The sequence below is a fragment of the Thermocatellispora tengchongensis genome, assembly GCF_014202315.1.
GTDB lineage: Bacteria > Actinomycetota > Actinomycetes > Streptosporangiales > Streptosporangiaceae > Thermocatellispora > Thermocatellispora tengchongensis.
The window spans coordinates 113,692-344,377 of sequence record NZ_JACHGN010000003.1 but is presented as its reverse complement, the minus strand read 5'-3'; the positions used below and the strand labels follow the sequence as shown (position 1 = coordinate 344,377).

At 73.1% G+C, this 230,686-nt stretch carries 196 protein-coding genes, 2 tRNA genes and 2 pseudogenes (2 of these 200 running past the window's edge); 74 read left to right on the top strand and 126 right to left on the bottom strand.

Translation table 11 applies throughout. The annotated features are described in order from the left end of the window. Positions 1–407, bottom strand: the start of a protein-coding gene (locus tag HNP84_RS07925; RefSeq protein WP_185048722.1) for an RNA polymerase sigma factor. The gene continues 778 nt to the left of window position 1, outside the view; only the first 407 of its 1,185 coding nucleotides appear in the window; its start codon is at positions 405–407; its stop codon lies beyond the left edge, outside the window. Positions 408–410: 3 nt separating this feature from the next. Then, positions 411–749, bottom strand: a complete 339-nt coding sequence (locus HNP84_RS07920; protein ID WP_185048721.1) for a YciI family protein — start codon at positions 747–749, stop codon at positions 411–413. A gap of 134 nt (positions 750–883) precedes the next feature. Between HNP84_RS07920 and HNP84_RS07915 the strand changes: the two genes are divergently transcribed. Then, positions 884–2,038, top strand: a complete 1,155-nt coding sequence (locus tag HNP84_RS07915; RefSeq protein ID WP_185048720.1) for an epoxide hydrolase family protein — start codon at positions 884–886, stop codon at positions 2,036–2,038. 107 nt (positions 2,039–2,145) lie between these two features. Continuing rightward, positions 2,146–2,946: an SAM-dependent methyltransferase gene (locus HNP84_RS07910; RefSeq protein WP_185048719.1), complete on the top strand. Its 801-nt coding sequence runs from the start codon at positions 2,146–2,148 to the stop codon at positions 2,944–2,946. A 40-nt stretch (positions 2,947–2,986) separates the two neighbouring features. Here HNP84_RS07910 and HNP84_RS07905 read toward each other — a convergent pair whose 3' ends face one another. From HNP84_RS07905 to HNP84_RS07880, 6 genes are all read right to left on the bottom strand, one after another. Then, positions 2,987–5,416, bottom strand: a complete 2,430-nt coding sequence (locus tag HNP84_RS07905) for a glycoside hydrolase family 95 protein (protein ID WP_185048718.1) — start codon at positions 5,414–5,416, stop codon at positions 2,987–2,989. 65 nt (positions 5,417–5,481) lie between these two features. Beyond that, complete coding sequence (locus tag HNP84_RS07900) at positions 5,482–6,513, bottom strand: ABC transporter permease (RefSeq protein ID WP_185048717.1); 1,032 nt, start codon at positions 6,511–6,513, stop codon at positions 5,482–5,484. Beyond that, complete coding sequence (locus tag HNP84_RS07895) at positions 6,506–8,062, bottom strand: sugar ABC transporter ATP-binding protein (protein ID WP_185048716.1); 1,557 nt, start codon at positions 8,060–8,062, stop codon at positions 6,506–6,508. The genes HNP84_RS07900 and HNP84_RS07895 overlap by 8 nt, the downstream gene beginning before the upstream one ends. Before the next feature lie 39 nt (positions 8,063–8,101). Continuing rightward, positions 8,102–9,169 (bottom strand): sugar ABC transporter substrate-binding protein, encoded by a 1,068-nt coding sequence (locus HNP84_RS07890; protein ID WP_185048715.1) that lies wholly within the window; start codon positions 9,167–9,169, stop codon positions 8,102–8,104. Positions 9,170–9,194: 25 nt separating this feature from the next. Further along, positions 9,195–9,938 (bottom strand): SDR family NAD(P)-dependent oxidoreductase, encoded by a 744-nt coding sequence (locus HNP84_RS07885; RefSeq protein WP_185048714.1) that lies wholly within the window; start codon positions 9,936–9,938, stop codon positions 9,195–9,197. Next, positions 9,938–11,257: an L-fuconate dehydratase gene (locus HNP84_RS07880; protein ID WP_312924102.1), complete on the bottom strand. Its 1,320-nt coding sequence runs from the start codon at positions 11,255–11,257 to the stop codon at positions 9,938–9,940. The genes HNP84_RS07885 and HNP84_RS07880 overlap by 1 nt, the downstream gene beginning before the upstream one ends. Positions 11,258–11,554: 297 nt before the next feature. Here HNP84_RS07880 and HNP84_RS07875 point away from each other — a divergent pair, with 297 nt between their 5' ends. Genes HNP84_RS07875 through larE form a run of 6 tightly spaced genes read left to right on the top strand, consistent with a single transcriptional unit; the run spans position 11,555 to position 17,219 of the window. Continuing rightward, positions 11,555–12,253 (top strand): FadR/GntR family transcriptional regulator, encoded by a 699-nt coding sequence (locus tag HNP84_RS07875; RefSeq protein WP_185048713.1) that lies wholly within the window; start codon positions 11,555–11,557, stop codon positions 12,251–12,253. Beyond that, a complete protein-coding gene (locus HNP84_RS07870; protein ID WP_185048712.1) occupies positions 12,250–13,218 on the top strand; it encodes an aldo/keto reductase in 969 nt (322 codons plus the stop codon). Before HNP84_RS07875 ends, HNP84_RS07870 begins: the two co-directional genes overlap by 4 nt. Beyond that, a complete protein-coding gene (larA, locus tag HNP84_RS07865; protein ID WP_185048711.1) occupies positions 13,215–14,492 on the top strand; it encodes a nickel-dependent lactate racemase in 1,278 nt (425 codons plus the stop codon). Before HNP84_RS07870 ends, larA begins: the two co-directional genes overlap by 4 nt. Beyond that, positions 14,489–15,169, top strand: coding sequence for a nickel pincer cofactor biosynthesis protein LarB (gene larB, locus HNP84_RS07860; protein WP_185048710.1), 681 nt, complete (start codon positions 14,489–14,491; stop codon positions 15,167–15,169). Before larA ends, larB begins: the two co-directional genes overlap by 4 nt. Continuing rightward, positions 15,166–16,341: a nickel pincer cofactor biosynthesis protein LarC gene (larC, locus tag HNP84_RS07855; protein WP_185048709.1), complete on the top strand. Its 1,176-nt coding sequence runs from the start codon at positions 15,166–15,168 to the stop codon at positions 16,339–16,341. The genes larB and larC overlap by 4 nt, the downstream gene beginning before the upstream one ends. Beyond that, a complete protein-coding gene (gene larE, locus HNP84_RS07850; RefSeq protein ID WP_185048708.1) occupies positions 16,338–17,219 on the top strand; it encodes an ATP-dependent sacrificial sulfur transferase LarE in 882 nt (293 codons plus the stop codon). The genes larC and larE overlap by 4 nt, the downstream gene beginning before the upstream one ends. A gap of 653 nt (positions 17,220–17,872) precedes the next feature. On the opposite strand, the gene HNP84_RS07845 is transcribed toward larE, so the two are convergent. Continuing rightward, positions 17,873–17,951 (bottom strand) — tRNA-Pro (locus HNP84_RS07845). A 155-nt stretch (positions 17,952–18,106) separates the two neighbouring features. Here HNP84_RS07845 and HNP84_RS07840 point away from each other — a divergent pair. Beyond that, entirely contained in the window at positions 18,107–18,547 is a 441-nt protein-coding gene (locus HNP84_RS07840; protein ID WP_185048707.1) for a hypothetical protein, read from the top strand. 165 nt (positions 18,548–18,712) lie between these two features. Here HNP84_RS07840 and HNP84_RS07835 read toward each other — a convergent pair whose 3' ends face one another. After that, the gene (locus HNP84_RS07835; RefSeq protein ID WP_185048706.1) at positions 18,713–19,132 is read right to left on the bottom strand and encodes a DUF6458 family protein; all 420 of its coding nucleotides are present in this window, start codon (positions 19,130–19,132) and stop codon (positions 18,713–18,715) included. A gap of 152 nt (positions 19,133–19,284) precedes the next feature. Here HNP84_RS07835 and HNP84_RS07830 point away from each other — a divergent pair, with 152 nt between their 5' ends. From HNP84_RS07830 to HNP84_RS07820, 3 genes are read left to right on the top strand one after another with little or no spacing between them, the layout of a single operon-like run. After that, the gene (locus HNP84_RS07830; RefSeq protein WP_246517917.1) at positions 19,285–20,013 is read left to right on the top strand and encodes a hypothetical protein; all 729 of its coding nucleotides are present in this window, start codon (positions 19,285–19,287) and stop codon (positions 20,011–20,013) included. A gap of 6 nt (positions 20,014–20,019) precedes the next feature. Next, the gene (locus HNP84_RS07825) at positions 20,020–20,916 is read left to right on the top strand and encodes a hypothetical protein (protein WP_185048705.1); all 897 of its coding nucleotides are present in this window, start codon (positions 20,020–20,022) and stop codon (positions 20,914–20,916) included. Between the two features lie 6 nt (positions 20,917–20,922). Then, the gene (locus HNP84_RS07820; protein WP_185048704.1) at positions 20,923–21,120 is read left to right on the top strand and encodes a hypothetical protein; all 198 of its coding nucleotides are present in this window, start codon (positions 20,923–20,925) and stop codon (positions 21,118–21,120) included. 186 nt (positions 21,121–21,306) lie between these two features. Here the strand turns inward: HNP84_RS07820 and HNP84_RS07815 are convergent, their stop codons facing one another. The 5 genes from HNP84_RS07815 to HNP84_RS07795 form a co-directional block, all read right to left on the bottom strand. Next, positions 21,307–22,668 carry an NAD(P)/FAD-dependent oxidoreductase gene (locus tag HNP84_RS07815; protein ID WP_185048703.1) on the bottom strand — a complete coding sequence of 454 codons (1,362 nt, stop codon included), beginning with the start codon at positions 22,666–22,668 and terminating at the stop codon, positions 21,307–21,309. Between the two features lie 4 nt (positions 22,669–22,672). Next, positions 22,673–22,831 (bottom strand): hypothetical protein, encoded by a 159-nt coding sequence (locus HNP84_RS07810; protein ID WP_185048702.1) that lies wholly within the window; start codon positions 22,829–22,831, stop codon positions 22,673–22,675. Further along, positions 22,815–23,060: a WhiB family transcriptional regulator gene (locus tag HNP84_RS07805; protein ID WP_185048701.1), complete on the bottom strand. Its 246-nt coding sequence runs from the start codon at positions 23,058–23,060 to the stop codon at positions 22,815–22,817. The genes HNP84_RS07810 and HNP84_RS07805 overlap by 17 nt, the downstream gene beginning before the upstream one ends. A gap of 63 nt (positions 23,061–23,123) precedes the next feature. Beyond that, complete coding sequence (locus tag HNP84_RS07800; RefSeq protein ID WP_185048700.1) at positions 23,124–23,591, bottom strand: ATP-binding protein; 468 nt, start codon at positions 23,589–23,591, stop codon at positions 23,124–23,126. A 233-nt stretch (positions 23,592–23,824) separates the two neighbouring features. Beyond that, positions 23,825–24,610, bottom strand: a complete 786-nt coding sequence (locus HNP84_RS07795) for a SigB/SigF/SigG family RNA polymerase sigma factor (protein ID WP_185048699.1) — start codon at positions 24,608–24,610, stop codon at positions 23,825–23,827. A 235-nt stretch (positions 24,611–24,845) separates the two neighbouring features. Here HNP84_RS07795 and HNP84_RS07790 point away from each other — a divergent pair, with 235 nt between their 5' ends. After that, entirely contained in the window at positions 24,846–25,214 is a 369-nt protein-coding gene (locus HNP84_RS07790; RefSeq protein ID WP_185049014.1) for an STAS domain-containing protein, read from the top strand. A 30-nt stretch (positions 25,215–25,244) separates the two neighbouring features. Here the strand turns inward: HNP84_RS07790 and HNP84_RS07785 are convergent, their stop codons facing one another. After that, a complete protein-coding gene (locus tag HNP84_RS07785; protein ID WP_312924098.1) occupies positions 25,245–25,949 on the bottom strand; it encodes an ANTAR domain-containing protein in 705 nt (234 codons plus the stop codon). A gap of 162 nt (positions 25,950–26,111) precedes the next feature. Between HNP84_RS07785 and HNP84_RS07780 the strand changes: the two genes are divergently transcribed. Continuing rightward, entirely contained in the window at positions 26,112–27,980 is a 1,869-nt protein-coding gene (locus HNP84_RS07780; RefSeq protein WP_312924186.1) for a SpoIIE family protein phosphatase, read from the top strand. 147 nt (positions 27,981–28,127) lie between these two features. Then, positions 28,128–29,336 (top strand): glycosyltransferase, encoded by a 1,209-nt coding sequence (locus HNP84_RS07775; RefSeq protein WP_312924097.1) that lies wholly within the window; start codon positions 28,128–28,130, stop codon positions 29,334–29,336. Between the two features lie 50 nt (positions 29,337–29,386). Here HNP84_RS07775 and HNP84_RS07770 read toward each other — a convergent pair whose 3' ends face one another. Beyond that, entirely contained in the window at positions 29,387–30,469 is a 1,083-nt protein-coding gene (locus HNP84_RS07770) for a PucR family transcriptional regulator (RefSeq protein ID WP_312924096.1), read from the bottom strand. A 94-nt stretch (positions 30,470–30,563) separates the two neighbouring features. Here HNP84_RS07770 and HNP84_RS07765 point away from each other — a divergent pair, with 94 nt between their 5' ends. Then, positions 30,564–31,493, top strand: a complete 930-nt coding sequence (locus tag HNP84_RS07765) for a proline dehydrogenase family protein (protein ID WP_185048694.1) — start codon at positions 30,564–30,566, stop codon at positions 31,491–31,493. 14 nt (positions 31,494–31,507) lie between these two features. Beyond that, positions 31,508–33,133, top strand: coding sequence for an L-glutamate gamma-semialdehyde dehydrogenase (gene pruA / locus HNP84_RS07760; RefSeq protein WP_185048693.1), 1,626 nt, complete (start codon positions 31,508–31,510; stop codon positions 33,131–33,133). A gap of 132 nt (positions 33,134–33,265) precedes the next feature. On the opposite strand, the gene HNP84_RS07755 is transcribed toward pruA, so the two are convergent. From HNP84_RS07755 to HNP84_RS07710, 10 genes are all read right to left on the bottom strand, one after another. Continuing rightward, positions 33,266–34,048, bottom strand: a complete 783-nt coding sequence (locus tag HNP84_RS07755; RefSeq protein ID WP_312924093.1) for a gamma-glutamyl-gamma-aminobutyrate hydrolase family protein — start codon at positions 34,046–34,048, stop codon at positions 33,266–33,268. After that, the gene (locus HNP84_RS07750; protein WP_185048692.1) at positions 34,045–35,556 is read right to left on the bottom strand and encodes an aldehyde dehydrogenase; all 1,512 of its coding nucleotides are present in this window, start codon (positions 35,554–35,556) and stop codon (positions 34,045–34,047) included. Before HNP84_RS07750 ends, HNP84_RS07755 begins: the two co-directional genes overlap by 4 nt. Beyond that, positions 35,553–36,266, bottom strand: a complete 714-nt coding sequence (locus HNP84_RS07745; RefSeq protein WP_185048691.1) for a gamma-glutamyl-gamma-aminobutyrate hydrolase family protein — start codon at positions 36,264–36,266, stop codon at positions 35,553–35,555. Before HNP84_RS07745 ends, HNP84_RS07750 begins: the two co-directional genes overlap by 4 nt. Next, positions 36,263–36,973: a substrate-binding periplasmic protein gene (locus HNP84_RS07740; protein ID WP_185048690.1), complete on the bottom strand. Its 711-nt coding sequence runs from the start codon at positions 36,971–36,973 to the stop codon at positions 36,263–36,265. The genes HNP84_RS07745 and HNP84_RS07740 overlap by 4 nt, the downstream gene beginning before the upstream one ends. Then, positions 36,970–38,361, bottom strand: coding sequence for a glutamine synthetase family protein (locus HNP84_RS07735; RefSeq protein ID WP_312924092.1), 1,392 nt, complete (start codon positions 38,359–38,361; stop codon positions 36,970–36,972). Before HNP84_RS07735 ends, HNP84_RS07740 begins: the two co-directional genes overlap by 4 nt. After that, positions 38,358–39,599: an NAD(P)/FAD-dependent oxidoreductase gene (locus tag HNP84_RS07730; RefSeq protein WP_185048689.1), complete on the bottom strand. Its 1,242-nt coding sequence runs from the start codon at positions 39,597–39,599 to the stop codon at positions 38,358–38,360. The genes HNP84_RS07735 and HNP84_RS07730 overlap by 4 nt, the downstream gene beginning before the upstream one ends. A gap of 6 nt (positions 39,600–39,605) precedes the next feature. Beyond that, positions 39,606–39,794, bottom strand: a complete 189-nt coding sequence (locus HNP84_RS07725) for a ferredoxin (protein WP_185048688.1) — start codon at positions 39,792–39,794, stop codon at positions 39,606–39,608. 27 nt (positions 39,795–39,821) lie between these two features. Further along, positions 39,822–41,024, bottom strand: a complete 1,203-nt coding sequence (locus HNP84_RS55890) for a cytochrome P450 (protein ID WP_185048687.1) — start codon at positions 41,022–41,024, stop codon at positions 39,822–39,824. 122 nt (positions 41,025–41,146) lie between these two features. Further along, on the bottom strand, positions 41,147–41,902 hold the full coding sequence (locus HNP84_RS07715) for a PDC sensor domain-containing protein (RefSeq protein WP_185048686.1): 756 nt from the start codon (positions 41,900–41,902) through the stop codon (positions 41,147–41,149). Continuing rightward, positions 41,886–42,641 carry a FadR/GntR family transcriptional regulator gene (locus HNP84_RS07710; RefSeq protein ID WP_185048685.1) on the bottom strand — a complete coding sequence of 252 codons (756 nt, stop codon included), beginning with the start codon at positions 42,639–42,641 and terminating at the stop codon, positions 41,886–41,888. The genes HNP84_RS07715 and HNP84_RS07710 overlap by 17 nt, the downstream gene beginning before the upstream one ends. A gap of 262 nt (positions 42,642–42,903) precedes the next feature. Here HNP84_RS07710 and HNP84_RS07705 point away from each other — a divergent pair, with 262 nt between their 5' ends. Next, positions 42,904–44,418, top strand: coding sequence for an APC family permease (locus HNP84_RS07705; RefSeq protein WP_185048684.1), 1,515 nt, complete (start codon positions 42,904–42,906; stop codon positions 44,416–44,418). Positions 44,419–44,536: 118 nt separating this feature from the next. Here the strand turns inward: HNP84_RS07705 and HNP84_RS07700 are convergent, their stop codons facing one another. The 3 genes from HNP84_RS07700 to HNP84_RS07690 form a co-directional block, all read right to left on the bottom strand. Beyond that, complete coding sequence (locus HNP84_RS07700) at positions 44,537–47,263, bottom strand: hypothetical protein (protein WP_185048683.1); 2,727 nt, start codon at positions 47,261–47,263, stop codon at positions 44,537–44,539. Between the two features lie 7 nt (positions 47,264–47,270). Beyond that, positions 47,271–48,101, bottom strand: coding sequence for a DUF4132 domain-containing protein (locus HNP84_RS07695; RefSeq protein WP_312924091.1), 831 nt, complete (start codon positions 48,099–48,101; stop codon positions 47,271–47,273). Positions 48,102–48,339: 238 nt separating this feature from the next. Continuing rightward, positions 48,340–48,765 (bottom strand): PPOX class F420-dependent oxidoreductase, encoded by a 426-nt coding sequence (locus HNP84_RS07690; protein WP_185048681.1) that lies wholly within the window; start codon positions 48,763–48,765, stop codon positions 48,340–48,342. A 96-nt stretch (positions 48,766–48,861) separates the two neighbouring features. Here HNP84_RS07690 and HNP84_RS07685 point away from each other — a divergent pair, with 96 nt between their 5' ends. Then, positions 48,862–49,602, top strand: a complete 741-nt coding sequence (locus HNP84_RS07685; protein ID WP_185048680.1) for a lysophospholipid acyltransferase family protein — start codon at positions 48,862–48,864, stop codon at positions 49,600–49,602. Positions 49,603–49,673: 71 nt separating this feature from the next. On the opposite strand, the gene HNP84_RS07680 is transcribed toward HNP84_RS07685, so the two are convergent. The 3 genes from HNP84_RS07680 to HNP84_RS07670 form a co-directional block, all read right to left on the bottom strand. After that, complete coding sequence (locus HNP84_RS07680; protein ID WP_185048679.1) at positions 49,674–50,840, bottom strand: cytochrome P450; 1,167 nt, start codon at positions 50,838–50,840, stop codon at positions 49,674–49,676. A gap of 70 nt (positions 50,841–50,910) precedes the next feature. Then, entirely contained in the window at positions 50,911–52,575 is a 1,665-nt protein-coding gene (locus tag HNP84_RS07675; RefSeq protein ID WP_185048678.1) for a thiamine pyrophosphate-binding protein, read from the bottom strand. Continuing rightward, entirely contained in the window at positions 52,572–53,345 is a 774-nt protein-coding gene (locus HNP84_RS07670) for a cyclase family protein (protein ID WP_185048677.1), read from the bottom strand. Before HNP84_RS07670 ends, HNP84_RS07675 begins: the two co-directional genes overlap by 4 nt. Before the next feature lie 165 nt (positions 53,346–53,510). Between HNP84_RS07670 and dhaK the strand changes: the two genes are divergently transcribed. From dhaK to dhaM, 3 genes are all read left to right on the top strand, one after another. Continuing rightward, the gene (dhaK, locus tag HNP84_RS07665; protein ID WP_185048676.1) at positions 53,511–54,503 is read left to right on the top strand and encodes a dihydroxyacetone kinase subunit DhaK; all 993 of its coding nucleotides are present in this window, start codon (positions 53,511–53,513) and stop codon (positions 54,501–54,503) included. 42 nt (positions 54,504–54,545) lie between these two features. Then, on the top strand, positions 54,546–55,199 hold the full coding sequence (gene dhaL, locus HNP84_RS07660) for a dihydroxyacetone kinase subunit DhaL (RefSeq protein WP_312924089.1): 654 nt from the start codon (positions 54,546–54,548) through the stop codon (positions 55,197–55,199). 281 nt (positions 55,200–55,480) lie between these two features. Then, positions 55,481–55,855, top strand: a complete 375-nt coding sequence (gene dhaM / locus HNP84_RS07655; RefSeq protein WP_185048674.1) for a dihydroxyacetone kinase phosphoryl donor subunit DhaM — start codon at positions 55,481–55,483, stop codon at positions 55,853–55,855. A gap of 20 nt (positions 55,856–55,875) precedes the next feature. On the opposite strand, the gene HNP84_RS51005 is transcribed toward dhaM, so the two are convergent. Next, positions 55,876–56,673: a helix-turn-helix domain-containing protein gene (locus HNP84_RS51005; RefSeq protein ID WP_312924088.1), complete on the bottom strand. Its 798-nt coding sequence runs from the start codon at positions 56,671–56,673 to the stop codon at positions 55,876–55,878. A 489-nt stretch (positions 56,674–57,162) separates the two neighbouring features. Here HNP84_RS51005 and HNP84_RS07645 point away from each other — a divergent pair, with 489 nt between their 5' ends. Both HNP84_RS07645 and HNP84_RS07640 read left to right on the top strand, forming a co-directional pair. Continuing rightward, positions 57,163–57,852, top strand: a complete 690-nt coding sequence (locus HNP84_RS07645) for an AzlC family ABC transporter permease (RefSeq protein ID WP_221335974.1) — start codon at positions 57,163–57,165, stop codon at positions 57,850–57,852. Then, the gene (locus HNP84_RS07640; RefSeq protein WP_312924086.1) at positions 57,849–58,172 is read left to right on the top strand and encodes an AzlD domain-containing protein; all 324 of its coding nucleotides are present in this window, start codon (positions 57,849–57,851) and stop codon (positions 58,170–58,172) included. The genes HNP84_RS07645 and HNP84_RS07640 overlap by 4 nt, the downstream gene beginning before the upstream one ends. A gap of 58 nt (positions 58,173–58,230) precedes the next feature. Here HNP84_RS07640 and HNP84_RS07635 read toward each other — a convergent pair whose 3' ends face one another. Beyond that, positions 58,231–58,806 (bottom strand): GNAT family N-acetyltransferase, encoded by a 576-nt coding sequence (locus HNP84_RS07635; RefSeq protein WP_185048673.1) that lies wholly within the window; start codon positions 58,804–58,806, stop codon positions 58,231–58,233. Continuing rightward, positions 58,803–59,057 (bottom strand): Smr/MutS family protein, encoded by a 255-nt coding sequence (locus tag HNP84_RS07630; protein ID WP_185048672.1) that lies wholly within the window; start codon positions 59,055–59,057, stop codon positions 58,803–58,805. Before HNP84_RS07630 ends, HNP84_RS07635 begins: the two co-directional genes overlap by 4 nt. Positions 59,058–59,124: 67 nt before the next feature. On the opposite strand from HNP84_RS07630, the gene HNP84_RS07625 reads away from it, so the two are divergent. The 6 genes from HNP84_RS07625 (at position 59,125) to HNP84_RS07600 (ending at position 67,721) form a co-directional block, all read left to right on the top strand. Then, complete coding sequence (locus tag HNP84_RS07625) at positions 59,125–60,669, top strand: ABC transporter substrate-binding protein (RefSeq protein ID WP_185048671.1); 1,545 nt, start codon at positions 59,125–59,127, stop codon at positions 60,667–60,669. Then, positions 60,666–61,646 (top strand): ABC transporter permease, encoded by a 981-nt coding sequence (locus HNP84_RS07620; protein WP_221335973.1) that lies wholly within the window; start codon positions 60,666–60,668, stop codon positions 61,644–61,646. The genes HNP84_RS07625 and HNP84_RS07620 overlap by 4 nt, the downstream gene beginning before the upstream one ends. Beyond that, positions 61,646–62,470: an ABC transporter permease gene (locus HNP84_RS07615; protein WP_185048670.1), complete on the top strand. Its 825-nt coding sequence runs from the start codon at positions 61,646–61,648 to the stop codon at positions 62,468–62,470. Before HNP84_RS07620 ends, HNP84_RS07615 begins: the two co-directional genes overlap by 1 nt. Beyond that, positions 62,467–63,456: an ABC transporter ATP-binding protein gene (locus HNP84_RS07610; RefSeq protein WP_312924084.1), complete on the top strand. Its 990-nt coding sequence runs from the start codon at positions 62,467–62,469 to the stop codon at positions 63,454–63,456. The genes HNP84_RS07615 and HNP84_RS07610 overlap by 4 nt, the downstream gene beginning before the upstream one ends. Continuing rightward, positions 63,449–64,150 carry an ABC transporter ATP-binding protein gene (locus tag HNP84_RS07605; RefSeq protein WP_185048669.1) on the top strand — a complete coding sequence of 234 codons (702 nt, stop codon included), beginning with the start codon at positions 63,449–63,451 and terminating at the stop codon, positions 64,148–64,150. The genes HNP84_RS07610 and HNP84_RS07605 overlap by 8 nt, the downstream gene beginning before the upstream one ends. A gap of 205 nt (positions 64,151–64,355) precedes the next feature. Then, on the top strand, positions 64,356–67,721 hold the full coding sequence (locus HNP84_RS07600; RefSeq protein WP_312924083.1) for a S8 family serine peptidase: 3,366 nt from the start codon (positions 64,356–64,358) through the stop codon (positions 67,719–67,721). Between the two features lie 277 nt (positions 67,722–67,998). On the opposite strand, the gene HNP84_RS07595 is transcribed toward HNP84_RS07600, so the two are convergent. The 4 genes from HNP84_RS07595 to HNP84_RS07580 form a co-directional block, all read right to left on the bottom strand. Beyond that, positions 67,999–69,207 carry a hypothetical protein gene (locus HNP84_RS07595; protein WP_185048668.1) on the bottom strand — a complete coding sequence of 403 codons (1,209 nt, stop codon included), beginning with the start codon at positions 69,205–69,207 and terminating at the stop codon, positions 67,999–68,001. A gap of 213 nt (positions 69,208–69,420) precedes the next feature. Then, positions 69,421–69,663, bottom strand: a complete 243-nt coding sequence (locus HNP84_RS07590) for a hypothetical protein (RefSeq protein ID WP_185048667.1) — start codon at positions 69,661–69,663, stop codon at positions 69,421–69,423. Beyond that, positions 69,663–70,091: a CBS domain-containing protein gene (locus HNP84_RS07585; RefSeq protein WP_185048666.1), complete on the bottom strand. Its 429-nt coding sequence runs from the start codon at positions 70,089–70,091 to the stop codon at positions 69,663–69,665. The genes HNP84_RS07590 and HNP84_RS07585 overlap by 1 nt, the downstream gene beginning before the upstream one ends. Positions 70,092–70,211: 120 nt before the next feature. Then, on the bottom strand, positions 70,212–71,372 hold the full coding sequence (locus HNP84_RS07580; RefSeq protein ID WP_312924082.1) for a PucR family transcriptional regulator: 1,161 nt from the start codon (positions 71,370–71,372) through the stop codon (positions 70,212–70,214). 268 nt (positions 71,373–71,640) lie between these two features. On the opposite strand from HNP84_RS07580, the gene HNP84_RS07575 reads away from it, so the two are divergent. The 8 genes from HNP84_RS07575 (at position 71,641) to HNP84_RS07540 (ending at position 79,432) form a co-directional block, all read left to right on the top strand. Beyond that, entirely contained in the window at positions 71,641–72,459 is an 819-nt protein-coding gene (locus HNP84_RS07575; protein ID WP_185048664.1) for an ABC transporter ATP-binding protein, read from the top strand. Then, complete coding sequence (locus tag HNP84_RS07570; RefSeq protein ID WP_312924080.1) at positions 72,456–73,457, top strand: ABC transporter ATP-binding protein; 1,002 nt, start codon at positions 72,456–72,458, stop codon at positions 73,455–73,457. The genes HNP84_RS07575 and HNP84_RS07570 overlap by 4 nt, the downstream gene beginning before the upstream one ends. Beyond that, the gene (locus HNP84_RS07565; protein WP_185048663.1) at positions 73,454–74,344 is read left to right on the top strand and encodes a branched-chain amino acid ABC transporter permease; all 891 of its coding nucleotides are present in this window, start codon (positions 73,454–73,456) and stop codon (positions 74,342–74,344) included. Before HNP84_RS07570 ends, HNP84_RS07565 begins: the two co-directional genes overlap by 4 nt. Further along, the gene (locus tag HNP84_RS07560) at positions 74,337–75,422 is read left to right on the top strand and encodes a branched-chain amino acid ABC transporter permease (RefSeq protein WP_185048662.1); all 1,086 of its coding nucleotides are present in this window, start codon (positions 74,337–74,339) and stop codon (positions 75,420–75,422) included. Before HNP84_RS07565 ends, HNP84_RS07560 begins: the two co-directional genes overlap by 8 nt. A 1-nt stretch (position 75,423) precedes the next feature. Then, positions 75,424–76,692, top strand: a complete 1,269-nt coding sequence (locus tag HNP84_RS07555; RefSeq protein ID WP_185048661.1) for an ABC transporter substrate-binding protein — start codon at positions 75,424–75,426, stop codon at positions 76,690–76,692. A 21-nt stretch (positions 76,693–76,713) separates the two neighbouring features. Next, entirely contained in the window at positions 76,714–78,141 is a 1,428-nt protein-coding gene (locus HNP84_RS07550) for an aminopeptidase P family protein (protein ID WP_185048660.1), read from the top strand. Between the two features lie 91 nt (positions 78,142–78,232). Further along, the gene (locus HNP84_RS07545; RefSeq protein ID WP_185048659.1) at positions 78,233–78,901 is read left to right on the top strand and encodes a 4'-phosphopantetheinyl transferase family protein; all 669 of its coding nucleotides are present in this window, start codon (positions 78,233–78,235) and stop codon (positions 78,899–78,901) included. Between the two features lie 51 nt (positions 78,902–78,952). After that, positions 78,953–79,432 carry a MarR family winged helix-turn-helix transcriptional regulator gene (locus HNP84_RS07540; protein WP_185048658.1) on the top strand — a complete coding sequence of 160 codons (480 nt, stop codon included), beginning with the start codon at positions 78,953–78,955 and terminating at the stop codon, positions 79,430–79,432. On the opposite strand, the gene HNP84_RS07535 is transcribed toward HNP84_RS07540, so the two are convergent. The 15 genes from HNP84_RS07535 to pyrG form a co-directional block, all read right to left on the bottom strand. Then, positions 79,429–80,928 (bottom strand): MFS transporter, encoded by a 1,500-nt coding sequence (locus tag HNP84_RS07535; RefSeq protein ID WP_185048657.1) that lies wholly within the window; start codon positions 80,926–80,928, stop codon positions 79,429–79,431. The two genes, HNP84_RS07540 and HNP84_RS07535, sit on opposite strands and share 4 nt — an antisense overlap. Then, positions 80,925–81,620 carry an LppX_LprAFG lipoprotein gene (locus HNP84_RS07530; protein ID WP_185048656.1) on the bottom strand — a complete coding sequence of 232 codons (696 nt, stop codon included), beginning with the start codon at positions 81,618–81,620 and terminating at the stop codon, positions 80,925–80,927. The genes HNP84_RS07535 and HNP84_RS07530 overlap by 4 nt, the downstream gene beginning before the upstream one ends. Positions 81,621–81,765: 145 nt before the next feature. Further along, positions 81,766–83,157, bottom strand: coding sequence for a ribosome biogenesis GTPase Der (gene der / locus HNP84_RS07525; protein WP_376771849.1), 1,392 nt, complete (start codon positions 83,155–83,157; stop codon positions 81,766–81,768). A 29-nt stretch (positions 83,158–83,186) separates the two neighbouring features. Then, positions 83,187–83,867, bottom strand: a complete 681-nt coding sequence (gene cmk / locus HNP84_RS07520) for a (d)CMP kinase (protein ID WP_376771832.1) — start codon at positions 83,865–83,867, stop codon at positions 83,187–83,189. Between the two features lie 99 nt (positions 83,868–83,966). Next, complete coding sequence (locus HNP84_RS07515) at positions 83,967–85,364, bottom strand: carotenoid oxygenase family protein (RefSeq protein ID WP_185048654.1); 1,398 nt, start codon at positions 85,362–85,364, stop codon at positions 83,967–83,969. Then, the gene (locus HNP84_RS07510; protein ID WP_185048653.1) at positions 85,361–86,011 is read right to left on the bottom strand and encodes a TetR/AcrR family transcriptional regulator; all 651 of its coding nucleotides are present in this window, start codon (positions 86,009–86,011) and stop codon (positions 85,361–85,363) included. Before HNP84_RS07510 ends, HNP84_RS07515 begins: the two co-directional genes overlap by 4 nt. 128 nt (positions 86,012–86,139) lie before the next feature. Then, a complete protein-coding gene (locus HNP84_RS07505; RefSeq protein WP_312924077.1) occupies positions 86,140–87,222 on the bottom strand; it encodes a prephenate dehydrogenase in 1,083 nt (360 codons plus the stop codon). 55 nt (positions 87,223–87,277) lie between these two features. Next, on the bottom strand, positions 87,278–87,637 hold the full coding sequence (gene aroH, locus HNP84_RS07500) for a chorismate mutase (protein WP_185048651.1): 360 nt from the start codon (positions 87,635–87,637) through the stop codon (positions 87,278–87,280). 46 nt (positions 87,638–87,683) lie between these two features. Further along, the gene (locus HNP84_RS55885) at positions 87,684–89,477 is read right to left on the bottom strand and encodes a pseudouridine synthase (RefSeq protein ID WP_185048650.1); all 1,794 of its coding nucleotides are present in this window, start codon (positions 89,475–89,477) and stop codon (positions 87,684–87,686) included. Beyond that, entirely contained in the window at positions 89,474–90,091 is a 618-nt protein-coding gene (gene scpB, locus HNP84_RS07490) for an SMC-Scp complex subunit ScpB (RefSeq protein ID WP_246517915.1), read from the bottom strand. The genes HNP84_RS55885 and scpB overlap by 4 nt, the downstream gene beginning before the upstream one ends. After that, positions 90,084–90,914, bottom strand: a complete 831-nt coding sequence (locus tag HNP84_RS07485; protein WP_185049003.1) for a segregation and condensation protein A — start codon at positions 90,912–90,914, stop codon at positions 90,084–90,086. The genes scpB and HNP84_RS07485 overlap by 8 nt, the downstream gene beginning before the upstream one ends. Before the next feature lie 40 nt (positions 90,915–90,954). Next, positions 90,955–91,902: a ParA family protein gene (locus tag HNP84_RS07480; RefSeq protein ID WP_185048649.1), complete on the bottom strand. Its 948-nt coding sequence runs from the start codon at positions 91,900–91,902 to the stop codon at positions 90,955–90,957. Positions 91,903–92,079: 177 nt separating this feature from the next. Beyond that, positions 92,080–93,030: a tyrosine recombinase gene (locus HNP84_RS07475; RefSeq protein ID WP_185049001.1), complete on the bottom strand. Its 951-nt coding sequence runs from the start codon at positions 93,028–93,030 to the stop codon at positions 92,080–92,082. A 32-nt stretch (positions 93,031–93,062) separates the two neighbouring features. Then, positions 93,063–93,698 carry an NUDIX domain-containing protein gene (locus tag HNP84_RS07470; protein WP_185048648.1) on the bottom strand — a complete coding sequence of 212 codons (636 nt, stop codon included), beginning with the start codon at positions 93,696–93,698 and terminating at the stop codon, positions 93,063–93,065. A gap of 8 nt (positions 93,699–93,706) precedes the next feature. Further along, positions 93,707–95,377 (bottom strand): CTP synthase, encoded by a 1,671-nt coding sequence (gene pyrG / locus HNP84_RS07465; RefSeq protein ID WP_185049000.1) that lies wholly within the window; start codon positions 95,375–95,377, stop codon positions 93,707–93,709. A 157-nt stretch (positions 95,378–95,534) separates the two neighbouring features. On the opposite strand from pyrG, the gene HNP84_RS07460 reads away from it, so the two are divergent. The 5 genes from HNP84_RS07460 (at position 95,535) to HNP84_RS07440 (ending at position 99,938) form a co-directional block, all read left to right on the top strand. Next, a complete protein-coding gene (locus HNP84_RS07460; RefSeq protein WP_185048647.1) occupies positions 95,535–96,197 on the top strand; it encodes an acyltransferase in 663 nt (220 codons plus the stop codon). Between the two features lie 226 nt (positions 96,198–96,423). Continuing rightward, on the top strand, positions 96,424–97,557 hold the full coding sequence (locus HNP84_RS07455; RefSeq protein WP_185048646.1) for an NAD(P)H-dependent flavin oxidoreductase: 1,134 nt from the start codon (positions 96,424–96,426) through the stop codon (positions 97,555–97,557). A 250-nt stretch (positions 97,558–97,807) separates the two neighbouring features. After that, positions 97,808–98,404 (top strand): DUF4126 domain-containing protein, encoded by a 597-nt coding sequence (locus tag HNP84_RS07450; RefSeq protein ID WP_185048645.1) that lies wholly within the window; start codon positions 97,808–97,810, stop codon positions 98,402–98,404. A 258-nt stretch (positions 98,405–98,662) separates the two neighbouring features. After that, positions 98,663–99,352 carry a hypothetical protein gene (locus HNP84_RS07445; protein WP_246517914.1) on the top strand — a complete coding sequence of 230 codons (690 nt, stop codon included), beginning with the start codon at positions 98,663–98,665 and terminating at the stop codon, positions 99,350–99,352. Between the two features lie 4 nt (positions 99,353–99,356). Beyond that, positions 99,357–99,938: a Uma2 family endonuclease gene (locus HNP84_RS07440; RefSeq protein WP_185048644.1), complete on the top strand. Its 582-nt coding sequence runs from the start codon at positions 99,357–99,359 to the stop codon at positions 99,936–99,938. Positions 99,939–99,941: 3 nt separating this feature from the next. Here the strand turns inward: HNP84_RS07440 and HNP84_RS07435 are convergent, their stop codons facing one another. After that, complete coding sequence (locus HNP84_RS07435; RefSeq protein ID WP_221335972.1) at positions 99,942–100,433, bottom strand: hypothetical protein; 492 nt, start codon at positions 100,431–100,433, stop codon at positions 99,942–99,944. Between the two features lie 233 nt (positions 100,434–100,666). Between HNP84_RS07435 and HNP84_RS07430 the strand changes: the two genes are divergently transcribed. Further along, positions 100,667–101,335 carry a GNAT family N-acetyltransferase gene (locus HNP84_RS07430; RefSeq protein WP_312924072.1) on the top strand — a complete coding sequence of 223 codons (669 nt, stop codon included), beginning with the start codon at positions 100,667–100,669 and terminating at the stop codon, positions 101,333–101,335. 769 nt (positions 101,336–102,104) lie between these two features. On the opposite strand, the gene uvrB is transcribed toward HNP84_RS07430, so the two are convergent. After that, positions 102,105–104,210, bottom strand: a complete 2,106-nt coding sequence (uvrB, locus tag HNP84_RS07425) for an excinuclease ABC subunit UvrB (protein ID WP_312924071.1) — start codon at positions 104,208–104,210, stop codon at positions 102,105–102,107. A gap of 195 nt (positions 104,211–104,405) precedes the next feature. Between uvrB and HNP84_RS07420 the strand changes: the two genes are divergently transcribed. The 6 genes from HNP84_RS07420 to HNP84_RS07395 all read left to right on the top strand — a co-directional run bounded on the left by HNP84_RS07420 (position 104,406) and on the right by HNP84_RS07395 (position 110,930). Then, the gene (locus tag HNP84_RS07420) at positions 104,406–106,082 is read left to right on the top strand and encodes an SPFH domain-containing protein (protein WP_185048643.1); all 1,677 of its coding nucleotides are present in this window, start codon (positions 104,406–104,408) and stop codon (positions 106,080–106,082) included. Beyond that, positions 106,079–107,335, top strand: a complete 1,257-nt coding sequence (locus tag HNP84_RS07415; protein WP_185048642.1) for an SPFH domain-containing protein — start codon at positions 106,079–106,081, stop codon at positions 107,333–107,335. Before HNP84_RS07420 ends, HNP84_RS07415 begins: the two co-directional genes overlap by 4 nt. A gap of 45 nt (positions 107,336–107,380) precedes the next feature. Continuing rightward, positions 107,381–108,154, top strand: coding sequence for a sporulation protein (locus tag HNP84_RS07410; protein WP_185048641.1), 774 nt, complete (start codon positions 107,381–107,383; stop codon positions 108,152–108,154). Positions 108,155–108,366: 212 nt separating this feature from the next. Next, positions 108,367–109,392, top strand: coding sequence for a hypothetical protein (locus tag HNP84_RS07405; protein WP_185048640.1), 1,026 nt, complete (start codon positions 108,367–108,369; stop codon positions 109,390–109,392). Then, positions 109,392–110,069, top strand: a complete 678-nt coding sequence (locus tag HNP84_RS07400; protein ID WP_185048639.1) for a hypothetical protein — start codon at positions 109,392–109,394, stop codon at positions 110,067–110,069. The genes HNP84_RS07405 and HNP84_RS07400 overlap by 1 nt, the downstream gene beginning before the upstream one ends. Positions 110,070–110,123: 54 nt before the next feature. Then, on the top strand, positions 110,124–110,930 hold the full coding sequence (locus HNP84_RS07395) for an inositol monophosphatase family protein (protein WP_185048638.1): 807 nt from the start codon (positions 110,124–110,126) through the stop codon (positions 110,928–110,930). 7 nt (positions 110,931–110,937) lie between these two features. Here the strand turns inward: HNP84_RS07395 and HNP84_RS07390 are convergent, their stop codons facing one another. Beyond that, positions 110,938–112,122, bottom strand: a complete 1,185-nt coding sequence (locus HNP84_RS07390; RefSeq protein WP_312924070.1) for an SLC13 family permease — start codon at positions 112,120–112,122, stop codon at positions 110,938–110,940. Positions 112,123–112,236: 114 nt separating this feature from the next. Between HNP84_RS07390 and HNP84_RS07385 the strand changes: the two genes are divergently transcribed. After that, the gene (locus HNP84_RS07385) at positions 112,237–118,017 is read left to right on the top strand and encodes a WD40 domain-containing protein (protein ID WP_185048636.1); all 5,781 of its coding nucleotides are present in this window, start codon (positions 112,237–112,239) and stop codon (positions 118,015–118,017) included. Here HNP84_RS07385 and coaE read toward each other — a convergent pair whose 3' ends face one another. The 4 genes from coaE to HNP84_RS07365 form a co-directional block, all read right to left on the bottom strand. Next, positions 118,018–118,617: a dephospho-CoA kinase gene (gene coaE, locus HNP84_RS07380; protein ID WP_185048635.1), complete on the bottom strand. Its 600-nt coding sequence runs from the start codon at positions 118,615–118,617 to the stop codon at positions 118,018–118,020. After that, complete coding sequence (locus HNP84_RS07375; RefSeq protein WP_312924067.1) at positions 118,614–119,111, bottom strand: GNAT family N-acetyltransferase; 498 nt, start codon at positions 119,109–119,111, stop codon at positions 118,614–118,616. Before HNP84_RS07375 ends, coaE begins: the two co-directional genes overlap by 4 nt. 375 nt (positions 119,112–119,486) lie before the next feature. Further along, positions 119,487–120,965 carry a 30S ribosomal protein S1 gene (gene rpsA, locus HNP84_RS07370; RefSeq protein ID WP_185048634.1) on the bottom strand — a complete coding sequence of 493 codons (1,479 nt, stop codon included), beginning with the start codon at positions 120,963–120,965 and terminating at the stop codon, positions 119,487–119,489. A gap of 217 nt (positions 120,966–121,182) precedes the next feature. Continuing rightward, positions 121,183–122,280: a polysaccharide deacetylase family protein gene (locus HNP84_RS07365; RefSeq protein WP_312924064.1), complete on the bottom strand. Its 1,098-nt coding sequence runs from the start codon at positions 122,278–122,280 to the stop codon at positions 121,183–121,185. 346 nt (positions 122,281–122,626) lie between these two features. Here HNP84_RS07365 and HNP84_RS07360 point away from each other — a divergent pair, with 346 nt between their 5' ends. Then, entirely contained in the window at positions 122,627–123,220 is a 594-nt protein-coding gene (locus HNP84_RS07360; RefSeq protein ID WP_185048633.1) for a hypothetical protein, read from the top strand. 830 nt (positions 123,221–124,050) lie between these two features. On the opposite strand, the gene polA is transcribed toward HNP84_RS07360, so the two are convergent. Beyond that, positions 124,051–126,741 (bottom strand): DNA polymerase I, encoded by a 2,691-nt coding sequence (polA, locus tag HNP84_RS07355; protein WP_185048632.1) that lies wholly within the window; start codon positions 126,739–126,741, stop codon positions 124,051–124,053. 68 nt (positions 126,742–126,809) lie between these two features. Here polA and HNP84_RS07350 point away from each other — a divergent pair, with 68 nt between their 5' ends. From HNP84_RS07350 to HNP84_RS07325, 6 genes are all read left to right on the top strand, one after another. Further along, entirely contained in the window at positions 126,810–127,241 is a 432-nt protein-coding gene (locus HNP84_RS07350) for a PaaI family thioesterase (RefSeq protein WP_185048993.1), read from the top strand. An 872-nt stretch (positions 127,242–128,113) separates the two neighbouring features. Beyond that, positions 128,114–129,268 carry a branched-chain amino acid ABC transporter permease gene (locus tag HNP84_RS07345; RefSeq protein WP_312924060.1) on the top strand — a complete coding sequence of 385 codons (1,155 nt, stop codon included), beginning with the start codon at positions 128,114–128,116 and terminating at the stop codon, positions 129,266–129,268. A 13-nt stretch (positions 129,269–129,281) separates the two neighbouring features. Continuing rightward, positions 129,282–130,271 carry a branched-chain amino acid ABC transporter permease gene (locus tag HNP84_RS07340; RefSeq protein ID WP_185048630.1) on the top strand — a complete coding sequence of 330 codons (990 nt, stop codon included), beginning with the start codon at positions 129,282–129,284 and terminating at the stop codon, positions 130,269–130,271. After that, on the top strand, positions 130,261–131,313 hold the full coding sequence (locus HNP84_RS07335; RefSeq protein WP_185048629.1) for an ABC transporter ATP-binding protein: 1,053 nt from the start codon (positions 130,261–130,263) through the stop codon (positions 131,311–131,313). The genes HNP84_RS07340 and HNP84_RS07335 overlap by 11 nt, the downstream gene beginning before the upstream one ends. After that, positions 131,306–132,157, top strand: coding sequence for an ABC transporter ATP-binding protein (locus HNP84_RS07330; RefSeq protein WP_185048628.1), 852 nt, complete (start codon positions 131,306–131,308; stop codon positions 132,155–132,157). The genes HNP84_RS07335 and HNP84_RS07330 overlap by 8 nt, the downstream gene beginning before the upstream one ends. Before the next feature lie 105 nt (positions 132,158–132,262). Beyond that, positions 132,263–132,712 (top strand): hypothetical protein, encoded by a 450-nt coding sequence (locus tag HNP84_RS07325; protein ID WP_185048627.1) that lies wholly within the window; start codon positions 132,263–132,265, stop codon positions 132,710–132,712. 116 nt (positions 132,713–132,828) lie between these two features. On the opposite strand, the gene HNP84_RS07320 is transcribed toward HNP84_RS07325, so the two are convergent. Then, a complete protein-coding gene (locus HNP84_RS07320) occupies positions 132,829–134,115 on the bottom strand; it encodes an ABC transporter substrate-binding protein (RefSeq protein ID WP_185048626.1) in 1,287 nt (428 codons plus the stop codon). Between the two features lie 366 nt (positions 134,116–134,481). Here HNP84_RS07320 and HNP84_RS07315 point away from each other — a divergent pair, with 366 nt between their 5' ends. Further along, a complete protein-coding gene (locus HNP84_RS07315; RefSeq protein ID WP_185048625.1) occupies positions 134,482–135,342 on the top strand; it encodes a hypothetical protein in 861 nt (286 codons plus the stop codon). A gap of 1 nt (position 135,343) precedes the next feature. On the opposite strand, the gene HNP84_RS07310 is transcribed toward HNP84_RS07315, so the two are convergent. Beyond that, positions 135,344–135,985, bottom strand: a complete 642-nt coding sequence (locus tag HNP84_RS07310) for an ANTAR domain-containing response regulator (protein ID WP_312924058.1) — start codon at positions 135,983–135,985, stop codon at positions 135,344–135,346. 92 nt (positions 135,986–136,077) lie between these two features. Here HNP84_RS07310 and HNP84_RS07305 point away from each other — a divergent pair. Continuing rightward, positions 136,078–136,151, top strand: a tRNA-Leu gene (locus HNP84_RS07305). A 1,229-nt stretch (positions 136,152–137,380) separates the two neighbouring features. Here HNP84_RS07305 and pyk read toward each other — a convergent pair. The 5 genes from pyk to gltB all read right to left on the bottom strand — a co-directional run bounded on the left by pyk (position 137,381) and on the right by gltB (position 147,697). Then, positions 137,381–138,814, bottom strand: coding sequence for a pyruvate kinase (gene pyk, locus HNP84_RS07300; RefSeq protein WP_185048624.1), 1,434 nt, complete (start codon positions 138,812–138,814; stop codon positions 137,381–137,383). A 92-nt stretch (positions 138,815–138,906) separates the two neighbouring features. Next, positions 138,907–139,302, bottom strand: a complete 396-nt coding sequence (locus HNP84_RS07295; RefSeq protein WP_185048623.1) for a DUF2784 domain-containing protein — start codon at positions 139,300–139,302, stop codon at positions 138,907–138,909. Positions 139,303–139,374: 72 nt separating this feature from the next. Next, positions 139,375–141,072 carry a S8 family peptidase gene (locus HNP84_RS07290; protein WP_185048622.1) on the bottom strand — a complete coding sequence of 566 codons (1,698 nt, stop codon included), beginning with the start codon at positions 141,070–141,072 and terminating at the stop codon, positions 139,375–139,377. Between the two features lie 616 nt (positions 141,073–141,688). Continuing rightward, positions 141,689–143,173 carry a glutamate synthase subunit beta gene (locus HNP84_RS07285; RefSeq protein WP_185048621.1) on the bottom strand — a complete coding sequence of 495 codons (1,485 nt, stop codon included), beginning with the start codon at positions 143,171–143,173 and terminating at the stop codon, positions 141,689–141,691. Positions 143,174–143,188: 15 nt separating this feature from the next. Continuing rightward, positions 143,189–147,697 carry a glutamate synthase large subunit gene (gltB, locus tag HNP84_RS07280; protein ID WP_185048620.1) on the bottom strand — a complete coding sequence of 1,503 codons (4,509 nt, stop codon included), beginning with the start codon at positions 147,695–147,697 and terminating at the stop codon, positions 143,189–143,191. Positions 147,698–148,031: 334 nt separating this feature from the next. Here gltB and HNP84_RS07275 point away from each other — a divergent pair, with 334 nt between their 5' ends. Beyond that, positions 148,032–149,588, top strand: coding sequence for a bis-aminopropyl spermidine synthase family protein (locus tag HNP84_RS07275; protein ID WP_185048619.1), 1,557 nt, complete (start codon positions 148,032–148,034; stop codon positions 149,586–149,588). Between the two features lie 52 nt (positions 149,589–149,640). Here the strand turns inward: HNP84_RS07275 and HNP84_RS07270 are convergent, their stop codons facing one another. From HNP84_RS07270 to HNP84_RS07190, 17 genes are all read right to left on the bottom strand, one after another. Further along, a complete protein-coding gene (locus HNP84_RS07270; RefSeq protein ID WP_185048618.1) occupies positions 149,641–150,276 on the bottom strand; it encodes a hypothetical protein in 636 nt (211 codons plus the stop codon). A 57-nt stretch (positions 150,277–150,333) separates the two neighbouring features. Further along, on the bottom strand, positions 150,334–151,713 hold the full coding sequence (locus tag HNP84_RS07265) for a hypothetical protein (protein ID WP_185048617.1): 1,380 nt from the start codon (positions 151,711–151,713) through the stop codon (positions 150,334–150,336). Continuing rightward, entirely contained in the window at positions 151,710–152,432 is a 723-nt protein-coding gene (locus HNP84_RS07260; protein WP_185048616.1) for a VIT1/CCC1 transporter family protein, read from the bottom strand. Before HNP84_RS07260 ends, HNP84_RS07265 begins: the two co-directional genes overlap by 4 nt. Then, complete coding sequence (locus HNP84_RS07255; RefSeq protein WP_376771826.1) at positions 152,429–153,514, bottom strand: prolipoprotein diacylglyceryl transferase family protein; 1,086 nt, start codon at positions 153,512–153,514, stop codon at positions 152,429–152,431. The genes HNP84_RS07260 and HNP84_RS07255 overlap by 4 nt, the downstream gene beginning before the upstream one ends. Positions 153,515–153,624: 110 nt before the next feature. Further along, positions 153,625–154,377 carry a DsbA family protein gene (locus HNP84_RS07250; RefSeq protein WP_185048614.1) on the bottom strand — a complete coding sequence of 251 codons (753 nt, stop codon included), beginning with the start codon at positions 154,375–154,377 and terminating at the stop codon, positions 153,625–153,627. Continuing rightward, positions 154,377–154,931, bottom strand: coding sequence for a MauE/DoxX family redox-associated membrane protein (locus HNP84_RS07245; protein ID WP_312924055.1), 555 nt, complete (start codon positions 154,929–154,931; stop codon positions 154,377–154,379). Before HNP84_RS07245 ends, HNP84_RS07250 begins: the two co-directional genes overlap by 1 nt. Positions 154,932–155,077: 146 nt before the next feature. Then, the gene (locus HNP84_RS07240; RefSeq protein ID WP_185048612.1) at positions 155,078–155,287 is read right to left on the bottom strand and encodes a hypothetical protein; all 210 of its coding nucleotides are present in this window, start codon (positions 155,285–155,287) and stop codon (positions 155,078–155,080) included. 103 nt (positions 155,288–155,390) lie between these two features. After that, positions 155,391–156,185, bottom strand: a complete 795-nt coding sequence (trpA, locus tag HNP84_RS07235) for a tryptophan synthase subunit alpha (RefSeq protein WP_185048611.1) — start codon at positions 156,183–156,185, stop codon at positions 155,391–155,393. 60 nt (positions 156,186–156,245) lie between these two features. Further along, entirely contained in the window at positions 156,246–157,469 is a 1,224-nt protein-coding gene (gene trpB, locus HNP84_RS07230; protein WP_221336036.1) for a tryptophan synthase subunit beta, read from the bottom strand. Positions 157,470–157,498: 29 nt separating this feature from the next. After that, on the bottom strand, positions 157,499–158,338 hold the full coding sequence (gene trpC, locus HNP84_RS07225) for an indole-3-glycerol phosphate synthase TrpC (RefSeq protein ID WP_185048610.1): 840 nt from the start codon (positions 158,336–158,338) through the stop codon (positions 157,499–157,501). A gap of 238 nt (positions 158,339–158,576) precedes the next feature. After that, complete coding sequence (locus tag HNP84_RS07220; protein WP_185048609.1) at positions 158,577–159,017, bottom strand: DUF2752 domain-containing protein; 441 nt, start codon at positions 159,015–159,017, stop codon at positions 158,577–158,579. Continuing rightward, positions 159,017–159,427 carry a CD225/dispanin family protein gene (locus HNP84_RS07215; RefSeq protein WP_185048608.1) on the bottom strand — a complete coding sequence of 137 codons (411 nt, stop codon included), beginning with the start codon at positions 159,425–159,427 and terminating at the stop codon, positions 159,017–159,019. Before HNP84_RS07215 ends, HNP84_RS07220 begins: the two co-directional genes overlap by 1 nt. Before the next feature lie 126 nt (positions 159,428–159,553). Further along, the gene (locus tag HNP84_RS07210; RefSeq protein ID WP_185048607.1) at positions 159,554–160,168 is read right to left on the bottom strand and encodes a Trp biosynthesis-associated membrane protein; all 615 of its coding nucleotides are present in this window, start codon (positions 160,166–160,168) and stop codon (positions 159,554–159,556) included. Then, the gene (gene hisI, locus HNP84_RS07205; protein ID WP_185048606.1) at positions 160,168–160,527 is read right to left on the bottom strand and encodes a phosphoribosyl-AMP cyclohydrolase; all 360 of its coding nucleotides are present in this window, start codon (positions 160,525–160,527) and stop codon (positions 160,168–160,170) included. Before hisI ends, HNP84_RS07210 begins: the two co-directional genes overlap by 1 nt. Before the next feature lie 51 nt (positions 160,528–160,578). Beyond that, positions 160,579–161,949, bottom strand: a complete 1,371-nt coding sequence (locus tag HNP84_RS07200; RefSeq protein WP_185048605.1) for an FAD-binding oxidoreductase — start codon at positions 161,947–161,949, stop codon at positions 160,579–160,581. Between the two features lie 156 nt (positions 161,950–162,105). Continuing rightward, positions 162,106–163,884 (bottom strand): ABC transporter ATP-binding protein, encoded by a 1,779-nt coding sequence (locus tag HNP84_RS07195; protein ID WP_185048604.1) that lies wholly within the window; start codon positions 163,882–163,884, stop codon positions 162,106–162,108. Further along, a complete protein-coding gene (locus tag HNP84_RS07190) occupies positions 163,881–165,728 on the bottom strand; it encodes an ABC transporter ATP-binding protein (RefSeq protein WP_185048990.1) in 1,848 nt (615 codons plus the stop codon). Before HNP84_RS07190 ends, HNP84_RS07195 begins: the two co-directional genes overlap by 4 nt. 162 nt (positions 165,729–165,890) lie before the next feature. Between HNP84_RS07190 and HNP84_RS07185 the strand changes: the two genes are divergently transcribed. The 3 genes from HNP84_RS07185 to HNP84_RS07175 all read left to right on the top strand — a co-directional run bounded on the left by HNP84_RS07185 (position 165,891) and on the right by HNP84_RS07175 (position 168,648). Continuing rightward, a complete protein-coding gene (locus HNP84_RS07185) occupies positions 165,891–166,544 on the top strand; it encodes a TIGR03085 family metal-binding protein (protein ID WP_185048603.1) in 654 nt (217 codons plus the stop codon). A 327-nt stretch (positions 166,545–166,871) separates the two neighbouring features. After that, positions 166,872–167,033 (top strand): hypothetical protein, encoded by a 162-nt coding sequence (locus HNP84_RS07180; protein ID WP_185048602.1) that lies wholly within the window; start codon positions 166,872–166,874, stop codon positions 167,031–167,033. A 211-nt stretch (positions 167,034–167,244) separates the two neighbouring features. Next, a complete protein-coding gene (locus HNP84_RS07175; RefSeq protein WP_185048601.1) occupies positions 167,245–168,648 on the top strand; it encodes a glutamine synthetase family protein in 1,404 nt (467 codons plus the stop codon). Here the strand turns inward: HNP84_RS07175 and HNP84_RS07170 are convergent. The 10 genes from HNP84_RS07170 to hisD form a co-directional block, all read right to left on the bottom strand. Beyond that, positions 168,645–169,775, bottom strand: coding sequence for an LLM class flavin-dependent oxidoreductase (locus HNP84_RS07170; protein ID WP_185048989.1), 1,131 nt, complete (start codon positions 169,773–169,775; stop codon positions 168,645–168,647). The genes HNP84_RS07175 and HNP84_RS07170 overlap by 4 nt on opposite strands. Before the next feature lie 69 nt (positions 169,776–169,844). Continuing rightward, positions 169,845–170,615 carry an imidazole glycerol phosphate synthase subunit HisF gene (hisF, locus tag HNP84_RS07165; protein WP_185048600.1) on the bottom strand — a complete coding sequence of 257 codons (771 nt, stop codon included), beginning with the start codon at positions 170,613–170,615 and terminating at the stop codon, positions 169,845–169,847. Then, positions 170,612–171,052 carry a RidA family protein gene (locus HNP84_RS07160; RefSeq protein WP_312924049.1) on the bottom strand — a complete coding sequence of 147 codons (441 nt, stop codon included), beginning with the start codon at positions 171,050–171,052 and terminating at the stop codon, positions 170,612–170,614. Before HNP84_RS07160 ends, hisF begins: the two co-directional genes overlap by 4 nt. A gap of 27 nt (positions 171,053–171,079) precedes the next feature. After that, the gene (priA, locus tag HNP84_RS07155) at positions 171,080–171,805 is read right to left on the bottom strand and encodes a bifunctional 1-(5-phosphoribosyl)-5-((5-phosphoribosylamino)methylideneamino)imidazole-4-carboxamide isomerase/phosphoribosylanthranilate isomerase PriA (RefSeq protein WP_185048598.1); all 726 of its coding nucleotides are present in this window, start codon (positions 171,803–171,805) and stop codon (positions 171,080–171,082) included. A gap of 4 nt (positions 171,806–171,809) precedes the next feature. Beyond that, the gene (locus HNP84_RS07150) at positions 171,810–172,154 is read right to left on the bottom strand and encodes a hypothetical protein (RefSeq protein ID WP_185048597.1); all 345 of its coding nucleotides are present in this window, start codon (positions 172,152–172,154) and stop codon (positions 171,810–171,812) included. Next, on the bottom strand, positions 172,151–172,786 hold the full coding sequence (hisH, locus tag HNP84_RS07145) for an imidazole glycerol phosphate synthase subunit HisH (protein ID WP_185048596.1): 636 nt from the start codon (positions 172,784–172,786) through the stop codon (positions 172,151–172,153). Before hisH ends, HNP84_RS07150 begins: the two co-directional genes overlap by 4 nt. Continuing rightward, positions 172,777–172,932 carry a CG2302 family histidine operon protein gene (locus HNP84_RS52650; protein ID WP_185049052.1) on the bottom strand — a complete coding sequence of 52 codons (156 nt, stop codon included), beginning with the start codon at positions 172,930–172,932 and terminating at the stop codon, positions 172,777–172,779. The genes hisH and HNP84_RS52650 overlap by 10 nt, the downstream gene beginning before the upstream one ends. 63 nt (positions 172,933–172,995) lie before the next feature. After that, positions 172,996–173,589 (bottom strand): imidazoleglycerol-phosphate dehydratase HisB, encoded by a 594-nt coding sequence (gene hisB, locus HNP84_RS07135; RefSeq protein ID WP_185048595.1) that lies wholly within the window; start codon positions 173,587–173,589, stop codon positions 172,996–172,998. Then, positions 173,586–174,680: a histidinol-phosphate transaminase gene (locus tag HNP84_RS07130; RefSeq protein WP_185048594.1), complete on the bottom strand. Its 1,095-nt coding sequence runs from the start codon at positions 174,678–174,680 to the stop codon at positions 173,586–173,588. Before HNP84_RS07130 ends, hisB begins: the two co-directional genes overlap by 4 nt. Continuing rightward, positions 174,677–175,984, bottom strand: coding sequence for a histidinol dehydrogenase (gene hisD, locus HNP84_RS07125; protein WP_185048593.1), 1,308 nt, complete (start codon positions 175,982–175,984; stop codon positions 174,677–174,679). Before hisD ends, HNP84_RS07130 begins: the two co-directional genes overlap by 4 nt. Before the next feature lie 117 nt (positions 175,985–176,101). On the opposite strand from hisD, the gene ybaK reads away from it, so the two are divergent. Continuing rightward, on the top strand, positions 176,102–176,605 hold the full coding sequence (gene ybaK, locus HNP84_RS07120; protein WP_185048592.1) for a Cys-tRNA(Pro) deacylase: 504 nt from the start codon (positions 176,102–176,104) through the stop codon (positions 176,603–176,605). 86 nt (positions 176,606–176,691) lie between these two features. Continuing rightward, on the top strand, positions 176,692–178,140 hold the full coding sequence (locus tag HNP84_RS07115) for an amidase (RefSeq protein WP_185048591.1): 1,449 nt from the start codon (positions 176,692–176,694) through the stop codon (positions 178,138–178,140). On the opposite strand, the gene HNP84_RS07110 is transcribed toward HNP84_RS07115, so the two are convergent. Continuing rightward, on the bottom strand, positions 178,130–178,648 hold the full coding sequence (locus HNP84_RS07110) for a hypothetical protein (protein ID WP_185048590.1): 519 nt from the start codon (positions 178,646–178,648) through the stop codon (positions 178,130–178,132). The two genes, HNP84_RS07115 and HNP84_RS07110, sit on opposite strands and share 11 nt — an antisense overlap. 137 nt (positions 178,649–178,785) lie before the next feature. Here HNP84_RS07110 and murA point away from each other — a divergent pair, with 137 nt between their 5' ends. Together murA and HNP84_RS07100 are read left to right on the top strand one after the other, a co-directional pair. Further along, positions 178,786–180,114, top strand: coding sequence for a UDP-N-acetylglucosamine 1-carboxyvinyltransferase (gene murA, locus HNP84_RS07105; RefSeq protein ID WP_185048589.1), 1,329 nt, complete (start codon positions 178,786–178,788; stop codon positions 180,112–180,114). A 127-nt stretch (positions 180,115–180,241) separates the two neighbouring features. Next, positions 180,242–182,641: a transglycosylase domain-containing protein gene (locus tag HNP84_RS07100; protein ID WP_312924047.1), complete on the top strand. Its 2,400-nt coding sequence runs from the start codon at positions 180,242–180,244 to the stop codon at positions 182,639–182,641. Between the two features lie 22 nt (positions 182,642–182,663). Here the strand turns inward: HNP84_RS07100 and HNP84_RS07095 are convergent, their stop codons facing one another. Both HNP84_RS07095 and HNP84_RS52645 read right to left on the bottom strand, forming a co-directional pair. Further along, positions 182,664–183,647 (bottom strand): hypothetical protein, encoded by a 984-nt coding sequence (locus tag HNP84_RS07095; protein WP_185048588.1) that lies wholly within the window; start codon positions 183,645–183,647, stop codon positions 182,664–182,666. A gap of 190 nt (positions 183,648–183,837) precedes the next feature. Further along, on the bottom strand, positions 183,838–184,203 hold the full coding sequence (locus tag HNP84_RS52645) for a PadR family transcriptional regulator (RefSeq protein WP_312924045.1): 366 nt from the start codon (positions 184,201–184,203) through the stop codon (positions 183,838–183,840). A 947-nt stretch (positions 184,204–185,150) separates the two neighbouring features. On the opposite strand from HNP84_RS52645, the gene HNP84_RS07085 reads away from it, so the two are divergent. Continuing rightward, the gene (locus HNP84_RS07085) at positions 185,151–185,864 is read left to right on the top strand and encodes a DUF998 domain-containing protein (protein WP_185048587.1); all 714 of its coding nucleotides are present in this window, start codon (positions 185,151–185,153) and stop codon (positions 185,862–185,864) included. An 83-nt stretch (positions 185,865–185,947) separates the two neighbouring features. Here HNP84_RS07085 and HNP84_RS07080 read toward each other — a convergent pair whose 3' ends face one another. From HNP84_RS07080 to dnaE, 8 genes are all read right to left on the bottom strand, one after another. Beyond that, on the bottom strand, positions 185,948–187,792 hold the full coding sequence (locus tag HNP84_RS07080) for a hypothetical protein (protein ID WP_185048586.1): 1,845 nt from the start codon (positions 187,790–187,792) through the stop codon (positions 185,948–185,950). 50 nt (positions 187,793–187,842) lie between these two features. Continuing rightward, complete coding sequence (locus tag HNP84_RS07075; protein ID WP_185048585.1) at positions 187,843–189,969, bottom strand: alpha-galactosidase; 2,127 nt, start codon at positions 189,967–189,969, stop codon at positions 187,843–187,845. Continuing rightward, entirely contained in the window at positions 189,966–190,691 is a 726-nt protein-coding gene (locus tag HNP84_RS07070; RefSeq protein ID WP_185048584.1) for a FadR/GntR family transcriptional regulator, read from the bottom strand. The genes HNP84_RS07075 and HNP84_RS07070 overlap by 4 nt, the downstream gene beginning before the upstream one ends. Next, positions 190,688–191,620: a dihydrodipicolinate synthase family protein gene (locus HNP84_RS07065; RefSeq protein ID WP_185048583.1), complete on the bottom strand. Its 933-nt coding sequence runs from the start codon at positions 191,618–191,620 to the stop codon at positions 190,688–190,690. The genes HNP84_RS07070 and HNP84_RS07065 overlap by 4 nt, the downstream gene beginning before the upstream one ends. 24 nt (positions 191,621–191,644) lie before the next feature. Next, positions 191,645–192,472, bottom strand: a complete 828-nt coding sequence (locus HNP84_RS07060; protein ID WP_185048582.1) for a carbohydrate ABC transporter permease — start codon at positions 192,470–192,472, stop codon at positions 191,645–191,647. After that, complete coding sequence (locus tag HNP84_RS55880) at positions 192,469–193,428, bottom strand: carbohydrate ABC transporter permease (protein ID WP_185048581.1); 960 nt, start codon at positions 193,426–193,428, stop codon at positions 192,469–192,471. Before HNP84_RS55880 ends, HNP84_RS07060 begins: the two co-directional genes overlap by 4 nt. A 1-nt stretch (position 193,429) precedes the next feature. Further along, on the bottom strand, positions 193,430–194,677 hold the full coding sequence (locus tag HNP84_RS07050; protein WP_185048580.1) for an ABC transporter substrate-binding protein: 1,248 nt from the start codon (positions 194,675–194,677) through the stop codon (positions 193,430–193,432). Positions 194,678–195,323: 646 nt separating this feature from the next. Next, positions 195,324–198,845 carry a DNA polymerase III subunit alpha gene (gene dnaE / locus HNP84_RS07045; protein ID WP_185048579.1) on the bottom strand — a complete coding sequence of 1,174 codons (3,522 nt, stop codon included), beginning with the start codon at positions 198,843–198,845 and terminating at the stop codon, positions 195,324–195,326. A gap of 267 nt (positions 198,846–199,112) precedes the next feature. On the opposite strand from dnaE, the gene HNP84_RS07040 reads away from it, so the two are divergent. Further along, entirely contained in the window at positions 199,113–200,513 is a 1,401-nt protein-coding gene (locus HNP84_RS07040; protein ID WP_185048578.1) for an amino acid permease, read from the top strand. Here the strand turns inward: HNP84_RS07040 and HNP84_RS52635 are convergent. Both HNP84_RS52635 and HNP84_RS56675 read right to left on the bottom strand, forming a co-directional pair. Further along, positions 200,482–200,775: a chorismate mutase gene (locus HNP84_RS52635; protein WP_246517944.1), complete on the bottom strand. Its 294-nt coding sequence runs from the start codon at positions 200,773–200,775 to the stop codon at positions 200,482–200,484. The two genes, HNP84_RS07040 and HNP84_RS52635, sit on opposite strands and share 32 nt — an antisense overlap. A gap of 210 nt (positions 200,776–200,985) precedes the next feature. After that, positions 200,986–201,294: pseudogene (locus HNP84_RS56675) on the bottom strand (chorismate mutase); the annotation flags it as partial. 629 nt (positions 201,295–201,923) lie between these two features. Here HNP84_RS56675 and HNP84_RS07030 point away from each other — a divergent pair. Then, the gene (locus HNP84_RS07030) at positions 201,924–205,397 is read left to right on the top strand and encodes a serine/threonine-protein kinase (protein ID WP_185048577.1); all 3,474 of its coding nucleotides are present in this window, start codon (positions 201,924–201,926) and stop codon (positions 205,395–205,397) included. 82 nt (positions 205,398–205,479) lie between these two features. After that, positions 205,480–207,360: a serine/threonine-protein kinase gene (locus HNP84_RS07025; protein WP_185048576.1), complete on the top strand. Its 1,881-nt coding sequence runs from the start codon at positions 205,480–205,482 to the stop codon at positions 207,358–207,360. A gap of 215 nt (positions 207,361–207,575) precedes the next feature. Here the strand turns inward: HNP84_RS07025 and HNP84_RS07020 are convergent, their stop codons facing one another. From HNP84_RS07020 to HNP84_RS07010, 3 genes are read right to left on the bottom strand one after another with little or no spacing between them, the layout of a single operon-like run. Then, positions 207,576–208,505, bottom strand: a complete 930-nt coding sequence (locus HNP84_RS07020; RefSeq protein ID WP_185048575.1) for an RluA family pseudouridine synthase — start codon at positions 208,503–208,505, stop codon at positions 207,576–207,578. Then, positions 208,502–209,326: a signal peptidase II gene (gene lspA / locus HNP84_RS52630; protein WP_312924040.1), complete on the bottom strand. Its 825-nt coding sequence runs from the start codon at positions 209,324–209,326 to the stop codon at positions 208,502–208,504. The genes HNP84_RS07020 and lspA overlap by 4 nt, the downstream gene beginning before the upstream one ends. Further along, the gene (locus tag HNP84_RS07010) at positions 209,290–209,697 is read right to left on the bottom strand and encodes a TraR/DksA family transcriptional regulator (RefSeq protein WP_185048574.1); all 408 of its coding nucleotides are present in this window, start codon (positions 209,695–209,697) and stop codon (positions 209,290–209,292) included. Before HNP84_RS07010 ends, lspA begins: the two co-directional genes overlap by 37 nt. Positions 209,698–210,205: 508 nt before the next feature. On the opposite strand from HNP84_RS07010, the gene ileS reads away from it, so the two are divergent. After that, positions 210,206–213,397, top strand: coding sequence for an isoleucine--tRNA ligase (gene ileS, locus HNP84_RS07005; protein WP_185048573.1), 3,192 nt, complete (start codon positions 210,206–210,208; stop codon positions 213,395–213,397). A 590-nt stretch (positions 213,398–213,987) separates the two neighbouring features. On the opposite strand, the gene HNP84_RS50995 is transcribed toward ileS, so the two are convergent. The 6 genes from HNP84_RS50995 to ftsZ all read right to left on the bottom strand — a co-directional run bounded on the left by HNP84_RS50995 (position 213,988) and on the right by ftsZ (position 220,730). Continuing rightward, entirely contained in the window at positions 213,988–216,282 is a 2,295-nt protein-coding gene (locus tag HNP84_RS50995) for a hypothetical protein (RefSeq protein WP_221335969.1), read from the bottom strand. Between the two features lie 46 nt (positions 216,283–216,328). Beyond that, positions 216,329–217,210, bottom strand: coding sequence for a DivIVA domain-containing protein (locus HNP84_RS06995; RefSeq protein WP_185048572.1), 882 nt, complete (start codon positions 217,208–217,210; stop codon positions 216,329–216,331). A 49-nt stretch (positions 217,211–217,259) separates the two neighbouring features. Continuing rightward, positions 217,260–217,547, bottom strand: coding sequence for a YggT family protein (locus HNP84_RS06990; protein WP_185048985.1), 288 nt, complete (start codon positions 217,545–217,547; stop codon positions 217,260–217,262). Positions 217,548–217,644: 97 nt separating this feature from the next. After that, the gene (locus HNP84_RS06985) at positions 217,645–218,148 is read right to left on the bottom strand and encodes a cell division protein SepF (protein WP_185048571.1); all 504 of its coding nucleotides are present in this window, start codon (positions 218,146–218,148) and stop codon (positions 217,645–217,647) included. Between the two features lie 118 nt (positions 218,149–218,266). Next, positions 218,267–218,983 (bottom strand): YggS family pyridoxal phosphate-dependent enzyme, encoded by a 717-nt coding sequence (locus HNP84_RS06980; RefSeq protein ID WP_185048570.1) that lies wholly within the window; start codon positions 218,981–218,983, stop codon positions 218,267–218,269. Between the two features lie 181 nt (positions 218,984–219,164). Further along, positions 219,165–220,730, bottom strand: a complete 1,566-nt coding sequence (ftsZ, locus tag HNP84_RS06975; protein WP_185048569.1) for a cell division protein FtsZ — start codon at positions 220,728–220,730, stop codon at positions 219,165–219,167. Between the two features lie 1,371 nt (positions 220,731–222,101). Between ftsZ and HNP84_RS06970 the strand changes: the two genes are divergently transcribed. Continuing rightward, positions 222,102–222,455, top strand: coding sequence for a hypothetical protein (locus HNP84_RS06970; protein ID WP_185048568.1), 354 nt, complete (start codon positions 222,102–222,104; stop codon positions 222,453–222,455). A 7-nt stretch (positions 222,456–222,462) separates the two neighbouring features. Here HNP84_RS06970 and HNP84_RS06965 read toward each other — a convergent pair whose 3' ends face one another. The 7 genes and pseudogenes from HNP84_RS06965 to HNP84_RS52625 form a co-directional block, all read right to left on the bottom strand. Beyond that, on the bottom strand, positions 222,463–223,290 hold the full coding sequence (locus HNP84_RS06965) for a cell division protein FtsQ/DivIB (protein WP_312924034.1): 828 nt from the start codon (positions 223,288–223,290) through the stop codon (positions 222,463–222,465). Continuing rightward, on the bottom strand, positions 223,287–224,696 hold the full coding sequence (murC, locus tag HNP84_RS06960) for a UDP-N-acetylmuramate--L-alanine ligase (protein WP_185048567.1): 1,410 nt from the start codon (positions 224,694–224,696) through the stop codon (positions 223,287–223,289). The genes HNP84_RS06965 and murC overlap by 4 nt, the downstream gene beginning before the upstream one ends. A 47-nt stretch (positions 224,697–224,743) precedes the next feature. Continuing rightward, positions 224,744–225,841, bottom strand: a complete 1,098-nt coding sequence (gene murG / locus HNP84_RS06955) for an undecaprenyldiphospho-muramoylpentapeptide beta-N-acetylglucosaminyltransferase (protein ID WP_185048566.1) — start codon at positions 225,839–225,841, stop codon at positions 224,744–224,746. 15 nt (positions 225,842–225,856) lie between these two features. After that, complete coding sequence (gene ftsW / locus HNP84_RS06950) at positions 225,857–227,176, bottom strand: putative lipid II flippase FtsW (protein ID WP_185048565.1); 1,320 nt, start codon at positions 227,174–227,176, stop codon at positions 225,857–225,859. Next, entirely contained in the window at positions 227,173–228,621 is a 1,449-nt protein-coding gene (gene murD, locus HNP84_RS06945) for a UDP-N-acetylmuramoyl-L-alanine--D-glutamate ligase (protein ID WP_185048564.1), read from the bottom strand. Before murD ends, ftsW begins: the two co-directional genes overlap by 4 nt. Next, entirely contained in the window at positions 228,618–229,676 is a 1,059-nt protein-coding gene (mraY, locus tag HNP84_RS06940; RefSeq protein WP_185048563.1) for a phospho-N-acetylmuramoyl-pentapeptide-transferase, read from the bottom strand. Before mraY ends, murD begins: the two co-directional genes overlap by 4 nt. 761 nt (positions 229,677–230,437) lie before the next feature. Continuing rightward, a pseudogene (locus HNP84_RS52625) lies at positions 230,438–230,686 on the bottom strand (UDP-N-acetylmuramoyl-tripeptide--D-alanyl-D-alanine ligase); its annotated part runs 1,122 nt beyond the window's last position; the annotation flags it as partial.

The following is a 230,686-nucleotide window of genomic DNA, read 5'->3' as shown; positions in this document are numbered from 1 at the left end:
AACGCCCGCGCGATCTCCGCGGTGGACAGCCCGCCCAGGGCCCGCAGCGTGAGCGCGACCTGGGCCTCGGCCGCCAGCGCCGGGTGGCAGCACATGAAGAACAGCTCAAGCCGCTCGTCGGGGATCGTCGTGCCGTCCATGGTCACCTCCACGGGCTCCGGGCGGTCCAGCAGCCGGATCTTCTGGGCGTGCGCACGTTCGCGCCGGAGCCGGTCGATCGCCCGGTTGCGTCCGGTCACCACGAGCCAGGCCCCCGGGTCGTCCGGGGGCCCCTCGCGCGACCAGCGCTCGGCCGCGACGGCGAACGCCTCCTGGGCGGCCTCCTCGGCGACGTCCACGTCACCGGTGTAGCCGACCAGGGAGGCGAACACGCGCGCCCACTGCTCGCGGAAGACCTCCTCCAGCACGGGCTAGAACTCCACCAGCGGGCGCACCTCCACCGACCCGCCCATGCGCACGGCCGGGACGCGGGCCGCGACCTCCAGGGCGGCGTCGAGATCGGCCGCCTCGACGATGAAGAACCCGCCGAACACCTCCTTGGTGTCGGCGAACGGCCCGTCGGTCACCAGCAGCTCGCCGCCGGCGGAGCGCACGGTGGTGGCGGTTTCGGCCGGTTGGAGCTGCTCGCCCCCGATGACCCGCTCGTCCGCGCGCAGCGCGATGTACTCGGCGTTGACGGCCGCGATCTCCTCCTCGCCGAGGCCGGCGTAGGACTCGGGCAACAGGTTGATCAGCAGTGCGTACCTCATGTGCGGTCTCCTTCGTCCTGTCCGGCGTCGCGGCCCGTGCCGCCGCCGGTCACTCGGTCACAGGACGAGCGAAGCCCGCTCCGGGGGACAGGCGGCCGGTGTGATGTCGATCACATTCGCGTAGCGTGGCCGTCATGGACACCAAGAGCGCTGAGATCCGGCCGTTCACCCTCCGCTTCCCGCAGGACGACCTCGACGACCTGCGCGATCGGATCGGCCGCACCCGGTGGCCCGCCGAGCTTCCCGGGCGGGCGTGGAGCAAGGGCGTCCCCGTCTCCTATCTGAAGGATCTGGCCGCGTACTGGCGCGACGGGTTCGACTGGCGGGCGCAGGAGGCGGAGCTGAACCGCCACCCGCAGTTCACGACCACGATCGACGGGCAGAACGTGCACTTCCTGCACGTCCGCTCCCCCGAGCCGGACGCGCTGCCGCTGATCCTCACCCACGGCTGGCCGGGCTCGGTGTTCGAGTTCCTGGACGTGATCGGCCCGCTCACCGATCCCCGCGCGCACGGCGGCGACCCGGCCGACGCCTTCCACCTGGTGATCCCGTCGATCCCCGGCTACGGCCTGTCCGGGCCGACCTGCGACACCGGGTGGGACGTGCGCCGGATCGCCGCGGCGTGGGCCGAGCTGATGGACCGGCTGGGCCATCACCGGTACGGCGCGCAGGGCGGCGACTGGGGGTCCGTCATCTCCCGCGAGCTGGCCGTGCTCGCCCCGGACAAGGTGGCCGGGGTGCACCTGAACTTCCTGCTCACCTTCCCGTCCGGCGACCCCGGCGAGGTGGACGCCCTCACCGACGCCGAGAGGGCCCGCCTGGGCGAGCTGAAGCGCTTCCAGAGCGAGCTGAGCGGCTACATGCGGGTCCAGTCCACCCGCCCGCAGACGCTGTCGTACGCGCTGGCCGACTCCCCGGTGGGGCAGCTCGCGTGGATCGTGGAGAAGTTCAAGGAGTGGACCGACTCCCGCGAGCTGCCCGAGGACGCCGTGGACCGCGATCGGATGCTGGCCAACGTCACCCTCTACTGGCTGACCAACACCGGCGGCACCTCCGCCGACCTGTACTACGAGTTCGCCCGCGCGTGGACGGCGCCGGAGCGGTGCACGGTGCCGACCGGGGTCGCGGTCTTCCCCCGCGAGATCGCCGGGCCGGTCCGGGCCTTCGCCGAGCGGATGAACCGGATCACGCACTGGTCGGAGTTCGACCGGGGCGGCCACTTCGCGGCCATGGAGGAGCCGGACCTGCTGGTGGGCGACGTACGGGCGTTCTTCCGCACGCTGCGCTGACCGCGCCCGCACGCCCCGTCACCGATGATCGCCGGCGGGGCGTGCGGTGTATTCTGCGCGCGAACGGTCCACTGATCCAGCGCGGCAGGCACCTCCCGGAGCGTGTGGTGATCCACGAGCACTCGGCCCCCGACGGCGTCGATGTCACGGTGCCGAACCCGGCGCGCGTCTACGACTACGCGCTCGGCGGCAAGAACAACTACGCGGTCGATCGCGAGGCCGCGGAGAAGGTGTTCGCGGCGGCGCCCGAGATGCGGGCGATGGCCCGGCAGAACCGGTGGTTCCTGGGGCGGGCGGTGCGGTTCCTGGCCGAGTCGGGGGTGCGGCAGTTCCTGGACATCGGCTCGGGCCTGCCCACGCAGCAGAACGTGCACGAGGTGGCGCGGGAGACCCTGCCCGACGCCCGGGTGGTCTACGTGGACCACGACCCGGTGGTGGCGGCGCACGGCGAGGCGCTGCTGGCCGACGGGCGCAACGCGGCCTTCGTCCGGGGCGACCTGCGGGCGCCGGAGGAGATCCTGGCCCACCCGGAGGTCGAGCGCCTGATCGACTTCCGCGAGCCGGTGGCGCTGCTGCTGGTCGCGATCCTGCACTTCATCCCGGAGGAGGAGCGCCCGCTGGAGCTGGTCGAGCGGCTGGCCGCGCCGCTGGCCCCGGGCAGCCACATCGTGGTCAGCCACGTCACCAGCGAGTTCAGCCCGGTGGAGGTGGGCCGGCTGGTGGCGCTGTCGGCCCGCGCCGGCGCCCCGTGGGTGGCCAGGGACCGCGCGGGCGTGCTGGCGTTCTTCGACGGGTTCGAGCCGGTCGAACCGGGGCTGGTCACCGCGCCCGAGTGGCGGCCCACGGTGGCGCGCGAGGTGGACCGGGAGAAGATGTTCGTGTACGCGGGGGTGGGCCGCAAGCCGTGAGGGCGGCCGGGCCACGCCGGCCCGGCCGCCCGGCTAGGCGTCAGGCGCCCGGCCGCACCTCGTAGGCCCCCGAGGGCCGGGTGTCGAAGACGACCACGTTGGGCTCCGGCCGCTCCACCGGCACCGGGCGCCCGCCGGAGGTCACGGTGACCGGCGCGGGGGTGCGCAGCGTGACCTTGCGGCCCAGCCGGGAGCGGATCTCGCCGCGGTGCACGTCGCCGCCGCGCCATTCGAGGTCCACCTCGAAGCCGCCGCGGGCCAGCAGCCCGCTGAAGGCGCCGTCGGGCCACTGCGCGGGCAGCGCCGCGAGCAGGTGGATCTGGTCGCCGTGGCTCTGCAGCAGCATCTCGGTGATGCCGGAGGTGCCGCCGAAGTTGCCGTCGATCTGGAACGGCGGGTGCAGGTCGAACATGTTGGGCGCGGTGCGCGCCGGGATGAGCAGGTTGCTCAGCCGCTTGTACGCCTCCGCCGCGTCCAGCAGCCGCGCCCAGAAGTTGATCTTCCAGGCGAGGGACCAGCCCGCGCCAGCCTCGCCGCGGAGCTGCAGGGTGCGGCGGGCCGCCGCGGCCAGCTCGGGGGTGAGCCGGGGGTCGATCTGGTCGCTGGGGAACAGGCCCCAAAGGTGCGAGATGTGCCGGCTGCGCGACAGCGCGGCGTCGCCGCGGTAGTCCTCCAGCCACTCCTGGATCTGGCCGAGGTGGCCGATCTGGGTGGGCGCGAGCCGTTCCCTGGCCGCCCTGGCCTTCTCCCGCAGCTCCTCGTCGCGGTGCAGCACGGCCGATGCCTGCTCGAACGCGCTGAACAGGTCGCGCAGGATCTGCATGTCCATGGTCGGGCCCGCGCAGATGCTGACGTTCTCGTCGCCGTCCTCGTGGTGGCCGACCTCGGGCGAGTGCGAAGGGTTGGTGACCAGGTAGCCGGTCTTCGGGTCCACCTGGAGGGTGTCCAGGAAGAACCGCACCGAGCCCTCGATCAGCGGGAAGTGCTTGCGCAGCGCGTCCTCGTCGCCGGTGTAGAGGTAGTGCTCCCACAGGGTCAGGCACAGCCAGGCGCCGCCGGTGGGCCACACGCCGTAGAAGGCGAAGTCCACCGGGGCGGTGCCGCGCCAGCCGTCGGTGTTGTGGTGGGCCACCCAGCCGCTCGCGCCGTAGTGGGTCTTGGCGGTCCGCGCGCCCGACTCGGCCAGGTCCTCGATCAGGTCGAACAGCGGCTCGAAGGTCTCGATGAGGTTGGTCTTGGCCGCCGGCCAGTAGTTCATCTCGCAGTTGATGTTGATGGTGTACTTCGACTCCCACGCGGGGGTGAGCGAGTCGTTCCAGATGCCCTGGAGGTTGGCCGCGTGGCCGGGCAGCCGGGAGCTGGAGATGAGCAGGTAGCGGCCGTACTGGAAGTACAGCGCGGCGAGCTGCGGGTCGGCGTCGAGCTGACGGCGGGCGATGCGCTCGTCGGTGGGCAGCTTGGCGATGTCGGTGGTGCCCAGGTCGAGGGAGACCCGGCCGAACAGCTCCTTGTAGTCGCGCTCGTGCTCGCGCAGCAGCACCTGGTACGGGCGGGAGGTGGCGCGGGTGAGGTGCCGCATCGCCTCCTCGGCGGCGTCGCCGCTCACGTCCTTGTAGCTGCGGTAGCTGGTGGCCATGGAGATGAGCAGCGTGACCGCGTCCGCGCCCTCGACGATCAGCTTGCCCGCGTCGGTGCGCACCGCGCCGCCCTCGGCCTCGGCCCGCGCCAGCGCCCGGAACCTCACCTCGCCGGGGCGGCCCTGGGTCTCGCCGCTGATGCCGTCCAGCGCGATCGTGCGCGCGTCCACGACCGCGGACGAGGAGCTCTGCGGGCTGGTGAACGCCGCCTCGAACCCGATCGAGCCGGGCTTGTCGGCGGTCAGCCGCACCACGAGCACCTGGTCGGGCTTGCTGGCGAACACCTCGCGGGTGTACCGCACCCCGCCTATCAGGTACGTGACCGTGGTGACGGCCCGGGTCAGGTCCAGCTCGCGCCGGTACTCGGTGAACTCCCCCGCCCCGGGGAAGGTCAGCGCCAGGTCGCCGAGCACCTGGTAGGGCGCCTGCTCGGTGGGCTTGCCCATGAACTTCTGGTCGGCCAGGTTCTGCGCGGCCTTCCACTTCTCCTCCCAGACCAGCCGCCTGATCTCGGGCAGCGCCGCCAGCGCCTCGGGATTGTCGTAGTTGTGCGGGCCGCCCGCCCAGAGGCTGTCCTCGTTGAGCTGAAGGCGCTCGGTGGCCACGCCGCCGAACACCATCGCGCCCATCCGCCCGCAGCCGACCGGCAGAGCCTCCAGCCACTGCGCGGCCGGGCGGGGATACCACAGGGTCAGCGGGTTGGCGCCGGGCTCGCCGACGCGGGAGGAGGTCGCGGCAGAGGCGTGCGCGCGGTCGGCGCCGGCGACAAGCAGGGAGCCGGCCGCCGCGCCGAGGCCGGTCGCGAGCACGCTTCTGCGGGAATAGTCGGTCATGAAGTTCCCATCGCTCGGGCTTGCAGGGGTGCTGTGGGAGTGAGGGGGCGGGACGTCCCGCGCGGCTACTCCTGGGCCTTGCCGCCGGTCAGGCGGGACAGGACCAGGGCGACCAGGATGATCGCGCCGTTGAGTGCCTGGATCCACTGGGCGGGCACGCCGGCCAGGGTGAGCACGTTCTGGATCATGTAGAGGAGCAGGATGCCGGTGAACGCGCCGAACATCGTGCCCTTGCCGCCGTTCAGGCTGACCCCGCCGATGACGGCGGCGGCGAAGACGGTGAAGATGGCGCCGTCGCCCTGCGCGGCGGCCACCGAGGCCAGCCGCCCGGAGAGCATCAGGCCGCCGAGCGCGGCGATCACGCTGGCCGAGACCAGGGCGATCCACAGCACCCGGTCGGTGCGGATGCCCGCGGCCTTGGCGGCGTCCACGTTGCCGCCGATGGCGTACAGCGCGCGGCCGAAGCGGGTGTAGCCCAGCAGCACGATCCCGCCCGCGAACAGGATCAGGCTGATCCAGATGGAGACGGGCACGCCGAACCACAGGGCCGTGCCGAGGTAGAGCATCGACTCCGGGAGGTTGAAGAAGGTCTGGCCGCCGGAGATGCCGGTGAGCAGGCCGCGCAGCACGATCAGCATGCCCAGGGTGACGATGAACCCGTTGAGGCCGAAGCGCACGATGAACAGCGCGTTCAGCGCGCCGATCACCGCGCCGACGGCCAGCGTGATCGGCACCGACCACACGCCGTCGAGCAGGCCGAGCCCGGCGCCGGAGCCGACGGCGACGGTCAGCCAGGCGGCCACGCCGGGGGCCAGGCCGAAGGTGGACTCCAGCGACAGGTCCATCTTGCCGGTGACCAGGATGACCGTCTGCGCGAGCACGAGCAGCGAGATCTCCGACATGGTCTGCAGGATGTTGATCAGGTTGTCGCCCTGCAGGAAGATCGGATTGACGATCTGGCCGACGATCGCGATGACCACGATGGCCGGGATCAGGGCCAGGTCGCGCAGCCGGGCGAGCCTGATCCGGCCGCCGCGCCGGGCCTGCCCCGCGGGTGGTGCGGCGGCCGCGGCGAGGGCCGTCTTGGTCTCAGGCATTGAGGTTGACTCCTTCCATGGCGGCCACCACCTCGTGGTCGTGCCAGCCGGCGGGGATCTCCGCGACGATGCGGCCCTGGAACATCACCAGCAGCCGGTCGCACAGGCGCAGGTCGTCCAGCTCGTCGGAGGCGATCACCACGCCGGTGCCCTGCTCGGCGACCTCCTCGACCTTGCCGAGCAGGAACTCCTTGGACTTCACGTCCACCCCGGCGGTCGGGGTGATCAGCACCAGCAGCTTGGGGTCGTTGGCCAGCGCGCGGGCCATGACCACCTTCTGCTGGTTGCCGCCGGACAGGCCCATCACCGGCAGTTCGGGGCCCGGCGTCTTGATCGCCAGGTTGCCGATCATCTCCTCCGCCAGCTCGTCCCGGCGGCGGTTGCTGATGAACCCGGCGCTGCCGAGGCGGTCCTGGATGGTCATGGTCGCGTTGTCGGCGATCGACATCATCGGGACGAACCCCTGGTGGTGCCGGTCGCGCGGGACGAACCCGGCCCCGGCCGCCAGCGCGGCCGGGACGCTGCCCGGCTTGGGGCGGCGGCCGGCCACCTCGACGGTGCCGGCGTCGGCGGCGCGCAGCCCGACGACGGTCTCGGCGACCTCGGTCTTGCCGCTTCCGCCCGCCCCGGCCAGGCCCACGATCTCCCCGGACCTGACCTGGAAGGCGACGTCGCGGTAGGTGTCGCCGCTGGTCAGGCCGCGTACGTCGAGCACCACCGGGGCCTCGGCCGCGGGCGGCTTGCGGCCGGAGGGCTCCTGCAGCCCGGTGGCCTCGCCCGCCATCGCGGCCACCAGGTCGGCGCGGGGCAGCTCGGCCACCGGCCGGGTGAGGATGTGCCGGGCGTCGCGGAACACCGTCACCGTGTCGCAGATCTCGTAGATCTCCTGGAGGTGGTGGCTGATGAACAGGAACGTGACGCCCTGCTCCTGGAGGGACCGGATGCGGTCGAACAGCCGGTTGATGGCCGCGCCGTCGAGCTGCGCGGTCGGCTCGTCCAGGATGATGAACCTGGCGCCGAACGACAGCGCGCGGGCGATCTCCACGAACTGCCGCTGCTCCACGCTGAGGTCGGCGGCGGGGCTGCGCACGTCCACGTCCACCGACCAGGTCTCCAGCAGCTCGGCGGCCTTGCGGCGCAGCCGGCCCCAGTTGATCAGCCGGGCCCGGTTCAGGTCGTGCCGGTGCAGGTACAGGTTCTCCGCGACGGTCAGCTCGGGGATGATCGTGGATTTCTGGTAGACGCAGGCGACCCTGGCCCGCCAGGCGTCCCGGTCGGCCAGGCGCGGCGCCGGCTCGCCGCCGAAGCGCACCTCCCCGCGGTCGGGCGCCTGGAGCCCGGTGAGGATCGACACCAGGGTCGACTTGCCCGCGCCGTTGCGGCCGACCAGCGCGTGGGTCTCGCCCGGCATGATGGTGATCCCGGCGTCGTCGAGCGCGACCGTCTCGCCGTACCGTTTGGTGATGTGCGCCGCCTCGGCCACGGGCCGGCCGCTCCGGGCCGGTCCCGCGCCGGTGGCGGCGGCGGGCGCGTCCCCGTGGGCCGCCATACCGCCTCGCCTCCTAGTGAGTGGGTCCTGAGGTCGGGCTCAGTTGAGGTTGTTGCCCCACAGCGACTTGTCGTCGTACTTCACGCTGGGGACGCCGCCGAAGGTCGCGCCGTCGGCGGTGACCAGGGGCGCGGAGAGCTGGTCCTCCAGCAGGCCGGGGCGTACCTGGATGATGGTGCTGTCGTGGTCGGTGGCGCCGGGCTGGAACGTCTTGCCCTCGATGGCGGCCTTGGCGTACTCCAGGGCGTACTTGGCGTACTGGTCGGCCGGCTGCGACACGGTGGCGTCGATGTTGCCGGCCTCGATCTCCTTCAGCTCCTGTGGGATGCCGTCGTTGGAGATGACGAACACGTGCTTGGGGTCGCTCGGCGGCACCAGCAGGCCGCGCTGCTTGAGCACCTGGAGCGTGCCCGACAGCGCGAAGCTGGACTGCATGTAGATGCCCTTGATGTCGGGGTTGGCGGTCAGCCGCGTCTGCAGCTTCTGCGAGGCGAGGGCGCCGTCCCAGTTGGTGGCCTCGCCGAACACCGTGATGTCCGGGTAGTTGGCCTTCATGCACTCGTTGAACGCCTCGGTGCGGTCGCGGCCGTTGATCGAGGCCAGGTCGCCCTGGAGCATGACGACCTTGCCCTTCTTGCCGAGCTTCTCGCCCAGGAAGCGGCACGCCTTCTCGCCGTACGCCCGGTTGTCGGCGCGCACCACCATGTAGGCGTCGCCCTGCTCGGGGCGGGTGTCCACCATGACGACCGGGATCTTCTTGGCGTTGAGCTGGGCCAGGGTGGGCGCGACGGCCGCGGTGTCCTGCGGCGCGAGGATCATGCCCTTGACGCCCTGGCTGGTCAGCGTCTGCACGTTGGCGGTGAGCTTGGCGATGTCGTTCTGGGAGTTGGTGGTCTTCAGCTCGGCGCCGATCTCGGCGCCGAACTTGGGGACGTACTGGATGTAGGAGTTCCAGAAGTCGGTGTCGGAGCGGGGGTAGTCCACGCCCAGCACCGGCTTGGCGGCGGCGTCGCCGCCGCCCGTGGTGGCCGTGTCACCGCCGCTGCCGCAGGCGGCGAGAAGGCTCGCGGCCAGGGCGAGTACCGCTCCTGTTGCGAATTTCCTCATGGGGGTTCCCTTTCGGAGGGGGGTGTCACCTGCGCAGGCGCAGGCCGTGCATGCCGCCGTCCACGGCGAGGTCGGTGCCGGTGGTCGCGCCGGCGAGAGGGCTCGCCAGGTAGGCGATGGCCGCGGCGACCTCCTCGGCCGACACCAGGCGGCCCATGGGCTGCCTGGCCTCCAGGGCGGCCCGCTCGGCGGCGGGGTCGGCGGCGTCGTCGAGCAGCCGGCCCACCCACGGGGTGTCGGCGGTGCCCGGGTTGACGCAGTTGACGCGGACGCCGTCGCCGATCAGGTCGGCGGCCATGGCGCGGGTCAGGGCCAGTACGGCGCCCTTGGTGGAGGAGTACAGCGCCCGCTGGGGCAGCCCGGCGGTCGCGGCGATGGAGCAGGTGTTGACGATGGCCGCGGCCCGCGAGGCGCGCAGGTGCGGCAGCGCGGCCCGGGTGACCCGGACCAGGCCGAAGACGTTGACGTCGAACACCCGCCGCCACTCCTCGTCGGGGTTGTCCTCGACGCCGCCCTGGGCGCCGATCCCGGCGTTGTTGACCAGGATGTCCAGGCCGCCCAGGCGCTCGGCGGCCTCGGCGACCGCCGCTCGTACGGACGCGTCGTCGGTGACGTCGGCCTTCAGGCCGAGCAGCGGCTCGGGCACGGCCGGGTCCAGGTCGAGGCAGGCCACCCGCGCGCCGCGTTCGGCGAGCAGGGTGGCGGCGGCCAGGCCGATGCCGGAGGCGCCGCCGGTCACCAGGGCGCGCAGCCCGGAGAACTCGCTCATCACACGGCCTCCGCCACGGGGGTCGCCCATTCGGGGCCGTCGGGGTAGGCGAACGCGGCGCGCGAGGCGGGGTGGATCTCGGCGCCGGCGCCGGGCAGCTCGGGGGCCAGGTAGCGGCCGTTCCTGATCCGCACCGGGTCGGTGAAGTGCTCGTGCAGGTGGTCCACGTACTCGATCACCCGGTCCTCCATGGACCCGGAGACGGCCACGTAGTCGAACATCGCGAGGTGCTGCACCATCTCGCACAGCCCGACGCCGCCGGCGTGCGGGCAGACCGGCACCCCGAACTTGGCGGCGAGCAGCAGGATGGCGATGTTCTCGTTCACACCGGCGACGCGGGTGGCGTCGAGCTGGAGGATGTCCAGCCCGCCCGCCTGGAGGAACTGCTTGAACATCACCCGGTTGTGGGTGTGCTCGCCGGTGGCCACCTTGATCGGCGCGACCCGCTCGCGGATGGCGGCGTGGCCGAGCACGTCGTCGGGCGAGGTGGGCTCCTCGATCCAGTACGGCTCGAACTCGGCCAGCGGCTCCATCCAGGAGACGGCCTGGCCGACGCTCCACGCCTGGTTGGCGTCCACGGCGATGCGCACGTCGGGGCCGACGGCCTCGCGGGCCAGCCGCATGCGGCGCACGTCGTCGCCGAGGTCGGCGCCGACCTTCAGCTTGATCTGGGTGAAGCCGTCGGCGACGGCCTCCTTGGCCAGGCGCACCAGCTTGTCGTCGGTGTAGCCGAGCCAGCCCGGGGTGGTGGTGTAGGCGGGGTAGCCGTGCGCCTTCAGGTGGGCGATCCGCTCGGCGCGGCCCGGCTCGGCCCGCTTGAGCAGGGCGACGGCCTCCTCGCGGGTGAGCGCGTCCTCGATGTAGCGGAAGTCGACGACGTCGGCCAGCTCCTCGGGCGACAGCTCGGCCAGCAGCAGCCACAGCGGCTTGCCGGCGCGGCGGGCCCGCAGGTCCCACAGCGCGTTCAGCACGGCCCCGGCCGCCATGTGGATGACGCCCTTCTCCGGGCCGAGCCAGCGGATCTGGCTGTCGCCGATGAGCCGGCGGGAGACGCCCCCGAGGTCGCCCAGCACGTCATCCACCGGCAGGCCGGTCACCATGGGCGCCAGCGACCGGATCGCGGCGACCTCGATCTCGTTGCCGCGCCCCACGGTGAACGCCAGCCCGTGCCCCTCCTGGCCGCCGCTGGTGCGCACGATCACGTACGCGGCGGAGTAGTCGGGCTCGGGGTTCATGGCGTCGGACCCGTCGAGGTGACGCGAGGTCGGGAAGCGGATGTCGTGGGCTTCGACGTCGATGATCAGGTCGGTCACGTCCACCGGCCTCTTCCGGCGTGGTCGTTGCGCACGGCCTGGAACCCCCTTGGGATCGTCAGTTGGATGTTTCCGGTAAGTGAAGCAACCTTCACGACGTGAACATGGGATGTCTTTGTATGCCGGTTAGAGGTCCGCTGTCTAGACCTCCCACGAAAAAACCCGCAAACCACCCAAGAGACACCGCCTTACCGCATCTCGTCGGGCCTGTACGGGCGTAGACAGCCCATGTCTTCATGATCCGCCAGAACGAACGTCTGGCACCTCTCCCGAGAACATGGGATGTCTGTTATGTTGCGGATCGTGTCCCTGACCGACGAGGCGATCCTTCGCATCCGCAGGCTCATCCAGTCCGGTGAGCTGCCCCCCGGATCACGGCTCCCGCCGGAGCCGCAGCTCGCCGCCCAGCTCGGCGTGTCCAGAAACCCGCTGCGCGAGGCGGTCAAGGCCCTGGTCGTGGCCAGGGTGCTCGACGTGCGCCGCGGCGACGGCACGTACGTCACCAGCCTGGAGCCCCGGCTGCTGCTGGAAGGGCTGGGCCTGGCCGTGGAACTGCTCCAGGACGACACGCTCCTGGAGATCGTCGAGGTGCGGCGGCTGTTCGAGCCGGTCGCCACCGGCCTGGCCGCCACCCGCATCACCGACGAACAGCTCGCCGAGGTGGGCGAGCACCTTGAGGCGATGCGCGCGGCCAGCGACGACATAGAGAAGCTCAACCGGTTCGACGCCGCCTTCCACCGCGCGGTGGTCTCCGCGACCGGCAACGAGACGCTGTCCACGCTGCTCGACGGCATCTCCAGCCGGACCCTGCGGATGCGCGTGTGGCGCGGCACGGTGGAGGCCAACGCCTCACACAAGACCGTGGCCGAGCACGAGGCCATCTACGAGGCCCTGCTCGCCCGTGACGCCACCCTGGCCCAGGCCGCCGCCCTGATCCACGTCTCCACCACCGAGACCTGGCTGCGCTCGGTGCTGGGCCACGTGGACGGGGAGGAAGGATGAACGGGATCGAGCGGGTGCCGCTGGGGCGGACCGGCGTGACGGTCTCCCGGATCGGGCTGGGCACGGCCCCCCTTGGCGGCCTGTTCACCGCCGTCGAGGAGGACACCGCCGCCGCCACGCTCGACGCCGCCCGCGCGGCCGGCATCTCCTACTTCGACACCGCGCCCCACTACGGCGCCGGGCTCGCCGAGCGCCGCCTGGGGGCGTACCTCACCGGGCTGCCCCCGGCCGAGCGGCGCGAGGTCGTGGTGTCCACCAAGGTGGGCCGGCTCCTGGTGCCGGGGCGGGGCGAGCCCGGTGCCGAGGGCTTCGACGGCGCCGCCCCCCTCGTACGCCGCCGCGACTACAGCTTCGAGGGCGTCTACCGCTCGGTGGCCGAGAGCCTGGAGCGCACCGGGCTCGACTCCTTCGACATCCTGCTCATCCACGACCCCGACGACCACTGGGAGCAGGCCGCCGGCGAGGCGTTCCCCGCGCTGGCCAAGCTGCGCGAGGAAGGCGCGGTCAAGGCGATCGGCGCGGGCATGAACCAGACCGCCATGCTGTGCCGCTTCGTCGCCGAGACCGACGTGGACTGCGTGATGGTCGCCGGGCGCTACAGCCTGCTCGACCGCGGCGCGGCCCGCGACCTGCTGCCGCTGTGCGCGCAGCGCGGGGTCGCCGTGCTCGTCGCCGGGGTGTTCAACAGCGGCGTGCTCGCCGACCCCGGCGAGGGCGCCCACTACGACTACGCGCCCGCCCCCGAGCCGATCCTGCGCCGCGCCCGGTGGATGGCGGAGCGCTGCGCCGCGTACGGCGTGCCGCTGGCCGCCGCCGCGCTGAACTTCCCACTGCGGCACCCGGCCGTCACCGGCGTCGTGGTCGGGGCCCGCACCCCGCAGGAGGTCGCCGACGACATCGCGCTCGCCGCGACCCCCATCCCGGCGGAGCTGTGGGCGGAACTCGACGAGGAGGCGGAACGGTGAAGGTGCGCCTGGCGTACGGCGAGGACGGGCTGGACATCGAGGTGCCCGACGACGCGGCCACCGTGGTCGCGCCGGTGCACCACGACGCGGCCCCCGACCAGATGGCCGCCCTGCGGGCCGCGCTGCGCGACCCGGTCGCCGGCCCGCCGCTGCGCGAGCGGGTGCGCAAGGGCCAGACCGTGGCCATCTCCGCCTGCGACGGCACCCGGCCCCAGCCGCGCCACCTGATGATCCCGGCGATCCTGGAGGAGCTGGACGGCGTCATCGACCCGTCCGACGTGACGATCCTGGTCGCCACCGGTACCCACCGGGGCAACACCGAGGCCGAGCTGCGCGCCATGTTCGGCGACCGGGTGGTCGAGTCGGTGCGCATCGTCAACCACGACGCCCGCGACCGGTCCACGCTGACCTACCTGGGCACCTACGGCGCGGACGTGCCGGTGTGGCTGAACACCGAGTGGGTGCGGGCCGACGTGCGCATCACCACCGGGTTCGTCGAGCCGCACTTCTTCGCCGGGTTCTCCGGCGGCCCCAAACTGGTCGCGCCCGGCCTGGCCGCGCTGGAGACCGTGCTCACCCTGCACGACGCCGCCCGCATCGGCCACCCCTCGGCCACCTGGGGCGTCATCGAGGGCAACCCCGTCCACGACGACGTGCGCGCCATCGCGGCCGGCACCGGCGTCACCTTCGCCCTGGACGTCATCCTCAACCGCGACAAGGACATCGTGGCCGCCTTCGGCGGCGACATCCTCGCCATGCACGCCGCCGCCACCTCCGCCGCGCGGGCCGTGGCGATGCGCGAGGTGGACGCCCCCTTCGACGTGGTCGTCACCACCAACTCCGGCTACCCCCTGGACCAGAACCTGTACCAGGCCGTCAAGGGGATGTCCGCGGCGTACCAGGTGGTGAAACCGGGCGGGGTCATCGTGTGCGCGGCCGAGTGCCGCGACGGCTTCCCCGACCACGGCTCCTACCGCGAGGTGCTGGCCTCCGCGCCGTCGCCGCGCGCGCTGCTGGAGGAGATCGCGGCCCGCCCGCACACCGTGCCCGACCAGTGGCAGGTGCAGATCCAGGCCCGCGTCCAGGACGGCGCCCGGGTGATCATGCACACGGGATACCTCGGCGACGACGACCTCGCCGCCGCGCACCTGGAGCAGACCGCCGACGTCTCCGCCACCGTCGCCGAGGCCCTGGCCGCCGCCGGCCCCGGCGCCCGCGTCTGCGTGCTGCCCGAGGGCCCCCAGACCATCCCCTACCTGGCCGCGCGCGCATGAACGGCGACGGAGTGCTGGACCTCGGGTACGCCCGGCTCGACCTGGACCGCGAGGCCAGGCAGGGCGTCCCCGAGATCGTCTACGGGCCCGGCAAGACCCGCGAGCAGATCGTCGGCATCGCCGCCGCCCTCCTGGACCGCTCGGCCGGGCCGGTCCTGGTCACCCGGGTCGCGCCGCAGGACGCCCCCGCCGTGCTCGCCCAGGTGCCCGAGGGCGCCTACCACGCCGACGGGCGGCTGCTCGCCTGGCGGCCCGCGCCCCCGACCGGCTTCCACGTCGCCGTCGCGACCGCCGGCACCTCCGACGGCCCCGTGGCCGCCGAGGCCGAGGCGGTGGCCCGCGTCCTCGGCATGACCGTCACGTCCGTGCCCGACATCGGCGTGGCCGGGCTGCACCGGCTGCTCGCCGAGGCCGAGCGGCTGCGCGCCGCCGACGCCGTGATCGTCGTGGCGGGCATGGAGGGCGCGCTCGCCAGCGCCGTCGGCGGCCTCGTCGCCGCGCCGGTGATCGCCGTGCCCACCTCCACCGGGTACGGCGCGGCCCTGGAGGGCGTCACCGCCCTGCTGGCCATGCTCACCTCCTGCGCCGCCGGGATCACCGTGGTCAACATCGACTCCGGCTTCTCCGCCGCCATGGCCGCGCACCGGCTGGCCCAGGTCGCCCGGAAGACACCGTGATCTGCTGGATCACCCCCTTCACCGGGCTCGCGGGCGACATGCTGCTCGGCGCGCTCATCGGCGCGGGCGCGCCCCTGGACGCCGTCCGGGCCTCGGTCGCCGCCACCGGGCTCACCGGCTGGGAGCTGACCGCCGAACCCGTCGTCACGCACGGGCTGGCCGCCACCCGCGCCGTCGTACGGGTCAGCGACACCGCCACGGCGCGCTCGGCCGCCGAGGTCATCGCCCTGGCCGCACGCGCCGAGCCCGCCCCGGTCGCCGCCGTCGCCACCGCCGCGCTGCGCGCCATCGCCGAGACCGAGGGACGCCTGCACGGCGAGGACCCGGCCCGGGTGCACCTGCACGAGCTGGGCGGCCACGACGCCGTGGTGGACATCGTGGGCGTCGCCGCCGCGCTGCACGCCCTGGGCGCGACCGCGGTCCACTGCGCCCCGCTTCCCCTCGGCACCGGCTCCGTACGCACGCGGCACGGCCTGCTCCCCGTGCCCGCCCCCGCCACCGCCGCCCTGCTCGCCCGCGCCGGGGCCACGGTCGCGGGCAGCGACCTCGCCGGCGAGACCGTGACCCCCACCGGCGCCGCCCTGCTGCTCGCCCTGGAGGCCCGCTACGATCCGCCGCCGGAGATGACCCTGACCGCCACCGGGTACGGCACGGGCACCCGGGTCCTGCCCGACCGCCCCAACGTCGTGGCCGTCACCCTCGGCCGCGAGCCGGACGGCCCCGCGGCCGAAACCCTCCACCTCCTGGAGACCAACCTCGACGACGTCACCGGCGAGCTGCTCGGCCACGTCATCGCCCGCGCCCTGGCCCAGGGGGCGCTGGACGCCTGGGTCACGCCCGCCACCATGAAGAAGGGCCGCCCGGCCGCCGTCCTGCACGTCCTGTGCCGCCCCGAGGCCGAGACCGCCGTACGGGACCTGGTGCTCGCCGAGACCGGCGCGCTCGGCGTCCGCCGCACCACCGTCCGCCGCACCGCCCTGCCCCGCCACACCACCGAAGTGGACCTGGACGGCCACCGCGTACGCGTCAAACACGGCCCGTACGCGGCCAAGCCAGAGCACGACGACCTCGTGGCGGCGGCCACCGCCCTCGGCATCCCCCTCCGTGAGGCGGCCGAGCGCGCCCGCCGCCTGGCATCCCCGCAACCGCACCAAGACGGGAGCCCGCCATGACGACCCCCACCCAGGACACCATCACCGGCGACTTCACCGGCGACCTCAACGGCGACCTCACCGGCGACCTCACCGGCGACATCGACTCCCTCCTCGGCCGCCTGTCCGCCCTCGGCTCGCTCGCGGTCGCCTTCTCCGGCGGCGCCGACTCCGCCTTCGTGCTGGCCGCCGCCGTACGCGCGCTCGGCCCCGCCCGGGTCCTCGCCGTCACCGCCGTCTCCGAGAGCCTGGCCGTGGCCGAACTCAGCGCCGCGGCCCGCTTCGCCGCCGGCCAGGGCGTGCGCCACCTGCTGCCCCGCACCAACGAGCTGGCCAGCCCCGGCTACCGCGCCAACGGCCGCAGCCGCTGCTACTTCTGCAAGTCGGAGGTGCTGGACGTCATCGGCCGCATCGCCGCCGAGCACGGCTTCGCCCACGTGGCCACCGGCACCAACGCCGACGACGCCCGCGACCCCTTCCGCCCCGGCATCCGCGCCGCCGACGAGCGCGGCGTCCTCGCCCCGTTGCGTGAGGAGGGCTTCACCAAGGCGCAGGTCCGCCGGGTGAGCCGCGAGTGGGGCCTGTCCACCTGGGACAAGCCCGCCGCCCCCTGCCTGGCCAGCCGGATCGCGTACGGCGTCGAGGTCACCTCCGTGCGCCTGCACCGCATCGAGGCCGCCGAGCGCGTCGTGCGCACCCTCCTGGCCGAGTCGGCGCTCCCGGTCACCGACCTGCGCGTCCGCGACCTCGGCGACAGCGTCCGCGTCGAGGTGGACCCCGACCGCACCGCCCCCGTGGCCGCCCTCCCCGGCCTGACCGAGGCCGTCCGCCAGGCCGGCTTCCCCGCCGCCGAGGTCACCGTCGCCCCCTTCCGCAGCGGCGCCCTCAACGTCCTGTGACGGCGTGGGATCAGGAGGAGCGGAGCGGGCCGGCGTAGCGACTGTGCGGCGTCCCGCAGTCGGGCCATGCCGGGCGGGCCGGCCTCCGGCACGGGGGTGACGGCGCCTGCCGATGGGACGGGCCGAGCCCGAGCCGGGCCGAGCCTGAGCCGGGCCGAGCCCGAGCCGGGCCGCGTACCCGCCGTACGCGTTGCCCGGAACTCCGCGCCGTGGCGGACGCCGGGCTCGCCCAGCACCTCCGCCCACGTCGTGCCGCCCCGCACGGCCTGCCGCACCCGCGCGCCGGACCAGCCGCCGCCCGCTGAAGTGGCCGGTGCCGAGCCCTGGTTCCGCGGCGCTTCATGCCCCGCCCCACGCCCGCGGAGCTGTCGTCGCGCCCTATCGCGCGCAGAGCTGTCGTCGCGCCCTATCGCGCGCAGGACGCCGCGCCAGGACCGAGCCGCGGCAATCGCCGCGACGAGTTGTTCATCGGTCCAGGTGCCGCCCACCGGCCAGTGGCCTCACCCGACGGACACTAATGAAGTGGTCGGAGTGAGAGGATTTGAACCTTCGCTCTCCTGACCCCCAGTCAGGCGCCCTGGACCAATGGGCGCCACAGTGGGCGGACAGCAGCGAAGCCCGGATCGCCACATCGTGCGATCCGGGCTTTGAAATGGTCGGGGTGAGAGGATTTGAACCTCCGCTCTCCTGACCCCCAGTCAGGCGCCTTAGACCAAGCTGGGCCACACCCCGCCGCGTGTGTGCCCCGGTTTGTTCTCGGGGCGGCCACGCGATAGAAACCCTACCACGAGCAACGGACCCCTCGATCTGCCTCCGCGCGCGGCCGGGGAGAGGATGGGCGGGACGAGGTTCCCGGAGCGGCGAGTCCATGGGGGGAAGGGCCGGAGATGGGGCGTAAGGCGCGGGTGGAGCGGGAGGAGCTGGCCCGGCTGGTGGGTGAGGGATGGTCGGTCAAGGAGTTGGCGGCGCACTTCGGGGTGTCGGAGTCGGGGGTGTTGCAGGCCAAGCGGGCCGCGGGGCTGAGCAAGGCGATGCTCGACCATCGGGCGGCGATCCCGTGGAAGCTGGAGCGGGCGCACGCGCAGTCGGGGCCGGCCACGAACCTGCGCAACCTGTCGGCGCTGGCGCAGGGGCGGGAACTGCCGCCCGAGAAGGTGAACACGGCGGTCCGCTGGGCGCGGCGGCTGGTCGATGCCGGGCTGGACGTCGGCTACGACCCGGCGACGGGCTTCACGGAGGTTCCGGCCGGGGAGGACGGGCGGTCGCACGTGGCCGGGGTGCTCGCCGCCGCGTTGCGGGCCATGGGGGACGGCGAGGAAGAGGGCTGAGGGGCCTCCTTCCGGCAGGCCGGGCCTTCGGGCCGGGATTTCACGGGTGGTCTTCGGGCCGGGCTTTCAGATCGGACGCTCACATCAGGCCGTCGGCCTTCGGGCCTTCGGGGGGCCTTCGCGGGGCCTTCGGGCCTTCGGGTCCTCGGGCCTTCGGGCAGGGTCTCAGACCGGGCCGTCGCGGAACTGGGGGCGGGTGGGGTCCTCGGGCGCCCGGTGGGGGTCGTCCACGTGGGAGACACGGTGGACGGCGCGGGTGTCGCCGTCGCGGGCGTGGCGGGGGTCGGTTCCGTGCGCGTGCACGTGCGGGGCCGTGGTGTGGGCGTGCGGGGCGGTGCTGTGGGCGTGCGCGTGGTGCTCGGGGGCGGGGTCGGCGGTGTAGAGGACGTCGGGCTCGATCACCTCGATCGTCTCGTCCTCGCCGGGCCTGCGCGTGTACAGGCGGGTGATCACGCCTCCGGCGACGCCGACGCCCATGAAGATCCACCCGATCAGTTGCAGGTCGATCCCCGGCACGTCCCACTTAACGGCAAAGGCGAGGATCGCGCCTATCGCGATGAACGTCAGGCTGGCACCAAATCCCATCTCGGATCTCCTCCTCATTCGATCAGGCGGCCACTACCCCGGGATCGAGCCCTTACGCCCCCTTGACCGGCACCTGACCTCCTCCGGTTTCGACAGCCCCGCCCAGGGCAGTGCGCGGGCACCGGAACAACACATCGAACCGGAGGCAGGACATGTCCACCGAGACCCTGATCTGGGTGGCCGTCGTCATCGCCGCGGTGGCGGCGCTGAGCGCAGTGGGCTACGTCGTACTGCAGCAGCAACGCCGCCATCGCCTTCGCGAACGCTTCGGCCCCGAATACGAACGCGCGGTGCGGGAGAGCGAGAGCCGCCGCGAGGCGGAGCAGGAGCTGCGCGCCCGCGAGCAGCGCTACGCCGAGCTGGACATCAAGCCGCTGGACAAGGAGAGCCGCGACGCGTACGCGGCGAAGTGGACGGCGGTGCAGGAGCGCTTCGTCGACGCCCCCGGCTTCGCGGTGACCGAGGCCGATCAGCTCGTGACCGCGGTCATGGCGCAGCGCGGTTACCCCACGGAGGGCTTCGAGGAGCGGCTGTCCGTGCTCTCCGTGGACCACAGCCGCACGCTGGACCACTACCGCAGGGCCCACGAGATCAGCGGCAGGGCGGTGCGCCGGCAGGCGTCCACCGAGGAGCTGCGCCAGGCGATGGTGCACTACCGCGCGCTGTTCGAGGACCTGCTGGCGGTCCCGGACACCCGGGACGCCGCCGTCCCGGCGCAGCGCGTCAACGACGACACGCCCGTGCGGCCGGCCGGGGACCGCGAGGACCGGACGGCCCCCGCCGTGCGGGAGGCGCGCGGCGACGTCGAGGCCGACGGCTCCGTACGGCGCGAGCAGTACGCGGGCGGCCGTCCGGCCGACCGCGACCCGCGAGGACGGTGAGCGCACATGGATCGGCGATACGACGAGGACGGCAGGGACGTCGACCTGCTGCGCGGGCGGGACGACCCCCGGCACGACGTCCGGAACGACGTCCGGCATGACGAGGACAAGGAGCAGCGGGACGAGCTGGTCGTGCCCCGGCCGCGTGAGGACGCCTCGGACGCCTCGGGCGCCCCGGACGCGCCGCACGCCCGGGACAGCCGGGACACTCGCGACACTCAGGGCACTACGGACACGCCTGCGGTGCCGGGCGAGCATGTCGCGCCGCTGCCGGGGCCCGGCCCGGTGTACGGCGGGCCGGAGGCGGCCGAGGACGCCGCGAAGCGCGACGAGGAACACGTGAGCCTGCCCGAGGACACGCCGGGCGAGGTGCGGCATGAGCTCGGCGAGGACGCCGGCGGCCATGCCCCTGCGGACCCCACGACCGGGAGGGACACCACGGCCCCCGACGACACCACCGCCCCCGGGGACACCGCCGACGAGGCGCAGGCGCGCGAGCGCGAGGCCGCCGCCGTGCACGACGAGGCCGTGCACGAGGCCCCGGCCGACACGCCGGGGACGGCGCCCGACGCGCCCGGGACCGCGACGGGGGCCGGGGCGCACGCGCCCGGCTCGGAGGCGTGGAACCTGTTCGGCCGGGACGCCGAGGAGATCCTGCGGCGCTGGCACGAGGTGCAGGTGGCGTTCGTGGACGACCCGCGGGCCGCGGTCGAGCGCGCGGACGGGCTGCTGGACGAGATGGTGAGCGAGCTGACCGCCAACCTGAACGAGCGCGCGCAGCGGCTTCAGGACCGCTGGAAGGGCGGAGACCGCGCGGACACCGAGCAGCTCAGGCTGACGCTGCGCGAGTACCGGTCGGTCCTGGAGCGGCTGCTTGAGTTCTCGCAGTTCGGGAGGAGGTGAATCCAAATGCTGGCAATCGTCGCCGCGATCATCTTCGGACTCGGGCTGCTGCTCGACCTGCTCGGCGCCAGTCTGGGCGCCGGGATCACCGGCACGACGTTCCTGCTGCTGGGCCTGCTGCTGCTGGCCCTGCACCAGGCCGGTGTGGGCACGGCGAGCTTCCGCACCTGGCGGAGCGACTGGCGCGGACGCGCGCGGCGGTGACCCGTCGGTGGCGGCGCATCGCGGGAATCCGCCGGTGCGGCGCATCACGGGGATCGAGGGACTCGGGCGGGGCCGCGGGTGCGGACCCGCCCGAGTCGCGTGCTCAGACGTGCTCAGAAGCGTCACTCAGGAGCGTCGCTCAGAAGCGTCACTCACGAGCGTCGCTCAGGAGCGTCGGAAGCGGCCTCAGAAGCGGGCGCCGGCGGGGCGGGGGACGGTCGTCTCGGTGCCGTCCTGCGTGCCCGTCTTCGCGCCGTCCGGCGCGCCGGCGGCGAACTCGAACTCCTTGCGGGGCTCGGCCAGCGCGCCGAGGGAGACGATGTCCCTCGGGAAGAACAGCGCCAGCGTCCAGTCCACCAGGACGCGCACCTTGCGGTTGACGGTGGGGATGCGCGTGAGGTGGTAGCTGCGGTGGGTGAGCCAGGCCAGCGGGCCGCGCAGCTTCACGCCGTAGACCTGGGCGACGCCCTTGTGCAGGCCGAGGCTGGCGACGGAGCCGGCGTAGGCGTGGCGGTACTCGCGCAGCGGGCGGCCCCGCAGGCGGGCCACGATGTTGTCGGCGATCGTACGGGCCTGGCGCACGGCGTGCTGGGCGTTGGGGGCGCACAGCTCCCCGGGCCGGGTCAGGTCGGGCACGGCGGCGGAGTCGCCGGCCGCGAAGACCTCGGGCCTGCCCACCACGGTAAGGTGCGGGGTGACCTTCACCCGGTCCTTGTCGTCGCGGGGCAGGTCGGTGGCGCGGACGAGGGGGTGCGGGCGCACCCCGGCGGTCCACACCAGGGTGTCGGTGTCGAACTCGTCGCCGTCGTCGAGGACGACGCGGCCGTTCTCGGCCGATCTCACCCGGGTGTCGAGGCGGACGTCGATGCCGCGGCGGCGTAGCTGCTCCAGGGTCCAGGCGCCCATCTCCGGGCCGACCTCGGGCAGGATGCGCCCGGTGGCCTCGACGAGGATCCAGCGCATGTCGGCGGCGTCCACCGCCGGGAAGTACCTGCACGCGTCCTTGGCCATGTCCTCCAGCTCGGCCAGCGCCTCGACGCCGGCGAACCCGGCGCCGACGAAGACGAAGGTGAGCGCCCGTCTGCGGATGGCCTCGTCGCGGGTGGAGGAGGCCAGGTCGAGCTGGGCGAGCACGTGGTTGCGCAGGTGGATGGCCTCTTCCACGGTCTTGAACCCGATGCCGCACTCGGCGAGGCCGGGGACGGGCAGCAGCCGCGAGACCGAGCCCGGCGCGTACACCAGCAGGTCGTACGGGAGGTCGTAGCCCTCCCCCTGGTGCGGCCGGAACCGCACGGTACGCCGTTCGCTGTCCACCCCGACGACCCAGCCGTTGAGCATGCGGCACCGGTGCAGGACCTGGCGCAGCGGCACGACCAGGTGCCGGGGCTCCAGGTTGCCCGCCGCCGCCTCCGGCAGGAAGGGCTGGTAGGTCATGTACGAGTCGGCGTCCAGGATGGTGATCTCAGCGTGGTGGCGGAGCCTGCGCTGCAGGCGGAGGGCGACGTTCATGCCGACGTAGCCGCCGCCGACGATGAGGATGCGGGTCATGTGGTCAGACTCCCGTCGGGTCGTCCCAGCGCTCGTCCGGCTCGTCGTCGTCGGGACGCGCGTTGGGCGGGTCGGTCGCGGACGGCGTGTGCTCCTCCGCGAAGTCCGGCTCGATCTCCGGCTCCGCCGACGAGCCCTCGGGCGGCTCAGGTGGGTGCCTCATGCAGCGCCTCCCCTCGCATCGCGCGGCGCTCCGGCTCGGTGGTGCCCGCCCAGATGCCGGCCGCCTGGCCGGTGGTGAGGGCGTAGTCGAGGCACTCGGCGCGTACGCGGCAGCCGCCGCAGATGCGGCGCGCGGTCTCCAGTTGTCCGGGGGCCGGGATCAGCCCGATCGGAAAGAAGATCTCAGGATCGTGGTCCCGGCATGCTCCCCGTGCGATCCATGTTCCCATTTGCGCAGTCACGACCTCGCAAGTAACCGTGCTGCCTGGGGCTAAACATGGTGGTGGGGTGTGCTATGCCTCGAATCCCATCGTCACCGTGGTTCCGGTGGAGCCGGTCGCGAAGGTGATGGAGGAGGCCAGCTTCCTGGCCACCCACAGGCCCATGCCGCTGGTGGCGTTGGGGGCGGGCGGGGTGCTGCCCGGGGTGCCCTTGGGCGCCCACCGGCCGCTGTCGTGCACGGCGACGAACAGGCGCCGCTCGCCGCCGGGCCAGATGCGGATCTCACCCTTGTCGGCGCCGTGGGTCACCGCGTTGGTGGCGACCTCGTTGATGGCGAGCAGGAAGTCGTTGATGAAGTCCTCGTCGTAGCCGAGCCTGCGCGCGCAGGAGGCGGCGAAGTCGCGTACGGCGGGCAGGTCGGCCAGGCGGAAGGTGAACTCGCGGACCCCGCCTCCGCCGGACGTGCTCTCGGCGCCGACCGCGAACCGCGGCTCGGCGCCGGGCACGAAGCGTGCCGGAGGAACCGTGTCCTCGTTCACCCTGGATGCGCCTCCCGCCAGGGGATGTGCCATGTGGACGGTCAGGATGCCGTCCACTTCCCTGCCTGTGTCATGTGAATCCGCGCCTTCCGGCCGCGCCTGCCGTGCCCGCCTTTCCGTCGCCGCCCGTTCCATTCACCCGTGCCCCCGATTCCTCGGTGCCCCGTTTGGGGCACACTACTCTGCCATCCGCCATTTCGCTCGTCATCGGGCCCCCGCGGGGGCCGGCCGGCTCACGTCCTGCCGCCCACCAGTTCCGCGCGCAGCCCGTCCAGTACCTTCCTCAGGATGCGCGATACATGCATCTGCGAGATGTCGAACTCCGCGGCGATCTCGGCCTGGGTCATGTTGCCGAAGAAGCGCAGCAGCAGGATGTTCTTCTCGCGCGGGGGCAGCTCGTCGATCAGCGGCTTGACCGCCTCGCGGTCCACGAGGGTGCCGAGCGCGTCGTCGTCCTCCGGGATCACGTCGCCCAGGGCCGCGGCGTCGTCGTCGGTGCCGAGGGGGGCGTCGAGGGAGAGCGTGCTGTAGGCGGCCGAGGCGTCCAGCGTGAGCAGGACGTCCTCCTCGCTGATGCCCATCCTGACCGCCAGCTCGGCGACCGTGGGCGAGCGGCCGAGCTCCTGGCTGAGGTCGCCGACGAGCCGGTTGAGCTCCGAGCGGCGCTCCTGGTAGACGCGGGGCACCCGGATCGCCCAGGTTCGGTCGCGGAAGTGCCGTTTGACCTCGCCGGTCATGGTGACGACGGCGTAGCCGCGGAAGGCGTTGCCGAGCGCGGGGTCGAATCCGTTGATCGCCTTCATCAGCCCGACGTACGCCGCCTGGAGCAGGTCCTCCAGCGGCTCCCCCCGGTATCGGTACCGCCGGGCGATCTCCATGGCGAGCGGCCGGTGCATCTCGACGATGCGCTCCCGGAGGCGCTCCTTGCGGGTGTCGTCCACGTCGTGGCGGGCCGCCTCGGCCAGAAGCTCCTCGGCGGTCATCTCAGTGATCTCACGCACAGAGTCTCGGACGGCCATCGCTGCTCCTCATATGGGTACGCAGACGCGCCGTCCGGCAAAAGCCCATGCAGACGAGCACGTCTCACGCGATCTTCGAGACGAGGCCGCTCTGCTGGACCTCTGGGATGGAGCATTCCCCCGATTTCGAGAGTATTGCTGCCTTCCAGGTAACAGTAAGGTTGCTCTTGGCCCATGGTGTGGGCTGGCGCTGTGCGCCATTGGGCTCGGTGGCGAGGAGGCGCGAGTGGTGGGCATGCCGGAGAACGGCGAGGCGTCGGAGGCGTTGCGGCTGACCTCCGACCTCGCGGGGGACATCGTGGTGGTCAGGGTGGACGGCGTCCTCGACGCGACGACCCGCGAGCAGTTCGCCGGACATCTCGCCGAGACGGCGGCGGTGCACGGTCCCGACATGATCCTCGACCTGAGCGAGGTGTCGTTCATGGACTCGCGGGCGCTCGGGCTGATCGTGCACCACTGGCAGGGCAGCGTCTCCTCCGGCGGCAGGTTCGCGCTGGTGGGGGTGCAGTACGCCAAGACGAAGGTGATGTGGGTGACGGGGCTGGCGCAGCGGCTGCCGCTGTACGACACCCTGGACGACGCCCTGGCCGCCTTCGGCTCCTGAGCCGGGCGGCCGGGGCCGGCTTCCAGGAGCTCAGTTCCAGGGCAGCGTGCCGGACCTGCCGTTGCCGTTCTGGTGCTCGCTGACCAGCAGCCGGGCCAGGTCGGCGATCTTGACCTGGTGGTGCTGCGAGACGCGGCGCAGCTCGTCGAACGCCTCGTCGGCGGTGCATCCGCTGATCTGCATGATGATGCCCTTGGCCTGGTCGATCACGGCCCGGCCGGCCAGGGCCTCGTGCATCTGGGCGGCGTCGGTGCGCACCTCGTCGAAGTCCCACATGTTGCCCAGCGCCACCGCGACCTGCTCGGCCAGCATCTCGGCGAGCGGGACCACCGCCCGCGCGCCGAAGGCGTTGGGGCGCACGGAGTACAGGCCGAGCAGCAGCAGCGCGGGCTCGACCGCGATCGGCATGATCACCGCGGAGCGGACGCCGCAGCGGGTGGCCATGCCGGCGTAGCCGGGCCAGCGCGGCTCGTGGAAGACGTCGCCGATCACCACGATGGAGCGCGTGGCGCGGGCCTCGGTGGCGGGTCCCTCGTGGGCCTCCGCCTCGCTCTCGGCCAGCGCGATCAGCTCGCTGTGGGAGGCGGTGAGCAGGACCCGTTCGTCGATCCACAGCTCGGCCGAGCCGCCGGAGCAGCCGGGCACGCCGCTGACGAGCGTGGCCACGAGCCCGCGCAGCACGGACTCACTGGACGTCTCGCCGGTCACCCTGCCCAGGGCAGCGAGGTCCCGCACCAGGACAGGGCGTATCAGCTCTGTCTTCTCAACTTCACGAGGCGGCACGAGGTCCCCTTCCCCTCCCTCTAAGGTTATTCCCCGGATCGATGAGTCCCGGCATGTGGCGTAGCGTCTACACATGAACGGTTCCATCGCTCGTGAGGACGTGCATTGACCGACGTGAACGGGCTGCCGACGCTGGAGCAGGCCCTGGGCGACCTGGGCGCCCGGGTGTCCTCCCTGCGTGAGGCCAGGGCCACCTACCCGGGCGACCTGGGGCCCACACTTGACGCGGCACTCGCGGAGCTCGACACCGCCGCCGAGCTCCTCGGCACGGCGCTGGCCGAACTGCGCAAGGTCTCGCGGAGGTCCAGCGCCCGCGAGGGCGGATCTCAGCGCGAGCACAAGCTGATGCGGCAGATCTTCCGCACCTTCCCGGTGCCGGTGATCATCATGGACAGCGGCGGCGTGGTGCGCCGGATCAACGCCGAGACCTCCCGGCTGCTGGGCAGCCCGGCGGGCTACCTGGTCGGGCGGCCGTTCCCGCTGCTGGTGGACGTCTCGCGGCGGGCGGCGTTCCGCTCCCACCTGAGCGCGGTGCAGCGTACGGGGCAGCCCGCCGCCTTCCAGACCCGGCTGGCGCACCAGGGCCGGGCGCACACCGTGCAGCTCGTGCTCACCCGGCTGGCCATGCCGGGCGAGCCGCTGGACATGGTGGTGGCGGTGGCGCTGCCCACCGAGGTGCAGTTGCCGGAGCGGCCGGCCGGGCGGGTGGAGATGTCCGACGCGGCGCTGCTGCTGGCCTCGGCGCGGCGGCAGGAGCTGCTGGCCCGGATGGGCCGGCTGCTGCTGGACAGCGAGAGCCTGCGCCGTCCCGTGGCGCTGGCGCGGGCGACGCGGCTGCTGGCCACCGAGACGGCCGACTGGGTGCTGGCCGACGTGATCCGTGACGCCCCCCTGGTACGCGCGGCGGTGCACGGCCCCCAGAACGAGCCGGTGACCGGCCTGGTGCGCCAGATCGAGCGCCTGGACCCGGCGGCCACCCCGATCGTGAACCGGGTGATGGAGCAGGGCTCGGGCGTGGTGCAGGAGATGGTGGAGGACGAGACCGCGCTCGGCGACCTGCCCGACGGCACGCCGGTGCTGCGCGCGATCGGCGCGGGCTCGCTGCTGTGCGTGCCGATCCCCAAGGGGCTCGGCGTGCAGGGCGCGCTGACGCTGGTGCGGCAGAGCGGGCGCGAGCCGTTCACCCTGGCCGACCTCGGCGTGATGGAGGAGATCGGCGCGCACCTGGGGCTGGAACTTGAGGCGCAGCGGGCGTTCCAGACCAGGAGCGAGGCGGCCGACGCCCTGCAGGCGAGCGTGGTGCCGGCGCACCTGCCCGACATCCCCGGCTTCGAGGCCGCGGCGATCTACCACAGCGGCTCCGGGCCTGGCTCGGTGGGCGCGGAGTTCTACGACGCCTTCCCGATAAAGGACGGCTGGGGGTTCGCCCTGGGCGGCGCCTGCGGCAAGGGCGAGGAGGCCGCCTCGGTCAGCGCCCTGGTGCGCAACGGGCTGCGCGTGCTGAGCGTGTGGGAGTCCGACCCCGGCGAGGTCATCCGGAAGGTGAACCAGGCGCTGCTGATGCAGGGCAGCGGGATGTTCGTGATGGCGCTGGCGGGATTCGTGCGGGCCAGGGACCGGGGGCGGCGGATCATGCTGGCCTCGGCGGGCCACCACCCGGCCGCGCTGCTCCAGCCCGACGGCAACGTGCGCTTCGCGACGGGCGGCGGGGTGCCGCTGGGCATCGACGACGAGGCCGAGATGAGCACCGAGGAGCTGACGCTGACGCCGGGCGACACGCTGGTGTTCTACTCCGACGGGCTGGTGGCCTTGCGCGACGAGCGCGGCGAGGCGTACGGCGAGGACCGCCTCACCGACGTGCTGACCCGCTGCGTGGGCCAGCCGCCGGCCACCGTGGTGAAGACCATCGAGGAGGACCGCAACGCGTTCTCGCAGGGGCGCTACTACGACGAGATCGTCATCATGGCGCTCCGGGTTCGCTAGATACACGGGGATTCGCCGAGATTCAGGAGGTTTGCCAAAGACACGAAGCAGGGTATGGTCACATACGTCTGCGGGTGCTTAAGACACAGGCACACCCAGGGATCACCGGGCGATTCAGCATGCCCAGCTCCTTCCCCGAGGTGTGCAGTGAACATAGCCATCGTCGCTTCCGACGCCGCCACCGACACCATCGACCACTCCGATGCCGCTGCCCAGCGAGCGCACCTTTATGCGGTCGCACGCGAACTGGGCCGTGAGCACCGGGTGACCATATACGCCCGGCTCGACTCTCCCGAACGCAAGCCGAAGACGCGCATCGCCCACGGGCTGACCGTCGAGCACGTCCCCGCCGGGCCGGCGGAGAGCCTGCCCGAGGACGAGGCGCTGAAGTACGCGCCCGAGTTCGGCGCCCGGCTGCACCGGCGCTGGGAGTCCGACCGTCCCGACATCGTGCACGCCTTCTCCTGGACCGGCGGGCTGGCCGCCATCGCCGCCGCCGACGGCCTGGACGTGCCCGTCACCCAGACGCTGCCGCGCCTGGGTCCCTCCATCTGGCAGCACGGCGCGCCCGTCGGCGAGGACGCCAAGCGCGTACGCCTGGCGCGCGCCCTCGGCCGCACCGCCACCGCGGTCATCGCCCGGTGCGGCGATGAGGAGTCGGAGCTGATCCGGCTCGGCGTGCCCCGGCACCACATCTGCGTCGTGCCCTGCGGCATCGACATCGAGCGCTACCGCCGCCACGGTCCCGCCGCCGCCCGCGGCAAGCGGCCCCGGCTGCTCCACATCGGCCCGCTCGGCCGGGAGCACGGCGCCCACACCGCCGTACGCGCGCTGGAGGGCGTCGCGGACGCCGAGCTGGTCATCGCGGGCGGCCCGCCGGCCGAGCGGCTGGGCACCGACATGGAGGCGCACCGGCTGCGCATCCTGGCCAAGGAGGTGGGCGTGGACGACCGGGTCACCATCCTGGGCCAGGTCTCGCCCGCCACGGCCGCCAAGCTGATCCGCAGCGCCGACGCGGTGTTGTCGCTGCCCGAGGAGGCCGCGGCCGGCGTGGTGGCGCTGGAGGCCATGGCCTGCGGCGTCCCGGTGATCGCCTCCGCCGTGGGCGCGCACCTCGACGCCGTGCTCGACGGCGTGACCGGCGTGCTGGTGCCCCCGGGGCACCCCGCCCGCACCGCCCGGCTGGCCCGCGAGCTGCTGGCCGACCCGACCCGCCGCGCCGCCCTGGGCTACGCCGGGGCCGACCGCGTACGGTCCCGCTACTCCTTCGAGCGGATCAGCCACGAGCTCCTGCGCGTCTATGAGGAGGCGCTGGAGACGTCGCGCTCCTCTCGCCACCTCACCGCCGCCCACTGACCCGGCCGCGTCGCCCGCCGGGGCCCCGGACCCGCCGGGGCCCCGGGGAGTCAGCGCACCCGGGCCGCCTTCAGCGCCAGGTGCAGCCGCAGGCGGGTCTCGCCGTCGGACAGGTCGGCGGCGGCGATCCGCTCGGCCTTGGCCAGCCGGTAGTAGAGGGTCTGGCGGTGCACGCCGAGCGCCGCCGCGGTCTGCTGGACGTGGCCGCCGCGGTCGAGGTAGGTCTCCACGGTGTGGGCGAGCTCGGGGTCGGCGAGCAGCCCGGCGGCCTCGCCCGCCAGCTCGCGCAGGTCGTCGGGGGGCAGCTTGGTGAGCATCTTGTACACGCCGAGGCCGGCCCAGGCCGCAACCGGGCCGTGGCCGGGCACCCGCTCGGCCACGGTGAGCGCCTGGCGGGCCTCGCGCCAGCTCCGCCACGCCTCGCCGGGCTCCTCGCGGGGCGCGCCCACGCCGGCGCTCGTGCCGTACATCGCCTGGACCCGGGCCGCGACGTCGGCGGCGATCCGGGCGGGCGCCAGCAGCGCGACCACGGCCTCGTCGCCCGGCGCGTCGATGGCGGGCGGCCGGGCCAGGACGCCGCGGGGCAGGGTCCACAGCGGCGCGACCCGGTCGGGCGCGGCCCGCACGGCCGCGGCGGCGACCGGCCCGCGCGGGCCGAGGCGGGCCAGCGCGCCGGCGCGGCGCTCGGGGTCGGCGGAGAACAGCTCGTCCAGCAGCCCGCCGAGGTCCTGGCGGCTGCGCGCGTCCTGGGCCAGCGCGGCGGCGGCCCGCGCGACCAGGGGCCGCACCTGGGCCAGCCGCTCGTCGGTGATCGCGCCGGAGTCGAGCAGCCACAGATAGCCGTACGTCACGCCGCCGTGGCGCAGCGGCACGCACACCCGCGCCAGCACGCCGAGGGCGGCGTCGGCCGGGATGCGCACCGGGCCCTCGGCGTGGGCGATGCCGTAGCCCTCGAAGTACTCGCGCACCAGGTCGGTGGCCCGGCGGCGCAGGATCGACTCCTGGCGCACGTGGTCGATGGCGCCGCTCTGCGCCGCGTAGGCCAGGAGCTGGAAGGACCGGTCCTCCAGCGTGGCGGACGCGCCGAGCAGGCGGGCGATCTCGTCCACCGACTCCTGCAGGTCCTCTTGCACGCCCCCATTGTCGTACAAATGTATGAAGAAGGGGGAACGCAACCGTGGCGGATGTCCATGGAACCCTGCTGACCTCGCGTTTTACCCTGCTTCCATGCTCGGTACCGCCCTTCTCGCCGCGTCCCGCAGCACGCTCGTACGGCGTGCCGTGTCCGGATTCCCGCTCACCCGCCGGGTGGTGGAGCGGTTCGTCGCCGGCGAGGACACCGCGAGCGCCGTCGCGGCGATCCGGCGGCTGACCGGCGCGGGCCTCGCGGTCACCGTGGACCACCTCGGGGAGGAGACCCGCGACGCCGACGCCGCCGCGCACACCGCCAAGGCGTACGTCGCGCTGCTGGACGCCCTCGCCCCGCTGGAGCTGGGCCCTCGGGCCGAGGTGTCGGTGAAGCTGTCGGCGGTCGGCCAGGCCCTGGGCGGCGACGGCGAGCGGATCGCGCTCGCCCACGCCAGGGAGATCTGCGCCGCCGCCCGCGCCGCCGGCACCACCGTGACCCTGGACATGGAGGACCACACCACCGTGGACTCCACCCTGGGCATCCTGCGCGAGCTGCGCGCCGACTTCCCCGGCACCGGCGTGGCCCTGCAGTCCTACCTGTTCCGCACCGAGGCCGACTGCCGCGACCTGTCCCACGAGGGGTCGCGGGTGCGCCTGGTCAAGGGCGCGTACGCCGAACCCGCCTCGGTGGCGTACCAGAGCAAGGCGGAGGTGGACAAAGCGTACGTGCGATGCCTGCGTATCCTCATGTCGGGGAAGGGTTACCCCATGGTGGCCACGCACGACGACCGGCTGATCGCCATCACCGAGCTGCTCGCCGACCAGACGGGGCGGGGCCGCGACGCCTACGAGTACCAGATGCTCTACGGCATCCGGCCCGACAAGCAGGAGGCCCTGGCCCGCGCGGGCGGCACGGTGCGCGTCTACGTGCCCTACGGCGACGACTGGTACGGCTACTTCATGCGCCGTCTCGCCGAGCGCCCGGCCAATCTGGCCTTCTTCCTGCGTTCGCTCACCTCCACGAAGTAATCGAGGTTCTCACCATGGATGCCATCAGCAACGTCCCCGCGCCGGCGAACGAGCCGGTGCTCGGCTACGCGCCGGGCAGCGCAGAGCGCACCGCGCTGGAGAACCGGATCAAGGAGCTCTCCGGGGCTCAGCTCGACCTGACCATGACCATCGGCGGCGAGCAGCGGATGGCCGGCGGCGCCCCCATCGACGTGGTGCAGCCGCACAACACGGCCGCGCTGCTGGGCCGCACCGCCGACGCCACCGCGGCCGACGTGCGGGCGGCGATCGAGGCGGCGATGGCCGCGGCGCCGGCGTGGCGCGCGCTGTCCTTCGAGGACCGCGCCGCCGTGTTCCTCAAGGCGGCCGACCTCCTGGCCGGACCGTGGCGGCAGACGCTCAACGCGGCGACCGTGCTCGGCCAGTCCAAGTCGGCCCAGCAGGCGGAGATCGACTCGGCCTGCGAGCTGATCGACTTCTTCCGGTTCAACGTGGCGTACGCGCGGCAGCTCCTCGGCGAGCAGCCGGCGTCGGCGCCCGGGGTGTGGAACCGGATGGAGTACCGGCCGCTCGAAGGGTTCGTGCTGGCGATCACGCCGTTCAACTTCACCGCCATTGCTGGAAATTTGCCGACATCTGCCGCTTTGATGGGGAATGTCGTCGTCTGGAAGCCGTCGCCGACGCAGCAGTTCGCGGCCCACTTCACCATGCGCCTGCTGGAGGCCGCCGGCCTGCCGCCCGGCGTGATCAACATGGTCACCGGCAACGGCCAGGCCGTCTCCGAGGCCGCCCTCACCGACCCGCGGCTGGCCGGCATCCACTTCACCGGCTCCACCAGGACCTTCCAGCACCTGTGGGCCACGGTCGGCGCGAACATCGCGACGTACCACGGCTACCCGCGCATCGTCGGCGAGACCGGCGGCAAGGACTTCGTCCTGGCCCACCCCTCCGCCGACCCGGCCGTGCTGTCCACGGTCCTGGTCCGCGGCGCCTTCGAGTACCAGGGCCAGAAGTGCTCGGCGGCCTCGCGCGCGTACGTGCCGCGCTCGGTCTGGGCGCGGATGCGCGACGACTTCGTCTCCACCGCCGAATCCCTCACCAGCGGCGACCTGGCCTCGGACCTGTCGCTGTTCATGGGCGCCGTGATCGACGACCGCGCCTTCGCCAAGCACAGGGCCGCCATCGACCGCGCCCGCGGCGTGGACTCCATCGAGGTCCTGACCGGCTCCTACGACGACTCCACCGGCTACTTCGTGCGCCCCACGGTCCTGGTGGGCTCCGACCCGGCCGACGAGATCTTCGTCAAGGAGTACTTCGGCCCGATCCTGGCCGTCCACGTCTACGACGACTCCGACTACGACCGGGTGCTGGACCAGATGGAGTCGATCGCGCCGTACGCCCTGACCGGCTCGATCGTGGCCCAGGACCGCCACGCCATCGCCGACGCCTCGGCCCGGCTGCGCTTCGCCGCCGGCAACTTCTACATCAACGACAAGCCCACCGGCGCGATCGTCGGCCAGCAGCCCTTCGGCGGCGCCCGCGCCTCGGGCACCAACGACAAGGCCGGCTCGATCTTCAACCTGATCCGCTGGGTCAACGCCCGCACGATCAAGGAGACCTTCGTCCCGCCGACCGACCACCGCTACCCGCACATGGGCTGACCCAGGACCCGCACGCCGGAGCCGGCCACGAACCGGCTCCGGCGAGCGGCCCTGATGGCGGCCCGCCTGGGCGGGGCGAGCGCGTGGGCGACCGTTACACCGTCCCGCTCGATCCGCCTGCGCGCCGCGCTCTCACCTCGGCCCTCGCGCGCAGGCGGTGGTGAGGGCGGTGAAGATCTCACGGCGGTGGGTGGCGGAGCCGGCCGGGTCCTCGGGGTGCCATTGGACGCCCACCAGCCAGTGGGCGGGGTGTTCCACGGCCTCGATCACGCCGTCGTCGGCCCTGGCCGCCACGGTCAGGCCCTCGCCCACCTCGGCGACGGCCTGGTGGTGGCCGGAGCGGACGGTCAGGCGCGGGCCGGAGACCAGGCCCGACAGGCGGGTGCCGGGGAGCACGGTGACCTTCTCGTCCAGGAACAGGGGGGCGCCCGGCGGGCCGTGGTGCAGGTGGTAGTCCTCCAGGTCGGGGATGAGGGTGCCGCCGTAGGCGAGGTTGATGAGCTGGGAGCCTCGGCAGATGCCCAGGACCGGGCGGCCCGCGGCGACGGCGGCGCGGATGGCGGCGATGCTGTGGTCGTCGGCGCGGCGGTCCACGCCGTAGGAGTTGGGGGCGGGGCCGGTCAGGCCGTAGAGGGCGGGGTCCGCGTCGCCGCCACCGAGCAGGAGCAGGCCGTCGTGCCCGGCGGCGGTGCGGGCCGGGTCGTCCAGGGCGGCGTGGTCGGAGGTGTCGATGAGGGTGTGGCGCGCGCCCGCCTCGGCCAGGCTCTCCAGCGCGGTGCGGGTGAAGGAGCGCACCAGCCCGGCCACGTGCTCGGTCATGCCGGGGAAGTTGAGCGAGACCAGGACGGCCACCCTCGGGCCCTGCGCCCGCAGCGGCCCGGGATCGACTTCCTCGCGGCGCACCACGGGGGTCACAGCTTGATCCAGGTGGTCTTGAACTGGGTGTACTTGTCCAGGGCGTGCAGGGACTTGTCGCGGCCGAAGCCCGACTGCGCGTAGCCCCCGAACGGCACGGTGATGTCGCTGTCGTCGAAGCAGTTCACCCAGACCGTGCCCGCGCGCACCGCGCGGGACATGCGGTGGGCGGTGGACAGGTCGCGCGTCCACACCGCCGCGGCCAGGCCGTACTCGGTGCCGTTGGCGATGCGCACCGCCTCCTCCGGGTCGTCGAAGTCGATCACCGACAGGACCGGGCCGAAGACCTCCTGGCGGGCGATCCGCATGCCGGGGTCCACCCGGTCGAAGACGGTGGGGGTCATGTAGCAGCCGCCGGTCTCGGTCAGGGTGCGCTCGCCGCCGGTGAGCAGGCTCGCGCCGTCCTCCAGGGCCCCGCGTACGTGGCCGAGCACGCGCCGCAGGTGCTCCTCCTCCACCAGCGCCCCCACCCGCGTACGCGGGTCGAGCGGGTCGCCGACCACGGTGCGGCGCGTCTCCTCCAGGACCAGGGCGAGCAGTTCCTCGCGCACCGAGCGGTGCACCAGCAGCCGCGACCCGGCCGAGCAGACCTCGCCCTGGTTGAAGAAGATGCCCGTGGCGACGGACCGTGCGACCGCGGCGAGGTCGGGGGCGTCGGGCATGACGATCTGCGGGGACTTGCCGCCCAGTTCCAGGGAGACCTGCTTGAGGTTGGACTCGGCGGAGTAGCGCATGAACAGCCGGCCGACCTCGCCGGAGCCGGTGAAGGTGATGGCGTCCACGCCGGGGTGGCGGCCCAGGGCGGCGCCCGCGGTGGGGCCGTGGCCGGGGACCACGTTCAGGATCCCGGCCGGTACGCCCGCCTCCACCGCCAGCTCGGCCAGGCGCAGCGCCGACAGCGGCGACTGCTCGGCGGGCTTGAGCACCACGGCGTTGCCCGCGGCCAGCGCGGGGGCGAGCTTCCAGGCCGCCATCATCAGCGGGAAGTTCCACGGGACCACCGCGCCGACCACGCCGAGCGGCTCGCGGGTGACCGTGGCCAGCACGTCCGGGCCGGTGGGGGCGACCTCGTCGTACATCTTGTCGGCGGCCTCGGCGTAGAAGTCGAGGCACTGCACGGTGACCCGCAGGTCCACGGCGAGGGCGTCGGTGAAGGGCTTGCCCATGTCCACGCTCTCCAGCAGCGCCAGCTCCTCGGCGTGCCGCTCCACCAGGCGGGCCAGCCGCTGCAGCACCGCGCGCCGCTCGCGCGGGTGCAGCCCGGACCACACGCCGGACTCGAAGGCGCGCCGGGCGGCGGCCACGGCGCGGTCGATGTCGGCGGCGTCGCCCTCGGCGACGTGCGCGACCACGCGGCCGTCGCGGGGCGAGACGCAGGCGAAGCGGGCCCCGGACGCGGCCTCCACCTGCTCGCCGCCGATGTGCAGGAGGGAGGGCGGGGTGAGGGCGGCGAAGCGGCGTTCCAGCTCCTCCCGCCTGGCGTCGGCGTCGATGACCGCGGTCGTCATGCGGCTGCCTCCTTCTGCCGTCTGGCTCGCTCTACTACGTCGGTGAACAGTGCGGCGTCCTGGGGGGACTCGCCGGCCAGGTCCTCGGGGTGCCATTGGACGGCGAGCAGGCCGGGGCGCTCCACCGCCTCCACCCGGCCGTCGGGGGATCGCGCGGCCACGCGCAGGCCGGTGCCGAGCCGGTCCACGACCTGGTGGTGGTAGGACGAGACCCGGTACGGCCGGGTGCCCACCAGGGCGGCCAGGGCGGAGCCGGGCTCGGCGGCGACCTCGTGGATTCCGTCGAGGTGCGGTACGGGGCCGGGCGGCAGGTGTTGCAGGAGGGTGCCGCCGCACACGGTGTTGACGACCTGGAGCCCGCGGCAGATCGCCAGGGTGGGGGTGCCCAGGGTGAGCACGGCCCGGATCACGGCGAGGTCGAGCGCGTCCTGGTCGGGGTGGTCCGGCTCGGTCTCCGGGGCCCGCTCCTGGCCGTAGTGCGCCGGGTCGAGATCCGAGCCGCCGGGCAGGACGAGGCCGGCGAAGCGGGACAGGCGGCGCGGGAGCTCGGCCAGGGCGGCGCGGTCGGCGCCGTGCAGCACCAGCGGCTCCCCGCCCGCGGCGAAGACGGCCTCGCACACCGCCTCGGCCGCGACGGTCGCGCTGAAGCGCAGGCCGGAGACCTTGGCGGCGCGGCGGCCGACCACCGCTATCGGGGGGCGGGAGGTCATGGGGCGGCCTCGGCGAAGGGGTAGTCGAGGCCGGGGAGCCACTTGGCCCAGGCGGCGGCGAGGCGGCCGTCCGCGGTCACGCGGCCGAGCGCGGCGTCCAGCTCGGCCCGCGTCTCCGGGCGGTCCTTGGCCACGCCCAGGGCCCACCGGTTGCCGGTGCGCACGGTGAACGCCAGCTCGTAGTCGGGGTGGTCGCCCAGGGGCACGAAGACCACGTCGTCGTCCACGACCGCGTCCACCTCGCCGGAGCGCAGCGCGGCCAGCATGTCGCCGAACACGTCGGCGGAGTCGCCGCCGAAGGGAACCGTGACCGCGCCGGCGAAGGTCTCGGCCAGGGCCATGTTGGTGGAGCCGGCGATGGCCGCGACGCGGCGTCCGCGCAGGTCGGCCGGCGAGCGGACCGGGTCGCCGCGGCGTACCAGCACGGACTCGTGGAAGACGGCGTAGGGGCGGGTGAAGTCGACCTGTGCGGCGCGGGCCTCGGTGACGCCCTGCCCGCACAGCACCGCGTCGGCCTCGCCGCGCTGGACGGCCGGGATCATCTCGGCCCAGGGCAGGAAGACCCAGCGCAGCGGGCGGCCGAGCTCGGCGGCGAGCAGCGCGCCGACCTCCGGCTCGTACCCGGTGCGTACGCCCTGGGCGTCGGCCAGGTGGAACAGCGGCGCCGCGTCGGAGTCGATGCAGGCCAGCCGCAGGGGCTCGGTCACGGCAGCTCCTCGGCGTACATCATGCGCTCCCAGTCGGTGACCGCGCCGCAGAAGCGGGCCCACTCGTCGCGCTTGAGGGAGGTGTACAGGTCCACCAGCGCGGGGCCGAGCGCCCTCTCGGCGATCGGGGAGGCGGCGAAGGCGTCCAGGGCCTCCCCCAGCGTGAGCGGGAGCCCGGCGAAGGCGGCCTCGCCGGTGTAGCTGGAGCCGCGGTGCGGCGGGCCGGGGTCGATGCGGTTGGCGATGCCGTCCTCGACGGCCGCGATGAGCAGCGCGTGCGACAGGTACGGGTTGACCATGGCGTCGGGCAGCTTGAACTCCAGCCGGCCGTTGGCCGACAGCCGCACGGTGCAGGTCTTGTTGTCCATGCCCCAGTTGATCTGGGACGGCGCGAACTGGCCGGAGTCCCAGTAGCGCTTGTAGGAGTTGACGGTCGAGCCCATCACGGCCATGGATCCGGCGGCGTGGGTGAGGATGCCGCCCAGGGCGTGCCGGCCGGTCTCGGTGAGGTGCAGCTCGGTGACGCCGGGGTCGGCCAGGACGTTCTGCTCGCCGCGCCACAGGCTGATGTTGTGGTGGCAGCCGTTGCCCATCATGCCGGTGGCGGGCTTGGGCATGAAGCTGGCGGTGACGCCCAGCTCGCGGGCGACCTGGCGGCAGATCTGCCGGTAGACGATCAGCCGGTCGGCGGTGCGGTCGGCGTGGTCGTACATCCAGTTGAGTTCGAGCTGGCCGGGGTCCTCGTAGTCGCCCTCGATCATGTCCAGGCCGAGCGCCCGGCCGTATGTGATCACCTTCTGGTAGATGGGGCGGTAGCGTTCGAGGTGCTCGACGTGGTACGCCGGGCTGGAGCCGGGCCGGAACCTGGCGTCCAGGCCGGGGCCGCTCCAGGTCATCTCGGGTTCGCAGCCGGTGCGCAGCTCCAGGCCGGTGCGGGCGGTGAAGCCGGCGTGGATCCGGATCAGGTTGCCCCGCACGTCGGTGGCCAGCGGCGAGCCGCCGATCTCGGGCAGGTGGGCGGGCTCGTACAGGCGGCAGAAGAAGCGGCCGACGGTGGTGTCCCAGGGCAGCACCGCGAAGGTGTCCAGGTCGGGCACGGCGGTGAACTCGGTGGCCTCCACACCGCCGCCGAGCAGGGCGCCCGCCCGGTCGGTCTGCAGGTCCGAGACCGCGGTGCCGTGCAGTTGCACGCCGCGCTCGGCGTTGCGGCGCAGGTGGTGGGCGGGGACCACCTTGCCGACCACGCGGCCGGTGACGGTGACGGCCTGGTAGTACAGGTACTGCACGCCGGCGTCGGCGATGCGCTCCTCGATCGCCTTGAGCGCGGCCTCGTCGGTGTTGCGCTCGCGGTGCCGGTCCAGCTCGGTGGGCATGACGGTGGTCGTCACGGATTCCTCGTCAAGGTCAGAAGGGGGCGGGTGAAGGCGGCGCGCAGCTCGCGCTGCCGGGCGGGGGGCAGGTTGACGGCGACGGTGCCCACGTGCCTGCCCTCGCGGTGGTAGGTGGCCAGCACGCCCTCGCCGAGGCGGGCGGGGTCACCCTCCTCCAGCCGGGCCTCCTCGGCCAGGGCCGGGGAGCCGAAGCTCTGCAGGCGCAGGTCGAGCTGGTCGCTCCAGAAGGACGGCACCGGCGCGAACGGCGCCGGGTCGGGGGCGCGCCCGGCCAGCAGCGCGGTCAGGGTGGCGGCGGCGCGCTTGGCGGTGTCGCCGGGGATGGACCAGTGCTCGACCCGGCGGGGACGGTCGTCGAACAGCGGGTTGGGGAAGCGCGCGACGTCGCCGGCGGCGACCAGCCGCTCGCCGGCGCGCAGGGCGTTGTCGCACAGCACGCCGTCGGACAGGTCGAGCCCGTTGCCGGCCAGCCATTCGGTGTTGGGCACCGAGCCGACCGCCTCGATCAGCACGTCGGCCTCCAGGGTGGTGCCGTCGTCGAGCTCCACCGCGCGCACCCGGTCGCGGCCGTGCACGGCGGCGGTCAGGCGGCCGGTGACGAAGCGGACGCCCGCGGCCTCGTGGTGGCGGCGCACGGCGCGGCCCAGCTCGGGGCCGAGCACGGCGAGCATGGGCTCGGCGGCCGGCTCGACCACGGTGACCTGGCAGCCGAGCCGCAGCGCGGTGGCGGCGACCTCGCAGCCGACGAAGCCCGCGCCGGCCACGACCACGCGGGTGCCGGGGCCCAGCGCGGCACGCAGGGCGAGGCAGTCGTCGAGGGTGCGCAGGGCGTGCCGGCCGGCCTGGGGGCCGGGCAGCGGCAGGCGGCGGGGCCGCAGCCCGGTGGCGGCGACCAGGCCGTCGAAGCCGGCCTCCCGGCCGTCGGCCAGGGTCAGCCGGCCCCGGGCGAGGTCGGCGGCGGCCACGGCGGCGCCGAGGCGGAAGGTCACGTCGGCGACGGAGGACCGCATCCGGAAGGCCACCTGGGCGTGCAGCCGCTCCGCGTCGTGGTCGCCGGGCCCGGCCAGGACCTCCTTGGACAGCGGCGGCCGGTTGTACGGCGCGTACGGCTCGGCGCCGAAGACGGTGATGGGGCCCGTGTGCCCGGCGGCCCGCAACTGCTCGGCGGCGCGCAGGCCGGCCAGGGACGCGCCGACGACGGCGATGTGCCCGTCGGAACCGGGCGTGCCCGTCATGGCGCGTCAGTCCTTGATCAGGATGGCCTGCACCGGGCAGACGTCGGCGGCCTCCTCGACTTCGAGGCGGCGCTCCTCGCCGGGCTCGCCGTCGTAGACGAGCCTGCCCTCCTCGTTCATCTCGAAGACCTCGGGCGCGGCGATGGCGCACTGGCCGTGGTCCTGGCACTTGGCCATGTCCACGATCACCTTCATGGCGATCTCTCCTCTCGGGCGAAGCGGTCAGGTGGCGGGGGTGAAGGCGATCGGCAGCCGGATCGGGCCGGTGTTGCCGGAGTCGGGCAGCCACTCGGCGCCGTCCTCGATGCGCGGGTCGCGCATGCGGCGGGCGAGCAGCGGCAGGGCCTCGCTCATGTCGCTGCGGGCCACGAAGTGGCCCAGGCAGTGGTGGGCGCCGCCGCCGAAGCCGAAGTGCGGCTTGCGCTCGGCGGTGATGTCGAAGGCGCCGTCGCCGAAGACCCGGGGGTCGGTGCCGGCGGACTCGGTGAACAGGTGGACGGTGGTGCCGGCGGGGATGTCCAGGCCCTGGTAGGTGAAGTCCTCGTGGGCCTCGCGGGTGACCCAGCGCGTGGTGGGGTTGACCCGCATGACCTCCTCCACGGCCCGGCCGCCCAGCTCGGGCCGCTCGGCGAGCAGCCGCCACTGGTCCGGGTGCCTGACGAAGGACTGCATGGCCAGGCCGAGCTGGTTGCGGGTGGTGTCGAACCCGCCGAAGATCAGCAGGACCAGGCCGTCGCGCAGCTCGTCGGCGCTGAGCCGGTCGGAGTCGCGCTGGGCGCGCACCAGGGCCGAGACGAAGTCGTCGCGCTCCTCGCGACGGCGCTCGGCGATCAGCTCGTCGGCGTAGGCGTAGAGGGCGGCGAGCGCCGCCTCGATCTTGGGCAGGTCCTGGCGGATGGTCACGCCCATGGCCAGGCCGATGGTGGCCGACTCGCGCGCGATCACCCGCCACTCCGACTCGGGCATGCCGAGCATGATGGCGATCACGCGGGCGGCGTACGGCTCGGCGAACTCCGAGACGAACTCGCACCGTCCCGGCTCGCGGAAGCCGTTGATCAGCTCGGCCGCCAGCGCCTGGAACCGGGGCACCAGGCCGGCGATGAGCTTGTGGGAGAAGGCGGGGTTCATCAGCCGGCGCAGCCGGTGGTGCTCCTCGCCCTCCTTGTTCAGCACCCAGCTCGCCCACCACTTGGCGAACGGCCCCTCGGTGACGCCGTTGTGCGCCGGCCACGCGGCGCTGCCCTGGCGCAGCTTGGGGTGCTTGAGCAGCCGGGACACCTCCTCGTAGCGCAGCACGGCGAGGCCGTAGTTGGTCCGCGCGTACCAGCTCCGCTCGCGCGCCTCGTGCACGGCGGCGGAGGTGATCGAGAAGTCCGGGTCGGTGATGTCGAAGTACGGGGCGGCTTCCGGCGCGGTAACCGTCACGAAGCCCTCCAGGGGTTGTCGATGACCAGGGGAGAGCGCTAATCATCTAAAACTGTAGTTCATGTGTCAATAAGGCGGCCGTCGCCTCGACGTCGCGATCCCCGGGAGGCCGAGCCGGGCTTCTAGGAGCCGGCGCGGCCGGCCAGCGCCAGGGTCCAGGCGCTGTCGCCGCCCACCTCGCCCACGGCGGCGAAGGTGCCGTCGCCCGGCTCGGGCAGCCGGGGCAGGCGCGAGCCGACCAGCCAGCGCGCGCAGTTGGCGGCCACGACGCGGCGCTCGGGGCCGACCAGCACGGCGTCGCGGCCGGCGGTGCGCAGCAGCCGGAGCAGGCGGGGCTCCAGGTCGCCCATGCGCACGTCGGCGGCGGCGACGCCGAGCAGGGTGCCCTCGTCGGCGACCGGCACCGAGAAGGTGCAGATGTAGCGATCGGCGCCGGAGTAGTCGACGTACGGGCCGAAGATCGCCCGCCTGCCGTGGTCGCGGGCGGCGGCGTACCAGTCGGTCTGGAAGTAGTCGTAGACGTCCACCGAGGTCGGGTCCAGGTTCAGCTTCAGCGGCACGTAGCCGGTGACGCCGCGCTGCCACCACTCGATGTGCCGCTCGCGGCCGGGCAGCAGGGCGGGCGAGGCGAGCAGGCCCAGGCCGTGGGCGGCGGGCATGGCGTCCAGCCACTCCAGGATCAGCGGTTTGATCCGGGCCAGCTCGGCGGCGTCGTACGGGCGCCCGGCCGCCAGCACCTCGCGCCTGGCGCGCACCACCTCGTCGGCCAGCGCCCGCGGCGCGGCGAAGACGCCCGCCAGCAGCTCGCGCACGGCCTTCAGCGCGCCCTCCAGCGCCTGCTCCGCCGCGCCGCGCTCGTCGTCAGGCCCGTACGTCATCCGTCAGCACCTCCCCGCGTTCCTCGACCGTCCGCAGGTGCAGCTCGATCAGCCTGCGCAGGTTGCGCTGGACGTGCCGCTCGGCCAGCGATCGGGCCCGGTCGCCGTCCTCCTCGGCGATGGCCGTGGCGATGGCGTGGTGCTCGGCCACCACCTCGTCGATCTCCGCCTCGGAGTCGTAGGACAGCCACAGCGGCCCGGCCGTCTGCGACTGCAGCGCGACCTCCAGCCGGGTGAGCCGCTCCGACTGCGAGGCGATGGCCACCTCGATGTGGAAGCGGCTGTCGGCCCGCACCCGCGCCCCCATGCCCTCGGCCCGCGAGAGCTGTTCCACCAGCGTGAGCAGCCGGCGCAGGTTGGCCCGGGAGGCCCGCTCGGCGGCGAGCTTGGCCGAGGCGCCGGACACGGCGAGCTGCTCGTCGGCGAGATCGCGCAGCTCGGAGACGGTGGCGGCGGCGATCCGCTCCAGCAGCGGGGCGCGCGGCGGATCGGCGGGGCGGCGCACGAAGGTGCCGCCGTGCCGGCCGCGCCGGGTCTCGACCAGGCCCTGCTGGCGCAGCACCGCCAGGCCCTCGCGCAGGGTCATCGGCGAGACGCCGAGCTGGTTGGCGAACTCCACCTCGGCCGGGAGCTGCTCGCCGTCGGAGAGCAGGCCGAGCTGGATGGCCTCGCTGATCCGCTGCACGATCTCGTCGGTGCGCCCGGCCGACGCCAGCGGTGGGATCAGCAAGGTCCTCATCACCGGCGCATCCTGTGCCGCCACGTCCCTCCCAGCTCCGTCTCTCGGCCGTTCCGCAAGGTCGCGGTGTTTCCGGCGTGTTTCCGTTCGCCGGGAACCCTTGTGCTATAACCCCTGAACTTGTAGCTTTTGCCCAATCACGGGGCGCCACGCATCCTAACCGGCCGGGACGCCGCGGCGGCAGTGCCCGCGCGACCGGTCTCCATATGCCCGCCCGTCCCGGGCACCTCCCTCATCCTCCGCACGACAAACGGGAGCCTGCATGACTTCGCCCACCCGACCCGCGGCGGCCGACAGCGACGCCGCGCAACTGGCCGCCCTGGGGTACGAGTCCGAGTTCAAACGCGAGATGAGCCCGTGGGCCAACTTCTCCCTGGGCTTCACGTACCTCTCCCCGGTGGTCGGCGTCTACACCCTGTTCGGATTCGCGCTGGCGACCGGCGGCCCGCCGATGATCTGGAGCTTCCTCATCGTCGGCCTCGGGCAGCTCATGGTCGCGCTGGTGTTCGGCGAGGTCGTGGCGCAGTACCCGGTCGCCGGGGGCGTCTATCCGTGGGCGAGACGGCTGTGGGGGCGGCGCTGGGCCTGGATGACCGGGTGGATCTACCTGATCGCGCTGCTGTGCACGATCGCCAGCGTCTCGTACGGCGCGGGCCCCTACCTCGCGGCCGTGTTCGGCTTCGAGTCGACGACGACGGCCACCGTCGTGTGCGCGCTGGTGATCCTGCTGGTCGCCACGCTGATCAACTTCGCCGGCACCAAGGTGCTGGCCACCGCCGCCATCATCGGCTTCGCCGCCGAGCTGATCGGCGCGCTGGTGGTGGGCGTCTGGCTGCTGGCCACCCACCGGGTGCACGGGCTGGGCGTGCTGTTCGACTCCTTCGGCGCCGGAGGCGAGGGCACCTACCTGTGGGCCTTCGCCGCGGCCGGCCTGATCGGCATCTTCCAGTACTACGGCTTCGAGGCGTGCGGGGACGTCGCGGAGGAGGTGCCCGACCCGGGCCGCACCATCCCCACGGCCATGCGGCGCACCATTTACATCGGCGGCGCGGCGGCCACGTTCGTCTGCCTGGCGCTGGTGCTGTCGGTCGGCGACATCCCCGGCGTGATCGCGGGCGAGGACGCCGACCCGGTCACGACCCTCCTCAACGACGCCTTCGGCGGCTTCGGCGCCAAGGTCGTGCTCGCCGTGGTGCTGCTGTCCTTCCTGTCCTGCGCGATGAGCCTTCAGGCCGCCGCGGGCCGGCTCGCCTTCAGCTACGGCCGCGACGAGATGATCGTCGGCAGCCGCTGGCTGCGCCGCTTCGACCACAAGCGGGCGGTCCCGCCGTACGCGCTGGTCGTCGCCGCGGTCGTGCCCGCGCTGGTGATCGTGGGCGCCGCCGGCGCCGGCGACACCCTGACCAAGATCGTCACCTTCTCGTCGGTCGGGATCTACCTGGGCTTCCAGATGGTCGTGCTCGCCGCGCTGCGCGCCCGCCTGAAGGGCTGGCGGCCGAGCGGGAAGTACCGGCTGGGCCGCTGGGGCCTGCCGGTCAACATCGTGGCGCTGGCGTACGGGATCGTCGCCATCGTGAACATGTCCTGGCCGCGCACCCCCGACGCGCCCTGGTACGACAACTGGCTGGTGCCGCTGTCTGCGGCGATCGTCATCGGCCTCGGCCTGCTGTACATGGCGGTGCACCGCAGCTACGGCCGCAGCACCGCGCCGTACGACGACGCCGTGCCCAAGCCCGCCTCCCCCGCCTCGGCCCCCCTCGCCCGCACCGAACCCTGACCCCACTCCCCCGCCGCCCGCCCGCCACTCTCCCGGTGGGCGGGCGGCGCCATGCGCTCACGGTCGGCCGCCGTGGGATCGGCAGGTTGTGCGGCGGCCATCGATGACGGCGCCATCCTCAGGCGGGGGTGGTCAGGTGGGTGAGGCGCATGTGGAGCTCGGCGGCCTGGCGGATCACGCCTGACAGGCCGCGGCGCAGGCGGGGGTGGGTGGCGAGGGAGGTCAGGGCGGCGTCCAGGAGGGGAAGGTCGGGGCGCTTGGCGTCCTCGGACAGGTCGGCCACCGCGGCGGCGAGGAGGCGGCGGACCTGGGGGCGGGCGATGCGGCGCAGGGCGGCCGAGGCGGCGGGGTCGCGGGGGCGCAGAAAGTGCCAGAAGGCGGGCGGGGGGACGATCGGGGTGCCGCGTGCCAGGCCGGCGGTGGAGGGGGTCCAGTGCTCGTTGGGGCCGATGGCGGCCTGCCAGTGGCCGGCGCCGTCGGCGGGGTCGAGCAGCCAGACGATCGACTCGCCCGCGACCACCATCGGCGCGCCGGCGCCGGGCAGGGCGAGCAGGCCCCAGGGGGCGAGCCCGCGCTCGATGCGCAGGGCGGCGGCGCGGCCGTCCACGCTCTCCACGCGGTAGCCGCCGTGCCCGTCGGTGCTGACCCGGGCGCCGAGGCGGGCGCCGTCGGTGCCGAGCGGCGATTCGCGCACGCCCTCGGGGAGCGGGGCCAGGGTGCACGCCTCCACGGCCCACTCGTGGCCCTCGGGCAGGGCGGCGGCGGCCAGGAACGGGGGCGCGGCGGGCGGGCCGAGGTCGCCCGTGCGCGGGTCCAGCTCGCGCAGCTCGGCCCGCCACACCTCCGGCTGGGCCCAGTACGCGCCGCCCTCGCACAGCAGGCGCGGGGTGTCCTCCACCCGCATGTCGCCGGGCCGCAGCAGCGTGCGGCCGGTGACGCGGGCGCCGTCCTCGGCCAGGAACGCGAAGCCGTGGCCCGCGTTCGGGTAGACCGACCAGCCGCGCCCGGCGACGGTCCGGACGGCGTCGGGCTCGGTGGACCAGTAGCCGCGCCTGCCGTGGCCGTCGTGCCAGACGACCAGGAACGCCCCCGCGGAGTAGATCACCGTGTGCGACTGCGCCGGCGGCGGCAGGGCCAGGTCGTGCTCGGCCACCCGCCCCTCCGGGCCGACCGCGATGGCGCGGGTGCGCGTGTAGAGCGTGAGCACCGGCCAGCTCGCGGTGATCTCGGCATCGGGGCCCAGCTCGTCGGCGGCGTCGTCCAGGGCGTCCCAGCCCAGCTCGTCCAGCACCCCGGCGGCGAGGGTGCGGCGCAGCGGCAGCGTGAGGTCGATGCCCCGGATCGCCTCGCGGGTGCCGGGCAGCACCGAGAGCGCGGCCCCGCCGGCCAGCCGCTCCAGCCGGGCCACCGCCTCCTTGGCGTCGGCCAGCCCGCCGCGGGCCGCCGCCGCGGACTCCGCGGCGATCCACTCGCGTACGAACGGGCGCAGCGCGGGGACGGGCAGCAGGTCCTCCACGCCGCGCTCGGCGGCGTGGACCCCGACCGCGGCGTGCAGCAGCGGGGCGTAGCGGGGGTCGGCCGCCGCCGCGGCGAGGTCGCGGCGGCGGGTGCGCAGCCACTCGTACAGGTCCACGGCCAGGCCGGGTGCGGGGTCCTCGACCGGCAGCCCGGCGGCCAGGCACGCGTCGAGCAGGTCGGCGTCCAGGTAGCGGGCCCGCCAGGACTCGCCCTCGCCCAGCCGCACCGGATGGGGGCCGGGACGCAGCCGCGCGACCAGTTCCAGCAGCGGGGTGGGGGCCGGACGGGCGCGGCGCCCGCGCTTGAGGTGGGCGGCCATCCGGGTCAGCCAGGCTCCGGGATCGGGGTCGCGCTCCAGGTCGCCCAGCGCCCCGGCCTCGCCGAGCAGGTCCAGCCACCACTCGTCGATGTCGGCGTACGGGAACAGGTGCAGCAGCGTGAGGCGGAGTTCGGGTGAGCGGCGGGCGAGGCGGACCAGGCGCGGCCGGTAGCCCTCCCAGAAGGCGGGGGCGGCGCAGCGCACGGACGGCATGGCGAGCAGGGAGGCGAGCGCGCGGCGCTCCTCGGCCTGCGCGTCCAGCCCGGCGGCGCGGGCCAGGGTGCGGAGCTGGCGGGGCAGGTCGGCCCAGGGCGGCAGGCCGCCCAGGGTGCGGCGCACGGCCAGGGCGAGCAGTTCCTCGCGGGCCCGCCCGGGGTGGTAGCGGGCGGCGAGGTCGGCGGCGTAGGCGGTGACGGCCTTGGCCGGCAGCGCCCCGGCCAGCGAGAACTCCAGGTACGCCGCCCGCCTGGCGGCCTCGTCCACCGGCAGGCGGTGGGCCTGCTCGGCCTCGCGGGCGCGGGCGAACATCAGGCCCGCGTGGGCGGGCTGGCGCGCCTGGATGAAGTGCCGCCCGGCCTGCTCCCAGAAGGCGGGCAGATGGGCGGGCGGCAGGCGCGCGGCGATGCCGGCGTACGCGGAGGCGGCGGTGCCCGGTCTGCTCCCGGCCAGTCGCGCGGCCCGCGCCATGGCGGGCGCGGCGGCCAGGGCCCGCTCGGCGCGATCCGGGTCGTGGCGCAGCGCCCACTCGGGGTAGCCCGCCCCGCCCGTACGCCGCCGCGCGACGGGCCGGCCCGGCGCCTCGGGCCGGGTGAAGCCGAGCGCGCCGAGCACCCGGTCGCGCACCTGCGCCTCGGTGGCCCCGGTCAGGACGACCACCGGACGGCCGGGCAGGTGCGGGTGCAGGTACGCCCGCGCGTGCACCGGCTCGGTGCCCGGCTCGTCGCCCCCGAGGGGCAGCAGGTCGCCGGCGTCGGCGGCGCCAGGCCCGATCGGCGGGTCAGTCCTCATGGGCGGGTCAGTCCTCATCGGCGAGCCTGCCCGCGTAGATCAGCTCCGCCATCCGCACCCCCTCGGACCAGGCGACCGCCCCCACGTCCGCGATCGGGATCGGCGTCTCGTCGGCGCCGACCCACAGCAGCTCGCCGGTCCAGGTCTCGGCCTCGGGCGCGCCGGCGCCCAGCCAGTAGCGCGCCTGGATCGGGACGCCCTCCTCCACCACCCGGCACACCGCGTAGCCGCCGCGCACCCCGAAGCCGAGACGGGCGGCGCGGTCGGTGGCGTGGCGCAGCTCGGCGAAGCGGGCGTCGGCGTAGCCGGTGACGCCGGTCCCGGCCCGCGCGCCCGCCGGGCGGGCGTGGGTCTCGCGGGCGAGCTGCGCGACGGCCTGGGTGACGCCGAGCCGGGCGGCGAGCGCCCGGAAGGAGTCCAGCTCGCCGAGGCGCAGGGGGTGCACGATGCGCGCCAGCCCGGCCGGCGAGACCCGTTCCTCGCCGGAGGGGCCGAGCAGCACGATCCGCCCCCGGGCGTCCACGCCGCGCAGCATGCCCGGGGGCTCCTCGCCCGGCACGACGACCAGGTGCTCCAGCGCCGCCCGCCAGGCCGGGTCGGGCCAGACCTGCCCGATCAGGACCACGGGCACCGGGAACGCGGTGAGCAGCCAGGACTCGACGGTCGCCCGGCACTCGCGCTCGTGCCGCTCCATGTAGTCGCGCAACGCGAGCAGCGCCTCGGCGGCGGGGCTGCGCCGCGCCGCCTTGGGCACCGCGGGCAGCCGCCTGCCGGTCCCGTTACGGCACACCAGCGTGGCGCCGTCGAGCGCCAGCTCGTGCTCCGGGGTCGCCGGCACCCAGACCAGCTCGGCATCCGACGCTTCCGCCGCGCCGGCGGCATCCGCCGCATCCTCTGCATCCGACGCATCTTTCGCAGCGTCCCCAGCCACGGAACACATCCTCGCAGAAAGTAACCGCCGAACACCATGCGTCCCCGGAATCACGCGGACCCCATTTCTCCCAATTCACCCGAGCTTGCCGGATAAATTCCGCGTCCCGGCAGGCCCGGCAGGCCCGGCAGGCCCGGGACGGCCGTCAGTCGGCGACGGCGCGTTCGGCGACGATCTTCTTGGGGTGCAGCCGGACCACCATCTCGCCCGGCACCCCGTTGCGCTCGCCGAACTCCCGCGCCCGGTCCTCGCCCATGTACCGGCCGCCGACCACCGTGGCCCAGCGGACCAGCTCGTCGAGCTCGGTGCTGAGCGTCACCGGGCCGCTGAGGATCACGTAGGAGTACGGGGGCTCCTGGTCGTCCACGCACATGGCGGCGCGCGGGTCGCGGCGCAGGGCCTTGCCCTTGAGGCTGCTCTCGTGGGTGGTGAAGACGACGTCGTCGCCGTCGAGGACGAACCACACGGGGGTGACGTGCGGGCTGCCGTCGGCCCTGGTCACCGCCAGCTTCCCGGTGCGGGTGCCGGTCATCGCGAACTCACGCCACTCGGCGTCACTCATCTGTTCCATGGCCGCTACGCTACGCCGCCACCCGCCGCGGACCCGGACGCGGACACCCACACGGATCGTGTCGTGGATACGGGGCCGTAGGTTACGGTTGGGTCCATGTCGGAGACTGTGTATCCCCCGGTGATCTGGACCGCGGTCAGCCTCTTCAAGCTGCTCGGGTTGAAGATCCGGGTCGAGGGCGCCGAGCGGGTGCCGGAGCGCGGCGGAGCCGTTCTGGTCAGCAACCACATCAGCTACCTCGACTTCATCTTCGCCGGCTACGCGGCCCGGCGCTCACGGCGGCTGGTCCGGTTCATGGCCAAGAAGGAGGTCTTCGACCACCGGATCTCCGGGCCGCTGATGCGGGGCATGCACCACATCCCGGTCGATCGCAAGTCCGGCGCGGGCTCGTACGCCGCCGCGCTGCGCGCCCTGAAGGGCGGCGAGGTGGTCGGCATCTTCGCCGAGGCGACGATCAGCCGGTCGTTCACCATCAAGGAGCTGAAGAACGGCGCCGTGCGCATGGCCGCCGCCGCCGACGTGCCGCTGATCCCGATGGCCCTGTGGGGCACCCAGCGGCTGTGGACCAAGGGGCGCCCGCGCCGGATCTTCCAGCGCAAGGTGCCGATCACGATCCTGGTCGGCGAGCCGATCTACCCCAAGCGGGGCGACGACATGGCCGCCCACATGGAGGAGCTGCGCGTGCGGATGGTCGAGCTGCTCGACCGGGCGCAGCGCACCTACCCCGAGATCCCGAAGGGGGTCTGGTGGCAGCCGGCCCACCTGGGCGGCACCGCCCCCACCCCGGAGGAGGCCGCGGCCATGGACGCCGAGGCCGCCGACGGCGCCGGAATCTGACCGCCCACCCCCGGGGTCAGCGGGGCTCGACCTGCTCCCCGGGGTCAGCGGGGCTTGACCTGCTCTCCAGGTCAGCGAGGCTTGACCACGGTGGGCAGGGTGGCGAAGCCGCGCACGTTGCCGATGTGCGAGCGTCGCGCGCCCGCCGGATCGATCTCGTAGTCCGCCACGGCGGCGGCCAGCTCCTGCAGCGCCACCCGGGCCTCCAGGCGGCCCAGGGCCGAGCCCATGCAGAAGTGCCTGCCGCCGCCGAAGCTGATCATGCGGCTGGTGTCGCGGGTCAGGTCGTACCGGTCGGGGTCGGGGAAGACCCGCGGGTCGCGGTTGGCCGCGGCGATGAGCAGCCACATGCGCGCGCCCGCCGGGATCGGCACGCCGTGCAGCTCGATGTCCTCGGTGAGCAGGCGGGCCAGGCCGATCGCGGGCGGGTCGTAGCGCAGGGTCTCCTCGACCCAGGCGCCGGCGTCGGCGTACGCCCGCTCCCGCTGGTCCGGGTTGCGCCAGGCCCAGTACCAGGCGTGGCCGAGCAGGTTCGTGGTCGTCTCGCTGCCCGCCGACAGCAGCACGAACAGCATCGGGATGATCTCCTGGTCGTCCAACTCCTCGCACAGCACCGACAGCAGGTCCTCGGCCGGGGCGCGGCGGCGTTCGGCGATCAGCCTGGCCCAGTAGGCCGCCAGCTCCGCGCCCGCGTCCAGGCCGCGCTGCGAGATCCGCCCGGTGCCGTCGTCCTCGCGCTGCAGGGACGCCTCGGCCAGCCGGCGCACGCCGTCGCGGTCGGAGCCGGGCACCCCGATCAGCTCCGAGACCACGTCGAGCGGCACCCGGATCGCGAAGTCCTCGACGAAGTCGAAGGCGCCGCCGTCGCGGCGCAGGGCCTCGGCGAGGTGGCGGCGGGCGATGCCCCGGATGTGCGGTTCGAGCGCGGCGACGCGGCGGGCGGTGAAGCCGCGCGAGACCAGCGCCCGCAGGGCGGTGTGCCGGGGCGGGTCCATCGCGACGAACGACAGCGCCCGCGGCGCGTCGGGGCCCCACGGCGGCACGTCCAGCAGCGGGCCGTGCGAGCTGGAGAAGCGGGCGCTGTCCTGCAGCGCCGCGGACACGTCGGCGTGCCGGGTCAGCGCCCAGAAGTCGTCGCGCTCGCTGTGGTAGACCGGCGCCTCGGCCAGCAGCCTGGCGTACACCGGGAACGGGTCCTGGTGGGTCGCGTGGTCGAACGGGCTGTACTCGACGTCCAAGGCCGGCTCCCTCGTCCGCGTCACGTCCGTGTGTCCCGCAGCGTAACCCGGCGACGCCCGGAATGTCCGCCTAGTGGCCGCGGAAGGCCTCCTCCAGCCACCACGAGGGCTGCTCGGAGGTCACCTTGGCGTCGATGAGCAGGGGACGGTCGCGGGGCCCGGACAACCAGTCGGCGACCCCGGCCAGGTCGGCGCGGGAGCGTACGGTCAGGCCGGCGCAGCCGAAGCCCCGGGCGATCCTGGCCAGGTCGGCGGGCGGGAAGGTGACCGTGCCGAGCGGGTGGCCGTCGGGCCCGAAGTGGTGCACCTCCGCGCCGTACGCCTCGTCGTCGTAGACCACGATCACCATGGGCAGGCCGAGGCGTACGACGGTCTCCAGCTCGGCGATGCCCATCAGCGCGCCGCCGTCGCCGAGCGCGGCCACGGGCAGCCGGTCGGGGCGGGCGAGCGCGGCGCCGATCGCGGTGGCCAGGCCCAGGCCGACCGACTGGAACGCCTGGGTGAAGCAGAAGCCGTCCTCGTCGGGCACCGACAGGAACATCGACGGATACCCCATGAAGTTGCCCGAGTCGACCGACACGATCCGCTCCTGCGGCAGCAGGTCGTCCAGGCCGATGGACAACGTGCGCGGGTCGATCCTGCCGCCGCCGCCGGTGTCGGCGTACGGGACGTCGCGCCAGCGCCGCTCGCCGGCGATGCGCACGGCCAGCTCGCGGGAGCGGTAGCCGGGCCAGGGCCCCGCCCCGCCGCCGGCCGGGCCGAGCCCGGACAGGTACCACAGCGTGAGCCGGGCGGTCTCGGCGGCCTCGCCGCACACGCCGAACTCCACGGGGCGGTGCCGGCCGATGGCGTCCTCCTCCAGGTCCACCTGGACCAGGGTGGCGCCGGGGCCGATGAGCGCGCCGTGGCGGGTCGTCCACATGTTCAGCGCGCAGCCCCAGCCCACGATCACGTCGGCGCCGCGGATCAGCTCCGCGGCCAGCGGGGTGGCGAAGCCGCCGCTGACGTCGAGGTCCCACGGGTCGCCGCGGAACAGGCCCTTGGCGACGGCGGAGGTGGCCAGCAGCGCGCCCACCCGGTCGGCGAGGGCGGTCAGCTCGGCGCGGGCGCCGCGGGCGCCGCGCCCGGCGATGAACACCGGCCGCCGCGCCGCCAGCAGCAGCTCCCCCAGCCGGGCGATGGTCTCGGGCGGCGGCGCGGGGACCGCCGCCGCCTCGGGCACCAGGGCCGCGCCCGCCGAGGGCGGCGTCTTGGCCATCTCGTTCTGCACGTTCAGGGGCAGGTTGAGCAGCACCGTACGCCGCTCGCGCACGGCCGTGCGGTAGGCCCGTATCGCGTCGTCCACCGCGGTCTCGCCGGAGTGCGCCCGCATCGGCACCGCGCCCACGGCCGCCGCCAGCGCGTCCTGGTCGATGGCGAAGTTGGAGCGCGGGTCGCCCGCCTCGCCCGCGAGCACGAGCAGCGGCGTGCGGCTCTTGGCGGCCTCGGCGATGCCGGTGATCGCGTTGGTCAGGCCGGGGCCCTGGTGCACGCTGAGCAGCCCGGGGCGGCCGGAGACGCGGGCGTACGCGTCGGCCATGGTCGCCGCCCCGCCCTCGTGCCGGGCCGCGACGAAGCGCGCGCCGCCCGCGACGAGCGCGTTGGTGACGTGGAAGTTGCCGCTGCCGGCCACGCCGAACACCGTGGTGACGCCCAGCCCGGCCAGGGCGCGCCCCACGGCCTCGGCGGCGATCATCGCTCGACCAGGGCGAGCACCCGTACCGGGCTGCCGGAGCCGCCCACGATCGGCAGCGGCGGCGCCACGACGACCGCGCCCGTCGGCGGCAGCCGGTCGAGGTTGCGGAGCTGGGTCAGGCCGTACTTGCCGGCGCCGAGCAGGAAGCTGTGGCAGGGGAAGGCCGGGTCGAAGGAGTGCGCGGCCCCGGCGTCTGTGCCGACGGTCTCGACCCCGATCCCGGCGATCGGGGTCTGCTCGGCCAGCCACCTGGCGCACTCGACCGAGACGCCCGGCGTGTGCGGGCCGGTGTCGTCGGCGTTGAGGAAGCGGGCCTGGTCCTCGGCCCGGGAGTCCCAGCCCGTGCGGTACAGCAGCCAGCCGCCCTCGGGCAGCGGGCCGTGCTCCTTCTCCCAGGCCGTGACGTGGTCGATCTGGAGCAGGAAGTCGGGGTCGCGAGCGGCCTCGGCGGACATGTCGAGCACGACGGCGGGCGCGATCAGGCTGGTGACCGGCACCTGCGAGACGTCCTGGCCGTCGCGGGCGGTGACCCAGTGGATCGGCGCGTCGAAGTGAGTGCCGGTGTGCTCGCCGGTGTGGATGTCGTTCCAGTACCAGGCCGGGCCGCGGTCGTCGTAGCGGCTGATCTCCTCCAGGCGGAACGGGATCGTGTTGCCGAACGGCGGCGGGAGCTGCAGGATCGGCGTCCGCTCCGACAGCGGGGCGGTGAGGTCGATCACCTCGATCGCGCCGCTTCTCACTGCCTCCACGAAGGTCCTCAACACCGACATCGCTGCCTCCTCGCCCGCGGCCCCGCCGCGCCTGCCCAGATCTTCCTACACCCCGGTCGCGGGCACCATACCGCCGCCGGGGCGCTCACGGTGCTTGCCACCGGGCCGTGCGGGGCAGAGGTTGTCATCGAGACCATCACACCAGCGAAGGGCAGCGAGGATCTCATGAAGAAGCTCATCAACGGCGCCGACAGCGTCGTCAGCGACGCCCTGACCGGTCTCGCCGCCGCCCACCCCGAACTGCGGGTCGATGTGGCCAAGCGGATCGTCACCCGGGCCGGAGGCCCGCGCCGGGGCAAGGTCGGGCTGGTGTCCGGCGGCGGCTCGGGGCACGAGCCGCTGCACGCGGGCTTCGTCGGCCACGGCATGCTCGACGCGGCCTGCCCCGGTGAGATCTTCACCTCGCCCGTGCCCGACCAGCTCATCGAGGCCACCAACGCCGTCAACGGCGGCGCCGGGGTGCTGCACATCGTCAAGAACTACACCGGCGACGTGCTCAACTTCGAGATGGCCGCGGAGCTGTGCGCCGAGGACGGCGTCGAGGTGGCCACGGTGCTGGTCAACGACGACGTGGCCGTGCAGGACTCGCTGTTCACCGCCGGGCGCCGCGGCACCGGCGCCACCCTGTTCGTGGAGAAGATCGCGGGCGCGCTGGCCGAGGGCGGCGCCCCGCTGGACGAGGTCGCCTCCGTCGGCAACGAGGTGAACGCGCGCAGCCGCTCGTTCGGGGTCGCGCTGTCGGCGTGCACGACGCCGACGGCCGGCAAGCCCACCTTCGAGCTGGGCGAGGGCGAGATCGAGCTGGGCATCGGCATCCACGGCGAGCCCGGCCGCGTCCGCGCCCCGATGGCCCCGGCCCGCGAGATCGTCCGGGTCGCGATGGACGCCATCCACGAGGACCTGCCGCTGTCCGGCGACACGCTGGTCCTGGTGAACGGCATGGGCGGCACGCCGCTGATCGAGCTGTACGTCGTGTTCGCCGAAGTGGCCGCCTACCTGGGCGAGCGCGGGGCGCGGATCAGCCGCAGCCTGGTGGGCGACTACGTCACCAGCCTGGACATGCAGGGCTTCTCGGTCACGGTGTGCCGCCTGTCCGAGGAGCTGACCCGCCTGTGGGACGCGCCCGTGCAGACGCCCGCCCTCCGCTGGGGCCGCTGAACCGCGGCCGTACCATCCGCCCGACCACCCATGGAGAGACCTGTGGACACCGCCTTCTTCGTCGCCTGGATCGAGGAGATCGCCCATGTGATCGCGGACCAGCGCGACCATCTGACCAAGCTGGACGCGGCGATCGGCGACGCCGACCACGGCGCCAACCTCGACCGCGGCTTCTCCGCCGCGCGCGAGGCCCTGGCCTCCGCCGACCCGCCGCCCGCGACACCGGGCGACGTGCTCACGCTGACCGGCACCACCCTGATCCGCAAGGTGGGCGGCGCGTCCGGCCCGCTGTACGGCAGCGCGTTCCGGCAGATGGGCAAGACCCTCGGCGACGCGCCCGAGGTCACGCCGGCCGCGCTGGCCATGGCCCTGGAGGCGGGCCTGGCCGTGGTGCAGCGGCTCGGCGCGGCCGAGGAGGGCGACAAGACCATGGTGGACGCGCTCGCCCCCGCCATCCGCACCCTGACCGCCGCGCTGGAGGACACCCCGGCGGACGGCTCGTACGGCCCGGTGCTGGAGGACGCCGCCCGCGCCGCGGCGGAGGGCGCGCACGCCACGATCCCGCTGCTGGCCCGCAAGGGCCGCGCCAGCTACCTCGGCCCGCGCAGCATCGGCCACGAGGACCCGGGAGCCGCCTCCACGGCGCTCATCCTGGCCGCCCTCAGCACCACCGCCGCCGCCACCGCGGCCAAGTGACCGGTTTTTCCCAGGTATGGTGCATTTCAGGGCGCGGCGATCCCGGGGAGCGGGCTTGCGCACGACGGGCGTACGGTGACGACCGGCGTGCCGCCCGCGACCGGCGATGGCCGGGCGCACGGGCGATGGCGAGTGTGCGGTGAAGGTGGGCGTGCCGTGATGGTGGGCGTACGGCCGGCAGACGTGCGAACGGCAGACGAGCGGCCGACAGACGTGCGATCGACAGACGTGCGATCGACGGACGAGCGGCCGGCAGACGTGCGATCGGCAGACGAGCGGTGATGGTCGGCATCGTGCTGGTCTCGCACAGCGCTCAACTCGCGGCCGAGGTGGCGGCACTGGCGGCGCAGATCGCCGGAAGCGCGGCGCCGATCGTCGCCGCGGGCGGCACCGACGACGGCGGGCTCGGCACCAGCCCCGACAAGGTGAAGGACGCCGTCGAGAAGGTGGACCGGGGCGAGGGCGTGGTGCTCATCCCCGACCTGGGCAGCTCGGTGCTGGTCGCGCGGATGCTGGAGCGCCCCGGCGCCGTCGTGCTCGCGGACGTCCCGTTCGTGGAGGGCGCCATCGCGGCCGCCGTGACGGCCGCGGCGGGCTCGCCCCTGGAGGACGTCCTGGCCGCCGCCGCCGAGGCCCGTACGATGCGCAAGATCTGACCGCCGGTCCCCCTGGCGGTTCAGACGTGCTCGGAGACGAGGACGGCCAGGGTGCCGGGTTCGAGGGCCTCGAAGACGTGCGCGACGTCGCCCGGGTAGGCGATGTAGTCGCCGGGGCCCAGCTCCACCGGGTCCTCCGCGATGCCGAGCCTCGCCCGTCCGGAGCAGATCACGACGTGCTCCACGACGCCCGGCATGTGCGGGTCCGACTCGCGAGCGGTACCGGGCTCGGCGGAGATGAGGTAGATGTCGCGCCGGGCGTGCGGCGGGCATGAGGCGAGCAGCGTGGCGATGTAGTCCGCCCGCTCCGAGGCCACCGCGGGCCCCTCTCCCCTTCTGATCACCTGTACGGCGGGCGCCGGCGGCTGCACCAGCCTGCCGAACGGCACGTTCAACGCCACGCCGAGCGCCCACAGGGTCTCCACGCTCGGATTGCCGGTGCCCGACTCCAGTTGCGACAACGTGGACTTGGAGATCTCGGCGCGCCGGGCCAGCTCGGTCAGCGACAACCCGGCCCGCTCCCGCTCCCGCCGCAGCGACGCCGCGATCACATCGAGCGGCGCACCACTGCGCGCCCGCTCCCCACTCCCCTCGCCCCTGCCCTGCCTGCCCCCCTCGCCCCTGCCCTGCCTGCCACCGCCCGCACGCCGCCCCCGCCCGGCCCGCACGTCGCTCCCCCGCACGTCCTCCACGCGCACGCCCTCCGCCTGGGCGTCCCCCGCCCGCGCGTCCTCCGCGCGCACGCCCTCCGCCTGGGCGTCCCCCACCCGCGCGTTCTCCACGCGCACGCCCTCCGCCCGCGCATCTCCCGCGCGCACGTCACTCCCCCGCACGTCCCCCGCCCGCGCATCTCCCGCGCGCACGTCACTCCCCCGCATGTCCTCCAGGCGCATGCCCTCCGTCTGGGCGTCCCCTGGCCCCGCGTCTTCCGTGCGCATGTCATTCGCCCGCACGCCGCTCCCCCGCATGTCCTCCGCGCGTACATCCTCCGTCTGGGCGTCCCCCGCGCGCGCGTCTCCCGGACGCGCATGTGCCCGCGCCTCCCTGGGCCGCGCGTCCCCGGGCCGCGCCTCCCCGCCCCGCGTGTCCCCGGGCCGCGTGTCCTCCGCGTGTGCCTTCGCCGCCCGTGCGGCCTGCCGTGCCCGGGAGCGCGCCGCGTCCGCGTCCGCCGCCGTCATCTCGCCGTCCCGCCTCTCATCGGTCGCCTCAGGGTCTACCACCCCCGCTCACCTCCCGCATCTCGTTCGGTAGAGCAAACAGACCGTTCGATTTGACGAACACACCCCGCACTCTGTTCACTATAAAGTGTGATTCGGTCGATACAGCGAACACTGGGGGCCGACCTGGCGCGGGACATCGCGCTGGTCTGCCTGGCCAATGCCCTGGTCGGGCTGTCGTATGGGGCGATCACCGTGGCCTCGGGGTTCGCGGTGTGGGTGCCGATGCTGCTGTCCGTGGTGGTCTTCGCGGGGGCGGCGCAGTTCCTGTTCGTGGGGCTGGTCGCCTCGGGCGGCAACCCGGTCGCCGCCGTCGTGGCGGCGCTGCTGGTGAACGCGCGGCACCTGCCGTTCGGGTTCGCGGTGGGCGACGTGCTCGGGCGGGGCTGGGGCTCCAGGATCGCGGGCAGCCATCTGATGGTCGATGAGTCGGTGGCCTTCGCGCTGGCGCAGCAGGACCCGGCGCGACGGCGTGCAGCGTACTGGGCGTGCGGGATCGGGCTGTTCGGGTTCTGGAACATCGGAGTGGTGGCCGGCGCGTACGCCGGGACGGTGATCACCGACACCGGGGCGTTCGGGCTCGACGCGGCCTTCCCCGCCGTGCTGCTGGCCCTGGTGCTGCCCGCGCTGAAGGAGCGCGGGGTGCGCCGCGCGGCCCTGGCCGGGGCGGCCCTCGCGCTGGCCGCGACGCCGTTCCTGCCCGCCGGGCTGCCGGTGCTGCTCGCGCTGCTCGGCCTGCTCGCCGTCGCCCGCGGGCGGGAGAGCGAGGTGGCGCGGTGAACGACCCGGTCATGCTGGTCGCGGCGGCGCTGGTGCTCGGCGCGGGCACCTTCGCCTTCCGCTTCGCGGGCCCGGTGCTGCGGGCCCGCATGGAGCTCGGCCCGCGGGCGCGGCATCTGATGACGACCGCGGCCGTCGTCCTGCTGGCCGCCGTGGTCGCGACCGCCGCCCTGATCGAGGACGGCGGCTTCGCGGGGTACGCCCGCCCGGCGGGCGTGCTGGTGGGCGGCGTGCTGGCCTGGCGCAGGACGCCGTTCGTGGTGGTCGTGGTGGCGGCGGCCGCCACCACCGCCGTCCTGCGCCTGCTCGGGGTGCCTTGACACGCTCCCCGGTGAAGGCCGGCGATCCCGCTGTGGATGGCCGGCCCTGCGTGCCGGGTCATCCTGTCGCGGCGGGCCCGGCCTCCCAATCGGCCCGGGTCAGGGCGTACTCGACCTCGCCGTGCTCGGAGCCGGGGATCGGCTCCGGCCAGTCGTGGTGGAAGGCGCGCACGAAGCGCAGGCCGCACTTCTCCATCACCCGCCGGGAGCCGAGGTTGACCGCCATCGTCTGCGCCACCACGCGCTCGACGCCCAGCTCGGTGAAGCCCTTGCGGATGAGCGCCCGGGAGCCCTCGCTCGCGTACCCCTTGCCCCAGGCGGCGCGGTGCAGCCGGTAGCCCAGCTCGATCTCGCCCGGCGGCGCCCCCTCGGCGGGGCGGAAGTGGAACCAGCCGAGGAACTCCCCGCTCCCCTTCCGGTCGGCGGCCCAGTAGCCGAAGGCCGGGTAGCGCTCGTAGTACGCCAGCATGCGCGGCAGGGTGACGCCCTCGACCTCCTCGCGGGTGGCCGGCCTGCCGCCGGTGAGGTAGCGCATCACCTCGGGGTCGGCGTGCAGCGCGAGCAGGGCGCCGGCGTCGCCGGGGGTGAGCCGGCGCAGCACCAGCCGCTCGGTCTCCAGATGGACGCCGCTCACTTGTGCCGGAAGTAGACGAACAGGCGGCCGTGGTTCTTGGAGTCCTTGTCGATGCGGTGGTAGAGGGCCTTGATCTCCTTCTGGTCCAGGAAGCGCAGGACCTTCTTCTTGAGCTGGCCCGAGCCCTTGCCGGGGATGATCTCCACTTCGGTGGCCTTCTTGCGGATGGCCTCGTCGATGATCTCGCGCAGCGCGCGGTCGATCTCGCCGCCGCGGTTGTAGATCGGGTGGAGGTCGAGCTTGAGCTTCACGCGGGAGAGTCTAGACGACCAGGCCCCGACCTATTGCGAGTAATTTGCAGGTGATAAATCTTCTCCCATGAGGGTTCTCAAGCGGGCCGCCGCGGCCGGGCTGGTCGCGGCGGCGCTGATCGCGGGCGGCTGCGCGGCGCCGAGCGGTGAGGGCGGCGCCGGCGACGACACGTTCGTGGTGGGGCTGTCGTCGGAGTACGACACGCTCAGCCCGGTGCTGGGCTTCGCGCCCGACGGCGGGTCGCTGATCTACGACGGGCTGATGAGCCGGGCGCCCGACCTGTCGCTGCGCCCGGCGCTGGCCGAGTCGGCGCCGCGGGTGTCGGCCGACGGCAAGACCGTGACGTTCCGGCTCAGGCAGGGGGTGCGCTTCCACGACGGCACCCCGCTGACCAGCGCCGATGTCAAGTACACCTACGACACGCTGCTGGACGAGGCCGTCGCCTCGCCGATCAGGGGCGACTTCGCGGCCATCGACGAGGTGCGGGCGCCCGACGCGCGCACGGTGGAGTTCCGGCTGCGCCACGCCTACGCCCCCTTCCCCCAGCGCACCACCCTCGGGATCGTGAAGAAGGACGGGCTCAAGCAGAACATCGGCACCGGGCCGTACCGGTTCGAGTCCTGGACTCCGGGCGACAAGATCATGCTGAGCGGCAACGCGGACTACTGGGGCGGCGCGCCCGCGATCGACCGGGTGGTGCTCGCCTTCGCGCCCGACGACAACGTACGGGCGACCCGGCTGCGCGCCGGGGAGCTGGACGCGGCCGTGCTGCCGCCCAAGGCCGCGGCGGGGTTCCGCGGCGAGCGGGGCGTGACCGTGTACGACGTGCCCAGCGCGGACTACCGGGGCATCATGTACCCGCTGGACCAGCCGGTCACCGGTGACCGGGCGATCCGCGAGGCCGTCGGGCTCGCGGTGGACCGGCGGGCGATGGTGGACACGATCCTGGCCGGGGCGGGCGAGCCGGCGTACGGGCCGATCTCGCCGCGCACCCCCTGGTACGAGCCGTCGGTGGAGCGCGCGCACGACCCGGCGGCGGCGGGGCGGCTGCTGGACCAGGCCGGATGGACCCTCGGCGACGACGGCATCCGGGTCAAGGACGGGCGGCGGGCCGCGTTCACGCTGATGTACCCGGCGGGCGACTCGCTGCGCAAGGAGCTGGCCCTCGCGGTCGCCTCCGACGCCAAGAAGATCGGCATCGCGGTGGAGCCGGCCGGGCTCGACTGGGACGCGATCGAGCCGCGCATGCCGAAGGACGCGCTGATCATGGGGTACGGCAGCCCGTACGACCCCGACTACGTCAACTACGAGATGTTCCACTCCGCCTTCAAGGGCCAGGGCTTCTTCAACCCGGGCCGCTACGACAACCCGAAGGTGGACGAGCTGCTGGAGCGCGGCCGCGGGTCGGTGGACGAGGCGACGCGGAAGGCGGCGTACACGGAGCTGCAGAAGATCGTGCACCGCGACGAGGTGTGGACGTACCTGGTGTACCTCACGCACGTGTACGTGATCCGGGGCGCATACGACGGGATCACCCCGGGCGTGGAGGCGCACGAGCACGCCACCGGCGGCCTGTTCCGCGACCTGCACACCTGGAAGCCCGCCGGATGAGAGCGGCGGCGGTGATGGCCGCCTGGCGGGCCGCGTTCGCGGTGCCGGTGCTGGTCCTGGTCAGCGTGGGCATGTTCGCGCTGGCGCAGGCCTCGCCGTTCGACCCGGTGCGGCAGTACCTGGGCGAGCGGGCCGCGGTGACCTCGCCCGAGGTGGCGGAGGAGATCAGGCGGAGCTGGGGCCTGGACCGGCCGCTGCCCGAGCAGTACACCGCGTGGCTGGGCAACCTGCTGCGCGGCGAGCTGGGCGACTCGCGGACCTTCCACCTGCCGGTCGCCCAGGTGATCGCGGAGCGGATCGGCTGGACGCTGCTCGCCGTCGGCGCGGCGCTGGTGCTGATGCTGGCGGCCAGTCTGGCGGTGGGCACGTACGCCGCGTGGCGGCAGGGCTCCTGGATCGACCGGCTGATCGTGGGCGGCGCGTACGCCAACGAGGCCGCCCCGGTGTTCTGGCTCGGCCTGCTGGTCATCTGGGTGTTCGCGGTGCGGCTCGACTGGCTGCCCGCCGGCGGGCTCACCGACGCCGCCGCCGCGACGGTGGAACCCGGCGACGTGCTGCGGCACATGGTGCTCCCGGTCACGGTGCTGGCGATCTCGCAGTCGTCGTGGCTGGTGCTGTACGTGCGCGAGTCGGTCATCGGCACGCTGCGCGAGGACTTCGTGATCGGGGCGCGGGCGCGCGGGCTGCGCGAGCGCACGGTGGTGGTCTGGCACGCGCTGCGCTCGGCGCTGCTGCCGTTCCTCACCCTGCTCGGCACGCGGACGCCCGAGCTGGTGACCGGGGCGATCCTGGTGGAGACGGTGTTCTCCTGGCCGGGCGTGGCCGGGGCGTCGGTACGGGCCGCGCTCGCGGTGGACTTCCCGCTGCTGGCCGCGCTCACCCTGCTCGGCACGGCGGCGGTGCTGCTCGGCAACCTGCTGGCCGACGTGGCGTACACGCTGGCCGACCCGCGGGTGCGCACGCTGGGGGTGGCGTGATGGGCATGCCGGTGCAGGCGCGGGCCGCGGCCGGGGTGCTGGCCGCGCTGGCGCTGGTCACGGTGCTGGTGCCGGCGTTCGCCCAGCTCGACCAGAGCCTGGTGAACCTGCGCGAGGCGGGCCTGCCGCCCTCGCTCGCCCACCCGTTCGGCACCGACGAGGTGGGCCGGGACGTGCTGATCAGGTCGATCTACGGGCTGCGGGTGTCATTCCTGGTCGGCCTGGTGGCGGCGCTGGTCAGCATGGTCATCGGCGGGCTGGTCGGCCTGGCGGCGGGAACGCTCGGGGGCCTGGCCGACCGCCTGCTGATGCGGGTGGTGGACGGTTTCAACGCCCTGCCGCACCTGCTGTTCGGCATCTTCATCGTGGCGATGTTCGCGCCCGGCGCGGTCGCGGTGGTCGTGTCGGTGGGGGTGACGCACTGGACGACGGCGGCCAGGATCGTGCGCGCGGAGGTGCTGTCGCTGCGCGCCCGCCCGTTCGTGGAGGCCGCGATCTCCGGCGGGTCGGGCCGGCTGCGGGTGGCGCGGCGGCACCTGCTGCCGCACCTGCTCCCCCACCTGCTGCTGGCCACGGTCCTGATGGTGCCGCACGCGATCTGGCACGAGACCGCGCTCAGCTTCCTCGGCCTGGGGCTGCCGCCGCACCTGGCCTCGCTGGGCAACATGATCAACGACGGGCAGCGGTCACTGCTGACCGGCGCGTGGTGGTCCAGCCTGGTGCCGGGCCTGTTCATCCTGGTGCCGACGCTGGCCGTGGCGGTGCTGGCCCAGCACTGGCGCGACCGGCTCAACCCGCGCCGCCGATCGGAGCTGAACCTGTGAGCGATCTTCTGACGGTGGACGGGCTGAGCGTCACGTTCCGGGTGCCGGGCGCGACGGTGCGGGCGGTGAGCGGGGCCGCGTTCCGGGTGCGGGCCGGGCGCTGCCTGGCCCTGGTCGGCGAGTCCGGGTGCGGCAAGTCGGTGCTGGCGCACGCCCTGCTCGGGCTGCTGCCCGGCAACGCGACCGTCACCGGGCAGGCGTGGCTGGACGCGGGCGGGGGCGAGCGGATCGAGCTGGTGGGCGCGTCGCGGAAGGTGCTGGCGCGGCGGGTGCGCGGGCGGCTGGTCGGGCTGATCCCGCAGAGCCCGGCCACGTACCTCACGCCGGTGCGCACCGCCCGCGCCCAGCTTGAGGAGACCCTGCGCGAGCTCGGCGCGCCCCAGGGCGCGGCGGAACTGGCCGGCCGGCACGGGCTGCGCCCGGCCGACCTGGACAAGTACCCGCACGAGCTGTCCGGCGGCATGGCGCAGCGAGTGGCCAACGCGATGGCGCTGGCCGGCGACCCGCGCCTGGTGCTGGCCGACGAGCCGACGACCGGCCTGGACCGGCCGCTGGTCGATCGGGCGATGGCCGCGCTGCGCGAGCTGTGCGCGGAGGGCCGGGCGGTGCTGCTGATCACGCACGACCTGCGCGCGGCCGAGCGGGTGGCCGACGACCTGGCCGTGATGTACGCCGGCAGGCTGGTGGAGGCCGGTCCCGCCGCGGAGGTGCTGGCCCGGCCGCGGCATCCGTACGCGGCGGGGCTGATCGCCGCGCAGCCGGACCGCCACTTCGTCCCGATCCCCGGCATGCCGCCCGAGCTGACCGCGCTGCCGGACGGCTGCGCGTTCCGGCCGCGCTGCGGGCGCGCGAGCGAGGCGTGCGCGGTCCTGCCCGCCATGGCGGCCCCGGACGGGCGCACGCGCGACGGGCACGCCGCCGGCGGCGACGCGGCCGAGGAGCACACCGTCGCCTGCCATCACAGCCTGGAGGAGAGCCGTGCTTGAGGCGAGCGGCGTTACCGTCCGGTACGGGCGGCGCGCGGCGCTGGAGGACGTGTCACTGCGGGTCGTGCCCGGGACGGTCACCGGGCTGGCCGGGCCGAGCGGCTGCGGCAAGTCCACCCTGGCCCGGGTGCTGGCGCTGATGCTGCGCCCGGACGCGGGCACGGTGACCCTGGACGGCGTGCCGGTGCTGCGCTGGCGCCAGCGTGCCCCGCGCGAGCTGCGGGTCCGGGTCGCGCTGCTCTACCAGCAGCCCCGCCCGGCGGTCGATCCCCGGCTGCCGCTGGCCGAGGTGATCGGCGAGCCGCTGGCGGCGGCCGGACGGCCCGGCCCGGACCGGGTGCGGGAGCTGGCGGAGCTGACCGGGCTCACCGGCGACCTGCTGGGCCGCCGCCCGCACGAGGTGTCCGACGGGCAGCTCCAGCGGGCCTGCCTGGCCAGGGCGCTGGCGCTGGAGCCCCGGTACCTGATCTGCGATGAGATGACCACGATGCTGGACGCGTCCACGCAGGCGCATCTGGTCGGCGTCGTGCGCGATTACCAGCGGCGGACGGGGGCCGGGGTGCTGGCGATCAGCCACGACATGACGCTGCTCGGCCGGTGGGCGGACCGGGTCGTCCACCTCGGCGAACCGCCTTTCCGAACATTTGCCGAAAGCGCCCACCAAATCCGTCAAGTTCGCGATCTAGGCGAGTAAAGGATCAGTGGTTAGACTCGGCTCGCCTGCGTGTCACGCGACGCTTCCGTCACCTGCACTACGGCCTTGGCGGCGGTCAGCGCGCGCGGGCCGCGGGCGCCGGTCGCCCTACCCCGAGGCGGCCGTCGCATCCATCGGGGAGGGTCGGGTTCCGCTCCCGTAGCCGAAACCGGGTGGACGCGACACTCCCCCCGCAGGAGGTGTCGTGTTCCGCAAGCACACCAAGCACCCCAGGCACTCCCACTTATCCCGGCTGGCGGCGACCGGCGCCGGTCTCGGCGTCGTGCTGGCCCTGCTCCCCGCGGCGGGCGCCGCCGCCGATCCCACCCCGTCCCCCACCCCCAGCCGCAACTGGACGGCCACGCCGATCCGGCCCGACGGCGAGCCGATCCAGGGCGCCAAGTCGGACACCGGCAAGCTCGCCAAGAGCGACCCGGCGCTGCTGAAGTCCGTCTCCCCCGCACCGGTCAACGTCGTGGTCAAGCTGGACTACGACGCGCTGGCGGCGTACAAGGGCGACCTGCCCGGCCTGCCCGCCACCAGCCCCGGGCAGACGGGCAAGAAGCTCGACCCCGAGGGCTCCGCGGCCAAGAAGTACGAAAAGCACATCGACAAGATCGAGGGCGACTTCCTCACCGAACTGGCCAAGCAGGTGCCGGGCGCCCGGGTCGGGCAGAAGCTGCGCACCGTGTACGGCGGCGTCGCGCTGCGCCTGCCCGCCAACAAGGCGTCCGCACTGCTCAAGCTGCCCGGCGTGGTCGCGGTGCAGGAGGACAAGCCGCAGAAGCTGCTCACCGACTCCAGCGCGGCCTTCATCGGCGCGCCCACCGTCTACAACCGGCTCGGCGGCAGCGCGTCCTCGGGCAAGGGCGTGATCGTCGGCGTGCTGGACTCCGGCGCCTGGCCGGAGCACCCGTCCTTCGCCGACCCCGGCGGCCTGCCCGCGCCCCCCGCGACGCTGGACGGCGCGCCGCGCGAGTGCGACTTCGGCGACAACCCGCTGACCCCGGAGAACGACCCGTTCACCTGCAACAACAAGCTGGTCGGCGGGCGGGCGTTCCTGGACACCTACAACGCGGTCTTCCCGGGCGAGGTCTACCCGGACACCGCGCGCGACTCCAACGGGCACGGCACCCACACCGCCACCACCTCGGCCGGCGGCCACGTGACCGACACCAACCCGCTCGGCATCAACCGCGGCCCCATCCACGGCATCGCGCCGGCGGCGGGCGTGTCGGTGTACAAGGTCTGCGGCGCCGAGGGCTGCTTCCCCTCCGACTCCGCGGCGGCGGTCGCGCGGGCCGTCCTGGACGGCGTCCGGGTGATCAACTTCTCCATCTCCGGCGGCAGCGACTTCTACAGCGACCCGGTGGAGCTGGCCTTCCTGGACGCGTACGCGGCGGGCGTACTGGTGTCGGCCTCGGCCGGCAACTCCGGGCCGGGCGCGGGCACCACCGACCACCGCGGCCCGTGGACGACGACGGTCGCGGCGTCCACCCAGACCCGGACCTTCCAGTCCACGCTCACCCTCCAGGGGCCCAGCACCGGCACGCTGACCCTCAAGGGCGCCTCGATCACGCCCGGCCTGAGCGGCCCGCTGCCGGTCGTGCTGGCCTCGGCCCCGCCGTACTCGAACCCCCAGTGCACCGCGCCGGCCCCGGCCGGGCTGTTCACCGGCAAGATCGTGGCCTGCGCCATCAGCCCGGGACGCGTGCTGAAGAGCTACAACGTCTCCCAGGGCGGCGCCGCGGGCATGATCCTGTACAACAACAGCCCGTTCGAGATCATGACCGACAACCACTGGATCCCGAGCGTGCACCTCGATGACGCCGAGACCCAGCAGTTCCTCGGCTTCCTGGCGCTGAACCCCGGCACGACCGCGTCGTTCACCCAGGGGACCAAGGCGACCTGGCAGGGCGACGCGATCACCGAGTTCTCCTCGCGCGGCCCCGGCGGCGACTTCCTCAAGCCGGACGTCACCGCGCCCGGCCTGCACATCCTGGCCGGGCACACGCCGACGCCCGAGTCGCCCGGCGAGGGCCCGCCCGGCAACCTGTACCAGGTGATCGCGGGCACCTCGATGTCGGCGCCGCACGTGGCGGGCGCGGCGGCGCTGCTGTTCGCGCTGCACCCGGACTGGACACCGGGCCAGGTCAAGTCGGCGCTGCAGACCACGGCCTCGCAGAAGGTCACCAAGCAGGACCGGGTCACCCCGGCCGACCCGTTCGACACCGGCGGCGGGCGGATCGACCTGACCAAGGCCGGCGACCCCGGCCTGACCCTGGACGAGACCGCGGCCAACTTCACGGCCTCGGCCAGCGACCCGCTCAACCGGATCGACCTGAACCTGCCCTCGATCAACGCGCCGACCATGCCGGGCGTGATCACGGCCAAGCGCACGGTCACCAACGTCACGGACAAGACGCTGAGCTTCCTGGCCACCGGCAAGACGGTGAAGGGCGCGAACATCACCGTGATCCCGCCCGCGTTCTCCGTCAAGCCCGGCAAGAGCGTCAAGCTGTCCATCGTGATCACCGCGCCCGACCTGGCCGACGGCCAGTACTTCGGACAGGTGGACCTCAAGCAGGTCGGCGGCTCCCGCAAGCTGCACCTGCCGGTGGCGTTCTACCGGCAGGAGGGTGCGGTCCCGGTGGACCAGACCTGCGCGCCCGCCTCGATCCCGCGCAACACCGGCGAGTCCACCTGCACGGTCACGGTGGAGAACACCACGCTGAACGACACCGAGGTCACCGCGGTGAGCACGCTGGACGCGCGGCTGCGGCTGAACTCGGTCACCGGCGCGACCAAGGTCGGCACCCAGGTCGCCACCACCAAGGCGACGCTGGCCGGCCGCGAGCCCGACCGGCCGGCCATCGCGCCCGGCACCGGGCCGTCCGGGTACCTCCCGCTGGACATCTTCGGCACCCCGGCGCTGCCGATGGGCGATGAGGAGGCGCGGAACTTCACCGTCCCGGCGTTCGTGTTCGCCGGGAAGACCTACAACCGGATCGGCGTCACCTCCAACGGCTACGCGGTCGTGGGCGGCGTCACCGACGGGGCGCAGATCTCCTTCACCCCGCAGACCCTGCCCGATCCCGCCCTGCCCAACGGCGTGCTCGCGCCGTACTGGACCGACCTGGACGGCACGGGCGCGCCCGGCATCCTGGTCGAGCAGCTCAGCGACGGGGTGGACGACTGGATCGTGATCGAGTGGCGGGTGAACGTCTACGGCACCTCGAACCTGAAGGTGTTCCAGCAGTGGATCGGGATCAACGGCACCGAGGACATCACCTACGTCTACGATCCCGCCAACCTGCCCGGCGAGCCCCCGGCGGGCTACGGCCTGACCGTCGGCGCCGAGAACGACGAGGGCTCCGCGGGCGCCCAGATCACCGGCCCGCCGACCGAGGACCTACGGGTGACCAGCACGCCCGGCGCCCCCGGCGGCAAGCTCACCTACTCGATGAAGGTCCGCGGCGTGAGCCCCGGCACCGGCACCATCACCACGGGCACCTCGACGCCCGAGGTGCGGGGGCTGACCGTCGAGGTGGACAAGATAACCGTGCAGTAGCCCGCGAAGGGCACTAGCCCCGGAGGGTCCCGCCGCGCCCGCGCGGCGGGACCCTCTTTCGTCGATCGGGGAACCTCCGTCGTCGATCGGGGAACCTTCGTCGTCGATCGGGGAACCTTCGTCGTCGATCGGGGAACCTTCGTCGTCGATCGGGGAACCTTCGTCGTCGATCGGGGAAGAGGAGCGGCCCGTGCCTGCGGAGGGGGGCACGGGCCGCTCGGGGGGCGGCGGGTCGGGGTCCACCGCTGGTGGGATGGTCCGGGGGACGGCGAGCGGGTCAGCCGCCGAAGAGCCAGTCGAGCAGGCCGCCGCGATCCTGGGTCGGGCTGGGCTGCGGAGCCTGGGTGGTGGGCGGGGCGGTGGTGGCCGGGGTGGTGGCCTTGGCCTGCTCCTGCTCCTGCTGTTGCTGCTGCGGCCGCTGCTGCTGCTCGTCGCTGCCCGAGGTGTCCTGCAGCTCCGGCTCACGCGTGGGCTGGTCTTGGGTGGGCTCCTCGGTGACCGGTACGCGGGTGCGGGTCGGGGACGGGCGCGACTCCGGCTCCTCGGGCTCCTGCGCCCGATCGACGGGGCGCCGGGTGGGCTGCGTGGACGGGACGGGCGTGGGGGTGACCGTGTCCTCGGCCGGCAGGGTCTCCTCGGGGAGGGTGGGCAGGCCGGTCTCCTCGCCGACGCCGGGGCCGGTGGTTGCGGGCAGGTTGTCCGGGCGGCCGACGGAGGCGCACTGGGCGCCGGACTCGCAGACCTCGTCGGAGCCGCCGGCGGAGCCGAACAGCAGCCAGCCGCCCACGGTGGCGACGACCACGGTCGCGGCGGTCACCAGCAGCAGGGTCTTGCCCCTGCGCGGGCGCTCCTCCTCCTCTTCGTGGTCCCCGCCGTCGCGCCAGCCCGCGCCGAGGAAGCCGCGGCGCTCGCCGTCGGGCTCCTCCCCGGCGTACCCGGACGCGTGCTCGCCGGAGTGCTCGTGCTCGGCCGGATGCTCATGCGCGTGCTCGGCCGAGTGCCCCGCGGCGTACTCCGTGGAGTAGTCGGCGGAGTAGTCGCCGGAGTACTCGTTGGAGTACTCGGTGGAGTGCCCGTCCCAGCGCTCGCCCTCGTCCGTGGCGGCGTACCCCTCGTGCCCGGCCGGGTCCTGAAGGGCGGTGTGCTCGGCGAGGGCGCTGTGTTCGGCAAGGGCGCCGTGCTCGGCGAGGGCGCCGTGCTCCTGCTGCGCGCGCTCCCATTCGGCGTGGGAGCCGCCCTCGGGGTCCTCCTGCCAGGACTGGCCCTCCCAGCGCTCGCCCTCGGTCCACTGCCGGTCGTCGGCGAGCAACCGCGGGTCGATCGCCATGTGGACCCCGGTCTCGATGGCGGGATCGGCACCGGGGGTGCCGGGGGTGCCGGAGGTACCGGCGGCGCCGTCGGCGCCGGGCCCCCATCCGTCGGACAGCACGTCGCCAGCGCCGCGCTCCGGCGCTCCGGCGGCCTCCGCCGACCAGTCAGGGTCCAAAGCCCCGGTCTGCTCCCAGATCTCCTCGTGGGGGGGTTCGAGGTGATCGCCGCCGTAAGAGGGATCAGTCGATCCGCGGCCCATGATGACCCTCTCTTGTCAGAATTTCTGCCGCGTATCTTCATAGCAGCTCGAACCCTGACATGTCGGGGATCTCCACAACTTTAATCACATAGATGACATGGATGACTACAGTCACATGTGTCACATAGGTCACAATCGCTGCTCAGGGCGGTCTTCCCGGATCCACTCCACTCCGGGCATGGCGGCGACGATCTCGGCCTCCCGCGGCGAATCGGTCACGATCACGACCCGGCGCGGCGGCAGCTCCCGCAGATAGGTCACGCCCGAAACGTCCCGCAGGCGCAGGCGGAACTCTTCGGGCGTGCCGGCGATGCCCACGATGTAGGCGCGTCTGCGCGGCCCGCCGGCGCGCGAGCCCGCGGCGTCGCGCATCAGCGGTGGATGTAGTCCACCAGGTACGCCTTCTCGGACTCCAGTTCCTCGATCGCGCTCTTGACGACGTCGCCGATGCTCACGATGCCGGCCAGCCGCCCGTCGCTGACGACGGGGACGTGCCGGATGCGGTGGGTGGTCATGGTGCGGCGCAGGTCGTCCACGTTGGCGTCGGGCTTGCAGGTGCGCACCTCGGTCGTCATGATCGCCGACACGGGACCGTCGAGGACGCCCGCGCCGTGGTCGTTCAACCGCCGCACGACGTCGCGCTCCGACACGATGCCGACGATGGCGCCGGCGTCGTCGGTCACCACGACCGCGCCGATGTTGTGTTCGGCCAGCAGCGAGAGCAGTTGCGTCACCGTGGCGTCCGGCCGGACGGTCGCCACGTGCGTGCCCTTGCCTCGCAGGATGGTCCCGATGAGCATAGAGATCACCTCCGACAGGTGGTACCCGAGTCAATCCCCCGAGGAGGCGCCGCCTAAGCGCGTCCGGCGCGAACGCCGGCGGGCGATCGGCGACCCGCGCGGCGAACTGACGGCACAGTCTCAACCAACAGCGAGCAATCGGACCGCGTCAAGAGCCAGGGTGAGCTCCACGACGTCCCTCGGACGCGCCAGCGAACGGCCGGTGAGCTGCTCGATCCTGCGGATGCGGTTGAAGACCGTGTTGCGGTGGCAGTACAGCCGCCCGGCGGCGCGGGCGGCCGAGCCCTCGCAGCGCAGCCAGGTCTCCAGGGTGCCGAGCAGGACCTCGCGGTCGGGCGGGTCCAGGGCCAGCACCGGGCCGAGCACCCCTTCGGTGAGGTGGCCGGACAGCTCGGGCTGGCAGACCACGAGCACGGAGGGCAGCCTGCGGTCCAGCCGGGCGATCTCCGGGCCGTCGCCGGCGCAGGTGCGCATGGCCAGCGCGGCCAGCCTGCGGGCCGTGCCCAGCTCGGCCAGCCCGCCGACCACCGGGCCGACGCCGGCGTGGCCGGACAGCAGCGGGCCCATGGCGGCGCACAGCTCGTCCAGGCTCGCCTCGTCCAGGCAGACCACGGCCACCTCGCAGTCGGTGCGCAGCCGCCACAGCACCCGCATCCGGCCGATCGCGTCGGGCCTGGGGGTCTCGCCGTCGCCGTCCTGCCGGGTGGGCAGGCGCATTGTGACGACCGCATAACGGCCGCGCTCGGGCATGTCCAGCGCGGCGGCGGCGCGGCTCACCAGCGCGGGCTCGCTCGCGCCCTCCAGCAGCGCGTCGAGCAGCGCGTTGATCCGCTCCGCGCTGCGGCCGAGCAGCTCGCTCTCCCGCTGCCGGTACGCGTCGGCCGCCGCCACCGCCTGCCTGTCGATCGCGTGCCACACGTGCGTCGCGGTGCGCAGCAGCGCGGGCAGGTCGTCCGGGTCGTCCTTGGCGGTGATGTCGATGAAGCCGTTCCAGGTCACCTGGGCGCCTAGCCGGTAGGTGCGCTGCAGGCTCTCTATGGGCAGGCCCTGCTCGGCGCGGCGCCGCGCGGTCTGCTGGGCGAAGGCGAGGTCGCGGCGCTCGGCCGGGGCCTGGAGGATCGCGCCGATCCCGACCCGCATGGCCTCGTACGCGTTGGCCCACAGCTCGTCCGCCGGCACGATCGCCCGGTACGACTCGTCGCCCTCGCGTATCTTGGTCACGAGATCGTCGGTCAGCTCCGGCAGCCGGTCCAGCAGGCGCCGCGCCGCCGTCCGCAGCACCCGGCGAACCTCGTCGTCAACGGCCCTTCTGCGCTTGGCACCCATATCAACCCGAGGGTGCCACCCGGGCCACTCCAGAACAAGCTTCCGTTCCATTTCGTGACCCGGGTTGTGCACCCGCACAATCGGCCGGGTCCCTCCGTGGGCTGCCGCCCCGACTTGGGCGGCGGCACTGGACTGGGCCGAACAGAGCAATGTTTCGTGTCCGCGACGCCCCCGTGACCGGCGATGGTCACGGCCGGCGAACACGAGGAGGCGAAGAACCCCTATGAATGCCACGGACGGGCTGGCCGTCAGGGACCTGACGGTGCATTACGGCCCGGTGCGCGCGCTGGGAGGAGTGTCGCTCGACGTGCCGCCCGGCGCCGTCGTCGCCGTGCTCGGCGGCAACGGCGCGGGCAAGTCGACGCTGCTGCGGGCGATCTCGGGCACCCTGCGGTTCCAGCGCGGCGGGATCTCCGCCGGGGAGATCTCCTTCGAGGGCGAGCGGCTGTCCGGCGCGGCTCCGGCGGCCGTCGTGGCCAGGGGCGTGGTCCAGGTGCCCGAGGGGCGGCGGATCTTCTCGCGCATGACGGTGGAGGAGAACCTGCGCGCCGGCGCCCTGGGGGCGAGGCGCGGGGCGCGCCCCCGGATGATCCCCCACGGCGCGGCGGAGGCGCGCGAGCGGGTGCTCGCCCTGTTCCCGGTGCTGGCCGAGCGGGCGCGGCAGCGCGCGGGGCTGCTGTCGGGCGGCGAGCAGCAGATGCTGGCGATCGGGCGGGCGCTGATGGCGCGTCCCCGGCTGCTGCTGCTCGACGAGCCGACGCTCGGGCTGGCGCCCCTCATGGCCGCGCGCATCGCCGACACGATCAAGGAGATCAACGCGCAGGGCACGTCGGTGCTGCTGGTGGAGCAGAACGCCGCGCTCGCGCTGTCGCTCGCCTCGCACGCGTACGTGCTGGAGGTCGGCGAGGTCGCCCTGCACGGCCCGGCGGCCGGCCTGGCCGAGAGCGACGAGGTGCGCCGCCGCTACCTCGGCATCGGCGCGGCCGAGGTGGCGGCGGGCACGCCGGGCGAGCGCCCGGCCCTGTCGAGGTGGTCCGCGTGACCGGCACATACCAACCAGCCGGTACGGGCGTGAGCCCCCTGGAGGTGCGCGAGGTGACCGTGCGCTTCGCCGGGCTGACCGCGCTGGACGCGGTGAGCCTCACCGTGGAGCCGGGCACCGTGCACGCGATCATCGGGCCGAACGGCGCGGGCAAGTCCACCTGCTTCAACGTGCTGTCGGGCGTCTACACCGCGTCCTCGGGCAGCGTCCGCTTCGGCGGGGTGGAGCTGACCACCCTCCCCGCGCACAAGATCGCGGCGCTCGGCATCGCGCGCACGTTCCAGAACATCGCGCTGTCCGCGCGGCTGTCGGTGCGCGACAACCTGCTGCTGGGCCGGCACCGGCTGACCCGCGCCGGGTTCGTCGCGGCCGGGCTGCGCCTGCCGTCCGCGCGCCGGGAGGCGGCCAGGCACCTGGCCCGGGTGGAGGAGATCGCCGCCTTCGTCGGGCTGGCCGGGCGGCTGGCCACGCCGGTCGGGCTGCTGCCGTACGGGGTGCAGAAGCGGGTGGAACTCGCCCGCGCGCTGTGCATGGAGCCCAGGCTGCTGCTGCTGGACGAACCGGTGGCCGGGATGAACGGCGGCGAGCGCGCGGAGATGGCCGGGCTGATCGTGGCGATCAAGGAGAGCCTGGGCATCTCGGTGCTGCTCGTCGAGCACGACATGGGCATGGTGATGCGGCTCGCCGACACCGTCACCGTGCTGGACTTCGGCCGCCGCATCGCGGGCGGCCCGCCGGAGGAGGTCCAGCGGGACCCCGCGGTGATCCGCGCCTACCTCGGCGCGGCCACGGAGGAGGCGGCCACGGAGGACAGGGCCGCGGAGCACAAGGCCACGGAGCACGAGGCCGCGGAGGACAGGGCCACGGAGGACAGGGCCGCGGCGATGGCGGCCGGGGAGACCGGGCAGGCCGGGCAGGCCGGGCAGACCGGGCAGGCCCGGCAGGCCCGGGAGGCCGGAGAACAGGACGCCGCGGCCGCGGCCGGAGGGCAGGCGTGATCACATTCCTGGAACTGCTGGTCAACGGGATCTCGGTCGGCGCGGTGTACGCGCTGATCGCCCTGGGCTTCGTGGTCATCTTCAAGGCCACCGAGGTGGTGAACTTCGCGCACGCGTCGCTGCTGCTGGCCGGCGGCTTCGTGGTGGCCAAGCTGCACCCGAGCATCGGCTTCTGGGCCGCGCTCGCCGCCGGGATCGGCGGGGCCGCGCTGGTCGGGGCGCTGATCGAGTTCCTGATCATCAGGCGGGCCAACGTGGCCGGCCACAGCGTGCTGGCCATCGTCACCATCGGCGTGGACATCCTGCTGGTCACCGAGCTGACCCGGCAGATCGGCACCGACGTGCTCGCGCTCGGCGACCCCTGGGGCGACCGGGTGCTGCACCTCGGGCCGATCTCGATCGCCGAGACCAGGGTGGTGGCGCTGGCCGTGGCGGCCCTGCTGATCACCGCGTTCCTGCTCGCGTTCAAGTACACCGGCTGGGGCGTGGCGATGCGGGCCACCGCCGAGGACGCCGAGACCGCCGCCCTGATGGGCATCCGGCTGGGCCGGGTCTCGCTGGGCGCGTGGGCGGTCGCGGGCGCGCTGGCCGCGGTCGCCGCGCTGTTCCTGTGCGTGTTCCCCACGCCCGGTCTGGACCGCGGCACGACGTTCGCGGCGATGAAGGCGTTCCCCGCCGCGATCCTCGGCGGCCTGGACTCCACCACCGGCGCGCTGGTCGGCGGCCTGATCGTGGGGGTGACCGAGGCGATGATGAGCGGCTACCAGAACGAGCTGGCCTTCCTCGGCCGGGGCATCGGCGACGTGGCGCCGTTCCTGGTCATGACCGTCATCCTGCTCATCCGCCCGGCCGGGCTGTTCGGAACCAGGGAGCTCAGCCGTGTCTAGGGTCATCCTGTGGGCCGCGGGCGCGGTGCTCGCCGTGGCCGTGCCGTTCTACCTTGAAGGGTTCTGGCTGCAGGCCGGGCTGTTCGCGATGGCGGCGTGCGTCGGCGCGATCGGCATCAACCTGCTCACCGGCGCCACCGGGCAGCTCTCGCTCGGGCACGCCTTCTTCCTGGCCATCGGCGCGTACGCCTACGTCTACTTCGCCGCCGAGCCCGAGGGCGACCTCGGCGGCCTCGGCCTGCCCACCCCACTGGCCGCGCTGCTCGCGCTGGTCGCCGCCGGGCTGGCGGGCGGGGCGTTCAGCCCGATCGCGGGCCGGCTCCGGGGCGCCTACCTCGGCATCGCCACGCTCGCGCTGATCTACCTCGGCCAGCACCTGCTGTTCAACGCCGAGCCGCTGACCGGCGGGTACAACGGGCGCGCCGTGCCGCCGATGGAGCTGTTCGGCTTCGTCTTCGCCGACACCCCCGAGCTGGTGATCTTCAACGTGCCGTTCGGGGCGCTGGAGCGGCTGTGGTTCCTCGGCCTGGCCGTGGTGCTCGTGGCCGCCTGGTTCGCCCGCGGCGTGCTGCGCGGGCGTCCCGGCCGGGCGATGAACACCATCAGGGACCACGAGATCGCGGCCGCCGTGATCGGGGTGCCGGTCGGCCGCTACCGCGCCGGGGTCTTCGTGCTGTCCTCCATGTACGCGGGCGCGGCCGGGGTGCTGCTCGCCCTGGTGTTCCAGCAGACCGTGCCGGAGTACTTCGGCATCCTGCTCTCGCTCGACTACCTGGCCATGATCGTGATCGGCGGGCTCGGCTCGGTGGCCGGGGCCGTGATCGGGGCGATCTTCGTCTCGCTGCTGCCGCAGTTGCTGACCCGCTACAGCGAGGCGCTGCCGCTGGTGGCCGAGCCCGGCTCGGGCGGCGTGTCCCCCGCCGAGGCCGCGCGCATCCTCTACGGCGCGGCCGTGGTCGCGGTCGTGCTGTTCCTGCCCGGAGGGCTGCTCGGGCTGGCCGCCCGGATCAGGGCCACCGTGACCCGGCGGGTGCCGCCGCCCTCCCTCACCCCCTCCCCCGACTCCCCAAGGAGCTGACATGCGCAACAAGCCCCGTACCGTGACGCGGGCCGCCGCCGCGGCGGCGCTGCTCGCCCTCGCGGTCGCCTCGTGCGCCAGCGAGAAGGCCACCGGCGGCCCGGCCGCGACCGGCGGCGACGGCGTCAAGACCGGCCCCGGCGTGACCGCCGACAAGATCACCGTCGCCATGATGACCGACCTCACCGGGCCGTACGCCTCGCTGGGCAAGAGCATCACCCAGGCGCAGCAGCTCTACTTCGAGCAGCTCAACCACGCGGGCGGCGTGTGCGGGCGCACCGTGGAGACGGTGGTGCGCGACCACGGCTACGACGCGCAGAAGGCGGTCGCGGCCTACACCGAGCTGGCGCCGAAGTCGGCGGTCGTGGCGCACTTCATCGGCTCGCCGATGGTGCTCGCGCTCAAGCAGCGCATCGAGGCCGACAAGCTGCTGACGATCCCGATGGCCTGGGCGACCGGGCTGCTCGGCGCCCGCGCGATCCAGGTCACCGCGACGACGTACGACGTGGACATGATCAACGGCGTGGACTTCCTGGTCAAGGAGAAGGGGATCAAGAAGGGCGACACCATCGGGCACCTGTACTTCGAGGGCGACTACGGAGAGAGCGCGCTGGACGGCTCGAAGTACGCCGCGGAGAAGCTCGGGCTGAAGATCTTCGAGCAGAAGATCAAGGCCACCGACCAGGACATGAGCGCGCAGGTGGCGGCGTTCAAGTCGGCCGGGGTGAAGGCGATCCTGATCTCCGCCGGGCCCAGGCAGGCGGCCTCGCTGGTCGGCGTGGCGGTGAGCAAGGGCATGGACGTGCCGTTCGTCGGCAGCAACTCGGCGTACGCGCCGCAACTGCTGGCCACCCCGGCCGCGCCCGCGCTGCTGAAGGACTACTACATCATGACCGGCGGCGCCCCGATGAGCGCCAAGGAGCCCGTGATCGAGAAGCTGGCCGCCGACTACAAGGCCAAGTACCCCAACGACGTCATCGACAGCGGTGTGTCGGCGGGGTACTCCGCGGCCCAGATCGTCGGCGACGCGCTGAAGAAGGCGTGCGAGGCCAAGGACCTCAGCCGCGAGGGCATCATCACCGCCCACCGCGGCCAGAAGGCGTGGAGCGCGGGCTACGGCTCGACGCAGGACTTCTCGGTGTTCGACCAGCCGGCGTCGCGGGAGTCGTACATCGTCAAGCCGGACAAGGCGGCCCTGGGCGGCTCGGTGATCTACAAGGAGCCGGCGGTCTCCGACCTGGCCAAGGACTACCCGGTCCCCGTCGGGTGATATGTGGCGAATAATCGCCACATGACGCTAGAAAACCCCTGGCTGGACACCGGCAGCCACGACCTGCCGGTGTCCGAGGCCCTGGCCGCCTTCATGCGCACCGGCTGGCAGGAGGCGCCCCCGGCCGATCCCGCCCCGGTCCCCGCCGCGCCGTGGGCGGCCCGGCGCCGGGCCGCGCTGGCCGCCCGGTTCCCCGGGGAGCGCCTGGTCGTCCCCGCCGGGCTGCCGGCGGTGCGCAGCAACGACTGCGACCACCCCTTCCGCCCGCACAGCGCCTTCTCCTACCTGACCGGCGCGGGCGGGCCGGGCGAGGTGCTGGTCATCGACCGCTCCGGCGCCGCGACGCTGTTCCTGCACCCGCGCCCGGCGCGGGCGGACACCGACGAGTTCTACCGCGACCGCCGGCACGGCGAGTTCTGGACCGGAGGCGGGCCGAGCCTGGCCGAGGCCGAGGCGGCGTACGGGATCGCGTGCGCGCCGCTGAGCGAGCTGCCCGCGGCGCTGGCGGGCGGCGCGCCGTCGCGGGTGCTGCGCGGCGTCGATCCGCGGGTGGACCGGGCCGTGCGCAAGCACCTGCGGCGCGACGCGGACGACGAGTTCGCGGCGTACCTGGCGGAGATGCGGCTGGTCAAGGACGAGTGGGAGGTCGCCGAGCTGCGCCGGGCCGTGGACGCCACGGTGCGCGGCTTCGAGGACGTCGCCCGCGCCCTGCCCGCCGCGATGGCGAGCCCGCGCGGCGAGCGCTACGTCGAGGGCGTGTTCGGCCTGCTCGCCCGCCTGGAGGGCAACGCGACCGGCTACCCCTCGATCGTGGCGGCCGGGTCGCACGCGTGCGTGCTGCACTGGACCCGCAACGACGGCCCCGTCCGGGAGGGCGACCTGCTCCTCCTGGACGCCGGGGTGGAGACCGACTCCCTCTACACCGCCGACGTCACCCGCACCCTCCCCGCGTCCGGCCGCTTCTCCCCCGTCCAGCGTCAGGTCTACGAGCTGGTGTACGAGGCCCAGCAGGCCGCCATCGCCACGCTCAAGCCGGGGGCGCGCTTCCGGGACTTCCACCTGGCCGCGATGCGGGTGATCGCCGAGGGCCTGCACGAGTGGGGCGTGCTGAAGCAGACGCCGGAGCGGAGCCTGGCGCCCGAGGAGGGCCTGTACCGCCGCTACACGCTGTGCAGCAGCGGGCACATGCTCGGCCTCGACGTCCACGACTGCGCCCGCGCCCGCGCCGAGACCTACCTCGACGGCGTGCTCGCGGCGGGCAACGTGCTCACGGTCGAGCCCGGCCTGTACTTCCAGCCGGACGACCTGACGGTCCCGCCGGAGTTCCGCGGCATCGGCGTGCGCATCGAGGACGACCTGCTCATCACCCCCGACGGGCCCGTCCTGCTCTCCGCCGCCCTCCCCCGCCACCCCGCCGAGGTGGAGTCCTGGCTCGCCGGCCTGACATGAGCGACCTCCCCGCGGCGAACCCGGAAATGTGAAATCGGTCATCGGTCCAGATGATCTCCTGATCGCCCGCGCGACGCTCTAAGCTGGGCGAATGCCTGACCCGGTGGCATTGGCCGGCGCGACCGCCGAGTTGTGGTCACCCCGGGCGCATCGAAGCCTGCTCGCCCTGCTGACTCCGGCCGAGCGGCGGCGGGCGGCCCGGCTGGTGCGCGAGTCCGACCGCCGCGACTACGTGACCGCGCACGTTCTGGCCCGGCAGTGCGCGGCCGAGGTGCTGGGGCTGCCGCACGACGCGCTCACCCTGTGCCAGTACTGCGACCGCTGCGGCCCCGGCGACCACGGCCGTCCGTACATCGCCGAGGCCCCGGAGATCGGGGTCAGCCTGAGCCACACCCGCGGCTACGTGTGCGCCGCGGCGGGCTCGGGCCGGATCGGGGTGGACGCCGAGCGGGTGCCGGAGGGGCCGCTGGACGTCGCGCTGGCCGGGCAGGCGCTCGCCCCGGCCGAGCTGGCGCTCGTGGCGGACAACCGGGCGCTGATCCGGCAGTGGGTGCGCAAGGAGGCCCTGGTCAAGCGGGGCGAGCTGACGCTGGCCGGGCTGCGCGAGCTGGACCTGTCGGCGCTGCCGCTGGACGAGCCGTACGCGCCGCGCCCGCTGCGGTGGAAGGACTGCCACCTGCTGGAGTGGGCGGCCGGCGACGTGCTCGTCACGGTGATCGCCGACCGTCCGGCCCGCCTGTCCGCGGCCTTCGTGGGCTGACCGGCGGGGCTGCGCACCCGAGCTGTGCGCCGGGGCATATAGATTCACTTCATGAGCACCGACGAGCCCCGCTGGCTCACCTCCCTGGAACAGCGGGCGTGGCGTGCGCACCTCAACGCGCACAAGCTCCTGTGGCACCGGCTCGACCGCGAGCTGGACGAGTTCGGCCTGTCGCTGAACGACTACGAGATCCTGGTCACGTTGTCGGAGCACCCCGAGCACCGGATGCGCATGAGCGATCTGGCCGATGTGACCATCCAGTCGCGCAGCCGCCTGTCGCACCAGATCTCGCGCATGGAGGAGGCGGGGCTGGTGGCCAGGGAGAGCTGCCCGGACGACCGCCGCGGCACCTACGCCGTGCTCACCGACCACGGCTGGGCGACCATCAGACAGGTCGCGCCCCACCATGTCGCGGGCGTGCGCGAGCACTTCATCGACCGGCTGACCGACGAGCAGCTCCGCGAGCTGGAGCGGGCCTACGCCCCCGTCATCGAGCACCTCAAGGCGCTGCGCACGCCGAGCCGGGGTTAACGCGCGCGGCCGGGCAGGAGCAGGGCGAGCAGGGCGGCCAGCGCGCACAGGCCGGCGGTGAGCTGGAAGATCTCGGTGTACTCGGTGTGCAGCGCCGCCTTCACCTGCGCCTCGTACACCGCGAGCCGCCGGGCGTACTCCGCGGCCTCCACGCCGAACGGCAGCGGGGTGTCCAGGCCGGCGGTGAGCGACTGGAACCGGTGGAAGCCCCACGCCGACAACACGGCCACGCCGAGCAGCATGCCCATCATGCGGGCGACGACGACGGCCGCGGAGGCGACGCCGTGCTGCACGGCGGGGGTGACCCGCAGTACCGCCGAGGAGACCGGGGCGACGACGAGCCCGAGCCCGGCGCCCGCGACGATCAGGTCGGCGTCCACGCGGGCCCCGGCCTCGGCCAGGTCCAGCGGCCACTGCCCGATCCTGACGTACCCGGCGGTGGCCAGGACCAGCCCGGCCACCGCGACCAGGCGCTCGCCGTACCGGCGGGCCAGCAGGCCGCCGGCGAGCGCCGCCACCGCGAGCGCGAGCAGGAAGCGGGAGAGCACCAGCGCCCCGGCCAGGGCGTCCCTGCCGAGCAGGGTCTGCGCGGCGAGCTGCACGTCCACCAGTGTGACGAGCAGCGCGGCGCCGCTGAGCAGGCTGACGGCGAGGGTCGCCAGGAACGGGCGGCGGGGCACCTGGGACAGGTCGATCAGCCGGGTGCGGGCGCGCGACTCCCACACCCCGAACCCGGCCGCGAGCACCGCCCCCGTGACCAGCGCGGGCGGCCCCCAGGGCGGCAGCACCGACTCCTCGGGGGCGGGGTTGTACAGGCCCGCGACGAGCGCGCCGAGGGCCAGCGCGAGCAGCACGCCCCCGACGAGGTCCACCGGCTGCGCCTCCCGGGCGGGCACAGCGGTACGGGCAGGCACAGCGGGACGAGCCGGCACCGTGCGCCACACGGCCACCGCCGCCACGGCGGACAGGGGGACGTTCAGCCAGAAGATGCCCTGCCAGCCGACCAGGGCCGCCACGCCCGCGCCGTACAGGGGGCCGAGCACGCTGCCCAGTTCCTGGGCCGAGCCGACCGCGCCGAGGGCGACGGGGCGGGCGCGCTCGTCGTACAGGTCGGCGACGAGCGCCATGGTGATCGGCAGCAGCGCGCCGCCCGCCACGCCCTGCAGCCCGCGCCCGGCCACGAGCACCGGCACCGAGGACGCCAGCGCGGTGAGCGCCGAGCCGAGCGCGAACCCGGCCAGGCAGGCCAGGATGAGCGGGCGGCGGCCGAAGCGGTCGGACAGGCCGCCGAGCAGCGGCATGGCGGCGACGTAGCCGAGCAGGAAGCCGGTCACGATCGGGGTGGCCCGCTCCAGACGGGTGACGGGCACTCCGACGTCGGCGGCGATGTCCACGAGCACGGTCACCACGACGTAGGCGTCGAGCGCGGCCAGCAGCACCGCCGTGCCGCCCACGCCGAGCGCGACCCTGCGCCGCGCCGTGGCCGGGAGGGTCATCCCTGCGGTGCCGTCAGCTCGACCGGCGCGTCGTAGTCGCGCAGGGTCACGGTGACCGTGCCGGAGGCGTCGCCGGTGCCCAGCGGCAGGCTGGCCTTGACCAGGCGGCTACTGGCCTTGTCGACCCACAGCGTGCCGTTGACGCCCTGCTGGATGCCGGGCACCAGGACGGCGATCTTCTCCTGCGGCAGCGTGGCCGCGACCCGGTAGGCGGGGGAGTCGCCGACGTTCTCCTCGGCCTGGGTGACGGCGTCGGTGGCCGCGGCGAGCAGGGCGGGCACCCCCTTGTCGGCGCTGAGGATCGCCGAGGGGTCGTAGATCGCGGCCAGCTCGCTCTTGCTCATCTTCTGGAACCCGCCGGTCGGGCCCTTGAAGTGGACGTCGGAGCCGATCAGCACGAACTTCAGCTCCTGGAGGTTGCCCAGGATCTCGATCTGGATGGTGCCGTCGGCGTCGCCCCGGGCGGTGAGCCGGCCGTCGGCCTTGCGCACCGGCACCGGCGGCTTGCCCTCGGTCTCGATGGTGAAGGCCGCGCTCTTGACCGCGCGCATCGCCTCCGACGCCTTCTTCAGCACCTCGGGACCGGTGGGCAGCGCGGCGCCGCCCCCGTCGTCGCCGCCGGTGCAGGCGGACGCGAGGAGCATCGCGGCGGCGATCGGGACCAGGAGACGGAGCGTACGGCGAAGCCACATGGCCCGGATGCTAGCGAGGCCGAGACGAACTCGCGGCGAAGGCGCGGTATCGGTTTCGCTTCTCCGTTGCACGATCACACGTGCACAGGCCGGCGCGCCCCCAGCCGCGACCGCCACACCGGAGGGGACCGCCGGCCGATGAGGGCTATTTCTTCGCGGCCCGCTTCTCGCGGATCTTCATCGTGACGAAGACCGGGGAGCCGGCGAAGCCGAACTCCTCGCGGATGCGGCGCTCGATGAAGCGGCGGTAGGTCTCCTCCAGGAAGCCCGAGGTGAACAGCACGAACTTGGGCGGCTCGACGGCCGCCTGGGTGGCGAAGAGGATCTTGGGCTGCTTGCCGCCGCGCACCGGCGGGGGCGTGGCGCGCACCAGCTCGGTGAGGAAGGCGTTCAGCCGGGCCGTCGGCACCCGCGTGGACCAGGACTCCAGGGCCCGCTCGATCGCGGGCACCAGCCGGTCCACGTGGCGGCCGGTCTTGGCGGAGATGTTCACCCGCAGCGCCCACGGCACCCGCACGAGCTGCCGGTCGATCTCCTTCTCCAGGTAGTAGCGCCGGTCCTCATCGACCAGGTCCCACTTGTTGAAGGCGACCACCATGCACCGGCCCGACTCGATCACCAGCGAGATGATCCGCAGGTCCTGCTCGGTGAGCACCTCGCTGGCGTCGATGAGGACGACCGCGACCTCCGAGCGCTCCAGCGCGGCGCGGGTGCGCATGCTGGCGTAGAAGTCGGCGCCCTTCAGCTCGCGGTCGCGCCGCCGGATGCCGGCGGTGTCGACGAACCGCCAGGTCTTGCCGCCCAGCTCGATCAGCTCGTCCACCGGGTCGCGGGTGGTGCCCGCCATCGGATCGACCAGCACCCGCTCCTCGCCGGCCAGCTTGTTCAGCAGCGAGGACTTGCCGACGTTCGGCCTGCCCACCAGGGCGACGCGGCGCGGCCCGCGCTCGGCGCCGAACCGCTGCGGCGGCGCCTCGGGCAGGGCGTCGAGCACCGCGTCGAGCAGGTCGCCGCTGGAGCGGCCGTGCAGGGCCGAGACCGGCATCGGCTCGCCGATGCCCAGCGACCACAGCGCACTGGCCTCCAGCTCCATGCGCTGGTCGTCCACCTTGTTGGCGGCCAGCACCACCGGCTTGCCGGAGCGGCGCAGCACCTGGGCCACGGCCTCGTCGGCGTCGGTCACGCCCACGGTCGCGTCCACCACGAACAGGATCACATCGGCCAGCTCGACCGCGATCTGCGCCTGCTCGGCGATGCGCAGCGCCATGCCGGTGGCCTGAGGGTCCCAGCCGCCGGTGTCGACCAGCGTGAACGAGCGGCCCCGCCAGCTCGCCTCGTAGGTGACCCGGTCGCGGGTCACGCCCGGCACGTCCTCCACGACCGCCTCGCGGCGGCCGATGATCCGGTTGACCAGGGTGGACTTGCCCACGTTGGGGCGGCCGACCACCGCGACGACCGGCAACGGGCCCGAGTCGCCCGCCTCGCCGGCCCCGGCGCCCGGCTCGCCCTCCTCGAACTCGGCGAGCTCGGCCTCGATCCAGCCGTCCTCGTCGCCGTACTCCCCCGTCACGTTCTTTCCTTAATCAGTCGCAGGATCTCGGCGATGACCTCGTCGAGGGTGAGCGCGGTGGTGTCGAGCTCGACGGCGTCGGCCGCCATCGCGAGCGGCGCCGCCTTGCGGGTAGAGTCGAGGGTGTCGCGCCTGGCCATGGCGGCCTGCTGCGCCTCGACCTCCGCCGCGGCCGGCGCGCCGGCCGCGGCGCCGGCCAGCTCGGCCGTACGGCGGTGGGCGCGGGCCTCGGCGCTGGCGGTCAGGTAGACCTTGACCGGCGCGCCGGGCGCCACCACGGTGCCGATGTCACGGCCCTCGACCACGATGTCGCCGGAGCCGATCAGCTCGCGCTGCAGCGCGACCAGCCGCTCGCGCACCGCGGGCACCGCGCTGACCGCGGAGACCGCCGCGGTGACCTCCTGGCTCCGGATGGGCCCGGCGACGTCCACGCCGCCGACGGCCACGGTGGGCGCGGCGGGATCGGTGCCGATCTCCAGCTCGGGCTCGCCCGCCCTGGCCGCGATGGCGTCGGGATCGGCGAGGTCCACCCCCTGCTGGAGCATCCACCAGGTGATCGCGCGGTACATCGCGCCGGTGTCGAGATAGCGCAGCCCGAGCGCCCGCGCGACTCCGCGCGAGGCGCTCGACTTACCCGACCCCGAGGGGCCGTCCATCGCGACGACCAGTCCGGCCACTGCGCACTCCTTGCTCACTGCTTGCTCACTGCGTGCCCACTCCAAACGCTCCCCAGAGGAGGCTACCGGTGTTTGGGAGCGTTCGAGGCGCGTGCGGCCCTAAGCGGGATCGGGCACGAAGTTGCCGTGGAAGCCCAGCGGGATGCGGGCCGGGAGGTGGACGGTCGCGACCGGGGGCCCGGCGAAGTCCTGCGCCGAGAGGATCACCAGGTCGGCGGCCCCGCGCTCGGGGTTGTTGACGTAGGTCATGATGTAGCCGTCGTCCTCCGCCTCGCCGGAGGGGGAGGGCGCGAACACCGGCTCGCCGGCGTACGAGCCGCGCGGGAAGACGTGCGCCTCCGCCGCGCCGGTGCTCAGGTCGTGCTTGAGCAGCGCGTTGGCGAACGCCGGGTCGGACAGCTCCTGAAGGTCCTCCGCCCGCCGCGGCAGGAAGTCGGCGAACGCCTCGGTGAGCACGGTGTAGCCGTAGCGGTGCGGCCGGGAGGTCAGCCGGTCGTCGATGCGCGGGAACTCCTGCATGCGGTCGTCCAGCACCGTCCGCCTCACCTGCCCGGCGGCCGGATCGACGGTCCAGCGCTCCAGCCGGGGCGGCGCCCCGAGGTCGAGCCGGGCCTCGACGAACAGCCGATCGTAGGCGACCAGGTCCACGACCACCTTCTCGCCGTCCTCGTAGGCGTTGAGGGTGTGGAAGACGAAGCAGGGCGGCACCTCGTACCAGCGGACCCCGGCCGCGCCGCCGTGGCGGGGCAGCAGGCCGACCCGGGCCGGGTGCGCGTCGTTCCACGCGTACGGCAGCCGCACGCCGGCCTCGGCCGCGGCCATGCTGAAGGTGACCGGCAGGTCGTACAGCACGACGTGGTTCTCGGTGAGCGCGAAGTCGTGCACCATCGGGCCGTCGCTCACCGGCACGTCCTCGGCGCGCACCACCTTGCCGTCGGGGCTGACCACCAGGTGCTGGATGCGGTCCTGCCAGCCGAAGTAGTACGCGACCGCGTGCAGCTCGCCGGTGCGCGGATCGACCTTGGAGTGGGCGGCGAACCCGCCGGGCAGGGTGCCACCGAAGTCGCACCGGCCGAGGGTCTCCAGCTCCTCGCTCAGCTCGTAGACGGGCAGGCCGGCCTCCACCAGCGCCAGGGTGCGCCCGGCGTGCCCGATGACGTGGGTGTTGGCGGCGAAGTCCAGGCCGTCGAAGCGCGGGCCGGGGCGCGGCTCCTCGCCCAGCGCCTCCGCGACCGCGTCGGAGCGCACCCAGCGGTTGCGGTACCACTCGGCGCGGCCGTCGCGCAGCCGTACGCCGTGCACCATGCCCTCGCCCACGAACAGGTGCGGGTTGGGCGCGTCCAGGTCGATCGGGTTGGGGCCGTTGCGCAGGAAGCGCCCGTTCAGCTCGGCCGGGACGGCGCCCGTGACGGGCAGGTCGAACGCGGTGATCTCCTCGGTCGCGGGCGCGAACGCGCCGCGGAAGACCGGATTGCCGGTGTTCTTTCCGTCGCTCATTGCCGGTTCCTCTCCTGGTCCGGCTCGGCCGGGCCGGGTCGACTCTGTGTGCCGTACGCCCTCACCAGGGCGGTGGTGAGCATGTGGAAGCGCCGCTCGCCCTCCTCGGGACCGAAGATCCCGGCGAGCTCCAGGCTGACCGCGCCGTGCGCGGCCATCCAGAAGGTGTCGGCGATGGCGGCCGGCTCGCCCTCGGTGAAGACCCCGGCCTTGACGCACTCCTCGACGACGCCGACCAGGATGGCCAGCGTCTCGCGGGATTCGGCGTAGGCCTCCGGGCCGGGACGGAACCCGGGCACGGCCGCCTCGAACATGATCCGGTAGTAGTTGGGCTCGGCCAGCGCGTAGGCCCGGTAGGCGCGGCCGAGCGCCGCCAGGTGCTTCACCGGGTCGTCACCGCGCGGCGCCGCCGCCAGCGCCCGCCCGAACCGGGCGAAGCCCTCTCGCCACAGCGCCTCTACCAGGCCGTCCTTTCCGCCGAACATGGTGTAGATGACCTTGGTGGAGCAGCCCACGTCGCCGGAGATCCGGCGCACGGTGAGCGCCGCGGGTCCCTCGTCGGCGAGCAGCCGGATCGCCGCGTCCAGGATCGCCGTGCGCACCGCGTTCTGTCCGGCGAGCTGTGCCTTCTCGTAGGCTGTGGTCATCGGGGTTACACCGTTGTTCTTCGGTAACGTTGTTACCGCCTTTGTACGCGAACGCCGCCGCCGTGTCAACGGCGGCGGCGGCGTTCGTTCTCGCTCAGCCCGTGCGGTTCACGCGCACGGCGTCGGATTCAGGGGACGTGCCAGCCGTGGGCGCGCAGCGCCTCGGCCAGGGGCTCGGCGGCCTGGGGGTGCACGAACAGCTCGGCCGCGCCCAGCGGCAGCCCGCGCGCGTGCTCCAGCCGGACGTCCTCGATGTTGACCCCGGCCTCCTCGGCCACCTGGAACAGCCGGGCCAGCTCGCCCGGACGGTCGCCGACGAGCACCTGCACCGTGACGTAGGTCTTGGCCGGGCCGCCGTGCTTGCCGGGTATGCGCCCGGTGCCCGCCACGCCGCGCCGCAGCAGCTCGGTCACCCGCGCCATCGCCTCGTCCCGCGAGGACGCGGCCTCGCGCAGCGCGGCCGCGGCGGCGTTCAGGTCGGCGGCCACGGCCTCCAGGACCTCGGCCACCGGCAGCGCGTTGCCGGACAGGATGCCCGTCCACAGCGCCGGGTCGCCGGCCGCGATCCTGGTCACGTCGCGCACGCCCTGCCCGGCCAGGCCGAGCGCGGTCTCCGGCGCCTCCGCCAGCCGCGCCGCGACCGCCGAGGCGGTCACGTGGGGCGCGTGCGAGACGACGGCCACCGCGCGGTCGTGCTCCTCGGCGTCCACCCGCACGGCCTCGCCGCCGCACAGCTTGATCACGCCGAGCAGCGTCTCCACGGCCTCGGGGGAGGTGGCCGCGGTCGGGCAGTACGCCCACGGGCGGCCCAGGAACAGGTCGGCGCGCGCCGCCGCCGGGCCGGAGCGCTCGCGCCCGGCCAGCGGGTGGCCCGCGATGTAGGAGGCGGTGTCGCAGCCCAGGCGCACGGCCTCGGCCAGCGGCAGCGCCTTGACGCTGGCGACGTCGGTGTAGTGGCGTGCCGCGCCCTGCCGTTGCAGGGCCAGCAGCTCCCCGGCGACGTACTGCGGCGGCACCGCGATCACCGCGAGGTCCACCGCGGGGCCGCCCGGAACCCACTCGACCCCGGCGCCCAGCTCACGGGCCAGCCGCACCGCGCCGGGGTCGCGGTCGGCCAGGTGCACGGCGACGTCGTGCTCGCGCAGCGCGAGCGCCACCGACGTGCCGATCAGTCCGGTCCCGACGATCAGGACGCTCTCGACGGCGCTCACGCCACCACCCCGGGCCCAGCCGGGCCACGGCCGCCGATCCTGGTGCATCTCCGGCTCACTGGGCGATGTCCACCCTCAGCGCGACCGCGCCCCGCAGGTACACGTGCTGGATCTCCTGGCGGGGCCGATCGACCTCGACGTGCGCCATCAGGCGTACGACGCGGGGCAGCGCGCCCGGCACGTCGATCTCGGTGGCGCAGATCAGCGGCACGTCGTGGAAGCCGAGCTTGCGCGCGGCCAGCGCGGGGAACTCCGCGGTCAGGTCGGGCGTCGCGGTGAAGATCACGCTGATCACGTCCTCGGTGGTCAGCCTGTTGCGCTCCATCACCTCCGTGACCAGCTCGGTCACGCCGGCGAGGATCGCCTCACGCTCGTTCGCGTCCACCTGGATCGCGCCGCGGATCGCCCGCACCATGTCCGTCCCCTCAAGTTCCCGAATGCCGGTTGCGTGTCCGGAAAGGTTACAGCCCGACGGCGGCGTACAGCTCGCCCACCTCGCGCAGCGAGAGCGAGCGCACCGTGCCGGACTTCAGCCGTCCCATCTTGACCGGGCCGAACTCGATCCGGGCCAGGTCGATCACCGGGTGGCCGACCTCGGCCAGCATCCGCCGCACGATGTGCTTGCGGCCCTCGTGGATCACGATCTCGACCAGCGCCTGCTGCCCGTGCTCCTGCACCACGGAGAAGTCGTCGACCTTGGCCACCCCGTCATCCAGCGGGATGCCCCGCTTCAGACGGCGGCCCAGGTCGCGCTCGATCGGGCCGGGCACCTTGGCCCAGTACTTCTTCTGCACACCGTAACTGGGGTGGGTGAGCCGGTTGGCCAGCTCACCGTCGTTGGTGAGCAAAATCAGGCCCTCGGTCTCGGTGTCGAGCCTGCCGACGTGGAACAGCCGCTCGGTGCGGTCGGCCACGTAGTCGGCCAGCGACGGCCGCCCCTCGGGGTCGGACATCGTGCTGACGACGCCGATCGGCTTGTTGATGGCGAAGTACACCAGGTCGGGCGCGGTGGGGATGCGCTTGCCGTCCACGTGGATGACCTGCTTGGCCGGATCCACCCGGGCGCCGAAGCGGCGCACCACCTGGCCGTCCACGGTCACGCGGCCCTCGCCGATCATCTCCTCGCACGCCCGGCGGCTGGCCACGCCCGCCTGGGCGAGCACCTTCTGCAGCCGCACGCCGTCGGGCACCTCGGTGGTGTCGCGCTCGTCGGTGTAGCCCTCGGGGAAGTGGTCGGGGTCGCGCAGCGGCTGGGCGTCGGTCTTGAACGCGTCACGCGCCCGCGCCGGGGCCCGGTCGCCGCCCGAGGGACGGCCGGTGGCCCCGTGACGGTCGCCGGGACGCTCGTCCCGGCCGCCCTGCCGCCGGGCGTCGCGGTCCCACTCGCGGGCCCGCCCGCCGCCGAAACGGGCGCGGACGCCTCCGCTCCCGCCGGCGCCGGCCCGGCCGCCGCCGATGGTCTGCACGTCGTCACGGCGCCGGTCGTACCGGCCGCCGCCGCTCCTGGCGTCATCGCGGCCGCGGTCGTACCGGGCGCCGCCGACGGTCCTCACGTCGTCGCGGCCCCGGTCGTACCGGCCGCCGCCGCTCCTGGCGTCATCGCGGCCGCGGTCGTACCGGGCGCCGCCGCGCGGGCCGTCGTCGTCGCGCCTGCCGTAGCGGCTGCGCGAGCTCTCCTCGTCGCGGCGGGAGTATCCGCCGCGCGCCCCGGCCCGGTCGGCCCGGAAGGCTCCGCGGTCGCGGGCACGGTCACGATCGCGGTCGCCGTACCGGTCGCGGTCGCCATACCTGTCGCGGTCGCCATACCGGTCGCGGTCGCCGTACCGGTCGCCGCGGTCACGGGGACGGTCGCGGTCGCCGTACCGGTCGTCGCGGCCGCGGCCGGACCCGTCGCGGAACGTGCCGCCGTCGCCGGAGCCGCGGTAGGCCGGGCGGGCGGGCCCGGAGCCGCCGCGGAAGTCGCGGGAGCCGCGGAAGTCGCCCGAGCCGCGCTGGTCGCGGCGGTCGCGGGAATCCCGGGAGTCTCGCACGTCGCGCGAGTCGCGGAAGTCTCGGGAACCGCGCTGCTCGCGGGAGCCGCGCGGGTCGCGCGCGTCGCGGCGGTCGCGGTCCTGCCGGCCGCCGCCACGGCCGTAGCCCTCGCGGGCTCCGGCGCGGCCGGCGCGGAGGCCGCCGCGTGCGTCGGTGCCGCCCGCGCGGCCCGTGGTCCGTCCTCGACCGCGTCCATCACCGGACGGGGTACGTCTGTCGTTCACTTGCTCTCCTCTAGGGATTCCACGTCGTCTGGCAGGAACGGGGCGAGATCGGGCAACTCATCGAGGTCCCGCAGCCCCATCCGCTCCAGGAAGTAGGAAGACGTCCGGTAGAGCACGGCTTGGCTCTCCGGGTCGGTGCCGGCCTCTTCGACCAGGCCCCGGGCGACGAGGGTGCGCATGACCCCGTCGCTGTTGACACCGCGGATCGCCGCCACCCTGGCCCGGCTCACCGGCTGCCGGTAGGCGACCACGGCCAGGGTCTCCAGGGCGGCCTGGGTCAGCCGCGTCTGCTGGCCGTCGCGGACGAACCGCTCGACCACCGGCGCGCAGTCGGCCCGCGTGTAGTAACGCCAGCCGCCCGCCACCTGTCTCAAATCGAAACCCCGTCCGGTGGCGGAGTATTCCGCGGCCAGTTCGCGCAGGGCCGCGGCCACCTCGTGGGTGGGCCGTTCCAGGACCTGGGCCAGGGTCACCTCGGCGACCGGCTCGTCCACGACGAGCAGGATCGCCTCCAGGGCCGCGTGCAGCCCCGGCTCGGCGACGCCGGCCGCGCCGGGTGCGGGCTCGGGGGCGGGCTCGGGGGCGCCGCCGTCGTGCATGGGACCGTCACTCATCGGACCGCTTCTTCTCCGCGCTCTCGTCGTAGTCGTCGGCCACCGCGACGTCGCCGTCGTCGCTGCCCGTCCAGGTCACGTGCAGCTCCCCGAGGGGTTCGAGCTGCTCGAAGCTCACCGCGGCCTCGCGGAACAGTTCGAGCACGGCCAGGAAACGCGCGACGATCTCGTACGTCCCGGCGCAGTCGGCGACGAGCGCCCGGAACGTGGCCCGGCGCACCCGCCTGAGCCGCTCGACCAGGATAGCCGCTTGCTCGCGCACGCTGGCGAGCGGCTGATAGATGTGCGCGGTGGAGACCGAGGGCGGGAGCTTGGGCCGGAACGCCTTGGCCGCGATCTTGGCGAGCTGCTCGGGCCCGATGCCGAGCACCAGCTCCGGCAGCAGGTTGGCGAACTGCGGCTCCATCGGCACGATCCGCGGGAAGCGCAGCGCCTCCGCCGCCATCCGCCCGGAGAAGATCTTGGCGACCTCCTTGTACGCGCGGTACTGCAGCAGCCGGGCGAACAGCAGGTCGCGGGCTTCGAGCAGGGCGAGGTCCTCCTCGTCCTCGACCTCGCCGGAGGGCAGCAGCCGGGCCGCCTTGAGGTCGAGCAGGGTCGCCGCGACGAGCAGGAAGTGGCTCGCCTGGTCCAGGTCCCATTCGGGGCCGCGGGAGCGGATGTAGGCGATGAACTCGTCGGTGACCTTGGACAGGGACACCTCGGTGATGTCCAGCTTGTGCTTGGAGATCAGGGCGAGGAGCAGGTCGAAGGGGCCCTCGAAGACGTCCAGGTGCACCTGGAACGCGTCGGGCCTGCCCGCCGGCCGTTCCTCCGCCGCCACCCCGCCGTCGCCGCCCCCGACCGGGCCCACGGCGGGGCCGTCAGGCACCGGGGTCCGGCCACCTCGCCAGGACCTCCCTGGCCAGCTCGCGGTAGGCGCTGGCGCCGAGGGAGGAGGAGTCGAAGCTGGTGATCGGCTCGCCGGCCACGGTGGCGTCGGGGAACCGCACCGTGCGGTTGATCACGGTGTGGAACACCTTGTCGTCGAACGCCTCGACGACGCGGGCCAGCACCTCGCGGCCGTGCAGGGTGCGCGCGTCGTACATGGTGGCCAGCAGGCCCTCGATCACCAGGCCCTCGTTCAGCCGCTCCTTGACCTTGGCGATGGTGTCCATGAGCAGGGCGACGCCGCGCAGCGCGAAGAACTCGCACTCCAGCGGCACCATGACGCCGTGGGCGCAGGTGAGCGCGTTGATCGTGAGCAGGCCCAGCGACGGCTGGCAGTCGATGAGGCACACGTCGTAGTCGGGCAGCAGCGGCTTGATCACCCGGCCGAGCACCTGCTCGCGGGCGACCTCGGTGACGAGCTGGACCTCGGCCGCCGACAGGTCGATGTTGCTGGGCAGCAGGTCCATGCCGTCGACGTTGGTCTTCAGCAGGACGTCCTCGGCGGTGACGCCGCGCTCCATCAGCAGGTTGTAGACGGTGAGGTCGAGCTGCAGCGGGTTGATGCCGAGCCCCACGGACAGGGCGCCCTGCGGGTCGAAGTCGACCAGCAGCACCTTCAGCCCGCACTCGGCGAGCGCGGCGCCCAGGTTGATCGTGGTGGTCGTCTTCCCGACGCCGCCCTTCTGATTGACCATCGCCACGATCCTCGCCGGTCCGTGCGTGGTGCGCGGGCGCGGCTCGGGGAACGTGGGGCGGGGGCGCCCGGTCGGACCGAGGATTCCGCCACCGTGCGGGGGCGCGGCGGTCTTGGTGTCACCCCAGGGGTTGTCGGGGGTGCCGGGGGTCGTTTCCCGGCCAGAACCGTCGGTGGTCAAAGTCACCAGATGAACCTCCCTGACGGCCCCGAACCGGACCGTCCGGACGGACACTATGGCGTCAGCACGTATGCGGCAAGGCGGCGCGCCCGCAGGCACTGGATCGCCAGGCCGCGCGGCGCCGGAGCCGTACGCGCTGTGATCGATGTTCGCGCTGCTCGATCAATAGTAGATCACTTGTGGTCAGCGCCGGACGCGGGGGCGCGCCGCGGCGTAGACCTCGCGGAGCCGGTCGACCGTCACCTGCGTGTAGACCTGGGTGGTGGTCACCGAGGCGTGGCCGAGAAGCTCCTGGACAACCCTAACGTCCACACCCCCGTCCAGGAGGTGAGTTGCGAACGAATGTCGCAAGATATGTGGCGAGACCCCGGCCAGGCCGGCCCGCTCGGCGGCGGCCTGGAGCACCTCCCAGGCGCCCTGGCGGGTCAGCCGGCCGCCGCGGGCGTTCAGGAACAGCGCCTGGGTGCCACGGCCGTGCGCGGCCAGAAGCGGCCGGGCCCGGGTGAGGTACGCCTCCAGCGCCCGCCTGGCGTAACGGCCCAGGGGCACGGCCCGGGTGCGCCCGCCCTTGCCGCGCAGCCGCACCACGGCGGTCTCGCCCTGCCCGCCGGGCCCGTCGTCTCCGCCCGGCCCGGCGTCGTCCACGGCCAGGCCGACGGCCTCGGAGATGCGCGCGCCGGTGCCGTACAGCAGCTCAAGCAGGGCCCGGTTGCGCAGGGTCAGCGGGGCGCCGTCGGGGCCCGCGGCGGCGAGCAGCCGCTCGACCTCCTCGACGCTGATCGCCTTGGGCAGCGGGCGCAGGCCGCGCGGCGAGCGCACCTCGTGGGCCGGGTCGTGGGCCGCCGCGCCCTCGCGCAGCGCGAAGCGGTGCAGCCCGCGCACGGCCGAGACCGCGCGCGCCGCCGAGCCCGCGGCCAGCGCCGGGTGCTCGGCGTCGCCCTCGCGCAGCGCGTCGAGGAAGGCCACCACGTCGTCCTCGCCGACCTCGCGGAAGGTGTGCCGGCCGCGCTCGCGCAGGTGCTCGACGTAGCGGCGCAGGTCACGCCGGTAGGAGGCGAGGGTGTTGGCGGCCAGCCCGCGCTCCACCGCCAGGTGGGCGAGGTAGCTGGAGAGCACGGCCTCCGTCTCGCTCAGCGCCCCCACCTCCCGTCATGCCGCGAGTCACGTCACGCCTCGGGGGCGTCGGCGGGGCGCAGCGAGGCGAACCCGCCGGCCGAGGCCGCGTATGCGGCGAGGATACCGGCCACGGCCGGAGAATTGTGGATCTCGCCCGCGAGCGCCTTCTCCACGGCCTCTGCCAGCGGAATCCACACCACCGGCATGTCGATCTCCTCGTGGTGGTGCTCGAAGTCGCGCTCATGCTCGGGGATCTCGCTCAGTCCCCGGGCCAGGAAGACCCGGATGCGCTCGGAGGTCATCCCGGGCGAGGAGAACAGATCGACCAGGGTGTGCCAGGTGGTGGCCCGGTAGGCGGCCTCCTCGGCCAGCTCGCGGGCCGCGGTCTCGACGGGCGGCTCGCCGTCCACGTCGCGGATGCCGGCCGGCAGCTCCCACAGCAGGTGGCGTACCGGGTGGCGGTACTGGCGCAGCAGCAGCACCCGGTCGTGCTCGTCCAGCGCGAGCACCGCGACCGAGCCGGGGTGGACGACGTAGTCGCGGTCGGCGACGGCGTCGGCCGGCATGCGCACCGTGTCGGTGCGCACGCCGATCACCCGGCCCCGGAACCGCTCCTCGGTGCCCAGGACCTCCCACTCCTGCGGGGTGTCCACGACCTTCACCCGCTCGTCCCCTCCCGGGTTCATCGGCCGGCTCACTTGCCCCGCGCCAGCTTGGCGGCCTCGCCGCGCGAGTCGGCGTACGCCAGCGCCGCCGCGACCAGGCCCTTGAACAGCGGGTGCGGCCGGGTCGGGCGGGAGCGGAACTCGGGGTGGGCCTGGGTGCCGACGAAGAACGGGTGGACGTCCTCGGGCAGCTCGGCGTACTCGACGAGGCGGCCGTCGGGCGAGAGCCCGGAGAAGACCATGCCCGACTTCTCCAGCCGCTCGCGGTAGGCGTTGGCGACCTCGTAGCGGTGGCGGTGGCGCTCCTCGACCCTGGCCTTGCCGTACAGCTTGCGGGCCAGGCTGCCCTCCACCAGATTGGCCGGGTAGAGGCCGAGCCGCATCGTGCCGCCCATGTCGCGCTCGCCGGCCACGACGTCCTCCTGGTCGGCCATGGTGGAGATCACCGGGTGGGCGGCGTCGGGCTCGAACTCGGCGCTGTTGGCGCCCTCCAGGCCGGCGATGTTGCGGGCCGCCTCGATCACCATGCACTGCATGCCCAGGCAGATGCCGAGCAGCGGGATCATGTTCTCCCTGGCGTGCTTGACCGCGCCGACCTTGCCCTCGATGCCGCGCACCCCGAAGCCGCCCGGCACGAGCACGCCGTCCACGCCGTCCAGCTCGCGGGCCGCGCCCTCCTCGGTCTCGCAGTCGTCGCTCTTGACCCAGCGGATGTTGACCCGCACGTCGGCCGCGAAGCCGCCCGCGCGCAGGGCCTCGGTGACGCTGAGGTAGGCGTCGGGCAGGTCGATGTACTTGCCGACCAGGGCGATCGTGACCTCCTTGGCCGGGCGGTGCACCCGGCGCAGGAGCTGGTCCCACTCCTTCCAGTCGACGTCGCGGAAGGGCAGGCCGAGACGGCGCACGACGTACGCGTCCAGGCCCTCGGAGTGCAGCACCTTGGGGATGTCGTAGATGCTGGCGGCGTCGATCGCGCTGACGACGGCGTCCTCGTCCACGTCGCACATCAGGCTGATCTTGCGCTTGAGGCTGGTGGTGATGGGCCGGTCGGAGCGGCAGACGATCGCGTCGGGCTGGATGCCGATGCTGCGCAGCGCGGCCACGCTGTGCTGGGTCGGCTTGGTCTTCAGCTCCCCGCTCGGGCCGATGTAGGGCAGCAGCGACACGTGCAGGAAGAAGCAGTTGTCGCGGCCGACCTCGTGCCTGACCTGGCGCACGGCCTCCAGGAACGGCAGCGACTCGATGTCGCCGACGGTGCCGCCGACCTCGGTGATCACGACGTCCACGTCGGGGCCCGCCATGCCGCGGATGCGGTCCTTGATCTCGTTGGTGATGTGCGGGATCACCTGGACCGTGTCGCCGAGGTACTCGCCGCGGCGCTCCTTGGCGATGACGTTGGAGTAGACCTGGCCGGTGGTGACGTTGGCGGAGCCGTGCAGCTCGGTGTCGAGGAAGCGCTCGTAGTGGCCCACGTCGAGGTCGGTCTCGGCGCCGTCGTCGGTGACGAAGACCTCACCGTGCTGGAACGGGTTCATCGTCCCGGGGTCCACGTTGAGGTAGGGATCGAGCTTCTGCATCGTGACCCGCAGGCCACGGAGCTTGAGGAGGCGCCCCAGGCTGGAGGCGGTGAGGCCCTTGCCCAGACTGGAGGCGACGCCGCCGGTTACGAACAGATGCTTGGTTTGTGCGGCGCTGCGCAAGAGGGCTCCCGTGGTCGTCTCGATCGCCGGCCCGCCCGTCGGGCGGCCTCCAATGTCCACGGGCTCTCAGATTATCAAACAACGCGCGCCACGTGCCTTAACGGGTAGGCACGGGCAGGTTTCCCTCTGGTATGACCTAGCGGTAATTTGGCCCCTTATGGTACTGCGACATGTCCTGCGGCGGGCCGCCGGCGCGCTGATCCACCGCGGCTGGGCCGCCATCCGCGCGGCCGGCGCCGTGACGCCGCGCACCCCGGCCGGATACCGGTTCCGCCGCCTGGGCGAGGGCGCGTGCCTGTCGTTCCCACTCGGCGCGATCTTCGGCGAGACCTACATCGAGATCGGCGAGGGCACCCTGGTGGGCGAGCGGGTGTCGATCTCGGCCGGCATGGGCCCCGGCCTGGACCTCGGCCCCAACTCGGTGGTGCGCATCGGCCGCGGCTGCTCCATCGGCCGCGGCTCCCACATCGTGGGCCACCAGTGGATCGACATCGGCGACGACGTGTTCACCGGACCATACGTCTACATCACCGACCAGAACCACGTCTACGACGACCCGGACGTGCCCATCGGACGGCAGTGGCCGCGTAACAACCCGGTGACGATCGGCTCCGGCTCCTGGCTCGGCGCCGGAGCGATCATCCTGCCCGGCACCCGCCTGGGCCGGAACACGGTCGTCGCGGGCGGCGCGGTGGTGCGCGGCGAGTTCCCCGGCCACTGCGTGCTGGCCGGCGTCCCGGCCCGGATCGTGCGCGAGCACACCCCCGGCCTGGGCTGGCACTCCCCGCTCCACCCGGGCCACACGACCGACGTGGCGTAGGGCCCGCGTGCTCGTCGGGCGGGCGTAGGTGCCCGCGCGCTCACACACAGGCGCAGACCCGCGCGTGCTTACAAATAGGCATAGGCAGGCACAGACAGGCACAGGCAGGCCCCGCGCGTGCGCTCGTAGACAGGGACAGGCAGACCCGAGCGTGCTTGCAGGTGCAAGTGCGGCTGCAAGTGCACAGACCCTGGACCCGGCGCCGCCCCGGAGTTACGGTCGGCCCATGCGGACCCCGATCTGTGCGCGTTTCGGCATCGACTTCCCGCTGTTCGCCTTCAGCCACTGCCGGGACGTCGTCGCGGCGGTGACGAACGCGGGCGGGTTCGGCGTGCTCGGCGCCACCGGGTACTCGCCGCAGCAGCTCGACGCCGAGCTGCGGTGGCTGGACGACCGCGTCGGCGGGCGGCCGTACGGGGTAGACGTGCTCGTGCCCGGCAAGATCGACGCGTCGGTCGCCGACCGCGACTCCCGGCTGATGGAGCACATCCCCGAGCGGCACCGCGACTTCGTCGCCCACCTGTTCAACAAGTACGCCGTGAGCAGCATCGACCCCGTCACCGGCTCGTTCTCCGCGCACGCCGACGAGTTCGGCCGCCGGGTGACCGCCGAGGGCGCCACCGGACTGATCGAGGTCGCGCTCAAGCACCCGATCGGCCTGATCGCCAGCGCCCTCGGCCCGCCGCCGCCCGAGATGGTGAGCCTGGCGCGCGAGGCTCACGTGCCCGTGGCCGCGCTGGTCGGCTCCGTCGAGCACGCCCGGCGGCAGGTCGCGGCCGGGGTGGACCTGATCGTGGCCCAGGGCTGCGAGGCCGGCGGGCACACCGGCGAGGTGTCCACCATGGTGCTGGTCCCGCAGGTCGTGGACGCGGTGGACGTCCCGGTGCTGGCCGCCGGCGGCATCGCCTCAGGCCGGCAGATGGCCGCCGCCCTGGCCCTCGGGGCCGAGGGCGTGTGGTGCGGCTCGGTCTGGCTCACCACCGAGGAGGCCGAGACCCCGCCCGCCGTCAAGCGCAAGATGCTCGCCGCCACCTCGCTCGACACCACCCGCTCCCGCTCCCGCACCGGCAAGCCCGCCCGCCAGCTCAAGTCGGCCTGGACGGAGGAGTGGGACGAGGCCACCGAGAGCCCCGGCCCCCTGCCCATGCCGCTGCAGATGCTGATCGCCGAGAGCGCGATGGCCCGGATCTCCCGTTCGGCCGAGTTCGGCAACGAGGGCGCGCAGAAGCTCGCCAACTACTTCGTCGGCCAGGTGGTCGGCCAGCTCAACCAGGTCAAGCCGGCCCGCCGGGTCGTGTACGAGATGATCGCCGAGTTCGGCGACGCCCTGGCGCGCCTGAACCGCATGACATCCACCTGACCGCCGTCCCCACTCCCCCAGGCTCCTGAACCGCATCCCACGCGCCCGACCGCCGACCCCGCCTCCCCCAGGCTCCTGAACCGCATCACACCCGCCTGACCGCCGCCCCGCCTCCCCCAGGCTCCTCCCCCGAACTCCTCCCCCAGGCTCCTCCCCCTCCTCCCCTGCCTCGGATCGGCATGCGCACCGAGCGCCCGGCCCCGCAGCCGCCCCGGCACCGGGTAGAAATGGGGGCGGGGGTGGTGCCCGCATGCTCGCGACGCTCACCGGGCTCGGTCTGTCCACGGCCGCGGGGCTCAACGCGTACATTCCGCTGCTGGTCGTCGGCCTGCTCGCCAACTTCACCGACGCGGTGCGGCTGCCGCAGGGCTACGAGTGGCTGGCGAACGGGTGGGTGCTGGCCATCGTCGCGGTCCTGCTGGTGGCGGAGTTCGTGCTGGACAAGGTGCCGGTGGTGGACCACGTCAACGACATCATCCAGACCGCCGTGCGCCCGGCGTCCGGGGGCGTGGTCTTCAGCGCCACCTCCGCCGCCGCCGAACTCGACGGCTCGGCCTGGATGGCGGAGCACCCCTGGGCCGGCTGGCTGCTCGGCATCGTCCTGGCCCTGATCGTGCACGCGCTCAAGTCGGCCGCCCGGCCCGTGGTCAACGCCACCACGGCCGGTGCGGGCGCCCCCGTGGTCAGCACCGTGGAGGACGCGGGCTCCCTGGGCCTGAGCCTGCTGGCGGTCTTCCTGCCGGCGCTGGTCCTGGTGGCGCTGGCCGCGCTCGCCTTCCTGGCCTGGCGCCTTTGGGCCCGCCTGCGCCGCCGGCGGCGGCAACGGGCCGCGTCCGCGCCATTGTGATCATGTGCCCGGTGACGCCCGGCAGCGCCGGCTCCTCCTCCGTACGCCGCGCCGCCGCGAGCACCAGCGCCCGCCGCTCCGGGTCGTCCGGCCAGGCGTCGATCCCGCCGATCAGCCAGTAGGCGCCTTCGAGGCCGAACCGGCGCGCCCCCGGCCGGCCCGGCGTCCGGGTACAGCGGGCCGGGGAGTCGTGATGGCCGAGGATGTCCCGGTCGATCAACTCGTCCATCCGTCCGCGGTGCCAGACGGATATGGTGGATGGCATCTGCATCGACCGGCGCCACTCGGCCCCTTGGCGCCGCCATCCGCGCGGGACGGGAGGTGTCCACGATCGACACGCTCATCATGATCATCCTGGTGATCTTCCTGATCTTCCTGGTCGTCGGCGGCGTCGGGCTCTACTTCGCGATCAAGCTCGGCAAGGCCGCCACCCGCAAGGCCCGCCAGGCGATCCCCAAGATCGCCACCCATGTCAACGCCATGGGCACGGGCGAGGCCGCCGAGGCCGAGCGCATGCGGGTCAACCTCCGCCGCGAGGTCCAGATCACCCGCCAGGCCGTGGACCAGGCCGTACGCGAGGGATGGGGCCTGGGCGAGCTGCCCACCCTGGTCGCCGAGGTCGCCAAGCACGCCGACCTGCTCGACAGCCAGCTCGGCACCTACGCCCAGCAGCGCCGCGCCACCGGCCTGATCGACCACGTCGGCCTGGACCGCCTGCGCGACCACCACACCAAGCTCATCACCACCTGCGCCCGGATCCGCGCCGACCTCCTCAACGACCAGCTCGCCCACTCCGCCACCGGCCTGGCCGACCTCCAGGGCCGGACCGACCTCGAACTTGAGGCCCGCCGCTCCGCCCCCGACCCCCTGGACGAGATAGACGAGCTCTACCGCCGCACCCTCCAGCACAACCCCCCGAAGGACCAGCCGGGCGACTACAAGATGTGACACCATGCCTCCGGTGAGCGATCACACGGAGAGCCGCCGCACGACCACCGGGCTTCCCGACTGGTTCTTCCCCGGGCCTCCCGGCGGCTGGACCGCCGAGATGCTCGATCACCTCGAGCTGATCGACGGAGCCCTCGTCATGAGACCGCCTCAGACCTGGTTCCACATGCTGGTCCTCAGACTCCTGGAGCGGGGCATCCGGCCTCCCGCCGACCTGATGGTGGTCCGGGAGATGACGGTGACCCTCGGCATGCGCCAGCGTCCGGAGCCGGACATCATGCTGGTCCGGTGCAGCGCGGTCACGACCAGCGTCACCTCGTTCGAGCCGCAGCACGTGCACCTGGTGGTGGAGGTCGCGTCACCGGAGTCGCTGGACCGCGACCGCACGACCAAGCCCATCAAGTACTCCACCGCCGGGATCAAGTACCTGTGGCGGCTCGAAGAGGATCAGGGCCTGGTCGCCTACACTTACGAGCTCGACCGGGCCGTCAAGGCGTACGTCCCGACCGGGGTCCACCGCGGCAGGCTCAAGACCGACATCGGCTTCCCGGTGGACATCGACTTGGACCTCGACGCCGTGAGGTAGCGGCTACGAGCCGGTGAAGAGGGTGGGGGCCAGCTCGGCGTACGTCGCGCCGCGGTTGATCCGGGCCCGCAGGGCCTGGGCCTGCGCGGTCGTGGGCAGGCGTCCGGCCATCAGGTGGGGCAGGTTGAGCCGCCATCCCAGTACGGTCGCCGCCGACTGCCGGTGCGGCGCCCGCAGCACCGAGAACCCGACCCGGATCGCGTGCTCGTTGCCCGGCGGCACCCCCGGCCGGTCGATCTCGATCGCCGAATAGCGGAACCCGTCGGCCAACTGGCACGGCCCGCACCCCAGCGGCCCCCGCCCGAGCGGCCCTCCGCACTCGGCACACCCGAGCAGATCCAGCGCCGCGTCCACCACCCGCCACGGGTGCCGATCCGGCTCGTCGGCCACCATCCGCGCCAGCTCCACCTCCTCCTCCGCAGGCAACTCCCCGGCCGAGAAGCCCTCCGCGCTCAGAAAACGGCCCCACGCACCGGCGAGCTCCCGCGTCAGCAACGCCGCACAACTCCCGCACCCCGGCGGCCCGCCGTACTCGGGGCACCCACACTCATCACACACCCGCACGCCAAACCCTCCTCAGTCCATGCCACCGGCCACACCCCAGCATCGCGCCCCCACCCCCCGACACGCACAGCGCACCCCAAAGCACGGCCACGTGAATCGCCCACTCGCCCGCACCGACATGCCGATGACAATCCTGATCTCGGTCAGTAATTCGGTTGCGTGGCGTGGACTTGGTCGTCATGATCCGGCCCGTGCTTTCCGCGCTGTGGCCCCAATACGGCCTGACCATCTTCACCCCACGACTTGAACTCCGCCTGCCGCGGGAGGAAGAACTGGCGGCACTGGCACATCTGGCGGCCAAAGGCGTGCACCGGGCAGACGAGCGCCCGTTCCTGACTCCGTGGACCGAGGGCGGTCCCGAGGATCGCGCACGGTCTGTGCTCCAAGGACACTGGAGCCGGCTCGCGGGATGGAGCGTGGCGGCGTGGCAGCTCGGACTCGGGGTCTTCCACCACGGCCGACCGCTTGGCGTGGTCACGCTTCGAGCCCGCGATTTCCTCGTCGTCCGGGAGGTCACAACGTCCTCGTGGCTGGGCATCGAACACCAAGGCAAGGGCTACGGAACCGAGGCTCGGGTGGGCCTGCTCACCCTGGCCTTCGACCACCTCGACGCACGTGCTGCGCGTACCGAGGTGTTCCAGGACAACCACGCCTCTCAGGGCGTGTCCCGCAAGCTCGGCTACGAGCACGACGGCATCTCGGTGGACGCCCGCGGTGACGAGGCCCTCGTGTCCGATCGTCTACGGCTCACCAGGCAGAAGTGGACTCAGCAGAACCGGCCCCCGGTAAGGGTTGACGGGATGACAGCGTGTCGTGCGATGTTCGGCCTCTGACACCAAAGTGACCGGTACCACCGCATGCCCTGGGGGTCGGCGGGTCAGGCGGCCATTGTGGCAGACGACGCGCGGTACTCGCGACCTGGCCTGCGCAGGAAGCGCCGGTAACCGCGCAGAAGGCAGAAGGGCTGCGCCGGGTGCGATGCGTGCCCCCTCAGCACCAAACATCCGCACGATGCGCGGGTGCGGTGTGTGCCCCCTCAGCACCGAGCATCCGCATGGTCCGACGGTGCGATCCAGTGCCGCCGCCGCACCGAGCGCCCGTATGGTGCACCGATCACGGCTGTCCGTCCCGCACCCTCCGCCGCCGCATCTGCCGCACTTCGGCACCCTCGGCCCCTGTCCCGGGGTGCGTGCCGCATCGGGAGGGAGCACGCCGACAGTCGGCGCACCTCCGCAGCCTGCCGAGCCCGCACGACCTCCCCAGCTTCCGTGGGCGAGCAGCCAGGACCCACCCGTACCGGCCAGAACCATCGCCGGCCAGGCGCTCCACGGCTATAAGGGCGACCCGACGGCGGCAGTGCCAGGGATGCCGCGGTCCCGCGGAGGCCGCAGACCCGAGAAGGCCCCAGACCCGAAGAAGGCCCCAGACCCGAGAAGGCCCCAGACCCGGGGAGGCGGGCCGGGCGGCACTCTGGGTATCGCGCCGGTCGCCTCGTGGCCGAGCGCGCGCTCGGGCGGTGCTCCGCCGGCGGGGTGGGCAGGGCGGGCGCGGCGGCGGCCCCTGGTGTCAGGGGCCACCGGTCACGGGCGGGTGGGGTGAGGGTCAGGAGACGCCGGCCTCCTTCATGTCTCTCAGTTCGCGCTTGAGTTCCTTGATCTCGTCGCGGAGGCGGGCGGCGACCTCGAACTGGAGGTCGGCGGCGGCCTGGTGCATCTGCTCGGTCAGGGACTCGATGAGGGATTCGAGCTGGGCGCGGGGCATCTCGCCGGCGATGGCCTTTGCGTGCTGGCCGGCCTGCAGTGCGACGCCGGGGACCGGGGCCTTGCCGCGGCTCTGGGTGCGGCCGCCGCCGAGGACGGTGGCGGTGTCGGCGTCTTCGCGGGCGATCTGGTCGAGGATGTCGGCGATCTTCTTGCGCAGGGGCTGCGGGTCGATGCCGCGCTCCTGGTTGTAGGCGATCTGCTTGGCGCGGCGGCGGTTGGTCTCGTCGATGGCCCGCTGCATGGACGGCGTGACGGTGTCGGCGTACATGTGGACCTGGCCGGAGACGTTCCGGGCCGCGCGGCCGATGGTCTGGATCAGGGACGTCTCGGAGCGCAGGAAGCCCTCCTTGTCGGCGTCGAGGATGCTGACCAGCGACACCTCGGGCAGGTCGAGGCCCTCGCGGAGGAGGTTGATGCCGACCAGGACGTCGAACTCGCCGAGGCGCAGCTCGCGCAGCAGCTCGATGCGGCGCAGGGTGTCGACCTCGCTGTGCAGGTAGCGGACCCGGATGCCGAGTTCGAGGAGGTAGTCGGTGAGGTCTTCGGCCATCTTCTTGGTCAGGGTGGTGACCAGGACCCGCTCGTCGCGGTCGGCTCGCTCTCTGATCTCGTGGATCAGGTCGTCGATCTGGCCCTTGGTGGGCTTGACCACGACCTCGGGATCGACCAGGCCGGTGGGGCGGATGACCTGCTCGACGACGTCGCCCTTGACCCGGCCCAGCTCGTACGGCCCCGGGGTCGCGGACAGGTAGACGGTCTGGTCGATGCGCTCCAGGAACTCCTCCCACTTCAGTGGGCGGTTGTCCATCGCCGAGGGGAGCCGGAAGCCGTGCTCGACCAGGGTGCGCTTGCGCGAGGCGTCGCCTTCGTACATGGCGCCGATCTGCGGGACGGTCTGGTGGGACTCGTCGAGCACCAGCAGGAAGTCCTCGGGGAAGTAGTCGAGCAGGGTGTTGGGCGCCGAGCCGGGGCCGCGGCCGTCGATGTGGCGGGAGTAGTTCTCGATGCCGGAGCAGGTGCCGATCTGGCGCATCATCTCGATGTCGTACGTGGTGCGCATGCGCAGCCGCTGGGCCTCAAGGAGCTTGCCCTGCCGCTCGAACTCGGCCAGGCGTTCCTCCAGCTCCTTCTCGATGTCGCGGATCGCGCGCTCCATGCGCTCGGGCCCGGCGACGTAGTGGGAGGCGGGGAAGATGTACAGCTCGTCGTCCTCGGTGATGACCTCACCGGTCAGCGGGTGGAGGGTGGCGAGCTTCTCGATCTCGTCGCCGAACATCTCGATGCGGACGGCGAGCTCCTCGTACTGCGGGATGATCTCGATGGTGTCGCCGCGCACGCGGAAGGTGCCCCGGGTGAAGGCGTGGTCGTTGCGGGCGTACTGCATGTCGACCAGGCGGCGCAGCAGGCGGTCGCGCTCGACCTCCTGGCCGACCCGCAGCCGGACCATGCGGTCGACGTACTCCTGCGGGGTGCCCAGGCCGTAGATGCACGAGACCGAGGCGACCACGATGGTGTCGCGGCGGGTGAGCAGCGAGTTGGTGGCGGAGTGGCGCAGCCGCTCGACCTCCTCGTTGATCGAGGAGTCCTTCTCGATGTAGGTGTCGCTCTGCGGGACGTACGCCTCGGGCTGGTAGTAGTCGTAGTAGGAGACGAAGTACTCCACCGCGTTGTTGGGCATCATCTCGCGCAGCTCGTTGGCGAACTGGGCGGCGAGGGTCTTGTTGGGCTGCATGACCAGCGTCGGGCGCTGCAGCCGCTCGATCAGCCAGGCGATGGTCGCGGTCTTGCCGGTGCCGGTCGCGCCGAGCAGGACGGAGTCCTTCTCCCCCGCCCGCACCCGGCGCTCCAGCTCGGCGATCGCCTGCGGCTGGTCACCGGACGGTGTCATCTCGGTGACGACCTGGAAGGGCGCCACCCTGCGCTGCAAATCTGTAACCGGCCTCACGGCTTCACTGTATGGCGCGCGACCGACAGAATCCGAACGGTGCGCCGATCCGCCCCGGACGCCGGCCGTCAATCCGCCCGCAAGCGTCCCGCAAGCCAGGTCCACTTTACTGAAAGTGACGAAATGAGTATACGCACGACTACATATCGTGATATATCCAGCCTTTTCGGATGTTTCACCTCGGAGGTGTGATGCATGTCCCGACCACGACAGGCCATGTTGCAACAGGCCATGGGCGTGGCCCAGGCGGTCGCCCAAGGGGGTGACCCCCGGGCGTCCGTCGGGCAGGCCGTCGAAGGGCTGGTCGGCCAGGTCCAGGAGCAGATGCAGCAGGGCGAGCGCGCCTTCCGGCTCGACCCGCGCGACTTCGCCGCCGCCCGCGACCAGACCGCGTCGGCGGGCACGCTGATCGAGGCGCGTACGGCCTCGCTGGCCGAGGCCGGCGAGATCATCAACCGCAGCTTCGCCGGCAAGGGCCCCGACGGGGAGCCGGTCCACGTCATCTCCCCCGTCGTCATCCCCAAGAGCGGCGCGGCCAAGCTCGTCGTCCCGCTCGTGGTGCTGGTGGCGCTGGGGGTGGTCGGGCTGGTGGCCAACGGCCTGCCCATCGCCGGATCGACGCTGTTCGGCCCGCACTACTGGGTGGTGCTGGCGCTCGCGGCGGCGTTCCTGTGGTGGCGGCGGGGCGTGGTCATGGTCCCCGAGGGGTGCCGCGCGCTGATCACCAAGTTCGGCAAGCTGGAGCAGATCGCCGAGCCGGGCCGGGTGACGCTGTTCAACCCGTGGAAGCGGGTCAGCTACATCGTCAACACCACCCGTGAGTACCCGTTCAACGCGCCGATCCGCGAGGCCCCCACGCAGCAGGGCGTCAAGGCCAGCGTGGACCTGTTCCTGCAGTTCCGCATCGAGGACCCGGCGGAGTTCATCTTCGTGCTCGGCTCGGTGAGCGGCTTCCAGGCCAAGCTGCAGAACGCGATCAGCGAGGTCACCCGGAGCCTGATCTACGCCCAGCGCGCCGAGGAGATCTACGACCTGGTCGGCGAGAGCACGCACGGCATGCTGGAGAGCCTGAACCAGCAGTTCCTGCCCGCCGTGCGGCTGACGGACGTGAACATCACCCACGCCGAGCCGTCCAGCCAGGAGTACCGCATGGACCTCGCGGCGCCCGAGATGGTGCGGGTCGCCAAGGAGGCCTACACCTACGAGTACGAGCTGCAGCTCCGCAAGGAGCAGAACGAGGGCGACCTGACCAAGGAGCTCGCCGGGCTGCAGGAGACGCTGTCGGCGATCCACGCCGAGATCGCGGGCTACCAGGCGCAGATGGACACCGCGCTGGAGCGGGCCTCGCACCAGGCCAAGGCGCAGGCCGGGCAGCGGCTGGTGGAGGCCGAGAGCACGGCCAAGGCCAACTCGGCGCTGCTGGAGGCCCAGGCGCTGGACATCCGGGCGCTGTCGGCGGCCGAGGCGCCGGAGATCCTGGACTACCGCTTCCAGACCGACCTGCTGGACAAGCTGGAGGGCGTGGCCTCCCGGCTGCCGCGGGTGGTCCAGGTGGGCGACACCGCCGACATCGACTTCCTGGCGCTGGCGCGCCAGCTCATCGGCGGCAAGGACGCGGTGCTGTTCACCGGCGAGGACATGGCCGCGATCCGGGCCAGGACCAGCGAGATCAAGCGCCGCGTCGCCGAGCGCGAGGCCGAGATCGCGGCCCTGCTCGCCCCGCCGCCCGCCGCGGCGGCCCCCGCGCCGGCCCCCGAGGCCGAGCCGCCCGCGATGGCCGGCCCTCCCCCCGAGGAGCCGGTGCTCGCCCTGGACGAGCCCACCACGCCCACCCGCAAGGCCCCCGTCCCGACCCCTGAGGAAGACCGATGAACCGCGAATTCTCCAAGATCAAGGAGTCGCTGGCGGGCTGGTCCGAGATCCGCCAGTTGCTGCGCGGCGGCGAGCAGGGCCAGCTCGTGCCGGTGGTCATCCCCAAGGACCGGCGCGGGTTCGCCTGGGTGGCGCTGCTGTTCGTCGCGCTCTACCTGGCCGGCATGGCCGCGCTCGGCGACTCCGCCGTACGCGTGGTGGCCGGCGTCGGCGCGGTGCTGTTCCTCCTCGCCGCGCTGGTGTGGATGTGGCGCAGGTCGATCATCGAGATCGAGCAGGGCACCACCGGCGTGCGCAGCCGGTGGGGCGCGATCACCGGCACCCTGGACCCGGGCCGGCACTACCTGTGGCTGCCGTGGGACCGGGTGGACGCGGTCGTGGACACCTCCACCGAGATCCCCTACACCGCCCCCATCACCGCCTGCCCGACGGCCGAGAACGTGCCGCTGAAGTCGATCGAGTTCTTCCTGAAGTTCCGCATCGTGGACCCGGTGGCGTTCGTGCGCACGATCGGCGCGGGCAACTTCGACCTGGTGCTGTCCAGCGCGGTCCAGGACGCGATCCGCCAGCGCAGCCGCCTGGTGCACACCGAGCGGGCCTACGACCTGCGCGGCTCGGACGTGGGCGACATGCAGGACGCGCTGAACCGCCAGCTCGGCAGGTACGGCGTGCGGGTGACCGGCTCCAACATCCCCGACGTCCAGCTCCCCGACCAGTACCAGCAGCACCTCGCCACCCGGGAGAAGGTGGCCAAGGAGCTGTCGGCGTACGAGCGGGAGTGGGAGCTGACCAGGAAGCGGCGCATCGACACGCTGCTGATGGAGATCGAGCGGGCCAAGAAGACCCGCGACGCCCGCATCGTCGAGGTCAAGGCCGCGCACAACAAGGCGCGCAAGGACGTGGCCCGCATGCTGGAGGAGCACGAGACCGAGGCGCAGCGGGTGCGCTGGGAGATCGAGGCGCGCGGCCGGGCCGAGCTGACCTCCGCCGAGAACGAGGCCAAGGCGCTGCGCCGCCTGGCCGAGTCGTACCGCGACAACCGCGCCGTGCTCCAGTACGAGCTGGCGCGCCGCCGCCTGGACGTGGGCGCCCGGCTCACCGAGAACGCCCCGCAGCCGATCGTGGTCAAGACCGCGGGCGGGTCGGGCGAGTCGTCGGCGCTGTCCACGCTGCTGCTCGCCCAGCTCCTGCCCCAGATCTCCACCGGGAACGGCCACGCCAGGCCGTCCGTTCCGACCAATGACGCCAACTGACCGCTCTCACCTTTAGATCACACCCTCACCCTCTGGAGATGCCCGATGGTCTTCCGCAAGCTCATGGCCGCCTTCGGCGCCGGTGTCGAGGTCGACACCGTGCTGCAGAACTCGAACGTACGCCCCGGTGAGATCCTGCGCGGGGAGGTGCACTTCAAGGGCGGCTCGGCCGACCACAAGGTAGACGGCATCTTCATCGACTTCACCGCGGTCGTGGAGGTCGAGAGCGGCGACAACGAGTACCAGACCACCTACAGCTTCCTGCGCCAGCAGGTGGCCGGCCCGTTCCAGCTCGCCTCGGGCATGGCCCAGTCGGCCAGGTTCGAGATCCCCGTGCCGTGGGAGACCCCGATCAGCGCCATCGCCGGGCACCCGCTGCGCGGGATGCGCCTGGGCGTGGCGACCGAGCTGGCGCTGGCCGGCGCCCTGGACAAGGGCGACCTGGACCCGCTGTTCGTCAACCCGCTGCCGGCGCAGGAGTACCTGCTGCGGGCGCTGGACGACATGGGCTTCGGGTTCAAGAAGGCCGACCTGGAGCGCGGCACGCTCCGCGGCTCGCGCATGCCGTTCTTCCAGGAGATCGAGTACTACGCGGGCGGCCAGTGGCGGCGCCACTTCAACGAGCTGGAGCTGACCTTCATCGCGGGCCCGCAGTCGATGGACGTCATCCTGGAGGCCGACAAGCGCGGCGGCTTCCTGAACTCCAGCCACGACACCTACAACCGGTTCACCGTCCGCTACGACGACAACCCGGGCACGGCGCACCAGGCGCTGGAGCGCGGCCTTGAGGCCATGGCCCGCCACCGCGGCTGGTTCTAGCCGTCCCAGGCGTTCCGGCCGTCCCATGGGTTCGGCCGGCCCACGCCTTCCGGTCATTCCACGCGTACGGCCCGCGTCCCCGCATCGGGGCGCGGGCCGTGCGCGTGCCGGGGCCCGGAAAGCCGCTGGCCGGGCCATGACCGGCTCGTTACCATGCTTGCGGGGGGCATGACCGCGGGGGCTTACGGATCGTCGAGCGGGCGGGGCGGGCGATGGGGCGAGTGAGACGGCTCGGAAGCTGGCTCGGCGACAACGCCGACGGCGCCATCGCCCTGGTGCTCGCCGCCGCGGTCGGCGTGATCGGCATGCTCCCCGACGGCGCCCTGAGCGACGATCTGCGCGACCAGTTCATCAGCTCGGGCACGCTGCTGGTGCTGGCGCTGCTCACCACGGCCATCCTGCGCGACCGCTGGCGGCAGGAGCCGATGGAGGACGCGATCCGCGAGACGTTCACGGCGACCTCGGGAACGCTGTCGGTGCTGCCCGACCGGATCGAGCGGCTGGAGGGCGTGGTCGCCGAGGCCCAGCGGGCGCTGGCCGACATGTCGGTGCTGCACGTGCTCAACAGCGCCGACGAGACCGCGAAGGCCCACGCCGACGCGCGCCGCGACACCGACCGGTGGATCTTCAAGGGCGGCACCGGCACCTACCTGCGCGCGGTGACCCTGCCCGAGTGCGTGGCCGCGGCCCGGCGCGACCGGCGGGCGCTGCTGATGCGGCTGGAGATCCTCGACCCGACCAACGAGGAGGCGTGCGGTGCCTACGCCTCCTTCCGCCGCTCGATGTCGCAGGACCCCGACGGCACCGGCGAGGTGTGGACCGCCGAGCGCACGCGCAAGGAGGCGTACGCGACGATCCTGGCGGCCTGCTGGCACCAGCAGCGCTTCGGGCTGCTGGACATCACGGTGGGCCTGTCGGCCACCATGACCACCTTCCGCTGGGACCAGTCCGCGTCCTCGCTGATCATCACCGGAGAGGACCCCAGGCGCGCGCTGCTCGCGCGGCGCGGCTCGTTCTACTACGAGTGGTGCAGCACCGAGCTGCGGGCCAGCCTCGACCAGGCCAGGCGGGTGCCGATCGAGCTGGCCAGGCCGCTGCCGCTGGGCGACGAGCCGACCATCGAGGAGGCGCGCAAGCTGTTCGAGACACTGGGCGTGCCGCTGCCGCGCGCGTTCGGCGAGCGTGACGTGGCCGACATCATCAGAAAGGCGCTGCGGGCGAAGAACCCCTACGTGTGATGAGATACCGCGACTTGTACCGCGAGATGACCGGCGGCACCGGGCACCGGTCGATCCCGGCCTGGGCCCGCGAGGTGCTCTCGGCCGTCGCCGCGGACGCCTCCTCGGGCGGCTCCGCGGTCACGGCCGTACGCCATCCGCTCGGCTTCACCTGCCTGCCCATCGAGCGCGACGGCGACACGGGCGTGTGCGTGCACGTCTGGTCGGCGCGCCTGGCCGCGGCGCTGCCGCCGGCGCCGCGGATCACCACGTCCCAGGTCCACTGCCATAGCTGGGACCTGCTCAGCTACGTCCTGTACGGCTCGCTGCGCAACGAGCTGGCCGAGGTCGCCGACGCCGGCGGCGACGCGGCGACCCACCGCGTCTGCCACGTGGTCAGCGGCCCCGGGCACGACGACATCGAGCCCACCGGCCGCACGGTCCGCTACTCGCGCGGGCGCACGGCCGAGCACGGCGCGGGCGAGGTGTACGCGCTGCCCGCCGGGGTGTTCCACAGCAGCGTCGTGCCCGCGGGCGAGGAGGTCGCCACGGTCGCCCTCGGCCGCGGGTACGAGCGCGGCGCCGACCTGTCGCTGGGCCCGCTGACCGCCCGGCCGCACCGCGTCACCCGGGCGCGGTGCCGGCCGGAGGAGACCGCGATGGCGGCGAGGCTGGCGGCCGGGCGGCTGCTCGGGTAGACATCGGCCGGGGGCCGCCGGCGCCCCGGGCAGGCACGGGAGCGAGGAGGGGCCATGGACCTCGACCACGCGCTGCGGGTGGCCGTGGAGGCCGCCGAGGCGGCGGGCGCGCTGCTGCTGGACGGCGTGTCCGGGGCGGGACCTCGGGTGCGGGCCAAGGGCGGGGGCGGCGACGTGGTGACCGACCTCGACATGGCCGCGGAGAAGCTCATCCTGGAGCGGCTGCTGACCGGCTTCCCCGGCCACCGGGTGATCGCCGAGGAGTCGGGCCTGGCGGGCGCGGCCGACGGCGAGTGGACCTGGCTGGTCGATCCGCTCGACGGCACCAACAACGTGGCGATCGGCCTGCCCGTGTACGTCGTTGGCCTGGCGCTGTGCCGGGACGGCGCGCCGGTGCTGGGCGTGGTGCACGAGCCGGTGACCGGGCGCACCTGGTCGGCGGTGCACGGCCGGGGCGCGGTGGGGCCCGGCGGCCGCCGGCTGAGCCCGCCGTACCGCCCGACCGCGCACGGCCCCACCGTGGCCTGGACCCAGGGCCACGGCGTACGCCGCGGCGACCCGGTCGCCGGGGCGGTCAGGAACGCGCTGGGCCTGCGCGCCCGCCGGGTGCTGCAACTGTGGGCCCCGCTGCTCGCCTGGGCGATGCTGGCCCGCGGCGACATCGACGGCATCGTGGGCTACCGCGCCGAGCTGGTGGACCTGCCCGGCGGGCTGCTGCTGGCGCAGGAGGCGGGCATGGCGGTGCGCGGGTTCGACGGCACCCCGTTCGCCTGCGACATCACGCTGCCCGACCAGGAGCGCACCTTCGTCGCCTGCCATCCGCGGCGGCTGGACGAGCTGCTGGAGACCGTAGCCGGGTGAGCCGCGCCTAGGCGGTGAGCAGCAGGGCGGCGACGGTGGCGGCGAGGCCGGCCACCGCCAGGCCGGTTCCGGTGAGCAGGAACTTGCCGATCGGCACCCGCACCCCGCGCCGCCGGCACCACTCGAACCACAGCAGCGTGGCCAGCGACGCCCACGGGGTGATCAGCGGCCCGACGTTGGTGCCGATCAGCAGCGCGAGGAGCTGGTCGCGGTTGCCGGGCGGGATGACCTGCTCGGCGGCGGCGTACGCGGGGAGGTTGTTCAGCAGGTTGGACAGGCCCGCGCCCGCGGCGGCGGCGCGGTAGGCACCGTCGCCGCCGCCGTCGGTGCCGATCAGCGCGGTCATGACCTCCGACAGGCCGAACCTGCTCAGCGTGGGCACCACCAGGAACAGGCCGGTGACGAACACCACGAGCTGCCAGGGGAACAGGCTCCACGACAGGTGGGAGCGCCCGCGTACGGCGAAGACCGCGACGACCACGGCCGCCGCGACCGGCGCGGCGATCCCGACCGCCACCTCCAGCAGCAGCGCGACGATGAACAGCAGGCACGCCGCCGCGGAGACCGCGAACAGGACCGGGTCGGCGATCCGCACCGGCTCGGGCGGCTGGTAGCGGTCGGCGCCGCGCTCGCCGCGCCGCCAGTAGAAGACCCACAGGAACACCATCGTGACCGCGATCGAGGCGAGCTGCGGCGCCCACATCCGCGCGGCGAACTCCTGGGTGGACATCTCCACGTGGTTCATCGCCAGCAGATTGGTCAGGTTGGAGACCGGCAGCAGCAGGCTGGCGGTGTTGGCCAGCCACACGGTGGTCATGGCCAGCGGCAGGGCGGCGATCTCGGCCCGCGCGGCGAGTGCGAGCATGACCGGGGTGAGCAGGACGGCGGTGGTGTCCAGGTTGAGGAAGATCGTGACCACCGCGGCGAAGGCGGTGCACAGCAGGAACAGCGCCGGGTAGCGGCCCCGGCCGATGATCGCCAGGCGGGTGGCGATCACGTCGAAGACCTGGGCCTCCTTGGCCAGCTCGGCCAGGACGATCACGCCGATCAGGAACAGCAGCAGCGGGCCGATCTCGCTCAGGCTGCGGGCGGCGTCGGCGGCGGGCAGCAGGCCGGTCGGCACGCACACCAGCCCGGCCGCGAACAGGCCGAGACGCACGAGGTCGAGGGTGCCCGGTCGCCATCGGCTCACGACGGCCATGATCGCACATCCGCCCGTTGATCGAATCGTTCCCCGGAACCCGGCCCCGCCGGGCGATACTGGCTCCCGGGGGCGCAGGACGCCGCGGACGGAGGGGCGAGGGGCATGGCACGCGACGACAGGCCGGTGGACATCTTCGTCAGCTACTCCCCCGCCGACGAGCGCTGGGCCGCGTGGATCGCCTGGGAGCTGGAGGCCGCGGGGTACCGCACCATGATCCAGGCGTGGGACTTCGTGCCCGGCACCAACTTCATCGACTTCATGGACCGCGGCGTCAGCGAGGCGGCCCTGGTGGTGGCGGTGCTGTCGCGCAACTACCTGCGCTCCCGCTACGGCCGGATGGAGTGGCAGGCCGCGCTGCGCGCCGATCCCGCCAACCCGTCCAACAAGCTGGTCACGATCCGGCTGGAGGACACCCCGCTGGAGGGGCTGCTGTCCACGATCACGTGGGTGGACCTGGTCGGCGTCACCCGGGCCGAGGAGGCCAGGGCGCTGCTGCTGGAGCGGATCAGGCAGAGCCTGGCGGGACGGGCCAAGCCGGCCGAGCGGCCCGCGTTCCCGAACGGGCCGCAGCCCCTCGCCGGGGAGGTCGTGGCGGCGGCCGAGCCGCGGCGCGAGCCGGCGCGCATCCGGCGCACGCCGGTGGCCCCGCCCGCCTACCCGGCCGCGCCCGCCGCCGAGGACGCGCGCGAGTCGATCACGCTGCTGCACCTGTCCGGGCCCCGGTTCGGCCGCGGGCTCGCGGAGGAGGACGAGCCGCTGACCGCGGCCGAGCTCCAGCCGCGCGTGTGGGCCGACCTGACCCGGCTGCGCGACGCCGGGGTGCCGCGCCCCGACCTGCTCGTGGTGACCGGAGACCTGACCGAGTCGGGCAGCCGCAGGGAGTTCGGCGAGGCGACGACGTTCCTGACCGGGTTACGGGTGCTGCTCGGCCTGGAGCCGCAGCGGGTGGTCATCGTGCCGGGGCCGAGGGACGTGACCAAGGCGGCCTCGCGGGCGTACTTCGCCACCTGCGAGGCCGACGACGTGCCGCCGCAGCCGCCGTACTGGCCGAAGTGGCGGCACTTCGCGACGCTGTTCGAGGAGCTGTACCAGGGCCTGGACGGGCCGGTGTTCGACAGCGCCCAGCCGTGGACCCTCTACACGGCGCCGGAGCTGAAGGTGGCCGTGGCCGGGCTGAACTCCACGATGGCGATGAGCCACCGCGAGGAGGACTCCTACGGCCTGGTCGGCGAGGCGCAGGCGGCCTGGTTCGCCGAGCGGCTGCGGCCGTTCGAGGAGGAGGGCTGGCTGCGGATCGGCGTGCTCGGCCACCCGCCGGCGGCGCCGTACCTGCGCGACGCGGGCACGCTGGAGCGGCTGCTCGGCCGGCGGCTGAACCTGCTGCTGCACGGCGGACGCCCGCCGGGCGAGGAGTACGGGCGGGCGGCGGGCGTGCCGGCGCTGCCCGCGCTCGGGCCGGGCCGGCACCGGCTGGTCGAGGTGTCCCGCGACGGGCTGCGGGTGTGGGACCGCGACCGCCGGGACACCGGGGACATCAGGGAGATCGGGGACATCGGGGACGCCGGGGACGAGATCGCGCCCCCGCGCGTCCTGCCGCACACCTGGCGGTCGGCCGGGGCCGCCCTGCCCTCCCCCGCGTCCCCCGCCTCGCGCGCCCAGGCCCCCGCCCCGGGCCCGGCCGCCGAGGCGGAGCCGGCCGAGCCGGAGCGCCCGCGCGGCCCGGCGGAGCTGCTGCTGGACCGGATCGCCGAGGTGTGCGAGGCCCGGCACGAGCGGGCCAAGATCCGGCGGGTGGACGCCGACCCGCCGCAGCTCCTGGTCACCTACCCCGAGGACGGGTTCGTCCGGCAGGTCCGGATAGGCGCGCACGTCGGCCCGCTCACCGCGGCCGACGTGGAGGAGTTCGCCGGGCACGTGCACGCCTCCGGGGCGGAGCAGGGCGCCGAGCTGGTCTACCAGGGCCCTCCCCCGCCGCGGGCGCTGCGCGAGGAGATGCTGCGGCGCGGGCTGCGGCTGCGCAGCTTCACCGAGTTCCAGGGGTTGCTGGACCTGTCGGCGTACGTCGCCGAGCAGACCGCCCGGCTGCACGCCGACGGGCGCTACCCGCCCCGCCTGTACGTGCCGCAGCGCTTCCGCGAGGTGGACCGGCCGGGCACGACCGTGCGCGAGGGGCTGACCGACGAGCTGATGCGGCTGCTCGCGACCGACCACGGGCGGTTCCTGCTGGTGCTGGGCGACTTCGGCCACGGCAAGACCTTCGCGCTGCGCGAGCTGGCCCGGCGCATCCCCGCCGAGCTGCCGCACCTGACCCCGATCCTGATCGAGCTGCGCGCGCTGGACAAGGCGCACTCGGTGGACGGGCTGGTGGCGGCGCACCTCGCCAACCACGGCGAGGAGCTGATCGACCTCAAGGCGTTCCACTACATGCTGCGCCAGGGCCGGATCGTGCTGCTGTTCGACGGGTTCGACGAGCTGGTCACCCGGGTCACCTACGACCGGGCGGCCGACCACCTGGAGCGGCTGCTCCAGGCCGCGCAGGACCAGGCCAAGATCGTGGTGGCCAGCCGCACCCAGCACTTCAAGTCGCAGGGGCAGGTGCTGACCGCGCTCGGCGACAAGGTGGGGCTGCTGCCGCAGCGGCGGGTGTTCAGCGTCGCCGACTTCACCCGGGCGCAGATCCATTCCTACCTCGTCAACCGTTACGGCGGCGACGAGCGGGCGGCCGGGCGGCGGCTGGCGCTGATGAGCGGCATCGAGGACCTGCTCGGGCTGGCGAGCAACCCGCGCATGCTCAGCTTCATCGCCGACCTGGACGAGGAGCGGCTGGAGGCGGTGGCGCGGGCGCGGCACACGATCAGCGCCGCGCTGCTGTATGAGGAGATCCTGTCGTCCTGGCTCGACTTCGAGGAGCGGCGGGTCCACGGCGTGCCCGGCGGGGCGGCCGGGCTGCGCGCGGGCGAGCTGCGCCAGGCGGTGACCGCGCTGGCGCTGCGGCTGTGGGAGAGCGGCGAGTCCTTCCTGCGCCTGGCCGAGCTGACCGAGATCGCCGAGACGCTGACCCACCTCGCCGACGGGCGGCTGTCGGTGCCGCAGGCCGCCCACGCCATGGGCACGGGCAGCCTGATGGTGCGCACCGAGGAGGGCCTGTTCGGGTTCATCCACTCCTCGGTGATGGAGTGGCTGGTGGCCGGGCACATCGCGGCCCACCTGGACGGCGACGGCGTCGCCGCGCTGGCCCGCAGGCCGCTGTCGCAGCTCACCGTGGACTTCCTGTGCGACCTGGCCGACGTGCGGGCGCTGCAGGACTGGGCGGCGGCCGTGCTCACCGATCCCGCCGCCGGCGACGTCCCGCGCGGCAACGCCATCAAGATCACCAGCAGGCTGCGCATCCCGGCGGCGGCCGACCTGCGCGGGGCGAGCCTGCGCGGGGAGGACCTGTCCTCCCGCGACCTGCGCGAGGTGGACCTGACCGGGGCCGACCTGACCGAGGCCAGGCTGGTCGGCGCCGACCTGTCGCGGGCCGTGCTGCGCGGGGCCAAGCTGGTGGGCGCCCGGCTGGACGAGGCCACGCTGGCCGGGGCCGACCTGAGCGGCGCCGACCTGACCCGGGCCGTGCTGCCCCGCGCCGACCTGCGCGACGTGTCGCTGGCCGGCAGCAGGTGGCGGCGGGCCGCGCTCATCGACGTCACCGGCACCCTGACCGGCGCCCCCGAGCTGCGCGGCGCCGGGATCGCCCCCGGCATGCCGGTCGAGACGCAGCTCGCGCCCGCCGCGCTCGGGGTGCCGTTCGGCTACCACTACCAGACCAGCAGGCTGCCCGAGCCGGTCGCCTACAGCCCCGACGGCGAGATCGTCGCCATGGGCTGCGACGACGGCGGGGTGCTGCTGTGCGAGAGCGCCACCGGCCTGCCCATACGCACCCTGCACGGCCACCGCGGCCGGGTCTACGCCGTGGTCTTCCACGCCGGCGGCGACCTGCTGGCCACCGGCGCGAGCGACGGCACCGTACGGCTGTGGGACCCGGTCACCGCCCGGCCGCTGCACGTGCTGGCGGGGCATCCCGACGGGGTGTGGCCGGTGCTGTTCAGCCCCGACGGCACGCTGGTGGTGGCCGGGGGCGCCGACGGCGACGTACGGGTGTGGGACACCGCGACCGGGGCGCTGCGGCACCGCCTGGCCGGGCACCAGGCGCCGATCTACACCGCGGCGTTCGACCGGGGCGGCGGCACGCTGGTGACCGGCGACGCCGGCGCGGTGATCCGGCTCTGGGACGTCGCCTCGGGCACGATGACCCGCACACTGTCCGGGCACCGGGGCGCGGTCTACCGGGTGGCGTTCAGCCCCGACGGCGCCATGCTCGCCGCCGGCGACCGCGAGGGCGTGGTGCGGCTGTGGCGTCCGGGCGACGGAGCGGTCGCCCACGAGCTGACCGGCCACGCCGGGCGCATCTACGCGCTGGCCTTCTCCCCGTCGGGCGCACTGCTGGCGACCGGCGACACCGTCGGCGTCGTACGGCTGTGGGACCCGGCCGCGGGCGAGCCGCGCGGCGTGCACACCACCCACGGCGCGGCGGTGTACCAGCTCGCGTTCAGCCCCGACGGCGCCCTGCTGGCCAGCGGCGACTCCGACGGGGCGGTGCGGTTGCAGGGCGTGGCGGGCGGACGGGAGCGGATGGACCTGTCCGGCCACCGCGGCTCGGTGTGGCCGTTCGCGTTCCGGCCCGACTCGGCGCAGCTCGCCACCAGCTCCAACGACGGCACCGCCCGGCTGTGGGACGTCGCGACCGGCGAGGTGCGCCGGGTGCTGCGCGGCCACGGCAGGCGGATCACCCGCGTCCGGTACAGCGCCGACGGCACCATGCTGGCCACCAGCGGCAACGACGGGGTCGTCCGGCTGTGGGACCCGCGCACCGGGGTGCGGCTGCGCGAGTTCACCGGCACGGCCGACCGGCTGGTGTCGGTGGCCTTCAGCCCCACCGGGCCCACGCTGGCGGCGGCCAGCAACGACGGCGGGGTGCACTTCTGGAACGCGGTCAGCGGCGACTACGAGCGCGAGCTGCACGCCGAGACCGAGCACGTGTGGGCGGAGGCGTTCAGCCCCGACGGCGAGCACATCGCCACCGCCAACGACGACGACAGCGTACGGGTGTGGTACCGGCCGACCGGACGCCAGGTCGCCGACCTGGCCGACCACCACGGGCGGGTGCGCGCCATCGCCTTCAGCCCCGACGGGCGGTTCGTGGCCACCGGCTGCGACGACCGGCTGGTACGCGTGTGGCACGTCGAGAGCGGCGGCCTGGTGGCCACGCTGGAGGGGCACACCGGCCGCGTGTACGAGCTGGCGTTCACCCCCGACGGCGCCGGCCTGATCAGCGTGGGCCACGACGGGCGCGCGTGCGTGTGGGAGCAGCGCGCCGGGCGGTCCTGGCCGCCCCGGCCGGCCCGCACGATCACCGGGCACGAGGGACGCCTGTGGGCCGCGGCCTGCAGCCCCGACGGCGGCACCCTGGCCACGGCCGGCGACGACGCCGTGGTCCGGCTGTGGGACCCGGCGACCGGGCACCTGCTGCGCACGCTCACCGGCCCGGCGCGCCGCGTCTCCTCTCTCGCCTACGCGCCCGACGGCGCCTCGCTGGCCGCGGGCGGCGACGACGGCGTGGTGCTCGTCTGGGACCTGCCCGGCGACGGTCCCGCCCGGCTGCGGGTCACGCTGCTCGGCCTTCAGGAGGGCTGGGCCGCCATCGCCCCCGACGGCCGCTACAAGGTGGAGGGCGACATCGGCCACCAGTTCTGGCACGTGGTGGGCATGTGCCGGTTCGAGCCCGGCGAGCTGGACCCCTACCTTCCGGAGGTCACCCACCTGGCCAGAGACGCGCCCTTCTGATCAGCGGGTGGAGTGGAGGAGGTGGTGCCACGCCTCTTCCACGTGCTCGGCCAGGTCGTCGAGGGTGCCCTCGTTGGGGATGATGATGTCGGCCACGGCCAGCCGCGCGTCACGGGTGGCCTGGGCGGCGATGCGGGCCTTGGCGTCGGCCTCGGACATGCCCCGGATCGTGAGCAGCCGGTGCAGCCGGATCTCGTCGGAGGCGTCCACCACGATCACGACGTCGTACATCGGGGCGAGGTTGTTCTCGGCGAGGAGCGGCACGTCGTAGACCACGATCGCGTCGTCGGGGGCCTGGGCCTGCAACTCGGCGACGCGCGCGCCGACCCGGGGGTGCACGATCGCGTTGAGCGCGGCCAGCCGGTCGGGGTCGGAGAAGACGATCGAGCCCAGCTTCTCGCGGTCCAGCGAGCCGTCCTCGCGCAGCACGCCCGCGCCGAACTCCTCCACCACCTCGGCCAGGCCCTCGGTGCCGGGCTCCACGACCTCCCGGGCGATCTTGTCGGCGTCGATCACGACCGCGCCGCGCTCGGCCAGCCGCCTGGCCACCTCGCTCTTGCCCGAACCGATCCCGCCGGTCAGGCCGACCTTGAGCTTCACGCCCGCTCCCTTCGCATGTGCACCAGCGTGAGGTGGTCGTGGACCCGCTCGCGACCGGTCTCACGGTAGCCGTGGCGCCGGTACAGCCTCAGGTTGCCCGCCGAGAGGTGCCCGGTGAACAGGTCGAACACGGCGACCCCGGCCTCGCGCTCCTCGACCCGCTCGTGCAACGCCGCCAGCAGCGCCCCACCGATGCCGCGCCCCTGCGCGTCAGGCGCCACCACCAGCCGCCCCACCAGGCACGTGGTGCCGGACACCTGCCCGCGCACCGACCCCACGATCCGGCTCCCCTCGGTGGCCACGAGCACGGCCGCGCCGTCCTCGATCGTCTTCCTGATCTGCTCGGCCGACTCCACCAGGGGCGGGATGAACGGGTCGCCGTACAGTTGCGCCTCCGTCACGTACGCCGCCCGCTGCACGGTGAGGATCTCGCCCGCGTCGCCGGCCGCCGCCTCACGGATCACGATCCGGCCCGCCGGTTCTGTGCTGGTCACGGCGGATACCCTACGGCGTCCCGCCGGTCGGACGCGAGAACGGCCTTACCCTGCCGCCGGCGAGAGGCGGAAACGACCTCGCCCCTGCCACCGGCGAGACGCAGAAACGGCCCCGCCCCTGCCACCGGCGAGACGCAGAACCGACCCCGCCCCTCCCGCCGGCGAGACACAGAAACGACCCCGCCCCTTCCCACCGGCCGGACGCGGGAAGAACCCGGCCCTCGTGCCGGTAAGGCACGAAAACGCCCTGCCCCGCCCCTCCCCATGAGTCGGACGCGAGAAGAACGGGGCCCTTCCCTCCACACCCGGACGCGAGAAGGGCCCCGCCGGAGCGGGGCCCTTCTGCGTGCGATCTTCGCGAGGGTCAGGCCGCGATCAGCTCTGGCCGCCGGCCAGCTTCTCGCGCAGGGCCGCCAGCGCCTCGTCGGAGGCCAGCGCGCCGCCGCCCTGGGAGGACGACTGCGAGCCGCCGCCGGAGGTCTCGCCGGAGTAGCTCTGCGGGATCTCGCCGGCCTCGGCCTCGGCCTTGCGGGCCTCCTCGACCTGGCGCTTGTGCGCCTCGAAGCGGGTCTGGGCCTCGGCGTACTGCCGCTCCCACTCCTCGCGCTGGCGCTCGAAGCCCTCCAGCCACTCGCCCGTCTCGGGGTCGAAGCCCTCGGGGTAGATGTAGTTGCCGTGCTCGTCGTAGGTCGCGGCCATACCGTACAGGGTGGGGTCGAACTCGACGTCCGCGCCCATCGCGCCCTCGTTGGCCTGCTTGAGCGACAGCGAGATACGCCGGCGGTCGAGGTCGATGTCGATGATCTTCACGAAGATCTCGTCGCCGACCTGGACGACCTGCTCGGGGATCTCGACGTGGCGCTCGGCCAGCTCGGAGATGTGGACCAGGCCCTCGATGCCCTCCTCGACCCGGACGAACGCGCCGAACGGCACCAGCTTGGTGACGCGGCCCGGCACGACCTGGCCGATCTGGTGGGTGCGGGCGAACTGCTGCCAGGGGTCCTCCTGCGTCGCCTTGAGCGACAGCGAGACCCGCTCGCGCTCCATGTCGACGTCGAGAACCTCGACGGTGACCTCCTGGCCGACCTCGACGACCTCGGAGGGGTGGTCGATGTGCTTCCAGGACAGCTCGGAGACGTGCACGAGTCCGTCCACACCGCCGAGGTCGACGAAGGCGCCGAAGTTGACGATGGAGGACACGACGCCCTTGCGGACCTGGCCCTTCTGCAGGGTGTTGAGGAAGGTCTGGCGGACCTCGGACTGCGTCTGCTCCAGCCAGGCCCGGCGGGACAGGACCACGTTGTTGCGGTTCTTGTCCAGCTCGATGATCTTGGCCTCGAGCTCGCGGCCGACGTACGGCTGCAGGTCGCGGACGCGGCGCATCTCGACCAGGGACGCCGGCAGGAAGCCACGCAGGCCGATGTCGAGGATGAGACCACCCTTGACGACCTCGATGACGGTGCCGGTGACGATGCCGTCCTCGTCCTTGATCTTCTCGATCGTGCCCCAGGCGCGCTCGTACTGGGCGCGCTTCTTGGACAGGATCAGCCGGCCTTCCTTGTCCTCCTTCTGCAGGACAAGGGCCTCGACGTGCTCGCCGACCTCGACCACCTCGGCGGGGTCGACATCATGCTTGATCGAGAGCTCGCGCGAGGGGATGACGCCCTCGGTCTTGTAACCGATGTCGAGCAAGACCTCGTCTCGATCGACCTTGACGACGGTCCCCTCGACGATGTCGCCGTCGTTGAAGTACTTGATGGTCTCGTCGATCGCGGCGAGGAAGGCCTCTTCGGAACCGATGTCGTTGACCGCTACCTGCGGGGTGTTCGAGGTGGCCTCGGTGCTGCTCGTCATGTGTGGAATTGCTCCGAACGCGGACAGATGTCGATGTGGCTGGCGCGCGGCAGGCCCCCATAAAGCCGAGGATTCGTCATCGACATAATGAGCGCGAGCCCGCTCCGTCTGAGGCGCGCGCGAGCCCACAGCGCAGCGATCAGCATATGAGACGTGACGAGCCTGGTCAATCCGAGGGCACGACCAAGTGGAGGCCCCCACGCCCCCGCCACGGCCGCTAGTAGGCGTTGACCTGCTGCCTCCGCTTGCCAGTGATATTACCCCGAAGTTTCTCCGGGATGGAGATCCGCTCCGGATCACCGTCGGACGTGTATCTCTTCCCCTTGTGATCGGCCAGCCAATCCAGCCAGTACGCCGAGCACCACCGCCTGCACTCGCCCTTGCGGCCGTTGCTCTGGATGCGCATGATCGCGTTGCGGTCGAAGCCCTTGACGAAGGGCGGCGGCGACGGCTCGGCCCCGGCCAGGAACACGCCCTTGTAGTCGTACTTCGTGCCGTCCCACGACCCGCTCCGGGCGAGGCCGGGGTCGCGCGGCCGCGATCCGTACGGCAGGGCGAGGGTGGCCGAGGGCCCGGCGCCGAGCCTGCGCAGCAGCCGCTCGCCGCGCACGATCTGCTCGCGGGCCTTCTTCTTCGAAACCCGCCGCAGGTTGGGGTGGCCCCAGGTGTGGTTGGCCACCTCGAACCCGTGCGCGGTCAGCCACCGTACGGCGTGGGCCTGGCGGTCGGGGTCGCGCAGCCCGAAGGGTTCCCGGTTCACCCAGAACGTCGCCACGGGCCGGAAGCGCGGGTACTTCTGGGCCACGGCGAAGATGATCCCGACGGCGGTGTCGGGGAGCGGCATGCCGTCCGCGTCCAGCCCGAAGTGGCTGGAGTGCCCGTCGTCGAAGGTCAGCACGACCGGATGGGTCCCCTCGGGAACGCCGATCTCGCCGCTCGCGAACTCCCGGGCGGTGATCGGCACGTACCCCTCGCGGGCCAGCCGCTCCAGCTCGGCGCGCACCTGCGCGGGCGTACGGTCGATGGAGGCGCGCGGCTTGGCCACGATCCGGTGGTACATGAGCACCGGCACCAGGCCCGCCTCGTTGGCCCGCGCCCGGCGCGCCGACTCGCGGGTGGCGCGGACCGGCGGCGGCAGCGCCGAGCTGGGCAGCAGCTCCTCCTGGTGCGGAGCCGGCCGCTCCGTCTTCCGCTCCGCCTGCGGCCGCGCCGGCACCGCCTCCCGCTGCGGCCGGTCACCCACGGGCACGAAGGTCAGCACCATGATCGCGACCGAGACCACCACCACGTTCGCCACAGCGACGACCCGCGCCACCGGCGCCGTAGTCCGCACAATCCCCCCGCCCCGTCGGTGACACCGAGCCCCACAGCCTAGAACCCCAAGACGACCCCAAGGGCCGGTAAAGCCTTACCAAAAGGTAACCCTTTACGCCACCGTTAGACGGGACGAAAACCCCATATCGCCATACTTCGCGATTTTTACCGACTTTTTACCCTCACCCCGCTGCCAGCCCGACATGACCGAGAAGACCCGGGCCCAAGTGGTCGATGGCCTCGACCCCCCGGTGGCCGCACTGAAGTCGGGCCTGTACGCGCCCCCGCTGACGTTCCCACCAGACGGTCACAGGTGGCTTCCAAGTAGTGCCCCCCAGTATGGGACCGTGGCCAAGACGCGGAAGACCCGGAACCAGACGAACCGCCCCAAGGGCGCCGCCACCTCGCCGCCCACCACCACCTCGCCGCCCGCCAAGCCGCCGCAGCGCCAATCGCCCTGGGCGGCCACCAAGATGGTGCTACGCCTGCTCTTCGCGGCAGCCGCGATCATCTTCCTGGCGGCCACGGCCGTCACCGTCGCCATCCCCGAGGTGGACGTGGCCCTCGGCCGCACAGGCACCCCCGGCACCGCCACGGTCCAGTCCTGCGACCGCGTCCGCAAGGGCGTGTACGACTGCCAGGCGTACTTCGAATTCGCCGACCGCTCCAAGCAGCCGATCCTCATCGACACCGTCCCGGACGTCGAGGTGGGCGAGACCTTCCCCGCCGCCCTGACCCCCGAGGGCGACCGCGTCCTGCCCACGGGCGCACGCGGCGTGTGGCGGGCGATCCTGCCGATCAACTCGATCCCCTTCGCCATCGCCCTCATCGCCTTCCTCACCGCCCTGGTGACCCGCAGCAAGAAGGCCATCGCCTGGACAGGCGTCCTGGGCTTCCCCTTCCTCCTGGCGATGATCCTCGGCTTCGCCTACGGCACATAAAGGACAGAGACACACCGGCCCCGCCCGCCACAGCCCGCCCGTTACCTTCTGATCATCCCGGATGAGAGTCGGAGAGCAGGTCACCCGGCCCGGCGCTCCCCATACACACCGCCTCACCCCGCAACGCACACCCAGCGCCCGGTCCTCCCCGCCAGCCCAAGGCGGTGCCCACATGCGCCTGCCAGAGGCGGGCAGGCAGCGCCGCGCGGCCCGGTAAGGCCACACCACCGCCAACCCGCCCCCGCCCCCGCGCGAGGAAACGCAGCGCCTTTGGCGCGCAGCGGGCGACGCGGACGGTGCCGCAGCGGCCGTGATGCCCGCTGCGCGCCGCCAGGGTGTAGGACGCCGGGCGGCGGCGGTCAGCCGCCCGCACCGCCACACGACCGCGCGAGAACACCCGGGCAGTTCCCCTGGCGCGGAACAGACAGGACGACCTCAGCCACAGCGTGCCGGGGGCCGCCCGGCAGAGCGGGCCGCAGTGGGTCAGCAGCCCGCACCGCAACCCGCCACGTGAGGACACGCCAGCAGCACCTCACGGCCCGCAGCGGGCGGACGTGGCCTCTGCCGCAGCGGCTTGGGGGCCATGCGACAGCGCGAGGGAGGGGTCAGCAGCCCGCAGCGTCACGCGACCACGCGAGGACACGCGGGCAGCGCCCGGCGACGACCCAACGGGCGGGACGACCTCAGCCACGGCGACGCCGAAGGGCTCGCCCGGCAGGGCGGGGGGCGGCGGGTGGGTAAGCCGCCCGCAGCGTCACGCGACCGCGCAAGGACACGCGCGCAGGGCGCTGCGGCCAGCGGCGCCACGCGAGCCCGCGGGGGCGTGTGGGTCAGTGGCCGGCGTCCTCCCAGGTGCGGCCCACGCCTACCGAGACCTCCAGGGGGACGCGCAGGCTGTAGGCGGAGCCCATCTCGCGGATCGCGAGGGCGCGCAGGGCGTCGAGTTCGCCGGGGGCCACCTCGAAGACGAGTTCGTCGTGGACCTGGAGGAGCATGCGGGAGCGCAGGCCCTCGGCGGCCAGGGCGCGGCGGACGTTGAGCATGGCGACCTTGATGATGTCGGCCGCGGAGCCCTGGATGGGGGCGTTGAGGGCCATGCGCTCGGCCATCTCGCGGCGCTGGCGGTTGTCGCTGGTGAGGTCGGGGAGGTAGCGGCGGCGGCCGAGGATGGTCTCGGTGTAGCCGTCCTTGCGGGCCTGGGCGACGATCGCCTGCAGGAACTCGCGTACGCCGCCGAACTCCTCGAAGTACTCGTCCTTGAGCGCCCGCGCCTCGGCCACGGGGATGTTGAGCTGGCCGGACAGGCCGAAGTCGGACAGGCCGTAGGCCAGGCCGTAGTTCATCGCCTTGATCTTGGCGCGGAGGTCGCCGCCGACCTGCTCCGGCGGGATGTCGAAGACGCGGGCGGCGGTGGCCTGGTGGAAGTCGTGGCCGGACTCGAAGGCCGCGATCAGGGACTCGTCGCCGGACAGGTGGGCCATGATGCGCAGCTCGATCTGGCTGTAGTCGGCGGTGAGCAGGGTCTCGAAGCCCTCGCCGACCACGAAGCCCTGGCGGATGCGGCGGCCCTCGGCGGTGCGGATCGGGATGTTCTGCAGGTTGGGCTTCTCGGAGCTGAGGCGGCCGGTGGCGGCGATGATCTGGTTGAAGGTGGTGTGGATGCGGCCGTCGTCGCCGATCTCCTTGATCAGGCCCTCGACGGTGGTGCGCAGCTTGGTCTGGTCGCGGTGGCGCAGCAGGATCGTGGGCAGCTCGTGCTCGGTCTGGCCGGCGAGCCAGGCCAGGGCGTCGGCGTCGGTGGTGTAGCCGGTCTTGATCTTCTTGGTCTTGGGCAGGCCCAGCTTGTCGAACAGGATCGTCTGGAGCTGCTTGGGCGAGCCCAGGTTGAACTGCTCGCCGACGACCCGGTGGGCCTCCTCGACGGCCTGCTTGACCGCGGCGCCGAACTCGGACTCCAGCCCGGCGAGGTATTCGCGGTCGGTGCAGATGCCGGTGCGCTCCATCTCGGCGAGCACGGTGACCAGCGGCAGCTCCACCTCGCCGAGCAGGTGGGTGCCGCCGCGGGTGGACAGGAACTCCTCCAGGCCCTCGGCCAGCTCGCGCACGGCCTGGGCGCGCAGCGCGAGGTCGCGCGCCTCGGCCTCGCCGTCGGTGTCGAACAGGGAGCCCTGCCCGCCGGCCTCGGCCTCGCTGCGCAGCTCGCGCTTGAGGTAGCGCACGGCGAGGTCGTCGAGCTCGAAGGTGCGCTGCCCCGGCGTCGCGAGGTACGCCGCGAGTGCGGTGTCGCAGCTCAGCCCGCGCAGCTCCATGCCCTGGGCCCACAGGGCCAGCATGGGCCCCTTGGCGTCGTGGACGGCCTTCTCGCGGGCCTCGTCGCCGAGCCACTCGCGCAGGGCGGCCTCGTCGGCCTGGGTGAGCCGGGTGGGGTCGAGGTAGGCGGCGGTGCCGCCGGGCGGGGCGATGGCGATGGCGTCGATGCGGCCGGTGCCGCTGCCGTAGGAGCCGCGGAAGGCGAGCCCGGCCCGGCCCGCGGGCATGGCGGCCAGCCAGCCGGCGACCTCGTCGGGGCCGGGCATGGCGAGCTCGACCTCGAAGGCGTCCTCGACCTCGGGCTCGGCGGAGCCGAGGGTCTTGAACAGCCGCTCGCGCAGCTCGCCGCGGATCTGCAGCGAGTCGAGCAGCTTGTGGATGCCCTCGCGGTCGAACTGGCCCATGGTCAGCGAGGCGGGCTCGACGTCGAGGGGCACGTCGCGCTTGAGCTCGGTCAGGCGGCGGTTCATCATCACCTGGCCGAGGTGCTCGCGCAGCTTGTCGCCGACCTTGCCCTTGACCTCGTCGACCCGGTTGACCAGCTCCTCCAGGGAGCCGAACTCGCGGATCCACTTGGCCGCGGTCTTCTCGCCCACGCCGGGGATGTTCTTGAGGTTGTCGCTGCTGTCGCCGCGGATTGCGGCGAAGTCGGGATACTGCGCCGGGGTCAGCTCGTACTTCTCCATGACCGCGTCGGGGGTGAAGCGGGTCATGTCGCTGATGCCGCGCCGGGTCATGAGCACGGTGACGTTGTCGTCGACGAGTTGCAGCGCGTCGCGGTCGCCGGTGACGATCAGCACGGACATGCCCTCGGCCGAGCCGCGCGTGGCCAGGGTGGCGATCAGGTCGTCGGCCTCGAAGCCGGCCAGCGACAGGCGCGGGATGCGCAGGGTGTCGAGCACCTCGAAGATCAGGCTGACCTGGCCGCGGAAGTCCTCGGGCGTCTCGGTGCGGTTGGCCTTGTACTCGGCGTACTCGGTGTGCCGGAACGTGGGCTCGGATCGGTCGAAGCAGACCGCGACGTGGCTGGGCCGCTCGTCGCGCAGCACGTTGACCAGCATCGAGGTGAAGCCGTACACGGCCTCGGTGTGCTGGCCGTCGGTGGTGACGAGGTTGGCCTCCTTAAGCGCGTAGAAGGCGCGGTAGGCCAGTGAGTGTCCGTCGAGCAGCAGCAGGGACGGACGGGCGGGGGTCGCTTCTGTCTTCGGCACACTCGAAGCCTAGTCTCCCTCTACGACAGAAAACGCGAGGTCGACACAGAGGAGGCGTCCCCTTGACGATGACCAACCCCGACGATCTGATGGCGATCGTCGCCGGTGAAGGCCAGCTCGCCGCGCGACTCGGCATCGAGTTCGTCGAGGCGAGCCCGGAGCGGGTGGTGGCGCGGATGCCGGTCGAGGGCAACACGCAGCCGTACGGCCTGCTGCACGGCGGCGCGTCCTGCGTGCTGGCCGAGACCATCGGCTCGACGGGCGCCGCACTGCACGCCGGACCGGGCCGGATCGCGGTCGGCATCGAGATCAACGCCACCCACCATCGCTCGGCCACGTCCGGATACGTCACGGGGGTCGCGACGCGGCTGCACGGGGGCCGCACGCTGGCGACGTACGACATCGCGATCAGTGACGAGCAGGACCGCAGGGTGTGCACCGCCCGCCTGACCTGCCTGATCAGGGAGCAGCCCCCCGGGGGCGAGGGCCCGGCGGCCTGAGCGGCCGGGCGCGCGGCGGGTACCCGACACGGCGAGTATCGGCCACTCTGAGCGGTACTTTTGCGCCCGGCCCCCCGGGCTCGCTACGGTGGTGGGCCAACAGAGCCCGGGGGACGGCCGAGTAGAAAACGTGCAGGGCCGGGGAAGCCCACCACGGCACCAAAGGCCCCCCTGGGCTCATCTTGTTCTTCCAGGCCCTCGGCTTATCCCCCTCTTCCACTTCTCTCCCACTTCTTCCACGCGCCCGCCCGCGCGGCCACCGCCGAGCATCGCGGTGCCCGAGGGCCGCTTCCGGCGCGGCCGGAGCCCTGCCTCCACGCGCGCCGCCTCCACGCACGCCGTCTCCACGCGCGCCGCCTTCACGCGTGCTGTCTCCTCGCGCGCCGCCTCCCCGCGCGCTGTCTCCCCGCGCGCTGTCTCCCCGCGCGTACGTGCGCGCCCGAAGGGCCTTCCGCGCACGGTCCGGGCACTTCCCCGGCACTTCCGGAGCATCCGTAATCAGCCAAACTGTAAGACGGCCATGTCAGGCTTCGACAATCCCAGTAAACCCGCTCTGACCAGGCCGCTTTTTCCTCACGCCGATGAAACACCCTGGTCACCGATTGGTGACGAACGGTCCGGAACCGGGCGTCCAGAGCTAAGCTCCGGCCACAGCGTTGCAGGCTCATTTTGCGATGCGCGAGTCGAGTTTGGGGGTAGGACTACCTCCGCCATGACCTCATAAGGGAGCACCATTGCGCAGAGCCGTGATCGCGTTCACGGCCTTCCTGGGTGGCCTCATCTTCCTCCTCGCATCCGGACCCGCGATGGCGTGGGCGGACGGAGAGGGCCTGAAAGGCTCACTCAAAAACCAAGGCCAGCCAGTGAACGGCGTGAAGATCAGCGTTGTCGACGAGAACAACGCGCCGGTCGGAGAGGCCACCACCAGCGCCACGGGAGATTGGGCGATCCCCGTCCCCAAGGCCGGCATGTACAAGGTGACGCTGGACGTCAACACCCTTCCCCAGGGCGTCTCGCTCAGAAACCCCGACCGAGCCACGCTGACCGTCCAGGTCTTCGAGGGCAACGAGCGCAACGTCCTGTTCGCGCTCGTCTCCGGCGACGCGGCCGACGAGGAGGCGGCCGCCGCTGAGGCCGAGGACTCCTGGTGGACGCGGCTGGCACAGCTCTCCTTCGAGGGCATCAGTCTGGGCCTGACCATCGCGCTGGGCGCGGTCGGGCTGTCGCTGATCTTCGGGACCACCGGGCTGACCAACTTCGCCCACGGCGAGCTGCTGACGCTGGGCGCCTTCACCGCGTACGTCCTGAACACCTCGCTGGGCCTGCACCTGCTCATCGCCGCGCCGCTGGCGCTCGTCATCGCGGCGGCGTTCGGATACGGGCAGGATCGATATTTCTGGGGTGTGCTGCGCGAGCGGAAGACCGGCCTCATCGGCATGATGATCATCTCGATCGGCCTGGCGATCTTCCTGCGCAACCTGACGCTGTTCCTGTTCGGCGGCGAGAGCCGCCCGTACAACGAGTACGTCGCCCAGGAGGGCATCGAGATCGGGCCGATCTTCGCCACGCCGAAGGGCCTGATCGCGATGGCGATCCAGATCGTCGTGCTGATCGCGGTCGGCCTGGCCCTCACCTACACCCGGCTCGGCAAGGCCACCCGCGCGGTCGCCGACAACCCGGCGCTGGCCGCGTCCTCCGGCATCAACGTGGACCGGGTGATCCGGATCGTGTGGGCGGCGGGCACCACGATCGCGGCGCTCGCCGGCATCCTGCTCGGCACCACCCAGAACCTCAACTACCAGATGGGACTCCAGGTACTGCTGCTGATGTTCGCGGGCGTCACGCTGGGCGGGCTCGGCACGGCGTACGGCGCCCTGGTCGGCTCGCTGATCGTGGGCCTGTTCGTCCAAGTCTCCACCCTCTGGATACCTCCGGAGATGAAGACGGTCGGCGCCCTCGTCGTGCTGATCATCGTCCTTCTGGTACGGCCGCAGGGCATCCTCGGCCGCCGCGAGCGGATCGGTTAGGGGGAGGCCGCCAATGGACTGGATCCTTGTCATCAGCCGCGCCGTGGAGGCGTCGATCGGCACCGAGGCCGTGATCTACGCGCTCGCGGCCATCGGCCTCAACGTGCACTTCGGCTACACCGGCCTGCTCAACTTCGGCCAGGCCGCCTTCCTCGCGATCGGCGCGTACTCGATCGCGACCACCGTCACCACCTTCGGCCTGCCGTTCTTCCTCGGCGTCACCATCGGCCTGGCCCTGTCGGTCGTGCTCGCGCTGCTGATGGGCATCCCGACCCTGCGCCTGCGCGCCGACTATCTGGCCATCGTCACCATCGCCGCGGCCGAGATCATCCGCCTGGTCGTGCGCTCGGTCGCCCTGCAGGACGTCTTCGGCGGCACCGACGGCATCCAGGCGTTCTCCGGCGGGTTCTACGCGCTGAACCCGTACCCGGAAGGCGACTACAACATCGGCCCCATCATCGGCTTCGACGAGAACACCATGTGGGTGCTCACGGTCGGGTGGATCCTGGTCGCGCTGTCCTGCGGCCTGATCTACCTGCTGATGAAGAGCCCCTGGGGCCGGGTGCTCAAGGCGATCCGCGAGGACGAGGACGCCGTGCGCAGCCTGGGCAAGAACGTCTTCTCCTACAAGATGCAATCGCTGGTGCTCGGCGGCGTCATCGGCGCGCTCGCGGGCTTCATCTTCGCCCTGAGCCGCTCGGCCGTGCAGCCCGAGTCGTACAACACCGAGCTGACGTTCTACGCCTACACCGTGCTGATCCTGGGCGGCACCGCGCGCATCCTCGGACCGGTGGTGGGCGCCGCCATCTTCTGGGGACTCCTCATCCTGGTCGGCACCTTCCTGGAGGAGGCGGTGAACACCGGGACCATCACGTTCATCACCACCACCCAGGTGGGCCCGATCAGGTACATGCTCGTCGGGCTCGGACTGATGCTGCTGCTCATCTATCGACCACAGGGCATCTTCGGCGACAAGAGGGAGATCGCGCTCGATGCACGTTGACGAAGCCGCAAGCGCCCCGGCCGGCGCTGTGACCGACCGCAAGGCCGCCGCGCGGGCCGCCTTCGCGGGCCTGGCGACCGAGCCGGGCGTGGCCAAGCCCGACCCCATCCTGGTCGTGGACAACGTGGTACGCCGCTTCGGCGGCCTCACCGCCGTGAACGTCGAGCACGTCGAGATCCAGCGCGGCTCGATCACCGCGCTCATCGGGCCCAACGGCGCCGGCAAGACCACCTTCTTCAACCAGCTCACCGGCTTCGACACCGCCGACTCTGGCGAGTGGACCTTCAACGGCCGCAAGATGAACGGCGTACCGGCCCACAAGGTCGCCCGTTACGGGATGGTGCGCACCTTCCAGCTCACCAAGGCGCTGTCGAAGCTGACCGTGCTGGAGAACATGCGCCTGGGCGCGCAGGGCCAGCGTGGCGAGAACTTCCTGCGCGCGCTGTTCCCGCGGCTGTGGCGCGCCCAGGAGGACGAGATCACCGAGCGGGCCGAGGAGCTGCTGGAGCGCTTCAAGCTCGCGGCCAAGCGCAGTGACTTCGCCGGAAGCCTGTCGGGCGGGCAGCGCAAGCTGCTGGAGATGGCCCGCGCGCTCATGGTCAAGCCCGAGCTGGTCATGCTGGACGAGCCGATGGCGGGCGTCAACCCGGCGCTCACCCAGTCGCTGCTCGGCCACGTCAAGGACCTGCGCGAGCAGGGCATGACCGTGCTGTTCGTGGAGCACGACATGGACATGGTGCGCGACATCAGCGACTGGGTCATCGTGATGGCCCAGGGCGCGGTGATCGCCGAGGGCCCGCCCGAGACGATCATGTCCGACCCCCGGGTGGTCGACGCCTACCTCGGCGCCCACCACGACGCGCCGCTGTCCGACGCCGAGGCGGAGCGGCAGCTCGCCGAGGCCGAGGCCGAGCTGGAACTGGAGGCCGCCGAGACCCACGGCGAGGCGGTGCCGGTGAACACGGCGACGACGGCCGGTCCGGGCGAGGCCGCCGGCGACGGCGCCAAGGCCGGCGGCAGGAAGGAGGCCGGCGATGCCTGAGGCCGGTGAGGAGCACGTGAGCCAGGACGGCATGGAAGAGATCGAGACCCGGGTGCAGGCCGAGGGCGGCGAGAGGTCCAGCGCCGCCGTCGTGGACCGCACCGCCCACCTCGCGGGCGCCGAGAACGCCGTGCTGCGCTGCGACGAGCTGTACGCGGGCTACGTGCCGGGCGTGAACATCCTCAACGGCGCCGACCTCTACGTCGGCGAGGGCGAGCTGATCGGCATCATCGGCCCCAACGGCGCCGGCAAGTCCACGCTGCTCAAGGCGCTGTTCGGGCTGGTGGAGGTGCGCAGCGGCTCGATCACGCTCAAGGGCGAGAACATCACCAACCTCAAGGCGCACGCCCTGGTGGAGCGCGGCGTCGGCTACGTCCCCCAGACCAACAACGTCTTCCCCAGCCTCACCATCGAGGAGAACCTGGAGATGGGGGCGTTCCAGGCGCCGAAGAAGTTCAAGGAGCGCTTCGAGTTCGTCTCGGAGCTGTTCCCGGCGCTGAAGGAGCGGCGCAAGCAGCGGGCCGGCTCGCTGTCGGGCGGCGAGCGGCAGATGGTGGCGATGGCCAGGGCGCTGATGACCGAGCCGTCGGTGCTGCTGCTGGACGAGCCGTCGGCGGGCCTGTCGCCCAAGCTGCAGGACCAGGTGTTCATCCGGGCCCAGCAGATCAACCGGGCCGGGGTCACGGTCATCATGGTCGAGCAGAACGCCCGCCGCTGCCTGCAGATCTGCGACCGCGGCTACGTGCTCGACCAGGGCCGCAACGCCTACACGGCCAGCGGGCGCGATCTGATCCACGACCCGAAGGTGATCGAGCTGTACCTCGGCACCCTGGCCAAGGCCTGACCGGGAGCCGACCGAGCATCGCGTACGCCCCGCGGCGGCCCGCACCGGCCGCCGCGGGGCTCGTTCGTTTCCGGCACGTTCGTTCCGGCACGGAGGATGACCATCATGCGGATGACCGCCCCCGCCACCGCCCTGCTCGCCCTCTCCCTGGCCGGCCTGACCGCCTGCGCCACCGGCCAGTCCTCGCCTGCCGGCGCCTCGCCGTCCGCGTCGGCCGCGACGAGCGACGGCACGTACGTCGTGGGGGCCGACCCCGCCGACGATCCGTGCGCGCGCGTGGTCTCCGCGCTGGGCTACGTGGAGCCGCTGCTGCTGCCGCCCGGACAGGAGGAGGAGCAGCGCTTCGACGACGCGGTACGCGGGCGGCTGGCGTACGTGGAGGGCGTGCTGCTGGAGTACGGCCCGCGGCTGCCGGCCGGGGCGAAGGAGGGCGAGGCGGCGCTGCGGCGCACGACGCGAGGGCTGGCCCCGGCCGCCACGCCGCGCGAGGAGCAGGTGCGGCTGCTGCGGGAGTACCGCGAGGCGGAGAAGTCCGTACGCGACGCCTGTGCCTGACCCGACGCCTGCGCCTGACCCGTCCCGGGCCGGCGCCGGAGGACGGGAAGGGCCCCGGCCGTGGCGGCCGGGGCCCTTCTGGTCGTCTGCGCTGCGGAGAAGTGCGGGGGCGAAGGTCAGCCCGAGACCTTCCCGGACAGGTAGTTGACGTTCTTGTGCACGTTGTCGTCGCCGTACTCGAAGACGCCGATCGTGGCCTCGGACGGGTCACCCGCGTCGCTGAACTCGACCGGACCGCTCACGCCGTCGTAGTCGATGTCCTTGCCGGCGGCGAGCAGGTCGGCGCAGGCCTTGAACTCGGTGCACTTCTCGCCGCCCTTGCTCACGTCCACGAGCTTGGAGGCGATGGCGGTGCCGCTGTCGTCCTTGGCCGCGACGGCGGCGAGGGCGGTCAGCATGGCCGCGTCGTAGGACTCGGGACCGTAGTTGAAGTCCTTGAGCTCGGGGTTGACCTTGAGCAGCTTGGCCTTGAAGTCCTCGGTGACCTGCGCGCCGGGCTGGGTGCCCTTGACGCCGGTCAGCGTGCCCTTCGGGAAGTCCTTGGAGTAGTCGGCCAGGTTGCCGTCGACGAAGTAGATCTTGATCTTGTCGGGACCGAGGCCCTGCTTCTTGAGCTCAGGGATGATCTTCTTGGTCTCGTCGAACGCGATCAGGGCCAGGGCCTTGGGGTTCTTGGCCTTGATCTTGGCGACGTCGGCGGAGAAGTCGGCCGCGCCCGGGTCGTACTCGACGACGTCGGTGACGGTGCCGCCGCCGCTCTCCACGGACTTCTTGACCTCGGTGGCGAGGCCGGTGCCGTAGGAGTCCTGGCGGTTGAGGATCGCGACCGTGTCGCTGCCGTCCTGGATGATCAGGTCACCGAGCACGCGGCCCTGCAGCACGTCCGACGGGGCCGTGCGGAAGTACAGGCCCTTGTCGGTGTACGTCGTGAAGTCCGGAGAGGTGTTCGCCGGGGAGAAGTGGACCACACCCGCGTTCACGATCTTGTCGATGACCGTGAAGGACACACCGGAGGACGCGGCGCCCAAGATGGCATCGGCCTTCTGCTGGAGCAGCTTGTCCACCGACTGCGACGCGATGTCGGTCTTCGCGTCACCGGAGTCGGTGTGGATCTTGGTGACCGGCTTGCCGAGCACCCCACCGGCGGCGTTGATCTCCTCGACGGCGAGGTCCACGCCGGCGAACTCGGGCGGGCCGAGGAAGGCCAGGTCACCCGTCTGCGGAAGAAGCGTGCCGATGGTCAGAGTGCCGTCGCCCTTGGCTGCCGCCGGCGCCGAGGAGGCGGGCGCGGAGCTCTCGGCCGGGGCTGCGGTGTCCTCGTCGCCACCGCCGCAGGCCGTCAGGGCGAGGCTCGCGGCTGCCGCTACGGCCAGCGCGCGCCCGAGGGGGGCAATGCGGATCATGAAGTATCTCCTTCATCCATGCCGGGATATGTCAGCGCAGCCGACCCAGTCCCGATCGAATGACGGCAACGTATTAAAGGCGAGGGGTCCCAAGCCAGGCATGCCGCTGAACTGTGGACACTTGGATGCGGAGTCGTAATAACTCCTCAACTTACCGGCCCCGGGACAGCGCCCCAGCTACGACGTGCTCCGGAGTACTACTCCGTGAAGTTACCGTCTCGTATGCTGATCGCGATGTCTCGGATACCGGGCGGGCAGGCCACATCCCCGGCGGGCTCCTCCCACCGGCCGTCGATCCCCTTATTACATGATGTTTCCCCCTTTGACGGGTTTTGTAATCCCGGATTTGCTCCTAGGCTGCGAATCGTGATCAGCAGCGCGCACCGCCGGGCCCTCCTCGTCACGCTGGCCACCACCGTCGCACTGGCGACCCTGCAGGCGTGCGGCGGCCGGGAGGAGGCCCCGGCCCGGCTCCACCTCAGCGCCACCCTGAATCAGATGCGCATCGACGAAGAGAAGCACATACTCTCCGTCAGCCTGCGCAACGACGGCCCGAGCGTGTACGTCGAGCGCGTGCAGCTCGTCGCCCCGCCCCTGCGGACCCTCCCGCCCGAGCCGGTCGACTACGAGATCAAAAAGACGCCCCGGGTGGACCTGCGCCTGCCGTACGGCACGGCCACGTGCGCGGGCGACACGATCCCCGAGCCGCCGCCGGCGCACGCGATCGTGTGGGTACGCGGCCACGGCCAGGTGCGCCTGCCGCTCCCCCACCCCAACACGCTGCTCAAGCGGCTGGTCAAGCAGGACTGCGGCGCCCAGATCGTACGCAGGGCGGCCGACGTGCGCCTGGGCGAGGAGTGGACGCGCGTCCGCTCCGGCGACCGCGACGTGCTGCGCGGGACCGTCGTGATCGAACGCAAGGCTCCCGGCAGGATCACCCTTCAGGACCTCAGAGGCAGCGTGATCCTGCAACTACGGCCGCTGAAGGCCGAGGGCACCCCGGTCGCGGTGCTGGAGGACGGGCAGGACCGCGTGGACGTACCGGTGCAGTTCACGGCCTTCGGCTGCGACCCGCACGCGCTGGCGGAGAGCAAGAAGACCTTCGTCTTCCCGCACTGGGTCGGCGTCGGAGACCTGGAGCCCCATTACTTGTCGTTCCCGCTCTCCCCCGAGCTGCGCGAGGAGCTTCAGGACCTGATCGACGACACCTGCCTGAAGAAGGGTTAGCTCAGGCCCCTGACGACGCGGGCGGCGCGGGCGGGGCAGGCGGCGCGGACGGCGGCTGCGACTGGTCCCCCGCCGACTCGTTGACCACGATCTGCGCCACCTGACGCATGCTCAGCCTGCGGTCCATGGACGCCTTCTGGATCCACCGGAACGCCTGCGGCTCGGTCCACCCGTGCGCGGCCATCAGCAGCCCCTTGGCCCGCTCCACCAGCTTGCGCGTCTCCAGCCGCTCCGAGAGCGTGCTCACCTCGCGCTCCAGCGCCGCGATCTCGTCGTGCCTGCTGACCGCCATCTCGATCGCCGGCACCAGGTCGGACTTGGTGAACGGCTTGACCAGGTACGCCATCGCCCCCGCGTCACGCGCGCGCTCCACCAGATCCCGCTGCGAGAAGGCGGTCAGGATCAGGCACGGCGCCACCCGCTCCGACACGATCCGCTCGGCCGCGGAGATGCCGTCCAGGATCGGCATCTTCACATCCAGGATCACCAGATCGGGCCGCAACTCCATGGCCAGCTTGACCGCGGTCTCCCCGTCCCCCGCTTCGCCGACGACGGCGTAACCGTCCTCTTCCAGCATCTCCTTGAGATCGAGGCGAATCAGCGCCTCGTCCTCCGCGATCACCACTCGCCTCTGCGTACTCACGAGCAAGAGAGTACCGACGTCCGCTAGATTAGAACCACGTCTGGGCCGTCTGGACGTGGATCTTGCATTCCAGAGGGCCCGGCACCTGCCATGCCCCGATAGTCCAACCGGCAGAGACAATGGCCTCAAAATCCATACGGTGTGGGTTCGAATCCCACTCGGGGCACTGACCAAGCCGCCCGGCCACCCCGCCAGGCGGCTTTCCTCATTTTTGCGACACCTTTACCCTCCGCCGACGCCTCCCCGCCCCCAGGACGTACGGCCCGAGCCGCAGGGCTCCAGCCTGCGTTCCGGTGGTGCTCCCACGAGCCTTCGGCGGGCACATGAAGGGCCCAGAGCCCGCCACACCGCCGCCCCCGGCCAAGGCCGCCCCCACAGCCACCGGCCCAGCCGGCGCCCACGCCGCGCGGGCAGGCAGAGCACCCGCCACGGCCACCCACGGATCGAAGTGCCTGCGCATGAACCCAGGGCGAAGGCCACCGCCCTCAGTCGCCGACGGCCCGTCCCTCAGCCGCGCAGGCGCGCGCAGCTCTCGGCAACGCCCAACCGCCACGCCCCTGCGCGACGGACGGGGTCAAGACCGGCAGCGCCGGCCATGCACGCCCGCCGCCCCCGGCCAAGGCCGCCCCCACAGCCACCACACCAGACGGCCCCGGCTGAGACGCCCACCCCGAGCCACCATCCACAGACGGCAGCCCAGCCGGCACCCCATACCGCGCGCGAGCGCGCGCAGCACCGAAGCACTCGCAGGGCCCAGCCGCTCCCGGCCAGACCCCTGCTCGACCGACGCAAGGCAAGACCCGGCGACACCAGCCATCGGTGCCCACCGACACCCACCACACCGGGATCCCGGTCGGGGTGCCTGCGCTGGTGACCTCGGCCGAAGTCGTCGCGCGCAGCCGTCAGAGCGAGCGACCGGCGCCCCGGCGCGCAGCCGGCGGTCCACGCCCAGGGGTCCAGGCCCAGCGGCCCACGCCCGGCGGCCCTGTACCCCGGTGGCCACGCCCGGCGGCCCTGTACCCCGGTGGCCGTGTTGCCGACCCAGGTTCATGACCGCAGTCGGCACCGCGGGCGGGCCCCAGGGCCGCGCCTGCCCACAAGAACGCGGCACGGCCCGCCGCGCCGACGGAGGGGTGCGGCGGTGACGGGCGCGCCTGGTGCTCGCCCTCAGCCGCCCGTAAACCCATCAGCCCGGCCCTCCGCATACGTCCGCGGCCTGCCGGACACAACGGGGCGCGCCGCGCGTATGAGCGCGGCACGCGGCCGGGACGGCCCAACGAACCGGAACGCTACGGACCAAGGCGGGCCAACGAACCGGAACCGCCCAGCGGACCAAGGCGGCCTAACGAACCGGAACCGCCCAACGGACCAGGGCGGCGTACCGGATATAGGGCGTCAGCTCGCCGGGTGGGAGACGGCGGAGCCGATGGTGTGGACGCGGAGGGCGTTGGTGGAGCCGTGGGTGCCGGGCGGGGAGCCGGCGACGATGACGACCTTGTCGCCCTTCTCGCAGCGGCCCAGGGTGAGGAGGCTGGACTCCACCTGGCGGACCATGTCGTCGGTGTGGTGCACGAACGGGACGTGGAAGGTCTCGACGCCCCAGGTCAGGGAGAGCTGGCCGCGGACGTGCGGGGACGAGGTGAAGGCGATCAGCGGGATCGGGGAGCGGTAGCGGGCCAGGCGGCGGGCCGTCTCGCCGGACATGGTGAAGGCGACCAGGACCTTGGCGCCGACGATGGCGCCGACCTCGGCCGCGGCGCGGGCGATGGCGCCGCCCACGGTCTCGGGCATGCGCTCCAGGGTGTGGGTGGCCTCCAGGGAGGCGCGCTCGGCGGCGCAGGCGATGCGGTCCATGGTGGCGACCGCCTCGATCGGGTAGTTGCCGACCGAGGTCTCGCCGGAGAGCATGACGGCGTCGGTGCCGTCCATGACCGCGTTGGCGACGTCGGACGCCTCGGCGCGCGTGGGACGCGGGGCGTTCATCATGGAGTCGAGCATCTGGGTGGCGACGATGACCGGGCGGGCCTTCTCGCGGCACAGCTCGATCGCCCGCTTCTGCACGATCGGCACGTCTTCGAGCGGGAGCTCCACACCGAGGTCGCCGCGGGCGACCATGATGCCGTCGAACGCCTCGACGATCTCGGGGAGCCGTTCCACCGCCTGCGGCTTCTCGATCTTGGCGAGCAGGGGCAGGCGTACGGCCTCCTGCTCCATGATGTTGCGCACCACGTCGGCGTCGGAGGGCCGGCGCACGAAGGACAGCGCGATCATGTCGAACCCGGTGCGCAGGGCCCAGCGCAGGTCGGCCTCGTCCTTGTCGGTCAGGGCGGGCGCGCTGACGTTGACGCCCGGCAGGTTGAGCCCCTTGTTGTCGGAGATCATGCCGCCGATGACGACCTTGGTGGTGACCCTCGGCCCCTCGACGCCGGTGACCTCCAGCACCACGCGGCCGTCGTCGACCAGGATCGTGTCGCCGGGGTGGACGTCCTTGGGCAGCCCGGCGTAGGTGGTGGACACCTGGTCGCGGTCGCCGGGGACGTTCTCGGTCGTGATGGCGAAGACGTCGCCGAAGCCGAGCCGCACCGGGCCCTCGGCGAACTTGCCGACGCGAATCTTCGGCCCCTGCAGGTCGGCGAGCAGCCCTACACCGCGGCCGAGCTCGGCCGCCGCCTCCTTCACCCTGTCGTAGATCTCCTTGTGCAGCTCGTGGCTGCCGTGGCTGAGGTTGAAGCGGGCGACGTCCATCCCCGCCGCGATGAGCTCGCGGATACGCTCCGGAGACGACGTGGCCGGACCTAGAGTGCAGACAATCTTCGCGCGACGAGTCACGGGTCCCACCTTAATTGGTACAGACCACTTGGTGATGACGATGCCGGCAGCGGGACCGAAAATCTGGGTGACTACCTGCCATCGCCCTCACGTTATCGCGTCCCGGACACGGCTTCGTCCTCCCTCGGCGTCCGGGCGCGGCGCCGTAGCAGGACGAACCCGGCCCAGGAGGACAGCACCACGGCCGCGACCGCCCACCTGACGGCGGTGGTGTACTCCTCGGGATACACCACGCCCTCGATGTAGTGGTCGATGAACCCGCTCGGCCGCAGCCCTTCGAGCCCGGCGTTGTGCCTGCCCCAGTTCTCCACGATGGTGAGCGGGCACTCCACGCCGGTGGTGACCGAGATGAGACCCCAGGCGGCGATGGCCGCGTGCGGCCAGATCGCCCGCGGCCACCGCCAGGCGAGGAACCCGCCGAAGGCCATGTAGACCAGCACCAGGAAGTGGACGACCATCGCCGTCTCGCCGACCAGCCGGTAGATCATGTCCTGACGGTAGGCCGCCCGCGGGCGGCCCGGCATCCGTGCGAGTACTCAGGCCGGGCTGGGTACCCCGCCTCAGCGCTTGATCGTGGCGGCCTTGGCGGCGTTGACGATGCCGTGGCCGTAGAAGCCGTTGCGCGACTTGCCGCCCTCGCACACGTGCACCGTCTTGGCGCCGGTGGCGCGATAGACGTGGGCCCGCGGGCTGGGGCACTTCTTCTCGGTGGCGCTGGCGTACAGCAGGCGCTGGACCGTCTTGGGGTCGAGCGTGAGGCCGCCCTTGCCGGGCTGGCCGAAGCGGCTGACCAGGATGGCGGCGACGCCGGCGGCGTGCGGGGCGGCCATGGAGGTGCCCTGAAGGTACTGGTAGTAGGCGCAGGTGCCGTCCTTGCAGTCGCGCACGACCGCGGAGGACTTCGGCTCGCCGTCCTTGTCGATCAGGCCCTGGGTGCGCAGCAGCTTCTCCGGGGCGGCGGCCAGGATCGTACGGGTGACGTCGCTCCTGCGGGTGGACGGGTTGAACTCGTCGCCGCCGGGGGCGGACAGGTCGGTCTGCTCGATGCCGTAGTCGGAGTAGTACGCCTTGACGCCGTTCGGCCCGACCGAGGAGACCGAGATCACGCCCTTGGACTCGGCGGGCACGTTCAGGCAGGAGTTGTTGACCTTGCGCGTACGCTCCTCGCCCTGCGGGTAGTCCGGGCTGCTGGTGTCGGTCTTCGGCTTGCCGAGGTCGGTGGAGCCGTTGCCGATGGCGCTGATCAGCGTGACGCCGCGCTTGCGGGCGTAGTCCAGCGCCCGCTGCATGCCGGTGATGATGCCCCGCTGCTCCATCTGCTCGGCCTTGGAGTCGGAGGGGTTGGCCGTGCAGTTGAACAGCCACGGGTCCACGTAGTAGCTCATGTTGACGACGTCGATGCCGTTGTCGGCGGCGTACGTGAGCGCGTCCATGCTGGGCTTGAGGAAGAACAGCCCGGAGTCCTGGCCGGCGCGCAGGTTGACCAGCGTGACGTTCGGCGCGACGCCCGCCACGCCCAGGCCGTTGATCGGCGAGCCGATGGTGCTCGCGACGTGGGTGCCGTGGCCGTTGTCGTCGGCGTCCACGGGGTCCTTGCAGCTCGTGACCTCGCACGGGCCGTCGAAGGTCTCGCCGTTGGGGTCCTTGGGCTTGTCGGTGACGAAGTTGCGGCTGAGCGCGCGGTCGAAGTTGGGCGCGATGTCGGGGTGGGTGCCGTCCACGCCGGTGTCGATGATGCCGACGAGCACCTTCTTGCTGCCCGGCGCCTTCTTGTACGACTTGTCGGGCGTGGCGCCGATGAGCCTCATGTCCCACTGCCGCCCGGACAACGGCTCGGCGCCCTCGGCGGCGGCCCCGTCCAGAGGGGCGCGCGCGGCGAGGTCCTTGTCGACCTCCGGTGCGACCCTGGTGGCGACCGCCGTGCCGATCTTGCGGTTGGAGGACACCCCCACCACGGCGTCACTGGAGGCCAGCGCCTCCAGGAACCGGTCTCCCGGGCCCCTGGCGACCACGTAGCCGAGCCGAGGGTCGCCCGGGGACACGTTGGTACCCCCGGCCCTCTCGACGTCGCTGACGGCCTGTGAGCGCGCCCCGTCGGCGTAGAAGACCATGTAGTTCCGGTAGGTCGCGTCCGCGCTCCCGGCCGTGCCCCCGCCGGCCGCCAGAACGCCCACGGGGGCCACACCGGCCACCGACCCCGCGACCGCAAGGGCCGCGACGACCGCCACGCCTCCCCTGCGCCTGTTCCCCCGCTCCATCCGCCCTCCAGTCCGGCCGATACAGAAGGCTCATCTTTTCAGGGCACATCACCCTGAGCGCAACCACTTCCCTCTTTTAGGTCCTTTTTCACACATTGCCATGACATGTCACCCCAGCTCCCGACCCCACCCCGGCCGGCGCCACCCCTCACCGTCAGAGCAACGACCACGCGGGACGATGAGGCGCCGCCCCTTCCACGACCAGTCCCACGGGATGTCCTCCACGGCCCGGGGTGCCGGTTGCGAGCCCGTCCCGGCTGAGGCCGGTGAGTCGCATGCCGATTGCGCGGCCCCGGGTGCGTCCGCCGCCGGTATGGACGCGCGCTTCCTGTCTCATGGCACGGCGCATTGGCCCCGCGCAGGAGGCACACGGGCGGACGGGACGCCTGGGCCGGACGTCGGCCAGGGCTTGGGCGCGGGGCCGCCGCGGGTCGGCCGGGGCGCCGGGAGAGTGCACCCTCTGCCGGGTGGGGCTCGGTACGCGCAGCCCCTCCTGGTCGGGGGGACGGGATGGGACCGGTCGCGGGTGGACGGGATGGGACCGGTCGGGGGTGGACGGGATGGGAAATGGGGCGGCCCCCGGCCCTGGTGGGGCGGGGGCCGCTTTCGAGGTCGGTCAGACCAGGGGGCGGGCGGTGGGGGGGATGGGGGTGGGCAGGACGGTTTCGCCGGTGAGGTAGGAGTCCACGGCGGCGGCGGCGGAGCGGCCCTCGGCGATGGCCCAGACGATGAGGGACTGGCCGCGGCCCATGTCGCCGGCGACGAAGACGCCGTCCAGGCCCGTCATGTACGACTTGTCGCGGGCGACGTTGCTGCGCTGGTCGAAGAAGCCCTCCGGGTCGCCGGACATCTCGGCGAAGTCGGTGAGCAGGGCGCCCTTCTCCGGGCCGAGGAAGCCCATGGACAGGGTGACCAGCTCGGCCGGGATCTCGCGTTCGGTGCCCGGGATCGGCTTGAAGCCGGTCTGGGGGCCCTCGACCTCGACCAGGCGGAGCGCGCGGACGTTGCCGTCCTCGTCGCCGACGAACTCGGTGGTGGAGGCCGCGTAGACGCGGGCGCCGCCCTTGTCGGCCAGCTCCTCGTGCGCGCTCTCCATCTTGAACAGGATGGGGAACGTCGGCCACGGCTGGTTGCCGGGGCGGGTCGCCGGGGGCTGGGGCATGATCTCCAGTTGGGTGACCGAGGCCGCGCCCTGGCGCAGGGCGGTGCCGATGCAGTCGGCGCCGGTGTCGCCGCCGCCGATCACGACCACGTGCTTGCCCTCGGCCGAGATCGGCGAGACCTCGAAGTCGCCCTCCTGCACCTTGTTGGCCAGCGGGAGGTACTCCATCGCCTGGTAGATGCCCTTGAACTCGCGGCCGGGCACGGACAGGTCGCGCCACTTGGTGGCGCCGCCGGCCAGCACGACCGCGTCGTACCGCTCGCGCAGCTCGGCCGCGGTGATGTCCACGCCGACGTTGACGCCGGTGCGGAACTCGGTGCCCTCGGCGCGCATCTGGTCCAGGCGGCGGTCGATGTGCCGCTTCTCCATCTTGAACTCGGGGATGCCGTAGCGCAGCAGGCCGCCGATGCGGTCGGCGCGCTCGTAGACCGTGACGTCGTGCCCGGCGCGGGTGAGCTGCTGGGCGGCGGCGAGCCCGGCCGGGCCGGAGCCGATGACCGCGACCTTCTTGCCGGTCTTGCTCACCGGCGGCTGCGGCGTGACCCAGCCCTCCTCGAAGGCCCGGTCGATGATCTCGACCTCGACCCGCTTGATCGTCACCGGGTCGGAGTTGATGCCGAGCACGCACGCGGCCTCACACGGCGCCGGGCAGAGGCGGCCGGTGAACTCCGGGAAGTTGTTGGTCGCGTGCAGACGCTCGATCGCCTCGCGCCAGTCGTCGCGGAAGACCAGGTCGTTCCACTCCGGGATCAGGTTGCCCAGCGGGCAGCCGTTGTGGCAGAACGGGATGCCGCAGTCCATGCAGCGCGCCGCCTGCCTGCTGAGCGCGGGCCTGGGGAAGTCCTCGTAGACCTCGCGCCAGTCGCGGATGCGGACGTCGATCGGACGACGCGCCGGCAGCTCGCGCTCGTGCGTCAGGAAACCCCTCGGGTCGGCCATGAGTACCCCCCTTTTCTATCCGTGCGCGGCGGCCATGACCGCCTCGTCGATGTCCCGGCCCTCCGCCTCCGCGGCGGCGCGCGCGGCGAGCACGCGCTTGTAGTCGGAGGGCATGATCTTGCCGAACCGCGCGAGGGCGGCGTCCCAGTCCTCCAGCAGCGCCTTGGCCACGGTGGAGCCGGTCTCGGTCAGGTGCTTCTCCACGATCTCGCGCAGGAACTCCTCATCGGAGTCCTCCAGCGCCTCGATCTCCACCATCTCGCGGTTGACCTTGGCGGGGTCGAGGTCGAGCACGTACGCGATGCCGCCCGACATGCCGGCGGCCAGGTTGCGGCCGGTGGGGCCGAGGATGACGGCCCGGCCGCCGGTCATGTACTCGCAGCCGTGGTCGCCGACGCCCTCGACGACGGCGGTCGCGCCGGAGTTGCGCACGCAGAACCGCTCGCCGACGATCCCGCGGACGAACACCTCGCCCGAGGTCGCGCCGTACAGGCCGACGTTGCCGGAGATGACCTGGGTCTCGGCCGCGAACGGCGCGTCGGGGTGCGGCCGGACGGTGATCCGCCCGCCCGACAGGCCCTTGCCGAGGTAGTCGTTGGCGTCGCCGGTCAGCCGCAGGGTGATGCCGCGCGGCACGAACGCGCCGAAGGAGTTGCCCGCGCTGCCGGTGAAGGACACGTCGATCGTGTTGTCGGGCAGGCCGGCGCCGCCGTAGCGCTTGGTCACCTCGTGGCCGAGCATGGTGCCGACCGTGCGGTTGACGTTGCGGATCGGCAGCTCCAGCGTGACCGGCTCGCCCAGCTCCAGCGCGCCCTCGGCGAGCTGGATGAGGGTGTTGTCCAGCGCCTTGTCCAGGCCGTGGTCCTGCTCGACGACGCGCCGCAGCGCGGCGGTCTCGGGCAGCTCGGGACGGTGCAGGATCGGCGACAGGTCCAGCCCGGCCGCCTTCCAGTGGTCCTCGGCCACGGTGGTGTCCAGCATCTCGCTGTGCCCGATCGCCTCGTCCAGCGAGCGGAAGCCCAGCTCGGCGAGGTACTCGCGGATCTCCTCGGCCACGAACTCGAAGAAGTTGACCACGAACTCGGGCTTGCCGGAGAACCGCTTGCGCAGCTCGGGGTTCTGCGTGGCCACGCCCACCGGGCAGGTGTCGAGGTGGCAGACGCGCATCATCACGCAGCCCGAGACGACCAGCGGCGCGGTGGCGAAGCCGTACTCCTCGGCGCCGAGCAGCGCCGCGATGATCACGTCGCGGCCGGTCTTGAGCTGGCCGTCCACCTGGACCACGATCCGGTCGCGCAGGCCGTTGAGCAGCAGGGTCTGCTGCGTCTCGGCCAGGCCGAGCTCCCACGGCGCTCCGGCGTGCTTGACGCTGGTCAGCGGCGAGGCGCCGGTGCCGCCGTCGTGCCCGGAGATGAGCACCACGTCGGCGTGCGCCTTGGAGACGCCGGCCGCGACCGTGCCCACGCCGACCTCGGCCACCAGCTTGACGTGCACGCGCGCGGCCGGGTTGGAGTTCTTCAGGTCGTGGATGAGCTGCGCCAGGTCCTCGATCGAGTAGATGTCGTGGTGCGGCGGCGGCGAGATCAGGCCCACGCCCGGGGTGGAGTGCCGGGTCTTGGCGATCCACGGGTAGACCTTGTGGCCGGGGAGCTGGCCGCCCTCGCCGGGCTTGGCCCCCTGGGCCATCTTGATCTGCAGGTCGGCGGCGTTGACCAGGTACTCGCTGGTCACGCCGAACCGGCCGCTGGCCACCTGCTTGATGGCGCTGCGCCGCGCGTCGTCGTACAGGCGCTCGGGGTCCTCGCCGCCCTCGCCGGTGTTGGACTTGCCGCCCAGCCGGTTCATGGCGATGGCGAGGGTCTCGTGCGCCTCCATCGAGATCGAGCCGTAGGACATCGCGCCGGTGGAGAACCGCTTGACGATGCTCTCGACCGGCTCGACCTCCTCGATCGGGATCGGGTTGCCCTTCTTCAGGCGGAACAGGCCGCGCAGCGTCATCAGCTTCTCGGCCTGGGAGTCCACCAGGCGGGTGTACTCCTTGTAGATCTCGTAGCGCCGGGTGCGGGTCGCGTGCTGCAGCTTGAAGACGGTCTCGGGGTTGAACAGGTGCGGCTCGCCCTCGCGCCGCCACTGGTACTCGCCGCCGACCTCCAGGCGCCGGTGCGCGTTCTCGGCCCGCGGGTACGCCCGCCGGTGCCGCTCGCCGACCTCGCGGGCCAGCACGTCGAAGCCGACGCCGCCCAGGCGGGAGGTGGTGCCCGCGAAGCAGGTGTCGATGACCTCCTTGCCCAGGCCCAGCGCCTCGAAGATCTGCGCGCCGGTGTAGGAGGCGACCGTGGACACGCCCATCTTGGACATGATCTTCAGCACGCCCTTGCCGTACGCCTTGATCAGGTTGCGCACGGCCTTGCGCGGCTCCAGCTCCAGCACGCCGGTCGCGACCATCTCCTCGACGGTCTCGATCGCGAGGTACGGGTTGACGGCGGAGGCGCCGTAGCCGATCAGCAGCGCCATGTGGTGGCACTCGCGGGCCTCGCCGGTCTCGATCACCAGGCCGACCCGGGTGCGGGTCTTCTGCGCGATCAGGTGGTGGTGCACCGCGCCGGTGAGCATCAGCGACGGGATCGGCGCCTTGTCCGCGGAGGAGCCGCGGTCGGACAGCACGATGATCCGGGCGCCGTCCTCGATGGCCCGCGACACCTCGGCCCGGATCTCCTCCAGGCGGCGCAGCAGCGCCTCGCCGCCGCCGGCGACGTCGTACAGGCCGGAGACCACGTGCGGCTGGAAGCCGGGCAGCGCGCCCTCGTCGTTGATGTGGATGATCTTGGCGAGCTCGTCGTTGTCGATCACCGGGTAGGGCAGCACCAGGCGGCGGCAGGACGCCGGGCCGGGGTCGAGCAGGTTGCCCTCGGGGCCGATCGTGGACTGCAGCGAGGTGACCAGCTCCTCGCGGATCGCGTCCAGCGGCGGGTTGGTGACCTGGGCGAAGAGCTGGCTGAAGTAGTCGAACAGCAGCCGCGGCTTCTCGCTGAGGACGGCGACGGGGGTGTCGGTGCCCATCGAGCCGATCGGCTCCGCGCCGGTGCGGGCCATCGGCGACAGGATGATCCGCAGCTCCTCCTCGGTGTAGCCGAAGGTCTGCTGCCGGCGTACCAGCGCCTCGTGGGTGGGGATCTCGCGGCTGCGCTCGGGCAGCTCCTCGAAGCGGACCAGACCGGCGTGCAGCCACTCCTCGTACGGCAGCGCCGCGGCCAGCTCGGCCTTGATCTCGTCGTCCTCGATGATCTTGCCGCGCGAGGTGTCGACCAGGAACATCTTGCCCGGCTGGAGACGGCCCTTGCGCACGACCTTCTCCGGGGCGATGTCCAGCACGCCTGCCTCGGAGGCCAGCACCACCAGGCCGTCGTCGGTCACCCAGAAGCGGCCGGGGCGCAGGCCGTTGCGGTCGAGCACCGCGCCGACGAGGGTGCCGTCGGAGAAGGTGATCGACGCCGGGCCGTCCCACGCCTCCATGAGGGTGGAGTGGAACTCGTAGAACGCGCGCCGCGCGGGCTCCATCTCGGTGTGGTTCTCCCACGCCTCCGGGATCATCATGAGCACGGCGTGGGGCAGGCTGCGCCCGCCGAGGTGCAGCAGCTCCAGGCACTCGTCGAAGCTGGCGGTGTCGGAGCCCTCGGGGTCGCAGATCGGGAACAGCCGCGAGATGTCGCCGGGGATCAGGCCGGTGGCCAGCATCGCCTCCCGCGCCCGCATCCAGTTACGGTTGCCCTTGACCGTGTTGATCTCGCCGTTGTGCGCGATGAACCGGTACGGGTGGGCCAGCGGCCAGGACGGGAAGGTGTTGGTGGAGAAGCGCGAGTGCACCAGCGCGATGGCGGTGTCGTAGCGCTCGTCCGACAGGTCGGGGAAGAACGGCTCGAGCTGCGGAGTCGTCAGCATGCCCTTGTACACGATGGTGCGCGAGCTGAGCGAGGGGAAGTACACCTTCGCCTCGTGCTCGGCGCGCTTGCGCAGCGCGTACACCCTGCGGTCCAGGTCCAGGCCGCGCTCGCCGCCCGGCGAGCTGACGAAGAGCTGGCCGAAGTACGGCATCACGGCGCGGGCGCTGGGACCCGCGTGCGCGGTGTCCACCGGCAGGTCGCGCCAGCCGAGCACGGTCAGCGCCTCCTCGGCGGCGATCTCCCCGATCAGTCGCACCGCGTCGGCGCGGGCCTCGGGGTCGGCCGGGAGGAAGGCGATTCCGGCGGCGTACGCGCCTGCTTCGGGGAGGGGGAATTCCGTGACCGAGCGCAGGAAGGTGTCAGGGATCTGCGTCAGGATGCCGGCGCCGTCGCCGGTGTCCGGCTCGCTACCCTTGGCCCCCCTGTGATCAAGATTGCACAGTGCCGTCAGAGCCTTCGCGACGATGTCGTGGCTGCGTCGTCCTGCCACGTCGGCGACCATGGCGACACCACAGGCGTCGTGCTCGTTCGCGGGGTGGTACAGGCCCTGAGGCTCGGGGAACCCGAGGCGGGCAGCAGGCATTGAATCCCTCCCGTCGTCTTCGTCTGCTTCGTGCTGGCGAGGGACGACGTTGGCCCTGCTGCGATTGTGGGTAGAGATTACCTCACCCTGCCGGAATAGTGCCCACCAGGTCTACATCGCGAACATTGACGGCAGTCCGGGTGAACTCTCAGTGGCAGCGCTGCCACCCCCGGGCATAACGGCGAGGCTCCGACACGATATTCCACGATTCGCCCCCTGGCCAGAGCCGAAGGTCCCGCTCCCGGCGGCCGGCGCGCGAGCGGGTTCGCCGGGCGGAGCGTCCGGCGGGGCCGAGCGGGCATCCGTGGGCCGACCAGGGCATAAGGTGATCGGCATGGCTGATGACGGTGTGCGCGCGCTCATCGCCGAGGCGGGCGTGGACGCCAGGCGGCTGCGCGCCGCCCTGGCGCTGCTGTCCGACGGGCGCTGGTGGACCCTGGGCGACCTGGTGCGCGAGAGCGCCACGTCCCGCCGCACGATCGAGGCGCTGCTGCGCGAGCTGCCCGATCTGGAGCACTCCGGCGACCGCTTCCGCCTCCCGCCCGCCCCGGTGGAGGCCCCGCCCTCGCCCGCCGACCCGGTGACCCACCTGCTGCCCGCCCACGCGCAGGTGGTAGAACAAATGGCGGAGCTGATCGCGAAGGCTCCGCGGGGGCGTCACGTGCTCGACCACGTGGCGGCGACGGCCGACACCGTGGTCCGCCGGGCGCTGCTGCTTGGCACGCGCTTCTCCCTCGACGGGGCGCGGCTGCTGTGCGTGGGCGACCACGACCTCACCTCGCTGGCCGCCGCCATGGTCCACCCCGGGCTGGAGGTCACGGTGGTGGACATCGACGACCGCATCCTCGGCTACATCGCCGCGGGGGCGGCCCGGCTCGGCGTGAGCGTGCACACGCGCTGGGCCGACCTGCGCCTCGGCCTGCCCCCCGCCGCCCGCGCGTACGCCGACCTGGCGATCACCGACCCGCCCTACACCGCCGAGGGCGTCGGCCTGTTCGTGGCCCGTGCCGCCGAGGGCCTGCGCGACCGGGACCGGGGGCGCGTCCTGCTGGCGTACGGGGTGAGCGAGCGCACCCCGGCGCTGGCGCTGAAGGTGCAGCACGCGCTCTCGGCGCTGAACCTGGTCTACGAGGCCATGTACCCCGACTTCAACCGCTACCACGGCGCCGAGGCCATCGGCTCGGCCGCCGACATGTACGTCCTGCGCCCCACCACCAAGACCTGGCCCGCGGTGTCGGCCCGGGTGGACCGCCTGGCCACCGCGATCTACACCAAGGGCCCCCAGTCCACCGAGGCCGCCGCCCCCGCCCCCGGCGCGCCGGGCGCCGCCGGGATCGAGGTCGCGGGCGGCACGGCCGAGGTGCTGGTGGGCGAGTGGCCGGGCGACCTGGCGCCGCGGGTGCCGCGCGCCCGGCTGAGCACCTGGCTGGCCAAGCCGTACGCGGCGCACCCGGAGCGGGTCGCCATCGCCCTGCCGGCCGGGCTGGAGGCGGCGCTGCCGCGGCTGCTGCTGGCGACGCGGGCGGCGTACGCGCGGGTGGAGCCGGCCGCGCCGCTCGACGACCTGCCCGGCCTGGCCGACCTGCTCTCGCCCGTCTACGCGATCAGCGCGGGCGACTCCGGCGGGAGCGTGCTGGCCGAGCGCGTCGCCGTGCCCGGCGACGAACCCGGCCGGGTGCTGCGCCGCATCCTGGACAACGCGCACGGCAAGGTCGCCAACACCTGGCGCGAGGCCCTGATCGCGGCCCGCGCCGGCCTCACCAAGCGCCAGGCCCGCGCTCTCATCGCCGAGACCGCCCCGTGGGCCGCCGACGCCACCCCGCTCGACCTGCCCCTGGACCGGCTGCGTGGCCTGCGGGCGGCCATCGCCGCCACCCTCTCCGCGGCCTGACCCCGCCCGTCCGGCTACGTCCCGCCCGTCCGGTTGCGCCCCGTCGTGGCGCTCAGGTGGCCGCCACGACCCGGTCGTGCATGGCGCGGGTGATCGAGTCCAGCGCGATCTGCGCCTGGGTGAGGTCGGGGGTGGCCCGCTCGGACGCCGGGGCGACCCAGTTCAGCGCCACGTAGTGGCCCAGGGCGCGGGCCTGGGCCCGGCTGCGGGCAGCGTCGAAGCCGGTCACGCCCTCGGCCAGGTGGACGAAGCCGCCGCCGGGGCCCAGCGCCCGGACCAGCCGGTCGGCGGCGGCCGAGTCGGGCAGATTGAAGATCACCGACTGGGCGGCGATCATGCCGTCGGCGGTGGCGTAGACCGCGCGCAGCGCCTGGGTGCAGGCCGCCACCGCGGCGGTCGCGGCGTCGCCCCAGACGGCGTCCTGGCAGGCCGGCAGGGTCTCGGTGCCCTTGCGCGACAGCGTGGTGTCGCCGGACGTCAGCTCCGCCGCGGCGAAGACCTCCTGGACGGTGAGCGGCTCGGGGTCCAGGGCCCGGCCGGCGATCGGGCCGAAGATCGCGGTGCTGGTCTCGGCAGTGAACACCGCCGCCCGCGGCGGGTCGCCCCGGCCCAGCAGCAGGTACGCGCCGCCGCCCGCGACGAGCGCGCAGACGACCGCGGCGACGATCAGGCGGGTGCGGGTGGACATGCGCGCGGATCACTCCGGGGGGCGTTGCGGTACGGGCGGGGGTGACGGGACGCGGCCTCAGCCGGGCGAGGACGGCGCGGAGGGCCCGGAGGACGGGACACCCGTCTTGGCCACCACGCGGCGGTAGACGGCCTTCTCCGCCCCGCGCACGGCCAGCGTGAGGGAGACGAAGTCGTCGGTCCTGCCCGGTTCGGCGCCGTCGGTCCTGGCGATCCACACCAGGCCCGCGTAGTGGCCCATCGCGTGCCCGCTGCCCTCGGTGTGGCCGCCGACGGGCAGCGCCGCCTTCTCCGAGGCCAGCGCCAGCGCCCAGCCGCCGCGGTAGCGGGTCTTCAGCTCCTCCACCAGCGTGTTGGCCGCCTCGGTGTCGGCCAGGTTGAGCATCGTGTACTGGGCGACGTAGCGGCGGTCGGCGCTCAGGTACAGCCCGCGCACGGCCTGGGTGCAGCCGCCCTCGGCGACGAGGTCGGCGACCTCCTGGCCCTGGATCGCCGCCCCGCAGTCGGCCACCGTGTCGCTGGCGACGAGCCGCAGCGTGATCCGGCCCGCCTTGAGCGTCTTGGCGCCGAAGACCTCCTTGGTGGTGAGCGGCGCGGGGTCGGCCTCGCGGGTGGCGATCGGCGCGAACAGCGCGGGCGAGCCCCAGCCCTGGTAGTCGTCCGGCAGGTTGACGGCCACCGCGACCGCGGCGGCCCCGGGCTCCTCGTCGAAGGTGCCGCCGCCGAGGGAGGCGATGGCGGCGGTCAGGCCGGCCAGCGCGATGATCGAGCCCGCGGTCACCCCGATGACGGTCAGGATGCGCTGCTGCTTGCGGGTGATGCCGAACCGGGCCAGCACGTGCTCGTCGGGCGGCGGCGGGGGCAGCACCGGCTCGGGCGCGGGCCGGCCGCGGCGCCTCCTGCGCCCTCCGTCGTCCCGCGGCTGCTGTGCCGCGCGGCGGCGCGAGCGCCCGCCGTCCACGGGCGGCGGGGGCGCCACGCCGGGCTGCCCCAGCCAGCCGCCCTCGGCGTCGTCACCGGCGGGCGGCGGCCCGTACTCCCCGGTCGCGTACTCCCCGGTCCCGTACTCGCCCGTCCCGTGGTTTCCGGGCCCGTACTCCCCGGTCGCGTACTCCCCCGTTCCGTACTCGCCCGTCCCGTGGTCTCCGGGCCCGTAGGGGGCGCCGTACTCTCCGGCCCGGTGGCCCTCGGGCCGGTACTCCCCGGTGCGGTGGGGCTCGGGCGGGTATCCCGGCGCGTCCCAGCCCGGGACGCCGTAGCCCGGCGGGGCGTACTGCGCGGGTCCTGGGTACTCCTGCGGGCCGCGCTCGTCGTACGGGGGCGGCTGGGGGGCGGCGCGGCGGCCGGGCGGCGGGGGTTCGCCGGCGGGCGGGCGGGACGGGCGGCGGGCGTCGTCGCCCGGACGACGGCGGCGTCTGCGCGTGGGCTCGCGGCTCACAGCCCGCTCGCCCCGATCAGCGTGCCCAGCCCGAAGGTGAGCGCGGCGGCGACCGCGCCCACGACGAGCTGGCGCAGGCCGGAGTACCACCACGACCGGGCGGTCACCGCGGACACGATCGCGCCCGCGGCGAACAGCGCGACCGAGGACACCACCGCCGAGATCCAGAGCTGGCGCGCACCGAACAGGTACGGCAGCAGCGGCAGCGCCGCGCCGACGGCGAAGGACAGGAACGAGGAGAACGCGGCGAGCCTGGGCGAGGGCAGGTCGGCGGGATCGACCCCCAGCTCGGCGCGCGCGTGAACGTACAGGGCGCGCTCGGGGTCCCGGGAGATCTGGTGCGCCACCTCGGCGGCCACGTCGGGCGTGACGCCGCGCTGCTCGTAGAGCTGGGCCAGTTCCTGCTCCTCCGCCTCTGGGCTGTGCGCGATCTCGCGCCTCTCCACGGCGATCTCGGCGAGCGCCAGCTCGCGCTGGCTGGCCACCGAGACGTACTCGCCGCCCGCCATGGAGAACGCTCCGGCGGCGAGCCCGGCGATCCCGGCCAGCGCGATCACCCTGGTCTCGGACGTGCCGCCCGCCACACCGGCGATCAGCGCGAAGTTGGACACCAGCCCGTCCATCGCCCCGAACACCGAAGGGCGCAGCCACCCGCCCGTGACATCACGGTGCTGGTGGTGGATCTCGGCGCGTCCCCCGGGCCCGCCGGCCTCGCTCATCTGCCGCGCGCCTCGCTCTCACTCGCGGCGACCGCGACCTCCTCCTCGTCGGCCTGCTCGGCGTCGTGCGCGGGGTCGAGGGCCCCGTCGGGCTCCTCGCGCCCTTCGGCGTCGCGCACGGCGTCACCAGCGAGACCGGCCTCGCTCTTCGCCCCGGCCTCGGCCTTCGCGTCGGTGTCGCTCTTCGCGTCGGCGTCGCTCTTCGCGTCGGCCTTGTCAGCGGGCTCGGTCTCGGCGTCCACCTCGGCCTTCTCGCGGGAATCGGCGTCGGCGTCGGCGCCGGTCTTCTCCGCGGGCTCCCCGGCCGGGCCGTCGCCGTCGTCCTCGGCCGGTACGCCCAGGGACTCCTCGCCCTGCTTGTTCCTGGTCAGCCAGAAGTAGACCAGGGCGCCGGCGAACAGCACGAGCGCGGTCCACTGGTTGATCCGCAGCCCGAGCAGCTCCACGGCGTGGTCCACGCCGCCGACCCAGTCGACCCGCAGCCCCTCGATCCAGAACCGGCCGAGCGTGTAGCCCGCGACGTACAGGGCGAACAGGCGGCCGTACCGGAAGCCGAACCTGCCGCCGAGGTAGATCAGCAGCAGGGCCAGGCCGACGTCCCAGATGGACTCGTACAGGAACGTCGGGTGGTAGGTGTCCTCGCCCGGGACGGTGCCGGGGCGGCCGGGGTCGATCTCCAGGCCCCACGGCAGGTCGGTGGGACCGCCGAACAGCTCCTGGTTGAAGTAGTTGCCCCAGCGCCCGATGGCCTGGGCCAGGGCGATGCCCGGCGCGACCGTGTCGGCGACGGCGGTCAGCGAGATGCCGCGCCTGCGGCAGCCGAGCCACACCCCGACCCCGCCGAGCGCGATGGCGCCCCAGATGCCGAGGCCGCCGTTCCAGATGAACAGCGCCTCGATCGGCTGGTTCGGGGCCTCGGGCCCGAAGTAGAGCCGCCAGTCGGTGATGACGTGGTAGAGGCGCCCGCCGACCAGGCCGAAGGGCACGGCCCAGATGGCCAGGTCGAGGATCGTGCCCGGCGCGCCGCCGCGGGCGCGCCAGCGGCGCTCGCCGAGCCACACGGCGGCGACGACGCCGAGCATGATGCACAGAGCGTAGGCCCGCAGCGGGATCGGACCGAGGTACCAGACCCCGGTCGACGGGCTTGGAATCGAGGCGAGGGGCATGTCAGGTGACAGTACAGGCTCGGCGGCTACTTCGCCGCGTCGAGAACGGCTTGGCGTAGATCGGCCGGGCGGAAGGCGGTGTCCTCCAGCTCGGTGCCGTTGAGCCGGACGGTCGGGGTGCCCTTGGTGACGGCGCCGGAGTCGAGCACCTTCGTGCTGTAGTCCTGCTGCGCCTTGGCGTGCTGCTGCGAGGTCACGCACTTCTCGAAGCCGGGGTCGGTGACGCCGACCTCCTTGCCCCAGGCCACGAGTTCCTCGACCTTGAAGCCCTCCACGGTCTCGCTGGGCTGGCCCTCGAACAGCTTGTCGTGGTAGGCCAGCCACTGCCCGGAGGGCACGCAGCGGGCCGCGGCCCCGGCGCGGACCGAGTTGCTCTTGGTGGGCTCCTGGCCGAAGATCGTGATCGGGTGGAAGACCACCTTGACCTTGCCCTCGGCCGCGAGGTTCTTGATCGTGTTGCCGCTGGTCTCCTCCAGCGCCTTGCACGCCGGGCACTGGAAGTCCTCATAGATGTCCAGGACCGGCTTCTCCACCCCCGGCATCGCCATCACGGCCGAGCCGTCGGCCTGCACCGTCACGGGCGCGGTGTCCGCCCCGGCGGTCTCCGAGCGGCTCTGGAGGGCGGAGTACCAGGCCCCGGCGGCGATCGCGGCCACGGCGACGACCGCCGCGGTGGCGATGGTCACCATGCGCCTGCGCTTCTCGCGCTTCTTCTCGGCCTCGCGTTGCGCCCTGATCTGGTCGCGTGCCGCGGATGTCCGCGCGGCCTTCCCGCCCATCAGCCGTTCTCCTTCTCGTCTGACGCCCCTCCGGCCTCGTCACCGGCGTCGTCGGCGTCGTGCTCGTCGTCCAGGTCCAGGCCGTCTGCCTGGTCGTACGGCTCTCGCTCCGGTGCGATGCCCAGCGCCGAGTCGAGCGCGAACCGGCCGGGCGCGAACCAGACGATCCAGGCGGCCAGCAGGAAGATCCCGAAGTCACGGATGATCTCCCACAGGTAGCCGGGGTCCTGACCCTCCTCGAGCCGGCCGCCGCCGCCGAAGCAGCCGCAGTCGATGAGGAGGCCGCGCGCCCACGCCGAGGCGATGCCGATGACGAACGCCAGCATGAGCAGCGCGGAGACGATCCCCGCGGCCCGGGTGAGGAGCCCGACCACCAGCAGCACCCCGACGACGATCTCCAGGATCGGCAGGCCGTAGCCCACCACCGTGGCGACCGAGCCGGGCAGCAGCTCGTATGCCTCGACCGCGCGGACGGACAGGGCCGGATTGCCGATCTTGAGCCAGCCGGCCACGATCAGCACGCCGGCCACAACGAGCCGCGCCGCGGTCGTCACCCAGGGTAGCGCTCTTTGGACACTGCGCGACCTCACTGGGGCGGGATGGTCGGACGTCACGAGCACCATGGTCTCCTCGAAAGGACGCGGTCCGTAAACCGGGGATGGCGCAACCGCCATGGATGCGCACAGTACCCGCTGTCATCTCAGCATGCCGCCGATAAGCGCGCGATAAGGCGACGTTCGAACACGCTCTTGCCCGTAATCAGGGCTTCGGCGGGACAAAACAGGGCAGGACGACCGGGCACGCCGGTCAGGCACAGGACACCGGGCACGGCGCTCTGGCACAGCACACCGGACACGGCGCTCTGGCACAGCACACCGGACACGGCGCTCTGGCACAGCACACCGGACACGGCGGTCAGGCGCGGCGGCCGGGCACGGCGGCCGGATATCGGGCATCGGGTGTGCGGAAGCGGGCCGGCGCCGCCGTGGCGGGCGCCGGCGGGTGGGGCACGGTCAGGCGCGTACGCCCTTGGCCAGCTCCGCGGCCAGCTCGCGCACGGCGGCGAGGCCGGTGGCCTCGTCGGGCGCGTCGAGGAGGCGGCGGATGAAGGCCGAGCCCACGATGACGCCGTCGGCGTAGCCGGCCACCTCGGCGGCCTGCGCGCCGGTGCCGACGCCGAGGCCGACGCACACGGGCAGCTCGGTGTGCGCGCGGGTGCGCTTGACCAGCGACTCGGCGGCCGAGCTGACGGTCTCTCTGGCCCCTGTGACGCCCATGAGCGAGGCGGCGTACACGAAGCCGGTGCAGCACTCGGCGACGGCCTGGATGCGCTCGTCGGTGGAGCTGGGCGCCACCAGGAACACCGTGTCGATCCCGGCCCCGGCCGAGGCCTCGCGCCACGGCGCGGCCTCCTCGGGCGTGAGGTCGGGCGTGATCGTGCCCGCGCCGCCCGCGTCGGCCAGGGCGCGGGCGAAGCGGTCGGCGCCGTAGCGGTCGATCGGGTTCCAGTAGGTCATGACCAGGGTGGCGGCCCCGGTCGCGGCCACGCCCTCGACCGTGCGCAGCACGTCGGCGATGCGGGTGCCGTTGCTGAGCGAGCGGTGCACGGCGTCCTGGATGGTCGGGCCGTCCATGAGCGGGTCGGAGTAGGGCAGGCCGATCTCGATCACGTCGCAGCCCGCCTCGACCATGGCCGTGGCGGCGGCGATGCCGCCTTCCTTGGTGGGAAAGCCGGCGGGCAGGTATCCGATCAGCGCGGCGCGGCCCTCGGACCGGGCCCGTTCGAATACGGAGGCAAGTGTCGTCATTGTGGATGGTGTCCTTAGTCGGGCATGTCCGGCGGGCCGCCGTGCTGACGCCGTGCTGACCTACAGGTTGAAGTACTTCATGGCGGTGCCCATGTCCTTGTCCCCGCGTCCGGAGAGGTTGACCAGGATGGTCGCCTCCGGGCCCAGCTCGCGGCCGAGCTTCAGCGCGCCCGCCAGCGCGTGGGAGGACTCGATGGCCGGGATGATGCCCTCGGTGCGGGCGAGCAGCGAGAACGCCTGCATGGCCTCGTCGTCGGTGACGCCGTGGTAGGTCGCCCTGCCGGAGTCCTTGAGCCAGGCGTGCTCGGGGCCCACCCCGGGGTAGTCGAGGCCGGCCGAGATCGAGTGCGACTCGATGGTCTGGCCCTCGTCGTCCTGCAGCACGTACGTGCGCGCGCCGTGCAGCACGCCGACGCTGCCCGCGGTGAGGGTGAGCGCGTGCTCGCCGCTCTCCAGGCCGTGCCCGGCGGCCTCGTAGCCGTGGAGCCGAACCCCCTCGTCGCCGATGAAGGCGTGGAAGATGCCGATCGCGTTGGAGCCGCCGCCGACGGCCGCGCACACCGCGTCGGGCAGCCTGCCGGTGAGCTCCAGCATCTGGCGGCGGGCCTCGACCCCGATGATCCGGGCGAAGTCGCGCACGATCTCGGGGAACGGGTGCGGGCCCGCGACGGTGCCGAAGAGGTAGTGGGTGTGGTCCACGTTGGTGACCCAGTCGCGGAACGCCTCGTTGATGGCGTCCTTGAGGGTCTTGCTGCCGTTGTGGACGGGCACGACGGTGGCGCCGAGCAGCTTCATGCGGGCGACGTTGAGCGCCTGGCGCTCGCAGTCGACGGCGCCCATGTAGATCACGCACTCCAGGCCGAGCAGGGCCGCGGCGGTCGCGGTGGCCACGCCGTGCTGGCCGGCGCCGGTCTCGGCGATCACCCGGGTCTTGCCGAGCCGCTTGGTCAGCAGCGCCTGGCCGATCACATTGTTGATCTTGTGCGCGCCGGTGTGGGTGAGGTCCTCGCGCTTGAGCACGATCCGGGCCCCGCCGGCCTGCTCGGAGAAGCGCGGCACGTCGGTCAGCGTGGTCGGGCGGCCGGCGTAGGTGCGCAGCAGGTGGTCGAACTCGCGCAGGAACTCGGGGTCGCGCTTGGCCTCCTCGTAGGTCCTGGCGACCTCGTCCAGGGCCGGGATGAGCGCCTCGGGCACGTAGCGCCCGCCGAAGATGCCGAACTTGCCCCGGATGTCGGGGTCGTCGCCGTGCGGGCCGCCGCCGGCGAAGTCGGCCGCGGTGATCAGGGCGCCCTCGGCGGGCGCGTTGGATGTGGTCACTGGTGTCCCTCTGATCCTTGGTCAGGGCGCGTGGCGTCGAATCGCGTCGCCGGATGCGCCCCGGCGGTGACCAGATCGACGACGGCGGCCTTGGGGTCCTTGCCGGTGACCAGGCTCTCGCCCACGAGCACCGCGTCGGCGCCCGCACGGGCGTACGCGAGCAGGTCGTGGGGGCCTCGGACCCCGGACTCGGCGATCTTGATGATACCGTCGGGGATCTTCGGCGCGAGCTTCGCGAAGACCTCGCGGTCGACCTGGAGGGTTTTCAGGTCGCGCGCGTTGATCCCGATGATCTTGGCCCCGGCGGCGAGCGCGCGCTCGGTCTCCTCCTCGGTGTGCACCTCGACGAGCGGCGCCAGGCCGATGGACTCGGCCCGCTCGATCAGCGACACCAGCGCGTTCTGGTCCAGCGCGGCCACGATCAGCAGCGCCAGGTCGGCGCCGTAGGCCCGCGCCTCCCAGAGCTGGTAGGAGGTGACGATGAAGTCCTTGCGCAGGATCGGGATGTCCACGGCGGCGCGCACCGCGGCCAGGTCGTCCAGCGTGCCGGCGAAGCGGCGCCGCTCGGTCAGCACGCTGATCACGTGGGCGCCGCCCGCCTCGTAGTCGGCGGCCAGGGCCGCCGGGTCGGCGATGGCGGCCAGGGCGCCCTTGGACGGGCTCGACCGCTTGACCTCGGCGATGACCGAGACCTTGTCGCCGCCCAGGGCGGCGTAGGCGTCCTTGGGGTCGGGCGCGCGCTCGGCGCGCCGCTTGAGCTCGTCGAGCGACACGGCCCGCTGCCTGTCGGCGAGGTCTTCCCGCACCCCGTCCAGGATCTCATCGAGCACTGTCATGCCATCTCCTCGCTGCGGAGCTCGGAGTTCGCGGTCGCGAACACGTCGGGCCGATCCGTCCGCTCGCTCACCCGATCAGGGTCCCTCCGGTCGATGTGTGTGGACTGGCCCCGATCCGCGGCCAGGCGAGCCGGCGGCCCCCGGCCGGGCATTGTGCGCGGCCTCGTCTGCCGATGTTATCGGCCTCGGCCGCCCGACCCCGCCATTGGGTGGACGGGGCCGGTCGCGTATGGGCCGGCTAGGGGGCGAGGAATGCGCCGAAAGGCAGGTTGCGCACGATCCAGTACGCGATGACGAGCACGAAGAATCCCCAGATGTACGCCGGGTGCGCCAGCTTCGTGCGTACGGGCCTGCCCTGCCACGATCTCAGCGCCCAGCGCCCCCACCAGAACAGCAGGAACGGAATCGTGGCCACGGCGAGAGGGTTGAGCCCGAGCGCGGCGACGACGTCGCCGTGCGCGAGCGCGTGGATCGTGCGCAGGGTGCCGCAGCCGGGACAGAACAGCCCGGTCGCCCACAGGAAGGGGCAGGTCGGGTAGTGGCCCGGCTGGTTGGGGTCGCGCAACCCCACGACGACGAACACCGCGCCCGTCGCCGCCGCGACACCGAGCGGCGCGAGGACGGCCCGGAGCCGTTCTCTCGTCGTCCGCCGCCCGGCGGTCGCAAGGTGCAACGTCATCAGTAGCTGCTGTAGGTCGTCGCGGTGGAGAAGACGATCACGACGAAGACGAAGTAGAGCACGATGGCGAGCACGTTGACGATCAGACCGACGATGAGCGCCCGCTTCCACCACGTCTTGGCCTCGTCGGAGGCCGCGATCGCGCCCTGGTAGTCGCCCGCCGCCCACTTGGAGTTGACCTGCGAGGACTTCACGATGGACACGATACCGAACGGAAGGCAGCAGAACAGCGTCGTGAGGATCGCCGGGACGAGGTGGTTGTCGGGAGGCGACTGAGGCGCGCCGTAGCCGCCGGGCGGGCCGTAGCCGCCGCCGGGCGGCGGGCCGTAGCCGCCACCGGGCGGACCGTACCCGCCAGGGGGAGGCGTCCCGTAATCGCCCGGACCGCCCGGCTGATTCCCGTAGCTCATTAACTGACTCCTATGTACTCAAGTTCGAGTTGCGGGGCGAAAGCCTAGCGAGAACTGGGGCGCCGAACAGGGGATCGTCCGCTTTGTGGACAACTTGTAACCGACAGTCAATTGTGCGAGCGACTGTCACTTCTCGCTGCGGCCGGGCGCGGGGTCGCCGTCGAGGGTCGGGTCGGCGCCCTGGTCGATGGCGTCCCACAGCTCACGGGCGCTCGCCGGAGCGCCGCTCCGGGCGGCGCCGGCGGACGCCGTACGGGTGCCGGGGCGCTCGTAGCGGTCGGACATGCCGCGCCAGCGCCCGCCGCGGATCACGGCCACCACACCCGCCGCGACCAGCACCAACCCGCCCGCGACCGCCGCTGCCGGCCACGGCCAGGCCACGGCGACCCGCACCGCGTCGCCCGCGATGACGCCCTTGGCGGCCGCGGCGTCGAGCGCGGCCGAGCCGGACAAGGCGGCGGAGCACGCCGCCGCGGCCACACCCGCCCCGCACAGGGCGAGCGCCACGGCGAGCACCCGCCGCCACACGCCCCGGGCGGCCAGGACCGCCAGCGCGGCGGCGCCGCCGGCCAGCGCGAGCGTGCTCGCCCCGGCGGACAGCTCGCCGCCCGTCACCGCGATCTGGCCGTGCGGGCCCGCGGTGCCGGAGGCGACGGTGGCCCACTCGCGCCCGGACGCGAGCAGGGCGAGCCCGGCCCCCGCCGCGCAGGCGAGGACCCACGGGCCCGCTCCGCCGCGCATCAGCGCGTGCCGGTGACCGTGAGGGCCCCGGCGTCGAAGCAGGTGCGGTCGCCGGTGTGGCAGGCCGCCCCGACCTGGTCCACCTGGAGCAGGATCGTGTCGCCGTCGCAGTCGAGCGCCACCGACTTCACCCACTGGACGTGGCCGGAGGTGTCGCCCTTGACCCAGAACTCCGAGCGGCTGCGCGACCAGTAGGTGGCGCGGCCCGTGGTGAGCGTGCGATGCAGCGCCTCGTCGTTCATCCAGGCGAGCATGAGCACCTCGCCGGTGTCGTACTGCTGCACGACGGCGGGCACCAGGCCATCGGGGTTGCGCTTGAGCCTGGCGGCGACGGCGGGATCGAGCGAGTCGGCGGCCATGGCTCAATTCTGCCGCACGGGGCGCGCGGTCCCGCCCCCGCCCGGCGCCGGTCAGCCCATGACCGGGAAGTTGCCGCGGAACACGCCGTGCGGGTCGCGGGCCCGCTTGATCTCGCGCAGGCGGGCCAGCGTCTCCGGGGAGAAGGCGGCGGCGGCCGTGTCGCCCGCCTCCATGAAGGTCAGCGGGCGGCGCTCGCCGGTGTACGGCGCGAGGGCGGCGGCGATCTCTGCGTCGCGGGCGGCGACCAGCCGCGCCGTCTCGGGCGTGGCGAGCACGCCCACGTTGTTGCACAGGTACGGCTCGGGGAAGCTCCCGGCGGCGGACGGCACGGCCGGCGTACGGGCCAGCGCGCCGCCGGTGTGGCGGATCTGGACGCTGTTCAGCGGCCCGACGCCCTGGGGCCCCGCGGCCGTCAGCAGACGGTCGAGCACCAGGTCGTCGAAGCGGGTCAGCATCCGCCCGGCCGCCTTGACCGGCATGGGGGCCACCGGCTCGGCGCACACGTCGCCCAGCTCCGACATCCGCCTGCCGGTCCTGGTGTCCAGGATCACGCCCGGGATCGGCTCGAACCGGCGCAGCAGCTCACGGCCCTCGGCCTCGCCGCCGAGGTGGACCGCGTCGGCGACCACCACCGACAGCCCGCGCAGCGGCTCCGGCACGTTCGGGGACGGCGGGAAGTGCATCAGGGCGAACCACACCGACAGCTCCTCGGGCGCGTCCCGGGTGATCTCCAGGAACGCCTCGCCGACCTCGCGGGCCATCGCGTACGGCCACATGATCCGGCCGCCGTACAGCTCGGGCGCGTCGAACAGCTCCAGCTCGACCGCGGTGACCAGGGCGAAGTCACCTCCGCCGCCGCGCAGGGCGAAGAACAGGCCCGGGTCGGAGCCGGCCGTGACCCGGGCGCGCTCCCCGTCGGCGTCCACCACCTCGAAGGCGCGCACGCTGTTCGCCGCGACGCCGTGGGCCCGGCCGAACCAGCTCATGCCCCCGCCGAGCAGGTAGCCGGTGGCGCCGACCACGGGGCTGCTGCCCGCGAGCGCGCCCAGGCCGTGCTTGCCGGCCTCGTCCAGCACCTCGCCCCAGGACATGCCCGCCTCGAAGCGCACGACCCGCTCGGCGGGGCGCACCTCGACCCCGCGCAGCCGCGAGGGACGCACCAGGATGGCGCCCTCGACGTCGCCGGTCGCGCCGTGGCCGGTCGGCTGCGTCGTCACCGCCAGGCCGGCCCCGCTCGCGAAGGCGACCAGCTTGGCGGCGTCGTCCGCGTCGGCCACCTCCACGACCGCCCGCACCGGCTGGGCGACCGCGACGTTCCACGGCGTCGCCGCCGCCGCGAAGCCCTCCTCGCCCGGCACGAGCACCCGCCCGCGCACCACGCGCCGCAGGTCGTCCCCCAATACCCCGTCGTTGTGGCTCATCGCCTTCCCTTCGTACTCCCCGTCACCGTCGGTTCCCCGTCAGCATCGCGGGGCCGCCTTGGGAGCGACTTGGCGGTGCCTTGGCGGCGCGTTGGCGGCGACTTGGCGCCGGCATGGATCGGGATGAGGGAAGGGGCGAAGGGGTCAGCGGGAGGGTCAGCGGGAGCCGGTGGTGGCGGCCCAGCTCGCGTACAGGCCCGCGTAGACCCCGGGCTCGGCGACCAGCTCGGCGTGCGGGCCGCGCTGCACGATGCGGCCCTTGTCGAAGACCAGCACCTCGTCGGCGGCCTCGGCGGTGGACAGCCGGTGCGCGATCGACACGGCCGTACGCCCCCGGGTCACGCCCTCCAGGGCCCGCGCCAGCCGCACCTCCGTGGCCGGGTCCACGGCGGAGGTGGCCTCGTCCAGCAGCAGCAGGTCGGGGTCGGCGAGGTAGGCGCGGGTCAGCGCGACGAGCTGGCGCTCCCCGGCCGACAGCGACTCCCCGCGCTGCCCGACCCGGGTCTCCAGCCCGGCGGGCAGGCCCTCCAGCCAGTCGGCCAGGCCCAGCTCGGTGAGCGCGAGCAGGATCTCCTCGTCGGTGGCGGCGGGGCGGCCGTAGCGGATGTTGTCGGCCAGCGTGCCGTCGAACAGGAAGCCGTCCTGGGGCACCATCACGATCCGCTCGCGCAGCGAGGAGAAGCGGACCTCGCGCAGGTCGTGCCCGTCCACCAGCACCCGGCCGCCGGTGGGGTCCATCAGCCGGGTGAGCAGCTTGGCGAAGGTGGTCTTGCCCGAGCCGGTCTCGCCGACGACGGCGACGCGGGAGCGCGGCGGGATCTCCACCGACACCTCGTGCAGCACCTGCGGGCCGCCCGGGTAGGCGAAGCCGACGTTCTCGAAGGTGACCGAGATGGGGCCGCGCGGCAGCGTCACGCCGTCCTCGCCCGGGTCGGCCACGTCCGGCGGGGTGTCGAGCACGCCGAGGATGCGCCGCCAGCCCGCCACCGCGTTCTGCGCCTCGTTCAGCACCTCGGTGGCGATCTGCAGCGGCGAGATGAACAGCGTGATCAGGAACAGGAAGGCGATCAGGCGGCCGGCGGTGATGCCGCCGTCCAGGCCGAGCCGCACGCCGAGCAGCACCACTCCCGCGATGGCGACCGCGGCCATGATCTCGGTGAGCGGGAACACGGTGGCCACGATCCGCTGCGCCCGGGTCTGGGCGGCGCGGTTGGCCTCGATGGCCGCGTCCACGCGCCGGGCGGTGCGGTCCTCCGAGCCGTACGCCCGGATCACCGCGGCGCCGACCACCGACTCGCTCACGGCGGCCAGCACGTCGCCGGTGCGCTCGCGCACGGTCGTGTACGCCCCCGACAGCCAGCGCTGGAACCGGGGCAGCGCGACCGCCAGCGGCAGGAAGCACGCCCACACCAGCAGCGTGAGCTGCCAGGAGTAGATCAGCATCAGCACGCTGGCCACCAGCAACTGGCCGCCCGCGATGATGATCATCAGTCCGCCGGACTGCATGAAGGTCGTGATCTGGTCCACGTCGCCGGTGACCCGCGAGACCAGCGCGCCGCGCCGCTCGGTGTTCTGCGTGAGCACCGACAGGTCGTGGACGTGCCGGAAGCCGCGGGTGCGCAGCGTGGCGAGCGAGGACTCCGTCGACTTGTACAGCCGCACGTTCATCCAGTACGCCGCGAGCGCGGTCAGCACGACGGCGGCGGCGCACACCAGCACGGCGGTGCGGATGTAGGGCACGTCGGGCACCGAGCCCTTCAGGCCGGTGTCGATGGTCTGCTGCACCGCGATCGGCACGATGATCTTGCCGATGGTGGCGACCACCGCCAGCGCCAGCGTGCCGGCCAAGCCGCGGCGGAACTCGGGCGTCAGCGACAGCCCTCTGCGCACGGTGGCCAGGGCCGAGCGGTCGATCCCCTGGAACGCGGTGGTCACGCGGAGACCCCTTCGATGTCGTCGTCCTGCAAGTCCTGAAGTTCGTCCAGTTCGTCCAGTTCGTCCAGTTCGTCGTCTGGTTCCTGGTCCTGGTTGAGCGCGGCGCGCTCGGCCTCCTCGCGCTCGTAGGCGGTGACCAGGTTGCGGTAGCCCTCGCAGCGGGTGATCAGCTCCTCGTGCGGGCCCCGGTCGGCGACCCGGCCGTGCTCCAGGTAGACCACCTCGTCGGCGAGCGCGATCGTGGCCATGCGGTAGGCGACCACGACGACGGTGGACGCCTCGGCGGCGTCGCGCAGGCCGTACAGGATCTTGGCCTCGACCTGGGGGTCCACGCTGGAGGTGGCGTCGTCGAGGACCAGCAGCCGGGGCCGGCGCACGACGGCGCGGGCCAGCGCGATGCGCTGGCGCTGGCCGCCCGACAGGCTGGTGCCGCGCTCCCCCACCTTGGTGTCCAGCCCGGCGGGCAGCGCGCTGACGAAGCCGTCGGCCTGGGCCAGGCGCAGCGCGGCCCACACGTCCTCGTCCGGGACGGGCAGGCCGAGGGTGATGTTGCCGCGCACGGTGTCGTCGAACAGGAACGTGTGCTGCGGGGCCAGCGCGACGGCCCGGCTGATCCCGCCGCGCTCGACCTCGCGCAGGTCCACGCCGTCCACGCGCACCGAGCCCTCGTCGGGGTCCACGAGCCGTACCAGGGCCTGCACCAGGGTGGACTTGCCCGACCCGGTGGGCCCCACGAGCGCGACCGTGCGCCCGGCGGGCACCTCGAAGGTGACATCGCGCAGCACGGGCGCGTCGCCGTAGGAGTACGCCAGGCCGCTGACCTCCAGCCGGGCCGGGGAGTCGCCGTCGATGACGGCGGTGCCGTACGACATCGAGCCGGTCGCCTCCAGCACGGCCTGCACCCGGCTCCAGCCCACGACGCTGCGCGGCAGCTCGGCCAGCACCCAGCCCAGGGCCCGGATCGGGAAGGCCAGCAGCGTGAACAGGTAGGCGACCTGGACCAGCGTGCCGGCGGTGACCGCGCCCGACTCCAGCCGCATCGCGCCGAACAGCAGCACCGCGAGCACGCCGAGGGTGGGCAGGGCCTCCAGCATGGGATCGAACAGGCCGCGCACCCGGCCCACGGCGATGTTGGCGTCGCGCAGCTCGTGCGCCTTGGCCTGGAACCTGGCGGCCTCCAGGTCCTCCCGGCCCAGCGTCTTGACCACCAGCGCGCCGTCGAAGCTCTCGTGCGCGATCTCGCTGACCTCGGCGCGGAGCTGCTGGGCGCGGGCGGCCAGCGGGCTCAGCCTGCGCTGGTAGACCATGTTCAGCAGCGCGATGGCGGGGAAGATCAGGAAGCCGACCAGGGCCAGCACCGGGTCGGCCAGGACCATGGCCACGGCCGCCGCGACCAGCATGACCACCACGCCGACCGCCATCGGCAGCGGCGCGAGCGGCGCCCAGGCGGCCTCGGCGTCCGCGCTCGCGTTGGACAGGAGCTGGCCGGTGGGGTGGCGGTGGTGCCAGGCCAGCGGGAGCCGCAGGTACTGCCGGGTGACCTCGCGCCGGGAGCGGGCCTGCATGCGGTACTGCATGACGCCGGCCAGGAAGCGCCTGAAGGCGACGCCGCCGGCCTTGACCAGGGCCACGCCGATGATCAGCGCGACGCCGGCCGCGACCGTGCCGCCCGCCACGTCCCCGTCGGCGAAGGAGGGCAGCACCACGTGCTCGGTGGCCCAGCCCAGCGCCCAGGCGGACGCGACCGTCATCAGGCCGTAGACGCCGCTGGCCAGCACCGCGAAGGTGAACACCACGGGCTCGGCTCGGATGGACACCCACAGGACCGCGAGCCCCTGTCTCATGATGGCCGAGGTGACCTTGCTCGCCACGTCGTGAGCGTCCTTTCGCCGAGTCCGGTCGCCCTTACCGCTCTTTGGTGGTCGGTAAGCGCCATTTCCGCTTAAGTCCCTATCACGGCACGCTCCTGGCTTATTCCCAAGCCTGCGCTTGTTACGATCGCGAACGTGAGCCACGCACGAGCGGAACGCGCCGCGATCAGCGACCTGTTCGAGCGCCTCGGCCCCGACGCGCCGACTCTCTGCGCGGGCTGGACCGCCTTCGACCTGGCGGCCCACCTGGTCCTGCGCGAGCGCCGCCCCGCCGCCGCCGGAGGCATCGCACTGCCGGCCCTGGCCGGATACACCGCGGGGGTGCAGCGCGCCCTGAAGGAGCGCCACGGCTTCGAGGGCCTGGTACGCCTGGTGCGCTCGGGCCCCGGCGGCTTCTACCGCCTGATCCCCGGCATGGACGAGGCGGTCAACACGCTGGAGTACTTCGTGCACCACGAGGACCTGCGCCGGGCCCAGGAGGGCTGGGCGCCCCGCGAGCTGCCGCCGGACCTGGACAACGTGATCTGGAAGCGCCTGTCGGCCGGCGCCCGGTTCATGCTGCGCAGGTCGCCGGTGGGCGTGGTGCTGCACCGCATCGGCGCCCCCGAGGGCGCACAGGGCCGGGCGGTCGCGCTCGGCGGCCCCAAGGGCGGCCCGCGGGTGGAGGTGACCGGCACGGCCGGGGAGCTGCTGCTGTTCTGCTTCGGCCGCCAGGAGCACGCCCGGGTCGAGCTGACCGGCGACCCCGGGGCGGTCGCGCGCCTGAAGGAGGCTCCGCTGGGCGTATGAGGTGACCGGTTCCCGTTCCTGAACCCGGTCACACCCCGCGGCGGCGTGCGACATCTCACACAACCGGCATGGCTCGAAAGGACGCCGAGGTAGCGGCGGGGAACTAGCCGGATTTCGAGCAGTTTGCCGCTTTTCTGCTCCAACCTCTGCGCATTTTGGCCGCACACGGCGCCGCGCGGGCGGCTAGTGTGCGTGATGGACGGGCATCGGCCGGGTCAGGGCGTGGCAGGCGACCGCCGAGACGGCGGCTATGATCACGAATGTTCCCGAGAGCAACCCGTCAGAACCGGGTATATACGCCAGGGATTGGACTGCAGGAGGCCCCCCATGCAGGTCAAGAAGGTCGCCACATATGCAGCCGTGGCGTTCGTGGTGTTCTACTTGTTCACCCGGCCGACTGACGCGGCCAGCGCGGTCAACGGTGTGATCGCCGGGATCATGAATGGAGCGGACCAACTCGCGACATTCTTCAGTGAGGTACTGACCTGACAGGTCCGGTCGTGGAGTCAATTCGGGGAGTTCACCGCTGACGTCTCCCGGGTCGCGTCCACCCTGACCGTCATCGGCGTGCCCGCGACCGGGCACGCCGCGCCGGGTCCGCCCATGGCTCGGGCCGCACCTCACCCCCGCCGCCGCACACGGCGGGGCCGAGGCGTGGGCGGTCCTTTTCCCGGCGGCGATGACGTGCTACGCAGGCAGGATGAGAGATCGCCCCACAGCACGCGAGATCCAGCCCCTCGACCCGGCCGCCAGGCGCATCCTGGAGCGCACCGAGATCGAGGGCATCGAGCTCATCCGGTTCCTGTACGCCGACCACGGCGGCGTCATCCGCGGTAAGGCGACCTCGCGCGCCCGGCTCTCCGAGCGCCTCGGCACCGGCATCGGCCACACCGTGGCCATGATGGCCATGAACATGCTCGACCAGCTCCAGCCGGTCGAGGGCATGGGCCCGGTGGGCGAGGTGCGGATCGTGCCCGACGTGGCGACGTTCGTGCCGTTGCCGTACGCGCCGGGCGCGGCGGCGATGCTCTCCGACCTGCGCACGCAGGACGGCCGGCCGTGGGCGGCGTGCCCGCGCTCCTTCCTCCGCGACGCGGTCGCGGAACTGGCGGGCGAGGGATACACGCTGATGGCGGCGTTCGAGCCGGAGTTCACGCTGGGCCGCAGGCTGCCCACCGAAGGGCTGGAGCGCCTGGCCCCGATCGACGACAGCCTGTGCTACGCGACGACCGGCTTCGACATCGCCCACGACTACGCGATGCGGCTGGTGCGCGCCCTGGAGACCCAGGGCCTGCGGGTGGAGCACTACCACCCGGAGCTGGGCCACGGGCAGCAGGAGCTGTCGATCCGCCACGCCCCGGCCCTGCGCGCCGCGGACAACCAGGTGATCTATCGCGAGACCGTGCGCGGGATCGCGCTGCGCATGTCCATGTGGGCCTCCCTGGCCCCCAAGCCGATCGCCGACCAGGCCGGCAACGGCGCCCACATCCACCTGTCGCTGTGGGACTCCGAGGGCAAGACCAACCTGTTCGCCCCCGCCCCGGGCGGCGAGGGCGGCGCCGCCCTGTCCGACCTCGGCGGCCACTTCGTCGCGGGCCTGCTCGCCCACCTGCCCGCCCTGGTCGCGCTCACGGCCGGCACCGTCAACAGCTACCGCCGCCTTTCCCCCCGCATGTGGTCCAGCGCGTACGCCTGCTACGGCCCCGACAACCGCGAGGCCGCGGTGCGGGTGTGCTCCCCCCTCACCGAGGGCGCCACCAACCTGGAGTTCAAGCCCGCCGACTCCTCGGCCAACCCCTACCTCGCCCTGGGCGCGGTGATCCACGCCGGCCTCGACGGCATCCGCCGCCGCCTGGACCCCGGCGACCCGGTGACCGTGGACCCCGACACCCTCTCCGACGCCGACCGGTCACGCGCGGGCATCCACCGCCTCCCGGCCACCCTGCCGGAGGCCCTGGACGCCCTGGAGTCGGACGAACTGCTGATGGAGGCCCTGGGCCCGCTGCGCCGCACGGCGTACCTGGCGGTCAAGCGCTCCGAGGCCGCCGCCTTCGCCGCCCACGACGCGTCATACGAACTGTTCCACCACTTCCGCGTCTTCTAGACGAAGGCAGGGGCCGGCCGGTTCCGGGCGCGGAAGGCGGGCAGGACCCCCTCGCCGAACCAGTACGCCTCCTCCAGGTGGGGGTAGCCGGACAGGATGAACTCCTCCACGCCCAGCGCGGCGTACTCCTCGATGCGCTCGGTCACCTGGGCGTGCGAGCCGACCAGGGCGGTGCCGGCGCCGCCGCGGACCAGGCCCACTCCGGCCCACAGGTTGGGGTGGATCTCCAGGGCGCGCACGCCGTCGCCGGGGGTGTAGGAGGAGTGCAGGTCGAGCATGCGCCGCTGGCCGACCGACTCGCTGCGGCCCAGGACCTCGCGGGCGCGGGCGATGTCGGCGGGGTCGAGCGCGTCGAGCAGGCGGGCGGCCTCGGCCCAGGCGGCGGCCTCGGTGTCGCGGGTGATCACGTGCAGGCGGATGCCGAACCGCAGCGTACGCCCCCGCTCCCCGGCCAGCTCCCGCATCCACGCGATCTTGGCGGCCACCTGGTCCGGCGGCTCGCCCCAGGTGAGGTAGACGTCGGCGTGCCCGGCGGCGACCGGCCCCGCCGCCGGGGACGAGCCGCCGAAGTAGATCAGCGGCGCCGGCTCGGGCGGCTCGGCCACGGTCGCGCCCTCGACTCGGTAGTGCTCGCCCTCGAAGTCGTACGGCGTGCCGCTCCACGCGCCGCGCACGATCGACAGGAACTCCTCGGTCCTGGCGTAGCGCTCGTCGTGCGGTAGATGGTCGCCGAACCTGCGCTGCTCGGCGTCCTCGCCGCCGGTCACCACGTTGAGCAGCAGCCGCCCGCGCGAGAGCCGCTGGTAGGTGGCCGCCATCTGGGCGGCGAGCGTGGGCGACAGGAAGCCGGGCCGGAAGGCCACCAGGAACCGCAGCCGCCGGGTCTCCCTGGTCAGCGCCGCGGTCACCAGCCAGGCGTCCTCGCACCAGGTGCCGGTGGGGGTCAGCACGGCCTCGAACCCGAGCTGCTCGGCCGAGCGGGCGACCTGGGCGAGGTACTCGATGTCCGGCGGCCGGTACGCGCCCGACGCGCCGCCGGGCAGGCCGTGGCCCCGCGCCAGGCCGTGGCCGCCGCCGCTGAGCGCCCGGCTGTCGCCGGACGTGGGCAGGAACCAGTGGAACTTCAGCACCCCGCCATGGTCGCGCCGATAAACCCACAAAGTCAATCGGTTAAGCGGGGTATTTCTCCCAGTGGGTCAGCGAGTGGGGATGCCCGCGTTCGCCATGGTCTTCTTGATCTCGCCGATCGTGAGCTGGCCGAAGTGCAGCACGCTGGCGGCGAGCACCGCGTCGGCGCCGGCCTCCACCGCGGGCGGGAAGTGCTCCAGGGCGCCCGCCCCGCCGCTGGCGATGACCGGGACCGTCACCGCCGCCCGCACGGCGCGGATCATCTCCAGGTCGTAGCCGTCGCGGGTGCCGTCGCCGTCCATGCTGTTGAGCAGGATCTCGCCCACGCCCAGCTCCTGGCCCCGCCGCGCCCACTCCACCGCGTCGATGCCGGTGCCGCGCCGGCCGCCGTGGGTGGTCACCTCGAAGCCGCTCGGCGTGGACACCCCCTCACGGACCCGGCGGGCGTCCACCGACAGCACGATGCACTGGGCGCCGAACCGGCGCGATGCCTCGGTCAGCAGCTCGGGCCGGGCGATGGCCGCGGTGTTGAGCGAGACCTTGTCCGCCCCCGCGCGCAGCAGCCGGTTGACGTCCTCCACCGAGCGCACTCCCCCGCCGACGGTCAGCGGGATGAACACCTGCTCGGCCGTGCGCCGCACCACGTCGTACATGGTCTCGCGCTCCCCCGACGACGCGGTGATGTCGAGGAAGGTCAGCTCGTCGGCGCCCTCGGCGTCATAGCGGCGGGCGAGCTCCACCGGGTCGCCCGCGTCGCGCAGGTTCTCGAAGTTGACGCCCTTGACCACCCGGCCCGCATCGACGTCCAGGCACGGAATCACGCGTACGGCGACGCTCACCGCACTCCCTCCCCTTGCGGCTCCTCCGGGAGCCCTCTCGGCGCGGGGACCTGCTCGTCCCTCCGGTACGCCTCGACCTCGATCTCGACCAGCATGCGCGGGTCGATGAGCCCGGCGACCTGCACGCCGGTGCACACCGGGCGCACGTGCCGGAACAGTTGCGCGTGCGCCGCCCCCACCTCGTCGTAGTGGGAGGGGTCCACGACGTAGTAGCGGGTGCGGACGACGTCGTCGCGCGTCAGCCCGGCGCGCTCGACCGCGTCGAGCGCGATGCCGAAGGCCGTGAGCGCCTGCTTGCGCACGTCGCCGACGTGGCGCACCTCACCGTCGATCGTCGAGGTGCACCCCGAGACGATCACCCATGGCCCGGCCACGACGGCACGCGCGTAGCCGTAACGCTCTTCCCACACTCCGCCGCTGAAGATGCGATTGCCCACCGGATCCCTCCACACGCTGGTCGGGCCTCAGGTGCTCACCGCGGCGAGGGCTTCCTCAAGGGTGAACGCCCGTGCGTACAGCGCCTTGCCCACTATCGCGCCCTCCACTCCGGCGGGAACGAGGGTGGCGAGAGTACGCAGGTCATCGAGGGAGGAAACGCCCCCGCTGGCGATGACCGGCTTGTCGGTACGGGCGCAGACCTCGCGCAGCAGCTCGACGTTCGGCCCGCGCAGCGTGCCGTCCTTGGTCACGTCGGTGACGACGTAGCGGGGGCAGCCGTCGGACTCCAGCCGGTCCAGCACCTCCCACAGGTCGCCGCCCTCGCGGGTCCAGCCCCGGGCGGCGAGCGTGGTGCCGCGCACGTCCAGCCCGACCGCGATCTTGTCGCCGTGCTCGGCGATGATCTTCGCGCACCAGGCCGGGTCCTCCAGCGCGGCGGTGCCGATGTTGACCCGGCGGCAGCCCGTGGCCAGCGCGGCGGCCAGCGACTCGTCGTCCCTGATCCCGCCGGACAGCTCCACGTTCACGTCCAGCGCCCCGACCACCGAGGCCAGCAGCTCTCGGTTGGAGCCGCGGCCGAACGCCGCGTCCAGATCGACCAGGTGGATCCACTCCGCGCCGGCCTCCTGCCAGGCGAGGGCGGCGGCGAGCGGATCGCCGTAGGAGGTCTCACTTCCGGCCTCGCCCTGGACCAGGCGCACGGCCTGGCCGTCCGCGACGTCCACGGCGGGCAGCAGCACCAGCGACGACATGTGTTCACGACCTCCGGTCGAAGATGAGGGTGACGAGCACCGGGACCAGCAACAACGACAGTACGAACACGCCCAGGCGCGCCGCCCATGCGGACGTCAGCAGCCAGGCGAGCACCTGGACGAGCACGAACAGCAGCACGACCACGGCGTTCTGCGCGCGGCGGCGGCGGGCGATCAGGCCGCCCTGCCGCGCCACGCGCACCGGCCGGGGCAGCAGGGCGGTCACCCGGCCGCGCAGCTCGCGCCGGCGCGCCGCCCTGGCCTCGCGCTCGGCGCGTAACGCGGCCTGCCTGGCGCGCTCGGCCTCGCGCAGCGCGCGCCGCCGCGCCCGCTCGCCCCGCTCGCTCACTTCAGGGTCCTGACCCAGTTCTCCAGCAGGGTGGCGCCGGCGTCGCCGGACTTCTCCGGGTGGAACTGGGTGGCCATCAGCGGGCCGTTCTCGGCGGCGGCCACGAACCGCTCGCCGTGCTCGGCCCAGGTCACCAGGGGCTCGGGGAACCCGGGCCCGGCCTGCAGCTCCCAGCGGCGCACCGCGTAGGAGTGGACGAAGTAGAAGCGCGTGTCGGCGGGCAGGCCCGCGAACAGCACCGAGCCCTCGGGCGCGGAAACGGTGTTCCACCCCATGTGCGGCAGCACCGGCGCCTCAAGCCGCTCGACGGCACCGGGCCACTCACCGCAGCCCTTGGTGTGCACGCCGTGCTCCACGCCCTCCTCGAACAGGATCTGCATGCCGACGCAGATGCCGAGCACCGGCCGCCCGGCCGACAGCCGCCGGGCGATCGCCCGGTCGCCCTGCACGCCGGTCAGCCCGGCCATGCAGGCCGCGAAGGCGCCGACGCCGGGCACCACCAGGCCGTCGCACTCCAGCGCCGCGTCCAGGTCGGCCGTCACGGTCACCTCGGCCCCGACACGGGCCAGCGCCCGCTCGGCCGAGCGCAGATTGCCCGACCCGTAGTCGAGCACCACCACGTTCACCACCACAGCACCCCCGCCGTGATCGCGAGCGCCGCGCCGACGCCGAGCACCGCGGCGAACAGCTTCAGGCCCTGCTTGAAGAAGGAGACCACGCCGCCGACCAGGAACAGGCCCACGAAGACCATGATCGCGGCAGTCCAGTTATCGGTCACAGCCCCTCCTCCTCCGGCACTCGGAGAGGCCGCGGCGCCCATCGGCCCGCCCGCCGCGCTCGCTCACAGCACGCCCTTGGTGCTGGGCACGCCGCTGGCGCGCGGGTCGGGCTCCGACGCCTCGCGCAGCGCCCGCGCCAGGGCCTTGAACTGCGCCTCCACGATGTGGTGCGCGTTGCGCCCGTACGGGACGTGCACGTGCAGGCAGATCGCGGCCTGGGCGACGAACGACTCCAGGATGTGCCGGGTCATCGTGGTGTCGTAGTCGGGACCGATCATCGGGGCCATGCCCTCGGGCTCGGTGTGCACCAGGTAGGGCCGCCCGGACAGATCCACGGTGACCTGGGCCAGCGACTCGTCCAGCGGGCAGGACGCGCTGCCGAACCGCCGGATGCCCGACTTGTCGCCCAGCGCCTCGCGGAACGCCGCGCCCAGCGCCAGCGAGGTGTCCTCGATCGTGTGGTGCGCGTCGATGTGCAGGTCGCCCTCGGTCTTGACGGTCAGGTCGAACAGGCCGTGCTTGCCGAGCTGGGCCAGCATGTGGTCGTAGAACCCCACGCCGGTGGCGACGTCCACCTGGCCGGTGCCGTCGAGGCCGACCTCGACCAGCACCGAGGTCTCCTTCGTCGTGCGCTCGATCCGGCCCACTCTCGTCACAGCACAGCCTCCAGCGCGGCCCTGAAGGCCGCCATCTCGTCTCCGGTTCCGATGGACACCCGCAGCCACTCGGGCGGGCCGACCTCGCGGATCAGCACGCCGCGGGCGAGCAGCCCCTCCCACACCGCGCGCCGCTGCGGGAACTCGCCGAACAGCACGAAGTTGGCGTCGGAGTCGGCCGCCTTGAGCCCCTTGCCGCGCAGCCACGCCACCGTGCGGTCGCGCTCGGCGCGCAGCTCGTCCACCGTGCCGAGCAGCGCCTCGCGGTGCGCCAGCGCGACCCGCGCCGCCGCCTGGGTCAGCGTGGACAGGTGGTACGGCAGCCGCACCAGCAGCAGCGCCTCGATCACCGCGGGGTGCGCGGCGAGGTAGCCGAGCCGGGTGCCGGCCATCGCGAACGCCTTGGACATCGTGCGGGTCACGATCAGGCGCGGGTGCTCGGGCAGCAGCGTCAGCGCCGAGGGAGTGCCGGAACGGGCGAACTCGAAGTACGCCTCGTCCACCACGACCATGCCCGGCGCCGCCTCCACCACCGCCGCGATCGTCGCGGGCGGCAGGGCGGTGCCGGTCGGGTTGTTGGGCGAGGTGAGGAAGACCAGGTCGGGCCGGTGCTCCTCGATCGCCGCGATGGCCTTGCCCGGGTCGAGCCCGAAATCGTCCTCGCGCGCCCCGGAGATCCACTCGGTCGAGCAGCCGGTGGTGATGATCGGGTGCATCGAGTAGGACGGCTCGAAGCCCAGCGCGGTGCGGCCGGGACCGCCGAACGCCTGGAGGATCTGCTGCAGCACCTCGTTGGAGCCGTTGGCCGCCCACACCCGCGCGGAGTCGAGCCCGTGGCCGAGGTAGGCCGCGAGGTCGGCGCGCAGCGCCAGCGCGTCGCGGTCGGGGTAGCGGTTCAGGCCCGCGGCGTCGCGCCGCACGGCCTCGGCGAGGTCCTCGACCAGGCCGGGCGGCGGCGGGTAGGGGTTCTCGTTGGTGTTCAGCCGCACGGGCACGTCGATCTGCGGCGCCCCGTACGGCGAGCGCCCCCGCAGGTCGGCGCGGATCGGCAGGTCGGCGAGGGAGACCTCGCCGACGGAGGATGACGTCACTGCGGGATCTCCCAGTCGAATCGGGCCCGGATCGCCGCCCCGTGGGCGGGGAGGTCCTCGGCGTCGGCGAGCGCGCACACGTGGGCGGCCGAGCCGGCCAGCGCGTCGCGGTCGTAGTCGATGACGTGGATGCCGCGCAGGAAGGTCTGCACCGACAGCCCCGAGGAGTGGCAGGCGCAGCCGCCGGTCGGCAGCACGTGGTTGGACCCGGCCAGGTAGTCGCCGAGCGAGACCGGCGAGTAGGGCCCGATGAAGATCGCGCCCGCGTTGCGCACCCTCGCCGCGACCGCGGCGGCGTCGGCGGTCATGATCTCCAGGTGCTCGGCGGCGTAGGCATCGACGACCTTGAGCCCGTCGTCGATGCCGGACACCAGCACGATGCCCGACTGCCGCCCCGCCAGGGCCTCGGCGATGCGCTCGGAGTGGCGGGTGGCGGCGACCTGGCCCGGCAGCTCCTTCTCCACCGCCTCGGCCAGCTCGGTGGAGTCGGTGACCAGCACCGCGGCGGCGATCACGTCGTGCTCGGCCTGGCTGATCAGGTCGGCGGCGACGTGCACCGGGTCGGCGGTGCGGTCGGCCAGGATCGCGATCTCGGTCGGGCCGGCCTCGGAGTCGATGCCGATGCGGCCCTTGAGCAGGCGCTTGGCCGCGGCGACGTACACGTTGCCGGGGCCGGTGACCATGGTGACCGGCGGGCACTCCTCGGTGCCGTAGGCGAACATCGCCACCGCCTGCGCGCCGCCCACGGCGTAGACCTCGTTGACGCCGAGCAGCGCGCACGCGGCCAGGATGGTCGGGTGCGGCAGCCCGCCGTGCTCGGCCTGGGCCGGGCTGGTCACGGCCAGCGAGCCCACCCCGGCCTCCTGCGCGGGCACGACGTTCATGACCACGCTGGAGGGGTAGACGGCCCGCCCGCCCGGGACGTACAGGCCCACGCGCTCGACCGGCACCCAGCGCTCGGTCACGGTGCCGCCCGGCACCACCCGCGTGGTCGTGTCGGTGCGGCGCTGGTCGCGGTGGACCAGGCGGGCGCGGCGGATGGACTCCTCCAGCGCGGCCCGCACCTTCGGGTCGAGCGCGCCGAGCGCCCGCTCGATCGCCTCGGCCGGGACCCGGGTGGAGGCGAGCTCCACCCCGTCGAAGCGCTTGGTGAGCTCCCGCAGCGCGGCCACCCCGCGATGATGCACGTCCTCGCAGATCGGCCGGACCAGCTCCAGGGCCGCGGCGACGTCGAGGTCGGCTCGGGGCAGCACGGCGCGGAGGTCCTCGGGCAGGACGCCGCGCAGATCGATACGGGAAATCACCCTCATAGTCTACGGAGTGCCACCGCCTGCACCTATCGTGCCCGCTGTCCGGACACGGCCTTTACACTGTAGATCTATTGTGGGGGTGCGCCGGGCACGGCATTAGGCTACCGACCTGTGGCGAAGACCAAGAGCAAGGGCGGGCAGGGCACACCCGCCACCGTGGCGCTGACCCAGGCCGGGCTGCCGTTCACGCTGCACCCCTACGAGCACGACGCGAACGCCCAGGCGTACGGCGAGGAGGCCGCCGACGCGCTCGGCGTGCCGTACGAGCGGATCTTCAAGACGCTGGTCGCCGAGGTCGAGGGGAACCTGGCGGTCGCGGTGGTGCCGGTCGCGGGCAAACTGGACCTCAAGGCGCTCGCCGGCGCGCTCGGCGGCGGCAAGCGCGCCGCGATGGCCGACGCCGCCAAGGTGGAGCGGGTCACCGGGTACGTCGTGGGCGGCATCAGCCCTCTCGGCCAGCGCCGGGCGCTGCCGACGGTGGTCGATGAGTCGGCCCTCGGGTTCGAGACCATCTACTTCTCCGCCGGGCGGCGTGGGCTGCAGATCGAGACCGCGCCCGGCAACCTCATCGCCCTCATCAAGGCGGTCACCGCCCCGATCGCCAAGGCGGGCTAGCCCCGGTCGGCGAACCTTGCCGAGGCGGGCCCGGCCCCGGGCGCGGCAGACTCTGCGGTGAGGCACGACGGATCGGGGGGCCGGGGATGAGCGAGCTGTGCGACCTGACCGCGGCGGAGATGGCCGCGCTCGTACGCGGGCGCGAGGTGTCCGCGGTGGAGCTGACCGAGGCTCACCTGCGCCGCGTCGAGCAGGTCAACGGGGCGGTGAACGCGATCGTCACCCTGGTCGCCGAGCGGGCGCTGGCCGACGCCGCCGCGGCGGACGCCGAGCTGGCCGCCGGGCGTCCGCGCGGGCCGCTGCACGGGCTGCCGGTCGCCCACAAGGACCTGACCGACACCGCCGGCATCCGCACGACGTACGGCTCGCGGCTGTTCGCCGAGCACGTGCCCGCGCACGACGCGCCGGTCGTGCGCAAGCTGCGCGCCGCCGGCGCGATCACGCTGGGCAAGACCAACACCCCGGAGTTCGGCACCGGCTCCCACACCGTCAACGAGGTGTTCGGCGCCACCCGCAACCCCTACGACCTGACCAAGAGCGCGGGCGGCAGCAGCGGCGGCGCCGCGGCGGCGCTGGCCACCGGCATGGTGGCCCTGGCCGACGGCTCCGACATGGGCGGCTCGCTGCGCAACCCCGCCTCCTTCTGCAACGTCGCCGGGCTGCGGCCCACGCCCGGCCGGGTGGCCGCGCCCAGCGCCGTCGCCGCCTGGTACACCCTGGGCGTGGCGGGCCCCATGGCGCGCACCGCGGGCGACCTGGCGCTGATGATGAGCGTGATCTCCGGGTACGACCCGGCGGTGCCGCTGACCGTGACCGACGACGGCTCGGCGTTCGCCCGCCCGCTCGACCCGGACGTCACCGGGCTCCGGGTGGCCTGGAGCGCCGACCTGGGCGGGCTGCCCGTGGACCCGGCGACGGCGGCCGTGACCGGCACCGCGCCCGCCGTGTTCGAGAAGCTGGGGGCGCGGGTGGAGCCGGTCGAGCTGGACCTCTCGGCCGCCGAGGACGCGTTCCGGATCTACCGCGCCTGGTACTACGCCCTGTCGTACGGCGAGCTGCCGCAGGAGGAGCTGGGCGAGAACGTGCGCTGGAACGTCGCCAGGGGACGCGAGGTGACCGCCGCCGACCTGGCCCGCGCCGAGCGGCTGCGCAGCGGGCTGTTCGCCCGCATGAGCGCCTTCTGGGACGAGTACGACGTGCTGATCGCGCCGGTCAGCCAGGTGCCGCCGTTCCCGGTCGAGCAGCCGTACGTGACCGAGGTGGCGGGGCGGGTTATGCCCGACTACCTGGCGTGGATGCGCTCGGCGTACTGGATCAGCGTGCTGCACGCGCCGGCGGCCTCCGTGCCGTGCGGGTTCACCCCCGGCGGGCTGCCGGTCGGGGTGCAGATCGTCGGGCGCCCGTACGCCGACCTGGAGGTGCTGCGCGTGGCCGCCGCCTTCGAGCGCGCGACCGGCCACGCCGCGCGCAGGCCGCCGGTGCTCGACGCGCCTGTGCCCGGCGGGCCGGGCGGCGCGGACGGCGTCAGCGGCTGAGGTCGTAGGTGCCGTCCAGCGGCGGGGGCGGCGGCGGCGTGTCGCGGTAGGTGCCGAAGCCGACCATCAGCCCGAAGACCGCCACCGCCAGCAGCGGCCAGCTCACGATCACGCCGGTCGCGGTCAGGCCCAGGCTCCCCGGCACGACGTGCCCGGTCACCCCCGACGCCGACACGCTGGGCGTGCCCAGGTTGACCGCGCCGCCGATCCACCGGGCCAGGAACCCGGCCAGCAGCCCGCCCCCGGCCAGGCTCAGCACCATGGTCAGCCGGTCGCGCCCGATCGCGAACGCGGCGACGCCGCACACGATCCCGGCGCCGCCGGTGATCACGGCGAACCAGCCGTCGGCCGCGATCAGCGACTGCGTGGAGGCGTCGGCGAGGACCAGCCCACCGTCAGTGGGCACGTACGGCGCGCGCGGCGCGACGTACGACCACAGCAGCCCGGCGGCGACACCGGCGACCGCCAGGATCAGCACAGTGGCGGCGAAGTCCCGCAAATGCCGCAATTGACCTCCCCTCGCCGCGAGCCGGAACCCCGGTTACTGAGGTGAAAACGGCTCATTGTGCTGACCAGTCCGATGCTATAGAACCACGCTCGCACGCATCGGGATCGCCGTGGCCCGGACGGTTAGGCTGGTGCACCGTGAAAGAAGAAGAGGTCTGGTTGATCGAGCCCTCGGGTCCGTTGCGCGGAGACGTGGAGGTTCGGGGGTCCAAGAACGGCGTGTCCAAGCACATGGTCGCGGCCATGCTCGGCACGGGGGAGAGCACGATCCAGAACGCGCCCGAGGTGGGCGAGGTCGAGATCACCGCGGCGATGCTGCGCGCGCTCGGCATCGACGTGGAGATCACCCAGCGGGAGATCACGGTGGCGCGGGGACCGGTGATCCAGCCCCGGGTGCCCGAGGCGTTCACCGGGCTGAACCGGATTCCGATCCTCATGCTCGGCCCGCTGCTGCACCTCGCGGGCGAGGCGTACGTGCCGCTGGTCGGGGGCGACCCGATCGGGCGCCGCCCGGTGAACTTCCACGTGGACGCGCTGCGCGCGATGGGCGCCGAGGTCGAGGTCGGCGACACCGGCATCACCGCCAAGGCCAAGCGCCTGCACGGCACCCGGATCGAGCTGCCCTACCCCAGCGTGGGCGCCACCGAGACGGTGCTGATGACCGCGGTGCTGGCCGAGGGCAAGACCGTGCTCAAGGGCGCGGCCACCGAGCCCGAGGTCGTCGAGCTGGCGCTGTTCCTGCAGCGCATGGGCGCGCGCATCGAGCTGAGCCCCGACCGGCGGATCGTGATCGAGGGCGTGGAGTCGCTGCGCGGGGCCTCCACCTGGCTGGTCGGCGACCGCATCGAGGCGTTCTCCTACCTCGTCGCCGGCCTGATCACCGGCGGCCAGGTGCGGGTGCACGGCTGCCCGCAGGACCGCCTGGTGACCGCGATCACCACCCTGGCCCGCATGGGCGCCCAGGTGGACATCACCGACGACTGGCTGTCGGCCTCCGCCCCCGCGGGGCTGCGGCAGGCCGCGGTGCAGACCGACACCCACCCGGGGTTCATGACCGACTGGCAGACCCCGCTGATGGTGCTGTTCACCCAGAGCCAGGGCATGTCGGTGCTGCACGAGACCGTCTTCGAGAACCGCCTGGTGTACGTGCCCGCGCTGCAGAAGATGGGCTGCGAGATCGAGGTGTTCGACGTGTGCCTGGGCGGGCCCGCGTGCCGGTACCACGACACCAACGCCAAGCACTCCGCCGTCGTGCGCGGCGTGTCCAAGCTGCGCGGCGCCGACGTGACCCTGCCCGACATCCGCGCCGGCTTCTCGGCCGTCCTCGCCGCCGCGGCAGCCGAGGGCACCTCCACGCTGCGCGGCGTGCACCACATCGAGCGGGGCTACCACCGGCCCTTCGAGCAGTTCGCCTCCCTGGGGCTGAAGATCAGCCGCGAGATGCGGGCGGTGGCGCCCGAGTCCTGATCTCCGGCGGCGCACCGTACCGAATGCCGAGATATGCCCGGATACGCCGGGTAAAGGTCGGGCGCGGCAGGTAAAGAACGGGCGGACGGGGGTTTGGTGCTGATCGTCCGGTCGCACCTTCTCTCTCGTGAGATCCCGCGGTACCCGGCATGACACCGTCGATGCGCGAGGACGGCGGCGCGCCCTGGCCGGGCTCGGCCTGGCGGGCGCGCTCGGCGGGGTGATCGCGGCGGCGATACTGCTGCCCGCGGTCGGCGGGGCCGGGCTGGTCGTCAAGGGCGTGGCGCGCACGTTCACCGACCTCCCGGCCCCGCCTCACGAGGAGCCGCTCCCCCTGCGCACCCGGCTGCTGGACCGCGACGGCCGCCAGTTCGCCCAGTTCTACTACGAGAACCGGACGGCCGTCCCGCTGGCCAAGGTGGCCCCGGTGATGCGCAAGGCGATCGTGGCCATCGAGGACGCCCGCTTCTACGAGCACGCCGGCATGGACGTCCGCGGCACGATCCGGGCGCTGATCGCCAACGCCCGCGCCGGGAACATCAAGCAGGGCGGCTCGTCGCTGACCCAGCAGCTCGTGAAGAACCTGCTGGTGCAGAGCGCCGAGACGCAGGCCGAGCGCGACCGGGCGCGGGCGCCGAACCTGCAACGCAAGATCACCGAGCTGCGCCTGGCGCTCGCCCTGGAGAAGAAGTACACCAAGGACGAGATCCTGGAGCGCTACCTCAACATCAACTACTTCGGCGCCGGGGCGTTCGGGGTCGAGGCCGCGGCCCGGCGGTTCTTCTCCACCACCGCCGACCGGCTCACGCTGCCGCAGGCGGCGACGCTGGCGGGCGCGATCCGCACGCCGAACGCCACCGACCCCGCCCTCGGCGAGGCCCGGCGCGCCCGGCTCAAGCAGCGGCGCGACCTGGTGCTCGACCGGATGGCCGAGGTCAAGGCGATCACGCCGGCCCAGGCCGCGGCGGCCAAACGGGAGCCTTTGGGCATCCGGCTGCGGCCCGAGCCGGGCGGCTGCTACGAGAGCGAGTCGCCGTTCTTCTGCAGGTACGTCCAGCTTGAGCTGCTGTCCAACCCCGCTTTCGGGCACACCCGGGCCGAGCGCGAGCGCCGCCTGAACCAGGGCGGGCTGGTGCTGCGCACGACCCTGGACCGGCGCGCGCAGCGGGCCGCGGAACGGGCCATCTCCGAGTGGGTGCACCCGAAGGACGACCAGGTGGCGGCCGAGGCGATGGTGGAGCCGGGCACCGGCCGCATCCTGGCCCTGGCGGCGAGCAAGAAGTACGGCAGCAACAAGGGCGGCGCCAAGAAGGGGCCGCGCACCACCTACAACCTGCCGGTGGACGTCAAGCACGGCGGCGGGCTCGGCCTGCAGGCGGGCTCGACGTTCAAGGTGTACACCCTGGCCACGGCGCTGGGCGAGGGCTGGCGGTTCGACCAGGGCTTCGACACCCCGGGCGCCTTCTCGCCGGCCTCCGGCTACCGCGACTGCGCCGGGCGCGGGGTGAACTCGCCCGGCACCACCATCCACAACGCCGGCGGCGAGGGCGAGGGCGGGCCGCACAGCATCTCCACCGGCACCTGGAAGTCGGTGAACATCTTCTTCATGATGCTGGAGCAGAAGGTGGGCCTGTGCGACGTGGTGCGCACGGCGCGCAAGCTCGGCATCGCCCGCGCCGACGGCAAGCCGCTGCGCGAGGTGCCCACCTTCACCCTCGGCGTCAACGAGATGGACCCGCTCACGGTCGCCGCCTCCTTCGCCTCCTTCGCCGCGCGGGGCAGGTACTGCCGCCCGATCGCGGTCCTGGAGATCATCGAGCGCGACGGCCGCCGCACCCCGATCCCGCCGAGCTGCCGGCAGGCCATCGAGCCCGAGGTCGCCGACGCGGTCAACCACGTGCTCCAGGGCGTCTTCACCGAGGGCACCATGCGCGGCCAGGACATCGGCAGGCCCGCCGCGGGCAAGACCGGCACCAACAACGGCTACACCTCGGCCTGGTTCGCCGGCTACACCCCCGACCTGGCGGCGGCGGTGAGCGTGGGCGACATCCGCGGGTCGTACAAGTACCCGCTGCGCGGGGTGGAGATCGGCGGCCGGTACTACGGCTCGGTGCAGGGCGCGACGCTGCCGGGCCCGATCTGGGTGGAGTCGATGTCGCGGGCGCTGCGCGACACCGAGCCGCGCGGCTTCCACGGCCCCGACATGGGCCGCTTCGGCGGCGGCCACACGCCCGGCCTGGAGGACGCCGAGGACCGCGAGCGCGGGGAACGGGGCGACGACGACCGCTCGGAGGCCCGGGGCCGCCGCCGCTTCGAGCGCAACCTCTTCGACGGGCTCTGGCCGCCCTGGGACCGGCCCGGCCACCGAGACCGAAACCGCTGGGACCAGGACCGATGGGACCAGGACCGACGGGACCAGGACCGACGGGACCAGGACCGACGGGACCGGGGCCGAGAGAATCAGGGCCGAGAGGATCAGGGCGGCCGCGGCGACCGGCCGCCATGGCTCCCGCCGGGCCTCTGGTGACGGGGGGCCGTCCCCGGCGGCGTCAGGCGGGAGCGGGGCTGGCCGGGCCGGCGGCCGGGAGCCGGGCGAGGAACCGTACGCCGGTCACCAGCAGCGCCGCCACGGCCACGGCCAGCAGCACGGTCACGCCGACCGCGATCGCCGCCGCGTACGGAGCGTAGGGGCCGTCGCCCTGGGCGGCGAGCCGGCCGTCCACGGACGCGGCACTGGCGAGCAGGACCGGCAGCCCCAGCGCGGCGAGCGCGAGCGAGGCGGCCCCGTCGGGCGCGGCACGCCGCCGCAGCGCGCCCGCGTGCAGGTAGGCCGCCGCGCCGACCAGCGCGACCGCGTACGCCTCGTCGGCGGGGTGCCAGCCCGGCAGCAGCGTCCAGGCGGCGGCGAAGGCGAGCCCGGCGGGCAGGAGCGCGAGCCAGCGGCGCGAGGGCGGCGGCGCGTCGCGGTGGTAGCCCGCCACCAGGGCCAGCGCGGGCACGGCCGTCATGAGCAGCCACGCCACGGTGAACGCGGCCGACGGCACACTGCTCAGCGCCGCCCCGGCGTCCTGCCAGGCGGACATCACCGCCACCTGCGCGAGCAGGACGGGCAGCACGACGATCCGCGCCGCGCGCGGCCGGCCGCCGGCCAGCAGGCAGAAGGCCGCCGCCCAGCCCAGCGGGATCAGCGCGTCGAGCGGGGCGAGGTCCGCCCCCCGGGCGAGGCCGGCCAGGAACTCGTGGCCGGTCGTGACGGCGTTGCCCGCCACGCCGAGCAGGGCGATCCACCGCACCACGCGCCCGCTCGCCAGGGAGCGCGCGGTGGCGCCCGCACCGCCGAGCCGCACACGTACGGCGAGGGCGGCGATGGCCCGCGCCTCCGCCCAGCGCGGCCGGCCGAGCAGCGCCTCCTCGGACTCGCCCGCCCCCTCCATGTAGGTCGCGAGCATCTCCTCCTCGCGCCCGCCGGCCCGGTACGACCGCGGCAGCATGCGCAGCAGGAACCGGTAGCGATCCTCAAGAAGACTGCTCATCGACTGCCCTTCACTCCCATTGGTCCACCCACACGACGCCCTCGGCGGGCGGGAGCGCACCCCGTACGGGCCGCCCCCACGACGGGCTCACCACCCCTCGGCACGGCACTCACACAGGCCCTCCGCCCCCCGGCACTCACGCCGGTCCACCGCCTCCCGGCGCTCACACCGGCCCTCCGCCTCCCCGTGCTCATGCCGGTCCTCCGCCTTCCCAGGCGGGCCGGTGGCGCGCCAGGCCGCGCGCCCGCAGCCGCTCCCGCGCCGCCCGTACGTTCGCGGCCAGCCGCGCGGCCTCCGCGTCGAGCGCCCCGGCTCCCGCCTCGGTCAGCCGGTAGTAGCGGCGCAGCCGCCCCTGCTGGACCTCCTCGCGGTCCAGCTCGACCAGCCCGTCGCCACTGAGCCGGTCGAGCACGCCGTACAGGGTGCCGACCGGCATGCGTATCCGGCCGCCGGAGAGCCGCTCGACCTCGCCGACGATGCCGTAGCCGTGCCTGGCCTCGTCCGCCAGCGCGGTGAGGACCAGGAAGGCGGGCTCGGTGATCCCTCGTGCGGTCACGCCCTCACTATATATCGGCCACCGATATATATCAGCTCCTGAGCCGAACAAGCGGAACCGGCCCAGGCACCGGTTCCACCGAGGCGGCGCACAGCCGACCCGGCGGGTGCCGCGACCGGCCCGCAAACGGGAGGCCGGCCGCATGGCCGTGCCGCGAGCGCGCCGGACGGCATTCCCTGGCACACCGTCCACGATGCTTCCGGCACGGGGTGGTACCGCTCACCTCAAATGGAGGCCGCTTCGAATTGACTCCGACGCGACCGCGGAGTCGCCGTCGCCAATTTCGATTCCCGCCATATCATGCGATGCACGCCGCGGTATTCCCTGACAGAAAGGGCGGCATGGCGTACGGCTCTGACATGGACCCCGTTTTCACCAGACCCGGCGGCGGCGCCCGCGGCGCGACCCCGGGTGGGGCAAAACCATCGCCGGCGCGACGGCCGGCGCCGTCGTCACGGTCCTGACCAGGACCATCGTCACCCATCTGACCGATCGAAACCCCCGCCCCCCCGGCGACGCCCTCGTGACCCGGCCTGCGGATTCACCGCCTTCCGGCAGATCCTCACAGCCCGCTCCGATATACCGGGAAAAGGGCATCGTCGTGGCCGCCGGTCAAGGGATCGACCTCACCGACCGTCCCGTACGGGCCAGGAAATACGCCGAGACCATGGTCATGGCCCCATAAACCATGGCCTTGCGCAGCGGTACATCACCAACCCGCAATACCCCGGCACAGGGAAGGCCGAGCGGCGGCCCAAAGGCAGGTCCATTTGCGTCACCGACTCCGAGGGCGGGCTGGTGCACCTGCTGGAGGTCGCCGACAGGAGCCCTCCGGAGGCCCAGTCCCAGTACGTCAGGCTGAACCTCACCACATGGCAGGCCACAGCGCGACAGGCAGGCGTCAACTAGGGTTGACACATGGCCGAGCGTCAATCTAGGTTGACGCCATGACTCGGACTCTGCTCGCGACCACTCCCCCGGCCGCCCCTCGCAACCACCCGAACGGGACCAGACGCCTGCTCATCGCCGGCGCCGTGGCCGGCCCGCTCTTCGTGGCCACATTCCTCGTCGCCGGCGCCATCCGCCCCCACTACGACCCCCTGCGCCACCCCGTCAGCTCGCTGGCCCTGGGCGAGCACGGCTGGGTGCAGACCGCCAACTTCCTCGTCGCCGGCGTGCTCACGCTGGCCCTGGCCATCGGCCTGCGCCGCGCCCTCCGCACCGCCCCCGGCCCGGCCCGCGGCTCCGTCTGGGGCCCACTCCTGATCGGAATCTGGGCGATCAGCCTGCTCGGCGCCGGCGTCTTCACCACCGACCCCGTCAGCGGCTACCCGCCGGGCACCCCCGGCCTCTTGGTGCACTACAGCGGCGTCCCGGCCTTCCTGCACGACGCGTTCTCCGTCCCCGGCTTCGCCGCCATCGCCGCCGCCCCCGTGGTCCTCGCCGTCCGCTTCGCCGCCCACCGCCGCCCCGCCTGGGCCGTCTTCTCGGTGCTCGCCGCCGCGGCCTTCGTGACCACGTTCGTCCTGTCCACCATGGGTTTCCAGCAGCACCCCGACCTGGTCGCCCTGGGCGGCCTCTTCCAGCGCACCGCCGTCACCATCGGCTGGGCCTGGCTCACCCTCCTCGCCCTGGACACCAGCCGCGGCCTCAAGCGATGACGCGAAGGAGCCCTTCTTCTGCGGGGCGCGCTGCCGGCGCCCCGCCGCGGAGCCGTCCGCGGCGGGGCAGGTGAGCGGGGTGGTCAGGTCTGGCTGCCGACCACGACCCCGTCGGTATCGGAGGTGAACGGGCCGGTCTTGACGCGCAGCCGGCCGGAGCCGTCCACGTGCAGCGCTCCGCCGCCCATGGGCAGGTGGTTGGGCGCGATGCCGTCCAGGCCGGTGTTGCCGAAGCAGGCACCGGCGTACAGCGTGCCGCCCTCGAAGCTGATCTTCGAGCCCTGGCCGAAGGTGTTCAGGGCGATCAGCGCGGAAGCGCCTGCGGTGACGATCAGGCGCCGGTCACCGGTGCCGGCCACGGTGTTGCCGACGCACTGGTTGTCCGGCCCTTCGAAGCGTCCGGCGAAGGGCGCGCCGGCCACGTCGAACCGGTTGTCGCGGATGACGGTCCTGGGGCCCTTCACCCGGAAGGCCGCAGCGCCCGCGGTGGTGAAGCGCGAGTCGGTGAGGGTCAGTCCCTCGGCCGCCGGCGGGCCGTTGAGCACGAACGCGGACGCGCACTCGCGCACCTCCAGCCCGCGCAGGGTGACGGCGGCGCCGGTGACGAGGACGGCCTCCTGCGTCGCGGCGTTGCGGTGCGCGAACGAGCCGTCGGCGAACAGGTTCGACGGCCCGGCGCAGTGAATGGCCCGGCCGTCACCGCCGGTCCCCAGCGTGGCGCCGAAGTGGAAGTCGCGCACCGAGCAGTTCCGCACGTTGGCGTCGAAGAAGATCATGCGACGCCGGGTGTCGCCGCCGCGAATGCCGCGCACATGGCTGTCGCGCACCAGCCGGGTGAAGATCACGAAGGAGCCGGCCCCGGAGGTGTCACCGAAGTCGATGTCGTCGAAGGAGACCCGGTACGCGTTGGACACCACGATGCCGTTATAGCCGGTGGCGGCGCAGTGCACCCGGGTGAAGCGGATATCGGCCATGTCGGCGCCCTGCAGGTCGGCGGTGCTCTTGACGCCGCCGGGGTAGTAGCTGAGGTCCACTCCCGCCGTCTGGCCCTCCACGCTGATCGCCGAGAACGTCGAGCCGGGCTCCGTCGCCGTGCTGTAGATCGTGATGTCCCGGCATCGCACGTTGCGGCAGTGGTACTGGAACGTCAGCGCCTTGCGGCCGATGCGGGAGAAGTACATGTCGTCGACCTGGACATCGGCCAGGAAGGAGCCGCCGAGGCCGTTGTTGTTCTTGCTGTCGCGAGTGTCCAGGTGCAGTCCCGAGACCCGTACGCCGCGAACCGTGCGCGCCGGCGGGCCGTCGGCCGTGGTGGGCGCGTCGCCCCGGATGCCGATCAGGGCGCCGGCCCCGCTCGCGACGGAGAACAGGGTGATCTTCGAACGGTAGCCGTCGCCGTACCAGGTCGTTCCGTCGTTCAGCAGGGTGATCTGCTGGGTGCACCGGTAGGTCTTGTCGGTGCCCGGCACGTAGATGACCCGGTTCAGTCGGGCGGCCGCGAGCAGCGCCTCGGTGTCATCGGAGCCGGTGCCGCTCTCCTCGTCGTAGTCGCCCTTGGCGCCCAGCGCCCGCACCGACACCACGTCGTCGGCGATCTCCCACCAGGCGCCGTCGGCCGACTTCAGATGCCACCGGTCCGGCGTGGCGGGCGCGGCGGGCAGCCGCCGGTAAAGCGCGCCGCCTCCGTCGCCCGGCTCGGCGTACCCGTCGGTGCGCAGCGCCGTGTGCTTGGCGGGCACGTGCTGCCCGGCGACGGCGGCGGCGCTGGCCACCTGGAGGGCGGTGCCCGTCCGTGCCGTCTCCGCCTGGCCGGTGTCGGCGTGCGCGGGGGCGGGCACCGCGCCGAGAAGGTACGCGCCGGTGGCTCCGGCGCCGGCGTATCCCAGCAGCCTTCTCCTCGACATCGGGGGAATCGAGGCATGGGTCATGACGGCTCCTTACATGGTGGTGCGTGGTGAAGGGGAGGCGTGCGGGCCGCTCAGCGGGCGCGCAGTTCGACGAGCATCGCCTGGGAGGGGTTCAGCAGCGGCGCGGCGAGCCCCGCGCGCATCAGCAGCGCTCCGGGCAGCGTGGTGCCGCCGTCCGCCCAGGAGGGCTGCCGGAAGCGGCGGTCGGGGGCGGTCAGGCGGGTCAGGGGGGTGACGTCGTAGACGGCGTGCTCGTCGAGCCCGGCCAGGCGCAGCCGCGGCGGGGCGACGTACGGGGACGTGGCGGTGGTGACGCCGGCGAACAGGGCGTGGGAGCGGTCGGCCGCGACCACCCCGTGCACCAGGAGTTCCGGCCGGTGCCCGGGATCGATTCTGACGACCTCCCCGGTGTGCAGCAGCGGGCGCAGCCGCTTGTACTCGGCGAGCCACAGGCGCAGGTAGTCGAGTTCGGCGGGGTCGCAGGTGGTGAGGTCCCATTCCAGGCCCGCGTGGCAGAACAGCGCGGTGGCCGCCCGGAACGGAAGGCCGGCGGCGCGACCGGTGACGTGCGCGACCGGCGGCCCGACATGCGAGCCGATGAGCTCGGGCGGCACCAGGACCGAAAGCCACCGTTGGATGTCCTGGCGGTCCAGCGGGTCGTTGGTGTCGGAGGCCCACACCCGGTCGGAGCGGGCGAGTATCCCCAGATCGATGCGCGCGCCGCCGGAGGAGCACGACTCGATCTCCAGGCGCGGATGCCGTTCGCGGAGCCGGTCGAGCAGGCGGTATACCGCCAGTGTCTGCTCGCGGACCCCCGCGCCGCCGTCGTGGACCGCCTCCAGCAGGTCGCGGTTGTGATCCCACTTCAGGTAGTCGATGCGGTACTCGGTGACCAGCGCGTCCAACCGGTCGAGGATGTGGGCGAAGGCCTCGGGGACGGCCAGGTCGAGCGTGTGCTGGCGCCGCCACTCACGCGGGGTCCGGCCGGGGGCGGCGAGCAGCCATTCGGGGTGTGCGCGGGCCAGGTCGGAGTCGAGGTTCACCATCTCGGGCTCGACCCAGAGCCCGAACTGCATGCCCAGTTCGCGTACGCGGTCGGCCAGCGGGTGCAGGCCCTTGGGCCACACGTCCTCGGCGACGTACCAGTCGCCCAGACCGGCGGAGTCGTCGCGGCGGCCCCGGAACCAGCCGTCGTCCAGGACGAACCGCTCCACCCCGATGTGCGCGGCCCGCTCGGCCAGCGAGAGCAGATGGTCGGGCCGCTGGTCGAAGTAGACGGCCTCCCAGGTGTTGAGCACCACCGGGCGGGGTGAGCGGGGGTGGCCGGGACGGGCGCGCAGCCAGCGGTGCAGCCGGGCGCTCGCGCCGTCCAGGCCGTGCTCGGAGTAGACGAAGAAGGCCCACGGAGACTCGTAGCTCTCGCCCGGGGCCAGCCGCACCTCACCGGGCGCGAGCAGTTCGCCGGCGCCGATCACCGACCAGCCCTCGGCGAGCCGTTCGGCGTAGTGCTGGTGGTTGCCGCTCCAGGCGAGGTGGACCGCCCACACCTCCCCGTGCCGGAATCCGAAACCGGGCGTGCCCGCGACCAGCAGGCCGGTGGCGCCGTGCCCGGTGCGGCCCCGGCGCGACTCCAGGGAGCGGATGCCCTGGTGGAACGGCGAGCGCTGGGGATGGCGCTCGCGGCCCCAGCGTCCCGTCCAGTCCATCAGCTCACCGGCGTGGTCGGGCACCGGCAGCAGCGTCAGCGGGGCGACCGCCGTCCACGGCTCCTCGCCGAGGTTGGTCAGGGTGTGCCGCAGCCGCACCACGCCTTGCGGCTCCAGGCGCAGCTCGGTCACCGTCGCGACGCCCGCCTCGGCGTCCTCGGCGCGGATCAGCACGCTTCCCGCCGCGGGGTCCGTCTCGATCCCGCCCGTCCTGAGGAGCCGCAGGTGCGGCATCCGGCCGTCGCGGTGCCCGGCGACGCCGGGCCGGCCCTGCCAGCCCTCGTGCTCGCCCGGCAGCAGCGACAGCACCGGCGGCAGCGGCGGGGAGGAGCCCAGCCGGGCGGGCCGCCAGGCGGCGGCCAGCGCCTCGGTCGTCACCCCGTCGAGCGGGCCGAGCGCCGGACCCCAGTGCAGGACGCGGGGCAGGCCGGGCCCATCGGGGTCGAGCACGAGGGCGGTGCCGTCGGCGCGCAGGATCAGCGGCTCGGTCATGTACGTCCACCGCCGCCCCGGTTTCCGTCGTCACCGGCGGAGGGCGCGGTCTCCTCGATGGCCGCGGTGCGCGCCCGTACGTCGTCGAAGTGGGCGCGCATCTCGGCCGCCGCGAGCTCGGCGTCGCCCTTGCGCAGCGCGCGGACGATCGCCAGATGGACGGGGGCGAGACGCCGCTCGCCCGGCGCCACGGCGTTGGGGCCGAGCCGGGCGAACAGCTCCCAGAAGGTCTCGATCACCTGATCGACCAGCGTGTTGCCCAGCCCGCGGTAGAGCTGGAGGTGGAACTCCTTGTCCAGGTCCGGGCAGGGCAGCCCGGCGGCCTCCCGCTCCCCCATCAGCTCGGCCAGCCGCTCGCACTCGGCCAGTTCGGGACCGCTGGACAGCTTGGCCGCGAACGCCATCAGACCGACCTCCATGGCTTCGCGGGCCACCAGGATCTCGCCGAATCGCGCGCCGGTGTCGGCCAGACCGTACGGAAGCTGCTCGATGATCGGCCGGAAGGAGAAGGAGGAGACGAACAGCCCGTTGCCGTGCCGTGCCTCGATGACCCCCAGCGTCTGCAGGCTCCTGGTCGCCTCGCGCAGCGACAGCCTGCTGACGCCCAGTTCCTCGGCGAGCGCGGCCTCCGGCGGCAGCCGGTCACCCGGACGCATCCGGTGGGTTTGGATGTACTCCTTCAGCCGCGCCTGCGCCTGCCGGTAGATCGGTGACTTGCTCACCGCGTCTCCTCTTCCCGCCCCGCCACGATCGGGCCCAGATCGCGGATGAGGCGATCGACCGCCGCCAGCCCTTCGGTACCCAAAGTGTCCCAGGGCGAGCGGCATCGTCCGGCATACGGGCCGAACCGGCCCGCCAGCTCCTTCACCACCGCCAGGCCGCCATGCCGCCCGGCGGTCTCGGCCACCTCCCGGAAGGGCCGGTGCAGCCGCGCCGCCTCCTCCAGGCGCCCCTCCGCCGCGGCCTGGAAGACACGCCGCGCCAGCGGGGCGAGAAAGTTGTACAGGCTGCCGATGACCGCACGGGCGCCCATGGCCTGGGCCGCCGGGAGAAGCTCGTCCTTGCCGAAGTAGACGCGCACGCCGGGGGCGGCCTCCCTCGTCCGGGCGAACTCCAGCAGGTCGTCGTCGGTGAACTTGACCGCCGAGAACGTCGGGATCCGCTTGACGGCCTCGGTCACCACCGCGGAGGCCGGCAGGTCCAGGCCCGTCATACCCGGTATGTGGTAGTAGCAGAAGGGCACGCCCGGCGCCTCCTCCGCGATCCGGGCCAGATGATCCACGACCGCCTCCACCCGCGCGGCGGAGCCGTAGTACGGCGCCACCGCGGCGATCATGTCGGCGCCCAGGCCGGCCGCCTGCCGCGCCAGCGTACGCGCCTCGCTGAGAACCGTGTGCCCGACGTGGACGCCGAGACCGAGCGCCGCGGGCCGGCGCTCGGCCCAGGCGGCGGCGAGTTCCAGCCGCTCGGCCGTGGACAGCGCGGGGAACTCCCCTGTCGTGCCGCCGACGAAGGCACCGTTCACCCCCGCCGCGAGCAGGTGCGCCGCCTGGTCGCCGACGGCGTCCAGGCGGAGCTCGCCGTCCGGGCCGAACGGCGTGGTGACGGCCGCCCAGATCTCCAGGTCGGCGCCTTCGGGAACACGGTGCATCAAGTAGCCCTTCTCGATCGGGAATCAACTCTTGCTCGCGCCGGCGGTCAAGCCTCCGACGACGAAGCGCTGCAGGAACAGGAACGCCAGGAAGATGGGCAGCGCGACCACGGCGGAGACCGCCATGACGTCGTTCCAGCGGGTGCCGAACGCGTTGGTCAGCCCGGCGAGGACGACGCTGATCGGCTGCATCTCGTCCTTGGTGGTCAGGGCGAGCGCGAAGACGAACTCCCCCCAGGCGCCGAGGAAGCTCACCACGGCCACCGTGACGATGCCCGGCACCGTCACCGGCAGCGCGATGCGTACGAAGGCCGACCACTGGTTGCAGCCGTCCACGCGAGCGGCCTCGACCACCTCGCCGGGCACCGCCAGGAAGTAGGGCCGCAGCACGGTCACGGCGAGGGGCAGGGCCAGCGAGCAGTTGGCGAGCACCAGCCCGGTGTAGGTGTTCACGAGGTCCAGGTGGCTGAGGATGACGAACATGGGCAGCGCGACGTTGATCGCCGGAATCATCTGTACCACGAGGAACAGCAGCAGGAAGCCGTTGACGAACCGCAGCCGGAAGCGCGCCAGCCCGTACGCCGCCGGCATGGCCAGCGCCAGCGTGAGCACGGTCGTGGCCAGCCCGATCACGGTGCTGTTGGCCAGCCCGCGCAGCACTCCGGCGTGGGTCAGAACGCTGTCGGCGTACGCGGCGAACGACACCGGTGAGGGCACCAGGTCCGGCGGGCTGGCGAAGATGTCGCCGGGACGCTTCAGCGACGTCGCCACCATCCAGTACACGGGGACGACGTACAGCGCGGCCAGCAGCGTGCCGATCGCGGTGCTCAGCCAGGCGCGGCGGGAGGTCATGCCAGGTCCTCCTTCCTCAGCGCGCGGAAGTAGAACACGCTCAGCAGCAGCGGGATGAGCAGCATGACGGTGGTCGCGGCGGCTCCCGTGCCGAACCTGAAGAACTGGAACGCCTCCAGGTAGGCGTGGATGGGCAGGATGGTGGTCGCGTCACCGGGCCCGCCACGGGTCATCAGGTAGATCGTGTCGAAGGTCTTGAACGTGGTGACGAACAGCAACAGCAGGACCGTCATGTTCACCGGGCGCAGCATCGGCATCGTGATGCTCGTGAAACGGCGCAGCGCGCCCGCGCCGTCGATGCGCGCGGCCTCGTACAGGGTGGCCGGGATGTTCTGCAGGCCGGCCAGCAGCAGGATCATCGCGAACGGCGCCATCGTCCACACCGTGGCCAGGATCACCGCCGCCAGCGCCGTCACCGGTTCGACCAGCCAGAACACGCCGCGGTCGATCAGGCCGAGCCCGCCGAGGGCCGTGTTGACCAGCCCGTAGGTGCCGTCGAGCATCCAGCGCCAGATGTTGGCGCTGACGACGGTGGGCAGCACCCACGCCACCAGCAGGGCCGAGCGCATGAGGTTGCGGCCGGGGAAGCGGCGGTTGAGGAAGACCGCCATGGCCAGGCCGCAGCCGAAGGCCAGCCCGACGCTGAGCACGGTGTAGATCAGCGAGACGGCGAGCGCGTGGCGGAACTCCGGCCGGCCCAGCTCGGCGGCGTAGTTCCGCAGCCCGACGAAATCGCCGCCGCCGGCCACGATCTCCCGCAGGCCCACATCGCGGAAGCTGAGGTCGATGTTGTACGCCAGCGGGTACAGCACGGTCGCCGCGACGAAGAGCACCGCGGGCAGCACGAACAGGTACGCCGAGAGCGGCACCCGCCGCCGCGGCCGCGGGCTCACCCCCGCGACCACGGCGCGGCGCTTGCCGAGCAGCAGCGTCACCGCCTTCTCCTGGTTCGGCACGCTAGCCGGCCAGCGCCTTGTCGATCTTCTGCTGGGCCTGCGTCAAGGCGTCGGCCACACTCGCCGAGCCGCTGACCGCGGCCTGCAACGCTCCCTGGATGTGGGTGAACACCTCTCCCGCGGCGCCGGCCAGCTTGCCCTCGGGCACCCAGGCCGACTTGAGCTGCTCCTGGAAGACCGCCCGCGTCTCGTCCTGCCCGGCCGGGACGTCGAGGCGGGCCGGCAGCTTGTTGCGGTCGGGAAGGTACTCGGCCAGGACCTCGGGACGCTGCATCCACGTCATCACGTCCCAGGCGGCGTCGGGATCGCGGCTACCGGCCGTGATGGTCAGGTTCTCGGCCCCGAGCAGGGTCAGCCGCTGCTCGTCCTCGGGCAGCAGCGCCACCTTCCACTCCAGGTCGGGCTTCTCGGTGCGCAGCGTGCTGACGTACGTGGCCGAGTTGATCATCATCGCGGTCTGCTCGTTGGCGAACTGGTTCTTGACGTCCTCCTCGTTCCAGCCGAGCATGCCCTTGGACATGGCGCCGTCGTCCACCATCTCCTTGAACTGCGTCAGCGCCTCGTTCGCCTCGGGCGAGTCCACGTCGGCCACGTCGCCCCCGGCCGCGAGGATCCGGATGATCAGACCGGTGGCCCCCTCGTCGCCCTCGATGCCGCTCACCGCCAGCCCCTGCCGCCCGCCGGTCGCCAGCTTCTTCGCGGCCTCGGCCATCTCGTCCCACGTCCGCGGCGGCTCGACGCCGGCCTTGTCGAGCATCTTGGTGTTGTAGTAGACGGCGTACGCGTCGGCGAGGTGGGGCAGCCCGTACGTCTTGCCGCCCACCTGGGTCGTCCGCCAGCTCGCCGGGAAGAAGCCGTCCTTCTTGCCCCAGGCCGCGACCCGGTCGTCCAGTTCCTGGATGACGCCCGCCTCCACCATCGCCTCGGTGTGGAAGGCGTTGATCAGGGCGATGTCGGGAAGATCGCCACCCGCCGCGGACTGCAGCAGGGTGCGGGTGAAGTCGCCGAACGGGATGTGCCGGGGCTGGATGTCGACGCCAGGGTGCTCCTTCTCGTACCGCTCCACGAGCCGCACCAGTGCCGCCCCGGTCGCACTGTCCGGCGGGCCGTAGTAGTGCCACAGGCTCACCGTCTTGCCACCCTCGGCTGTCGAGGCGTCACCACCGGCCCCACCGCCGCAGCCCGCCACCAGCACGCCCGCCGCGAGCAGCGCCGCGGCACGACGGAACGAACGCCCACCGAATCTCATGAGGGCCCTCCCGTGTCATGGATCACTGAGAAGGGAAAATAGATCAGATATCTGATGTCCGTCAATGGCGTTACGGGCTTGTTACGCGCGGGTTAACGCAGGCCCGTTTCACCGGCCAGGACCGGGCCCGTGGTGGGCGAGCAGAGGCCTCCCGCCCTCCGCGCATGCGGACCACCGCCACCCCAGCGCGCATGCGGCCGTGGGTGTAGGCGCGCACGCACAGTCCGCGCATGCCGGGGCTGCGGGGGTACGCCGCGTGCGTGCAAGGCGGGCCCGAGGGGCCCCAGCAGGGAGTGGTGGGTGGGTCAGGTGGGTCAGCAGCCCACAGCACAGCGCGGCCGTGCGAGAACACACGGGCAGGCCGACATACCCGCCACGCGTGCACGGCCGCGCAAGTACACGCGAGCGGGCCGACATGCCCACCACCCGCACACGGCCGCGCGAGGACACGCGAGCGGGCCGGCATGTCCGTCACAGGCGCGCGGCCGCACGAGGACACACGGGGCGGGCCGGCACTATCCGCCATGCGCGCGCGGCCACGCGAGCGCGCCGGCACACCCAGCACCTGCGCGCGGCCGCGCGAGGGCATGTGGGCGGGCCGGCGTGTCCGTCACGGGTGCGCGGCCGCGCGGAGGTCAGGTGGGGGTCAGGCGCCCAGGCAGGCGGGGCCCAGGAGTTGTTTGAGGTCGCCCATCAGGGCCGGGGACGGGGTCACGCGGAGGCGGTCGTCGAGGCGGACGACGGTCGTCTTGGGGCCGTTGTGGACCTGGAGGTGGATCTCGGTGGTGCCGGGGTGGGTGGTCAGGACCTCCTTCAGGCCGGCGACCACGGGTGGGGTGCAGCGGTTGAGGGGGAGGCTGACCAGCAGGGGGCCGCCGGCCTCCTGGGAGAGGTCGGGGGCGGTGACCTCCATGGCGATGATCTTGGCGACGTCCTCGCGCTTGTCCAGGCGGCCCTTGACGAAGACGATCGCGTCCTCGGCGAGGACGGTGGAGCACAGTTGGTACGCCGACGGGAAGACCATGACCTCGATCGCGCCTTCGAGGTCCTCCAGGTTGCACAGGACCCAGGTGTCGCCCTTCTTGGTCACCTTGCGCTGCACGCCCGACAGGATGCCGCCGACCGTGACGACCTGGCCGTCGGGGCGGATCTCGTCCTGGAGGGCGGCGATGGAGCAGTCGGCGCCCTGGGCGAGGATGTGCTCGACGCCGAAGAGCGGGTGGTCGGAGACGTACAGGCCGAGCATCTCGCGCTCGAAGGTGAGCAGGGTGGTCTTGTCCCACTCGCCCGGGGGGATCTGCACGTCGAAGGTCTGGTCCTCGGTGCCCTCAATGGCGCCGAAGAGGGAGTCCTGGCCGATCGCCTCGTTCTTCTTGATGTCGATGATCGCATCGACGGCCTGCTCGTGCACCATGACCAGGCCCTTGCGGACGTGCCCGAACGAGTCGAACGCGCCGGCCTTGATCAGCGACTCGATGACGCGCTTGTTGCACACGATCGCGGGGACCTTGCGCAGGAAGTCCTTGAAGTCGGCGAAGCGGCCCTTGTCGCGGCGGGCGCTGATGATGCCGTCCACGACGTTGCCGCCGACGTTGCGGATCGCGGACAGGCCGAAGCGGATGTCGGTGCCGCGCGGGGTGAAGTCGAAGTCGGAGTCGTTGACGTCGGGCGGCAGGACCTTGATGCCCATGCGGCGGCACTCGTTGAGGTAGAGGGCCGACTTGTCCTTGTCGTCCTTGACCGAGGTGAGCAGGGCCGCCATGTACTCGGCGGGGTAGTTGGCCTTGAGGTAGGCGGTCCAGTAGGACACCAGCCCGTACGCCGCGCTGTGGGCCTTGTTGAAGGCGTAGTCGGAGAACGGGAGCAGGATGTCCCACAGGGTCTTGATGGCCTCGTCGGAGTAGCCGTTGGCCTTCATGCCGGCCTCGAAGGACTCGAACTGCTTGTCCAGCTCGGCCTTCTTCTTCTTGCCCATCGCGCGGCGCAGCAGGTCCGCTTTGCCGAGCGAGAACCCGGCGACCTTCTGCGCGATGGCCATGACCTGCTCCTGGTAGACGATCAGGCCGTAGGTCGTGCCGAGGATGTCGGCCAGGGACTCCTCGAACTCGGGGTGGATCGGCTCGATCTTCTGCTGGCCGTTCTTGCGCAGGGCGTAGTTGGTGTGGGAGTTGGCGCCCATCGGGCCGGGCCGGTAGAGGGCGCCGACCGCGGAGATGTCCTCGAAGTTGTCGGGCTTCATCAGCCGCAGCAGCGAGCGCATGCCGCCGCCATCGAGCTGGAACACGCCCAGGGTGTCGCCCCGCCCCAGCAGCTCGTACGTCTTGCGGTCGTCGAGCGGCACCTTCAGCAGGTCGATCATGGTGCCGGTGTTGGCCTCGATCATCTTCAGGCAGTCGTCGATGATCGTGAGGTTGCGCAGGCCCAGGAAGTCCATCTTCAGCAGGCCGAGCGTCTCGCAGGTCGGGTAGTCGAACTGCGTGATGATCGCGCCGTCGGAGTCGCGGCGCATGATCGGGATGTTGTCGGTCAGCGGCTCGGCCGACAGGATGACGCCGGCGGCGTGCACGCCGGTCTGCCGGATCAGGCCCTCCAGGCCCCGGCCGAGGTCGATGGCCGCCTTGACGTCGACGTCCTCCTCGTAGAGCTTGCGCAGCTCGCCGGCCTCGTTGTAGCGGGGGTGCTCGGGGTCGAAGATGCCGCTGAGCGGGATGTCCTTGCCCATCACGGCCGGCGGGAACGCCTTGGACACCTTGTCGCCCAGCGCGTAGGGGTAGCCGAGGACGCGCGCGGCGTCCTTGATGGCGGCCTTCGCCTTGATGGTGCCGAAGGTGGCGATCATGGCGACCTTGTCGGCGCCCCACTTCTCGGTGACGTAGCGGATCACGTCGCCGCGCCTGCGCTCGTCGAAGTCGATGTCGACGTCGGGCATGGACACGCGGTCGGGGTTGAGGAACCGCTCGAAGATCAGTCCGTGCGGGAGCGGGTCGAGGTCGGTGATGCCCAGCGCGTACGCCACCAGCGAGCCCGCCGCCGACCCTCGCCCGGGGCCGACGCGGATGCCGTTGCGCTTGGCCCACATGATGAAGTCGGCGACCACGAGGAAGTAGGACGGGAAGCCCATCTGCAGGATGATGTCGATCTCGTACTCGACCTGCTTGCGGTGCTCCTCGTCGGGGCCTTCGGGCCAGCGCCGGTGCATGCCCTCCCAGACCTGCTTGCGGAACCAGCTCTCCTCGGTCTCGCCCTCGGGCACCGGGAAGCTGGGCATCAGGTTCTTGTAGGTGAACATGCCCTCGGGATCGACCTTCTCGGCGACCAGGAGGGTGTTGCGGCAGCCCTCGGCCCACAGGTCGGAGGAGTCGATGGCCCGCATCTCGTCGGCGGTCTTGATGTAGTAGCCGGTGCCGTCGAAGCGGAAGCGGTCGGGGTCGGAGAGCTGCTTGCCGGTCTGGATGCACAGCAGGGCGTCGTGGCCGGCGGCGTCGGACTCGTAGGTGTAGTGGGAGTCGTTGGTGACCAGCGGCGGGATGCCCAGCTCCTTGCTGATCCTGGTCAGCCCGTCGCGGACGCGGCGCTCGATGTCGAGGCCGTGGTCCATGATCTCCAGGTAGTAGTTGTCCTTGCCGAAGATCTCCTGGTACTTCGCGGCGGCGGCCACCGCCTCGTCGTACTGGCCGAGGCGCAGCCTGGTCTGCACCTCGCCGGAGGGGCAGCCGGTGGTGGCCATGAGCCCCTCGCTGTGCTCGGCGAGCAGCTCGGTGTCCATGCGGGCCCACTTGCGGACGAAGCCCTCGGTGTAGGCGCGGGAGGTGAGCTTCATCAGGTTGTGCAGGCCGGTGCGGTTGCGGGCCCAGATGGTCATGTGGGTGTAGTAGCCGCCGGCGGAGACGTCGTCGCGCTTTTGGTGCGGCTCGCCCCACAGCACCGGCTTCTTGTTGTGCCGGGCCTCGGGCGCGACGTACGCCTCGATGCCGATGATCGGCTTGATGCCCGCCCCGGTCGCCTGCTTGTAGAAGTCGTAGGCGCCGTGCATGTTGCCGTGGTCGGTGATCGCGATGGCCGGCATGCCCAGCTCGCCGACCTGCTTGAACATCTGCTTGAGCCTCGCCGCACCGTCGAGCATGGAGTACTCGGTGTGGACGTGCAGATGGACAAACGACTCGCTCACGCGACCTCCTTCGTCAGCCGCGTGCGCTGAAACGCTGCGCTCGCTCACGCGGCTCCCTCGACTACCCCGTTGCCGATCGCCCGCCCGCGTGCGGGCGGGCTGACGATGAGCCTACGCGCGTTCTCCGCGGCTTTGGGCACACCTCGCCCTACAGTCTCAACCGTGACCTGTGACCGGCCGGTCACGGGCCAGGCACAGGGGCCTGAGCTGCGGGTTTACGGGGGGACATCGGTGGACGCGGCGAGAATCGAACATACGAGCGAGCCCATGAACGGAGGATACAGCCCCGCGCTGGGCAACCGCCAGGTGCAGATGATCGCGATCGGCGGGGCGATCGGGGTGGGGCTGTTCCTGGGGGCGGGCGGGCGGCTGGAGGCGGCGGGCCCGGCGCTGGTCCTGTCGTACGCCGCCGCCGGCGTGGCCGCGTTCTTCGTGATGCGGGCCCTGGGCGAGCTGGTGCTGTACCGGCCGACGTCGGGCTCGTTCGTGGACTACGCGCACACGTTCATCGGCCCCTGGGCGGGCTTCGCGACGGGCTGGATGTACTGGGTCAACTGGGCCGCCACCGGGGTGGCCGAGCTGACCGCCATCGCGACGTACGTCGCCAAGTGGGCGCCCGCGCTGCCGCACTGGATCACGGCGCTGGCGGCGCTGGCCGTGGTGCTGGCCGTCAACCTGCTGTCGGTGCGGGTGTTCGGGGAGCTGGAGTTCTGGTTCGCGCTGCTGAAGGTGCTGGCGATCGTCACGTTCCTGGTCGTGGGGCTGGCGCTGGTGGTGTTCTCGGTGGGCGGGGCGGGCGCGGGCAACCTGACCGCGCACGGCGGGTTCGCCCCGTCGGGGTTCCCGGTGGTGCTGATGAGCCTGCAGTCGGTGGTGTTCGCGTACGCGTCGATCGAGCTGGTCGGCATCGCGGCGGGCGAGACCAGGGACCCGCGGCGGGTGATCCCGAAGGCGGTCAACGCGGTGGTGTGGCGGATCGCGGTGTTCTACGTCGGGTCGGTGCTGCTGCTGGCGATGGTGCTGCCCTGGACGGCGTACGCGGCGGGCGAGTCGCCGTTCGTGACGGTCTTCTCCCGGCTGGGCGTGCCCGCGGCCGGCGACGTGATGAACCTGATCGTGATCACCGCCGCGCTGTCGTCGTGCAACTCGGGGCTGTACTCCACCGGCCGCATCCTGCGCGCGATGGCGCTGCGGGGCGAGGCGCCCGCGGCGACGGGGCGGATGAGCGGCCGGCACGTGCCGTACGGCGGCATCCTGTTCACCGCGGCCGTGTTCCTGGGCGGGGTCGCGCTGAACTACTTCGTGCCGCGCCAGGCCTTCGACATCGCCACCGCGGTCGCCTCGCTGGGGGTGGTCACGACGTGGGGGACCCTGGTGTACTGCCAGCTCCGGCTGCGCGCGGCGGCGCTGCGCGGCGAGCTGGAGCGCCCGGCGTTCCGGATGCCGGGCTCGCCGTGGACCAACTGGCTGACGCTGGCGTTCCTGCTGCTCGTGGTGCTGCTGATGGCGGTGGCCGACAGCGCGCAGCGTACGGCGTTCCTGCTGATCCCGGCCCTGGCCCTGGCGATCGCGCTGGGCTGGAGGGCGGTGTGCGCCCGCCGCCGCCGCGCCGTCCCCGGACCGGCCGCCGCGCCGGTCACGGAGACGCCCGGCGCTCCTCCTCGCTGAGGTCCAGGCCCGCCTCGATCACCGCGTTCATGATCGCCGCCAGGCGCGCCTCGCCGAGGCGGGGCGCGTGCCTGGCCATCGCGGCGACGAGGCGGCGCTCGCGCTCCATGTCGCGACCGGCGAACCCGCCGACCGGCTTGAGCCGCTGCACGACCCCGGCCAGCTCGGCGCGCCGCTCCAGGAGGGTGGCCAGCGCGGCGTCCACCCGATCGATCTCGGCCCGCGCCGCGGCGACCGAGCCGGGCCGTGACGGGCCGTCCAGGGGCGCGGTGACCGCGCGCACCAGCGTCGCCGTACGGCGGGCCGCCGCGGCGGTGCGGCCGTCGGCGCCGGGGGCGAGCACCAGGCCGTCCGCGCCCGCCGCGACCGCGGCGCCGGCCAGCCCGGCGTCCTCGCCCAGCCCGGCCAGCACGGGGCGGCCGGAGCGCTCCCTGGCGGCGCGCATCAGCCCGAGGTCGGGCGCCGTGCTCCCGTCGTGCGCGCGCCCGCCGGTCTCGCACAGCACCAGCAGGTCGTTGCCCTCGGCCTCGCACTCGCGGACGGTGGCCAGCCATTCGCCCAGGCTCGCGTGCGGCCCGCGCTGCACGATCACCGGCAGGCCGAGCCGGGCCGAGGCGCGCACCAGGACCAGGTCGCGGGTCCAGGCGGCGCCGACGATCACGCCGTCGGCCGTCTCGCGGATCGCGGCCAGGTCCGCGGGCGAGGACGGCTCTACCAGCAGCGGCCCCGCCCAGTGCCGGCGCGCCGCCTCCAGCGCCCCGGCCGAACCGGGCGCGCGCATGGTGATCCAGCCCACGTCCGGACGCCCGTCCGCGCCCGGGTCCGCCGCCGCGGCGCCGCCGTCCGGCGCCGGCGCGACGATGACGGCCTCGCCCGGGGCCCCGATCATCGCCTCGCCTATCGGCACGGTGCGAACCTCGTGGCTCCGGGGACGGGTTGTCGTGGTTGCGGGGGGTAGCGCCTCCGCGGCAGAGGACATAACTCTCGGCTCCTGACACTCGGCCGGTCGCCCGTCATGCGGCCGGCGCCCTGCGCGTGCCACCTGCGGCACTGGGGGTGAGAAACACAAAAGGCAGAGACGATGGCGTCTCTGCCTTGCCGGCTCCGGATGGTCGCTAGATCACGCGGCTGCGACCGGCCCTCCCGGAGCCGGCCTGATAAAGACGTGATAGCGGGTCATGCCTCCGACCTTAGGCCATGCCCCGGGTCGTCCGCCACTTGCGGGCGATAACCGCCCATATGGCCGACAATCGGAGAGCCAGTCGAAACAACCGCATACGGGAAGGCAACCGGCAGGTGTCAGGAAACCTTCCTGGTGCGGTCGCTCGCTATCCCCCGTTATGGAAGGATTTTGGACCTTGGGAAGGGGGTTGAAAGTCGGTGATGTCGGATGGGCAGCAAGGCGCACGCGTGGTCGCGGGGCGTTACCACTTACTCGCGCCCATCGGCCGGGGCGGCATGGGGGTGGTCTGGAGTGCCCACGACGACCTGCTCGACCGCACGGTGGCGATCAAGGAAGTGCGGTACGCCAGCGTCCTGGGCGATGAGGTCCAGCAGCTCAACCGCCGCACGATGCGGGAGGCCCGAGCCGCGGCGCGGCTGACCCACCCGAACGTGGTGGTCGTCCACGACGTGATCGAGGAGGACGGCCGGCCCTGGATCGTGATGCAGCTCGTGCACTCGCGCTCGCTCGGCCAGGTCATCCGCGAGGACGGCGTGCTCTCGCCGCGCCGCGCGGCCAAGATCGGCCTGGACGTGGTGGACGCGCTGCGCAGCGCGCACCGCGCGGGCGTGCTCCACCGCGACGTGAAGCCGGAGAACGTGCTGCTCGCCGACGACGGCCGGGTCGTGCTCACCGACTTCGGCATCGCCACCATGGAGGCCGAGACCTCGCTCACCATGACGGGCCTGGCGGGCACGCCCGCCTTCATCGCGCCCGAACGGCTCAAGGGCCGCCCCGCGCGCCGCGAGTCCGACCTGTGGTCGCTGGGCGCCACCCTGTACGCGGCCGTGGAGGGCCGTCCCCCGCACGACCGGGGCACCGCCATGGCCACCATGCACTCCGTGCTCAACGACCCGCCCGACCCGGCGCCCAACGCCGGGCCGCTGCTGGCCGTGATCGAGGGCCTGCTGGTCAAGGAGCCGGTGCAGCGCCTCACCCACGACGAGGCCGCGGAGATGCTGGAGCGGGTCATCGCCGGCGGCGCGCCCACCCGCACCTGGCCCGTCGTACGCCCGTCGGCCGCGCCGCCGCTCGGCCGCCCGGAGCCGGCCGTCCGGCGTCCCGAGCCCGCGCCCGGCCGCCCCGGGGCCGCCCCCAGGCCCCAGCCCCCCGCCCGCCCGGCCCCGCGCCCCCAGCCTCCTGCCCCGGCGCCGGAGCCGCCCCCGGTGCTGCCCCAGTTCCCGGTGACCGGCAACGCGGCCCCGATCCCCGCGCCCCCGGCGAAGGCGGCCCCGGCGCCCGCCCCCGCCGTCCCGGCCCCGGCCCCGTCTCCGGCTCCCGCTCCCGGGAAGCGGCGTCCGCCGTATCCGCCGCCGACGGCCCGGCCCGCCTCCGCGCCCAGGAAGGGCGCCGGCCCCGCGTCGGCGCCGGCCAAGGGCAGGGTGCCGCAGGACGGGGCCGCCCAGGCCGAGGTCACCCCCTCGGCGCAGGCGGCGGCCGACACGGACGAGTCCACGACCGAGACCAAGCCGCGCACCGGCGGGGCCAGGCCCAAGACCCTGCCCCTCTCCACGCCCGCGCCGTCCGCCCGGCCCCCGGCGGCCGAGGAGCCCGCCGCCGACGAGCCGGCCGCCGACGCGCCCGAGGCGGCGGCCCCGGCCAAGCCCGCCGCCAAGCCGAAGCGGACCACGACGGCCAAGCCGAAGGCCGCCAAGAAGACCGTGGCCACGCCCACGCCGGCGGCCGAGCCGGAGACGGCGTTCGTCAAGCCCGAGACGCCTGCGGCGAGGGACGACGTCTCGGCGGGCGAGGCCGTGCGGGACCCCGCCGTCGTACAGGAGCCCGCGGAGGACGCGCCCGAGGAGGCGACCGCGGACGCCGCCACCGCTCCGGAGCTCGCGCCCCCCGCGCCCGGCGCCGCCGCCCTCGAGGCCGAGCCGGCGCAGGCACAAGACGGCGCTCAGGATGGCGCACAGGACGGTGCGCCGGACGCCGAACTGGAACTCGACCCGCCGACCCGCCCGAAGGTGCGCAAGGGGACCAAGGCCAAGCCCCTCCCCGCCACCGGCGCCACCGTACGGCCCAAGACCACCACCGGCCCCGCCACCGACGGGACCGGCACGGGCACGACAGCGGACGCCGAAACCGGCACGAGCACGGCGGGGGACGCGGGCACCGCCGCCACGCCTGGTGCGGCCTCCGCCACCGGGACCGGCACGAGCGCGCGAGCCACCGCGACCGGCGCCACGGCCGATCCGAAGGCCGCCACCGGCACGACCTCCGCCACCGGCGGCACCGGAACGGGCACGGCACGGGACGCCGGGACCGACGACGCCGGCGATGCCGGGGGCACCAGGGGCACCGGGGGCACCAGGGGCACCGGGGGCACCGAGGGCACCGAGGGCGCGGTCTCCGCCGCCGGAGCGACCGGGACGGCCGGCATGCTCGCCGAGCCCGGCGACACCGGGGATCTCGGGGACGCGGCCGGGGATGATGAGGGCGACGCGCGCACCGCCGGTACGGGCACCGATGCCGCCCCCCTCCCCCAGGAGCCGGAAGCCGGGTCCGTGGAGGAGCCGGGGGAGGGCGCGGAGCCGGGGCTGGACACCTCGACCAAGCTGCTCGGGAGCGGGAAGCGTCCGCCCAAGCCGCGGTCGAAGCCCATGCCGCTGCTGCCGCCGCCGGTGGGGCCGCCGCCCGCGCGGACGCCCGTGACCCCCGTGCCTCCCCCGCCTCCGCCGCTGCGGCACGCGCCGGGGTTCGGCCGGGACGAGCCCGCGCCCACCACGGTGGCGCCGGCGTTCCAGGACGAGATCGGGATGAGGACGTACGCGGGGCGGCCCGGCACGGGCAGGCGGATCGTGGGCGCGATCCGGCGGATCGATTTCGGCGACCCCGCCAGCCTGCGCCGCGTGGCCCGCTCGCGGCCGGTCAGGAAGGCGCTGCCGGTGGTGCTGCTCGCCATCCTGGTGGTGGCGGTCCTGGCGGCGTGGCTGGGCATGCGCAGCGGCTCGGCCGGGACCGGCGCGGCGGGGGCCCCCGAGGTCACCACGGTGGCGTCCGCGACTCCGGCGGGCACCGGCCAGACGGCCGACGCCGCCGGCCCGGCGGGCACGGACGCCTCCCCCACGTCCGATCCGAGCGACGAGGCCGGCGATGACGCCGACAAGACCGAGGAGACTGAGAAGGACGCCCCCGCCGACGGGGACGCGGCCGGGGAGGAGAAGGAGGACGAGGCCGAGGAGAGCCCGGCGCAGGGGGAGGACGCGCTCCCCGAGGGCTGGCGGATGTACCGCGACAGGATGGGCTTCCAGGTCGGCCTGCCCAAGGGCTGGGACGTGTACAAGCGCGGCGGGCGCCAGGTCTGGTTCCGCGGCCCCGGCCCCGGGAGGGGCAGCTTCCTGCTGGTCGAGGAGGCCGCGGAGACCCGTCCCGACCCGGTGAAGGACTGGCGCGAGCAGGAGAAGTCCGCCCGGCCGAGGTTCCCCGGCTACGAGCGGGTCAAGATCGAGAAGGTGGACTACATGAAGGCCGCGGCCGACTGGGAGTTCACCTGGCGGACCAGCTCGGGCCGCGCCCACGTGCGCAACCGGGGCTTCCTCACCGACACCGGGCGCGGGTACGCGCTCTACTGGCACACCCCCGCCTCCACCTGGAAGGACGACCTGCGCTACTTCGACGGGTTCGCGGCGACGTTCGTACCGGCCGGGAAGAAGAAGTGACGAACACGGCGGAACCGGCCCCCTACCTGCGGCCCGGTTCCGCCGTCGCATGTCACCCGCGCGCTCGGGTAGCTCGTCCCCCATGTCTGATTCTCGGGAGGCGGACAACGTGGTGGGCGGCCGTTACCGCCTGCTGCAGCCGATCGGACGCGGCGGCATGGGCACCGTGTGGCGCGCGCACGACGAGGTGCTCGGCAGGGACGTCGCCCTCAAGGAGATCACTCCCCCGCCCGACCTCGGCGGTCATGAGCGGGAGACCTTCATACACCGCACGTTCCGGGAGGCCAGGGCCGCCGGCCGGGTGAGCCATCCCGGCGTCGCCGCGGTATACGACGTCGTACAGGACCGGGGCCATCCCTGGATCGCCATGGAGCTGCTGCCCTCGCGCACGCTGGGGACGGTGGTCCGCGAGGAGGGCAGGCTGGCCCCGCCCCGGGCGGCCGGGATCGGCGCGCAGATCCTGGCCGCGCTGGTGGCCGCGCACCGGGCGGGCGTGCTGCACCGCGACGTGAAGCCGGAGAACGTGATGATCGCCGACAACGGGCGGGTGGTGCTCACCGACTTCGGCATCGCCACCGTGGAGGGCGATCCCTCGGTGACGCGCACCGGCGCGCTCATCGGCACCCCGGCCTTCATCGCGCCCGAGCGGGCGGCGGGCGGCCCGGCCGAGCGCGCCTCGGACCTGTGGTCGCTGGGTGTCACCCTGTACGTCGCGGTGGAGGGCCGGGTGCCGTTCGAGCGCCCGCACGCCCTGGCGACGCTGGCCGCGGTGCTGCACGACGAGCCCGCGCCGTTCGTGCACGCCGGGCGGCTCGCCCCGGTGATCGCCGGGCTGCTGCGCAAGGACCCCGCCGAGCGGACCACCGCGGAGGAGCTGGCGCCGCTGCTGAGCGCCGTCGCGAGCGGGTACGTCCCGCAGTCCACCGCGCCCATCTCGCCGGTCGCGCCGGTCGCACCCATGGCGTCCGGGGCTCTCGCCGCCGAGGCGCCGCCGGGCCGGCGCGCGGGCGGGCGTGGCAGGGCTCGTACGCGGGACACCCCGGGACGCATCCCGGCCGTGCCGGCCCAGCGGCGAGCGGGCGACGGCACCGGCCGTGCCGCCGCCCAGGGAGACGGAGCCCCCGCCTGGCCGCTAGCCGTACCGCGCCCCAGGCCGGGGGGCCCGCAGGGGCGCGAGATCCCAGAGGCCCTGGGCTCCCCCGGCTCCGCCGCCGGCTGGTCGTCCGACGCGGAGACGCCACCCGAGCGGCGGCCCACGGGCGCGGTCGCGCTGCGCGAGGGGACCGCCCCGGCCAGGCCGCGCCCGATGCCCCGCAAGCGCGGGCCGCAGTCCCGGACCTCGGGAGGCCGCCCATCGGGAGCCGGCGGACGCGGCACGGGACCGCGGGCCAGGCGCGGGAGCCCGGCCCGGCCCGCGCCCCGCGCCCCGGCGGTCGCCGGGCTGATCGGGCTGATCATGGCCGTGGGCATGATCAGCGGCGCGGCGTCCTGGTTCCTGACGCCGTCGCAGCAGCAGGGCACCCCTCAGGTCGTGCCGCAGATCGTCGGCACGCGGGACCCGGGAGTCACGGGCACTCCCTCCGAGAGCCCGTCCGACACCTCCACGACCGAGCCGACGGACCCGCCGCCCACCGACCGGCAGGTGGGCCAGACGACCGGCCCGACCCAGTACGGCGGCCCCACCGAGAGCGACCGGCGGACGGACGAGGACGAGGGCGAGACCGGGGAGCGGACGAGACCGCAGGACGAGCGGGCCGACGAGCAGCAGGACGATAAGTCCGGCAAATCCAACAAGCCCGACAAGTCCGGCAAGTCGGAGGACTCGAAGCGGCCAGAGAAGTCAGACAAGTCCGAGAAGACGAACAAGTCGGACAAGTCGAAGAAGCAAAAGGCCCCACAGGACTCCGACGACCCCGACCAGGTGCCCCCCGCCCCACCCGCCGCCGAGGACGATGCCGGATAGGCCCTTCCACGAGACGTGCCCCGGCACGCTCGGCATTGGGTGGTGAGCAGTCGCGATGAGCACGCGCGGTGCGCGTGCCGTGAGCACGCGCCGGTATGTCAGCCACTCGCGGAGGCATGCCTCAGCGCGCATCGTGAGCGCGCGTCAGCACATGTCAGCACTGGCGGGGGGGGCACGTCGACCGTGCGGCCGGGCGATCGTGGTGAGAGCGGGGGTCAGCTCTCGTCGCGGGCTCGGTCCAGGGCGGCGGCGAGGTCGGCGGGATAGTCGCTGGTGAACGTGACCCACTCCCCCGTGCCCGGGTGCTCGAAGGACAGCGAGACGGCGTGCAGCCACTGCCGGGACACGCCCAGCCGGGCGGCCAACGTGGGGTCGGCGCCGTAGAGCATGTCGCCGACGCAGGGGTGGCGCAGTGCGGCCATGTGCACCCGGATCTGGTGGGTGCGGCCGGTCTCCAGCTTGATGTCCAGCAGGCTCGCGGCCCGGAACGCCTCGACGGTGTCGTAGTGGGTCACCGACGGCTTGCCTCCGGCCACCACCGCGAAGCGGCCGTCGCCGGACGGGTGGCGGTCGATCGGCGCGTCCACCGTGCCGCGCAGCGGGTCGGGGTGGCCCTGGACCAGCGCGTGGTAGCGCTTGTCCACCGTGCGCTCCTTGAACGCGCGCTTGAGCGCCGAGTAGGCCGACTCGCTCTTGGCCACGACCATCACGCCGGTGGTGTTGGCGTCGAGGCGGTGCACGATGCCCTGGCGCTCGGCGGCGCCGCTGGTGGAGACGCGGTGCCCGGCGCCGAGCAGGCCGCCGAGCACGGTGGGGCCGGTCCAGCCCACGGTGGGGTGGGCGGCGACGCCGATCGGCTTGTCCACCACGACGATGTCGTCGTCCTCGTGCAGGATCTTCATGCCGGGCACGGGCTCGGCCACCGGCATGGGCGTGGTGGGCGGCGGCGGGAGGGTGACCTCCAGCCAGGCGCCCGCCCGTACGCGGTCGGACTTGCCGGCCGAGCTGCCGTCGACCAGCACGTCGCCGGCCACGATCAGCTCGGCGGCGCGGGTGCGGGAGAAGCCGAACAGCCGTGAGATGGCGGCGTCGAGCCGCTCGCCCTCCAGCCCGTCGGGCACGGGCAGGCTGCGTACGTCGCTCACTTCTCGTCCCCCGTGTGGCGGGTGCCGTCGATCTGGTAGCCGCGCCAGGCGAGGAAGACGGCCAGGATACCGCCGCAGACGATCGACGAGTCGGCGACGTTGAAGATCGGGAAGTGCGTGGCCGGGAAGACCTGGATGAAGTCCACCACGTGGCCCTGGAACGGCGCGGGCGAGCGGAAGACGCGGTCGGTCAGGTTGCCGAACGCGCCGCCGAGCAGCATGCCGAGCGTGATCGCCCAGGGCAGGCTGCGCAGGTTGCGCGCGGTGCGCAGGATCGCGATCACGACACCGGCGGCGATGATCGTGAAGACGATCGTCATGCCGGTGCCGATGCTGAAGGCGGCGCCGGAGTTGCGGATCACCCGGAGCTGGACGTACTCGCCGATGACCTGGACCGGTTCGCCGCCCTCGATGTACTCCACGACGAGGATCTTGCTCACCAGGTCCGCGATGTAGATGCAGGCCGCCAGGACGGCCAGCACCCCCAGCCGCCGCGCCCGCGCGACCGCTCCGCCTCCCGCGGCGCCGCTGCCGTCGCCATCGCCGGCGCTGTCGCCAGCGATGGCGTCGGCGTCGGCGCTCGCGTCTCCGGCCGGCTCGGTGGCCGCCGGGGTCTCCGGAGCCGCCGTGAGCGTGCCGCCGGTCTCGCCGGCCTCAACGGTCTCAGCCGCCTCACCGGCGGCGCCGGAGGGCTTCTCCTCGGGCCGCTCCTGCCCGGCGAGCGGGGGGCGATGCTCGCCGGAGGAGGGGGCCGTCTGCGCGCCGCGCCCGGCCGTGCCGTCGCTCAGCGGCGCTCCTCCCGCTGCTTGCAGGCCACGCACAGCGTCGCCCTCGGGAACGCTTGCAGCCGTTCCTTGCCGATCGGCTTGTGGCACGATTCGCACACTCCGTAAGTCCCTGCGTCGATCCGGGCGATCGCCCGCTCGGTCTGCGCGAGCAGGTCGCGCGAATTCAGGGTAAGGGCGATCTCACGTTCGCGCTCATACGTCTTGGCCCCGGCATCGGCCTGGTCGTCGCCGGCGCCCTCGGTGATGTCGCCAGAGGCGATCTGCGACTCCGCCCGGTCGATGTCGGCGCGCAGCGCCTCGATCTCGCCGTTGAGGCGGTCGCGTACGGCCGCGAGTTCCTCTTCCGTCCACACGCTCTCGTCCTGCGCGGACGGGCTCTTGCCGGCATGCGCGGCTGTGGCCATGGCGGCCTCCTAGCAGATCAAGCTGGTCAACGGTGCGGGCAGCATAGGGGCGTGGACAACCGAACAGCAAATGACTCGCCGGGACATTTACCCCTCCTGTGGAAAGACACCCCGTTAGGGCACGTCCTTCTCATTGCCCCCTACCTGTCCCCGCCCGCCCTGTTCTGCCCACAGGTCCCGCACCGGAAACCGGGAAGCTTCGGGGCCCGGGGTGCGTTATCGTTTTAAGCTGCAAGGCGCTGATGGGGACGAGTACCTCCGTGCCACCTCGCGCGAGCGACCCGGGGACGGTGTGAGCCCGGGGCGAGAGCCGGAGAGAAGATCACCCCGGAGCCGCCGGAAGAACGGCCCGCACCCCGGGCTCAGTAGAACCGGCCGCAGGAACAATGAGAGGGCCCTCCCGGTCACGCCGGGGCGGTCAAGGAGGGTGGTACCGCGGAGCCCAGGCGGCTTCGTCCCTCCGCGCAACGGCAAGCCAGGCAGCTTTCGCGTGGAGGTCCCGCCCACGATGTCCTCAGCATCGTCAGCGTCACAAGCGTATTTCCGGCCGCTCCCGGCCCAGGTCGATCTGCCCGCGCTCGAACGCGAGGTGCTCGACCGGTGGCGCGACGGCAAGGTGTTCGAGCGCTCGATCGAGCAGAACGCCGACAAGCCGTCCTGGGTCTTCTACGAGGGCCCGCCCACCGCGAACGGCCTGCCCGGCGTGCACCACGTCGAGGCCCGCGTCTTCAAGGACGTCTTCCCCCGCTACCGCTCCATGCGCGGCTACAACGTGCCCCGCAAGGCCGGCTGGGACTGCCACGGCCTGCCCGTCGAGGTGGCCGTGGAGAAGGAGCTGGGCCTGTCCGGCAAGCCGCAGATCGAGGCGTACGGCATCGCCGAGTTCAACGCCAAGTGCCGCGAGTCGGTGCTGCGGCACGTGGACGCGTTCGAGGAGATGACCGAGCGCATGGGCTACTGGGTGGACACCACCCAGGCGTACCGGACCATGGACCCCTCCTACATCGAGGCGGTCTGGTGGTCGCTGAAGGCCATCTGGGACAAGGAGCTGCTGTTCCGCGACTTCCGGATCACGCCGTACTGCCCGCGCTGCGGCACCGGCCTGTCCGACCACGAGCTGGGCCAGCCCGGCGGGTACGAGACCGTCTCCAGCCCCTCGGTGTACGTGCGCATGCCGGCCACCTCGGGCCCGCTCGCCGAGCTGGGCGCCTCGCTGCTGATCTGGACCACCACCCCGTGGACCCTGGTGTCCAACACCGCGGTGGCGGTGCACCCCGACGTGACCTACGTCGCCGCCCGCCCCGCCGGCTCCGACGAGGTGCTCGTGGTGGCCGAGCCGCTGCTCGCCTCGGTGCTGGGCGACGACGCCGAGCGGGTCGCCGAGTTCCCCGGCACCGAGCTGGAGCACACGACGTACCGGCGGCCCTTCGAGCTGGTGGACATCCCGGCGGCCCACTACGTCGTGCTCGCCGACTACGTCACCGTCGAGGACGGCACCGGCCTGGTGCACCAGGCGCCCGCGTTCGGCGCCGACGACATGACGATCTGCAAGCGCTACGGCCTGCCCGTCGTCAACCCGATCGGCCCCGACGGCCGCTTCCTGCCCGACGTCCCCATGGTGGGCGGCCGGTTCTTCAAGGACGCCGACGAGGAGCTGACCGCCGACCTGCGCGAGCGCGGGCTGCTGTTCCGCGGCGGCCACTTCGAGCACAGCTACCCCCACTGCTGGCGCTGCCACACGCCGCTGCTGTACTACGCGCTGCCGTCCTGGTACATCCGCACCACCGCGATCAAGGACCGGCTGCTTGAGGAGAACGAGCGCACCAACTGGTTCCCGCCCACGATCAAGAACGGCCGCTACGGCGAGTGGCTGCGCAACAACGTCGACTGGGCGCTGTCGCGCTCCCGCTACTGGGGCACGCCGCTGCCGCTGTGGGTGTGCACCGCCGACGAGTCGCACGTGACCTGCATCGGCTCGCTGGCCGAGCTGAGCCGGCACGCCGGGCGCGACCTGTCGGCCCTCGACCCGCACCGGCCGTACGTGGACGACGTCACCTTCGACTGCCCGACCTGCGGCAACCTGGCCAAGCGGGTGCCCGACGTGATCGACGTCTGGTACGACTCCGGCGCGATGCCGTTCGCCCAGTTGGGCGCGCCGCACGTGAACAAGGAGCAGTTCGAGCGCGACTACCCGGCCCAGTTCATCTGCGAGGCCATCGACCAGACCCGCGGCTGGTTCTACTCGATGATGGCGGTCGGCACGCTGGTCTTCGACCGCTCCTCCTACGAGAACGTGCTGTGCCTGGGGCTGATCCTGGCCGAGGACGGCCGCAAGATGAGCAAGCACCTCGGCAACGTGCTGCAGCCGATGCCGCTGATGGAGCAGCACGGCGCCGACGCGCTGCGCTGGTTCATGGCCTGCAACGGCTCCCCGTGGTCGCCGCGCCGCGTCGGCCACGGCCCGCTTGAGGAGATCGTCCGCAAGGTCCTGCTCACCTACTGGAACACCGCCTCGTTCCTGGTCCTGTACGCCAACGCCGAGTCCTGGTCCCCGGCCAAGCTGCGGGAGGCGCCGGCGTACGGGGAGCGCCCGCTGCTGGACCGCTGGGCGCTGGCCGAGCTGCACCGCACGGTGGCCGAGGTCACCGAGGCGATGGAGGAGTTCGACACCGCCCGCGCCGGCCGCCGGCTCGCCGCCTTCCTCGACGACCTGTCCAACTGGTACGTACGCCGCTCGCGCCGCCGCTTCTGGAACGGCGAGACCTCGGCGTTCGCCACGCTGTACGAGTGCCTGGAGACCGTCACCCGGCTCATGGCGCCGATCACCCCGTTCCTGACCGACTACGTGTGGGACGTGCTGCGTGACGAGGACGCCCCCACCTCGGTGCACCTGACCACCTGGCCGGTCGCCGACGAGTCGCTGCTCGACCCGGCGCTGTCGGAGCAGATGGCCCTGGTGCGCCGCCTGGTGGAGCTGGGCCGCTCGGCCCGCGCCTCCTCCGGCGTCAAGACCCGCCAGCCCCTCGGCCGCGCCCTGGTCGGCGCCCCGGGCTGGGCCGCGCTCTCCCCCGAGCTGCGCGCCCTGATCGCCGACGAGCTGAACGTGCAGAAGCTGGAGGACCTGTCCGGCTTCTCCGCCGACCTGGTCTCGTTCACGGTCAAGCCCAACTTCCGGGCTCTCGGCAAGCGGTTCGGCCCGCAGACCAAGCTGGTCGCCGGCGCGGTCTCCGCCGCCGACCCGTCCGCGGTGGCCGCCACCCTCCGCTCCGGTGGCACGGTCACCCTCGACGCCCCCGAGGTCGGCACCGTCGAACTCGGCCCCGACGACCTGATCGTCACCGAACAGCCCAAGTCGGGCTGGGCGGTCGAGACCGGCGCCGTGGACACCGGCACCGGCGAGACCGTCGCCCTCGACCTGGCCATCACCGACGACCTGCGCCGCACCGGCCTGGCCCGCGAGGTGATCCGCCTGGTCCAGGAGGCCCGCAAGTCCACCGGCCTATCGATCACCGACCGCATCGACCTGTGGTGGTCCACCCCCGACGCCGACCTGGCCGAGGCCCTGACCGCCCACGCCCCCACCATCAGCGAGGAGGTCCTGGCCTCCTCCTTCACCCAGGGCGAGGAACCCGGCCTCACCCCCCACCGCGACGAGGACCTGAACCTGACCTTCCAGCTCCGCCTCGCCCCGTCCGCGTAACGCGGACCAGCGACACCGAAAGGGTGGGCGCCATCTCGGCGCTCACCCTTTCGTCATCCCCTTCCCCATCGGCCCCAGCGCGCGCCTCCACGGACCCGCGCCGCCCCGACGACCTGCCACGGAGCGATCACGGCACGCATGCCGCCGCCTCCACCTCACTCCACCCGACGGCTCCGCCCGCACACATGCGTGTCAAAGCCCGGAGGTGTCCGGGAACGGTGGATCTTCCAGGGGTGGATGCCGGAACCTGCGGAAAGGCGACGCCCTCCCGCCGCCTCCTCCCGAACGGGACACCCTGGGCATATGCGCGTCCCCGTGAGCCCGCAGCCGACGCGGGCGTCGCCCTGGCAGCCGACGCACAGGCTCACGGGCACGGGTCGCCACGGAGTTCGGCGAGGCATGCCTGCCGGCGAGCGTGGGCGCCTCAGATCGGGGCCCGCCTGAGGCCGGCGAGCGCTTGAGATCGGCACCCGGCCGGGTCGTGCCAGCTCAGGACCCGTCGTGCCCAGCTCAGGACCGGTCGTGCCCAGATCAGGACCCGGTCGTTCGCAGCCCAAGGCCCGGTCGTGCCCGGCTCAGGGCCGGCCGGTTCAGCTCACGGTCTGGTGGTCGTGCTGGCAGACGGTGCAGCTCGACAGCCCGGCGGCCTCCGCCTCGGCGCGGGTCATGCTCTCCAGCCCGGACTTGTCGGCACCGCGGATCAGCGGGCACTTCGGGGCGTGGAAGCGGCGCGTACCGGTCATCACGCGGACGATCTCGTCGGCCCCGTCCGCGGGCTTGGGCGCGGTGGGCTCGGCGGCCGAGCCCTTGCCAGCGGCGCCCTTGGCCGGAGGGGTCTGGGCGGGAGGCGTCTTGGGAAGCCGGGCCTGGACGGTGTCGTCGGACTCGCGTCCGGCCCCGGGGGCGGCGCTGACCGTCTTGCCCTTCGGCCCGCGCGTGGGCGCCGTGGACGGCTCCTCGGCGAGAGGACCGGGCTCGGGCTCCTGGGCTCCCTCGGCCCGGGGAGCGCCCTTGGCAGGCGTGGCGGCCGTGGTGCCGGTGGTCTTGGGGCCTGCGGCATCGCGGGTGAACCAGCCGCCCCCGGAAGAGGACGGCTTCTTCTCCGCGGTCTCCGCCAGAATCGCACGGGCGGGCTCGGGGATCTCGACCGCGAACCGGGCCGGGGCACCGCCGCGGTCACGCGCATGACCGCGGTCGTCCCGCTCATCGCGCTCATCGCGCCCGCGATCGGCCGCTCCGGGCCGCGCCCCTGCGCCGAAGGCGTCGAACGTGGTCGGCGTGCTCGCCGGACTCGACGGACGGCCCGGCGGCGTCGTGGCCGCCCCGGGGGAAGCCGGGGGCGTCGGACGCGGGGAGGAGGGCGACGGGGACGCCGAGGGCTCGGCCGCCTTCTCGGGCCTCTCGGGCCTCTCCGGCTTCTCGGACGGCTTCACCCGCTCGGCACTCCGCGGCGGCCTCACGGCCTCGGCCGTCTGGGGCGGCTCGGCGCGCCCGGCCGCCTCGGCCCGCGCGCCATGCTCATCCGGCCGGGACGCCTCAGCACGCCCGGCCGTCTCGGACCGCCTGGCGCGTTCGTCCGCTTGGGAGGGCCTGGCGGGATCGGCGGCTTCGCCGCTCTTGCCGATCGTGCCCGCCTTACCTGACTCGCCGGCCTTGTCAGACTTGTCAAGCCGATCTGGGGTGCCGGACTCATCGGGCTCGCCGGACTTGCCGCCCTTGACGCTCTTGCCGGACTTATCCGCTACGGCGGCCTTGGTGGCCGGAGCGTCGCCGGTGTCGCCGCTGTCGCCGGTCTCGCCTGCTACGGGGGCGGTGGGGGGCGTATCGGAGGCGTGGGCGGGCCGAGGGGCGTCCTCGGCGGAGAAGGCCGCTCCACGGGCCACACCGGCGGCACGGGGCACGTCGAAGGCGCGGGTCGTCTCGAAAGCGGCAGAGGGCCCACGGAGATCGGGGGCGGCCGGGATATCGGTGGCGCGCGGGATGCCGAAGGCGGGGGGCGCATCGGCGGCGCGGGTGGTCTTCGTCGGCTCCGCCTCGGGGTCGGAGGGATGCTCCGGGTCGCCGGGCAGGCCGGGGGTCGTGGGCTCCGCGCCGGTGGGGGCGGCGGAGGGCGTCGCGGAGGCGGCGCCGGGAGAGGGGGCGGGCGTGCCGTAGGGGCGGGCCCGCGCCGGGGAGGGAGTGGCTTCCGGGGCCGGGTGAGGGCTCGCGGAGGGGTTCGAGGCAGCCTCCTGCCGGAGGGCCGCCGGTGGGTCCGCGAGCCGGTCCGGCGTCTCGGACTCCGGATCGGGAGTGGGGGGTGTCTGGACACCGCCGAGCGCGGCGTCGGGCAGGCATGCGGTGCAGGGCGTGAAGCCCTCCTCCCGCGCCTCCTCGTAGGTGAGCTCCTCGAAGGGCCGACCGGCGAGCTGACGGCAGCCCGCGACGTGATAGCGCCTGCGTCCTGGAATGACCAGGACGATCGCGTCGGGGGAGATCCCGCCGCCCGGTCTCGCCGCCACGCGGGGGGCCGCCCCCGCGGTCGGGCCCGCCGCCATGGGGGCCATGGGGTGGGCGCTCGGCGGCGCGGGGTACGTGCCCGGGTGGGCCATGGCCATGCGCTGCTGGGCGGCGTGCTGCTGGGCCTGGGGTGCCATCATGGGCGGCGCCATCGGGCCCGCGGCGGGCCCCGCTGGGTGGGGAGCGGTCGGGGGCACGGGTGCCTCCTTGCCGCGCCCGCCACCGGGGAACAGCTCATGCCGCTTGAGCAACACCGCGATCAGCAGGAAGACCGCGGACAGCACGCTGACCACGATCGACCACATGACCAGAAACGGCTTGGCCAGCACGAAGCCCGCGATCAACAAGATGATCGCCGCGAGCACGAAACCAGCGCTGACAAGGATCACAGGGGAACTCCCACTTACGGGTCAGGAAGGAAGTTGACCCGAAAGCCTACCTGCGATCGTTGTGCGGGCCGTCGGCCGTCTGGAAGGCGCCCTGGTGCTGCGGCTGCTCCGTGCCGAAGGGGGCGCCGGGACCGCCGGGGAGCGGCTGCTGGGCGCCGGGGGCGACGGCGTGGGACATCGCGGGACCACCGGGCATCTGGCCGCCGACGATCGGGAAGCCTCCGCTGCCCTCGGTGGCGACGTTCAGCTCGGCGAGCTGGTTCTCCAGGTACAGCTTGAGCCTGCTGCGGTACTCGCGTTCGAAGCTGCGCAGCTCCTCGACCTTGCGCTCCAGCTCGTCACGGGTCTGCACCAGCGAACCCATGGCCTGGCGGTGGCGCTCCTGCGCGTCGCGCTCCAGGGTCTCGGCGCGGGCGCGGGCGTCGCCGATGACCTGCTCGGCCTGTCGCCGGGCCTTGCTCAGGATCTCGTCGGCCTCACGGCGCGCCCGGGTCACCGTCTCGTCCGCCTCGCGGCGTGCGTCGGCGATGGCCTGGTCGGCCGTCTGCTGGGCCAGAGCGAGAACGCGGGCCGCGGTGTCCATGTTGTCCTCGGCCGGCGGCATGCCCATGCCCACGGGGACGGGCTGCGGCTGCGGCTGGGGCTGCGGGGGCTCCGGCGGCTTCATGGGCTCGGGCTGGGGGGCCATCATCTCGGGCTTGGGCTCGGCGACCGGGGCGGGCGCCATGGCCATGCCCATCCCGCCGGGGACCTTGCCCCGCAGGCACTCCGCGAGCTTGGCGCGGAGCTCCTCGTTCTCCTGGATGAGGCGGTCGAGCTCGGCCTCGACCTCGTCGAGGAACGCGTCCACCTCCTCCTCGTCGTAGCCCGGCCGTAGCCGGGTCGTACTGAACTGCTTGTTCCGCACATCAGCGGGCGTCAGCGGCATTTTCGGTCTCCTTGGCGCGCTCGGAGTCTGTCCGGAGGGACGGTACCCGTCATGGAAGCGCGGACACGAGTTGGATCAAGACCAAGACCACAATGAAGAGCACTGTGAAGCTTAGGTCAAAGGCCACGTTACCCAACCGGAGTGGCGGAATGAAACGGCGGAGGAACTTGAGAGGTGGATCGGTGGCCGTGTAGGTGGCCTCGGCCACCACGAGCACGACCCCGGTGGGCCGCCACTGCCTGGCGAACGCCTGCACCGTCTCGAAGATCATTCTACCGATGAGGAGCACGAGGTACAGCGACAGGACAACTACCAAGATCTCCCTAACGATCCCCACAGCGTTGCCCTGCCTCCATCCTGGTGTCGCAGCATCCCCGTCCCCGGCCGTGCCGGGGGCCACGGGTTCGGCCGTACGTTACACGCATAGCCGAACTCTAACTCTGGTTGAAGAACCCGCGTTCCGCGATTCGAGCCTTGTCCTCGGCAGTCACCTCGACATTGGCAGGGGACAACAGGAACACCTTGTTGGTAACACGTTCGATGCTCCCGTGTAGGCCAAAGATGAGACCTGCCGCGAAATCGACCAGTCGCTTGGCGTCGCTGTCAACCATCTCTGTCAGGTTCATGATGACCGGGGTGCCGTCGCGGAAGTGCTCCCCGATGGTCCGCGCCTCGTTGTAGGTGCGGGGGTGCAGCGTGGTGATGCGCGCGAGATCCGTCGTACGCCGTTCGATGACCGTGGTCGCGGGCCTGGGGGCGGGGACTCCGGATTCGGTGTCGTCCTCGCGCTCGCTCTCGGGGGCGGACCGCTCGTCCGCGCCGCGCCTGGACTCGTCGTAGTCGTCGTAGTCGTCGTCGGGGTAGCTCTCATACCTCTCGTAGCGGTCGTCCTCCACGAGACCGAGGTAGACCGCCATCTTGCGCATCGCGCCGGCCATCGCTACGTCGTCCTCCGTCGTGCGTTGAAGGTCCGTTTGCGGTAGCCGTACCCCCTTGGGACCAACCGCTGCTCGACCTCTACTGGAGTGTGGACGGCAAGGTCCACTGGAAAGGACATTACCTGACGAAGGGCTTGCGGCGACCGAGCAACGCCGTACCAATGCGCAGGTGTGTCGCGCCGGAGGCGACCGCCTCGGCCAGATCCCCGCTCATGCCCGCTGAGATGATCTTTGCATCCGGATGGTCGGCGCGCAACGATCTCGCGACCTCGGCGAGTCGGGCGAACGCCTTGGCCGGGTCCTCCCCCAGCGGCGCCACCGCCATCACCCCGCCCAGGGTCAGCCCCTCCGTGCGCGCGACCGCCTCGGCCACGGCCGGCACCTCCACCGGGGGCGTCCCACCGCGCTCGGGGTCGTCGTCCAGGGCCACCTGCACCAGGCAGGTGACCTCGCGCCCGGCCCGCACCGCCTCCCGGCCCAGGGCCGCGACCAGCCGGAGCCGGTCCACGGAGTGGACCACGTCGGCGTACCCGACGACCGAGCGGGCCTTGTTGGTCTGCAACTGGCCGACGAAGTGCCAGGTCAGCGGGAGCCCCGCGCACTCGGCGGCCTTGGGCCCCGCCTCCTGGTCGCGGTTCTCGCCCACGTGGCGCACGCCCAGCTCGGCCAGGAGCCGCACGTCGGAGGCCGGGTAGGTCTTGGTCACCGCGATCAGCGTCACCTCGGACCGCTCGCGCCCGGCCGCCCGGCACGCCGCCGCGATCCGGTCCTCGACCTCGGCCAGGTTCGCCGCGAGCCGCGCCCGCCGCTCCTCCGCCTCCGCAGGCTCCGTCACCCGGCACCCCCGCCCATGGCGGCCTCGGCCGCCTCGATCACCTCGACAACTCCGTTACACGCGCCATGCCGCGCGCCATCCATCCTGCACCGTCAGCGGCGCGGCGGCGTCGCCGGGCCCGCACAGGGCAACGCCCGCGCTGCGCCGATGCGGCGCGCCGCGCGGGCCCCGGCGAGGGCGGTCACTTCAGGAAGTCGGGGACGTCGAGCTCCTCCTCCTGCTCCTCGAACACCACCGGACGCCGCCGCGCGGGCTCCGACAGCCGGGAGCTGATCGGCGTGGGCGGCGTGGGCGCGGGGGGCTCGGGGGTGGGCCTGGGGATCGACACCGGCCCGCCCGGCTCCTCGGCCGCCGGCTGCGGCGCGGCGGCCTGGGGCTGCGCCGGCGCCGGGCTCTCGGCGTGGGCGGCCGGGCCGGAGGACGTGCCGATCGGCCGCACGGGCGCGGGCGGCTCAAGACGCGGCTCGGGCCGGGCCTCGGCCCTCGGCTCGGGGCGGGCCTCGATCCGCGGCTCGGGCCGGATCTCGTGGCGGACCTCGTGGCGGGGCTCGACACGGGGCTCATGGCGCGGTTCGGGGCGCGGCGGCTCCAGGCGAGGCTCCGTACGCGGGGGCTCCATGCGCGCCTCCGTACGCGGCTCCTGGCGCGCCTCAGACACCCCGGAGCCGAGCCCGGCGCGGGGCTCGGACTTGACACTGGGGGCGGGCGGCACCGGGCGTACGGGGGCCGTGGAGCCGGTCGCGGGACGGCTGGGCTGGGGGCGGGCGGCGGGCTGCTGGGCCGCGGCGCGCTGCTCCCTGGGCGGCTCGTCGAAGCCGGCCGCGATCACGGTCACCCGCACCTCGTCGCCGAGCGCGTCGTCGATGACCGTACCGAAGATGATGTTGGCGTCGGTGGCCGCCGCGTTGGACACGAGCTGGGCCGCCTCGTTGATCTCGAACAGGCCGAGGTCGGAGCCGCCCGCGATCGAGAGCAGGACGCCGTGGGCGCCGTCGATGCTCGCCTCCAGCAGCGGGCTGGAGACCGCCATCTCGGCCGCGGCCACGGACCGGTCGTCGCCCCGGGCGTGGCCGATGCCCATCAGCGCCGACCCGGCGCCGGACATGACCGACTTCACGTCGGCGAAGTCGAGGTTGATCAGACCGGGGGTCGTGATCAGGTCGGTGATGCCCTGGACACCGGACAGCAGCACCTGGTCGGCCGCCTTGAACGCGTCCAGCACGCTGACCTGCCGGTCGGAGATCGACAGCAGCCGGTCGTTGGGGATCACGATGAGGGTGTCGACCTCGTCGCGCAGCGTCTCGATGCCGGCCTCGGCCTGCGAGGCGCGCCTGCGGCCCTCGAAGCTGAACGGCCGGGTCACCACGCCGATGGTCAGCGCGCCGAGCGAGCGGGCGATGCTCGCCACGACGGGCGCGCCACCGGTGCCGGTGCCGCCGCCCTCGCCCGCGGTGACGAAGACCATGTCGGCGCCCTTGAGCACCTCCTCGATCTCCTCGCGGTGGTCCTCGGCGGCCTTGCGGCCCACCTCGGGGTTGGCGCCGGCGCCGAGCCCGCGCGTCAGCTCGCGCCCGACATCGAGTTTGACGTCTGCGTCACTCATCAGCAGCGCCTGGGCGTCGGTGTTGATGGCGATGAACTCGACGCCCTTGAGTCCCTCTTCGATCATTCGGTTGACGGCGTTGACGCCGCCGCCGCCGATGCCGACGACCTTGATGACCGCGAGGTAGTTCTGCGGTGCTGCCACGACGAGGGGCCTTTCCGCTCGTTGACTTGCGTTTTCGTGCGGACGGCGTTCCGCGCCCGCGCTTCCCAAACCCTCACCCTCAAGTTGAGATTTAGATTTATGTCAACCTGAGGATTGATACGGACAGTAGGAGTTACGCTCTAGGCGGGTCAACTAACCTCGCCACAAGCGCGCCCGGCGTGTCGCGCCCTGTCCTATTCGCGCGTCACAGGTATCTCCGACCGCCCATTCTCTCGCACCCGCCCCACCGCAACAGCACGCCCCCCGCGCCCATACCGGGATCGCATGCCCCGGCCACCGGGCCCCCACCCCCCTCACGGCCACACCGCTCCGGGACCACCCCACCTGGTGGCGCCACGGGGGCACGCCCGGCACGACGACCGCCTCCACGCCATCGAACCCCACCGTCGCGCAGCACTCGGCGGGACCGGGGCACCCCCAGGTGGCCCGTGCGGAGCCCACCCCTCCCAGGTGGGACGCCCACAAGCTCCGGTGGGGGGCACCCGGGCCTCGGGGCCCCGGCGGCAGGCCGAGGCCCGGCCACAAGCCCCGCACGGGAGGCACCCAGACCCCGGACCGCACGGCACACCGGAGACCGGCCACCACGCCCCACGCGGGAAGGGCCACCCAGACCCCGCGCCCCAACGGCAAACCGGGAACCAGCCACCACCCCTCGCACGAAAGGCCACCCATACCCCGGACCTTGGCGGCAGGCCGGGGACCGCCCCCAAGTCCCCGCGGGGGCATCCAGGCCCCGCGCCTCGACGGCAAGCCGGATACCAGCCACAAGCCGTCCAGGAGGGGCCACCCCCGGCTCCGGGCCCCGACGGCAGGCCGGGAACCGACGGCAGGCCCTCGCCACCTCCCCTGGCCGCCCACGGGACGGTGCGGGGCAAGCGCGACACCCAGAGGCCCGCCGAGGGGCGGCGCTTCGGCCGCCGGGAACCGGCCGCAAGCCCCCGCCACCTCCCCTGACCGGTCACGGGACGGTGCGGGGCATGCGCGACGCCCAGAGGCCCGCCGAGGGGCGGCGCTTCGGCCGCCGGGAACCGGCCACAAGCCCCCGCCACCTCCCCCGGCCGGTCACGGGACGGTGCGGGGCAAGCGCGACACCCAGAGGCCCGCCGAGGGGCGGCGCTTCGGCCGCCGGGAACCGGCCGCAAACCCGCGCCACCTCCCCTGGCCGGTCACGGGACGGTGCGGGGCAAGCGCGACACCCAGAGGCCCGCCGAGGGGCGGCGCTTCGGCCGCCGGGAACCGGCCACAAGCCCCCACCAGGGGCCACCAAAGCCCCGGACTCCGGCGGCAGACCGGGGACCGGCCGCGGGCCCCTCGCCGCCTCCCCTGGGCGGCCACGCGATGGTGCAGGGCATGGGCAACGGCCATGGAGCCGCCGAGGTGGGCGCTTCGACGGGGGCCGGTCCGGGTGAGGAGCGCAGCGGCGGAGTGATGTGGGAAGTCGGGCGGGCCGGCCTGGCCAAGGAGCGCAACGCCGGAGTGGTGCAGGAAGTCACGGCGGCGGGCCTGACCGAGGAGCACAACGCCGGAATGACCCGGGAACTCAGACGGGCAAGCCTGGCCAAGGGGCACAACGCCGGAATGACGCGGGAAGTCAGGACGGCGGGCCTGGCCGGGGAGTGCGGTGGGCGGAGTGATGCGGGACAGTACGGCCCGGAGGGGCCTGCCCATGCGGAGCTCGTGCCGTGGTCACGGCACGCGCCATGAGCGCCCCTCACCTGACCGTCACTACCTCTGGGGAGCTGACGTTGTAGGCCTTGGCGGGGCGGCGGAGCAGGGTGGTGAGGATGCTCGCCTTCTCCCGGGGGCGGTCGGCGCCGCCCCAGATGACCGTGCGGCCATCGCCCAGGGTCAGGGTGACGTCCTCGGCGGTGGTGGCGCGGACCTCGGCGACCTTGGCGGACAGGGCCTCGGGGAGGGAGACGATCACGGCCAGGGCGGCGCGGGTGGCGGGGTCGCCGGTGGCGGGGTTGTTGACGTGCAGGATCGGCAGGCGGGGCGGGGCGACGGTTCTGACCTCGGTCACGACGGCGTAGCGGTCGATCAGGGCGGCCTTGCCCGCGACCTGGAGCACCGCGACGGGCTCGCGCTCCACCACGTCGATGCGCAGGGTGCCGGGCCACTCGCGGCGTACCTCGGCCGACTCGATGCGGCGGATGGCCAGGACCCGGCCCCGGACGGCGGCGAGATCGACGGTGGCGAGCGGATGGCCGTCGGCCACCCCGGCCGAGCGGGTGATCTGCTCGGAGGGCACGGTGAGATTTCCCACAACCTCGATCTCGCGCACGCCGAGGACGGGTGAGAAGAACACCACCCAGGTGGCGCTGCCCACGACCCCGGCGGTGAGGAGCGCGAGCAGGACCGTGCGCCACCACCGCCGCCCGCCGCGCCCGGCGTCGTCGCCGGCCTCGCCGGGCTCGTCGTCGTACGGCGGGTCGTACCGGTCGTGGCGGTCGTACTCGCCGGGCTCGGGCGCGGTGGCGGCCCGGCCCCCGGCCGGGGAGCCGGGTGCGGGACCCGCCTCGTCGCGCTCGGAGGTCACCGCGCGGACAGCTCCGCCACGATGCGCGGCCCCAGCTCGGTCACGTCGCCCGCGCCCATGGTGAGCACGATGTCACCGGGGCGGGCGCGTTCGGCGACCAGCGCGGGCACCTCCGACCGCTCGGGCACGTAGCAGACCCGCTCGGCGGGCAGCGGCACCTTGCCGGCCACCAGGGCGCCGGAGACGCCCGGCTCGGGGTCCTCGCGGGCGCCGTACACGTCGAGCACGATCGCCTCGTCGGCGAGGCCGAGCGCCGTGCCGAACTCGTCGGCGAAGAACCGGGTGCGCGAGTACAGGTGCGGCTGGAAGATCGCGATCACCCGGCCGGAGCCGGAGGAGAAGGAGGCCGCGACGTCGCGGGCGGCGCGCAGGTCGGCGGCCAGCTCGGTCGGGTGGTGGGCGTAGCTGTCGAAGACGGCGACGCCGCCGGCCTCGCCCTTGGCCTCGAAGCGGCGCTTGGCGCCGGTGAAGGCGGCCAGGCCGTCGCGGATCTCGCCGAAGGGCAGGCCCAGCTCGGCGGCGACCGCGATCACGGCGGCGGCGTTGAGCGCGTTGTGCCGGCCGGGCACCGAAAGCTTCACCGGCCCGAGCTCATCGACGGCGAAACGGACGCCGAGCCCCTCGGGGGTGACGCCCTGCACCCGGAAGTCGGCCTCGGCGGACTCGCCGTAGGTGCGCACGGTCAGGCCGCGGGCGCGGGCGATCGGCACCAGGGCCGCGGCGCCGGGGTCGTCGGCGCACACGATCAGGGCCGAGCCGACGCGCTCGACGAAGCGGGCGAAGCTGTCGTGCACCGCGCGCGGGTCGCCGTAGTTGTCGAGGTGGTCGGCCTCGACGTTGGTGACCACCGCGATCTTCGGGGCGAGCATGAGGAAGGAGCCGTCGCTCTCGTCGGCCTCGGCCACGAACACCTCGCCGTTGCCCTCGTCGGCGCCGAGGCCCGTGGTGACGAGCTGGCCGCCCACGCAGTAGGACGGGTCGGCGCCGCACTTCTGCAGCGCCACGGTGAGCATCGAGGTCGTGGTGGTCTTGCCGTGGGTGCCGGCGACGGCGACGCCGGTGCGCCCGGCCATGACCGCGGCCAGCGCCGCCGCGCGCGGGATGACCCGCAGGCCCTGCCGCAGCGCCTCGCCCAGCTCGGGGTTGGAGTCGCGGATCGCGGTGGACACCACGACGGTGTCGACGTTCTTGATGTGCGAGGCGGCGTGGCCGATGTGCACGGTCGCGCCCAGGTCGCGCAGCTCGGTGACCAGGTCGGACATCCGCGCGTCGCTTCCGGACACCCGCACCCCGCGTTTGAGCAGGATGCGCGCGATGCCCGACATGCCCGCACCGCCGATCCCGATGAAGTGCACCCTCCCCAGCTCACCGGCCGCGATGGGATCGACCAGCTTGACGAGACTCATCCGACGTTCACCGTTCCTCGCTCACGCCAACCAACGTCGCCGCGGCGTCATCGCCGCTCCTGCGCCGCCGCCGCGGCGATGCCCATCACCCGGCGGGCCAGCTCCACGTCGGCGTCTCTGCGCCCCATTCTGGCCGCGGCCTCGGACATGGTCGCCACCCGCTCCGGGTCGCGCAGGATCGGCAGCAGGCTGTTGATGATCCACTCGGGGCTGAGCTCGGAGTCGTCGATCAGCAGGCCGCCGCCCGCGGCGGCGATGGGCTCGGCGTTGAGCCGCTGCTCGCCGTTGCCGTGCGGCAGCGGCACGTACGCCGCCGGCAGCCCGACCGCGGTCAGCTCGGCGCAGGTCATCGCCCCGCTGCGGCACAGCGCGAAGTCGGCGGCGGCGTAGGCGAGGTCCATGCGATCGACGTAGGGCAGCACGACGTACTGGGGGTCGCCGGGCGGGGGCTCCTCGTCGAGGGTGTTCTTGGGGCCGATGACGTGCAGCACCTGGATGCCGTTGGCGCGCAGCACGGGCGCGGCGGCGAGCGCGGCCCGGTTCAGGGAGCGGGCGCCCTGGGAGCCGCCGAAGACCAGCAGGGTCGGCAGGTCGGCCTCCAGGCCGAACCAGGACCGGGCCTTGTCGCCGGTGGACAGCCGGTCGAGGTCGACGATGTCGCGGCGCAGCGGGATGCCGACGTACTCGGCGTGCGGGAGCGAGGCCTGGGGGTGGCCGGTGAAGACGTGCTCGGTGAGCCGGGCGCCGAGCCGGTTGGCCAGGCCGGGCCGCGGGTTGGCCTCGTGCACCACGATCGGGACGCCGCGCCGCCTGGCCGCGAGGTAGCCGGGCGTGGCGACGTAGCCGCCGAACCCGACCAGGACGTCGGCCTGGACCCGGTCCATGACGCCCGCGGCGGCGTTGATCGCGCCGGCCAGGCGGCCGGGAACGGTCAGGAGCTGGGGCGTGATCGCCCGGGGCAGCGGCACCGCCGGCACGAGCTGCAGCTCGTAGCCCCGTTGCGGGACCAGTCTGGTCTCCAGGCCGCGCTCGGTGCCGAGGCAGGTGATCCCGATGTTGGGATCCAGTTGGCGTAGCGCGTCGGCAAGGGCCAGCGCGGGCTCGATGTGGCCCGCCGTCCCGCCGCCTGCGAGGACCACCCTCATGTCGGTCCTTTCACTTCACCTATCGATGTGACCTTCTCGGCGCCCCGCGCGGACCCGCCGCGCCGGACCACCCAGGCCAAGCCAGCTTAGGGCCCTTGACGCCGGTCCGGGGCCACGTGCCGCGAGAGCCTCGCGCGCTCCGGGCTCGCGTTTCGCGAACGACAGCAACATGCCAAGGGCCGCCAGCGTCGGCAACAGGGCGGATCCACCATAGGACACCAGGGGCAGCGGGATGCCGGTGATGGGCAGGACGCCGATGACCGCGCCGATGTTCACGATCGCCTGGCCGGCGACCCAGGCCACGACGGCGCTGGCGGCCAGGCGGATGAACGGGTCGTTGACGCGGGAGGCGACGCGCAGCCCGGCGTACCCGAGCAGGCCGAACAGCGCGACCACCGACAGGGTGCCGGCCAGGCCCAGCTCCTCGCCCAGGATGGCGAAGATGAAGTCGCTCTCGGAGTGCGGCAGCCAGTCCCACTTCTGCCGGCTGCTGCCCAGGCCGAGGCCGAACCAGCCGCCCGAGCCGATCGCGATCTGCCCCTGCACCGACTGGTAGCCGGCGCCCTGGGCGTCGTCCCAGGGGAACAGGAAGGAGTTGATCCGGGCCATCCGGTACGGCTCGACCTTGATCATGATCAGCGTGGCGAGCACGGCCACCGACAGGATGCCGCCGAACAGCCGGATCGGCGCGCCGACCACCCACAGCAGCGACAGGAAGATCATCATCAGCACCAGCGTGGTGCCCAGGTCGCGGCCGAGCATGACCATGACGGCCACGATCGCGGTGCCGGGCATCAGCGGGATGAGGAGCTGCCGCCACTCGATGCGGCCCTTCTTGGCCCGCCGGGCCAGCAGGTCGGCCCCCCACAGCGCGAGGCCGAGCTTGGCCGGCTCGGAGGGCTGCAGGTAGATCGGGCCGAGGTCGATCCAGCGCTGCGCGCCGAGCTGCGACTCGCCGACGAAGATCACGATGAGCAGGCCGATGATCGACAGCGCCATCAGCGGGTAGCCCGCGAGCCGGAAGAACCGCTGCGGCAGCCGCGAGCACACCCACATCAGCGGCACGCCGAGCGAGGCCGACAGCGACTGCTTGAGGAACCAGGTGAACGGGGTGCCGGTCTCCTGCAGCGCCTCGATGCTGGAGGCCGACAGCACCATCATCAGGCCCAGCGTGAGCAGCAGCGCGCTGCACCCGATGATCAGGTAGTAGGAGGTCAGCGGCCGGTCCAGCAGCTCCAGCAGCGGGCCGGCCACCTCGCGGAACCCCCCGCGCCGCTCACCGGCCTTCTCCTTGCGCGGGGCCGTGCGGGGTACGGCCGGGCTCTCGGCGGTCATCCGCGCCGCCCGGAGCCGCCCTGGCCGCCGTCGCCCTCGCCTGCGGCGGCGAGGCGGCGCACGGCCCGCGCGAACGCCTCCCCCCGCGCGCCGTAGCTGTCGAACATGTCCAGCGACGCGCCCGCGGGCGCGAGCAGCACGGTGTCCCCGGGGGCGGCGAGCCTGGCGGCTTCGGCGACGACGTGATCCATGACCCCAGTGTCTTGCGCCGCGACCTCCACCACGGGGACATTCGCGGCGTGTCGCGCGAGAGCCCGTGCGATGGCCTCCCTGTCGGCGCCGAGCAGCACCGCCCCGCGCAGCCGCGGCGCCGCGCGGCGCACCAGGTCCTCGACGTCGGCGCCCTTGAGCTGGCCGCCGGCGATCCACACGATCGACGGGTACGCCGCCAGCGACGCCCCGGCCGCGTGGGCGTTGGTGGCCTTGGAGTCGTTGACGTAGAGCACGCCGCCGACGGTGGCGACGGCCTCCATCCGGTGGGGGTCGGGCACGAACGCGGCCAGCCCCCGCCGCACCGCCTCGCACGGCACGCCGTACGCGCGGGCGAGCGCCGCGGCGGCCAGGGCGTTGGCCACGTTGTGCGGCGCGAACGGCCGCACGTCGGACAGCTCGGCCAGCTCCTCGGCCTGACGGACGGGGTCGGCCACGAACGCCCGGTCCACCAGCAGGTCCTCCACGACGCCGAGCTGCCCCGGGCGGGGCACCGACAGGGTGAAGGACACCGCGCCCTCGTACGGGGCGGCCAGGCGGGCGCTCAGCTCGTCGTCGGCGTTGTAGACCACGGTGCCCGCGCGCTCGAAGATGCGCCCCTTGGCACGGGCGTACTCCTCCATCGAGCCGTGCCAGTCGAGGTGGTCGGGGGCGACGTTGAGCACGGCGGCGGCGTGCGGCGCCAGGCCGTGCGACCAGTGGAGCTGGAAGCTGGACAGCTCGACCGCCAGCACGTCGGACGGGCCGCGCACGGCCTCGACGATCGGCGTGCCGACGTTGCCGACGGCGAGCGGGTCGTGCCCGGCGGCGGCCAGCATCGAGGTCAGCATGCGCACCACGGTGGTCTTGCCGTCGGTGCCGGTCAGGGCCAGCCAGGGCGCGGCGCCGGGGCCGCGCAGCCGCCAGGCCAGCTCGACCTCGCCGATCACCTCCACGCCCCGGCGGGCCGCGGCGACCAGCAGGGGGTGGTCGGGACGCCATCCGGGCGAGGTGACCAGCAGCGAGGCGCCCTCGGGCGGGTGCTCGAACTCGCCGAAGCGCACCTCCACGCCGAGCGGGGCCAGCTCGGCCGCCGCCGCGCGCTGCCGCTCCCCCTCGCGGGCCTCCAGCACCACCACGCGGGCCCCGCGCTCGGCCAGCGCCCGCGCCGCGGCGCGCCCGGACACGCCGAGCCCGGCCACCACCGTGAACTCGCCCGCCGCGGGGGCCGCGGCCCCGCTCCCGCCGCCGCTCATGCCTTGGGCACCCACTCGACCCAGAACAGCCCGAGGCCCGCCGCCGCGCACAACATCGCGACCAGCCAGAACCGGACGACGATCGTCGTCTCCGCCCATCCCGCCAGCTCGAAGTGATGCTGCAGCGGGGCCATGCGGAACACGCGTCTGCCCGTCATCTTGAAGAAGCCCACCTGGATGATCACGGACATGGTGATGATCACGCACAGCCCGGCCAGGATGATCAGCAGGAGCTGGGTGCGGGTGGTGACGGCCAGGCCCGCGATCACGCCGCCCAGGGCCAGCGACCCGGTGTCGCCCATGAAGATCTTGGCGGGCGGGGCGTTCCACCACAGGAACCCGACCAGCGCGCCGAGCACGGCCGCGGCCACGACGGCGAGGTCGAGCGGGTCGCGCACCCAGTAGCAGTTGGGGCCGAGCTGGTTGACGCAGCTGTTGCGGAGCTGCCAGTTGCCGATCAGCACGTACGACCCGAGCACCACGCCGGTCGCGCCCGAGGCCAGGCCGTCGAGGCCGTCGGTGAGGTTCACCGCGTTCGAGAAGCCCACGATCATGATCAGCACCCAGACCGTGAACGCCACGATCCCGATGGACGGCCCGAAGTCGCGCAGGAACGACACCCGCGTCTCGGCAGGGGTGATGTCGTAGGCGTTGGGGAACCGCACCACGAGCACCGCGAAGATCGCGCCCACCACGAGCTGGCCCGCGGCCTTCGCGCCGCTGCGCAGGCCCAGGCTGCGCTGCTTGTAGATCTTGATGAAGTCGTCGAGGAACCCGACCATGCCGAGGCCGGTCATCAGGAACAGCACCAGCATGCCCGAGACCGTGGGCGGCGTGAACGTCCCCGCGTGCGAGGCGGCGTACCCGATCAGGGCCGCGATCACGATCACGGTGCCGCCCATGGTGGGGGTGCCGCGCTTGTCGTAGTGGCCGGAGGGGCCTTCCTCGCGGATGTTCTGGCCGTAGCCGCGCCGGGCGAACAGCCGCATCGCGATCGGCGTGCCGATCATGGACAGCACCAGCGACACCATGGCCGCCAGGAGGATGTCGATCATCGGCCGTCACGCTCCACCGAGCCCGGCAGCGCGCCCCCGCCGGAGGGCCGGCGCGTCACGGCCTGCCGCGGCGCCCCGGACGTACGCTTGGTCGCCCCGGGCGGCGGCACGGCCCCCGGCCCCGGCTGCGGGGCGGGCTGGGGCACGGGGTTCGGCAGGTGGCCCTCCGGGACGTACCCCGGCGGCGCGGCCGGAGCCGGGCCACCGTGCGCCGCCGGTCCGTACGGTGCCGGTCCCTGCGGCGGCCCCTGGACCGGCCCATGAACAGGCCCCTGGACCGGCGCTTGAACAGGTCCCTGGACCGGCCCTTGAACCGGCCGCTGAGCCGATCCCGGCACCTGGCCCTGCGCCGGCCCCTGGACGGGACCCCGGGCCGCGCCATGGGGCGGGATCTGCGCCGGGCCGTGCGCGAGGCCCCGGGCCTGGCCCTGTGCCGGACCCTGAGCCCGGCCTTGCGCGGGGCCCTGAATGGGGCCCTGCGTGGGGCCCTGAGCGGGGCCCTGAGCGGGGCCCGGTGCCGGGCGGCCGTGCGGGCCCGGGGGGCCCTGCGGGGGGCCGGGGTGGGCCGGGCCGCCGTACGGCACACCGCCCTGGGCGGGGCCGGGCCTCGGCGGGCCGGCCCGGCCGGGGGCGCCCGGACCGGCGGCGGGACCGGGCGCGTACGGCTGCGCGCCCTGACCCGGGCCCGGGGCGTACGGCTGCGGGCCCTGGTGGTACGGCTGCGGCCCCGGGCCGGGGGCGGGCGGGTAGGGCTGGGGGCCCTGGCCGGGGGCGGCGAGCAGCAGCTCGGCGACGCGCTCCAGGCCCATCGCGCGCGGCCCCTTGATCAGGACCACGTCGCCCGGGGCGAGCCGGGGGCCGAGCTCGGCCGCCGCGGTCTCGGCGTCGGGGACGTGCAGGATGGGGGCGCCGGCGGCGCCGGCGAGGATCGGTTCGGCGTCCGGGCCGACCACGACCAGGCCCGCCAGGCCCGCGCCGCCCGCCAGCCTGCCGACCTGCTCGTTCAGCGC

Bases quoted from the DNA above. Each gene is read 5' to 3' on its own strand.
- HNP84_RS07920 (WP_185048721.1), bottom strand. From the start codon at position 749: ATGAGGTACGCACTGCTGATCAACCTGTTGCCCGAGTCCTACGCCGGC.
- HNP84_RS07915 (WP_185048720.1), top strand. From the start codon at position 884: ATGGACACCAAGAGCGCTGAGATCCGGCCGTTCACCCTCCGCTTCCCG.
- HNP84_RS07905 (WP_185048718.1), bottom strand. From the start codon at position 5,416: ATGACCGACTATTCCCGCAGAAGCGTGCTCGCGACCGGCCTCGGCGCG.
- HNP84_RS07900 (WP_185048717.1), bottom strand. From the start codon at position 6,513: ATGCCTGAGACCAAGACGGCCCTCGCCGCGGCCGCCGCACCACCCGCG.
- HNP84_RS07895 (WP_185048716.1), bottom strand. From the start codon at position 8,062: ATGGCGGCCCACGGGGACGCGCCCGCCGCCGCCACCGGCGCGGGACCG.
- HNP84_RS07890 (WP_185048715.1), bottom strand. From the start codon at position 9,169: ATGAGGAAATTCGCAACAGGAGCGGTACTCGCCCTGGCCGCGAGCCTT.
- HNP84_RS07885 (WP_185048714.1), bottom strand. From the start codon at position 9,938: ATGAGCGAGTTCTCCGGGCTGCGCGCCCTGGTGACCGGCGGCGCCTCC.
- HNP84_RS07870 (WP_185048712.1), top strand. From the start codon at position 12,250: ATGAACGGGATCGAGCGGGTGCCGCTGGGGCGGACCGGCGTGACGGTC.
- larB (WP_185048710.1), top strand. From the start codon at position 14,489: ATGAACGGCGACGGAGTGCTGGACCTCGGGTACGCCCGGCTCGACCTG.
- larE (WP_185048708.1), top strand. From the start codon at position 16,338: ATGACGACCCCCACCCAGGACACCATCACCGGCGACTTCACCGGCGAC.
- HNP84_RS07840 (WP_185048707.1), top strand. From the start codon at position 18,107: ATGGGGCGTAAGGCGCGGGTGGAGCGGGAGGAGCTGGCCCGGCTGGTG.
- HNP84_RS07835 (WP_185048706.1), bottom strand. From the start codon at position 19,132: ATGGGATTTGGTGCCAGCCTGACGTTCATCGCGATAGGCGCGATCCTC.
- HNP84_RS07830 (WP_246517917.1), top strand. From the start codon at position 19,285: ATGTCCACCGAGACCCTGATCTGGGTGGCCGTCGTCATCGCCGCGGTG.
- HNP84_RS07825 (WP_185048705.1), top strand. From the start codon at position 20,020: ATGGATCGGCGATACGACGAGGACGGCAGGGACGTCGACCTGCTGCGC.
- HNP84_RS07820 (WP_185048704.1), top strand. From the start codon at position 20,923: ATGCTGGCAATCGTCGCCGCGATCATCTTCGGACTCGGGCTGCTGCTC.
- HNP84_RS07815 (WP_185048703.1), bottom strand. From the start codon at position 22,668: ATGACCCGCATCCTCATCGTCGGCGGCGGCTACGTCGGCATGAACGTC.
- HNP84_RS07810 (WP_185048702.1), bottom strand. From the start codon at position 22,831: ATGAGGCACCCACCTGAGCCGCCCGAGGGCTCGTCGGCGGAGCCGGAG.
- HNP84_RS07805 (WP_185048701.1), bottom strand. From the start codon at position 23,060: ATGGGAACATGGATCGCACGGGGAGCATGCCGGGACCACGATCCTGAG.
- HNP84_RS07795 (WP_185048699.1), bottom strand. From the start codon at position 24,610: ATGGCCGTCCGAGACTCTGTGCGTGAGATCACTGAGATGACCGCCGAG.
- HNP84_RS07790 (WP_185049014.1), top strand. From the start codon at position 24,846: ATGCCGGAGAACGGCGAGGCGTCGGAGGCGTTGCGGCTGACCTCCGAC.
- HNP84_RS07765 (WP_185048694.1), top strand. From the start codon at position 30,564: ATGCTCGGTACCGCCCTTCTCGCCGCGTCCCGCAGCACGCTCGTACGG.
- pruA (WP_185048693.1), top strand. From the start codon at position 31,508: ATGGATGCCATCAGCAACGTCCCCGCGCCGGCGAACGAGCCGGTGCTC.
- HNP84_RS07750 (WP_185048692.1), bottom strand. From the start codon at position 35,556: ATGACGACCGCGGTCATCGACGCCGACGCCAGGCGGGAGGAGCTGGAA.
- HNP84_RS07745 (WP_185048691.1), bottom strand. From the start codon at position 36,266: ATGACCTCCCGCCCCCCGATAGCGGTGGTCGGCCGCCGCGCCGCCAAG.
- HNP84_RS07730 (WP_185048689.1), bottom strand. From the start codon at position 39,599: ATGACGGGCACGCCCGGTTCCGACGGGCACATCGCCGTCGTCGGCGCG.
- HNP84_RS07725 (WP_185048688.1), bottom strand. From the start codon at position 39,794: ATGAAGGTGATCGTGGACATGGCCAAGTGCCAGGACCACGGCCAGTGC.
- HNP84_RS07715 (WP_185048686.1), bottom strand. From the start codon at position 41,902: ATGACGTACGGGCCTGACGACGAGCGCGGCGCGGCGGAGCAGGCGCTG.
- HNP84_RS07710 (WP_185048685.1), bottom strand. From the start codon at position 42,641: ATGAGGACCTTGCTGATCCCACCGCTGGCGTCGGCCGGGCGCACCGAC.
- HNP84_RS07705 (WP_185048684.1), top strand. From the start codon at position 42,904: ATGACTTCGCCCACCCGACCCGCGGCGGCCGACAGCGACGCCGCGCAA.
- HNP84_RS07700 (WP_185048683.1), bottom strand. From the start codon at position 47,263: ATGAGGACTGACCCGCCGATCGGGCCTGGCGCCGCCGACGCCGGCGAC.
- HNP84_RS07690 (WP_185048681.1), bottom strand. From the start codon at position 48,765: ATGGAACAGATGAGTGACGCCGAGTGGCGTGAGTTCGCGATGACCGGC.
- HNP84_RS07685 (WP_185048680.1), top strand. From the start codon at position 48,862: ATGTCGGAGACTGTGTATCCCCCGGTGATCTGGACCGCGGTCAGCCTC.
- HNP84_RS07675 (WP_185048678.1), bottom strand. From the start codon at position 52,575: ATGATCGCCGCCGAGGCCGTGGGGCGCGCCCTGGCCGGGCTGGGCGTC.
- HNP84_RS07670 (WP_185048677.1), bottom strand. From the start codon at position 53,345: ATGTCGGTGTTGAGGACCTTCGTGGAGGCAGTGAGAAGCGGCGCGATC.
- dhaK (WP_185048676.1), top strand. From the start codon at position 53,511: ATGAAGAAGCTCATCAACGGCGCCGACAGCGTCGTCAGCGACGCCCTG.
- dhaM (WP_185048674.1), top strand. From the start codon at position 55,481: ATGGTCGGCATCGTGCTGGTCTCGCACAGCGCTCAACTCGCGGCCGAG.
- HNP84_RS07625 (WP_185048671.1), top strand. From the start codon at position 59,125: ATGAGGGTTCTCAAGCGGGCCGCCGCGGCCGGGCTGGTCGCGGCGGCG.
- HNP84_RS07620 (WP_221335973.1), top strand. From the start codon at position 60,666: ATGAGAGCGGCGGCGGTGATGGCCGCCTGGCGGGCCGCGTTCGCGGTG.
- HNP84_RS07615 (WP_185048670.1), top strand. From the start codon at position 61,646: ATGGGCATGCCGGTGCAGGCGCGGGCCGCGGCCGGGGTGCTGGCCGCG.
- HNP84_RS07590 (WP_185048667.1), bottom strand. From the start codon at position 69,663: ATGCGCGACGCCGCGGGCTCGCGCGCCGGCGGGCCGCGCAGACGCGCC.
- HNP84_RS07585 (WP_185048666.1), bottom strand. From the start codon at position 70,091: ATGCTCATCGGGACCATCCTGCGAGGCAAGGGCACGCACGTGGCGACC.
- HNP84_RS07575 (WP_185048664.1), top strand. From the start codon at position 71,641: ATGAATGCCACGGACGGGCTGGCCGTCAGGGACCTGACGGTGCATTAC.
- HNP84_RS07555 (WP_185048661.1), top strand. From the start codon at position 75,424: ATGCGCAACAAGCCCCGTACCGTGACGCGGGCCGCCGCCGCGGCGGCG.
- HNP84_RS07550 (WP_185048660.1), top strand. From the start codon at position 76,714: ATGACGCTAGAAAACCCCTGGCTGGACACCGGCAGCCACGACCTGCCG.
- HNP84_RS07545 (WP_185048659.1), top strand. From the start codon at position 78,233: ATGCCTGACCCGGTGGCATTGGCCGGCGCGACCGCCGAGTTGTGGTCA.
- HNP84_RS07540 (WP_185048658.1), top strand. From the start codon at position 78,953: ATGAGCACCGACGAGCCCCGCTGGCTCACCTCCCTGGAACAGCGGGCG.
- HNP84_RS07535 (WP_185048657.1), bottom strand. From the start codon at position 80,928: ATGACCCTCCCGGCCACGGCGCGGCGCAGGGTCGCGCTCGGCGTGGGC.
- HNP84_RS07530 (WP_185048656.1), bottom strand. From the start codon at position 81,620: ATGTGGCTTCGCCGTACGCTCCGTCTCCTGGTCCCGATCGCCGCCGCG.
- HNP84_RS07515 (WP_185048654.1), bottom strand. From the start codon at position 85,364: ATGAGCGACGGAAAGAACACCGGCAATCCGGTCTTCCGCGGCGCGTTC.
- HNP84_RS07510 (WP_185048653.1), bottom strand. From the start codon at position 86,011: ATGACCACAGCCTACGAGAAGGCACAGCTCGCCGGACAGAACGCGGTG.
- aroH (WP_185048651.1), bottom strand. From the start codon at position 87,637: ATGGTGCGGGCGATCCGCGGCGCGATCCAGGTGGACGCGAACGAGCGT.
- scpB (WP_246517915.1), bottom strand. From the start codon at position 90,091: ATGAGTGACGGTCCCATGCACGACGGCGGCGCCCCCGAGCCCGCCCCC.
- HNP84_RS07470 (WP_185048648.1), bottom strand. From the start codon at position 93,698: ATGAACCCGGGAGGGGACGAGCGGGTGAAGGTCGTGGACACCCCGCAG.
- HNP84_RS07460 (WP_185048647.1), top strand. From the start codon at position 95,535: ATGGTACTGCGACATGTCCTGCGGCGGGCCGCCGGCGCGCTGATCCAC.
- HNP84_RS07455 (WP_185048646.1), top strand. From the start codon at position 96,424: ATGCGGACCCCGATCTGTGCGCGTTTCGGCATCGACTTCCCGCTGTTC.
- HNP84_RS07450 (WP_185048645.1), top strand. From the start codon at position 97,808: ATGCTCGCGACGCTCACCGGGCTCGGTCTGTCCACGGCCGCGGGGCTC.
- HNP84_RS07445 (WP_246517914.1), top strand. From the start codon at position 98,663: ATGGCATCTGCATCGACCGGCGCCACTCGGCCCCTTGGCGCCGCCATC.
- HNP84_RS07440 (WP_185048644.1), top strand. From the start codon at position 99,357: ATGCCTCCGGTGAGCGATCACACGGAGAGCCGCCGCACGACCACCGGG.
- HNP84_RS07420 (WP_185048643.1), top strand. From the start codon at position 104,406: ATGTCCCGACCACGACAGGCCATGTTGCAACAGGCCATGGGCGTGGCC.
- HNP84_RS07415 (WP_185048642.1), top strand. From the start codon at position 106,079: ATGAACCGCGAATTCTCCAAGATCAAGGAGTCGCTGGCGGGCTGGTCC.
- HNP84_RS07410 (WP_185048641.1), top strand. From the start codon at position 107,381: ATGGTCTTCCGCAAGCTCATGGCCGCCTTCGGCGCCGGTGTCGAGGTC.
- HNP84_RS07405 (WP_185048640.1), top strand. From the start codon at position 108,367: ATGGGGCGAGTGAGACGGCTCGGAAGCTGGCTCGGCGACAACGCCGAC.
- HNP84_RS07400 (WP_185048639.1), top strand. From the start codon at position 109,392: ATGAGATACCGCGACTTGTACCGCGAGATGACCGGCGGCACCGGGCAC.
- HNP84_RS07395 (WP_185048638.1), top strand. From the start codon at position 110,124: ATGGACCTCGACCACGCGCTGCGGGTGGCCGTGGAGGCCGCCGAGGCG.
- HNP84_RS07385 (WP_185048636.1), top strand. From the start codon at position 112,237: ATGGCACGCGACGACAGGCCGGTGGACATCTTCGTCAGCTACTCCCCC.
- rpsA (WP_185048634.1), bottom strand. From the start codon at position 120,965: ATGACGAGCAGCACCGAGGCCACCTCGAACACCCCGCAGGTAGCGGTC.
- HNP84_RS07350 (WP_185048993.1), top strand. From the start codon at position 126,810: ATGACCAACCCCGACGATCTGATGGCGATCGTCGCCGGTGAAGGCCAG.
- HNP84_RS07340 (WP_185048630.1), top strand. From the start codon at position 129,282: ATGGACTGGATCCTTGTCATCAGCCGCGCCGTGGAGGCGTCGATCGGC.
- HNP84_RS07335 (WP_185048629.1), top strand. From the start codon at position 130,261: ATGCACGTTGACGAAGCCGCAAGCGCCCCGGCCGGCGCTGTGACCGAC.
- HNP84_RS07330 (WP_185048628.1), top strand. From the start codon at position 131,306: ATGCCTGAGGCCGGTGAGGAGCACGTGAGCCAGGACGGCATGGAAGAG.
- HNP84_RS07325 (WP_185048627.1), top strand. From the start codon at position 132,263: ATGCGGATGACCGCCCCCGCCACCGCCCTGCTCGCCCTCTCCCTGGCC.
- HNP84_RS07320 (WP_185048626.1), bottom strand. From the start codon at position 134,115: ATGATCCGCATTGCCCCCCTCGGGCGCGCGCTGGCCGTAGCGGCAGCC.
- HNP84_RS07295 (WP_185048623.1), bottom strand. From the start codon at position 139,302: ATGATCTACCGGCTGGTCGGCGAGACGGCGATGGTCGTCCACTTCCTG.
- HNP84_RS07290 (WP_185048622.1), bottom strand. From the start codon at position 141,072: ATGGAGCGGGGGAACAGGCGCAGGGGAGGCGTGGCGGTCGTCGCGGCC.
- HNP84_RS07285 (WP_185048621.1), bottom strand. From the start codon at position 143,173: ATGGCCGACCCGAGGGGTTTCCTGACGCACGAGCGCGAGCTGCCGGCG.
- gltB (WP_185048620.1), bottom strand. From the start codon at position 147,697: ATGCCTGCTGCCCGCCTCGGGTTCCCCGAGCCTCAGGGCCTGTACCAC.
- HNP84_RS07275 (WP_185048619.1), top strand. From the start codon at position 148,032: ATGGCTGATGACGGTGTGCGCGCGCTCATCGCCGAGGCGGGCGTGGAC.
- HNP84_RS07270 (WP_185048618.1), bottom strand. From the start codon at position 150,276: ATGTCCACCCGCACCCGCCTGATCGTCGCCGCGGTCGTCTGCGCGCTC.
- HNP84_RS07260 (WP_185048616.1), bottom strand. From the start codon at position 152,432: ATGAGCGAGGCCGGCGGGCCCGGGGGACGCGCCGAGATCCACCACCAG.
- HNP84_RS07255 (WP_376771826.1), bottom strand. From the start codon at position 153,514: ATGCTCGGCGTCGTCGCCGCCGTGTGGCTCGGCGAGCGCCGCTGGCGC.
- HNP84_RS07250 (WP_185048614.1), bottom strand. From the start codon at position 154,377: ATGGGCGGGAAGGCCGCGCGGACATCCGCGGCACGCGACCAGATCAGG.
- trpA (WP_185048611.1), bottom strand. From the start codon at position 156,185: ATGACGACACTTGCCTCCGTATTCGAACGGGCCCGGTCCGAGGGCCGC.
- trpC (WP_185048610.1), bottom strand. From the start codon at position 158,338: ATGACAGTGCTCGATGAGATCCTGGACGGGGTGCGGGAAGACCTCGCC.
- HNP84_RS07220 (WP_185048609.1), bottom strand. From the start codon at position 159,017: ATGACGTTGCACCTTGCGACCGCCGGGCGGCGGACGACGAGAGAACGG.
- HNP84_RS07215 (WP_185048608.1), bottom strand. From the start codon at position 159,427: ATGAGCTACGGGAATCAGCCGGGCGGTCCGGGCGATTACGGGACGCCT.
- HNP84_RS07210 (WP_185048607.1), bottom strand. From the start codon at position 160,168: ATGCGCGGCGGAGCGGGCCCGTGGGTCCTCGCCTGCGCGGCGGGGGCC.
- hisI (WP_185048606.1), bottom strand. From the start codon at position 160,527: ATGGCCGCCGACTCGCTCGATCCCGCCGTCGCCGCCAGGCTCAAGCGC.
- HNP84_RS07200 (WP_185048605.1), bottom strand. From the start codon at position 161,949: ATGAGCCACAACGACGGGGTATTGGGGGACGACCTGCGGCGCGTGGTG.
- HNP84_RS07190 (WP_185048990.1), bottom strand. From the start codon at position 165,728: ATGAGACAGGGGCTCGCGGTCCTGTGGGTGTCCATCCGAGCCGAGCCC.
- HNP84_RS07180 (WP_185048602.1), top strand. From the start codon at position 166,872: ATGCAGGTCAAGAAGGTCGCCACATATGCAGCCGTGGCGTTCGTGGTG.
- HNP84_RS07175 (WP_185048601.1), top strand. From the start codon at position 167,245: ATGAGAGATCGCCCCACAGCACGCGAGATCCAGCCCCTCGACCCGGCC.
- priA (WP_185048598.1), bottom strand. From the start codon at position 171,805: ATGTCGTCGCTGGTGCTGCTGCCCGCCGTGGACGTCGCGGACGGCCAG.
- HNP84_RS07115 (WP_185048591.1), top strand. From the start codon at position 176,692: ATGAGCGAGCTGTGCGACCTGACCGCGGCGGAGATGGCCGCGCTCGTA.
- HNP84_RS07095 (WP_185048588.1), bottom strand. From the start codon at position 183,647: ATGAGCAGTCTTCTTGAGGATCGCTACCGGTTCCTGCTGCGCATGCTG.
- HNP84_RS07085 (WP_185048587.1), top strand. From the start codon at position 185,151: ATGACTCGGACTCTGCTCGCGACCACTCCCCCGGCCGCCCCTCGCAAC.
- HNP84_RS07080 (WP_185048586.1), bottom strand. From the start codon at position 187,792: ATGACCCATGCCTCGATTCCCCCGATGTCGAGGAGAAGGCTGCTGGGA.
- HNP84_RS07075 (WP_185048585.1), bottom strand. From the start codon at position 189,969: ATGACCGAGCCGCTGATCCTGCGCGCCGACGGCACCGCCCTCGTGCTC.
- HNP84_RS07065 (WP_185048583.1), bottom strand. From the start codon at position 191,620: ATGCACCGTGTTCCCGAAGGCGCCGACCTGGAGATCTGGGCGGCCGTC.
- HNP84_RS07060 (WP_185048582.1), bottom strand. From the start codon at position 192,472: ATGACCTCCCGCCGCGCCTGGCTGAGCACCGCGATCGGCACGCTGCTG.
- HNP84_RS07050 (WP_185048580.1), bottom strand. From the start codon at position 194,677: ATGAGATTCGGTGGGCGTTCGTTCCGTCGTGCCGCGGCGCTGCTCGCG.
- HNP84_RS07040 (WP_185048578.1), top strand. From the start codon at position 199,113: ATGAACGGAGGATACAGCCCCGCGCTGGGCAACCGCCAGGTGCAGATG.
- HNP84_RS07025 (WP_185048576.1), top strand. From the start codon at position 205,480: ATGTCTGATTCTCGGGAGGCGGACAACGTGGTGGGCGGCCGTTACCGC.
- HNP84_RS07010 (WP_185048574.1), bottom strand. From the start codon at position 209,697: ATGGCCACAGCCGCGCATGCCGGCAAGAGCCCGTCCGCGCAGGACGAG.
- ileS (WP_185048573.1), top strand. From the start codon at position 210,206: ATGTCCTCAGCATCGTCAGCGTCACAAGCGTATTTCCGGCCGCTCCCG.
- HNP84_RS06995 (WP_185048572.1), bottom strand. From the start codon at position 217,210: ATGCCGCTGACGCCCGCTGATGTGCGGAACAAGCAGTTCAGTACGACC.
- HNP84_RS06985 (WP_185048571.1), bottom strand. From the start codon at position 218,148: ATGGCCGGCGCGATGCGCAAGATGGCGGTCTACCTCGGTCTCGTGGAG.
- HNP84_RS06970 (WP_185048568.1), top strand. From the start codon at position 222,102: ATGGGCAACGGCCATGGAGCCGCCGAGGTGGGCGCTTCGACGGGGGCC.
- murC (WP_185048567.1), bottom strand. From the start codon at position 224,696: ATGAGTCTCGTCAAGCTGGTCGATCCCATCGCGGCCGGTGAGCTGGGG.
- murG (WP_185048566.1), bottom strand. From the start codon at position 225,841: ATGAGGGTGGTCCTCGCAGGCGGCGGGACGGCGGGCCACATCGAGCCC.
- ftsW (WP_185048565.1), bottom strand. From the start codon at position 227,176: ATGACCGCCGAGAGCCCGGCCGTACCCCGCACGGCCCCGCGCAAGGAG.
- murD (WP_185048564.1), bottom strand. From the start codon at position 228,621: ATGAGCGGCGGCGGGAGCGGGGCCGCGGCCCCCGCGGCGGGCGAGTTC.
- mraY (WP_185048563.1), bottom strand. From the start codon at position 229,676: ATGATCGACATCCTCCTGGCGGCCATGGTGTCGCTGGTGCTGTCCATG.